Raw genomic sequence first — 223,484 nt, forward strand, 5'->3', positions numbered from 1 at the left:
CGATGAGCTCGTAGATCGACCCGCCCAGCGACTGCTCGAGCAGGCCGGGGAAGCGGTCGGCGGGCAGGCGGGCGTGGTCGAGCGAGAACGGCGTCCCGTCGGCCAGCCGCAGCCGGCGTACGTCGACGACGAGGTCGCCCTCGCCGAGCTGGAGGGCGCGGCGGGTGGCCGCGTCGGCGACGCCCATCTTGGTGGCGACGACGCGGGTGCCGGCGGAGTAGCCCTGCCGGGCGAGATAGGCGGGGACGCCGACGACCTTGGTCAGGTCGTGCTCGACCTTCGCGTGGTTGATGAAGGTGCCGCCGCCGCGGCCCGCGACGCGACGGACCAGCCCCGCCTCCTCGAGCGCCGCGAGCACCTGCCGCAGCGTGGCCCGGCTGACGCCGTAGTGCTCGGAGAGCTCGCGCTCGCTGCCCAGCCGGGCGCCCGGGGGGAGGGTGCCCGCACCGATGTCGGTCAGCATGCGGCGCCGCAGGGTCTCCGCGACGGCGTGCTCGTTGGCCATGCCTCGCTCCTCCTCCGGCGGGTCCCGGCGTGACCGCCCGATTGGTCTGACCAGGTGGGTGAAACGGTACCCGACCGGGCTCAGGACGCGTTCTCAGATCTCCTCGAGCGCCTGGAGCGACTCGGGGAGGACCTGGCCGCCGTCGACGACGAGGCTCTGCCCGGTGACGTAGCCGGCCTCCTCGGTGGCGAAGAACAGCGCCGCGTTGCCGATGTCCGCGACGCTGCCGAGCCGCTTCTGCGGCACGCTGGCGGCCATCGCGGCCAGGTAGTCCTCGCCGAGCCCGTCGAGGCCCTCGGTCGCGACATTGCCCGGGAGCACCGCGTTGATGGTGATCCCGCGCGGAGCGAGCTCCAGCGCCGCCGTGCGCACGAAGCCCAGCTGGGCCGCCTTGCTGGCGCCGTAGTGGGACCAGCCCGGGTAGCCGGTGTGCGGTCCGGTGATCGAGGAGGTCACCACGATCCGGCCGCGGCCGCTCGCGGTGAGCGCCTCCAGGCAGGCCTGGACGGCGAACACGGTGCCGTCGAGGTTGGTCGCCATCACCGTGTGCAGGTCGGCCGCCGTCATCGCGTCGAGCCGGGCCGCGGGGAAGATGCCCGCGTTGGCGCACAGGACGTCGATCCCGCCGTGCCGCTCGATCGCGGTCGCGGCCATCCGGTCGCAGTCCTCGCGCGAGCTCACGTCCGTCACGGCGTACGACGTCGCGCCGCCGATCTCCGCGCATGCGGCCTGCAGCGCCGCCTCGTCCCGTCCGGTGACGAGTACCCGGGCGCCGGCTCGCGCGAAGACCGTCGCGATGCCGCGGCCGATGCCCTTGCTGCCGCCGGTGACGACGACGGAGCGTCCAGCGAGTGAGGTGAACATGGGTCCTCCGATTCGACGATGGGTCAGGCGAGCGTGGCGCCGCCGGACGCCACGTAGCGATGGGCGAGCTCGACGGAGCCGGCCGTGTAGCCGGGACCGAGCTCCTGGCACTCGCGGGAGTGGGCGTGCGAGCCCATCCAGGCCACGAGCAGCAGGCGGCGCATCATGACGAAGGTCGGCAGCATCGCCTCGTGCTCGGGGGCGAGGTCGGAGACCGTGCGATAGCCGCGCAGCCAGGCGTCCTGCCACTGCGGCAGCCGCGGGTCGTGCTCGATGAAGGAGACGGCGGTGCCGAAGTCGTACATGAACCACGACATGCCGCAGTCGTCGAAGTCGATGACGGTCACCTGGTCGCCCTCGACGAGCAGGTTGGCGAGGCGCAGGTCGGCATGGACCAGGCCGAACCGGTCGGCCCCCGTGCCGTACGACGCGAGCCGCTCCCGCACGATCGCGGCGGCGGCGCCGAGCGCCTCCTCCTCGGCGGGCCCGACGCCGAAGCCGTCCTGCCAGCGGCCCCATCGGGGCCGGTCGCCGAGCGAGTGCTCCCAGTCCCACCGGAACCGGTGGAAGCCGGGCGGCGGGGTCCAGGACCGGGCGTGCTCGTGCATCCGTGCCGTGATCGCGCCGAGGGTCTCGAAGTCCGAGGTGCCGAGCGCGACGTCGTCGGGCTCGATGCCGGGCACGAGCTCGAAGAGGACGCAGTGCCGCTCCTCGCCGTCGGCGACGACGGTGGTGACCCGCTCGCCGCGCACGTTGGGGATCTCCGCGGAGGTCGCCACGCCGGACTCGGCGCGCAGGGCGGCCAGCCAGGCGAGCTCGCTCTCGATGTCGCCGCGGGAGTGGTAGCCGACCCGGTGCACGCGCAGGATGGCGGTGCGCCCGGTGTCCGGCTCCTCGACCAGGAAGGTGGCGTTCTCGGACAGGTTGATCATCCGCAGGGTGCGCGCCGGGCTGAAGCCGTACGACGGCAGGGCCAACTCGGCGACCCGGGTGTCGACGGCCGCGGCGACGGTGTCCATCAGTGCTCCCGTCCCTCGATCGACTCCAGGACCTTGGTGATCCGGTCACGAGCCACCTCGACGTCCTCGGTCGTGCCGCTCAGGTAGAGCCGCCCGGCCGCCCCGATGAACTGGACGTCGACCATCGTGATGCCGGGTGCCGCGCGCTCGGCCTCGTTGGCGGCCACGGCCGCGAACAGGGCGGGCGTCATCTCGTAGACGAGCAGTGACTGTCCCGGCATCACCATCGACCCCGATCGGTTGCGGTTGAGGATCACCGCGTGCTGGTCGGTGATGTGCTCGATGATGTCGTGATAGAGCACCCGCGGGCGGAGCTGGTCGCTGGCCGAGCTGCCGGTGCCGTCGAGCACCGCCTGGCCGGCGGCGGTGACGTCGGCCAGCGACGAGGCGTGCAGCTCCAGCACGCCGAACTGGCGCTCCACGAAGAGGATCCCGGGCTCGACCGACGGCACCGCGCGCAGCGCCAGGTCGATCACGCGCTCGATGGCGAGCGCGGGGGCGACCTCGATGATCAGCGCGTGGTCCCCGGCGTACGGCGGGTAGCCGCGGGCCCGGGTGGGCGTGCCCAGGTAGGCGGCGAACTGCGGCTGCAGGTCCTCGACCATCAGGTTGACCCGCAGCTCCGTGCGGGCGTGGGTGGCGGTCATCGGACCTCCTCTTCTCGGGGTTCGGGCTCTGCTGGGGTTCCGGGCCGGGGCGGGCTACTTCGCGCTGACGTCGAAGTGGTTGCCGATCTCGGCGTGCGGGCGGGGGATGACGTGCACGCTGACGAGCTCCCCGACCTGAGAGGCGGTCTCCGCGCCGGCCTCGGTGGCGGCCTTGACCGCGCCGACCTCGCCGCTGATGACGACGGCGACGAGCCCGTCGCCGACCTCCTGGCGGTCGGTGATGGTGACGTTCGCGGCCTTGACCATGGCGTCCGCGGCGGCGAGCGCGGCGACGAAGCCCTTGGTCTCGATCATGCCGATGGCGGTGCTGGACATGTGCTGCTCCTTGGTTGTGCGGTGGGTGTGCTGGTGATGCGTGGGGGCTGGTGGGTGGTTGACGGGTGGTTGACGGGGCCGGTGGCGCCCGACATCTGGGTGGGGGCTAGGACGGTTCCTGGCCCGGCGGGGTGTCGACCGAGCCGATGATCAGCGCGTCGACGGGCGGGGGAGTGCCGGGGAACCAGGCGGCCGCGACGGAGCCCTGGGCGACCAGGACCTGCTCGCCGATCCCGCTGCCCAGGACGTCGAAGGCGACGAGCCTGCTCCCGCCGCCCCGGCCGTCGGGGACCTCGACCTCCAGGAAGGCGCCGTTGGGCAGGCCGTCGATCCTCTTGGTGGACCAGACGTTCCCGGTCACGACTGCTCTCAGCATCAGCGCTCCTTCTCGATGGGGACCCCCAGCGCGCGAGCCCTCTCGCGCGCCAGGGGAGTCAGCACGGCCCGGCGGCCGAGGACGAGGCGGCGCCCCGCCTCGGCGGCCGCCTTGACCTGGCGCTCGGTGACGGCGCCGGTGTCGATCCGCTGCGTCGGCCGGGCCTCCGGTACGACGCCCGCGGCGGCGCCCTCCAGGCGGAACCGCAGCCGGCCGGCGCGCAGGTCCTGCCGGTTCTTGGGGTTCTCGAACAGCGCCAGCAGCTGCCGGGCGAACCGGTCGAGGTCGGCGTCGTCGCCGATCCGCACCGCCTCGACCCGCTCGCGCGGCTGCGGGGGCGTCACGTGCTCGGCGCCCGCCACGCCAGCGGCCGGAGGGACCGGCGCCGCGGCGACCGGGGGCGCGGGCGCCGCGGCCGCCGGCGCCGGTCCGGCGAGGTCGGCGACGACCTCGCGGACGACGTCGGCGATCAGCGCCCGCAGGTCGGGGGAGGTGGTCACGTGAGCCCTCGCAGGGCGTCCTCGGCCGCCTCCGCCGCCTGGCGCACGTCGGCCTCCTTGCCGGACAGGTAGACCCGGCCGGTGGCACCGATCATCCGGTAGTCGACGACCTTGATGTCGGCGGCCTTCTCGGCCTCGTTGGTCGCCACGATCGCGTACGACGCGGGCTGCACCTCGAGCACGTACATCGACTCGCCCGGCAGGACCATCGAGCCGATCTTGTTGCGGTTGATGAGGAAGGCGTGCTGGTGGTCGACCGAGCTGATGATCTTGCTGGCCAGGATCTGCGGCCGCACCGCGCTGGAGGCGTCGGCGCCGAGGGCGTCGAGGACGCCCTCGGCGGCGGCCTTGACGGAGCCGGTCTCGCCGTGGAACTCCAGGTAGCCGAACTGCCGCTCGACCACGAGGACGCCGGCGGCGACCTCCGCGTGCTTGAGCGCGACGTCGGTGATCGGCTCGATGTCGATGCCGGGTGCGACCTCGATGATCTGGGCCGCCATGTGGGCACGGGGGAGCGTGCCCTTGATCCAGGTGCCGAGGTAGCACATGGTCTGCGGCTGGAGCCGGTCGATGAAGATGAAGGAGCGCAGTTCAGCCATGGTCAGCCCTTGATGAGGTGGGAGAGCTCTTCGACGACGAGGCGTCGTACCTGCTCACGGAAGGCGGCGTCGTCGGCGCCTGCCGCGCCGGAGCCGGCGCGGGCGCCGATCCGGTCGACGAGCGCGTCGACGTGCGCGGGCACGTGCGGCCGGGGCGCGTGCTCGTCGTTCGACGGCCGGGGGTACGCCGGGACGGGGGTGCGGTGGTCGGTCGACGGGTCCAGCCCGGCGTAGGCCGGCATCGCCTCGGCGGGGTCGCTGTTGTAGGCGATCCGGGTCCAGTCCACGAGGTGCTTCGGCTGGAGGTTCTCGCCGAGCGCGCTGCGGCCGACGAAGCCGGTGCCGATCGTCATGGTCGGGGCCAGGTGGGTGTCGAGTCCCGAGCTGCCGGTGCTGTTGCCGACGTTGACCGACACGCGCAGCACCGGCACCTCGGCGGCGTACCTCATGACGGTGCCGGGATCGGCGGAGTGGATCGCCGCGCTGTGCCCGGCCCCGGCGATCCGGACGACCGCCCGGGCGGTGGCGATGCCCGCCGTCGCGTCGGGGACCCGGATCATGCCGAGCACCGGCGAGAGCTTCTCGTGGGTGAGCGGCTCCTCCGGCACGGCCACCTCGAACGGCGCGACGAGCACCTTCGTGCGCGGCCCGACCCGGATCCCGGCCTGCTGGGCGATCCATGCCGCGTCCTTGCCGACGACGTCGACGTTGAGCCGGCCGTAGGGGAACATGTAATCGCGCAGCCGCTGGCTGTCGTCGGCGCCCAGCAGCGCCGCGCCGGCCCGCTCCAGCTCGCGCGCGAGCCGGTCGGCGACCGCCTCCTCGACGATGAGCACGGACTCGTTGGTGCACAGCACCGAGTTGTCGAAGGCCTTGCTCTCCACCAGGCGCTGGGCGGCGGCCCGGACGTCGGCGGTCGCGTCGACGAGCACCGGGACGTTGCCGGGGCCGACGCCGATGGCGGGGTTGCCCGAGCCGTAGGCGGCCCGGACCACGCCGGTCCCGCCGGTGGCGAGGATGACGTTGGTGCGGGCGTCGCCCATGAGGGCCTCGACCAGCGGGATGGTCGGCTCGGCGATGCTCTGCACGATGCCGTCGGGCGCACCCGCCTCGACCGCCGCCCGGGCGAGCAGCTGCGCCGCGTCGTGGCAGCAGTCCTTGGCCATCGGGTGGGGACTGACGACCACCGCGTTGCGGGTCATCAGGGACAGGAGGACCTTGAAGAAGACGGTGGCGACCGGGTTGGTCGACGGGGTCAGGGCGAGGACCACGCCGGCCGGGCGCGGCACCTCGACGATCTTGTCGTCGAGCCGGATCCGCGGCGTCACGAAGTCGTCGCCGGCGTAGGCGTCGAGGATGCCGCGGGAGCAGGCCCGGTTCTTGCGGACCTTGTGCTCGACGACGCCGAAGCCCGTCTCGCGCACGGCCCACTCGGCGTACTTCTCGGCGTGGGCGTGGGCGGCGTCGGCGACGGCGCGGACGATCCGGTCCACGTCGCTCGCGGAGTACGACGCGAAGGCGCGTGCCGCCCAGCGGGCGCGCTCGAGCATGTGGCCGGCCGCGCCGGGGGCGGTGACGGTCTGCTGGGGCTGGTCGGACATCAGCTGGCCCTCCGGCGCGACAGAGCGGGATCGGCGGCCGCGCGGCCGATGGCGAGCGCGGTGCGGTCGAGGAGCTCCTCGACCAGGTCGGGCGTCATCAAGATCCCGGGCTTGTACTGCAGGACCCGGGGGTCGAGGGTGGAGAAGATCGCCCAGACGCCGAGCTCGTAGAGCTGGCGCATGACGTACTTCGCGCCTTCGGGATGGGCGAACTCCAGGCCGAGCACGACACCGTTCTGGCGGATCCCGACGAACCAGTCGGGGTACTGCGCCTGGACCTGCCGCAGGCCGGCACCGACGCGGTCGGCGATGTAGTGGACCATCGAGCGGACCTCGGGGCGCCGCGTGACCTCGAGCGTCTTCAGCGCCGCCACGCAGCCGAGCTCGGCGCCGCCGAAGGTCGAGATGTGACCGAAGCCGTCCTCGCGCAGCCAGGCGCCGGCCCGTTCGCTGAGCAGCACCGCGGCGATCGGGTAGATGCCGCCGGACAGGCCCTTGCCGCTGACCAGGATGTCGGGCTCGATGCCGTGCTTGGTGATGCCCCACAGCTCGCCCGTGCGCATCAGGCCGGTCTGCACCTCGTCGGCGATGTAGAGCGCGTCGTACTTCTCGCACAGCGCCTTGACCGCCTCGAGGTAGCCGGGCTGGGGGAGGGGGAAGCCGTAGGTCGCCGGGATCGTCTCCATGATCACCGCCGCCACGTCGCGACCGCGGAGCGCCTGCTCCATCGCGTCGAGGTCGTTGAACGGCACCTGGGGGAACTCCTCGGGCCGGTCGGCGAGGAAGAGCTTGGCGAAGCGGTCGTCGCCGGTGGCCACGGCCAGGCCGGTGTGCCCGTGGTAGGCCTTCACGATCGAGACGATCTTGCGCTTCTGCATGGCGTGCCGTGCGCTCTTGAGGGCGATGTCGATCGCCTCGCCGCCGCCGGAGGCGTACGCGACCTTCGTCAGGCCGGCGGGCGCCGACTCCACGAGCGCCTCGGCGAGGGCGGTGCGGCCGAGCGAGGGGAAGTGGTGGTTGCCCACGTCGAAGCGGTCCATCGCCTGCTTCACCGCGGCGACGACCTCGGGATTGCGGTGGCCGAGGTTGTAGGTGCCTCCGTTGAGGTGGACGTCGATGAGGCGGCGGCCGTCCATGTCCCAGAGCAGGTAGCCCTCGCGCCGGTCGATCACCAGGTCGACCCCGCTGTCCGACCAGAACTTCGTCTTGTCGGGGTTCCAGTAGTGCGCCGACTTCTCGAGCATCTCTGCCTTCGAGTCGAAGCTGAACGCGTCGTCGTCGTGCATCGCCATCCCTACGTGTCGGTGGCCGCCCCGTGCGGGCACCGGAAGCCTTGTGGTCAGGATCCTGTTTGGTCAGACCGAAAAAGTCAATGGTCGAAATCGAAGAAAATTGTCTGACCCAAAACCTTGATTTGGTCTGTTCGGCAGTGCCAGCATGCCGGGGCCTGGTGTGAGCCAGGACACAACCCGGACGTGCCCCGCGCGGGCACGGGAGAGAGAGTCCGCATGTCTGCAGAGGAGACGCGCGCCGTACCCGAGACCGACGCGAAGGTCCAACGCCTCAAGCCGAACGCCGTCGGCCTGGTGGGCGTCATGTTCATGGCGGTCGCGACCGCCGCGCCGATCACCGCGATGGTCGGCAACGTGCCGATCGCGATCGGCTTCGGCAGCGGGGCGAACGCCCCCGCCGGCTATCTCGTCGCCACGATCGTGCTCGGCCTGTTCGCGCTGGGCTACTCCGCGATGGCCAAGCACATCACGTCGACCGGAGCCTTCTACGGCTTCATCTCCCACGGCCTGGGCCGCGTGGTCGGGATGGGCGCCGGGGCCCTGACCACCCTCGCGTACGTCGTGTTCGAGGCCGCCCTGGTCGGCATCTTCTCGTTCTTCGCGGCGAGCTTCTTCGCCACGCACACCGGCCTGGACATCTCCTGGATCTGGTACGCCCTGCTGATGCTGGGCGTGAACACGGCGCTGACCTACTTCGACATCAACCTGACCGCGGTGGTCCTCGGCGTCTTCCTCGTCGCCGAGATCGTCATGCTCGGCGCGATGACGGTCTCCATCCTCGCCAGCGGCGGAGGACCCGACGGCTGGTCGCTGGGCTCGCTCAACCCGCTCAACGCCTTCCAGGGCCTCGACGGCAGCGTCACCCATCCCGACACCGGCGCCACGCTGGTTGTGGCCGGCTCCGCCGGGATCGGCCTCTTCTTCGCGTTCTGGTCGTGGGTCGGCTTCGAGTCGACCGCGATGTACGGCGAGGAGTCGCGCAACCCGAAGCGGATCATCCCCCTCGCGACGATGCTCTCCGTGTTGGGCATCGGCATCTTCTACGTCATCGTGTCGTGGTCGGCCATCGTCGGCACCGGCCCGGACAACGCCGTCGCGCTCGCCCAGGACAGCGGCACCGCCGGCCAGATCTTCTTCGGCCCGGTCGAGCAGCACCTCGGCCACTGGGCCGTGGTGCTCTTCGAGTTCCTGCTGATGAGCGGCTCGTACGCCTGCGGCATGGCCTTCCACAACTGCGCTTCGCGCTACATCTACGCGATCGGGCGCGAGGACCTGGTGCCCGGCTTCGGCAGGACCCTCGGCGCCTCGCACCCGGTGCACGGCTCGCCGTACGTCGCGGGCTTCGTGCAGACCGCCGTCGCCACCGCGATCGTGCTGCTGTTCTTCGTCACCGACCGCGATCCCTACGGCCAGCTCTACGCCCTCATGGCGATCATGGGGACGACCGCGATCATGATCGTCCAGGCCCTCGCCGCGTTCGCGTGCATCGCCTACTTCCACGTCCAGGGCAGGCATCCGGAGACCGCGCACTGGTTCCGGACGCTGGCGGCGCCGCTCGTCGGCGGCATCGGGATGGTCTACGTCATCTGGCTGCTGGTCGAGAACGCCGGCTTCGCGGCCGGCGCGGCGGCCAGCGACATCGTGTTCAAGCTGTCCCCGTGGGTGGTCGGCGCGGTCGGGCTGGCCGGCATCGGGTTCGCCCTGTGGGCCAAGCGCTTCGCCCCGGAGCGCTTCGACACGATCGGCCGGATCGTCCTCGAGGACACCCAGGAGCGCGCCGACTGACCCCCGTCGTACCGGACAGAACTGTCGTGGCATCACCGATTTCGCAGCGGTTCTGTCCGGTACGACGAGGGCGCCGGGCGCGTAGGCTGGGTCGATCGTCAGCAGGGAGAACCGATGAGCAGCCGTCCTTCGCCGCTCGACCTGGTGGCCGACGTGGCTGCCATCTGCGTCGAGCCCACCCCCGCCACCGTCCGGGCCACGGCCGTCCTGCACCGCATCGGCGAGGCGATACCGCTCGAGGCGGCGGCGCTCTCGACCTTCGACCCGGTGGAGGAGCGCCATCTCACGATCGCCGAGATCGGGTACTCCGACCCGGTGCTGACCTACCTCAACGACGGCTTCGTCAACGGCGACCCGGCGTTCCTCACCATGCGCTTCCGCAACCCGCGGCCGCTGCGCTGGTGCGACATCCCCAACTACCGTGACATGTTCAGCGCGCACGAGGTGTTCATCCCCGGCGGCTTCGCCGAGGGATCGACCACCTGCCTGTTCACCCGCGACGGGCGCTACACCGGGGCGCTGCACCTGAGCTCCGACTCGCCGCTGCCGATCAGTGACTCCGCCGTCGAGACGCTGATCGCGCTGCAGCGGGTGATCGCGCCGCTGATGGACGCCATGCGGCCGCCGGAGGGCCACAGCTGGACCGACCTGCTCGAGGACGCCGCCGAGGCGGCCCTGATCACCCACGACCGCCGCCTGGTGGCGCTGCCCGGGCTGCGCCGCGACCGCTGGCTGGCCGACGACTCACCGTTGACCGCCGAGCTGCTGGCGCGCCCCGAGGGTCCGCCCGCGCGGTTCGCCTGGGTCTCGCCGTCCGGACGGTGCCACGAGGTCCGCACCACGCGCCTGGCGACCGGCGTCCTGGTCACGCTGCGGGAGGCGGCGGCGCCGTACCGGCTCTCGCCGCGGGAGGTCCAGGTGCTCACCCTGGTCGCGGCCGGGTTGGGCAACCCCGCGATCGGGCTGTCGCTCTCGCTCAGCCCGCGCACGGTCGCGACCCATGTCGAGCACATCCTCGCGAAGCTCGGCTGCGCCACCCGGGTGGCCGCGGCGAGCAAGGCTGTGGCCGAGGGGATCGTGCCGCTCACGGTCTCCACCCCGTCCACCCCCCTGCTCGCGCGCACCTGAGCCTCAGGCGTCCAGCTCGACCGGCGTGCCGATCGTCCAGCCGCCGTCGACCAGCAGGTTGTCGCCGACCACGTGGTCGGCGAGCGGGCTGGCCAGGAAGAGCACCGCGTTGGCGACGTCCTGCGGGCTCGCCCACCGGCCGCGCGGCGTCTGCCCGGCGAGGGCGTCGTGGGTGGCCTGGTCGTAGAGCGCCGTCATGTGGGTCGTCACGAAGCCCGGTGCGACCGCGTTGACGTTGATCCCCTTGCCTGCGTAGTCCAGGGCCACCTGGCGGGTGAAGTTCACGATCGCACCCTTGGTGGCGCAGTACGCCGCGAAGCCCGGATTGCCGCGGAAGCCGCTGATCGAGCTGATGTTGACGATCTTGCCGGGCTTCTCGCGGGCGAGCAGGCCGCGCACCATCTCACGGGTGCAGTGGAAGGTGCCGTCGACGTTGACGAGGAACTGGGTCCGCCAGGTCTCGTCGTCGGTCTCGTGCACGCTGCCCTCGCGCAGCACCCCCGCGTTGTTGACCAGGATGTCCAGTCCGCCGAGGCGCTCGTCGAGATCGGCGAACACGGACGCCACATGGGCGCTGGCCGTGACGTCGAGCTTCACGAACTCGGCCGAGCCGCCCGCGGCCGCGATCACCGCGGCGGTGGTCTCGCCGCCCTCGCGGGCCTGCTCGGTCAGGTCGGCGACGACGACATGCGCGCCCACCCGGGCGAGCGTGGTGGAGATGGCCCGGCCGATCCCGGAGGAGCCTCCGGTGACGACGGCCCTCTTGCCGGTGAGGTCGATCATGGTCGGTCCCTTCTTCAGTGGTCGGTGGTCGGGCGGGTCACTCGGCGCCGCACCAGTCGAGTGCCAGCGCCGCATAGGTGCGGGTGGCCAGGCGGACCTCGTCGATGAGGCAGTACTCGTCGTCGGCGTGCGCGACCCGCAGGTCGCCCGGGCCGTAGCTGATCGCCGGGATGCCCGCCGCGGTGAGGAACGAGCAGTCCTCGACGGCGCAGAAGCCGGCGACGGGAGGCGGACCCTGGTACGCCGTCTGCCCCGACACCCGCTCGTGCGCGGCGGCCACGGCGCCGGTGATCGCGCTCGCCGCCTCGCCGGGGTCGTTGGCGGGCCAGTTGAGCTTCCACTCGACCACCGGCGGGTGCTCGCGCAGCCAGCCGTCGGTCTGCGCGATGGCGCGGATCTGCGCCTCGACCTCGGCCTTGACGTGCTCCGGAACGTCCTGCGGCGGGTACCAGATGCAGTACTCGATGGTCATGTACTCCGACAGGATGAACGGCACCAGTACGCCGTGCGGCCCGCCTTGGACGACGCCCGGGTGGATCGTGAAGTGGCCCGGTGCGAAGAGCGGGTGCGTCTTCGTGAAGGCCCACTCCTCCTCGAGGCGCTGCATGGCCTGGAAGACGAGCATCCCCTTGTCGATCGCGTTGACCCCGACCGCGCTGCCCCCACCGCCGGCGCGGATGGTCTGCCCGCGCATGGACGAGTGCGTCGCCTTGCCCTGCACGGTCACCGAGAACCACAGCAGCCCGGGCGTCACCGGGATGACGCCGAGGTTCGTCGGGCCGCTCGGCTCGGCGACGACGGCGGCGTCGGCCCGGTAGCCGTGCTCGATCGTCGAGGTGACGCCGCACTCGTGGTCCATCACCTCCTCGCCGACGACGGCCTCGACGATCAGGTCGCCCCGGAGCGCGACCCCCGCCCGCTGCAGCGCCTTCACCGCGAACGCCTGGGCGACCAGGCCGGCCTTCATGTCGCTGGCGCCGCGGCCCCAGACCCGGTCGCCGTCGACCCTGCCGGAGAACGGGTCGCCGGAGGTCCACCGGTCCGGGTTGCCCGGTGGGACGACGTCCACGTGGCCGTTGAGGATGAGCGACCGGCCGCCGCCCGTGCCCCTGAGGGTGCCGACCGCGTTGTCCCGGCCCTTCTCGACCGCCCAGTACTCCACGTCGGCGCCGGCGTCCTCGTAGATCTCGCCGACGAGGCGGGACACCCGGCCCTCCAGGCCGACCACGTCGTCGTACACCTGGCCGGGGTACTTCGGGTTGACGCTGGGGATCGAGATGACCTCGGAGAGGGTGGCGACGAGGTCGTCCTCGAGGGCGTCCACCGCCGCCAGCACGCGGTCGTGGGTCTCCTGCGATGTCATGGGAACAGCTCCTTGGGGATCGGTCGGGGGGGTCGGTCGGACGTCGGTCGGGTCAGTGGGTCGGATCAGTGGGTCGGATCAGTGGGTCGGATCAGTGGGTCGGATCAGTGGGTCGGATCAGTGGGTCGGGGCGAGCGACGGCTCGGGGCGCGACCGGCCGGCCTCGAAGAGCTCGTCGACGCGGCGGCGCTCCTGCTCCGGCTGGGGCAGCGCGTAGGCCAGGACGACGTACACGACGAGGTTGATCGCGAGCGCGACGACGCCGCCGGTGAGGCTGCCGAGGCCGGGCATGTCGTCGGGGTACTGCCAGGTGAGGACCGCGGCGACGAGGAAGCCGGTGCACATCGAGACCAGGGCCGCCGTCTTGGTCCCGCGGCGCCAGAACATCCCGAGGAACATGGGGACGGCGAGCTGGACGATGCCCTGGTAGGACATCTGCGCCAGCAGCTGGAGCCGTGGGTAGTCGAAGGCGATATAGGCGACCACGGCCGAGGCCAGCATGTAGACGACCATCGAGCCCTTGGCGACGACCTTCAGCTGGAAGTCGGTGCGCGGTGAGATGACGTGCACGATGTCGTTGGCGATCTGCGCGCCGCAGACCTGCACGCAGCCGTCGATCCAGCCCATGCTCGCGGCGAGCACGATCACCAGCGCCATGCCGAGCAGCCACTGGCCGCCGCGGTCGTAGAGCAGGGTGAACCAGCCGTCCTGCGGAGCGCCGGCGATGTCGGTCATCGAGGCGGCGGCGAGCGCGACCAGGGTGAGCATCAGGTAGAAGCCGCCCGCGACGAGCATCGTCTGCAGCGTCCCCTTCTTGACGCTGCGGACGCCCTTGGCCGTGTAGATCCGCTGGTAGCTCGTCGGCCAGCACAGCGAGCCGATCACGCCGGTGACGATGAGGGAGAAGAGGTACCAGGGACCGTAGGAGCCGCCGTCGCCCGGCACGACGAGCAGCGCGTCCGGCACGTCCTTCAGCGCCGTGAAGCCGCCGGAGTCGGCGGGTCCGAAGAGGATGCCGAGGCAGACCAGGGCGGCCAGCACGTAGGCCACGATGCCCTGCACCAGGTCGGTGATGACCAGGCCGCGCATGCCCATCTGCACCGTCCAGATCTGGCGCACCGCGATCACCACGACGCCGACGACCAGGCAGGTGGTCACCGACCACTGCCCGAAGCTGGCGAAGCGGAAGATCAGGCCCATGGCCTGCATGCCCAGCACGATCCACGGGAACAGGCACACGACGCCGATCGCGCTGGCGATCACCCGCACGGCCTGGGAGTCGAAGCGCAGGCCGAGCATGTCCGGCTGGGTCTTGAGGTCGTACCGCTTGCCCCACAGCCAGGCCCGCTCGGCCATCAGGTACATCGCGGTCACGCCGAGCAGCGAGTAGGCCAGGGCGTAGAACCCGAGCACGCCGGCGCTGACGCTGAGCCCGAAGAAGGCGGTGTACGTCGCGCCGGGCCACCACGAGTTGGTGTAGGACATCGCGATGTACCAGCTGGTGAACGAGCGGCCCCCGACGGCGTAGTCGGAGAACGACTTGGCGTTGCGGTTCGTCGCGTAGAGCACGAACACGATGAGCGCGAAGAACGCCGTCAGCATCCCGAGGGTGACGGCCATGGAGCCGGTCATGGAGGTCATCAGGCCGCCACCTCCTCGGGCTCCTCGCCCACCTCGCCGCGGATGTTCTCGAAGATCCACAGCAGCCAGACGGCGCCGGTGGCGAGCAGGGCGTCGAAGATCCAGTAGGCGACGCTGAACGGCACGCCGAGGATCGGGCTGTCGATGCCGCTTCCCGCCAGGTAGAGCGGCGGGAAGACGGCGAGCAGGATGCTGGCGCCGAACAGCAGCCAGAAGATCGTCATCTTGGTCCGTGACGACATCGCTCGGATGGCGCTTCTCATGGGTCCTCCAGGGTTCGGTCTGACCGAGATGGCCCGAAACTATGTGCGCCCGGTCACGTCCGGTATCGGGTCATCTGCCCGAGCTGGCGGCCGGTCGGCCGGTCGGCATCGGTCACCTGACGGATGCCCACGCCGGGGAAACCCGGCCGCGCCCCCGGACGCCCTGGTCGGACCGATGCGGCCTCAGCAGGGCGGCCCGGCGGGACCCGTGGCGGGACGCTTCGGTGGAATAGGGCGGGACCCCACCTCGTTGGAGGAAGCGTGACCGGACTCGTGCTGCTCCTGCTCGCCGTCGCCCTGGCGGCGGGCTTCGGCCTGTACCGGCGCCGGACCGACGGCAGCTTCGCCGCGGCGGCTCCCGCCGCCCCGAGCCCGTGGACCGCCGTCGCCGGTGCGCTGCCGGACGCGGCGCTGGGGGAGCGGGCCACGCTGGTTCAGTTCTCGAGCGCCTTCTGCGCCCCCTGCCGCACGACGCGCGTCGTCCTCGCCGACGTCGCGGGACGTACCGACGGCGTCGCCCACGTCGAGATCGACGCCGAGCAGCATCTCGACCTGGTCCGCGCGCTCGACGTCCGGCGTACGCCGACGACCCTGATCCTCGACCACGCCGGTCACGAGGTCACCCGCGCGGCCGGCGCCCCCCGCCGCGAGCAGGTGCTCGCCGCCCTCCCCGCGCTCCAGGAGTCCTGATGGCCGGCACCTCCGGCACGCCGGCCGGGATCGACCCGCGCGGTCCCCGCTTCACCGCCGCGATCACCCTCGTCGTGTTCGCGGTCGCGCTGCTGCTCTCCGACGCGGCCCCGGGCGCCGCCGCCGTGATCACCGCGGTGCAGGCGCTGCTCTTCGCGATCGGCGCCGGTCTCGGCGTCCAGCGGACGCCGACGGGGGTGCTCTTCCGCCGCCTGGTCCGCCCCCGCCTCGCGCCGCCCGCCGAGCTCGAGGACCCTGCCCCGCCCCGCTTCGCCCAGGCGGTCGGACTGGTCTTCGCCGTCGTCGCCACCCTCGGCTTCGCCACCGACGCGGTCCTGCTGGGCCAGGTCGCCGCGGCCCTCGCCTTCGTGGCCGCCTTCCTCAACGCCGTCTTCGCGTTCTGCCTCGGCTGCGAGCTGTACCTGCTCGGGCTGCGCCTCTCCCGTCGCGCCGCGGCCTGACCTGATCGTCGTACCGGGCATTCCGGTTGAGATTCAGGCGATCTCGCGACCGTCCTGTCCGGTACGGCGCTCAGGGGGAGTCGAGGAGGACGGTGAACGGCCCGTCGTTGACCGAGCTGACCGCCATGTCCGCGCCGAACACCCCGCGCTCGACCGGCGTCCCGGCGGCGACCAGCGCGGCGCACACCGCGTCGTACAGCGGCTCGCTCACCGCGCCGGGGGCGGCCGCGACCCAGGTGGGTCGACGTCCCTTGCGCGCGTCGCCGTACAGCGTGAACTGGGAGACCACCAGCACGGGCGCGCCGGTCTCGCCGACCGACCGCTCGTCGGCCAGGATCCGCAGGTCGCGGATCTTGCGGGCCATCCAGGCGACCTCGGCGTCGCCGTCGTCATGGGTGACGCCGAGGTAGACCAGCAGTCCGGGCCCGTCGATCGCGCCGACGACCTCGCCGTCGACGACGACCGATGCCGAGGACACCCGCTGCAGGACCGCCCGCACGTCAGTAGACCAGTGCCTGGACGCCCTCGCCGAGTGCCTCCTCGACGAACACCGGCGCACCCGCGATCCGTACGCCGGGCAGCAGGTCGCCCTCGGTCAGCGAGCGTCGCGCCGCGCACTGCGCGCACACCGTGACCCGACCGGTGGCGAGGACGGTGTCGAGCAGGTCGGGCAGCGGCGTGGCCAGCGGGAGCTCGAGCTCGGCGGCCCGGCCCGGGACGGCCAGCCACGAGGCCTCGCCGGTGAGCCACAGCGAGACCGCCACCCCGGAGACGGCCGCGGCCCCGGCCACGGTGAAGCCCTGGTTGCACCGCTCGGGCTCGTCCGCGCCGCAGGTGACCTTGAGGACCAGAGAGCGGGACATGCGCCGAGCCTACGCAGCGGCCGGTCCGCGACTAGACTCGGCCCTCGTGGCCTTCGAACTCCCCGACAACCTGCACCCCAACTGCGGCCCCATCGCGTGGCTGCTCGGCACCTGGCGGGGCAACGGCCACGGCGACTACCCGACGATCGAGCGGTTCCAGTTCGGTCAGGAGCTGATCTTCACCCACGACGGCCGGCCGTTCTTCCACTACATGGCGCGTGCCTGGATCGTCGACGAGCAGGGCGAGAAGGTCCGCGACGCCGCGATCGAGACCGGCTTCATCCGCGGGGTCGGCGAGGGCACGTTCGAGATCCTGCTGACCCACAACACGGGGATCGCGGAGATCTGGCACGGCGAGGCCGACAACGGCAAGTTCGAGTGGACGACGGACGCCGTCGCGCGCACCGAGACCGCCAAGGAGTACTCCGCCGGCAAGCGCCTCTACGGCAATGTCGAGGGCGACCTCCTCTACGCCTTCGACATGGCCGCGATGGGGCAGGCGCTGCAACCGCATCTGTGGGCGAGGTTGAAGCGTGCCTGACGACCACGACGACCACGCCGACCACGGCCACGACTGGCGCGCGGCCCTGCGCGAGAAGGGCTACCGGCTGACGCCCCAGCGCGAGCTGATCCTGGCGGCGGTCGACGCGCTGGGCCACGCCACTCCCGACGAGGTGCTGGCCCACGTCCAACAGACGGTGAGCACGGTGAACCCCTCCACCGTCTACCGCACGCTGGAGGTGCTCGAGGAGCTGGGTCTGATCCGCCATGCCCACCTCAGCGACCGCGCGCCGACGTACCACTCGACGCGGGGGCATGTTCACTTCCACCTGGTGTGCCGGGGGTGCGGCGACATCGTCTCGGTCGACGCCGAGGAGGCGGCGCCGTTCGTCGCGATCCTCGCCGACCGGGGGTTCACCCCCGACCTCGGTCACCTCACCGTGTTCGGTCGCTGCGCGCGGTGCGAGGGGGCGAGCCGATGACGACCGTGTTGACCTACGGCACCTTCGACCTGTTCCACATCGGCCATCTGCGGCTCATCGAGCGCCTCACCGCGCTGGGCGACCGGGTGATCGTGGGCGTCTCGACCGACGAGTTCAACGCGGGCAAGGGCAAGCGGTCGGTCGTCTCCTACGACGACCGCGCGGCGATCGTGTCCGCGATCAAGGGCGTCGACCTGGTCCTGCCCGAGCGCTCCTGGGAGCAGAAGCGCGCCGACATCGTCGAGCACGGCGTCGACCTGTTCGTGATGGGCGACGACTGGGCCGGGAAGTTCGACGACCTCTCCGACGTTTGCGAGGTGAGGTACCTGCCCCGCACCTCGGGTGTGTCGAGCACCGAGATCAAGGAGATGCTCCGCACGCTCGACCCGGCACACATCGAGGAGATGCAGACAGCCCTCGGCACCCTGACCCGCCTCCTCGAGCACTACCGGGACCTGACATGACCACCGACCTGCGCACCAGCCCCCTCCTCGACCTCCCCGGCGCCGTCGCCGGCGAGGGCATCGACGCCGGCGTCGCCGCCCACTACGGCAGCCTGTACGGCGAGCAGCGCGCGCTGGTCGCCGGCGAGGGCTTCGTCGACCTCTCGCACCGCGACGTCATCCGGGTCAGCGGCCCGGACCGGCTCAGCTGGCTGCACTCGATGACCACCCAGTACCTCGAGGGACTGGAGCCGGGGCGCTGGACCTCCGCGCTCCTGCTCGACGCGCAGGGCCGGGTCGAGCACGCCTTCTCCGGCGTCGACGACGGCGAGTCGTTCACGGCGCACACCGAGCCGGGGGCCGCCACGGCGCTCCTCGACTTCCTCGACCGGATGCGGTTCATGCTCCGCGTCGAGGTCGCCGACGTGACCGCCGACCTCGCGGTGGCCTGGCGCCCGGCGGCGGGGGGCGGCAAGTACGACCTGGTCCCGCGCGAGCAGCTGACGTCGTACGCCGCGGCGGCGGGGCCGGCGGCCGGGCTGTGGGCCTACGAGGCGCTGCGGATCGCCCGGGGCGAGCCACGGCTCGGTCTCGACACCGACGAGCGGACGATCCCCAACGAGGTCGGCTGGCTCGACCTCGGCCCCGACGCCGGCGCCGACGCGGCGTGGCCGCCCGCCGTCCACCTCGACAAGGGCTGCTACCGCGGCCAGGAGACGGTGGCGCGGGTGCACAACCTGGGCCGCCCGCCGCGGCGCCTGACCCTGCTCCACCTCGACGGCTCCGAGAACCGGCTGCCCGCCCGTGGGGCCGAGGTGCTGCCCGAGGGCGGCGGCCGGGCCGTCGGCGTCGTCGGCTCGTCGGCGCGTCACCACGAGCTGGGTCCGATCGCCCTGGCGCTGCTCAAGCGCAACACCGACGTGACCGCGCCGCTGGTGGTCGACGGCCTGCCGGCCGCGCAGGAGGTCCTCGTCGACCCAGAGATCGGCCTGCACTTCCGCCCCCAGCGCTGACCCGGCCCGCCCAACGCATCGACCCGTCGCGTTCAAACGCGACGGGTCGATGCGATCTCGGTGTTCAGATGCGCCGGGTCGCGCCTCAGCCGTTGATCATGCCGGCGCCGACGGTCACGCCGGTCGCCTCGTCGATGAGCACGAACGAGCCGGTGGTGCGGTTCTTGGAGTACGGGTCGCACAGCAGCGGCACCGTGGTGCGCAGGGTGACCCGGCCGATCTCGTTGACGCCGAGCTCGTTGGTCGACTGGTCACGGTGCAGGGTGTTGACGTCGAGGCGGTACTGGATGTCCTTGACCAGCGCGCGGCCCGTGCGGGTGGTGTGCTTGATCGCCAGCTTCTGCCGCGGCTGCAGCGGGGTGGTGGTCATCCAGCAGACCATCGCGTCGATGTCCTGGCTGGGCGTCGGGGCGTTCTTGACCCGGGCGATCATGTCGCCGCGGGAGACGTCGACGTCGTCCTCGAGGTGGACCGTCACGCTCATCGGCGGGAACGCCTCGGTGATCTCCTGGTCGAAGAGGTCGATCTTGGCGATCTTCGACGTCATCCCCGAGGGGAGGACGACGACCTCGTCGCCCGGCTTGAGGACGCCACCGGCCACCTGCCCGGCGTACCCGCGGTAGTCGTGGAACTCGTCCGACTTCGGGCGGATGACGTACTGGACCGGGAAGCGGGCGTCGATCAGGTCGCGGTCGGAGGCGACATGCACGTGCTCGAGGTGGTGCATGAGCGTGGGACCGGAGTACCACGGCATGTTCTCGGAGCGGGTCACGACGTTGTCGCCCTGCAGCGCCGAGATCGGGATGACCTCGAGGTCGGGGACGTTGAGCTTGGTCGCGAACTGCGTGAACTCGGCGTAGATCTTCTCGTAGACGGCCTGGTCGAAGCCGACCAGGTCCATCTTGTTCACGGCCAGCACGAGGTGCGGGACGCGGAGCAGGGAGAGGATCACCGCGTGCCGGCGGGACTGCTCGGTGAGCCCCTGGCGGGCGTCGACGAGCACCAGGCCGAGGTCGGCGGTGGAGGCGCCGGTGACCATGTTGCGGGTGTACTGCACGTGCCCGGGGGTGTCGGCGATGATGAACTTGCGGTTCGGCGTCGCGAAGTAGCGGTAGGCCACGTCGATGGTGATGCCCTGCTCGCGCTCGGAGCGCAGGCCGTCGGTCAGCAGCGCGAGGTCGGTGTAGTCGTAGCCCTTCGCCTCGCTGGTGGCCTCGACCGCCTCGAGCTGGTCCTCGAAGATCGACTTCGAGTCGAGCAGCAGGCGCCCGATGAGCGTGGACTTGCCGTCGTCGACCGAGCCGGCGGTGGCGAACCGCAGGAGGTCCATGTTGGTCGCGGACATCAGAAGTAGCCCTCCTTCTTGCGGTCCTCCATGGCGGCCTCGGAGAACCGGTCGTCACCGCGGGTCGCGCCACGCTCGGTGACCCGGGCGACGGCGACCTCCTCGATGATCTCGGGGATCGTGCTGGCGGTGGACTCCACGCAGCCAGTCAGGGTCAGGTCGCCGACGGTACGGAAGCGGACGGTGCGCTCCTCGGCGACCTCGCCGTCGCGCAGCGGGTTGTGCTCGCTCTCGGTGAGCAGCATGCCGTCGCGCTGGAACACGCGGCGCTGGTGCGAGAAGTAGATGCTGGGGATCTCGATGCCCTCGCGGCCGATGTAGTCCCAGATGTCGAGCTCGGTCCAGTTCGAGATCGGGAAGATCCGCATGTGCTCGCCCTCGTGCAGGCGGCCGTTGTAGAGGCTCCACAGCTCGGGGCGCTGGTTCTTGGGGTCCCACTGGCCGAACTCGTCGCGGTGGGAGTAGACGCGCTCCTTGGCGCGGGCCTTCTCCTCGTCGCGCCGGCCCCCGCCGAAGGCGGCGGTGAAGCCGTTCTCCTCGATGGCGTTGAGCAGGGTGCCGATCTGGAGGCGGTTGCGGGAGGTCTTGCCGTCGTCGACGACGATGCCGTCCTTGATGGCCTGCTCGACGCTGGCGACGATCAGCTTCACGCCGAGGCGGTCGACCCAGTTGTCGCGGGTGGCGAGGACCTCGGGGAAGTCGTAGCCGGTGTCGACCTGCAGCACGGGGAACGGGATCTTCGCCGGGTAGAACGCCTTCTCGGCGAGGCGCATCATCACGATGGAGTCCTTGCCACCGGAGAACATCAGGACCGGCTTCTCGAACTCGGCCGCGACCTCGCGGAAGATGTGGATCGACTCCGCCTCCAGCTGGTCCAGCTGGCTGAGGCGGTAGTCGCTGTGCGTCTGGGTCATGCCTGGGCGACCTGTCCTTTCGGGGGCTCTGCTGCCTTGCGGGCCCGCTCATCGTGCCATGCGACGCCGGGCGCGGCGGCATCCGAGACGGTCGCTCAGACAAATCGACGAGTTTCGTCCCGGCGACCCGCGCCGCGTCCGGCGAAAGCACCTCCGAGCGGGGTCGGCGCTCACTACGATCCGCGCGTGGGGATCCGCGCGTGAGGCTGGTCATCGACGTGCTCGGCGCGCCCGCGGACTCCGGTGGGATGCGCCTGTACGCCGAGCAGCTGCTGCGGGCCTGGCCCGACGTCGCGCCCGAGGACCGGCTCGTCGTCATCGGCGCCCCCTGGGTCGCGGAGGTCCTCCCGGCCCGGCCGTCGGTGACCGTGCACGTCGTGCCCGAGGGCTTCGCGGCCCGGGCGTTCGGCCAGTGGGTCCGCGCCGGCGTGGTCGCGCGCCGGTGGCGCGCGGACGCGCTGCTGTCGGTGAGTCCCCTCGTCAGCCCGCTGGCCGGTCGCCGGCCGCAGGTGTGCATCGCGCACGACTGGCGCCACGTCCGGCACCCCGCGGAGTTCCCCCGGCACCAGCGGCTCTACCGCCGGCTCTGGGCGTGGTCGGCCACGCACGCGACCCGCTCGATCCAGATCTCCTCCAAGACCGACGCCGAGACCGCCCGGATCGCCCCGCGGGCCCGCCGGGTGACGGTGGAGAACGGCCAGGACCACCCGCGTACCTGGCCCGTGGTGCCCCCCGACGCCGCGGCGGAGCCGTTCGTGGTGACCTACGGTCACCACGCCAACAAGCGCCCCGACCTCGTCATCCGCGCGCTGCGGGTCGCCCACGACCGACTCGGCTCGCGACCGCGGCTGGTCGTCCTGGGCGCCGGCGGCGTCCTGCGCGAGGAGCTGCGCCGGATCGCCCGGGCGCAGGGGGTCGCCGACGCGATCGACTTCCCCGGGTACGTCGCGACGCCGGTCTACCAGGAGCTCGTCCAGCGCGCCCGGCTGGTCGTGCTCGCATCCTCGGACGAGGGCTTCGGGCTCCCGGTCGCCGAGGCGCGCTACTTCGGGATCCCGGTCCTGTGCACCGACGACAGCGGCCTGGACGCGATCCACGGCGACCGCGTGCTGACCGCGGCCGCGACGCCCGGCGGCCTCGGCGCGGCCATGGCGGCGCTGCTCGCCGGGCCCGAGCGCCGACGCCCTCCGGCGACCGTCTCCGCGTGGGCCGACACCGTGCGCGGGATCCGGGTGGTGCTCGCGGAGGCGGCCGCGCAGCACGCGGCGGCCGGCCGGGTCCGCTGAGCGGCCTACGCTGCACCTCGTGTCCGCCGACTTCGTCGCCCGCCTCGGCTCCCGGGCCCCGGCACCCGACGAGGTGCGGTCGGCCTGGGAGCTCGGCGACTACCTGGCCCGGCTCGACCGGCCCGGCGCCGCCGACGAGCTGAGCGCGATCGTCCGCCGGGCCCGCCGCCGGCGCCGCCTCGACCCGGACCGGCTGCACGCGGTCCTCGCCGCCCTCGCGGACCCACCGGCCGCCGAGCTCAACAAGGCCCGCATCGCGGCGGCGGCGGGCCTGCCGGTCACCACGCTGTCGCCGTACGTCGACGTGCTGGTCCACCTCGACGTCGTGCGCCTCCTGCCCGGCTGCCGGGCGGCGGTCGCCAAGCGCGCGATCGGCCGGCCCGCGGCCGTCTTCGCCGATCCCGGGCTCGCCCGGCATCTGACCGGCGCCTCCAGCGCGGCCCTGGAGGACCTCGGCGGACGCCGCCTGCTCACCGACCTGCTCCGCGGCGCCGTCGCGGCGGAGCTCCTGCGGCAGCGGGAGACCGCTCGGGTGGAGCACCGGGTGAGCCACCTGCGCGAGCGCAACGGCCTGGAGGTCGACCTGGTCATCGAGCTGCCCGACGACACCCTGTTCGGCATCGAGGTGCGGACCGCCGCGAGCCTGCGGCCCCACCAGTTCGCCTCGCTGCACGCCCTCGCCCGGCGTGCCGGTGGCCGGTTCCGCGGCGGGGTCGTGCTCAACACCGCCACCCGCGGCCACCGGTACGGCGCCCGACTGTGGAGCCTGCCCATCGCCACGGTCTGGGACTGACCGCCCGGTGCCGCCCGGGCCGCCGGTCCGGGACTGGCCGTCTGTCCGTCACCACCTCGTCACCCGGGCTCCCGGCGCCGTTCAGGACGCGGCCGCAGCCTCGATCACATGAAGATCACCGTGGTGGGCGCCGGCTACGTCGGCCTGTCCAACGGCGTGCTGCTCGCGCAGCACAACGACGTGTGGATCCTCGACGTGGACCAGGGCCGGGTCGACGCCGTCAACGCCCGGCGCTCGCCGATCGTCGACCCCGAGCTCGAGGAGCACCTGCGCCGTCCCGAGCTCACGGTGCGGGCGACCCGCGACGCCAAGGCGGCCTACGCGGACGCGGCGTACGTCGTGGTCGCGACCCCCACGAACTACGACCCGGAGACCGACCGCTTCGACACCTCCACCGTCGAGCGGGTCACCCGGGCGGCGCTCGCCGCGAACCCCGCGGTGACCGTCGTCATCAAGTCGACCGTGCCGGTCGGCTACACCAACACCCTGCGCGCGGCCCATCCCGGCGCGGCGATCCTCTTCAGTCCGGAGTTCCTGCGCGAGGGCCGGGCGCTGCACGACAATCTGTACCCCTCGCGCATCGTGGTCGGCTCCGACACCGAGGCCGGGCGGCTGTTCGCGAAGCTGCTGCTCCAGGGCGCGGCCCGCGACGACGTGCCGGTGCTGTTCACCGGCTCGACCGAGGCGGAGGCGATCAAGCTGTTCGCCAACACCTACCTGGCCCTGCGGGTGGCCTACTTCAACGAGCTCGACACCTACGCCGCCACCCACGGCCTCGAGACCCGCCAGATCATCGAGGGCGTCGGCCTCGACCCGCGCATCGGCGGCCACTACAACAACCCGTCCTTCGGGTACGGCGGCTACTGCCTGCCCAAGGACACCCGCCAGCTGCAGGCGAACTACCGCGACGTGCCGCAGAACCTGATCAGCGCGATCGTGGACGCCAACACCACGCGCAAGGACTTCATCGCCGACGACGTGCTGCGCCGCGACCCGAAGGTCGTCGGGATCTACCGCCTGACCATGAAGGCCGGCTCCGACAACTTCCGGGAGTCGGCGGTCCAGGGCGTGATGAAGCGGATCAAGGCCAAGGGCGTGAAGGTGGTGGTGTTCGAGCCCGAGCTCGAGCAGAAGCGGTTCTACAACTCCAAGGTGATCACCGACCTCGACGCGTTCAAGGCCAAGGCGGACGTGATCATCGCCAACCGGCGCTCCGACGCCCTCGACGACGTGGCGGACAAGGTGTACACGCGCGACGTGTACGGGAGGGACTGACGTCGTCCTGCCGTGTCCCTGCGGGCCGACCGGACGGCGGAGTGGCCTGAACGGACTATCCCGGTCCTACCCCGTTCAGGGGACGGATCGGGTGGGTGCGGGCGGGTACCGTGGTCGGGAGGAGGAGGGGGAAGTGCCATGGACATGTTGATCGGAGTCGCGGGCGCGATGTGGGTCGCGGCCGCTGCCGCGTTCACCTTCGGCGTCGGTCGCGCCGCCGCCGAGGACTCGCCGTTCCGGGTCGAGGAGCCCCAGGAGTTCCGTCCCGTCGGCTGACCCCGCCGCTCAGGTACGCGCGCGCCGGCGCTCGCGGCTGCCGAAGGACTCGATCTCGGCGACGGTGGGCGCACCGAACATCGGCAGCCCGTGCTGCCGGCGCAACAGGCCCCAGACGAAGGGCACCAGCACCAGCATCGCGATGCCGATCCCGGCGACGAGCATCGCCTCCAGCGTCTCGTGGCCCTCGCCGAAGGGGTGCAGCCCGGCCTTGAAGAGCAGGGCCACGCCCGACATGGTCAGCACGATGACGATGCCCCGGCGGATCACCGACTGCGGCACGCGCGGGGCGAGCCGGGAGCCGATCAGGGTCCCGGGCACCGAGCCGACGATCAGCGGGATCACCAGGTCCCACTCGAGCCCGTGGATGGCGATATTGGCCAGCGCGGCGCTGAGCACCAGGGGGACCGCCTGCACGAGGTCGGTGCCGACGAGCCGGACCGCGGACAGGCCGGGATAGAGCATGAGCAGGGCGATCATGATGACCGAGCCCGAGCCGACGCTGGTCACGCCGACGAGCAGTCCGCCGAGCATGCCGACCAGGAGGGTCGGGACCGGTCGGATGCGGGGGTTGTCGTCGGGCAGCGCACCACCGCGACGGACCCGCTTGAGGTTGATGTAGAGCCGCAGGGCGTACGTGGAGGCCGCGAAGAGCAGCGCGATGCCGATGCAGAGCTTGAGGGTGTCCTCGAGGTGCGCGGGGTCGTCGGTCAGCGCCTTGACGAGATAGGGCCCCAGGAACGCCATCGGGACCGACCCCACGATCAGCCAGCCCGCGAGCCGCAGGTTGGGTGAGCCCTCCTTGGCGTGGGTGAGCGCGCCGCCGGTCTTGTAGACGGCGGCCGCGGTCAGGTCGGCGGTCACGATCGAGGCGGTGTGCCCGACGCCCAGGAAGATCAGTGCCGGCGTCATCAGCGCGCCGCCACCCATCCCGGTCAGGCCGACGACGATGCCGACGACGAAGCCGGCGGCCGCGATGGAGAGCGCGGTCAGGGTGAGGAGTTCGCCCACTTACTCGTCGCCTGTCTGTGCGGTCGCGGACGGTGCCAGCCGGGCCAGCACGGCCTGGAGCAGCGTGTCGATCTGGTCGGCCGACACCTCGGCGGCCGCCTTGCCCCGCCGGTAGGGGTCGCGGATGTCGTGGTGCTCGGCGGTGCCGGCCCGGCGGTGGCCGACGGCGGTCACGAGATCAACGCCGCGCAGGTGCGGGTCGACCCGGTCGACGGACTCGGCGAACTGCGCGAGGGTGAACGCCTTGCGGAACGCGCTCGGCACCTCCTCGAGCACGAACTGCCGATGGGCGGCCTCGGCGGTCAGCACCAGGTCGGCCGCGGTGACCAGGTCGTCGGTGAGGGGCCGGCTGGCGAAGCCGCCCAGCAGGTCGTTGCCGACGCCGCGCTCGGCGAGCACCTCCGCCATGGTGCGGTCGACGGGGTGGGCGTTGAACCCGTGGGTGCCCGCGCTGGCGAACTCGATCCCGCCGCCGGGCCCGGTCAGCGCCCGGGAGCGGAGCTCCATGTACGCCGAGCGGCAGATGTTCGCGGTGCAGACGAAGAGCACCCGCAGCGGGCGGGACCCGGAGGTCGCGGTGCGCGCCCCGGCGGGGCCGGGCTGCGGCTCCTCGTCGGACACGCGCGTGGGACCGGCGCCGACCTCGTCGAGATCGACGGGCGGGGGCGCGTCGGGCGGTGCCGCCGGGAGCTCCGCCGGCGCGTCCGGCCCGGTGAGGTCGGCGTACCCGGCGTCGCGCAGGGCGGTCACGACGTCCTCGAGGGCGTCCTCGATGGAGCGGCCGGTCGTGTCGACCCGGACGTCGGCGTCGAGCGGCTCCTCGTAGGGCGAGGAGATGCCGGTGAACTCGGGGATCTCGCCGCGCCGGGCCTTGGCGTAGAGGCCCTTGCGGTCGCGCCGCTCGCACTCCTCCAGCGGGGTCGCGACGTGGACGAGGAAGAACGCCCCGCCGGCCTGCTCGACCATCGTCCGCACCTGCTGGCGGGTCGCGTCGAAGGGGGCGATGGGACTGCAGACCGCGAGCCCGCCGTGGCGCGCGATCTCGGCGGCCACCCAGCCGATCCGCCGGATGTTGGTCTCGCGGTCCTCCTTGGAGAAGGTGAGCCCGGCCGACAGGTTGCGGCGTACGACGTCGCCGTCGAGGCTGGTGAGGCTGCGCCCGCCGTGCTCGAGCAGCCGGTCCATCAGCGCCCGCGCGAGCGTGGACTTGCCGCTGCCGGACAGGCCGGTGAAGAAGAGGACCAGGCCCTGCTCGTCGCGGCGGGGACGCTCGGTCGCGGCGATGTCGGCCAGGGCCGGCAGCAGGTGGCCGCCGTAGGCCAGCTCGACGACCGGGTCGGTGTCCGCATAGGACGTGAGCACGGAGATGCGCAGCGCGGGGTCGGCCAGGGACCCGTGGTCGGCGAGCGGGACCGCCACCACCGCGGCGTCGAGGGAGGCGGCGACCCGCTGGGTCGCGCGGAGGAGGCCGACGGGGCTCACCGCGGGCGTGCCGGTGCCGACGAGGGCGACCAGGACGACGGGGCCGAGCCCGCGCAGCTGCTCGAGCTGGACGTCGGTGATCAGGTCCGTGACGGGGACGAAGGTGCGCCCGGCGTACTGCTCGCGCACGGCGGCGGGGGACAGGTAGAGGCGGCGGAACGGACCGAACTGGGCATGCGTCAGGGGGATCACGGCCAGGCCGCGGAGCACGCTCGCCACCCGGGCGAGGGGGAGGCCCTCGGGGTCGACCAGCTCGATCTCGTTGCCCTCGTCGAGGTGGAGCGCGAGCTCGTCGGGGAGGGAGAGCGTGAGGGGGCTGCCCGGCTCGTTGAAGCCCCGGATCGGGGCGGCCGCTCCGGACGTCAGCAGCTCGAGGTCGTCGAGCTCGCGCTGCGTCGGGCAGTGCTGGGGCGGGGGCGGGGCTGGCACACGGGTGATCGTACAGAGTCGAGTGAGTTGATTCGCTTTGAACAGTGACCGTGGACCGCCGATCACCGCGTGCGCTTGTGAACGAGTTCACGCCGCGGGTGCTTGCTCTTTGCTAACTGTTGCTAGCACGATGGGCGCATGGCCAAGGGCAAGGTGGGAAAGACCGTCGGGTCGCTGGGCGACTACCTCAAGGAGCAGCGGGTGTCCGCCCGCCTGTCCCTGCGGCAGCTCGCCGACCAGGCGGGCGTCTCCAACCCCTACCTCAGCCAGATCGAGCGCGGGCTCCGCAAGCCCTCGGCCGAGGTGCTGCAGCAGATCGCCAAGGCACTGCGGATCTCCGCGGAGCAGCTCTACATCAGGGCCGGGATCCTCAGCCCCGATGACGGCGTGGGGGGATCGGTCGAGCTCGCCATCGTGAGCGACACCGGCCTCACCGAGCGGCAGAAGCAGTCGCTCCTCGACGTCTACGCATCGTTCCTGGCGCTCAACGCGGCTGACGGCTCCCTGGCCGACGCGGCGGCGGGGGCGCGGGAGGACGCGCCGATCACGACCGAGACGGACTCCGACGCCGTCGACAACGAAGGGTGAAACCAGCAATGCCGAAGCTCGAGCTCCCCAAGATCGAGATCCCGACCCTCGACCTGCCGAAGGTGGACCTGCCCAAGGTCGATCTGCCCAAGGTCGACCTCCCCGAGATCCCCGCGGCCGCGGCGAAGCCGATCTACGCCGGCGTCGGCGCGACCGACCTCGCCGTCGAGAAGGTCCGCACCTACGTCGCCGACGTGCAGGCGAAGGTCAACTCCTATGTCGCCGACGTCCAGAAGGACGTCGTCGCCCGCGTGGCCGACGTGCAGTCCGCGGTGACCGGCACCGTCAAGGGCTTCGAGCTGCCGGAGCGCAAGCGCCTGCAGACCAAGGCCGTCGCCACCTTCGCCGAGCGCCGTACCCAGGCCGAGGCCCGCATCGCCGGCCTCCAGGCCGACGCCAAGGCGTTCCCCGCCAAGGTGCAGAGCTCGGTCAAGGGTGCCTACGACGAGAACGTCGCCACCGCGACCGCGCTGTACGCCGATCTCGCCAAGCGCGGCGAGGGTGTCGTCGTCAAGCTCCGCACCGGCGAGGCTCCGAAGGCTCCGGTCGCCGCCGCGCCGGCCACGCCCGCCGCCCCGGCCACCCCCGCCCCGGCCGCGAAGAAGGCGCCGGTCAAGAAGGCCGCGGCGAAGAAGACGCCGGCCAAGAAGGCCACCGCGAAGAAGGCCCCGGCCAAGAAGGCCGCCGCCAAGGCCCCGGCCACCACGGCCCCGGCCGCGAAGGCCCCGGTCGAGGGCTGAGCCCGGCGCTCCCACCCGTTCGGCCCCGAGGCATCGTCTCGGGGCCGAACTGCATCCCGGTCCCGACCGCGGGCCAACTACGATCGCTCCATGAGCGGTGGGTTCGTGTGGGCGTTGGGCGACGTCGAGGGCTGGATCAACGTCGGCATCGCCTTCGTGCTGCTCGTGGTCAAGATCTTCGCCTTCGTCAGTGCCCTCCTCTACTCCGGCGAGTCCTATGTCGCCGCCGACAAGCTGACCAAGCCGACCTGGACCGCGATCCTCGGCGTCGGCGTGCTGCTGCAGGTGGTGCCGATCAACCTGTCGATCATCAACCTGGCCCTCCTCGTCGCCGCGCTGGTCTACCTCGCCGACGTGCGCCCGGCGCTCGCCGGCCTGCGCCGCCGTTGATCGACCCGGCGCGTTCGAACGCGCCGGGTCGGCGGTCGTGGGGCGTTCAGATGCGCCGGGTCGGTGGGACGTAGGGTCGACGCATGAAGGTTCTCGTGACGGGCGGCGCCGGCTATCTCGGGTCGATCACGGCCAAGGCGCTGGAGGAGGCCGGGCACACCCCGCTCATCCTCGACTCGCTGCTGAGCGGACCCCGGGCCTACGTCGGCGACCGGATCTTCTACGAGGGCGACATCGCCGACCGGGCGCTGCTGGCCCGGATCGTCGCCGAGCACCCCGACCTCGACGTCACCGTGCACATGGCCGCGCGGATCGTCGTACCGGAGTCGGTCGAACAGCCCTACGGCTACTACCGCGACAACGTCGCCAAGTCGCTGGAGATGTTCGACGCCCTCACCGAGCTGGGCAAGCCGCGGATCCTCTTCTCCTCGACGGCGTCGCTCTACGCGCTGACCCCGGGGTTCGAGGTCACCGAGGACGACCCGGTCGACCCGACCTCGCCGTACGCCCGGACCAAGCGGATGATGGAGCAGGTCCTCGAGGACCTGGCCCGGGCGACCGACCTGCGGGCGATCATCCTGCGCTACTTCAACCCGATCGGCGCCGACCCGGACCTCACCACCGGCTACCACCTGCGCGACGCGACCCACGTCGTCCCGCTCATGGCGCAGACCGCGCTCGGCCTGCGCGAGAGCTTCACCCTCACCGGCACCGACCACCCGACCCGCGACGGCACCGGGATCCGCGACTACATCCACGTCTGGGACCTGGCCCGGGCGCACGTGCGCGCCGTCGAGGAGTTCGACCGGGTCCTGGAGAAGGTCGGCGCGCCGTCCACCTACATCAACCTGGGCGCCGGCGACGGGGTCACCGTGCGCGAGCTGCTCGCCGCGGTCGAGCGGGTCGTCGGCCGGCCGATCCCCGTCGTCGAGGCCCCGGCCCGCCCGGGCGACGCCGCCGGCGCCTTCGCCAACGCCGACAAGGCGGCCGAGCTGCTGGGTTGGCGCACCGAGCTGTCGCTCGACGAGGCGATCGCCTCGGCCCTCGCGTGGGGCGAGAAGCGGAAGGACGTGCTGGGGTACGCGTGACCAGGGTCCCCACCCGCCGCCGCGTCCCGCGGCCCGCGCGTGCGTCGGCCGGTCTCCTGGCCGTCGCGGTCCTGGTCGCGGGCTGCTCGGGCACCGACGCCCCCGGCACGGGTACGCCGAGCGCCGGCTCGCCCCCGACGTCCGCTCCCGCGCCGGGCGCGGTCTCCCCGGACGCCGCCGGCTCGACGCCGCCGCCCCCGCCGACGCCACCCCAGTCACCCGAGCCGCCTGAGCCGCCCCGGCCGCTCGCGGGCCGGGTCGTCGTGCTCGACCCCGGCCATCAGCTCGGCAACGCGCGCTTCCCCGCCGAGATCAACCGCGGGGTCGACGCCGGCGGGTTCACCAAGGCGTGCAACACCACGGGAACGGCGAGCGACGACGGCTACCCCGAGGCGACCTTCGCCTGGGAGGTGGCGGTCGAGCTGCGTCGTCAGCTGCGGCGTCTCGGCGCGCGGGTCCTGCTGACCCGCGACGACAACGCGGCCGACGCGTGGGGTCCGTGCATCGACGAGCGGGGACGGCTCGGGAACCCGGGCGGTCCCGGTCCCACCGCCGACGTCCGGGTGAGCATCCATGCGGACGGCAACCGGGCCTCGTCGGCCCACGGTTTCCACGTGATCCGGCCCGGGCGGCGCGACGGCTGGACCGACGACGTGCTCGCGCCCTCGGAGCGGCTCGCGGTCGCCCTGCGCGACGCCCTGGTCGCCGCGGGGTTCACGCCGTCGACGTACCTCGGGGTGGACGGGATCGACGTCCGCACCGACCTCGGGACGCTCAACCACTCGGACGTGCCGGTCGTCATGGCCGAGCTCGGCAACATGCGCGACCCGCGGGACGCGGACGTGATGGAGCGCGCCGCGGGGCGTCAGCGCTACGCCCGGGCGCTGGGTGCCGCGATCCGCGCGTTCCTGACCGGCTGAACCTCAGTCCCGCGAGTGCTTCCCGAGCGGCGGCGTCGACAGCGGCGCGGCCGGCATCCGGGCCGGTCCCGGTCGCTGCTCGGTGGCGGGCCGCTTCGGGCGGCGCGTGTGGCGTTCGATGTGCGGACAGCCGCGTGGCCCGTGTTTGAGCACGCAGCGCACCTTGCGTCGGAAACGGCGGAACGACATGACCAACTCCAGGGGGGAGGGAGCACCCACAGTTCCCGAGACCCCTCGACGGTAACACCGTGTCCCCGGGTTGGGGAGACGAACGGCGAGGTGATCGCGGCAGGTAGGTTGGCCGGCATGGGGATCCGGGCGGGCCACTGGGACGACTGGGCCCTCGAGGGGCTGCTGAGGCGCAAGGCGGCCACCGGCCAGCGGGTCAGCCTGGTCGTGCCCGCCCGCAACGAGGCGGCCACCGTCGGTGCCGTCGTGGCGCGGGTGCGCGAGGCGCTGGTGGACACCGTGGCGCTCGTCGACGAGATCGTCGTGATCGACAGCGACTCGGTCGACGACACCTACGCCGTCGCGGAGTCCGCCGGGGCGCGGGTCCACCGCGCCGCCGAGATCCGGCCCGACCTCGGCACCCATCCGGGCAAGGGCGAGGCGATGTGGAAGTCGTTGTTCGTCACCTCCGGCGACCTGGTGGTGTTCATGGACGCCGACCTGCACGACTGGGACACCCACTTCGTGCCCGGGCTGCTCGGGCCGCTGCTGCATCACCCCGAGGTCCAGCTGGTCAAGGGCTTCTACGACCGGCCGGGCGCCGACGGCCCGCTCGAGGGCGGCCGGGTCACCGAGCTGGTCGCGCGGCCGCTGATCGCGCTGCTGTTCCCCGAGCTGGGCGGGCTCGTCCAGCCGCTCGCGGGGGAGTGGGCGGTGCGCCGTACCTGGTTCGCGGGGCTCTCGGTCCCCACCGGGTACGCCGTCGAGCTGGCCGCCCTCGTCGACACGGTGCGCCTCGCGGGCGCCGGCGCGATCGCGCAGGTCGACCTCGGCGTGCGCGCCCACCGGCACCAGGCGCTGCGCGACCTCGGCGGCATGGCGACCCAGATCCTCGCGGCGGCGCTGGCGCGGGCCGGTGTCGCGGTTCCACTACCGAATTCGTCGTCGGGAGCGGCCGAAGGCGACAATTCCGGTCGTTGCGTGGCGACCGAGGCGGTGCTGCGCCAGTACCTGCGCGGGCTCGAGCCGGTGGAGCGCGTCGTACCGACCCTCGAGCGACCGGCGGCGGAGGCATACCTGTGAGGCTCGGACGGCAGGCGTTCGGCGACGACGCGACGCTGATGATGGCGATCGTCAACCGGACCCCGGACTCGTTCTTCGACAAGGGCGCGACCTGGGCCGAGGACGCCGCGTTCGCGCGGGTCGCCGAGGTGGTCGCGCAGGGCGCGGAGATCGTCGACATCGGCGGCATCAAGGCCGCACCCGGCGTCGAGATCTCGGCCGCCGAGGAGAAGGACCGGGTCGTCGACTTCGTCGCCCGCGTCCGTGAGACCTACCCGGAGCTCGTCATCTCGGTCGACACCTGGCGGGCCGAGGTCGGCGCCGCCGTGTGCGCGGCCGGCGCCGACGTCCTCAACGACGCGTGGGGCGGCGCGGACCCCGAGCTGGTCGACGTCGCGGCCCAGTACGACGCCGCGATCATCTGCACCCACACCGGCGGCGTGACGCCGCGGACCCGCCCCTACCGGATCGAGTACGACGACGTGGTCGCCTCCGCGATCGCCGACACCGTCGCCTACGCCGAGCGTGCCCTCGCCGCGGGTGTCGCGCGCGAGTCGATCGTGATCGACCCGGCCCACGACTTCGGCAAGAACACCTTCCACTCGCTCGAGGTCACCCGGCGGCTGGAAGAGATGGTCGCGACCGGATGGCCGGTGCTGGTGTCGCTGTCCAACAAGGACTTCGTCGGGGAGACCCTCGGTCTCGAGGTGGGCGAGCGGCTGCTCGGCACGCTGGCCGCCACCTCGGTGTGCGCCCTCGCCGGCGCCCGGATCTACCGGGTCCACCAGGTCGTCGAGACCCGCCAGACCGTCGACATGGTGTGGTCGATCGCCGGCCGCCGCCCGCCGCTGCGCGCGATCCGGGGCATCCAGTGAGCGCGCTCCCTCTCGCCCTGGTGCCGGGCGTCCCGGCCCTCCTGCCGGCGTACGCGTCGCTGGAGGATCCGGTCGCCGAGCTGCGGGCGGCGTGCCTCGCCGCCGTGGGCGGGCTGGGCCCGCGGGTGCGGGTCCTGGCGTCCGGACCGAGCGGTGCCCGCGTCGGAGCGGCGTTGGCCGCGGCCGTGGGCGCCGCGGTCGTCGCCGACGGCGAGACCGGTTTGCTCGTCGTCGGCAACGGCTCCGCCCGGCGCACCGAGAAGGCCCCCGGCCACTTCGACCCGCGCGCGGAGGACTTCGACGCCGGACTGCGGCGTACCTTCGCCGGCATCGACGCCGACCTCGCCGCCGAGCTGTGGGCCGACACCGACTGCCTGGGGGTGCTGCCCCCGCTCGACGAGGCCGAGGTGACCTACGACGACGCGCCGTTCGGCGTGCAGTACTGGGTCGCGCGCTGGCGCTGACCCGCCACACTGTCGCCATGGACGTACGGAACCGCCCCGGCTGGCAGGTCGCCGCGATCGGCGCCGCCTGCTTCGTCGCGCTGCTGTGGGCCATCGAGCTCGTCGACGTCGCCGCCTCCCACCGGCTCGACGGCTGGGGGATCCGGCCGCGCTCGGGCGAGGGCCTGCTGGGCGTCCTGGCCGCGCCGCTGCTGCACGGCGGCTGGGGGCACCTGGTCGCCAACACCGTGCCGGCGCTGGTGCTCGGCTTCCTCACGCTCGCGACCGGCCTGGCCCGCGGTCTCGCGGCGACCGCGATCATCTGGCTCGCGGGCGGACTCGCGGTCTGGCTGGTCGCGGGCGGCAACACGGTGCACCTCGGGGCGTCCGGGCTGATCTTCGGGTGGCTGACCTATCTCGCGGTGCAGGGCTTCGTGGACCGCAAGCCGGGCGAGATCGCCATCGGCCTCGGCGTCCTGGTGATCTACGGCGGCGTGCTCTGGGGGGTCCTGCCCGGCCAGGCCGGCGTGTCCTGGCAGGGACACCTCTTCGGGGCGGTCGCGGGCGTGGTGGCGGCGGTCGCCGTGAGCGAGCGCCGCCGAGCGGCGACGGTGTGAAGCCGCTGCGCTGGCCCCGGCTGTGGGCCGCGGCCTGGGCCGGGCTGCTCCTGCTGGTCGTCGTGCTGTCCCTGGCGCCGCCGCCTCCGTCGCCCGACGTGCCCCAGGGCGACAAGTGGCAGCACCTGCTGGTCTACGCGGGCCTCGCCGCGGTCGCGGTCCAGCTGTTCCGCCCGGGCCGGCCGCTGATGGTCGCCGCGGCGGTGGTCGTCGCGCTCGGCGCCGGCCTCGAGCTCGCGCAGGGGATGCTCACCGACGACCGGATGATGGACGCGCGCGACGCGCTCGCCAACACCGTCGGCGTCGCGCTGGGCCTCCTCACCAGTCGGACGCGGGCGCGGGACCTGCTGCTGCGCGCCTTGAGAGATCCCGCGACCAGGTGACGCCTGCTGCGCGCCGCGATACACGGGCACTGGCGGCGTTGGCGTCGCTCGAAGGGCGGTCCAGCACATCTTCGCTCCGCCGCCTTGCCATCACCCGTGTCTCACGACGCTCGCGACGGCATCACCCGATCGCGGAATCTCCTACCCTCTCGGACGTGAGTGCTGACCACCTGCTGATCGAACGCGACCGCCTCGGCCCCGGCGTCCTCGAGGTGACCTTCAACCGGCCCGAGCGTCGCAACGCCTTCACCAAGGACATGTACGCCGGCCTGCGGGCGCTGTGGGAGCAGACGGCGGAGGACCGTTCGGTGCGGGTCGTGGTGCTGCGCGGTGCCGGGGGCAAGGCGTTCGCCGCAGGCAACGAGATCAGCGACTTCGTCGAGGCCGATGCCGTCGACTACGAGAACTGGATCCGGGAGATGTTCGAGCGCCTCTGGGCGCTCCCGCAGGTCACCATCGCCGCCGTCGACGGCGTCTGCGTCGGCGGCGGCCTCGCCGTCGCGACCCACTGCGACCTCCGGGTGGCGACCGCGTCCTCGCGCTTCGGCTATCCGATCGCCCGCACCCTCGGCAACGCGCTCTCCGGCACGGTCCTCTACCGCTGCCAGGCCATCTTCGGGGAGTCCCTGACCCGGGAGATGCTGCTGGCCTCGCGGCTGGTGACCGCGGACCGCGGGTACGCCGTCGGGGCGCTGGCGAGCGTCGTACCGGACGCGGCGGCGTTGGAGGCCGAGGTCGCCGAGCTCGCCGCGGGCATCGGCCAGGCCTCCCGGGCCACCATCGAGACGACCAAGCACCAGCTCCTCACCCGGGCCCGCGCGGCCGAGGCCTCGATCGAGGGCGAGGAGGCGCTGCTGCGCGAGGTCTACACCGGACCGGACTTCTCCGAGGGCGTGCGGGCGTTCCTCGCGAAGGAGAGGCCCGCCTTCTCCCGGTGACGCCGGTGGGCGGCCGGGCGGCGCGTCACAGCTCCCGCAGACCGGCTGCCAGCGTCGCGACCTGCTCCAGCGGCGGGTCGTAGCCGGGGAAGTAGCAGCACACCCGCTCGGCGCCCGGCAGGTCGCCGAAGCGGCGCCCGATCTCGGCCGCGCACTCCTCGGGCGTGCCCGCCACGGCGATGGTGTCCAGCAGCGCGTCGTCGACCAGGCGGGTCATCGCGCCGACGTCGCCGGTCTTGGAGAGCCGGTTGAGCTCGGGCTGCAGGTCGGCGCGGCCCTCGACCTCCAGCACCGGAAGGTACGCCGGCGTGGAGCCGTAGAACGCGAGCAGCCCGCGGACGCCGGCGCGGGCGCTGCGCACCTCGGCGTCGGTGCGGCCCATCGCGACGATCGCCTGCGGATGGATCGCGAAGTCGGCCGCCCCGCGACCGGCGCGGGAGAGGCCCTCGGCGACCGCCGGCAGGGTGCGCTCGAGGAGGTGGCGGCGGCTGTGGAAGGGCATGACCAGGAGCCCGTCGGCCACCTCGGCGGCGGTGCGGGTCATCACCGGCCCCAGGGCGCCGAGGAGCACCGGCGGCGGCCCGAACGGGTTCGGCCCGGGGACGAAGGTCGGCGGCATCAGGGTGTGGGTGGTGTGCTCGCCGCGGAACTCCAGCCGCTCGCCGGACTGCCAGGAGTGCAGGATCGCCTGCACCGCGCCGACGATCTCGCGCATCCGGGCCGCTGGCGGCGACCACCGGGCGCCGTACCTCTTCTCGATGTGGGGGCGGATCTGCGAGCCGAGGCCGAGCCGGAACCGACCGCCCGACATCAGCTGCAGGTCCCAGGCCGTGTGGGCCAGGTGCATCGGCGAGCGGGGCATCGCGATCGCGACGTTCGTCATCAGGTCGGCGTCGACCCGGCCGGCCACCGCGGCGAGGGGGAGGAAGACGTCGTGCGGTCCCTCGAAGGTGAACAGTCCCGCCGCCCCGGCCGCGACCAGCTCCCGGGCGCGGAGGACGGACCGGTCGGGGCTGGCGTCCAGCTGCAGGTCGAGGAGCACCCGCCCATCCAAGCGCGCGCGGGCTCACCCGTCGACAGCGGGCGGTGGCGTGCTCAGGCGGTGTTGACGATGTAGACGTCGCACTGCGCGTGGTGGGCCACGGCGGCGGGGACGCTGCCGAGGACCCGGGCGATGCCCTGCATCCGCTTGTTGCCGACGACGACGAGGGTCGCGTCGAGCCGCTCGGCCTCGGCGAGGAGCGCGTCGGCGGGGCGGGCCTGGACCGCGGTGGACGTGACGGTGACGCCGGCGCCGACGAGGTCGGCGAGCCTCGCGGCGGTGCGAGCGGCGATGTCGGCGCTCTCCTCGGAGACGGAGACGGTGAGGCGCTCGCCGCCGGCCTCCACCTCGGCCGACTGCTCGCGGCTGTAGGCACACACCACGTGCAGGGCCGCGCCGGTCGCGGCAGCCAGGCGCGCGGCCGTCTCGGCGGCGCGCTCGGCGCGCTCGTTGCCGTCGACTCCGACGACGATCGTCCCGGCCATCTGCCACCTCCACCCAGGGGTCCCGGCTCCGGCGCCGGGACGGTCATTCCATTGTATTGATGATTAGGAATGTGGCAAGGGTCGGCGGCGCCCGAACAGCGCCCCGACGCCGGCCGCCAGGCAGACGGCCGCGAGGGTCAGCGCGGTCGCGCGCAGTGCGGCGTCGCCGCCGCCGAACACCTCCAGGAGCGTCACGCCCGCCGCCGAGCCGACCGAGAACCCGAGATAGCGCAGCAGCTGGTTGAAGGCCATCGCGCTGCCCGTCTCCGCGGGCGGGACGTGCGGCACGATCAGCATCGGCAGCGAGGAGAAGGTGAAGCCGCTGCCGAGGCCGCCGACCGCCATGACCAGCAGCGCCTGGCCCAGGTCGTCGTGGAGCACCGCGAGCAGGGCCATCGCCGAGGCGAACACCGTCGAGCCGAACGGCAGCAGCCACTGCGGGCCGAACCGTCGCGCCACGCGCAGCGCGACGCGGCTGCCGGTCACGCTGAGCAGGGCGTACGGCACGAGGACCAGGCCCGCCGCCCCGGGGCCCGCGTCGAGACCCCACCCGCGGCTGCCGTCGCCGCTCACGAGCAGCACCACGATGGTCAGGAGGCCGTACATGCCGGTCGCCAGGGCGAAGGCCACCGCGTTCGGGCCGCGCAGGCCCGGGCGCAGCACCAGCCGCAGGTCCACCAGCGGCTGTCCCCCGCGGCGCGCCACCCGCAGCGAGCGGACCACCCACGCCGTCAGCAGGCCCGCGCCGGCCGCGGCCAGGCCGAGGACCGCGCCGGACGACCAGCCCCACTGCTCGCCCTGGCTGATGGCGAGGAGCAGGCCGACGGCCCCCACCGCGACCAGCCCGGCGCTCGGCAGGTCGACGCCCTGCGGAGCCCCGTCCGCGTGACGGGGCAGGTGGCGGGCGGCGAGCACGAGGGTGCCCGCGATCAGGGCCGCGCCGAACGCGTACGCGCCGCTGACGCCCCCGTGCTCGGCGATGAAGCCGGTGACCGGGTAGCCCAGGCCCGCGCCGGCGACGGTCGCGACCGACAGCAACGAGAGCCGCGAGGCGAGGCGCGTGCCCGACCAGGCGTCGCGCGCCACGGCCAGTGCGAGCGGCGCCACGGCCAGGCCCAGGCCCTGCAGGGAGCGCCCGGCGATCAGGGCACCGATGCTGACCGGCAGTGCGGACAGGACGGTGCCGGCGAGGACCAGGAGCAGCGTCCCGAGGATCACCGGACGGCGCAGTCGACCGCTGCCCCACCGGCCGATGACCGGTGTCGCGGCCGCGGCGGTGACCAGGGTGGCGGTGAGGATCCACTGCGCCGTGCTGATCGGTACGGCGTACCGCTCGGCGATGCTCGGCACCAGCGGGGCGCCGAGGCTGCTGATGATCGCGGTGACGGTGGTGACGGCCGCGAGGGTCGCGAACAGCCAGCCGTCGCGCTCCTCCGCAGCCTCCGTCACGACCCCCAGTGTCCCGTGCCCGGCGCCGGTCCCCGCTCTCAGGCCACCGTCCAGGTGTCGCCGCCGTCGAGGAGCCGCTGCAGGTCGCCCCGCCCGCGGGTCGCGACGGCCTCGGCGACCTGGGCGCGGGCCTGGTCGTCGTAGGTGGGGCGGTCGACCTGGCGGAAGATGCCGATGGGGCTGCGGTTGAGGTAGCCGGCGTCGGTGAGCCGCGAGATGGCGAAGGCGGTCGACGGGTCGGGGTGGTGGGCGTCGTGGACGAGGATCGCCTCGCGTGCGACGGAGGCGGTGTCGGCGACCTCGACGCCGCCGGTGGCGGCGCGGACGAGGGCCTTGTCGCCCAGGCCGGTGGCTTCGTCGCGGGTGCCGAAGGTGATCGGCTCGCCGTGGACGAGCGGGATGATGGCGTGGGCCTTGGTGTCGTTGTCCTTGATCGCGTCGAAGGCGCCGTCGTTGAAGATGGGGCAGTTCTGGTAGATCTCGACGAGTGAGGTGCCGCGGTGGGCGGCGGCTGCGGCGAGCACGGTGGTGAGGTGCTTGCGGTCGGAGTCGATGGTGCGGGCGACGAAGGTGGCTTCGGCGCCGAGGGCGAGCGAGACGGGGTTGAACGGGTGGTCGATGGAGCCGACGGGGGTGGACTTGGTGACCTTGCCGGTCTCGGAGGTGGGGGAGTACTGGCCCTTGGTGAGGCCGTAGATGCGGTTGTTGAACAGCAGGATCGTCATGTTGACGTTGCGGCGCAGCGCGTGGATGAGGTGGTTGCCGCCGATGGACAGCGCGTCGCCGTCGCCGGTGACGACCCAGACGGAGAGGTCCTCGCGGGCGGTGGCCAGGCCGGTGGCGATCGACGGCGCGCGGCCGTGGATCGAGTGCATGCCGTAGGTGTCGAGGTAGTACGGGAAGCGGCTGGAGCAGCCGATGCCGGAGACGAAGACGATGTTCTCGCGGCGCAGGCCCAGGTCGGGCAGGAAGGACTGGACGGCCTTGAGGACGGCGTAGTCGCCGCAGCCGGGGCACCAGCGGACCTCCTGGTCGCTGGAGAAGTCCTTGCCGGTCTGGGTCTCGCCCTCGGTGAGGGTGGGGACCAGTTCGGTGCCGGAGCGCAGGGACGGGTTTCCGAGGTCGACGGCGGTCATGCGGAGGGCTCCAGGGTCGCGGTGACGTGGGTGAGCAGGTCCTGCGACAGCGCCTCGGCGCCGAAGGGCAGGCCGCGCACGGTAGTGATCGAGCGGACGTCGACGAGGTACTCGGCGCGCAGGAGACGGGAGAGCTGCCCGAGGTTCATCTCCGGGCACACGACGCGGTCGTAGCGGCGCAGGAGCTCGCCGAGGTCGTGGGGGAACGGGTTGATGTGGCGCAGGTGGACCTGGGCGATCGGGAGGCCCGCGGCCCGCACGCGACGGCACGCGGCGCCGATCGGGCCGTACGTCGAGCCCCAGCCGATCACGAGGACCCGGGCCTCGCCCGAGGGATCGTCGACCTCGAGCGGCGGGAGGGAGTCGGCGATCCGCCTCACCTTCTCGTCACGGATGCGCACCATCGCGTCGTGGTTCGCGGGGTCGTAGGAGATGTTCCCGTGACCCTCCTCGAGGGTGCCGGCCTTCTCCAGTCCGCCGATGCGGTGCTCGAGGCCGGCTGTCCCGGGCACGGCCCAGGGGCGGGCCAGGGTGTCCTCGTCGCGCAGGTAGGGCCAGAACTCGTCGAGCTCGTCGTCCGCGCCGGCCCTGCCGGACGCGTGGTTGGGCGCGGTCGCGAACGCCGGATCGATGGCCGGCAGGTCCGCGACGTCGGGGATGGCCCACGGCTCCGAGCCGTTGGCCAGGTAGCCGTCGGACAGCAGCATCACCGGGGTGCGGTAGGTGACCGCGATCCGCGCCGCCTCCACGGCCGCGGCGAAGCAGTCGGTCGGCGACTGGGGCGCCACGACCGGCATCGGCGCCTCGCCGTTGCGGCCGTACATCGCCTGCAACAGGTCCGACTGCTCGGTCTTGGTCGGCAGGCCCGTCGACGGTCCGCCGCGCTGGACGTCGATGATCACCAGCGGCAGCTCGGTCATCACCGCGAGGCCCATCGCCTCGGACTTGAGGGCGATGCCCGGGCCCGAGGTCGCCGTCACGCCGAGCGCGCCGCCGAAGGAGGCGCCCACGGCGGCGCCGATCGCGGCGATCTCGTCCTCCAGCTGCAGGGTCGAGACGTCGAAGGACTTGTGCCTGCTGAGCTCGTGCAGGATGTCGCTCGCCGGGGTGATCGGGTAGGCGCCCATCAGCACCGGCAGTCCGCTGAGCTGCCCGGCCGCCACCAGCCCGTAGGCGAGCGCGGTGTTGCCGGTGATGTTGCGGTAGCGCCCCGCGGGCACCGGAGCCGGCTTCACGACGTAGGACACCGCGAAGGTCTCGGTCGTCTCGCCGAAGTTCCAGCCCGCGCGCAGTGCCGCGACGTTGGCGTCGCGGATCGTCGGCTTCCCGGCGAACTTCGCCTCGAGGTACTGCTCGGTGCCCACGACGTCGCGGCCGTAGAGCCAGGAGACCAGGCCCAGCGCGAACATGTTCTTCGAGCGGGCGGCGTCCTTGCGGGACAGCCCGAAGTCCTTGACCGCCTCGACCGTCATGCCGGTGAGGTCGAGGGCATGGACCGCGAAGTCGGCCAGCGAGCCGTCCTCGAGCGGGTCGGCGGCGTACCCGACCTTGTCGAGGGCGCGCTTGGTGAAGTCGTGGGTGTCGACGATGATCGTCGCGCCCTTGGGCAGGTCGCCGAGGTTGGCCTTCAGCGCCGCGGGGTTCATCGCCACGAGCACGTCGGGCCGGTCGCCCGGCGTGAGGATGTCGTAGTTCGCGAAGTGCAGCTGGAAGCTGCTGACGCCCGGGATGGTGCCCTGGGGCGCTCGGATCTCGGCGGGGAAGTTGGGGAGCGTCGAGAGGTCGTTGCCGAAGACCGCGGCCTCCTGGGTGAAGCGGTCTCCGGTCAGCTGCATCCCGTCGCCGGAGTCGCCGGCGAAGCGGATGACCACGCGATCGAGCTCGGTCACGGTCGAGGACACGGTGCTCCTATCTCTGATAATGATTCCAATGTAATGTGGCGCTCTCCGGAGTGTCAATCGAGGAGGAGAGCCCATGGACAGCAGCCCGGCGGTCGCCCTGGTCACCGGTGGCGCGCGCGGCATCGGCGCCGCCATCGTGGAGGGCGTGGTCGCCGCCGGGGGCCGCGTCGTCGTCGCCGACGTCGACGAGCGCGCCGGGCACGCCCTGGTCGAGCGGCTGCGCGGCGGCGCGCGCTTCGTTCCCTGCGACGTGACCGAGGAGGACCAGGTCGCCGCCGCTGTCGACGCCGCGGCGGAGCTGGGCCCGCTCGACGCCGTCTTCGCCAACGCGGGCGTCGTCGGCGTCACCGGCCGGATCGAGGACACCGAGCTCGCCGACTTCCGGCGCACGACGGACCTGCTGCTCACCAGCGTCTTCCTCACGGTCAAGCACGCGGTGCGCGTGATGCGGCCCCAGGGGCGCGGTGTGATCGTGTGCACCGGCAGCGTGGCCAGCGTGCGCGGTGGGCTCGGCCCGCACGTCTACACCGCCGCCAAGCACGCGGTGAAGGGACTGGTGGAGTCGGTCGCCGTCGAGCTCGCACCGTCGGGCCTGCGGATCAACGCGGTCGCCCCCGGCGGGACCGTCAGCTCGCTGTCGGCCGGATTGATGGGCGATGTCGACGACCTCGACACCCCCTATCGTCGGCTCGCCGCGAACTCCTCCAGCGGCGTGCCCACCACGGCCGCCGACATCGCCGACGCCGCCCTCTTCCTCGCGCGCGCCCCGCGGGTCAACGGCGCCTGCCTGGTCGTCGACGGTGGGGACGACGTGCTGGCCCAGAAGGGGCGCTCGTACTACGACTGACCCGGTCGGGCGCTCACAGGGTGAGCGCGAGCTCCCGGGCCTGCTTCGTCGCGAACACCGGGCGTCGCGGGGCGTAGGCGTCGCCGATGACGTCGTGCGCGACGCCCTGGGCGCGCAGGGCGTCGGCGAGGCCGGTCTCCGGGACCGCTCCGCAGGCCAGCACCACGCTGTCGACGCCGGCGATGTCGCGCCGCTCGCCCGAGTAGACGTGGCGCACGACGACCCGCCCGGCCTCGATGAGCACCGGCTGCTCCGAGGCGCGCAGCACCACGCCGCGGGCGTCGAGGCGGCCGAGGATCGAGCCCAGCGAGTAACGGCTCACCAGCGGCGCCGGGCCGGCGGTGCCGTGGACGACGGTGACCCGGTGACCGCGCCCGGCGAGGTGGTCGGCGACCGACAGCGGCGGCAGGTGATCGTCCTGGGCGATCACGACGACGTGCTCGCCGAGCGCCGCGTCGCCGTCCAGGACGTCGACGGAGGTGTGCACGTGGGGCAGCTCCACCCCGGGGACGGCAGTACGCCGCGGCGACGCGCCCGTCGCGAGCACCACCCGGTCCGCGCCGTACGCCGCCACGTCGGCCGCGTTCGCCGTACGCCCCGTCTCCACCTGCACCCCGGCGGCGGCCAGGCGTCGCTCCTGCCAGGCCAGGTAGGCGCGGTAGTCCTCGTGGTGTGGCGCCCGGGCAGCTGTCCGCAGCTGTCCGCCGAGCATCTCGCCGCGCTCCCACAGCGTGACGTCGTGGCCGCGCTCGGCCGCGATGCCCGCGACCTCCAGGCCGGCGGGTCCGCCGCCGACGACGAGCACGCGGCGTCGTGCGTCGGCGGCGTGGACGGCACGGTCGGCCTCCTTGCCGGCCTCGGGGTTGACGGCGCACGAGAAGGGAGTGCCCTCGACGATGCGGCGGCTGATGCACTCGTTGCCGCCGACGCACGGCCGGATGTCCTCGGTGCGTCCCTCGCGCGCCTTCACCAGCAGCTGCCCGTCGGCGATGATCGCCCGGGCCATGCCGACCAGGTCGGCGTGACCGGCGGCGAGGACCTCCTCGGCGACGGCGGGGCTGGTGACGCGGCCCGTGTAGACGACAGGGACGCCGACCGCCTCCTTGACCTTGCCGGCCAGGCCGGACCAGGCCGCGGGGCGGTGGTGGTGAGACTGGATGTAGGACGGGTTGCCCCAGGGGCTGCCGATCGCGCAGGACAGGTAGTCGACGTACCCGCTCGCCTCGAGGGCGCGGGCGATCGCGACGGCGCCGTCGGGCCCGTCGACGCCGTAGCCGCCGGGCTCCTCCTCGCGCAGGTTGAGCCGGACGCCGACGACCCGGTCGGGGCCCATCGCGGCGCGCAGGCCGGCCAGGATGCGCAGCGGGAAGCGCAGTCGGCCGGCGAGATCGCCGCCGTACTCGTCCTCGCGGTGGTTGGTCAGCGGGGAGAGGAAGTACTCCAGCATGTCGTCGTGGTTGAGGTGCAGCTCGACGCCGTCCGCGCCGGCGGCGGCGACCTGCTGCGCGCCGTGGGCGTACTCCTCGACGAACCAGTCGATCTCCTCATCGGTCAGCGCGTGCGGGACCTGGTTGACGATCGGCCCGCTGGGCACGGGGGACGCCGCGTGCGGCATCCCGCCCTGGAGGATCATCTGCACGGTGAGGATCGTGTCGTCGGCGTGGAGGAGCTGTGCCAGCCGGCCGACACGGTCGAGGAAGTAGGGCTGGCGGAAGTGGCCGTCGTACTGCGCGCCGACGCCGGTCGGCTCGAACCCGGGGGCGAGATGGTTGCGCACATGGGCGGAGACGCCGTCGACCCAGCCGGCCGAGGTGCGCGCCGCCCAGTAGCCGAGATGCCGCTCCGCCTCGGCGTCGGTGCCCCACAGGCTCGACACGACGTGGGCGTGCGGGGGCAGCACGACGCGGTTCTTGACCGTCAGCGGACCGACCTCGATCGGGGAGAACAGGTGCGGGAAGGACACGGCGAGCCTCCTGGGCGGACGTGGCACTGTGCCATTGATCATGAATATGGTATTCATAGATAGGACCCAGGACGCAAGGACGGAGCAGCGGATGACCGAGGTGGACGACTTCCGGGACGCGGTCGCCGGCGCACTGGACGGCGCCTGGCCGGCGGCCGTCGACGCCGCATCGGCCGACAGCGCCAAGGTCGCCGAGATCGCCGCCCAGCAGGGCTGGTACCAGCTCGGCCCCGAGGGCGCGGCCGACTACCTCGTCGCGGCCGTGCGGACCCTCGGTCGTCGCGCCTGCCCGCTGCCCCTCGCCGATGCGTACGTCGCCGCCCGGCTGCTCCCCGACCTCGCGGACGCCATCGGCACCGGGGAGGTGCGACCGGTGGTCGTCGCCGCGGGCCCGGCGCGGCACCTGATCGTCGACGACGCAGGCACGGCCTCCCACGTGCTCGTCGTCGACACCTCCCTGGGCACGCTCTCCCTCCGCACGATCGCCGCCGCGGAGCCGGTCGACGGCCTGGCCCGGCCCGCGTGGCGGCAGGTCGTCGCCGGTGAGCCGGTGGCCGAGCGCACCCTCGACGCCGACGCGCTCGCGGACGCCGTCGCCGTCCTGCGCCTGGCCGTCGCCGCCCGCGCGGTCGCCGCCGCGGCGCGAGCGCACGAGCTCGCCGTCGAGCACGCGCGGACGCGCCGTCAGTTCGGGCGCGCGATCGGCGCGTTCGGCGCCGTCCAGCAGCGGGTCGCGGCGTGCCAGATCGACCTCGCCGCCAGCGACGCGCTGATCGACGAGGCGGTGGGCGCCCTCGTCGCGGGCCGTGACGACGCCGCGCTCGCCGCCGCGCTGGCGGGTCGCCACGCCCGCACCGCCGCCCAGCGGGTGCTCGCCGGTGCCCAGCACACCCTCGGCGCGGTGGGCTTCTTCGAGGAGCACGAGGCCGCCTGGCTCTTCCGGCGGGTGCACGCCGACCTCTCGCACCTCGGCGCGGGCCTGCTCGACGACCGACGGGCCGACGGCGTCGCCGCCCGGCTGCTCGCCGGTGCGCGGCTTCCCCACTTCCACCTCGGCGAGCGTGCCGAGGCGTTCCGCGGCGAGGTCCGCGACCTGCTCGCCCGGCACCGCCGGGGCGACGACTACGATGTCGAGGCCCTTCGTGCCGAGATGGACGAGCAGGCCCTGTTCGCCCTCAACTGGCCCGAGGAGCACGGCGGGCGCACCGTCTCGGTCGAGGAGCAGGTCGTGCTCCACGAGGAGATGAAGTACGCCGGAGGGCCGGTCGACCGCGCGATGAGCGCCACGATGCTGATCGGCCACTCGCTCCTGCGGCACGGCAGCCCCGAGCAGAAGGAACAGTTCCTCCCGCTCCTGCATGCCGGCCGGATGGCGTTCTGCCTGGGCTACTCCGAGCCCGAGGCCGGCTCCGACCTGGCCTCGCTGCGCACCCGCGCCGTGCGCGACGGCGACGGCTGGGTCATCGACGGCCAGAAGCTGTGGACCACCCGCGGCCACACCGCCTCCCACGTCTGGCTCGCCGTCCGCACCGACCCGGACGCCACCCCTCGCCACGCCGGGATCACCATCTTCCTGGTGCCGATGGACACGCCGGGCATCACGGTGCAGCAGCATGTCGCGCTCTCCGGCGAGGTCTCCTGCACGGTCTTCTACGACGGCGTGCGGGTGCCCGACGCCGCCCGGGTCGGCGAGGTGGACGGTGGCTGGAAGGTCATCACCGACGCCCTCACCGCCGAGCGCGTGGTGATGGGCGGGGTCGCCGCAACCCTGCGACGCCACTACGACGAGCTGCTCGACGAGCTGCGCGCCCGCATCGCCTCCGGCGGCGAGGTCGACGCGCTGGACCGCGACCGGGTCGCCTGGGCCGGGGCCCGGCTCCAGGCCGCCCGCGCCCTGGTCCTGCGGGCGACGCGCTCGATGGACGGCGGCGGCGACGCCCGGCTCGCCGGCCCGATGGCCGCGGTCCTCAGCGGCGACCTGGCCGAGGAGCTCGGCCGGACCTGTCTCGACGTCCTGGGTCCCCAGGCCGCCCTGGCCGGCCGGTACGACGCCGCGATCCGTGTCGCGCCGATGTACGTCATCGGCGGCGGCACCAACGACATCCAGCGCGGCATCATCGCCCGCGGCCTCGGCCTCCCGCGCGAGTGACCATGCGAACGGAGCCCACCGGCCCGGCCTCCCTGCGCGTGGTGCAGCATGCGTACGGCGGCCCGGAGGTTCTCGAGCACGCGGTCGTGGACGCCCCTCGTCCCGGCGCCGGCGAGGTGCTGGTGCGCATGGCGGCCACCTCGGTCAACCCCATCGACGTCAAGACGCGCGAGGGGAGAGGCGCAGCCGCATCATTGGGCCCGTTCCCGATCTCCGTGGGCTGGGACGTCGCCGGCATCGTCGAGGGCGTCGGCGAGGGGGTCGCCTCGCTCGTCGCGGGGCAACGGGTCTTCGGCATGCCCCGCTTCCCGGAGCAGGCGGCCTCCTACGCGGGCCACGTCGTGGCTCCGGCGGAGCACCTGGCAGCGCTGCCGGAAGCGGTCGACGCCGCGACCGCGGGCGCCCTCCCGCTCGCGGGCCTGACTGCCCTCTCCGCCGTGCGCGATCTGGCCGAGGCGCGCCCCGGACGACGACTGCTCGTTCGTGGCGCGGCGGGCGGCGTGGGCCACCTCGCGGTGCAGATCGCGAAGATCCTCGGTGCGGAGGTCGTTGCCGTCGACCGTGCCGAGAAGGGGGAGTTCGTCCGGGGGCTCGGGGCGGACGAATTCCGAGATGACACCGACGGAGCGTCCGTGGTGCCGGTCGACGCGGTCGTCGACCTGATCGGCGGCGCGGCCCTGGCGGCGTCCGTGGCGGTGACCGTCCCGGGCGGCGTGGTCGTCTGCGTACCGGGAGGAGCCGATGCCGGCCTGGACGAGCTCGCGGCCCGGGCGGGAGTGCGCGCGCGACGCGCCGCCGTCCGGCCCGACCACGACGGCCTGGAGACCCTGGCCCGCTGGTGCGCGGACGGTGCGCTCCGCGTCCACCTCGCGTCGCGGTTCGCCCTCGATGACGTCGTCGAGGCGCATCGCGCACTCGCCCGCGGTGGGACCCGCGGCAAGATCGGCATCACCGTCGATGCCGCAATCCCATGACCCGAGCACCTTCCGTCATTCGACGATCTCACTGGAGGACACCATGTCGCTGAAGTTCGGCCTCGCCATCATGAACGACTTCCCGCCGGACGTCGTACCGGCGTCGAGGGTCGCGATGCTGCGCGAGCAGGTCCGGGCGGCCGCGCAGGCCGGGATCTCCTCGGTCTGGGTGCTCCAGCACTATCTGGGCAGCATGCCGACGCTGCAGCCGGTCCCGCTGCTCGCCGCGCTCGCCCAGGACGCCGGCGAGATGACGCTCGGCACCAACATGTTCATCCTTCCGTTGCGTCACCCGGTCGAGGTCGCCGAGGAGTTCGCCACCCTCGACCACCTCACCGGAGGCCGCGCCGTCGCGGGCTTCGGGATGGGCTACCGGGAGAACGAGTTCGCGTCGTTCGGGATCCCCATGGACGACCGGGTCGGCCGGTACGACGAGGGGGTGCGCCTGATCCGCCAGCTCTGGACCGGTGAGCAGACGACCTTCGACGGCCAGCACTTCCGCCTGGCGGACCAGCGCATCAGCCTCACGCCGGTGCAGCCCGGCGGCCCGCAGATCTGGATCGGCGCAGGCCCCCACAAGAAGGGGGCGGAGCGGGCGGCGCGGCTGGGTGACGCCTGGATCGTCCCGCCCCACGTGACGCCCGAGCGGCTCGCCGTGGTGCTCGGTCACTATCGCGCGGAGCGCGAGCGGCTCGGCAAGTCCACCTCCGAGCTCGTCGTCCGTCGTGAGCTGGTGCTCGACGACGACCGTGACCGTGCCCGCGCGATCGGCGTCGCGGCTCGCGGCGCGCTCACCCAGAAGTACGCCGCGTACAACGCCCCGCAGCAGGGCGACGCCTACAAGCACCTGCAGACCGACCAGGCGGCCGAGGAGGTCGCCGACGCGTCGTACCTGTTCACCGACCCGGCCTCGGCGGTGGCCGCGCTCAAGGACCTGGAGGCCCAGGGCCTGACCCACATCGTGCTGCGCATGCAGTGGTACGACCTGGGTCAGGACCAGGTGCTGGCGACGCTGGAGAAGTTCAAGAACGAGGTGCTCCCGGCCTTCCGCTGAGGCGGGCCGGGCAAGCTGTAACTATCTGTCCTTGCTGCCATCTGACCTGTAGACCGGTCAGCCAGAGACAAGGACAGGTAGTTGCAGCGCGATGCCGCCCTGCAGGTTCGCGCATTCGTCACTCTGTCCACAGGACGAGCCTTCATCTGTCCACAGCGCGGGCGGTGACGGCCCTTACTCACAACCCAGCCAGGGGTACTGGGGGCGGTGACAGGTGACGTCCGATGCTCAGGTGCGTGGATCCTCGTGTGGAAGCTGTCATCGCCGCTCAGTACGGTCTCATCAGCCGTGCCGAGGCTCTCGACCTCGGAGTCAGCCCGAGCACGATCCGCGCCCTCCTACGCGACGGGGTCTGGATCGCCGTGCGTCGGGGTGTCTACACCACGCGATCGATCTGGGACGGTCTCGACGAGTACGTCGGCCGCCCGCTCCTCATGGCTCGCGCCGCGACAAAGACCATCCAACGTGGGTGGGTGCTGAGTCATGACTCGGCGTGCCACCTCCTCGGCCTACCGGTGCTCGCATTGACCGCACCGCTCGTCCACCTGACGCGCCCCGGATGGACCAACGCCTGGACCAGAGACGGGGTCGGACGGCACCTGGCTCGCTTCGATCCCGGCCAGGTCATCGAGAAGGATGGTCTGCGTGCGCTGAACCACGCTCGTACCGGCGTTGACATGGCGCGGACGCACGGCGTACGCAGCGGCTTGGTCGCCTGCGACGCCGTGCTGCGCGCCGGGGCGACGCGAGTCGATCTCGAGGCGGCCGCTGCGGTCATGGAGAACTGGCCCGGGCGCACCCACGTCGAGACATGCATCGACCTGGCTGATCCTGGTGCTGAGACTGCGCTCGAGAGCATCACCCGTGCGCTCGTCATCGAAGCGGTCGGCCGACGACCCGAGACTCAATTCCCGATTCGGACCGATCGCGGCATCGTCTGGTGCGACATGGTGGTCGGCAACCACGTGACCGAAGCCGATGGGCGAGTCAAGCTGCGCCATCGCGACCACGGCGGGGTGGCCAGCGACGTCGAGAACGCGGCGTGGGAGGCCAAACTCCGCGAGCGCGCGATCCGGGACCGAGGTCTGGTGGTCTCCCAGGTGGTCTGGTCGGATCACTGGAATGAACGACGCGACGGGACCGTCGCGCGAGTCCGACGTGCGCAGGTCGAGGCCGATCGCGTCTATGGGCGTGATACGAGCCCGGAGTTGCTGCGGGATGCCGACGAGATCCGCCGAGTGCACGGTGACCGCAAGACCGCTTGAGATCGGGCAGGGCGCTCGGCGGCGCAGCGGGCACTCTTGACTGTAACTACCTGTCCTTGCTGCCACCTGACCCGTAGACCGGTACGCCGGTGGCATGAACAGGTAGTTACAGCTCCGCCTCCGTCACGGCGCCGCCGGCCACCCCGTCGCGAGGTCGGTCGCGAGGTGAGGGGTGATCGTCTTGTGCCGGAACCGCGCGACGCCGTCGGTCACGTCGACGATGTCGAGGTAGGTTCCCCAGCCCAGCCCGCTGGCTGCGGCCTCGCGGGCGGTGAAGACGAAGTACGACGCCACCTCGACGACGCCCGGCTCCAGCGGGCGGGTGTGGACGTTCATGATGAAGTGCCGCTTCTCCGAGGCGCCGGTCAGGCGGTCGCGGTAGAACCCGGCGACCGCCTCCCGCCCGGCGAAGTCGCCGGCCGGGACGCTCAGCACGCCGTCCTCGACGAACAGGGCGGCGACCGCCTCCGGCGTCGGGTCGTCGAGCACCTCGGCGTACGCGTGCAGCAGGTTGCGGGCGAGCTCGGCCTCCTCGAGCCGGGCGACCCGTTCGAGGAGGGCCTGGAGGTCGGTGGTCATGCCGACACCTTCCTACGCTCCCAGGGAGCGAGGGTCCGCAGCTCGTCCAGTGGTACGGCGCCGGCGACCGCGGCCCGACAGCGCATGAGCGGGCCGGGCATGCCGGCGCCCGCGACCGCGCGGACCCGGCCGTCGGCGACATAGGCGACGAGGAAGGCCGCCTCGGCGAAGGAGCCGGCGAGCAGCACGGCCTCGTCCTCGGCCCGCGGGAGGCCCAGGACCTGCACCTTGGTGTCGTACTGGTCGGTCCACAGGTAGGGGACCTCGGCGTGTGCCCGGCGGGGTGCGCCGCGCAGGTCGGCCAGCACGTTGCGGGCCACCGTGGCGGCGAGGTCGCCGGCGGCGGTCCAGTGCTCGAGCCGGAGCCGGCCGCCGCGGGGGCCGGGCACGGAGGCGACGTCGCCGACCGCCCAGACGCCGGCGACCGACGCGGCCCCCTCGGCGTCGACGACCACGCCGTCGGCGACCGCGAGACCGGAGTCGCGCAGCCAGGCGACGTCGGGGGTGCCGCCGACCGCCGTGACGACGAGGTCGGTCTCCCACCGGGAGCCGTCGTCGAGGGTCGCGGCGCGCACGCGCCCCGCGTGGTCCTGCTCCAGGCCGGCCACGGTCGCGCCCAGGTGGGTCCGCACGCCGTGGTCGCGGTGCAGGGCGCCGACGAACGCGCCGACCTCCTCGCCGACGACACGGTGCAGCGGCTGCGGCAGCGGCTCGACCAGGTCGACCGCGAGGCCGCGGGTGCGCAGCGCTGCGGCGATCTCGCTGCCGAGCACGCCGGCGCCGACCACGGTGGCGTGGGCCGCGCCCTCGGCCGCCTCGCGCAGGGCGAGGCAGTCGTCGTAGGTGCGCAGGGTGTGGACCCCGGGGACGCCGGCCCACCCGGGCACGTCGCGCGCGACCAGGCCCGTCGCGACGACGATGTGCTCGCCCTCCACGACCGCGCCGTCGGCGAGGGTGATCGTCCGACGGGCGGCGTCGAGGGCGGTCGCCCGCACGCCGGTGCGCAGGTCGAGGTCGAGCTCGGCGTACCGGTCCGCGGCGCGCAGCAGGGGCGGCGCGACGGGCCCGGGGTCGACCAGCAGTGCCTTGGACAGCGGTGGTCGATCGTAGGGCAGGTGCTCCTCGGCGCCGACGAGGGTCAGGGCACCGTCGTACCCCTCGCGGCGCAGCCGCTCGGCCGTCCGGAGGCCGGCGAGGCCGGCGCCGACGATCACGACACGTGCTGGTTCCATGGACGGGACTCCTCGTTCTGTGGCTGGCGTCACGCCGCACGATACGGTATGTTTCATTATCAGCAATAGACACCCGTGAGGCGATCCGTCGCCAGAGGGAGGCCCGACTCCATGTCGTTGAGCGACCGGCCCGAGCTGTTCATCGGTGGCACCTGGCAGCCGCCCCGTGGTGGGGAGGTGGTCGAGGTCCGCAACCCGGCCACGCGAGAACTCGTCGGAACGGCCGCGCTCGCCGGCCCGGCGGACGTGGACGCCGCCGTCGCGGCCGCCCGCGCGTCGTTCGACTCCGGCGTCTGGTCCCGCACCTCGCCCGAGGAGCGTGCTGAGGTGCTGCTCCGCGCGGCCGACCACCTGGAGAAGCGAGCGGCCGAGCTGGCCGTCAGCATCACCTCCGAGCTCGGCTGCCCCCTGTGGTTCAGCGAGATGGCGCACGTGCCGAACCCGATCCGGCACACGCGCTACTACGCCGAGCACACCCGCTCCTTCGCCTACGACGAGGTCCGCACGGACGGCCGCAACACCAGCCTGGTCACGCAGGAGCCGGTCGGCGTCGTCGCCGCGATCACACCGTGGAACGGACCGCTCAGCACGCCGTCCCTCAAGATCACGCCGGCGCTCGCCGCCGGCTGCTCGGTCGTGCTCAAGCCGCCGCCGGAGACCCCGCTGACGGCGTACGCCTTCGCCGACGCGCTGCTCGAGGCTGGACTCCCCGAGGGCGTCCTGAGCATCATCCCGGGCGACCGGGAGGCGGGGGAGCACCTCGTCGAGCACCCGGACGTCGACAAGATCGCCTTCACCGGCAGCAGCCTCGCCGGCAAGAAGATCATGGCCGCCGCCGCCCAGCGGGTCGCCCGGGTCACCCTCGAGCTCGGCGGCAAGTCCGCCGCGATCGTGCTCGATGACGCGGACCCGTCCGTCGTGGTGCCCGCGCTGCTGCCCATGGCCATGATGGTCAACGGCCAAGCCTGCATCGCCCAGACCCGGGTGCTCGTGCCCCGCTCCCGCGAGGCCGAGTTCGTCGACGCGCTCGCCGCGGCCATGGCCGCCCAGCGGGTCGGCGACCCGATGGCCGCCGACACCAAGATCGGTCCCATGGTCAGCGAGCGCCAGCGCGACCGCGTCGCCGGCTACATCAGCCTCGGCCGCGAGGAGGGCGCCCGCGTGGTCACCGGCGGAGAGACCCTCACCCTCCCGCCGGAGCTGGCGGGCGGCTGGTTCGTCCCGCCGACCCTGCTCGCCGGCGTCGACAACGGGATGCGGGTGGCCCAGGAGGAGATCTTCGGTCCCGTCGTCGCCGTCATCGCCTACGACGACGAGGACGACGCCGTGCGCATCGCCAACGACTCGGTCTACGGTCTCTCGGGCTCGGTCTGGAGTGCCGACGACGACCGCGCGGTCGCCGTCGCGCGGCGGGTCCGCACCGGCATGGTGAGCATCAACGGCCGCCCGCAGGCCTACGGCTCGCCGTTCGGCGGCTTCAAGCAGTCCGGCATCGGCCGGGAGATGGGCCCCGAGGGCTTCGCCGCGTTCCTGGAGACCAAGTCGATCGCGATCGGCTCGTGACCGGACCGCGCGGGCGCCTCGCCGGCAAGGTCGCGGTCGTGACCGGCGGCGCCAGTGGCATCGGCGCCGGCACCGTGCGTGCCTTCCACGCGGAGGGGGCCAGCGTCGTCGTGGCCGACCTGCAGGTCGCCGCGGGCGAGGCCCTCGCCGCCGAGCTCGGTGAGCGCGTCGTGTTCCGGCGTACCGACGTCACCGACGAGGCCTCGGTCAGCGCCGCGGTCGACGCCGCGGTCGAGAGCTTCGGACGGCTCGACGTCATGTTCAACAACGCCGGCATCATCGGTGCCGTCGGCCCGATCGACCGCACCCGCACCGAGGACGCCGACCTCACGATCGCCGTGAACCTGCGGGGGGTGCTGCTCGGGATGAAGCACGCGGCGCGGGTGATGAAGCCGCAGGGATCGGGCGTCATCATCTCCACCTCCAGCCCCGCCGGCGTGATGGGTGGCGTCGGTGCCCACGTCTACAGCGCCGTCAAGGCCGGCATCATCGGCCTCTCGCACTCCGTCGCCGCCGAGCTGCGCACCTTCGGCGTCCGCGCCAATGTCATCATCCCGGGTGCCGTGGTCTCGCAGATGACCGCCGACCTGGTCGCGGGCGACGCCTCCGACCTGGCCGGGGCCGAGGCGGCGCTCGACCGCTCCCGCTACATGGCCCGCCCCCTGCAGCCCGCCGACGTGGCGGCCGGCGTCGTCTACCTCGCCAGCGACGAGGCCGCGTTCGTGACCGGCATCGTGCTGCCGATCGACGCCGGGATGACCGGCGCCGGCGGACCGTCGCCGATGGCCGACGAGAAGTACGCCGACCAGGCCGGACGCCGCGAGGCCGGCCGCCGGGTCGGCCGGACCAGCCCCGAGGAGGAGTGATCCGTGGTCACCCGTGAGTCCGTGGACGCCCTGCTGAACCCCCGCACCTTCGCGCTGGTCGGCGCGAGCGACAAGTCGACCTTCTCCACCCTGGTGCACGGCAACCTCGTCGCCGCGGGCCACCAGGACCGCACCTTCCTGGTGAACCCCCGACGTGCCGAGGTCCACGGGCGACCGACCCACCCGACCTGCGTCGCGGCCGCCGAGGCGGCCGGCCGGCCGATCGACCTGGTGCATGTCATGGTCCCCGCCGGCGCCGCCGCCGACGCGCTGCGCGACGCCGCCGCGGCGGGCGCCCGCGCCGCGGTCGTGCTGAGCTCCGGCTGGTCCGAGACCGGGCCGGAGGGCCGGGTCCGGCAGGACGAGCTCGTGGCCCTCGCCGACGAGCTGGGCATCGCGATGCTCGGGCCCAACGTGCTCGGTCTCGTCAACGTGGCCGCGGGCATCCCCGCGATGGCCCTGTCCGACCCGCCGACCGAGGCCGGTCCGGTCGCGCTCGTCTCCCAGAGTGGCGCGAGCTGCGGGGCGATGAAGGAGTTCGCGGCGATGGCGGGGGTCGGCCTGTCCCACGTCCTCACCGTCGGCAACGAGGCCATGGTGACCGTCGGCCACCTCGTCGACGCCCTCGTCGACGACGACGGCGTACGCGCGGTCGCCGTGTTCATGGAGAGCATCAAGCAGCCCGAGATCTTCGCCACGGCCGCGCGCCGCGCCGCCGCCGCGGGCAAGGCGGTGGTCGTGCTCAAGGCCGGGCGCAGCGAGCTCGCCGCGCGGGCCGCGGCCTCGCACACCGGCGCGCTCGTCGGCGACGACCGGGTGGTGGACGCGATGCTCGCCGACCTCGCCGTGATCCGGGTCGACACCATCGAGGAGATGCTGGTGACCGCCGGGATCGCAGCCCACACCGGTCCGCTGACGCGCCCGGGCATCGGCGTCGTGTCGATCTCGGGCGGCGCCTGCGACATCGTCGCCGACCTCGCCGATGCGGTCGGGGCGGAGCTGCCCGAGCTGTCGCCGGCCACGACGGCGGCCTTGCGTGCGCGGATGCCGGACTTCGGCCACGCACACAACCCCCTCGACATCACGGGCGCGGCGATCATCGACCCCACCCTGTGGACCGACTCCGTCACGGCGGTCGGCACCGACCCGTCGGTCGGCGCGGTGCTCGCGATCAACAGCCTGCCGTGGCGCGAGGACGGCAAGCCGTTCTACGGCCAGCGGTTCGTCGACGCGATCGGCGCGGGCGCGGCCGCCTCCGACGTCCCGGTCCTCTACGTCACCCAGACCAGCCAGCCGGTCGGCCCCCAGGCGCGTGAGGTGCTCCGCTCCGGCGGCATCGGCCACGTCGTGCCGGGACTCCGGCTGGCGGTCGACGGGGTCGCCCGGGTCGCGCTGTGGTCGGCCCGCAGGGAGCGCCCGCGCCCGCGCGCCGGCGCGCTGCACCTCCCCGAGATCGACCGCCTGAGCGCGGAACGGCCCCTGTCCGAGGCCGAGGCCCGGACCCTGCTGGAGGCGGCGGGCGTGCCGACGGTCCCGTCGTGGCACGTGCGTTCGGCCGACGAGGCCGCGAAGGCCGCGGCCGAGTCCGGTGCGCCGCTCGCGATGAAGATCGTCTCCGCCGACATCGGGCACAAGAGCGACATCGGCGGCGTCCGCCTGGGCGTCGATCCCGCCGCCGCGGCGGCGACGTGCGACGACCTCGTCGCGACCTGTGCCGCGGCCCGCCCGGACGCGCGGCTCGACGGGGTGCTGATGTCGCCCATGCGGCCGCCTGCCACCGAGCTCCTCGTCGGGGTGACCCGGGACGAGGACTGGGGCCTGCTCCTCGCCGTCGGGCTCGGCGGCGTGCTGGTCGAGGTGCTCGACGACGTCGCGCTCGCGCCGCTGCCCGTCGACGAGTCGACCGTCCTGCGCATGCTCGCCGGCCTGCGCGGATCGGCCCTCCTCGACGGCGTCCGGGGGCGGCCCGCGGCCGACCGCGCCGCGATCGCCGGCGCCGTCGCCGGGATCGGCCGGCTCGCCGAGGCGATGGCCTCGGCGCATGGTGCCGCCTTCGACGGGCTGGAGGTCAACCCGCTGCGGGTCGACGGCGGGCTCGTCGAGGCGCTCGACGCCCTGGTCACCTGGTCCGGCACGCCCGGCCACCCCTGAGCGCCGAGCCACCCGACCGATACCCGACCACCGAGACCCCGACCACCGAGACCCCGACCACCGAGACCCAGACCACCGAGACCACGGACCGAGGAGGACGCACGGAATGCTGCGCGACAAGAGGGTGCTGATCACCGGCGCCGCCCAGGGGATGGGCCGGGAGATCGCCATCGAGGCGGTGCGGCAGGGCGCCGCCTTCGTGACCGTCGCGGACCGCAACCTGGGGGGCGCCGAGGAGACGGTCGCCGAGGTGCGCCGGGCGGGCGGCGAAGGTCTCGCGCTGGAGGTCGACCTGACCGTGTCGGCGGAGGTCGTCGGCATGGTCGAGCAGGCGGTCGCGGCCGGCGGGGGGCTGGACACCCTCATCAACAACGCCGGGATCATCGACAGCGTGCTCACCCCGGACGCGGCGGTCGACACCCTCCCCGAGGACGTCTGGGACCAGGTCATGGCGGTGAACGTCAAGGCCGTCTACCTCGCCACGAAGGCCGCCGCGCCGCATCTGCGGGCGTCGGGTCGCGGCCCGTCGGTGATCAACGCCGCGTCGGTCGCGGGGATGACCGGCTACGTCTCGCCGGCGTACACCGCCAGCAAGGGAGCCGTCATCCAGCTGACCCGCTCCTCCGCGATCTCGCTGGCGCCGGAGATCCGGGTCAACGCCTTCGCGCCGGGCTCGATCGAGACGCCGATGTCCCAGTCGGTGATCGCCGCCGCCGAGGACCCCGAGGCACAGCTGCTGCGGATGACCGGCGCCCACCTGATCCCTCGGTTCGGGCGGGTGGGGGAGGTCGCCAAGGTGGTGTGCTTCCTGGCGTCCGACGACGCGTCGTTCCTCACCGGGGTGATCCTCCCGGTCGACGGCGGGACGACCGCATGGCGCGGCCTGCGCTCGTGAGGCCGGAGGCGCCCGGGACGGTCGTGGACTACCGGTTCACGCTCGCCAACGAGCGCACCTTCCTCGCCTGGATCCGCACGGCCCTCGGGCTCTCGGCCGCCGCGGTGGCGGTCGTGCACCTCGTGCCGGCCGACGCCGTACCGCTCGGGTTGCGCGCCGCCATCGGGCTCGTGCTCGCCTGCGTGGCCGTGTACGTCGCCGTGGCCGGCGTCGTGCGCTGGCGCCGGGTGGACCGCGCGATCGAGGCCGGAGCCGCCCTGCCCACGACCGGCGCCGCCGTCGTCCTCGCCTGCTGTGTCGCCGGATGCGGCGTCCTCACCGTCGCCGTCGTGGCGATGGCCCTCTGACCGCTCGCCCACCTGGAGGTCCTGTGCCCGGCCAGCGTCCCTTCGAGCCCTACCGCGACTTCGACGGCGAGGTGCACACCACGATGGCGGCCTCGACGCCGTCGTGGCCCGATCCGGCACCCCGCCGCCCCGGGCGGCCCAATGTCGTGGTCGTGCTCGCCGACGACCTGGGCTTCTCCGACATCGGGTGCTTCGGATCGGAGATCCCGACTCCCCATCTCGACGCCACCGCGGCCGCCGGAGTGCGCTACGCCAACTTCCGGGTGACGCCGCTGTGCTCGCCGACGCGGGCGGCGCTGATGACCGGGCTGAACGCGCACGCCGCCGGCATCGCCTTCCCGACCCACATCGACCCGGGCTTCCCCGGCTACCGCTCCGAGCTGCCGCTCGACCAGCCGGTGCTGCCTGAGATCTTCCGGGCCAACGGCTACGCCACCTTGATGGTGGGCAAGTGGCACCTGTGCAAGGACGAGGACTTCTCGGAGGCGGGGAGCCGGCACAACTGGCCGCTCCAGCGCGGCTTCGACCAGTACTACGGCTTCCTCGAGGCACTGACCGACTTCCACCACCCGCACCGGCTGATCGAGGGCAACTCGGTCGTGCACGTCGACGAGTACCCCGACGACTACTACCTGACCGACGACCTGACCGACCGCGCCGTCCGGATGGTCCGCGAGGTGCGCGCGGCCGATCCCGACAAGCCGTTCTTCCTCTACTTCTCCCACGGCGCGGTGCATGCGCCCATGCACGCGAAGGCCGAGGACGTCGCGCGCCACCGCGGCCGGTACGACGTCGGGTGGGACGTGGTCCGGCAGCGGCGCCTGGCGCGGCAGATCGAGCTGGGCATCATGCCGGAGGGCACCGTGCTCCCGGAGCGCAACGGGGAGGACGGTCTCGACGTCGGTCCCTGGGACGACCTGTCCGCGACCGAGCGACGGGTCCACGCCCGGCAGATGGAGGTCTACGCCGCGATGGTCGAGGCGATCGACCGCAGCGTGGGCCGTCTGCGCGAGGTCCTCGCCGAGCTCGGGGAGCTGGACAACACCGTCATCGTCTTCAGCAGCGACAACGGGGCCGCCCGCCTGACCGACCAGAACCGCCCCGGCCCGAGCTGGGCCACGCGCGCCGACACCGGCACGGCGTCGTACTTCGGCTACATGCAGAACCCCGACGTGTGCGATATCGACGAGCGGCTGCCCGAGATCCTCGACCAGCTCGGCGGGCCGACCACCTGGCCGCACTACCCGCGCGGCTGGGCGATGGCATCGAACACACCCTTCCGGCTGTACAAGTTCAGCACGCTCCGGGGCGGGCAGCAGTCGCCGTTCGTCTTCTCGTGGCCGGCGCGCTTCCCCGACGGGGGCGATGTGGTGCGCCGGCAGTACACCCACATCACCGACGTCCTGCCGACGCTGGTCGACCTCCTCGAGCTGGACGTGCCGCTGGCTCCGGCGGCGGTCCCGGGCGCCGACCCGGCCGGCACGAGCTTCGCGGCGACGCTCGAGCAGGCCACCGCGGAGTCCGCCCACGGCGAGCAGTACACCGAGTGCGTGGGCAACCGTGCCTTCTATCGCGACGGCTGGGAGGCGGCCACCGTGCGTCGCCCGCTGACGCCCTTCGAGGACGAGACGTGGCAGCTCTTCCACGACTCCGACCCGACACAGGCACACGACCTCGCGGACCGCCACCCGGAGAAGGTGGCCGAGCTGGTCGCCGGCTTCGACCGGGCGGCGCGGGCCCATCAGGTCTACCCGCTGGACGAGGGGTCGGGCGTGAAGTTCCTGCAGCGCCCGCCGGTGCCGCAGCCGCGGCCGGTGCGGATCCTCGCGGGCACGCCGACGCTCGAGCGCCATCGGGCCGGCGCGCTGGTGCAGGGTGCGACGTGGCGCGTCGAGGTGGACTGGACCTATCGCCCGGGCGACGAGGGCATCCTGTTGGCCCACGGCAGTCAGGCCGCCGGCTATCTCGTCTTCGTCGAGGACGGCGCTCTGCACTACGAGCACAACGACTTCGGCACGCCACGACGGTTCGGCCCGCTGCCGCTCGCCGACGGGGCGGCGGGCCTGGAGCTCGCCGTCACCACCCGCGCCGGCCGGTGGGACGCCGTGGTGCGCCTCGGCGACGGCACCACGCTCGACCTCCCCGGGCTGCGCCGGTTCGGCGGGTTCCTGCCGTTCGAGGGCATCGACGTCGGGATCTGCCGCAGGTCGCCGGTCTCCTGGGAGCTCTACCGCAGGCGGCGCTCCTTCCCCTACACCGGCGAGATCCGCTCGGCCACGTATCACCCCGACCCCGACGTGGCCGCCGACCTGGCCGCCCGACTCGCCGAGGCCCGCCGCCTCGCCCTCGACACCCAGTGAGCGAGCGCGGTGACACCGTGGACCTGCCCGGTGGGCGGTTCGCGATGGGCTCCGACGCGTTCTACGCCGAGGAGGGCCCGGTCCGCGAGGTCGAGGTCGGGCCGTTCGCCATCGGCACCGCTCCGGTGACCAACGCCGCGTTCGCCAGGTTCGTCGCGGAGACCGGTCACGTCACCCGTGCCGAACGACTCGGCGCGGCCGTGTTCGTCGTCCCCGACGGACCCGTCGACCTCGCCGAGCCGACCTGGTGGCACCTGGTGCGCGGCGCGTCCTGGCGCGCCCCGGAGGGGCCCGGCAGCGACGTGACCGACCGCGCCGACCATCCGGTCGTGCAGGTCGACCTCCGCGACGCAACCGCCTACGCCGCGTGGGCCGGTGGCCGGCTGCCGACGGAGGAGGAGTGGGAGTACGCCGCCCGTGGCGGCTCGTCCGACGAGTACCCGTGGGGCCCCGTGGCCCGGCCCGGGGGCGCGGTGCCCGCCGTGGTGTGGGACGGCGACTTCCCCGTGGTCGGCGCCGCCGGGTGGGGAACCCGCCCGGTGGGCGGTCATCCGGCCAACGGCTTCGGCCTCCACGACGTCGTCGGCCAGGTGTGGGAGTGGACGACCACGCCGTACCGGGACCGGGAGCGCGGGTGCTGTGGTCCGCGGGGGAGCGACCCGCTGGCGCCCGCCGACCCGCCGCTGGTGCTCAAGGGCGGGTCCTTCCTGTGCGCCGACAACTACTGCCGGCGCTACCGCCCGGCGGCGCGGATCGGCCTCCCCGGCGACTCCGCGAGCGCGAATGTGGGCTTCCGCTGCGCATTTCCCCGAAATTGATGCGCATGGTCTCTTGACCTCACGGCAATCTAGGCTAATGATATTCATGGCGCGTGACCGACGTCACGACCATGACCGAGGCCACGGAGGTGGCCGTCAGATCCGCAGGATGGAGAACCAGGTCAGATGGCTGGATTGCGAAAGTCGCAGCGGGTCAGTGTGCTGGCCGCACTGGCTGTGGTGGGGGCGACCGCCCTCACGGGATGTGCCGAATCGGGCGGCTCCACCTCGTCGGGAGGCGACGGCGTCGACGCCGGTGCCACCCTCGAGGAGTACCAGAAGGCGTTCGAGGACGTCGATCCGATCGAGCTGCGCACGCAGTCTCCCGCCCCGAAGGGCTCCGTGACCGGCGCCAACGTCGAGGCCTACCTGAACGCGATCACGGAGTGGTCCGACGGCAAGGTGACCTTCGACGTCGCCTACTCCAACGGCGTCGCGGAGCCCGGTGAGACCGACAAGGCGCTCGTCGACGGTCGTCTCGACATCGCCCAGGTGCTGCCGATCTACAACCCGTCGGAGTACCCGGCCAACAACATGCTGATCGAGGCCGGCTTCATCTCCAACCACAGCCCCGTCGCCGGCGTCCTGCAGTCGAACGCCTGGCCCAACGAGGTCGCGTTCAACACCCCGGAGATCATGGCGGAGTACGACGACCACGGCATGGTCCCGCTCGTCCCGATCTACAACTCGGGATCGAACGCGCTCTTCTGCAGCGACAAGCGCACCGGCCTGAAGGACATCAAGGGCATCACGGCCGCCTCGGGTGGCACCGCGCAGAGCCACCAGATCGAGGCCCTCGGCGGCGAGGCGACGTCCGTGCCGTACCCGGAGCTCTTCGAGAGCCTCCAGCGCGGCGTCGTCGACTGCACCATCTCCAGCCCGACGGTCGGCGTCCTCGGTGGGTTCATCGAGGAGGCGCCGCAGGTCGTGCTCGACGAGGAGGCCGGCTTCGCGCTCGCCCCGGGCGGCATGGCCTTCAGCAAGACCACCTGGGACACCCTTCCCCTCGTCGTCCAGCAGCTGTTCTGGGACCGCCTCGACATCTTCATCGAGACCAACCTGACCGGGAAGATCTGGCCCAACACCGTCGACGCGGTGACCAAGGCGAAGGCGAGCGGCGGCGGGTTCTTCTCGTTCGACGACGACGCGCGCTCCGCCCTGCAGGGCGCCAACGAGGAGCTCCTGGCCGGACTGGGCGAGAAGGACGCGATCGAGGACGCCCCGGCGTTCGTCGAGGACATGCAGACGGCCGCCGACAGCTGGCTCGCCGCTGTCGGAGAGGTCGGCATCGACGACGAGGTCGGGTTCAACGACTTCGACACCTGGTACGACGAGGGCAAGATCGATGTCTCGGCGTTCATCGACAAGCTGATGGCCGACGTCTTCGAGCCTCACCGCCCGAGCTGATCCTCCGCGACCGGGCCGCGCACGCGGCCCGGTCGCACCCTCTACTCCTGGAGCTCGCAATGACCGAACCGCAGCCGAAGTCACGGGCCACCCGTGCCGTGGAGCTGGCGATCGAAGTACCGGCGGTGCTGGTGACCTTCGTGATGATGGTCCACATCACGGCCAACGCGATCAGCCGCACCTTCTTCGACAACCCGATGCCGAACACGCTGGAGATCACGCAGTACTGGTATCTGCCGATCGTCGCGTTCCTCGGCTTCATCGCCGCCCAGCTGCGGGGACAGCACGTCGCGGCCGATCTCCTCTACGAGCGGTTCCCGGCCGTCACCCGCAAGTACGTGCTCGCGGTGGTGTTCCTCCTGGCCGCCGCCGTCTCGCTCGGCTTCGCCCGCTACGGCTGGGACGAGGCCGTCCACGCGATGGACATCCGCAAGACCGCCGGCGTCAGCGACCTGCCCGCCTGGCAGCCCTACTTCCTCGCCCCCATCGCCTTCGCCTCGCTGACCGTGCAGTTCGCCTACGCCGCGATCCACGCGCTGGTGAAGGGGGCCGACGAGGGCCCGGCCGGCGACCCCGACGAGCTGCTCGTGCTCGAGCAGTTCGCCGCCGACGAAAGGGGTGCTCGATGAGCATCGACACGCACACCGCCGACGCGGTGCCGGCCGACGAGCCGCAGGCCGCGGGATCCGGGACGGCGTCCACCGCCGCCACCTCCGCGCCCCGCGACGGCGCCGGCTCCTGGGTCGTCTTCGCGGTGACGATGGTCTTCGTCGTCGGCTCGACGGTGGCGATGTTCCTGCCACTGGTTCCCGAGGCCATCGGCATCGCCGCCATCGTCTTGATGCTGTGCCTGATCTTCCTGCGGATGCCCGTCGCGGTCGCGATGATCGTCCCCGCCCTGCTCGGCATGTACGCCCTGCGGGGCGAGCTGCTGGTCGAGAGCACGCTCACCACGCTGCCCTACAGCCAGGTCGCCGAGTGGACCCTGAGCGTCGTCCCGATGTTCATCCTGATGGGCCTGCTGCTCTGGAAGGCGGGCCTGACGGAGAGCGTCTACGCCGCCGGTCGGCAGTGGCTGGGCTGGATGCCGGGCGGCCTCGCCGTCGGCACCAACATCGCCGGCGCCGGACTCGCCTCGGTCAGCGGGTCGTCGGTCGGGACGACCTACGCCCTGGCGCGCATCGGCATCCCCGAGATGCTCAAGGCGGGCTACGACAAGCGGCTCGCGATCGGCTCGGTCATCGTCGCCGGCCTGCCCGGCCAGCTCATCCCGCCGAGCATCATGATGGTGATCTACGCCGGCATCGCCGAGGTGCCGATCGGCCCGCAGTTGCTCGCCGGCATCGGGCCGGGCGTCCTGGTCGCGGTCCTGTTCACCCTGATGATCGTCATCTTCGCCCGCCGCTGGGCACCGGACGCCGGGGCCGCCACCGCGGGGGAGCCGGTCACCTGGAGCACGCGGTTCGGGAGTCTCGCCAAGATCTGGCCGGTCCCGATCCTCATCGCGGTCATCGTCTGGGGCATGTTCTCCGGCACCTTCACCGCCACCGAGGCCGGTGCCGTCGCCGCCGTCGTGTCGCTCGTCATCGCGCTCATCTGGCAGTGGGGCAAGAAGCCCCTGCGCACCATCGCCGACGGGGCCGTGGCCGCCGTCAGCAGCGTCGGCGCCATCTTCTTCATGCTGGTCGGCGTGGAGGCCCTCTCGCGGATGTTCACGCTCACCGGCATCAGCACCGGCTTCGCCGACGTGGTCGAGTCGATGGACCTGAACCGGGTGTCGTTCCTCCTGCTGATGATGGTCGTCTACATCGTCCTCGGCACCTTCATGGAGCCCCTGCCGATGATGGTGCTGACCATCCCGATCCTGATGCCCACCCTGATCTCGCTCGACATCTCCCTGCTCTGGTACGGCGCGTTCGCGGTGCTGATGGGCGAGCTCGCGGTCGTCACGCCGCCGGTCGGGATCCTCGCCTTCATCATCCACCAGATCACGAAGGAGCCCGAGGTCAACCAGGGCCAGAACATCCGCCTCAACGACGTCTTCAACGCCTGCTGGTGGTTCATGCCGATGGCGATCCTGGTGACCATCGTGCTCATCTTCTTCCCGGAGATCAGTACCTGGTTGCCCGACCTGGCCTCCGACAGCGCCAAGTAGCCCGGACGAATCCCCGCAACCCTTCGAAAGGAAGGCACCTCCTGCCATGACCGAGACCCGCCGCGGCTGCCCGGTGAGCCACACCGACTACACCGGTCACGCCCCGATCCTCAGTCACTACGGCCTGCTCGACGCGGACCGCGAGGAGGCCCGCTTCCTCTACAACGACACCACCGAGCGCGGCTTCTTCATGCTGCAGCGCTACGACGACGTGCAGGAGGGGTTCCAGCAGCACGAGACCTGGACGACGGCGGTCCGCTCCGCGATCCGGCCCGACTCGAGCAACGAGGCCCTCCTGCCGCAGGACCTGAACGGCCAGCCCCACGTCAAGCTGCGCCGGATCCTCAACCAGTTCTTCGCGCCCGCCGCCGTGCGGCGCATGGAGCCGATGGCCAAGCAGCGGTGCATCGAGCTGATCGAGGAGATGAAGGCGTCGGGCAGCTGCGACTTCGTCAAGGAGTTCGCGATCCGCTATCCGACCGACATGTTCCTCGCGCTGCTCGGCCTGCCGGTCAGCGACGGCGAGCAGTTCCTCGAGTGGTCCGACGACTACTTCGGCGCGCTGCTGGCCGGCGACCCGAGCCGGGCCGAGGCCGCGAAGGCCAGCATCATGAAGTACTTCGACGAGGCGGTGAACGAGCGGCGCGCGAACCCGCGCGACCCCAAGGAGGACATGGTCTCCCGGCTCGTGCAGGCGCGCATCGACGAGGAGGAGCTCACGCAGGACGAGATCCTCACGATCTGCCTCACGCTGATGCTCGCCGGGCTGGACACCACCCGCAGCGCCCTCGGCTACATCTACGCCCACCTCGCCCAGCACGACGCCGACCGGCAGGCGATCATCGACGACCCGACGCTGATCCCCAAGGCGGTCGAGGAGTTCCTCCGCCTCTACCCCCTCGTCTTCCAGGCCGGCCGCGAGGTGCAGGAGCCGCAGGACTTCAACGGCCTCGAGCTCGAGAAGGGCGACGTGGTCTGGCTCGGCATCGCGCAGGCCAACCGCGACCCCCGGAAGTTCGAGAACCCCGACCGGTTCGACGTCGCGCGCCACAACGCCAACCAGCACCTCGCCTTCGGCGGCGGCCCGCACCGCTGCCTCGGCATGCACCTGGCCCGCCTGGAGCTGAAGGTCGTGCTGGAGGAGTGGCACCAGCGCATCCCGGAGTACCGCATCAAGGAGGGCACCGAGCTCATGGAGCGCGGCGTCCAGCTGAGCATGTCCTCCCTCCCGCTCGAGTGGGACGTCTGAGCCATGTTCATCGCCATCGACGAGAGCAAGTGCATGGGGCACGGGCGCTGCTACGCCGTCGCGCCCGACCTGCTGACCGACGACGACGAGGGGTTCGTTGCCGAGCGCGGCCGCTGCTGGGAGCTGCCGGCCGACCTCGTCGGCCAGGCCCAGGACGCCGCCGACGCCTGCCCGGAGGGCGCGATCAGGGTCACGGAGGCAGCGCCCGCCGATGCTTGAGCACCTCCGCGTCCTGGACCTCACCGACGAGCGGGGCCTGCTGTGCGGGCGGCTGCTCGCCGACCTCGGCGCCGACGTGGTCCAGGTCGAGCCGGCGGCCGGCTCCACCGCCCGCCAGGCTCCGCCGGTGGCCGCCGGCGCCGCCGCGAGCTCGATGTACTGGGAGACCTTCGCCGCCGGGAAGCGCGGCGCGGCCTTCGACCTCGACGACCCCGAGGCGGTCGCGCGGCTGCGCCGGCTCGCCGGCGTCGCCGACATCGTCGTGACCTCGTGGCCGCGGGAGCGGCTGGAGGCTCTCGGCCTTGACCCGGAGCGCCTGCGCCGGGACCGGCCCGAGCTCGTCTACACGGTCGTGAGCGCCTTCGGGTGGGACGGCCCCAAGGCGGGGTACGCCGACACCGACCTCGTCGTGTGGGCCGCCGGCGGGCCGCTCGCTCCCCACCGCGACGGCGACCTCCCGCCCCTGCGGATCAGCGTGCCGCAGGCCTATCTGCACGCCTCGGCCGACGCCGCGGCCGGCACCCTGATCGCGGTCCTGGCGCGCGGAGCGACCGGGCGCGGCCAGGTCGTCGACGTCACCGCCCAGGAGGCGGTGGGCGTGGCGACCCTCGCCCGCGTCCTCGCGACCGCGGTCGGCGACGACCACCCGGAGTGGCAGACCACGCCCGGCCGGCGTACCGGTGGCCGCACCGACCAGAGCGGCAGCGGCGCCGCCACGCCCAACAGCCTGAAGAAGTGGCACTGCCGCGACGGCATGGTCGAGCTGCACCTGTCCATGGGTCCGGCCGCCGGCGCCTTCACCAACAACCTCTTCGGCTGGATGAGGGACGAGGGCGCCGTGGCGGAGCCGGTCGCCTCGTGGGACTGGCGCGTCGTGCCCGACCGGCTCGTCTCGGGGGAGCTGTCCCACGACGACCTCGACGTGGCTCGCGCCGCCGTGCGCACCTTCCTGCTGACCAAGACGAAGGCGGAGGTCCTCGAGGCCGCCATCGGCCGGCGGCTGCTGTGCATGGCGATCTTCGACATGGCCGACATCGCGGGCAGCCCGCACCTGGCGGAGCGCTCGTTCTGGGGGCAGGTCGACATCGGGTCCGTCGACGTCCGGATCCCCGGCCGGATGGCCCAGGTGCTCGGTCCGGAGGGGCCGCGGGTGCGCGGCCGCGCGCCGCTGCTGGGTGAGCACACCGACGTCGTACTGAAGGAATGGCTGCGATGACGACCGACGCACTGGCCGGCCTGAAGGTCCTCGACCTGTCCTGGGTGGTCGCGGGCCCGCTCATCGGCCGTACCCTCGCCGACTTCGGCGCCACGGTGGTCCGGGTCGAGTCCAGCGTGCGGGTCGAGACCGCCCGCCTCATGCAGCCCTTCCACGGCGGCGTGCAGGACAAGGAGGGCTCCGCCCTCTTCGGCAACTGCAACGCCGGCAAGCTCGGCCTCACCCTCGACCTCAAGGCGGCGCAGGGCCAGGAGGTCGTGCGCGACCTGGTGGCCTGGGCCGACGTCGTCGTCGAGTCCTTCTCGCCGGGTCAGCTGCGGAAGTGGGGTCTCGACTACGAGACGCTGAGCGCCGACAAGCCCGACCTGGTCATGCTCAGCACCTCGATCGCCGGGCAGCGCGGCCCGTGGTCCACGCTCGCCGGCTTCGGCAACGTCGGCTCCTCCCTCAGCGGCTTCCAGCACCTCGTCGGCTACGAGGACCGGCTGCCGATGGGGACCTTCGGGCCCTACACCGACTACGTGGGGCCGCGGCTCGCGCTGGTGACGCTCCTCGCCGCCCTGGAGAACCGGCGCCGGACCGGCGAGGGCGCCTACATCGACGTGTCCCAGGTCGAGGCGGGCGTCTTCTTCCTCTCGCCCCAGGTCGCGCAGTTCGGGTACGACGGCACGATCGCCGAGCGGCACGGCAACCGGGACCCCCGGTTCGCCCCGCACGGAGTCTTCCCCTGCCTGCCGGTCGACGGCAAGGACCGCTTCGTGGCGGTCGCCGTGCGCAGCGACCAGGAGTGGCGCGCCCTGGCGCGGGCGATGGATCGCCCCGACCTCGCCGACCGCTCCGACCTGGCGACCGACGAGGGCCGGCGGGCCGCGCAGGACGAGCTCGAGGGGGCCGTCGCCGACTGGACGGCCGGCCGGCACGCCACGGAGGTCGAGCGGACGCTGCAGTCCCTCGGCGTCCCCGCGCACCTGGCCGTCACCAGCGACGACTACCCGGACGACGACCAGCTCGCGCACCGGCAGCACCTCGTGGAGCTGCCGCACCAGCGGCACGGCACCACCTGGGTCGAGGGACCGCGCTACGCGCTCTCCGAGACCCCCGGACGTCCGCGCAGCGCCGCGCCGACGCTGGGCCAGCACAACGAAGAGATCCTCACGGAGATCCTCGGCTACGACGCCGAGCGGGTCGCCGTACTCACCGAAGGAGGGATCCTGCGATGACCGCGCCGGCGGACACCGAACAGGACTGGCAGGCCGACTGGCGGCCGGTGATCGACGCGATCGGCAGGGACTTCGCCGAGGGCGCGGTCACCTGGGGCGGCGACGCCGTCGAGCGCGGCGCCATCCGCCGCTACCTCGAGCCGCTCGAGCTCGACTGCGCCCTGCACACCGACCCGGAGGTCGCCCGCGCGGCCGGACACGCCGACGTGACCATGCCGGCGACCGGCGTCATCGCGTGGACGATCCCCGCCGCGTGGCAGCCCGGCCAGGTGCTTTTCGACAGCGCCGACCGGGACGCCCAGCCCGTGCACAGCGCGATCAACAACGCGGACATGACCCTCGGGCCGCGCACCACCGGCTTCTTCGGCACCGACATCGAGGTCGACTTCCTGCGCGACGTGGTCGCCGGGGAGCGGATCGGGCGGCGCGGAAAGACCCTCCTGAGCTGCAAGCCCAAGGAGACCGCCGTCGGTCGGGGCGCCTTCATGACCTGGGAGAGCGAGGTCGTCACCGAGGAGCTCGAGGTCGTCGGCCGGATCCGGATCGGCACCTACGCCTACATCCCGCACCCGAAGGCCGCCGGGAAGGAGGACGCCTCGTGAGCGCCGAGACCCCACTGCTGGAGGGCCGCCGGTTCGAGGACGTCGCCGTCGGCGAGCGGCTGCCCGTCGTCGAGCTGCCGCTGACCGTCTACCGCCTCGTGATGGCTGCCGGGAGCAACCGCGACTTCAACTCCATCCACCACAACACCGAGTACGCCCGGGCGACCGGCGCGGAGGAGATGTACGCCAACACCTCCTTCCTGATGAGCGCCTGGGAGCGCAGCGTGCGCGACTGGATGGGGCTCGCGGGCCGGATCCGCGGCATCCGCGGCTTCCGGATGCGCAGCTTCAACTACGCCGGCGACACGCTCCGCGTCGTCGCCGAGGTCGCGGCCACCCGACTCGAGGGCGAGGTCGGCGTCGTGGAGATCGCCATCCACTGCGAGAACCGCTCCGGCGTCAGCGTCGGGCCCGGCGTCGTCGAGGTGGTGCTGCCGCGCCGTACGGACGCGCACGCCGGCACCGGCGCGACCACCACCAGCGTCAGCAGCAGCACCACCGGACAGGAGACACCGTGACCGCCGCCATCGCCGGACTCGGCATGACCGAGATGGGCAAGATCTACGGCCGCACCCCGACCCAGCTCGCGGTCGAGGCGATCAGCCGCGCCGCCGAGGACGCCGGGCTCGGCCTCGCCGACATCGACGGCCTCTACGTCAACCCCGGCGTCAAGAACGACACCGACCTGCGGCTGCAGTCGAGCCTGCAGATGCGGCACACCCGTCTCCTGGCGACCATCCAGGGCTTCGGCTCGTCCGCCGGCCAGATGGTGCAGTACGCCGCGATGGCGATCGACGCCGGCATGGCCGAGGTCGTCGCCTGCGTGTACGCCGACGCGCCGCTGAAGGAGGGCAAGCGCGCCGGCGCGGCGTACCCCGGCCAGGCGCGGGCGATGGAGGGCGTCGGCTCGCTGCCGTTCGCGGCCGGGCTCAAGGCCGCGCCGGAGCGGTACGCCGTCGCCGCGCGACGGCACATGGAGACCTACGGCACCACGAGCGAGCAGCTCGGTGCCGTCGCCGTGGCGGCGCGCCAGTGGGCGGCCATGAACCCGGCGGCGCAGATGCGGGAGCCGATGACGCTCGAGGACCACCAGTCGTCCCGGATGATCGCCGACCCGCTGCGGCTGCTCGACTGCTGCCTGGTCAGCAACGGCGCGGTGGCGATCATCGTCACCAGCGCCGAGCGCGCGGCCACGCTGCGGCAGCCGCCCGTGCACGTGTGGGGCTGGGGCCAGGGCCACCCGGGCTACGTCAACCGCCGCGACAGCGAGTTCGGCCTCGTCACCGGCGCCGCGCAGTCGGGTGCCGACGCGCTCACGATGGCGGGCGTCGGCGTCGAGGAGATCGGCGTTCGCGAGCTCTACGACTGCTTCACCTACACCACGCTCATCACGCTGGAGGACTACGGCTTCTGCGCCAAGGGCGAGGGCGGCGAGTTCGTCGCCAGCGGCGCGATCGCGCCCGGCGGCTCGCACCCGACCAACACCGGCGGCGGCGAGCTGTCGTCGTTCTACATGTGGGGGATGACCCCCCTCTCCGAGGCGGTCATCCAGGCCCGCGGCCAGGGCGGCGAGCGTCAGGTCGCCGACCACGACCTGGTCATGGTCAGCGGCAACGGCGGCGTCCTCGACTTCCACTCCACCCTGATCCTCAGCCCCCACCCGAAGACGAGGTGACCCCGATGTCCCAGGCGCCCTCCGCGGCCCCCTCCTTGGCCCCCGTCGTCCGCGACGACTTCTCCGCCCCCTTCTTCGAGGCCTCCGCCGAGGGGCGCCTGCTGCTGCGCTACTCCCCGTCGAGCGGGGCGTGGTCGGAGCCGGCCGCGATGGTCTGCTCGCTCACGCAGGCGGCCGACCTCGAGTGGCGCGAGGCCTCCGGCCGCGGCTCCCTCGTGTCGTGGACGGTCAAGCCCGGCCGCCCGCGCGACGACCAGCCCGCGGTCGACACGGTGATCGGCATCGTCGAGACCGAGGAGGGGCCCTGGCTCACCCTCCTGCTGCCCGAGGTCACCGACCGGTCGGGCCTGCGCGTCGGCGCGCCCGTCGTGGTCTACTTCGTCCAGCCCGAAGGGAGCGAGCACCTGCCGGTCGGCCGGCTCGTGGGCTGAGCGCCACTGGGCGGCCGTGCGCGGCTGTAACTATCTGTTCATGTCACTACCGCATCCGTAGACGGGTCTGGAAGTGACACGAACAGATAGTTACAGCTGCCCGTCCGCCCGGTCAGAAGGTGACGATGGTCCGCGCGGTGGCGGCGTTGTCGATGTCGTCGAGCGCCGCGCCGAGCCCGTCGAGGGAGACCGTGGCGCCCTGGAGCGCGTCGAGGTCGAGGCGGCCGGAGAGGTACATCTCGGCATAGAGAGGTACGTCGACCCGCAGCTGCGTGCCGCCGAGCCGGGAGCCCTGGAGCCGCTTCTCCGCGAGCAGGTCCGTGGCCGGCAGGCTGATCGTGTCGCCGGGCCGGGCGAGCCCGACGACGGTGGCGGTGCCGCGCGTGCCCAGCATGGCGAACGCCTGGGCGATCGTCGTGGGCAGGCCGACCATCTCCAGCGCGTGGTCGACGCCGCCGGTGAGGTCGAGGACGGCGGCGACCGGGTCGGTCGTGGCGGCGTCGACGACGTCGGTGGCACCCATCCGGCGGGCGAGGTCGAGCTTCTCGGGCATCCGGTCGATCGCCACGATGCGCGACGCGCCCGCGAGTGCGGCGCCCTGCACCGCGCTGAGCCCGACGCCCCCGCACCCGACGACGGCGACGGTCTGGCCGACGCGGACGGCGGCGCTGTGGCGCACCGCGCCGAGGCCGGTGATCACGGCGCAGCCGAGCAGCGCCGCCTTGTCGAGGGGCATCGCGGCGGGCACCTTGGCGACGCTGGACGCCTGCAGCAGCATCTCCTCGGCGAAGCTGCCGATGCCGACGAACTGGGTCACCGCGCGGCCGTCGAGCGTGAGCCGGGGCGAGCCGTCGGTGCGGGTGCGACGCAGGTCGGTGCAGTGCTGGGGGTGGCCCTGGCTGCACCAGGCGCAGGTCCCGCAGGAGCCCGCCGGCGCGACCACGACGTGGTCGCCGGGAGCGAGGCCCGCGACGTCGCGGCCGACCTCGACGACGACGCCCGCGGCCTCGTGGCCGAGCACCGTGGGCAGGCCGAGCGCCGGGTTCCCGCCGGTCTGGCCGTGCCGGTCGGAGTGGCAGATGCCGGTGGCCGCCGTACGGATCCGCACCTCGCCCGCGAGGGGAGCCTCCACCCGTACGTCCTCGAGCACGACCCGCTGGTCGAACCCGTGCAGTACCGCAGCCTTCACGTCGATCGTCCTCTCTCTTGCCTCTGTGACGGACGCTACCGTAGATTGTTGATCATCAAAACCATGGATTGACGTCCGAGGAGGAGGAAGAGTGGCCGCGATCGACGTCGAGACCCGAGGTCCCCACGACAATGTCCGGTGGATCACGATCAACCGTCCCGAGCGGCTCAACGCCTACGACCTCGACATGGCGCGCACGCTGATCGCCGCCTTCGAGGACGCGGCGTCCGCCGACGCGGTCGTGCTCACCGGGGCCGGTGGTGCGTTCTGCGCCGGCGGCGCGCTCGACCAGCTCGGGGAGCCGGACCCGGAGCAGCTGCGTGCGCTCTTCACGGGCTCGCTGCGCCTGGTCGATGCCATCCGCTCGTGCCCGCGGCCGGTCATCGCCGCCGTCGACGGCCCGGCCGCCGGCGGGGGCAACGAGCTCGTCGTCGCGTGCGACTTCGCGATCGCCACCGAGCGCTCGACGTTCGGCCAGACCGGGCCCCGCGTGGGCTCCGCGCCGGTGCTCGGCGCCACCAACCTGATGGCGGTGCAGATCGGCGAGAAGCGCGCCAAGGAGATGGCGATGATGTGCCGGCGCTACTCCGCCGAGCAGGCGCTCGCCATGGGACTGGTCAACGAGGTCGTCCCCGACGGCGGCCTGGAGGCGGCGGTCGAGCGGTGGCTCGACGAGATCGAGCGGCTCAGCCCGCGCTACCTCGAGATCGCCAAGATCAGCTCCAACCAGTGGTGGAACGCCTCGAAGGACAACATGTCCGCCGGGCTCGGGATGCTCATCCAGGCCATCGGCAGCGAGGACATGCGCGAGGGTGCCAACGCCTTCCTCGAGAAGCGCAAGCCCGACTTCCGCGCCGCCCGGCGCGCCCAGCACCAGCCGACCGAGAAGGACGACCAGTGAGCCTGCGTCACTACCGCGACCTCCAGCCCACCTTCGGCGACCGCGCCCAGTGGGCGCTGCCGACCGTGTTGCGCCACCACGCCGCCGAGCGGCCCGAGGCGGTCTGGCTCGACTGCCCCGAGGAGGGCCGCACCTGGACCTACGCCGAGACGCTCGCGGCCGCGGAGCGCGTGGGCCGCAGCCTCCTCGCGGCCGGGGCCGAGCCCGGCGACCGCGTGGTCCTCGTCGCGCAGAACTCCTCGCAGTTCGTCCGGACCTGGGTCGGCACCGCGGTCGCCGGCCTCGTCGAGGTGCCGATCAACACCGCCTACGAGCACGACTTCCTCGCCCACCAGGTGAGCACCGTGGAGGCGACCCTCGCCGTCGTCGACGACGTGTACGCCGCGCGCTTCGTCGCGATCCCGGACGCCGCCAAGTCGATCCGCAAGTTCTGGGTGATCGACACCGGGTCCCGGGACGAGGCGCTCGCCACGCTGCGCTCGGCCGGCTGGGAGGCCGCGCCCTTCGAGGAGCTCGACGAGGACGCCGCGGCGCCGGGCGTCGTCGACGGCACCATCGCGTTGCCCGACGTCCGCCCGCAGGACCTCGCCTCGGTGCTGTTCACCTCCGGCACCACCGGGCCCAGCAAGGGCGTGGCGATGCCGCACGCCCAGATGTACTTCTTCGCCGACGAGTGCGTCTCGCTGGTCCGGCTCACGGCCGACGACGCGTGGATGTCGGTCACGCCGCTCTTCCACGGCAACGCCCAGTTCATGGCGGCCTACCCGACGCTCGTGGCCGGTGCCCGCTTCGTCACCCGCAGCAGGTTCTCCGCGAGCCGCTGGGTCGACCAGCTGCGCGAGGGCCGGGTCACGGTCACCAACTTCATCGGCGTGATGATGGACTTCATCTGGAAGCAGGAGCGCCGCGACGACGACGCCGACAACCCGCTGCGCGTGGTGTTCGCGGCCCCGACCGCCGCCACCCTCGTCGACCCGATGAAGGAGCGGTACGGCATCGAGGCCTTCGTCGAGGTCTTCGGCCTCACCGAGACCTCGGCACCGATCATCTCGCCGTACGGCGAGGCCCGTCCGGCCGGCGCGGCCGGGCTGGCCGCCGACGAGTGGTTCGACGTGCGACTCGTCGACCCGGAGACCGACGAGGAGGTCGGCATCGGCGAGATCGGCGAGCTGGTCGTGCGGCCGAAGGTGCCCTTCATCTGCTCGATGGGCTACTTCAACATGCCGGACAAGACGGTCGAGGCGTGGCGCAACCTCTGGTTCCACACCGGTGACGCCCTGCGCCGCGACGAGGACGGCTGGTTCTACTTCGTCGACCGGTTCAAGGACGCGCTGCGCCGGCGCGGCGAGAACATCAGCTCCTACGAGATCGAGACGTCGATCCTCGCCCACCCGGCCGTCGTCGAGTGCGCGGTCATCGCGGTGCCCGCCTCGAGCGAGGCGGGCGAGGACGAGGTGATGGCCTACGTGATCACGGGCGGCGACGTCCCGCCGCCGACGCCCGAGGAGCTGTGGACCCACTGCGACGGCCGGATCCCGTCGTTCGCGGTGCCGCGCTTCCTCCGGTTCGTGGACGAGCTGCCGAAGACCCCGTCCCAGCGGGTGCAGAAGGCCAAGCTGCGGGCGCTCGGCGTCACCGACGACACCTACGACCGCGAGGGCTGAGCCGTGCATCCCTACCGCACCGTCCTCTTCGTCCCGGCGCACAAGCCGGAGTGGGCCTTCAAGGCGCTGGCGTCGGGAGCCGACTGCGTGGTCCTCGACCTCGAGGACTCCGTCCCGCAGGACCTCAAGCCGGGAGCGCGGGCGACGGTCCGCGAGACCCTGCCGAAGCTGCGTGCCGAGCGCCCCGAGGTCGGCCTCTTCGTCCGGCCCAACGGGCTCGCGACCCGGCTCGCCGGCGCGGACCTCGAGGCGGTCGTGTGCCCCGAGCTCGACGGGGTCTTCGCGCCGAAGATCAAGGACGCCACCGACGTCCTGCGCTGGGAGACCCTCATCGACTGGTTCGAGGCGCGCAACGGCGCCGAGGGCCTGGAGATGATCGTCCCGGTCGAGATGGTCGACGCGATCACCAACTGCTTCGAGATCGCGGCCGCCTCGCCCCGTGTCGGAGCCATGATCGGCCCGACCTCCGAGCACGCCGACATCGCCCGGGCCGTGGGCTTCCGACAGTCGCGGGAAGGATCGGAGACGCTCTACCTGCGCAGCCGCATCCTGCTGGCCTGCCGGCAGTACGGCCTGCACCCGCTGACCGCCCTGTGGGAGGACCTCGCCGACCTCGAGGGCCTGCGCGAGTTCGCCGACTACGGCTTCCAGCTCGGCTTCCGCGGGATGGTCGCCATCCATCCCAGCCACGTGCCGGTCGTCAACGACGTCTTCACGCCCTCCGACGAGGAGGTCGCGTACTACGCCGAGCTCGTCGCCACCGTGGACGCCGCGGTCGCCCGCGGGGAGGGTGCGGTGCGCTTCCGGGGCCAGCACGTCGACCTGGCCCACGCCGACAAGGCCCGGGACTGGCTCGCGCACGCGCGGCTCGTGCGGGGAGAGTCGCCGGGACGATGAGGGCCTTCGTCCTCGACCGTGACGGGTGGGGGCTGGCCGACCTCCCCGATCCCCGGCCGGGGGCCGGCCAGGTCGTCGTCCGTACGACGGCGGCGGGCCTGTGCCACTCCGACCTCACCCTGGCGAGCCGGTCGGCCGACGAGCATCCGTTCCCGCTGCCCGTCGTCCTGGGCCACGAGCTGGCCGGCACGGTGGAGGCTCTCGGCCCCGGTGTCACGGAGCGGGCCGGGATCGAGGTCGGCGCGGCGGTGGTGGGCTACGGGCCCCGCGGCTGCGGTCGGTGCCACCGATGCGCGAGCGGAGCCGAGAACTACTGCCGTGCGCCCGGTCCGCGGCTGCCGCCGGGGCTCGGCGCGCCCGGCGCGCTCGCCGAGCTGGTCGCCGTCGAGGCCGACCATCTGGTGCCCGCTCCCGGCGTGCCGGCGGCCCAGGCGGCCGCGCTCACCGATGCCGGGCTGACGGCCCTGCACGCCCTCGACCGGGCCGTGGCGTCCGTCGGCCTGCCCCCGGAGGAGACCACCGTCGTCGTCATCGGCGTCGGCGGTCTCGGGCACGTCGCCGTCCAGCTCGCCCGACGTGCGGGCAGCCGGGTGCTGGCCGTCGACCGGCTGCCCGCCAAGCGGGAGCTCGCGGCGCGCTGCGGAGCCCACCAGGTCCTCGCGCCCGGGCCGTCGCTGGCCGGCACGGTGCGCGAGCTGACCCAGGGTCGCGGGGCCGATGTCGTGCTGGACCTGGTCGGGTCCTCGTCCAGCCTGGACCTGGCCTCCGGGGTGGTCGCGGTCGGCGGGACCGTCTCCATCGTCGGCGTCGGCAGCGGTCGCCTGGCCGTCGGCATGCACGCCCTGCCGCTCGGGGTGCGTACGGACCTGCCGTACTGGGGTACCCGGCCCGAGCTGGTCGGCCTGCTCGGCCTGGCCGCGGCCGGAGAGGTGCGGGTCGAGGTCGAGGAGGTCGGGCTGGAGGCCGTCGAGGCCGCCTACGCGCACCTGGCCGCGGGCGAGGTGCTGGGTCGCGCCGTCGCGCGACCGGGTGCCTGACCCCCCTTGCGCGTGATTCGAATCACTGATAAGGATTATATCCATCATCAGCGCTAGGAAAGGTGCCTCCCATGCTCACAGGTCTGCGGAAGGGGTGGCGCTCCCGCGGCGCCGCGCTCGCCGGTCTCGCCGCCGCGACGCTCGCGCTCACGGCGTGCTCCGGCTCGTCGGCGACCGAGGAGACCAACGCCGGCGGCAGCAGCATCGAGTACGGCGCGGACAGGTCGGCGTACGTGGAGGCGCTGGCCGACATGGAGCCGGTGACGCTCGCCATCCAGTCGACCGGGCCGAAGGGGTCGGCGACCGGGCGACGCTTCGAGGACTACGCCGCGGCCGTCGAGGAGTGGTCGGGCGGCAAGATCACCTTCGAGTTCACCTACTCCAACGGCATGGCGCCTCCCAACGAGGTGCACCTCGCGCTGGCCGACGGCCGGCTCGACATCGGCTCGGTCATGCCCGCCCTGGTGCCCGACGACCTGCCGGCGGCCAACGCCCTCGGGGACCTCAGCCACCTCGGCCGCCAGACCCCGGTCGACTGGATGCTGCAGTGGCACGGGATCATGCTCGACCTGGCGGCCGCCACCGACGACGTCGACCGCGAGTACGAGAAGCACGGCATGAAGCTGCTCCTGCCCGCCTTCGGCTCCGGGGCCTACATGCCCTACTGCACCGACCCGGGCGCCTCGACCGACGAGCTCAGCGGCCGGGGGGTCGCGAGCCAGAGCAAGGTCCAGAACCGTGAGGCCGAGGCGCTCGGCCTGACGCCGACGTCGATCAGCTACGCCGAGATGTTCGAGGGCCTGCAGCGCGGCGTCATCGACTGCGCCTTCAGCACCGTCACCGGTGCTGCCCTGGGCGGCTTCATCCCCGCGGCACCGCACGTGGCCTACGCCGAGGAGGAGGGCTTCAACGCCCCGGCCGGCACCATCGCGATCAGTCTGGCGCGCTGGAACGAGCTGCCGCTCGCGGCGCAGCAGCTGATGTACGACCGGCTCGACGTGCTCCTGCAGGCCAACTTCGAGGGCGCATGGGAGAACACCGCGGCGGCCGTCGGGGCCGTGCTGGACGCCGACGGCGCGCTCACGCCCTTCGACGCGGACGTGGTGGAGCGGCTCGCCGACGTCCACGCCGCTGTCGAGGAGGAGGTGGCCGGCACCGATGCGGTGACCGACGGTGAGGCGCTCGTCGATGCCGCGCGGGAGGCCGAGACGGAGTGGGCCGGCCGCATCGACGCCCTCGGGATCGACGGGGTCGGCACGTCGTACGAGGACTTCCCGGCCTGGTACGCGCAGGGGGTCCCCGACCTGCAGCCCTACTTCGACGCCCTCTGGGACGGCGCGATGGGCGATCGGCGGCCGTCGTGAACTTCGACCCCGATCCCGACCACGACGACATCAGGCAGGGGATGCGCGACCTCTGTGCGCGCTTCCCGGACGAGTACTGGGCGGAGCGGGACGAGCGGCACGAGTTCCCCTGGGACTTCTACCGCGCCGTCACCGACGCCGGCTGGCTGGGCCTGACCATCCCCGAGGAGTACGGCGGCGGCGGGCTGGGCGTCACCGAGGCCGCGATCGTCGAGCGCGAGATCGCCGCGTCCGGGGCGGGCATGGGCGGCTGCAGCGCGGTGCACATCGGGATCTTCGGGTTCGAGCCGATCCTGCGTCACGGCAGTGAGGAGCTGAAGCAGCGCTTCCTGCCCCGGGTCCCGAAGGGCGACCTGCAGATCTCGTTCGCCGTCACCGAGCCCGACGCCGGCACCGACACCACGAACCTGTCGACCTATGCCCGCAAGGTCGACGGCGGCTGGCTGGTCTCGGGGAAGAAGGTCTGGATCTCCAACGCCCAGCAGGCCGAGCGGATGCTGCTGCTGGCGCGCACGACCCCGAAGGACCAGTGCGCGCGCCGTACGGACGGACTGACCGTCTTCTTCGCGCCGGTCGACCGCGACCGGGTGACGATCCGCGCCATTCCCAAGATGGGCCGCAACTCCGTCGACAGCAACGAGCTCTTCATCGACGACCTGTTCGTCGCCGACGAGGACGTCGTCGGCGAGGTCGGGCGGGGGTTCGAGGTCATCCTCACCGGCCTCAACGCCGAGCGGGTCGTGGCCGCCAACGCCATGCTCGGCATCGGCGAGGCCGCGCTGCGCCGCGGGGTGCGCTACGCCCGGGAGCGGGTCGTCTTCGGCCGTCCGATCGGGCAGAACCAGGGCCTCGCCTTCCAGCTCGCGGAGGCCAAGGTCAGGATCGAGGCCGCCGACGCCGTGCTCCAGAAGGCGACCTGGCTGGTGGACCGGCAGCGGCCCTGCGGCGCCGAGGCGAACTACGCCAAGTGGCTGTGCGCCGAGGCCGGCTTCTACGCCGCCGACGTCGCGCTGCAGGTGCACGGCGGCATGGGCTACAGCAAGGAGTTCCACGTCGAGCGGTACTTCCGCGAGGCGCGGCTGATGCGGATCGCCCCGATCAGCCAGGAGATGGTGCTCAACTACGTCGCCGAGCACGTGCTCGGCCTTCCGAGGAGCTATTGATGCGCGGGTTGTACTTCGAGGAGTTCGAGATCGGGCGGGTCTACCGCCACGCGTTCCGCCGCACCGTCACCGAGATGGACAACGTGCTGTTCACCTCGCTGACCATGAACGTCGCGCCGATCCACCTCGACGCGGAGTACGCGAAGACCACGATCCACGGGCGCCCGCTGGTCAACAGCCTGTTCACGGTCGCGCTCATCGGGGCGTTCCACGTCCCCGAGCTGACCATGGGCACCACGCTGGGCAACCTGGGCTACGAGGAGGTGCGGTTCCCCGCGCCGGTGTTCCACGGCGACACCCTGCGCGGGGAGACGACGATCCTCGACAAGCGGGTCTCGCAGAGCCGCGACGACTCCGGCATCGTGTGGTTCGAGCACCGGGGCTACAACCAGGACGACGTCGTGGTGATGACCTGCAAGCGTGCCGGACTGATGCTCCGCACGCCGGCGGAGGTGTCCGCGGAGCTGCCGGCGGAGGCCGCCCGGTGACGACCACCGCCGCTCCCGCCTTCCCGCACGTCTTCTCGCCGATCACGATCGGCACGATGCGCCTGCGCAACCGGGTGATGGTGCCGCCGCACGGCTCCGGCATCGGCAACCTGTGGGGCACCGAGGCCGAGGCCGAGATCCACATGGCCTACTGGGAGTCGCGCGCGCTCGACGGCGCCTCCTGGATCGACGGGGTCCGCGGCCGGGTGCGCAACCCGGTCATCCCCGGCTTCGAGACCGGCGGCTACGGCGCCGAGACGATCGGCAACTACCGCCAGCCCAACTACGTCGAGCGGGTCCAGGAGCTCGCCCACCGGCTCCACCGCGCCGGCGCGGTCGTCACCAGCCAGCTGACCGTCATCGGCGGCGTTCCGCAGTCGCCCGGCCGGGTGCTCAGCTCGCCGCTCACCAACAACCGTCCGCACGTGATGTCGCTCGCCGACATCGCCGAGTACGTCGAGGAGTACCGGTTCAGCGCGACACGTGCGCGTGAGGCCGGGCTCGACGGCATCGAGCTGCACCTCAACCACGACGACATGCTCGAGTGGTTCCTCTCGCCGTTGACCAACGATCGCACCGACGCCTACGGGGGCCCGCTCGAGAACCGGGCACGGTTCGCGGTCGAGGCGCTGCGCGCCGTACGGGACGCGGTCGGCAGCGAGCTGACGGTGGGCGTCCGGTTCAACCTGCGCGAGGAGATGCCGGAGGGCTACGACGAGAGCGGCGGCGTCGAGGTGGCCCAGTTGCTCGAGTCCACCGGCCTCGTCGACTACCTCCACGCGGTCGTGGGCTCGCCCTGGGGGGATCCCAGCTACATCCAGCCCCAGTACTACGGCGCGGCGCAGTGGGCCGAGCTCGCCGGTCGCGTGCGCGCGGCGGTCGCGCTGCCGGTCGTCTACGCCGGGCGGGTGACCACGGTCGAGGTCGCCGAGCAGGTGCTCGCCGCGGGCCACGCCGACGTGGTCGGGATGGCCCGCGCCTACCTCGCCGAGCGCGACCTCCTCACCAAGGCGCGCGAGGGACGCGCCGTCGAGATCCGCCCGTGCATCGGCGGCAACGACTGCATCAGCCGCCAGTACGCCGAGGGCCTGCCGTTCGGCTGCGCCGTCAACCCGCACGTCAAGACCGAGGTGGACGGACGCTGGGGCGAGGGAGCGCTCGGCGTCGCGGCACGGCCCCGCGACCTCCTGGTCGTCGGCGCGGGCCCGGCCGGCCTCGAGCTGGCCGCCCTCGCCGCGGAGAGCGGCCACCGGGTGCGCCTGTGGGAGGCGGCCGACCGCATCGGCGGGCAGCTGGCGACGGCGGCCAAGGCGCCGACCTTCGAGCGGTACGCCGACTACCTCGCCTGGCAGGGCGCGCGGCTCGCGCGGCTCGGGGTCGACATCGAGCTGGGACGCCGGGCGAGCGCCGACGAGGTCGTCGCCGCGGGCGCCGAGGTCGTGGCCGTGGCGACGGGCGCCCGGTCGCACCGCCCGGCGATCCCCGGCGTCGACCTGCCGCACGTGCTCGACGCGGCCGACGTCCTCGACGGGGTCGTGACCGTCGGGCACCGGGTCCTGGTCGTCGCGCGCGACGACCACCTGCCGCCGCTCACCGTGGCCGACCTGCTCGCCGGCCGGGGGCACGACGTCACCCTCGTCTACGGCGCCGCCCAGCCCGGGCAACTGCTCGGCAGGTACATCCTCGGCGGCATCCTGGCCCGTCTCCACGGCCGGGGGGTCGCGTTCCGGCAGCTGGAGGAGGTGCGCGCGATCCGCGCGGACGGGGTGGACGTGCGCCACGTCTACACGTTCGCCGACGCGGCGCTCGACGGCTTCGACTCGGTCGTGCTGGCCTGCGGCGCCGACAGCGACGCCTCCCTGCACGCCGAGCTCGTCGGCCGCGTCCCCGAGCTCCACCTGCTCGGCGACGCCTACGCGCCGCGCCGCCTCTCCTTCGCCACCCGTCAGGCCTACGCCCTCGCCGACCTGCTCGCCACGGCGCCGTGACGCACCGGAGGGGCGCCCTCGTGGTCGGCGGCGCCGGCGCGATCGGCGCTGCCTGCGTGGCCTCGCTGGTGCGCGACGGGGCGGCGGTCGTGGTCGCCGACCTCGACGCGGACGCCGCCGCGGAGGTGGCCGCGGCGACCGGCGCGGCCGGCGCCGTCGGACTCGACGTCACCTCGCCCACGCAGGTCCGGGCCGGTGTCGCGCGGGCCGCGGAGCTGGTCGGCGGGCTCGACGTGGCCGTCAACCTGGCGGCCGTCGGCGGACCGGCCGCCCGGCTCCACGAGTACGACGACGCCGCCTGGGAGCGGGTCGTCGACGTCAACCTGCACGGGACCTTCCGGTGCCTGCGCGAGCAGGTGCGCGCGATGCTCGGGACCGGCGGCAGCATCGTCGTGGTCTCGTCCGTCGGCAGCGGGGTCGGCTTCGCCGGCGCCGCCGCCTATGCGACGTCGAAGCACGCCCTGACCGGACTGGTCCGCTCGGCCGCCCTGGAGTACGCCGCCGACGGGATCCGGGTCAACGCCGTGGCGCCGGGCTTCGTCGACACCGGGCTGCTGCGCTCACGGCGCTCCCCGGACGAGATCCACCGCCTGGAGGAGGCGCATCCGCTGGGCCGGCTCGCCGACGTCGACGAGGTCGCCGCGGTCGTGCGCTTCCTCGCCTCGCCGGACGCAGCCTTCGTCACCGGCTCGTGCTACGGCGTCGACGGCGGCTTCCTGGCCGGTGACCCGGCGCTGGTGCGGCCTCAGGGGTAGCGGGCGACGAGCCGGCCGGTCACCTCGCCGGCGTGCAGCCGGGCGAGCGCGCCGGGGATGTCGTCGAAGCCGATCACCTCGAGCGCGGGGGAGAGGTCGCCGGAGGCGAACATCTCGTAGACGGCGGCGATGTCCTCCACCGTCCCGCCGCGCGAGCCGAGCAGGGTCACCTGCTTGAGGATGAGGGCGTTGGTCGAGATGGTCGACTCGAGCCTGCCCATCCCGACCTGGACGACGCGGCCGTGCTCGCGCACGACCTCGACCGCCCCGGCGGTCGTGGTGCCGAAGCCGGCGAAGTCGACCACCACGTCGAGGCCGACGTCGGCGAAGTCGCGGATGTCGGGCGCGACCTCGCGCACGCCGAGCTCGCGCGCCATCGGCCACAGCGAGCGCTTGGGCTCCGCGGCGTACACCTCCGCGCCCCGGAGGACGGCGATCCGCGCGCCGACCTGCCCCAGGCCGCCCAGGCCGATGATGCCGACCTTGTCGCCGGGGCCGACCTCGCCGCGCACGACGACCGCGCGGTACGGCGCCCGGCCGGCGTCGGTGCCCGCGGCGGCCAGCTCGTCGGACAGCCCGTCGGGGACCCGCACGAGGTCGGCGGGGTCGGCGACGGTCAGCGGGCCGTAGCCGCCGTCGCGGCCGAGCCCCGGTCGGGTGGTGCCGGCCGGGTTCACGGCGACGCGCTCACCGACCGACCAGCCGGTGACCCCCTCCCCGAGGGCCGCCACGACGCCGGCGATCTCGTGCCCGAGCGTCAGTGGGAACGGGCCGACCCGCTCGGTCCAGGCGGCGTCGTGGAGGATGCCGACGTCGGTGTGGCACAGGCCGGCGGCACGCACGGCCACCAGCACCTCGCCCGGGCCCGCGACCGGCTCGGGCAGCTCGGTCAGGCGCAGGGGCTCACCGGTGCCCGTCATCTGCCAGGCGCGCATGGCCACCGTTCAGCGGCCCGTCCAGCGGGGCGCGCGCTTCTCGACGAACGCGAGTGCGCCCTCCTTGGCGTCCGCGGACTCGCGGACGGGGTTCACGAACGCCTCCTGGCGCTCGAACATCTCCGCCAGCGGCCAGTCGACGGAGCGCACGAGGACCTGCTTGGAGGCCGCGAGGGCGAGGGGCGCGTTCGCGGCCACCTCGTCGGCCAGCTCGAGGGCGGCGGCCAGGGCCTGGCCCGGCTCGGTGATCCGGTTGACGAGGTGGACGGCGGCGGCATCGGGCGCCGGCCACATGCGACCGGTCAGGACCAGCTCCATCGCGAGGTGGTAGGGGATCCGCCGCTGCAGCCGCAGGAGGCCGCCGGCCGCGGCGGTCAGGCCCCGCTTGACCTCGGGGAGGCCGAACCGGGCGGCCGACGAGGCCACGACCAGGTCGCAGGCCAGGACGATCTCGAAGCCGCCGGCGAGGGCATAGCCCTCGACCGCGGCGATCACCGGCTTGGTCGGCGGCTGCTTGACGATGCCCGCGAAGCCGCGGCCCTCGACGACGGGGCGCTCGCCACGGGCGAACCCCTTGAGGTCCATGCCGGCGCAGAAGGTGCCGCCCGCGCCGGTGATCACGGCGACGCTGAGGTCGTCGCGCTCGTCGAGCAGCGCGAGCGCGTCGGCGATCTGGTGCGCCATCGCCATCGACATCGCGTTCTTGGCGTCGGGCCGGTTCATCGTCAGCACGAGCACGCGGCCGCGCTCCTCGACGAGCAGGTCGGTCTCGGTCACGACGGTCTCCTCCGTGGTCATCGCGGGCTCATCCGGATCGCGCCGTCGAGGCGGATGGTCTCGCCGTTGAGGTAGGGGTTCTCGATGATCTGCTGGGCCAGCATCGCGAACTCGTCCGGCTGTCCGAGCCGCGCGGGGTGGGGTACCTGCGCCCCGAGCCCGTCGCGGATCTCCTGGGAGAAGCGCGCCAGGATCGGGGTGTCGAAGACGCCGGGCGCGATGGTGTTGACGCGGATGCCCTTGGTGGCCAGGTCCCGCGCCGCGACCAGGGTCATGCCGACGACGCCGGCCTTGGCCGACGCGTAGGGGATCTGCCCGACCTGTCCCTCCCACGCCGCGACGGAGGCCGTCAGCACGCAGGCGCCCCGCTCGCCGTCGAGCGGCTCGTTCGCGGCCATCCGCGCCGCGGCGAGGCGCAGCACGTTGAAGGTCCCGACGAGGTTGATCTCGACGAGCTGCCGGTAGAGGTCCAGGTCGCCCGCCCTCCCGTCGCGGTCGACCAGGCGCACGGTGCCGCCCTTGCCGGCGCAGTGCACGAGCGCGCGGAGGGGGCCGTGCTCGACCGCGACGTCGAGTGCGGCGTCGACGGCCGCGGGGTCGGTGACGTCGGCGGCCGCGTAGGAGCCGCCGAGCTCCTCGGCGAGCTCCTTGCCGAGCTGCTCGTTGAGGTCGAGGACGACGACGTGCGCGCCCGCACGCGCCAGGCGCCGGGCGGTCGCGGCGCCGAGGCCGGACGCGCCGCCGGTGACGAGCGCCGAGGCTGCGGTGAGATCCACGGGGTTCTCCTTCGGTCGGGTGGGCGCGGCTCAGAGCCGCTCGATGATGGTGGCGTTGGCCATGCCGCCGGCCTCGCACATGAGCTGGAGGCCGAGGCGCTGGTCGTTGTCCTCCAGGGCGTGCAGGAGGGTGGTCATCAGGCGCGCGCCGGACGCGCCGAGCGCGTGGCCGAGCGCGATGGCGCCGCCGCGCGGATTGACCCGGGCGGGGTCGACGTCGAACTCCGCCAGCCAGGCGAGGGGGACCGAGGCGAAGGCCTCGTTGAGCTCGACGTGGTCGAGGTCGCGGACGGACAGACCGGAGCGGGCCAGGACCTTGTGCGTGGCGGGGATCGGACCGGTCAGCATCAGCAGCGGGTCGTCACCGACCACGGCCATGCTGTGGATCCGGGCCCGCGGGGTGAGCCCGAGCCGTTCGGCCCGCTCGCGCGACATGAGCAGCAGCGCGCTGGCACCGTCGGTGATCTGCGAGGAGTTGCCGGCCGTGACGGACCAGTCGATCTCCGGGAACCGGGCGGCCAGCTCGGGCGTCTCGAAGACCGCCCGCAGCCCGGCCAGGCGCTCGGCCGTGGTGCCGCGCCGGATCGTCTCGTCCCGCTCGGCGCGGCCCTCGGGCGTCGCGATCGCGATCACCTCGCGGTCGAACGCTCCGGAGTCCTGGGCGGCGGCCGCCAGCTCGTGGGAGCGGGCGGCGTACTCGTCGAGCTCGGCACGGGAGAGCTTCCAGCGGGCGGCGACCAGCTCGGCCGCGACTCCCTGGGAGACCAGGCCCGGCGCGAACCGCTCCGCCACGCGCGCGCCGTACGGGTCGGCGCCCATCCGCGCCGAGCCCATGACGACGCGGCTCATCGACTCCACGCCGCCCGCGACGACGACGTCGGCCTGTCCGGAGGCGATCGCCTGCGCGGCGAAGTGCACCGCCTGCTGGCTGGATCCGCACTTGCGGTCGATCGTCGTGGCCGGCACGTGCGGCGGCAGCCCGGCGCCCAGCCAGGCCATCCGCCCCGGCGTCGCCGACTGCTCGCCGACCTGCGAGACGCACCCCACCATGACGTCGTCGACGGTGCCCGGGTCCAGGGCGGGGCTGCGGCCCAGCAGGGTCTCGATCGTCTGCGAGAGCAGGTCCACGGGGTGCACGCCGGCGAGGGAGCCCTCGGGCTTCCCGCGGCCGCTCGGCGTGCGCACGGCGTCGACGACCACGACATCGGAGAGGGTGCGTCCAGTCACCCCTAATGCTTATCATGATATTCATCAAGTGTCACGAGCCCTTGACATCCGACCGGGTGGCAAATCTAGGATAATGATTACAACCGTGAAGGAGGATGTCGTGCCGAACGACGAGTACGCGGAGATCCGGCAGCTCGCCGCTCAGGTCGCCCGCGACGTGTACGGGCCGGTGGCCGAGGAGATGGACGTCAACCGCACGCCCGTGTCCCGCGAGCAGCGCATGCAGCTGGGTGAGCTCGGCTTCCTCGGCATCGCCCACCCCGAGGAGTACGGCGGCTCCGGAGCGCCCCTCGCCCAGGCGCTGGTCGTGGTCGAGGAGTTCGGCAAGGTGTGCCGCCCCGCCGCCTTCCAGATCTTCGAGGCGAACACCGGCCCCGCCCAGGTGATCACCCACCTCGGCACCGCCGAGCAGAAGCAGCGCTGGCTGCCCTCGATCATCAGCGGGGAGAAGACGATGGCGGTGGGCATCTCCGAGCCGGACGCCGGCTCGGCCGCCACCGACATGCGCACGACCGCCAAGGTCACCAACGGCACCGTCGTGATCAACGGCAACAAGCGCTGGATCTCCAACGGCGGCGAGGCCGACCAGTACGTCGTCTACTGCCGCCTCTCCGACGCCCCCGGCGCCAAGGGCATCGGTGCCGTCGTCGTCGACAAGGGCACGCCCGGCTTCTCCTTCGGAGCCGGCGAGCGCCTGATGGGCTTCCGCGGCATCCCGTCGGCGGACCTCTACTTCGACAACGTCGAGGTGCCCGAGGAGAACATCGTCGTCCCCGCCGGCGGCTTCGGGAGACTCTTCGGGGTCTTCTCGATCGAGCGCATGGGCAACACCACGATGAGCCTCGCCATCGGGCAGGCGGCGCTCGACAAGACGCTCAAGTACGTCGAGGAGCGCGAGCAGTTCGGCAAGCCGCTCATCGAGTTCCAGAGCATCCAGGTGATGCTCGCCGACATGGTGCTGCAGGTCGAGGCGGCGCGCCTGCTGCGCGACCAGGCCGCGGCGTCGGTCGACGCGAAGGGCATGCCCGACCCGCTCAAGGTCTCGCTCGCGAAGTGCACCGCCAACGAGATGGCCAAGCGGGTGACCGACCTCGCCATGCAGATCCACGGCGGCAACGGCTACACCGAGGAGTACGGCCTCGAGCGGCTCCACCGCGACGCCCACGGCTGGGCGATCGCCGGCGGCACCCCGACGATGCAGCGCATCCGCATCGTCTCCGAGGTGCTCGGCCGCAAGTTCGACCAGCGTCGCTGACCCGTGACCGCCGCGGCTGCGGCAAGGAGGATGGACCCATGTTCGACCTGAGCCCGGAGCACCGGGAGATCCAGGCGGTCGCCCGCGAGGTCGCGGCCGCCGTCGAGCCCTTCGCCGACGAGGCCGACGAGTTCGTCGAGGTGCACCCCAAGGTGCGCAGCCTGCTCGCCGAGAGCGGGCTGGCCCGGCAGGTGGTCACGGCGGCGTACGGCGGCGCGTCCGACGTCCTGGACCCGCTGACCATCGCCGTCGTGCGCGAGGCCCTCATGTACTCCTCCGCGCACCTCGACTCCCTCTTCGGCATGCAGGGGGTCGGCAGCTACTCGCTGTCCGCCGGCGGGTCCGAGGAGCTCAAGGCCCGGTGGCTGCCCCGCGTGGCCACGCTCGACGCCATCGCGGGTCTCGCGCTCACCGAGCCCGATGTCGGCTCCGACCTGCGCGCGGTCACGACGACCCTGGTCGCCGACGGCGACGAGCTCGTCGTCAACGGCCGCAAGTCCTTCATCACCAACGGCGGCGCTGCCGACTTCTACTGCACGCTCGTCCGCGAGGGCGACGGTTGGTCGATGGTCCTGGTGCCGGCCGACAGCCCCGGCCTGACCGTCGAGCGCGGCGCCGACCTGATCGCGCCGCACATCCTCGGCGAGCTGACGTTCACCGACGTGCGGGTGCCGGCCGGCAACCGGCTGGGCGTTCCCGGCAAGGCGTTCTCCCTCATGCTCCAGACCCTCGCCGTCTTCCGCGTCACCGTGGCCGCGTCCGGCGTGGGTCTGGCCCAGGCCGCTCTCGACGAGGCCCGCTCCCACGCGCTGGCCCGTGAGCAGTTCGGCAAGCCGCTGATCGAGCTGGGCGCGGTCGCGCAGGGTCTGGCCCAGTCCTGGACCGACGTCGAGGCGGCCCGCGCCTTCGTCTACCGGGCCGCGGCTCTGGCCAAGGCCGACCCGCTCGGCCATCTCGACTACTCGTCGATGGCCAAGGTGCACGCGACCGAGGCCGCCGCGCGGGTGGTCGACCGCTCGCTGCAGACCATGGGCCGCTTCGGCCTGGTGCGCGGATCGAAGATCGAGCGGCTCTACCGCAACGCCCGGCCGCTGCGCGTCTACGAGGGCGCCACCGAGGTGCTGCTCGACTCGCTGGCGCGCCGGCTCGCGAAGGGCGCGCGCTGATGGACCTGCGACTGACCGACACCGTCGTCCTCGTCACCGGCGCGAGCCGTGGCCTGGGGGCGGCGATGGCGATCGAGCTGGCCCGCGAGGGTGCGTACGTCGTGGCCGCGGCGCGCTCCAAGGACAGCCTCGCCGAGGTCGCCGCCCGGGGCGACGGGCGGATCTCCACCGTCGAGGCGGACATGCGCGACGAGGCCTCCGTGCAGGCGCTGGTCCCCGAGGTGCTGGCCCGTCACGGTCGCATCGACGGCCTGATCAACAACGCCGGCATCGCCCCGGCCGGCAAGTTCGCCACCCAGGACCCGGCCATCTGGAAGGACGCGCTCGCCGTCAACGTCGTCGCGCCGATGCTGCTGGCGCAGGCCGCCGGCGTCCGGATGATCGAGCAGGGCGGCGGGCGGATCGTGAACGTCGCCTCCACCACCGGCCTGCGCGGCAAGCCGTTCCTGGTGCCCTACTCCACGTCGAAGGGCGCCGTCGTGCGCTTCACCGAGGCGCTCGCCGCCGAGTGGGCGGCGAAGAACGTCCAGGTCAACTGCATCGCGCCCGGCGCCTTCGTGACTGAGGCGCAGAAGGCGGTCACCGAGTCGCCCGAGCTGCACGCCAAGCGGATCGCGAAGATCCCGGCCGGACGGATGGCCGACCCGGCCGAGCTCGTGCCGCTGGCCTGCCTGCTCGTCTCGCCGGTGTCGGCCTTCACCACCGGGGCGACGTTCGTCGTCGACGGCGGCGAGTCCGGCAAGCTCTGAGAACCACGGAAGGACCCTTCGCGTGATCATCGACGCCCACGCCCACGTCTGGCCCGACAGGATCGCCGAGATCGCCCTCTCGGCCAACCGGCTGCCCGACCTCGACGCGCGGGGCGACGGCACGGTCGGCGGGCTGGAGGCCGACATGGCCGCCAGCGGCGTCTCCGTCAGCTGCTGCCTCGGCATCGCCAACGAGGCGCGCCACGTCGACTCGGTCAACCGCTTCGTCGCCGGCCTCACCTCCGAGACCCGGTTCGGGTTCGGCACGGTCCACGTGGAGCTCTCGGCCGAGGAGAACATCGCCAGCCTCCGGCGCCACGGCGTGCGCGCCGTCAAGATCCACCCGCTGTTCCAGGGCTTCGCCCTCGACGACCCGCGGCTGTGGGAGATCTTCGAGGCGATGGGGGAGGAGTTCGCCGTCATCACCCATGTCGGCGAGGGCGGCTCGCCCGAGGCGAACCGGCTGTCCAGCCCCGCGATGATCCGCGACATCGCCGCCCGGTTCCCCGGGCTGCGCCTGATGGCCTGTCACTTCGGCGGCTACAAGATCCTCGACGACGCCGAGGAGATGCTCGCGGGCGCCGACGTCGTGCTGGAGACCAGCTGGCCCCCGAGCCTGGCGACGCTGCGGCCCGAGCGGGTGCGCGACCTGATCCGCAAGCACGGTGCCGAGCGCATCGTCTTCGGCTCCGACTGGCCGATGACCAGCCCCGCGGAGGAGATCCGCGCGATCGACGCCCTCGGCCTGAGCGACGACGAGACGAAGAAGGTACTCGGCGGCACGCTCGCTCGCGTGCTCGGCATCGACTCGCCCTGGGCCTGAGCGCTCGGGGCGAGCAGCCGCGGAGGCCGTCAGGCGCCGTTGCCCCACACGATGGGCGCGGCGAGGATGTCGGGGAACTTCTTCTCCGCGTAGCGCAGGTACTGGTGGACGTGGTCGGCCATGGCGTCGGCCGAGCGGACGGGATCGCGCTCGGCGATCGCCTCGTAGATGCTCAGGTGGGCCTTGTGCACCGCGACCCGGCGCACCTCCGGGTAGTCGATGCCGATCGCGGAGCCGTCGAGGATGCCGAGCAGCGCGTCGACGAGATAGCCGAACATGGCGTTGCCCGAGCCGTGCGCGATGACGTCGTGGAAGCGCTTGTTCTCCTCGAGGAAGACCGACTGGTCGTCGAGGTGGGCGTGCATCGTGTCGACGCTCGCCTTCAGGTCGGCGAGCTGGTCGTCCGACATCCGCTCCGCCGCCAGCTGGGCCATCATCGGCTCGAGACCGCCGCGCGCCTCGGCGATGGTGCGGAAGGGCGCGTTGGCGAACTGCAGCAGCAGGGTCAGCGAGGTGGCCAGGCTGGTGGAGTCCGGCTGCTGCACCACGGGGCCGCCGCCGGGCCCGGGCTTGAGCGAGATGACGCCCTGGAGCTCGAGGAAGCGCAGCGACTCGCGCAGGGTGCCGCGCCCGACCTCGTACTCCTCGAGCATGATCCGCTCGGGCGGCAGGCGGTCGCCGACGGTGTTGCCGCGGCGGTTGATGTCGCCGACGATGCGCTGCGCGAGCAGCATGGCCGTCTTCTGGGGCCGCATCGGGGTCGTGGTCATGGGTTCACCTCTGTGGTCGCCGGTGGCTGTGTGCCGGTGCCCGGCGGGTAGGGCTGAATCATAGGCAGGGATTGGGTGGTTCGTGGGGGAAGCCCCTTCCCGGCGGCGAGCCGCCGCACGGCGGCGACGACCTCCGCACGCGCCTCGCGCGCGCCCGCCGACGCCGCGGTGAACCGCAGGAAGCCGTGGCACAGGTCGGGGTGCCGGCGCACGGTCACCCGGACGCCGGCACCCGCCAGGGCGGCCGCGAACGCGGCGCCCTCGTCGTGGAGCGGGTCGTGTCCGGCGAGGACGACATGGGTGGCGGGGAGGCCCGTGAGGCGGTCGGCATGCAGCGGCACCAGGTCGGCCGTCGCCTCCGGGCGCGGGTTCCCGGCGAGGTAGTGGCCGAAGAACCAGCGCATGTCGGCCGCGCCGATGGGGAACGCGGCCGCCCGCGTGCGGTACGACGCCGTGCTGTCCGGCAGTCCCAGGACCGGGTAGAGCAGGAGGAGGAAGGCCGGGACGACGGGCCGGGCGCGCAGGGCGAGCGCGGCGGCGAGGTTGCCGCCCGCGCTGTCCCCGCCGAGTCCGAGCGGGCCGGCGTAGGTCGCGGCCGCCCACGTCCATGCGGCGGCCAGGTCGTCCAGGCCCGCGGGGAAGGGATGCTCGGGGGCGAGCCGGTAGTCCACGCTCACCACCCGCACCCCGGCGTCGTGCGCGACGAACCGGCACAGCTCGTCGGCGTAGTCGAGGTCGCCGGTGACCCAGCCACCGCCGTGGGCGTACACGAGGGTCGCGGCCGGCGGGGAGACGGGCTCGTAGACCCGGACCGGCACGGGCACGCCGGCGGCCGGGCCGAGCTCGGTCACCGGCACGCCCGGACCGTCGGCGCACAGCCGGTTCCCCGCCACGACGCGCTCGCGGGCCTCGGCGGGGGAGAGCTCGACCATCGCGACGTTGCCCGCGGCGGCGTCCCGCAGCGCGGCGAGCCCGACCTCGAGGTCCGCCTCGAGGTCCGCCTCGGGGTCCGACTCCGGGCCGGCGGGGTGGTCAGTCACTGACCACCCCGGCCGCGGCCAGCTCGGCCAGCTCGGCGGCCGACAGGCCGATCCCGCTCAGCACCTCGGCGGTGTGCTCGCCGACGGCCGGGACGCCGTCGTACGACGGTCCGGCGTAGGAGCCCAGGTGCAGGATCGGGCCGGGGACCAGGGCCTCCGCCCCGAGCGCGCTGCCCGTCAGGGCGGTCAGCGTGCGCTCGGCGAAGTGCGGGTCGGCGACGATGTCGCTGGAGTCGTTGACCGCGGCCGCGACCACCTCGAACTTGTCGAGGATCGCGAGCACCTCGTCGCGCGGTCGCTGCTTGACCCAGTCGACGACGATCTCCTGCAGCGACTCGTTGTTGGCCATCCGGGCGACATTGGTCGCGTAGCGCTCGTCGGTCTGCAGGTCGACGCGGTCCATCGCCTCGAACAGCCGCATGGCGATCGCCTGGTTGGAGCCGGCGATGGAGAGCCAGCCACCGTCGGCGGCCTGGTAGATGCCGCGCGGGGACGCGGCGCCCGAGGCGTTGCCGTGGCGCTGCATGATCTCGCCGGAGGCGGTGTAGTTGAGCACGGCGTCGCCGAGGATGAACATCAGCGGCTCGTAGAGCGCGACGTCGACCTCGCTGCCCTTGCCCGTGCGGCCGCGGTCGAAGAGCGCCATCGCGGTGCCGTAGGCCGCGGAGATGCCGGCGATGGAGTCCGCGAACCCGAACGGCGGCGCCGTCGGCGGTGTGTGGGGCCAGCCGTTGAGGAAGGCGTAGCCGCTGGCGGTCTCGGCGACCGTGCCGAACCCGGGACGCTCCCGGTACGGCCCGGTCTGGCCGAAGCCACTGACGCGCGTCATGACCAGGCCGGGGTTCACCGCGCTGAGCTCGGCGTACGACAGCCCCCACGCCTCCATCCGGCCGGGCCGGAAGTTCTCGATCAGCACGTCGGCGTCCGCGACCAGGCGCTGGAGGACCGCGCGCCCCTCGGGTCGCCGCATGTCGATCCCGACCGACCGCTTGCCGCTGTTGAGGCGGGCGAAGCCGATGGCGGTGCCCTCGTGGGCGGGCTGCCACTGGCGCGCGAAGTCCCCGTGGGTGGGGTCCTCGACCTTGATCACGTCGGCGCCGAAGTCGCGCAGCATCCGGCCCGCGGTCGGGGCGGCGTACATGGAGCCGGCCTCGATCACGCGCACGCCCGCGAGGGGCCCCTGGGCAGCAGCAGTCATGGGATGTCCTTCGCTCAGTCGAGGGTGAAGCCGGCGTAGTGGTCGGCGGCGACCTGGTCGCAGATGTCGCGGTAGTGCCCGACCCCGCCGAGGTACAGCGCGAACACCCGGGGCTTGCCCGGCACGTTGGCGCCGAGGTACCACGAGTTGCCCTTCATGAACAGCGTCGGTGCGGCGACGTCGTAGACCTCCTGGGTCCAGCGGTCCTGCGCCTCGACGCTCACCTCGGCGGTGGTGATGCCGTTCTTGTACTGGTACTGGATGAAGTCGGTGATCCACTCGACGTGCTGCTCGATGGAGATCAGCACGTTGCTGATCACCGAGGGGCTGCCCGCGCCGGCGACCACGTAGAGGTTGGGGAACCCGTGGGTGCCGATGCCGAGGTAGGTGCGGGGTCCGGCGGCCCACGCCTCGGGCAGCGTGGCGCCGTCGACGCCGCGGATGTCGATCGCGAACAGCGGGCCGGTGAGGGCGTCGAAGCCGGTGGCGAGCACGAGGACGTCGAGCTCGTGGCGGGCTCCGCTCTCGAGCACGATCTCGTTGCCCTCGACCCGGGCGATCGGATCGGCGGCGACGTCGACGAGTGCGACGTTGTCGCGGTTGAAGGTCGTGTAGTAGTCGATCTCCAGCACCAGCCGCTTGGAGCCGAAGGGGTAGCCCCGCGGACACAGCCGTTCGGCGGTCTCGGGGTCCTCGACGATCTCGCGGATGCGCTGGCGGACGAACTCTCCCGCCTTCTCCGCGGCCGTCTCGTCGGTGCGGAAGTCGCGGTACGCCGCGAGGATGTCGGGTCCGCCCTTCTCCCAGTGGCGGTGGAAGGTCTCCTCCAGGGCGGCGGGGTCGACGTCGAGGGCCGACTCCGTGCCGATGTGACGGTGGGTGCCGCCGGGGTGGTGCCGCGCGATCTCGCGGTACTCCTGGAAGCGGGCCTTCAGGTCGGCGACGTACGCCGGGTCGAGGTCGTGGTTGCGCGCCGGGATGGCGTAGTGCGCGGTGCGCTGGAAGACCGAGAGGTGGGCGGCCTGCTTCGCGACCTGGGGCACGGTCTGCACGCCCGAGGAGCCGGTGCCGATCACGCCGACCCGCTTGCCGGACAGCTCGACCCCCTCGCGCGGCCAGTCGCCGGTGTGGGCGAGGACGCCGGTGAAGTCGGCGATCCCCTCGATGGCCGGCAGCTGCGGCTTCGACAGCTGGCCGCTGGCCATGATCACGTGCCGCGCGACGAGGCGGTCCCCGCGGTCCGTGGCGACGCGCCACAGCGCGGCGGAGGCGTCCCAGTGCAGCTCGCTCACCCGGGTGTCGAGGGTGATGCCCGAGCGGAGGTCGAGCCGGTCGGCGACGAAGTTGATGTAGCGCAGGATCTCCGGCTGGGCCGGGTAGCGCTCGGTCCAGGTCCACTCCTGCACGATGCTGTCGTCGAAGGAGTAGCAGTAGTCGACGCTCTCGATGTCGCACCGGGCGCCGGGGTAGCGGTTGCGGTACCAGACGCCGCCGAGGTCGTCGTCGGCCTCGATGACGTGCACCGAGCGGCCCAGGGTGCGGAGGCGGTGGAGGCTGTAGAGGCCGGAGAAGCCGGCGCCGACGACCAGGACGTCGAGCTCGGCGGGGGGTGTGGCACGCAAGGCTGGGTCCTCTCCCTAATCAATGCTCATGAATATTAGCATTGTGGTGAGTGGGGTCACAAGACCGGGTCGCCGGGACGGTCGATGTGACGCAGGTTACCTTCGAACCCGAATTATGGTAGTAACCATCGTCATGATTAGCACATCATGGCGCGGTCGTCGCGTGGCCGCCTTCCTCCTCGCCGCCACCGCGCTGGTGTCGGTGCCCCTCGACGCCGGCGCGGAGCCCGGCTCCGCGCAGCGCGAGCCGGGCTCCTGCACGCCGGACGCGCTGACCGGCCTCGAGGTGGTCGGGGCCGAGGTGAGCGCGGTCGACGCCGTCGCCCACGACGGCGGCACGACCCGGCTCACCGTGCCGCTCGGCTCGGCGATGCCCGCGCTGCCGCTGTGCGAGGTGCAGCTGACCCTCACCCACGGCGTCGAGGGTGGGCTGGGGCCCGACGAGGCGCGGGTCTGGCTCTGGCTCCCCGACGAGTGGAACGGCCGGCTCCAGGCCGTCGGTGGCGGCGGCACCCGGGCGACCAACGGTCCGGCCGCGATGGCACCGGCGCTCGCCGACGGCTACGCGGTGGTCGCGAGCGACTCGGGCGTGCCCGAGGCGCGCCAGCCCAACATCTTCCTGACCGCCGAGCAGGACTTCGACTGGCAGCTCTTCGAGAACTGGACCTACCGGGGCGTTCGCGACATGACCGTCCTCGCCCAGGCGGCGGTCGAGGCGCACTACGGCGCGCCGGCGGCGTACTCCTACTGGAACGGCTGCTCCAACGGCGGGCGTCAGGGCATGGCGATGGCCCAGCGCTTCCCCGAGCTGTACGACGGCGTCCTCGCCGCCGCTCCGGCGCTGTACGGCGCCGACCGGCTCAACATGACGATGTCCTGGCCGGCCGTGGTGCAGAACGAGAGGCTGGGCGGCTTCCTGCCCACCTGCAAGCTCGCCGCGATGCGCGACGCGGTCCTCGCGGCGTGCGACGCCGACGACGGCGTTGCGGACGGCCTGGTCGGCCGTCCCGAGCTCTGCGACTACCGAGGGGCGCTCGCCTCGGTGGTCGGGACGAAGCTCCCGTGCGGCAAGGTGAAGAAGCGCGACGCCGCGATCGCCGTGGAGATCTTCCGCGGCCCGCACGAGGCCGACGGGCGGGCGGTCTGGTACGGCCACACGCCGGGCATCGACCTGACCGGCGGCGTCGTGCGGGTGCCGCCCAGCTTCGCGCTGCAGAACTTCGCGTACGCCGACCTCACGCACGACTGGCGCGAGGTCACCACGCGCGACCTGGTCACCACCGTGCGCGCCCGCCTGCAGGGGCGCCTCGAGCTGCTCGCGACCGCCGACCCGGCGCTCGACACCTTCGCCGCGTCCGGAGGCAAGCTGCTGATGTGGCACGGCCTCGCCGACGGCCTCTTCCCGGCCGACCAGTCGATCCACTACTACGACGAGGTGCGGACCCTGTCCGGGGACGCGACCGACGACTTCCTGCGGCTGTTCCTCGCCCCGGGTGTCGACCACTGTCGCGGCGGTGCGGGACCGCAGCCCGTCGACCCGTTCGACGCCCTGGTGCGCTGGGTCGAGGAGGGCGTCGCCCCGACCGTGCTCCCGGCGAGCGGTCCGGCACCCGACGGCGGGACGCGGGACCGCGGGCTGTGCCCCTATCCGCAGGTGCAGGTCTACCGGGGCGGAGACCCGGACCTCGCCGCGTCGTTCGCCTGCGCGGACGCCTGAGCCGGCCGCCGTCCGGGACCGGCTGCCGGTCCCGAACGGCTCGGCCGCACATCACCGCATCCATCCGCTGCCGGCTGGCGAGCCCGTCGACGGGCCCGCCCGGGCGGCGGATTCGACGCGCCTGCCCGCCGTTGATGTCTCCGACATCTGTCGTTGCGCCGGACCACTGCCCGCGACGGCTGTCAGTTGTATCGGCCGGTGCCGCCTTGGAGAGTTTGTTGCGTGGGTCACCCCGCACGAACTAGTGAAAGGAACCCTGGATGTCGCTTCCAGATCCGACCGCCCAGGACATTCGCGGCACCGAGGACTTCGCCCGAGTCGAGCGCTTCTTCGCGTCGGTGCATGCTCCGGCATTCGGTGAGATCAGCAATGCCGACTCTCCGTCGGCATCCCCGAACGGGGAGGCGATCGCGTTCGCCGGGGAGGTGCTCACGGCGCTCGAGGGGCGGACGCGGACCCGGCTGTGCGTCGCGGACGCCGACGGAGCGCGGTTGCTCACCGACGACGACGCCGACGAGAGAAGCCCCCGGTTCTCCCCGGACGGGCGAGTGATCGCCTTCACGTCGGACCGCGCCGTTGCGGGCGTGCAGCAGGTGGAGCTCCTCGACGTGGCGAGCGGGCAGGTGTGGCAGACGCCGCCTGTCGACGGCACGGTGGAGTACCTGCACTGGTCTCCGGGGGGTGATCGGATCCTGCTCGGCGTGGCCGGCCTGGGCGCCGACAGGTCCGGAGGCGAGGGCTCGGGTGGCATCGCCCAGGGCGCGGCGGCTCCGGAGACGGATGCGGACTGGCTGCCGCACGTCGATGCGGGGGCAGCCGACGACCAGTGGCGCAGCGCCTGGGTCTACGACGTCGAGCAGGCCAGCGTCGAGCGGGTGTCGCCGGAGCGCATCAACGTGTGGGAGGCGGTCTGGTGCGGTCCGGACGCCCTTCTCGTCGTCGTCAGCCCCACCCCCGACGAGGGTGCCTGGTACACGGCTGATCTCCAGCGCCTCGACCTGTCCACCGGGCATCTGGAGAAGCTCTACAGCACCGACCGTCAGCTGGGATGGCCCGCCGCGAGCCCATCGGGCGACCGGGTCGGCGTGGTCCGCGCTGTCTGCTCCGACCGGTGGGTGGTCGCCGGCGACGTCGTGCTCCTCGGCGAGGACGGACCCTCCTCGGTGGACACGCTCGGAGTGGATGTCACCCACCTCCAGTGGCTCGACGACCTCCGCCTCGCCTTCGCGGGCGTACGGGGATTGGACTCGGTCGTCGGAGTGCATGACACCGCAAGCGGACAAACGGCCGAACTGTGGTCGAGCAACACGACCATCGGCTCGAGATACCCGTCGGCGTCCTTCCGCGAAGACGGGTCGGCGGCTGTCGTCCACCACAGCTACGACATCTATCCCGAGCTGGCCTGGCTGCGTGACGGGAAGACGCAGGTCGTCGCGAGTCTGCGCCATCGGGGAGCCGATCACCGCGTCGAGGTCGCCGGGTCCGCCGAGCCCGTCACGTGGCTGGCCGGCGACGGGTGGGAGATCCAGGGCATCCTCTGCACGCCCGACGGTCCGGGTCCCCACCCGCTCCTGGTGAACATCCATGGCGGCCCCGTGTGGGCCTACCGCAACAGCTGGGCCATCGGCGGCGCACTCACGCCGCTCCTCGTGAGCCGTGGGTACGCGGTGCTTCATCCGAACCCGCGGGGAAGTGGTGGCCGTGGCCAGGAGTTCGCCGAAGCGGTCTTCGGGGACATGGGCGGGGCGGATACCCACGACTTCCTCAGCGGGATCGACCACCTGGTCGATCGTGGGCTGGTCGATCCCGAGCGCGTCGGTGTCTTCGGCGGCAGCTACGGCGGCTTCATGTCGTCGTGGCTCGTCACGCAGGACCCGGCGCGGTTCGCGGCAGCGGTGCCCGTCGCGCCGGTCACCAACTGGTACTCCCAGCACCACACGTCCAACATCCCGTACTTCGACCAGATCTTCCTCAACGCCGACCCGCACGCGGCCGGTGGCCTCTACCACGACCGGAGTCCGGTGATGTTCGCCGACGGAGTCCGGGCTCCGGTACTTCAGATCACCGGGCTCGAAGACCGATGCACGCCACCGACGCAGGCGACGGAGTTCCACAACGCCCTGCTGAGCGCCGGTGTGACCTCGGTCTGCGTCTCGTACCCAGGAGAAGGCCACGGGATCAGGGCATTTCCTGCCGTCATCGACTTCAGCACGCGCGTCGTCGACTGGTTCGAGCGTCATATGCCCGCCCAGAGCTCTCCCGAGGAGGGATGAGATGTACCGCCGCATCCTGATGGTGCTCGTTCTCGGCGTCGGACTCGGCCTCGCCGCATGTGGCTCGGAGGGCGGCGCGTCCTCCCGAGACTCCACGCTCCGGTGGGCGATAACGAGCGCACCCCGCAGCCTCGACACCGCCCACGCGTTCGACGGCACCTCGGTGACCGTGATCAACGAGCTGCTGGAGCCGCTGGTCGTCGTCGACCCCCAAGGGCAACTCGAACCCAAGCTCGCGTCGTCCTGGCGCCAGACCGACGCGGTGACCTACGTCTACACGCTCCGTGACGACGTGACCTTCTGGGACGGATCGCCCCTCACCGCCGAGGACGTCGTCTTCTCGATCGAGCGCCATCGCGACCCTGCCGTGGCGTCCGAGTATGGGACCTATGTGAAGGACATCGCATCGGTCACCGCGACGGGCGAGCTGGAGGTGACGTTCACGCTGAAGACGGCGGTGCCCGAGTTCAAGTACCTGGTCGCTCTCTTCTCGCACACCGTCAAGAAGAGCTTCGCCGAGGAGCACGCCGAGGATCTCGGCGACAGCAAGACGCTCACCATGGGGACCGGGCCCTACCAGGCGACCACGTTCTCTGCCGACGGCGTTGAAGTCACCCGCAATGAGAAGTACTGGGGCGAGCCCCCGACCTGGGAGGCGATCAGATTCGACGTCATCCCGGACGCGGACACGCTCCACCTGGCCGTCGACGGCGGCGAGGTCGATGGCACGTTCAACGTTCCGCTGACCTCCTCCCGCAACTGGGACACGCTCAGCGACACCTCGGTTCAGTACGTGGACGCCCCCATCTCGACGGTCCTGTCGATGGACACCACCGCCCCACCGTGGAACGACGTGCACCTCCGACGAGCGGTGGCTCATGCGATCGACCGTGAGTCGATCGTCGCGACGGTGTTCGGCGGGCACGGCAGGGTCTCGCAGTCGATCATCGATCCGTCCCTGTGGAGCTTCCTCGGACCTGACGTGGAGGACTTCGACACGACGTTCGACGACGTGAGGACCTACGAGTACGACCTGGACAAGGCACGGGCGGAGCTGGCGCAGTCGGCGCACCCGGACGGAATCTCCTTCACCGTGACCTATCCCTCGGGGCGGGCGAGCGTCGGCAAGCCGCTGCAGGTCATGGCCGCGAGTCTCAAGGAGGTGGGCATCACGCTCACTCCGAAGGAGGTCCCCGCCAGCGAGTGGATCGGCTACATCTACGCCCACCAGGACCTCGGCGCGCAGATCCTCGCCGTCGCGGCCGACTATCCCGATCCTGGAGTCGCACGCCTGCTGCTCGGCAAGGAGAACGCGGTCCCCAATGCGTTCAACGTCGCGAACTTCACCTCCCCCGAGCTCGAGGACCTGCTGGCGCAGGAGAGAAGCGCGGACACGGGCACCCGGGTCGACGCGATGCATCAGATCGCGAAGATCGCAGCGGAAGAGGTGCCCTACGTGCCGCTCTTCTTCCTCGACTCGACGCTCGCGCTGGGCAAGGACCTGCAGTATGCGGGGGACTTCAGCTACTGGACGCCGCTGCTCGACGAATGGGCCGATCGTGTCCAGGTGAGGCAGTGAGGCTCGCTCTCTGGCTGGGCGGCCGGCTCGCCGGGATCGCGTTGACCCTGCTGATCGTCTCCATCCTGGTGTTCGGCATCCTCTATGTGACACCGGGCAGCCCGGAGCAGGTGCTGTTGGGGACGCGGCCGAGCTCGCCGGAGACCCTGGCGGCGATCAGGGAGCGCTATCACCTCGACGAGTCGGTGGGATCGCAGTACGTCCACTGGCTGTCGAGCGCGGTCCGGCTGGACCTGGGCGAGTCGGTCCGGTCCGGCCAGGACATCTCGACCATGTTGTCCGAGCGGATGCCGGTCACGTTGTTCCTTGCGGCCTACGCCGCTCTGATCGCTGTGGTCATCGGCATCCCCGCCGGCTTGGTGGCGGGAATCCGGTCGGGAACCCTGACCGATCGCGCGATCACCGTGGCGACGACCGTCTGCGTCAGTGCTCCGTCGTTCGTCGTGGGCTTCCTGTTGCTGTACGCCTTCGGAGTGGCACTCGACTGGTTCCCCAACTACGGCACAGGGGGCGGTCTCGTGGATCGTGCCTGGCATCTCACGCTTCCCGCGGTCGCCTTGGCGCTGGCACCGATGGCGATCCTGGCGCGGCAGACCAGGGCTTCCGCGTTGAAGGTCTACCACCAGGACTTCACGACCTTCGCTCGCGCTCGGGGTCTGCCACGTCGCGTGGTGCTGGGACGGTACGCCTTGCGCAACAGTTCGCTGCCCGTCGTCACCACGGCCGGGTTGATCGTGGGCTACTTCCTCACGGGAACCGTGTTGGTCGAGCAGGTCTTCGCCGTCCCGGGGATAGGCACGCTGATGATCGAGTCCGTGTCGACCAAGGATGTGCTCGTCGTGCAGATGCTGGCATTGGTGATCGCGCTGTTCATGCTGTCGGCCAACCTCGTGGCGGACCTCGGCCATCTTGCGCTGGACCCACGTGTTCGCAAGGGCGTGCTCGGATGATGCCGCCCGAGGCTCCGGAGCACGACGCCTCCGCCTTCGGGACGCGGCGCGCCCGATGGGGTGTCCTGGTGCCCGTGTGCGTGGCGGTGACCGGCGTCGTCGTGGTCCTTGCGGTGCTCGGTGGTTGGCTGGCGCCGCAAGACCCCGGCCACCAGAACCTGCTGTCACCCGCCGCGGGGCCCTCGTCCGAACACTGGCTGGGCACCGATGATCTCGGTCGAGACATCTTCTCGCGGATCCTGACGGGCACGCGCAGTGCCGTGGTCGGCCCGATCGTCGCAGCGATCGGCGTCACGGTCATCGGATTGCTGCTGGGCCTGTTGGCCGGCTTCCACGGCGGACGGCTCGAGGCCGTGATCATGCGCATCGTGGACCTCGTCTACGCCATGCCGGCTCTCCTGGTCATCATCGTCCTGATCGGACTGTTCAGCGGCGGCTACTGGGCTGCGGTCGGTGTGCTCGTCCTCCTGGCGACGCCCGGAACGACACGGATCCTGCGGGCGGCCGTGCTCGCCCAACGCGGTCTGCCGTACGTCGAAGCGGCGCGGACCGTGGGAGTCAGCAATCGTCGGCTGATCTTCGTCCATGTGGCACCCAATGTCCTCCCCACGGTGGTCACGAGCTTCCTGCTGGAGTTCGTCGGCGCGCTGGTCGCGTTGTCCGCGCTGTCGTTCCTCGGCCTCGGTGTGCCGCCGGGTTCGGCCGACTGGGGTCGCATGCTCGCGGAGAATCGCGGTCTCCTGGAGCTGAACCCGTGGGCGGTGCTGGCACCGGCGCTGATGCTGATGATCACGGCGACCGCGGTGACGGTGCTCGGGGACTGGCTCTACGAGCGATTCGAGAAGGCGCGAACCTCCAATGATTGAGAGTGCACAGAGCATGCCCGACGTCGACCCGAGGCAGCGAGCGGACCGACTCCTTGATGTCGAAGGACTGACCGTCACCCAGGTCGGTTCCGGCCGGCGCCTCGTCGACGGCATCGGATTCCATGTCGAGCGGGGCGAGAGCGTCGCGCTCGTCGGTGAGTCCGGCAGTGGAAAGTCCTTGACCGCCCGCGCGCTCATGGCACTGCTGCCGCGTGGGCTCGCTGCGCGTGGGCGAGTTCGCTTCGATGGCAACGAGGTGTCGGCACACGGCGAGCGACAGATGATGAGTCTGCGGGGCCGGCATCTGGGGCTGCTGATGCAGGACCCCTTCACCATGCTGAACCCGCTCACGACGGCGGGGACGCACCTTGCGGAGACCCTGCGCTCGACGACGGAGGGGGCGAGCCTGGATCGGTCGGCCCTGGACGCCGACATCGCCCGTCGTCTCGAGGAGGTGGGCGTCGTCGACCCGGCGGTGCCCGACAAGTACCCGTTCGAGCTCTCCGGCGGAATGCGTCAGCGCATCGCCCTCGCGACCGCGCTCGCCAAGGACCCCGAGCTCCTGATCGCCGACGAGCCGACGACGGCCCTGGACACCACGACCCAACGCGAGGTGCTGCGGCTGCTGCGCCGCGTCCAGCGCGACCGGGAGATGGGGTTGCTGCTGATCACCCACGATCTCGCCGTCGCCTTCTCGCTCTGTGAGCGGATCATGGTGATGAAGGCGGGAAGGATCGTCGAGGTGGCCGATCCGGCCACCCTGCGGTCCTCGGCCCGGGATCCGTACACCGCGAGGCTCCTGGCAGCGGACCTCTCGTTCAGCGACGCACGTCGCGAGCCGGCCGCTCGGTCCGTCGACGCGCCACCGCTGCTCGAAGTCAGGAACCTCAGCAAGGACTTCCCTCGGCCGCGCCGCCTGCGCAGGGCCGCTGCCCAGGGTGCCTCGGCGCTGGCGGACGTGAGCATCACGGTCACCGAAGGGCGCAGTCTGGGGCTGGTCGGAGAGTCCGGCTCCGGGAAGTCGACACTGGCTCGCTGCATCCTCGGGCTGGAGACCCCCACATCGGGCTCCATCCGCCTCGACGGCCTGGAGCTCGGCCACTACGGCTCGCTGGCCAAGGCCGAGCTGCGACAGGCTCGGGGAGCCGTGCAATGCGTGTTCCAGGACCCCTACTCGACGCTGAACCCGGCCCACTCGATCTCCTTCATCCTGACGGAGGCGATCAGGCACCGTGAGACAGGTGTGCTGAGTCGCGAGGAGGAGGAACAGGAGGTCCGCGAGCTCCTCGATCAGGTCGGCCTGCCGGCCGCGTTCGCAGGGCGTCGGCCGGTCGCGCTGTCCGGAGGCCAGCGGCAGCGGGTGGCGATCGCACGTTCCCTGGCGATGAAGCCGCGTCTGTTGATCTGCGACGAGGCGCTGTCCGCGCTCGATGTATCCGTGCGGGCTCAAGTGCTGGACGTGCTCGAAGCCGTGCAGGCACGAGGCGTGACGCTGCTGTTCATCACCCACGACCTCGCCGTCGCCCGCAAGGTGACCGACGACCTGGTGGTTCTCTATCGCGGCAAGGTGGTCGAGGCGGGGACCACGGCCGAGGTGCTGGACAACGCGCAGCACGACCACACGCGGAGCCTGCTGGCCGCTGTGCCGACAGGAGAGCCGGCATGGCTGGGCGGCCGGTGACGCGGTCTGACCCGTCCCCGCTCCATCTCGCTCTTGGGAATATGGCTGGAAGGAACCTCTTCGCTATGCGCACATCGACGTCACCCCACGTCCTTCGGAGCTGTTCGTGACCGGCTCGGCGGCGGAGTTCCCCGTGGGCAGGCGACCTGCGTCGCGCAGGGACTCAGACCCTGTCGGCGAGCCCGTCGTCGAGCAGAACTACCGGGTGCCCATGCGCGATGGAGTCGAGCTTGCCCTCGATCTGGTCCGCCCGGACATCACGGACCCGCTGCCGGTGATCCTCACCCGCACTCCCTACGACAAGACGATGATGCGAACAGCGAGCATGGCGCAATGTCGGCGACTGGCCCAGGCGGGCTACATCGTCGCCTTCAGCGATTGCCGTGGTCGGTTCAACTCGGACGGTGAGTTCTTCCCCTACGTCAACGAGCACGACGACGGGTTCGACACCATCGAGTGGATCGCACAGCAGGACTGGTGCGACGGCAATGTCGGGATGTTGGGTGGGTCCTACAACGGGCAGGTCCAGTGGCAGGCCGCATCGCGAGTCCCGCCTCATCTGAAGGCCATCGTCCCCCTGGTATCCCCGCCGAGCTCGCTGTGGCGCAACGAGCCGATCTTCAATGGCACCCTGAGGATGTGCATGGGGGAGTGGATGGTCGGCATGGGCCATCGGTCGTGGCACGACACCAGCTTCGCGAAGGAGCTGTTCAGTGCGCAGCGAGACTACTTCGAAGCGCTTCCCGTCTCCTCTCTGGGGTCGCGGGCCGGGGTGAACAACTCGTGGTGGCGGGAGATGTTGGAGCATCCCACGCTCGACGACTTCTGGAAGCGCGGAGAGTACGACCACTACCGGTCGATGAAGGTAGCCGCCTTGAACGTCACCGGATGGTGGGACATGAACTTCCCGGGTGCGCCGCTCAACTTCGAGGCCATGCGACGTGACGCCGCCACGGAGGAGATCCGGGCGGGGCAGAAGCTCGTCATCGGTCCGTGGCCGCACCACATCAACCAGACGCGCGTGCTGTCGGGGGTCGACTTCGGCGAGGACGCCGTGGTGGACCTGGACGGCTACATCATCAGGTTCTTCGATCGCTACCTGAAAGGCGTCGAGAACTCGATCGACGACGAGTTGCCCGTGCACGTGTTCGTCGTCGGCGCGAACGAATGGTGGGCAGAAGAGGACTGGCCGCTGCCGGACACGGAGGAGATTGCGTACTACCTCCACTCGGGCGGCCGGGCCAACACGCTCAACGGAGACGGATGGCTGTCGACGGAGCCGCCGTCGTCGGCCGAGCCGGCCGATGAGTACGCCTACGATCCCTCCGACCCCGTCCGCGTGGCGTGGCAGCTCGAGGAGGGCCCGGTCGACGACCGTGCCTCCACGACGCGTGAGGGAGTGCTGTGTTACACGACCGAGCCTCTCGCCGAGCCGCTCGACGTGGTCGGTTGGGTGCGGTGTCACCTGGTGGCGAGCTCGTCGGCGCCTGATACCGACTGGCATGTACGCCTCGTGGACGTCCATCCCGACGGCAGCGCCCGTTTCCTGTGTCACGGGGCGCTGCGTGCCCGCTTCCGTGATTCGTTCGAGGAGCCGACCTTGCTCACGCCGGGCGAGCCGACGACGTTCGAGTTCACGATGGATGCGGTCGGCGTGCGCTTCCTCCCCGGGCACAGGATCCGGGTCGAGGTGGCCAGCTCATGGTTCACCCAGTACGACCGCAACATGAACGGCGGGGCGGAGAACCCGTTCCAGGAGAGCGAGCCGCACACGGCCGTCCAGCGGATCTATCACCAGCCACAGCTCGCCTCGCACGTCGTGCTGCCGGTGATCCACCGCCGGCAGTGACGGCAGTGACGCGACGTCGGTCTGCGTGCTGAACGCCCTTGTGCACGCCAGAGGCCAGGGCGGCCCCACCGGGGCCGCCCTGGCCTCTTTCTCGACGAGCGGAGTTGGTTGCCGGTCAGTCCCCCAGGCCCAGCGCTCGCAACGCGGCAGGGCCGAGACGACGACCGAGAGTGCCGCTGAACCACGCGTCGGCCTGGGACTCGGCCACGGCAGCGATGTGCCGGTCATTCGTCCACGGCGTCACCGGGAGCTTCCTCCTTCTGTCCGAGGCCACCGGCAGGGGCGGAGTGACGGGCCTGCCGTGCCTGGCATTGGGCTTGAGTGGGGCCCAGTGCTCGTAGGTGACGTCCTCGTGGGGGAGCGGACGTCCTTGCACGATGGTGATGCTCCGGGGACGCCTGCTCGTCGTGAAGAACGACAGGACGGCATCGTCGAGCTTCGGCACGCCGTAGGGAAAGAGCGCATGGCTTCCCTCGTTGTCCACGGCGATCAACGACGTGTTGGGAAGCCGCGTGCCAGCTCGGTACCCGCCCTCCCAGGGTGTGGCGGAGTCGAGTTCACTCTGCACCACGACGGTCTCGGGATAGTCCCGCGGCGCGGCTGGCTTCCGCACGTCGGTCTCCCACCACCCACAGGCTGGCGCGCCCAGCGCGCCGATGGCGGCGAGGAACGGGGCCTTCGCTGTCATCTTTCGCTCGTGGTTCTGCCAGTACCGGAGACCTTGGGTCCACTGACCGTCGTTGCACAGGATGTAGTCGTAGACGAGGGTGTTGGTCTCGGTGACGAGACCCGTGGGTGTCCCTCCGTCGACCTTCTTCGGCAGAAGGCGTGCTGTGGACACGCTGCGGCGGCGTTGCTCGGGCACGGTCGTGGTGCTGGCAAGGTGCATCAAGGAGGCCCGAGCCCGCTCGACCCCGTGCAGTCCCGCCAGGTGGTCCGATTCGGCCATCTCGATCACCGACCGCACGCTCGCGGCCGCATGGGGGTAGTAGGCGTTGACATAGAACGCCAGGAAGCCAGAGGCGTTGGACAACGTCCACTGCACTCCGGACGCGATCAACCCGATCTCGGCGACCGCGTCTTCGTAGCGCTGCAGGATCGCGTCGGCGTCCGTGCCGAGACCGTAGGTGTCGTCGTGACGAGCGATCCAAGGGATGATGCGCGCCTCGAACTGACGCTGGAACGCGATCGGCTGAAGCACGGTCCAGTTGTCCTCGAGGGTCGACCTGGTGGCGTCGATCGCGGAGTCGAGCAGGAACTTGCCGCCATGGGCGGGTCCGAACACCCGTGCGTACCAATCCCCGAGCCAGGTGCCGTACGAGTAGCCGATGTAGTCGAGCTTGGGTACCCCGAGCAGATGCCGGATGAAGTCCATGTCGTAGGCGGTCTGCTCGGTGGTGATGGTCCGTACGTCGGGGTCCTGGGAGCAGGTCTCGCCCCTCGCCTGGGCCGCGGCGTGGGGGCCGTCGGCCGGATCGTAGGTGTAGGTGCAGGGCACGGCGCTGCTCTGGCCCACTCCGCGAGGGTCGAAGCCGACGAAGTTGTGGCTTCCCCGCAACTGGGGACTTCGCGCGGCAAGGACCGTGCTCATGTCGAGTCCAGGGACGGTCGGCCCGCCGGGGTTGCCGAAGATCGTTCCCCGATATGCGGGGTCATCGATGTCGACGGTGCTGAGCTGAGAGACCGCGATGCTCCAGGTGAGGCCGTTGTCCGGGTCATGCCAGTCACGCGGCACCACCACCGTCGTGCAGTCCGCGCTGGCGTCGAAAGCGCACGCGGACCACTCGAGCTGTTGGTCGGCGAGTGCCCCGGCGAGCGCGGCAGTGTCGGGCACGACGGTCTTCGGCTTCGCGGGGCGTGGCTCCCCGGCCTGGCTTCCCGCGACGGGCAGGCCGGCGACGATGACTGCGGCTGCACTCACCGATGCCGCCCCGCGAACAACCTGGCGGCATCGCCGCCTACGACGAGTTCTCGGTTCCACCTTGTTCCTCCTCGAGGTGCGCTCCTCGCGCTCGGCGGGAGCAGATCGGGCTGGGCGATGATGCGTCCCGCATGCCCGGCCCAGGCCGCTCGAGAGGACCTGCCGCCGGCAACGGGATCTGATGCCGCGGCCGGACCAGGAGTGAGCCTCCTCTCGTTCGCGTGGCCCGCGGCGAAGTCAGCAGACCACGCCCCGTGGGGCTCTCGCGCCGTGCATTTGTCGCAATCCGGAGTCGTGGATTACGACAGTGCGTTCTCGGCGGACGTGGCTTCTCGCCGCTGGCTCGGTGTTCGACCACGCGCGGGCTGCAGGCCGATATAACGGGACAGCCACTTGAGGAGGTGCGCCAGGAAGTCCGTGGAGTCCGGGAACCCGGAGACGCCGTGTCCCTGTCGTGGATACAGGACGAGCTCGGTGGGCACGCCCTTCCGGCGGAGTGCTTGGTGGAACATCACGGCCTGATCCGGTGGCGTGGTCTTGTCGAGCAGCCCGGCCGTCAACAGCGTCGGTGTCGTCGCGCCGTCGATGTGGGTCAGTGGGCTACGACTCCAGTACTCGCCGCCGGGGTGGGCGACAGCGTCCTGAAGGAAGAGCTCGTCGAACTCGGGGATGTTCGATGTGTAGTGCTGGCTGACGCAGTCGACCACCGGCGAGGTCGGGATCGCCGCGGCGAACCTCGTGGACCTGGCAGCCAGCCAGGCAGACATCAGACCGCCGTAGCTGTTGCCGGTGACCGCCATGCGCGTGCCGTCGACCAGGGCTTCCTCGATGAGGCGATCGACGCCGCTCATGAGGTCCTCGACGTCGAGCCCCACCATGTCGCCACGCACACGGTCGATGAAGTCCTGACCGCGGCCGAGGCTGCCGCGAGGGTTCACGTGAAGGCTCGCGACGCCGAGCTCGGCCAGCAAGCCGGCGTACGGGTGGCGCGTTCCGTGCGCCATCCCCCAGCGGTTGCGCCAGGCCGAGACCGGCCCACCATGGACGTTGAGCAGGAGAGGGAACGGGCCCTGCCCTGCAGGGAGGACGAGGAGCCCTTCGATCGTCAGTCCGTCCGGAGCCGGCCAGGAGAGGCTCCGCAGCCGTTGTCCGGCGGCGAGGTGGGCCTCCGCTCCGGGATGGCTCAGGTCGTGGACGGTGTGCACCCGGTCGGCGTGGATCCGCACCAGCCGGGGGTATCGGTGGAAGGACTCCGCGATCCCGTAGATCCGACCGTCGACGTCGACGCTGCCTTCCGGTGTCCACCCCGTGAGCGTCTCCGAGCCGGACCAGAGGGGCCTGCACCTGCCGGTGGCGGCGTCGATCGTGCCCGCGACCGTGGTCAGTCCGCGCAAACCAACATAGCCCACCGCATCGCCTGCGCTGCTCAGGCATGAGACGTCGACGTTCTCGGTGTCGAGTCGAACACTCTCCCCCCACGGGTCCACGCGGATCACGTCGCCGGCAACCACTCCCCGGTCACTGCTGATGCTCTCGATGACCAGGAGGTGGCCGTCGACGCTGACGGGGCAGGAGAGCTGCCGTCGGTCGACAGGCCGGTACCTCGTCTGGATGGTGCCGTTGTCGGTGTCGATCACGGCGAGGTACGCGTCGTACCACGCCCCCTCCCCGGGACGGTCGGAGATCACCGCGACCACGCTGTCGTCGTCGATCCAGCTGGCCTCCCAGATGTTCCGGCCCTGGCCGTCCAGCGTCCGATGCTGCCCGGTGACCGTGTCGATGACGACCAGTTCACGTGGTCTCTGAGCGTTGCCGAGGAAGGCCAGCGGGGCGGTGTCGGCGCAGCCGGTGGCGGGGGAGAGGTCGTAGTGATCGTCCTGCGCGGGTGCGACGACGGCGAGGACGTGCCGGCCCGACCGCGCGCCCGCGACGTTCTCGACCCGCCCGGGCAGTTGCACTCGATGGGCTTGCCGGCCCTTCTCGTCGCAGATCACGACCGAGGTGCCGGAACCCACGGCCACGACGTGACCCGCCCATGCGACGGATTGCGGCTCGAGGTCCACCAACGTCAGGTCGCCGCGGGACACGTCGACGAGGCACAGCGCCGAGCGGGCGGGCTCGGCGATGCCCGTCAGGATCGTTCCGATGCCCGCGACGGTCGCTCCGTCCGGGCTGACCCGAACGGAGCCGAGCCTGCTGACATGGCCGTAGGCGGGCGACTCAGTGCGATGAAGCCACTCTTCGACCAGTTCGCGGCAGGCATCGTAGTTCAGGGCATGTGGCATGGTCCCGACCGTAGGGAGAGGCGGGCACGGCCGCCAGGCACACCTGACGCAGCCTCCCGGCCCCTGCCTCTACAACTGTCGAACCGGCTCAGGCGGTTCGGTCGGCTCGGGCGGTGTTGTCGGCAGGAGTGGAAAGCGGCCCGGTCCGAGGCATCGGTGAGAGTACGGTGCTCGGGTGGACTCCGAGCTCCAGCAGATTGTCGACAGCCTGGGCCGTCGGCTTCGCCGTTCGGTGGCGATCGATGATCGGAACATCAGGCTCCTGGCCTACACGTCGCACCGGGCCGATGTCGATGACGCACGCACAGAATCGGTGATGCGGCGCGCCGTTCCTCAAGCCCTGGTGCGCCATGTCCACAGTGCTGGAGCGCTCGAGGCCGAGGAGTTCTTCACCGTTCCGCCGCTGCCCGACCATGGCTTGTCGGTCGAGCGCATCGGGCTGCCGATCCGGCATGACGACGCGTTGCTCGGATTCCTCTGGCTCCTCGCGTCGGACGGGCCCGTGAGCACGCAGGAGGCCGAGGCGGTCGAACAGGCTGCCCGCGCGGCCGCGCAGGTTCTCCATCGTGAGCAGTTCCTCGGCGAGTTGAGCCGGGGTCGTGAGCGGGAGCTGGTGCGTGACCTGCTCTCGCAGGAGCCCCGACTGCGTGGTGAGGCCTCGGACCGTCTCATCGACGAGGAACTCGTGGTGATCGGTCCCGTGGTGGTGCTCGTCGTCTCCGTGCGGCACCAGGACGGCGAGCCGCTCAGTGAACGAGACCGACTGGCGGTGACGGTCGGCTTGCTGCGTGGTCGCCAGCGACTGCCTCCACGCACGGCCATCCAGCTGACGCGGCCCGACCATGGCATCTTGGTGATGATCCGGACTGGTGCCAGGCGAGAGGTGGACGCGGTTGCGGAGACCATCCATCGGGAGGTCTGTGTCGAGAGCGGCCGGGCGGCCGGAGAGTGGCAGGTGGGGATCGGCGGCGAGCGCAGCGGGCTCCTGGATGCCCACGCATCGTTCTTGGAGGCGAAGCGAGCCGCCGAGGTCGCCGGAGTGGTGAGGATCCTCGGGTCGATCGTGCGGTACTCGGGCCTCGGCGTCTACGGCCTCCTCGCCGAGCTGCCGCAGGACAGGCTGAGCCGCAGCATCCACCCCGGTGTGCTGAGTCTGATCGAGCACGACGCCGCCTCGGCCGACGACTCGCTGGTCAGCACCCTGGAGGCCTTCCTCGACAATGCGGGGAACGTGAAGCAGACCGCAGCGCAGTTGTGTATCCATCGCGCCAGCGTCTATTACCGCCTCGAGCGGATCGCGAAGCTGGCCGACGTCGACCTGTCCAAAGGAGACGACCGGTTGGCTCTCCACATCGGGCTCAAGGTCTCCCAGCTGATCGGGCTGCGCTAGGAAGATCGTTGCTCGCCGCCGACTCGGCTGCTGTCGTGACAGAGGGCGAAGAGTCTGAACAGTCGTCGGTCCCGTCACGCCGGTGCGCCTGTCTAGCGTGACGGGTGTGACCGTAAAGAAGCTGCAACCATGAGCACGGGGCGGGACGTCATCGTCATCGGTGCGGGCGTGATCGGCTGTTCGATCGCCTACTCCTTCGCCAGGGCCGGCCGCGAGGTTCTCGTCATCGATCGAGCCAAAGGCCCTGGAATGGGATCCACGAGCGCGTCGTCGGCGGTGGTCCGCTTCAACTACTCGACGCACACCGGGGTGGCGGCCGCCTGGGAGTCCAGACAGGCTTGGTCGATGTGGGAGGACCACCTCGGTGGTACTGATGACGGCGCCCTTGCTCGGTTCCACCTGACCGGCGGACTGGTTCTGGACACCCCCGAGATCGACGCGGCAACGACGTGTCGTCTGTTCGAGCAGGTCGGCATCCCCTTCGAGCGGTGGACGGCAGGTGACATCCGAGACCGCATCCCGGGACTCGACCCCGCCCGGTACTTCCCTCCGAAGCCGGTCGCGAGTGACGAGTTCTGGTCACCCGCTGACGGCGAGCTCGGCGGAATCTGGACGCCCGACTCCGGATTCGTCGATGACCCGTCGTTCGCTGCCCACAACCTCATGGTGGCCGCGCGGCGGCACGGTGCCCAGTTCGAGTTCGGCAGCCCGGTGGTGGCGATCGAGAAGCGTGGTCAGCGTGCCGTGGGTGTGCGGACTGCCGCGGAACGGTACTCGTGTGACGTGCTGATCAATGTCGCCGGGCCGCATTCGACGGTGATCAACGACATGGCCGGTGTCACCGAGGAGTTCCGGATCCGCACCCGTCCCCTTCGTCAGGAGGTCCACGAACTCCCCGGCGATGGCCATGACTATCCACTCGTCGCCGACCTGGACCTCGGTACCTATTTCCGGCGCACCCCTGCCGGCAACGTGTTGGTGGGCGGGGCGGAGCCGGCGTGCGATCCCCTGCAGTGGCTCGAGGACCCGGACGAGTTCAAGACCACTCCGAGCCACGAGGTCTACGAGGCTCAGGCCTATCGCGCCGCCCGCCGCCTGCCCGAGCTCGTGGTCCCCTCCGCGCCGCGGGGGGTCGTCGGCGTCTACGACGTCAGCAGCGACTGGGTGCCGATCTATGACAAGACCAGCCTCGGCGGCTACTTCGTCGCGATCGGCACGAGCGGCAACCAGTTCAAGAACGCTCCTGTGGTCGGCGAGTTCCTCCACGCGATCGTCACGGCCACCGAGGCCGGGATCGACCACGACCAGAGCCCCGTCGAACACAAGCTCCCGAGAACCGGCGTGTCAGTCGACCTGGGCGACTACTCCCGCCTGAGAGATCCTGCCCGGACGGCGGGCAACGTCATGGGATGACCTCCCACCGGCGAGCTCAGGAAGACGTGGACGTCGTCTCGGTCGAGCCGTGCCCACGGTGAGTGCAGGCTCAGCCGCGGTTCTGCCAGACGACGACCTCGTCGAGCAGGGCGGGATGCTGCTTGGCGACGTACTTGACGTACGCGGTCATGTGCGTCGTCATCAGGCTCTCGGCGCGCGCGCCGTCGCCGGCCAGGATCGCCTCGGCGATGTCGACGTGGGCCGCGTGGACGTCGTGCTGCCGGGTCTTCGGGAACAGCACCGAGCGCACCCGGTCGCGGAAGATCTCCGCGAGCGACTGGCACACCAGGCTGACGAGGGTGTTCTCGCCCATGGCGATGACCGAGGCGTGGAAGTCGGCGGTGATGTGGAGGTAGGTCTCGGTGTCGGGGGCGTCCGGCCCGGCCGCCGCGAGGTCGACGAGCTCGCGGGCCGCGTCGGTGCCCTTCTGTCGCTCCGCGGCGAGTCGGGCCGCCATCGGCTCGAGGATCAGGCGCGCCTCGTTCACCTCGCGATAGGTCACCTCGGCGAACTGGAAGAAGAGGGAGGCGACCCGGCCGAAGTCCTCGGGGTGCACGCTCTGCACGACCGGCCCGCCCCCCGGGCCGGGCTTGAGGGCGATCAGGCCGCAGGTCTCGAGCACCCGCAGCGCCTCGCGCAAGGTGCCCCGGCCGACGCTGTACTCCGCCAGCATGTCGGCCTCCTTGGGCAGCTGGTCGCCCGCCCCCAGGCCGCGTCGCTTGATGTCGCGGAGGACCGACTGCGCCACGTTGTTGGCGAGCTTGTCCTTGCGGGTGCTGCGTCGGGTCGGTGCCCCGGCCGTCGTGCTCATCACAGGTCCTCCATGCGCATCATGATGAGGACATGATGGCCGCTCCCGCCCCCGATCGGGCGGAGGCGTGGCCGGTGGAGCGGCTCCCTCAGCCCTCCTCGGCGGCCGCCAGGTCCGCGTGCGCCTCACGCAGCTGCCGCTTGAGGATCTTCCCGCTCGGGTTCTTCGGCAGCGCCTCGGCGACCACGACGTACTTCGGCGCCTTGTAGCCCGCCAGCTTGGTCCGTGCGTGGGCGAGCACGTCCTCGGGGGTAAGCGCCGCGCCCGCTCGGGGGACGACGACCGCCGCCACCGCCTCCACCCAGCGCGGGTGGCTGACGCCGAAGACGGCGACCTCGGCCACGTCCGGATGCGTGTAGACGGCCTCCTCGACCTCGCGGCTCGCGACGTTCTCGCCGCCGGTCTTGATCATGTCCTTCTTGCGGTCCACCACGTAGAGATGGCCCGTGTCGTCGAGGTAGCCCAGATCGCCGGAGTGGAACCAGCCGCCCCGGAACGCCTCCGCGGTCTTGGCGGCGTCGCGGTAGTAGCCGAGCGTCGCGTGCGGGCTGCGGTGGACGATCTCGCCGACGGTGCCCGCGGGCACCGGCTGGCCGTGGTCGTCGACGATGCGCGTCTCGACGTTGATCGACGGCCGGCCCGCGGACCCGGCGTACGGGAGCTGCTCGTCGGGACCCAGGATCGTGGCCAGGGGAGCCATCTCGGTCTGGCCGTAGAAGTTCCACAGCGCGACGCCGGGCAGGCGCTCCCGGAGCTCGCGCAGGACCTCGACCGGCATGGGCGAGGCGCCGTAGTAGCCCTTGCGCAGGCTGGACAGGTCGGTGGTGTCGAAGTCGGGGTGGCGCAGCAGCCCGATCCACACGGTCGGTGGCGCGAAGAACTTCGTGACGCGGTGCTCGGCGATGGTGCGCAGGACCGTGGCCGGGTCGGGACCAGGCAGGATGATGCTCGTCGCTCCGAGATAGACGTCGGTGCCGAGGAAGCAGTCCAGCTGCGCGCAGTGGTAGAGCGGCAGCGTGTGGAGCTCGACGTCGTCGGCGCTCATCGACCCGTCGAGGGCACACGAGACGTACTGCCACAGCAGGGACCTGCTGCTCAGCAGGGCACCCTTGGGCCGCGACTCCGTGCCGGAGGTGAACATCATCCGGACCGGGTCGTCGTCGTCCAGGGGGACGACGACCGGTGGGCCGTCGTACTCCAGCCATCCGGTGAGGTCCTCCCACCCGTCCGCCACCGCCGGGGAGTCGGAGAGCCGGATGACCCGGCGCGCCCGGACCTGCGGGTCGGCCGCCGCGGCCAGTGCCGCGTCGGCGGTCGGCACCAGCGCGTCCTCGGCGACGAACCCGGCCGCGCCGCTGTGGTCGAGGATGAAGGCGATCTCGTCGGCGCCGAGCATGAAGTTGACCGGCACCAGCACCACGCCCGCGCGGGCGGCGGCGAAGTCCAGGACCGCGAACTGCCAGCAGTTGTGCGACAGCAGCGCGAGCCGGTCGCCCTTGCCCAGGCCGGCCGCGGCGATCGCGGCGGCGGTGCGCTCGACGTAGGCCTCCAGCTCGGCGAAGGTCAGCCGCTGGTCGCCGTCGACGATCGCGAGCTTGTCGGGGACGCGCTGGGCGGTCCGGCGCGGGAGGTCGCCGAGGGTGTGCTGACGGGCCGAGGAGACGTCGCTGTCGCTCATGGCGCGACCCTAGGCCCGGGCTGGTTGGGTCCGCGTTGGCGTCCTCAGCCGAGCGGCTGGGTCGCGGCGGTGATCCGCCGGGTGCCTGCCTTCGTCTGGCGCGAGGCGACATGGCGGATCGGGCTGTGCGGATCGGTGCCCTTGTCGACGAGGTACCAGTCGGCCTGCACGCGGGCGCCGGCGAAGTCGACGATCAGGCAGCCGGTCCGGAAGCCCTCCGACCAGCGGATCCACGGGTTGGCGAGCGCGGCGTTGGTGTTCAAGACGACGTCGAGGAGGTTGCCGACGCCGGGTGCCACCTGGTTGACCATGGTCTGCAGCGACGGCGAGGCGACACCCGGGGTGACGTACTCGACCGCGACCGACCTGCGGTCGAGCAGGTAGCGGTTGGGGCGGGCGGGGATCTCGCTGGCGAAGCTCTGGTGGACGTCGCCGGTGAGGATCACGATGTCGTCGATGCCGGCCATGCCGTCGACGATCCGCTGGCGCTGGGCGAGGAAGCCGTTCCAGTCCTCGACGTAGAGCTGGAGCAGCGGCTTCTCGAGCTGCTGGGACAGCCGCGGGCCGAGCAGGTCGGTGATCTGGCCGGGGAGCTGGGGGAGCAGCACCTGCGGGAAGAAAGGCACCTGGTTGCCGAGGACCTTCCATCGCGCGGTGCTCGCCGCCAGGCCCTGCACCAGCCAGTGCTCCTGGTCGTCGCCGATCATCGAGCCGTCGGGGTCGCCCGAGGCGGCGCCGAGCGCGACGTACCCCAGCAGCATGCTCCTCGGCGGCCGGGTCCGGAACCGCCGCTCGTCGAGCATCCACAGGTCGACCTGGCTGCCGAAGGCCAGCCGCCGGTTGATCCGCTGCCAGTCGTCGGGGTCGGTGTGCCTGATCGGCAGCCACTCCAGGAACGCCCGCCGGCCCGCGGTGGCCCGGGTCGCCCAGTCGCCCTCGGCGGCCGGGTCGTGGTTCTCGGCACCGTCGCGCCAGGTGTCGTTGGCGATCTCGTGGTCGTCCCAGACCGCGACCATCGGGTGCGCGGCGTGCAGGTCCTGGAGGTTCTGCTCCAGCTTGTAGCAGCCGTGGCGCACCCGGTAGTCCGCCAGGGTCGTGCACTCGTGGAGCGGGTCGGCGTTGCGTGGGTTCGCCGGATAGCCGGCGATCACGCCGCCGGGCGCGTACTCGTAGACGTAGTCGCCGAGATGCAGGATCGCGTGCAGGTCGGTGCGGGTCGCGAGGAAGGCGTAGGGCTGGAAGTAGCCCCAGTCGTAGTTGGCGCACGACACCACGCCGAAGCGCACCGGCGCCGTCGAACCGGGGGCGGGAGCGGTGCGGGTGCGCCCGGTGCGGGAGGTGGCGCCGAGCGCCGTGAACCGGTACCAGTACGCCGTCGCGGGGGTCAGGCCGCCGACGTCGACGTGCAGGGTGTGGTCCCGCGCGGCCGAGGCGGTCGCGGTGCCCTGCCGCACGACGTGGGCGAAGCCCGGATCGCTGGCCACCTCCCACGCCACGGCGACATCGGGCCCGACGCCCGAGCCGGGAGCGGCCTCGACGGACGGCGTGACCCGGGTCCACAGGACGACGCCGTCCGGCAGCGGGTCGCCGGACGCGACGCCGTGCACGAAGGGAGCGGACGCGGCCACCGCCTCGGGCCACGAGGCGAGGGCCAGGACGGCGCCACCGCCGAGCGCGCCCGCCATGAGCGAGCGGCGGGAGAGGCCACGCGGGCCGCGGACGGGAAGGGACGGGTCGGTCACGGGGCCTCCTGGGCGCGGTACTGCTCGGCGCAACGACCCGGATGTGACCCGCGTTACGTCGGCTCGCCGACCCCCGAGCGATCGCGGTCCGGCAGGTCGGGGCGGTCGGCGCGGTCGGCGCGGTCGGCGCGGTCCGGGCGGTCGGTCAGGTCGGCGAGCGGCGTGCCGAGCACGAGGTCGAAGTCGCGCGCCTCCTCCCACACGGTGAGCGTGCGCGCGCCGAGGGCTTCCTGCGGTCCGGCGACGGTGAGGACGTAGCGCCCGTTGGCCGGTCGGGGGACCTCGTAGCGTCCCTCGTGGTCGGTGCGCACCGTCGCGACCAGCTCGCCGGTGCCGCGGGTGATGACCACCAGGGCGTCGACCACCGGCCGGGAGTCGGCGCTGCGGATCGTGCCGCGGAGGGTGAGTCGCTCGTGCAGCACGATCGGCGGGATCGGGGCGGCGCTGTCGAGGGCCATCATCCGCGAGCGGGGGCGCCAGCCGTCGGCGGCGGTCACGACGAGGTAGTCCGCGGGCTGCGGGACAGCGGCGGTGAATCGGCCCTCGGCGTCGGCCTGGCCCCAGTCGACCGCCTTGCCGTCCGGCGTCAGCACGGTGACCACCGCGTGCCGGATCGGGTGGCCCTTGAGGCTGAGGACCTGACCGCGGACGATCTGGGCGCGGCTGGTGTTCTCGGCGCCGGAGCGGTCCGCCTCCTCGGCGTACTCCGCCATGCCGAGCATCGGCACGCCGACGGCCGCGGTCGCCAGGCCCGCGCCGGCCGCCAGCCAGAAGACGAGCTCGAGGGCGTCGAGCGTCGGCAGCTCCCGCCCGCCGACACTCGCCACCGAGGCGGTGGTGATCGCGGCCGTGGCGGCACTGATCGTGGACGTGCCGAGCGAGCGGAGCAGCACGTTGAGACCGTTGGCGGAGGCGGTCTCGGTGACCGGCACCGCGCGCATGATCAGGGTGGGCAGGGCGCCGTACACCATCGCGGTGCCGATGCCGACGACCACGGATCCGGTGACGATCTGGGCGAGATCGGCGTTGTAGAAGACCCGCCACAGGTAGGTCGTTCCCATCATCAACGCGCCCGCGACCAGCGTCACCTGCGGCCCGAAGCGCCGGATCAGCCACGCCGAGGCCGGGGCCATCAGGCCGAACGCCGCGGCGTTCGGGACCATCCAGAGGCCGGTGTGGAGGACATCGAGGCCCTGGCCGTACCCGGTCTCCTCCGGCATCTGGAGCAGCTGGGTGGTCACCAGCATGTTGGCGAACATCGAGAAGCCCGCGAACACCGACGCCACGTTGACCAGCACCACCGCGCGCCGGGCCGCGACCCGGACGTCGACGAGGGGGCGCGGCGTGCGCAGCTCGAGCGGGATCCACACCGCGAGGAGCGCGATGCCGCCGGCGACGCAGCCCACGGTCCGCGGCGCGGCCCAGCCCCACTGACCACCCTTGGACAGCGCGAGCAGGATCGCGCTCAGCGCGACCGAGAGGACCAGCGCGCCGCGGAGGTCGAAGGCGCCGCTCGTGCGCACCGGCGACTCCGGCAGGAGGCCGAGGGTGCCGGCGATCAGGACGATGCCCACGATGCCGGTCAGCCAGAAGGACGCGTGCCAGTCCATGTGCTCGACGATCAGGCCGGACAGCGGCAGGCCCACGCCGGCGCCGATCGCGAGCGTCGCGCTCATCAGGGCCACGCCGAGCGGCACCCGGTCGCGCGGCAGCTCGTCGCGCATGATCGCGATCGCCACGGGGATCAGCGCGACGCCGACACCCTGGAGCGCGCGGGCGGCGATGAGGAGCGGGAGCGCCTGGCTCACCGCGCCGAGCAGGGAGCCGACGACCGCGACGCCGAGCGCGACGACCATCATCCGGCGCTTGCCGTACATGTCGGCGAGCCGCGAGATCGTCGGCGTCGCCACCGCGCCGCTGAGCAGCGTCGCCGTCACCAGCCACGAGGCGCTGTCGGCCGAGGTGTCGAGCAGGCGGGGGAGATCGGCCAGGAGGGGCAGGAGCAGGGTCTGCTGGAGCGAGACGACGATGCCGCAGCACGACAGCATCGCGACGATGAGGGCGGGACTGGTGCGTGGCCGGACGGGTTCGACGACCACGCTGGAGGCACCTCTTCTTCATCTGGACTCGCCGTGCGCCCGGTCTAGGGTGAGGACCGTGCACCGCATCTTCTCGACCAGTCTCGCATCGGTCTACCCCCACTACGTCACCAAGGTCGAGCGGAAGGGGCGCACCAAGGAGGAGCTCGACGCGGTGATCGCCTGGCTGACCGGCGTCGACGCCGCTGCCCTGCAGGCTCACCTCGACGCCGGTACGACGTTCGAGGAGTTCTTCGACCAGGCGCGGCTCAACCCGGCGGCCGGCCGGATCACCGGCGTCGTGTGCGGCGTCCGGGTGGAGGAGATCGAGGATCCGCTGATGCGCAAGATCCGCTACCTCGACAAGCTCGTGGACGAGCTCGCCCGCGGCAAGGCGATGGACAAGGTGCTGCGGGACTGACCTCCGGGCCCGGAGGACGACGTCCGGGTCCCGAGGCGGAGAGCCCGGACCGGGTGCTTGCCAACAGCTAGCACGTCCCATACCCTCGGTATCTGCAACTCACGGTTGCACCTATCTACCGCACCAGCGTCGGTGCGTGGAAGCGAGGTCGCGATGCTTGCCCACGAACGGATCGGCTCGGGGGAGCCGCTCGTCCTGGTCCACGGGATCGGGCACCGCCGACAGGCGTGGTACCCGGTCCTCGACCGACTGGCGCAGGAGCGCGAGGTCGTGCTGATCGACCTGCCGGGCCACGGCGAGTCGCCCGCGCTGGTGCCCGACGGGCGGCCGGTGCGCGACATCCTGCGCGACATCCTCGAGGACTTCTTCGCCGAGCAGGGGCTCGACCGTCCGCACATCGCGGGCAACTCCCTCGGCGGCCGGATCGCGCTGGAGGCCGCGGCCGACGACCTCGTCAGCAGCGCGACCACGCTGGCGCCCGCCGGCTTCTGGCGCAACCGCATCGACTTCGCCTACATCCGCGCGGTCTTCATGGTGCTGACCGGCGCGGCCACCCTCGCGCAGCCGGTGGCGCCGGCGATCCTCGGCACCGCCGCGGGGCGCGCCGCCGCCTTCGGCCTGCTGATGACCAAGGGACACAAGCTGAGCCCCGACGCCGCCCTCGGCGACCTGCGCGGCCTCGTCCACGCGCGGCCCGCGCTGGAGACGATCATCGACGGCGGCTTCCCGTTCGACCGGCCGATCGACCCGGCCATCCCCGTCACCGTCGCGTGGGGCACTCGCGACCTGGTGCTGTTGCCCTACCAGGCCACGCGCGCCCGTCGCGCCCTCCCCGGCGCCGAGCACATCACCCTCCCACGGTGCGGGCACGTCCCGATGATCGACGACGTCGACCTGGTGGCCGACGTGCTCCTGAAGGGCTCCGCCCACCCGCGGCTCGGCCGGGCGACGTACGACGTCGCCTGACCGAGCGCGTCGTCTCGGTGCGCCGGGTTACCCCGCCGCGGCCGGGAGGATCGCCGGGACCTGCCAGCCGGTCCCGTCGAGGATGCCGGGGATGGCGGCGGGCAGGGTGCCGTACATCCGCCACAGCAGTCGGAAGCCGCCCGTCGGCGTGGGCAGCCAGTTGCGTGCCTGGTTCGGATCGGTGGGCCGGGTCGCCTGGAGGTACAGCTCGATCGAGCCGTCCGGGTTGCGGTGCAGGTCGGTGCGGTCGTTGATGGCGTAGCGGTCGATCTCGTTCGGGACGACGAAGCCGTCGCCGTCGTACAGCGTCAGGGACCAGAATCCGGTGGCGGTCAGCGGCGGCAGCGCTCCGGCGGGGATGCGCACGACGTACCGCCGCGCGCCGGTGAGCGGCTGACCGGCGCGGTCGAGCAGCGCCAGCGGGTACATCGCCTGCTCGGGCTGGAGCGCTCCCAGCCCGACCTGGGTGACGACCGCGCGCAACCGGTGGTCGGTGCCGTAGGTGCCGGTCGGCGTGATCAGGTAGCCGTTGTGCCGGGCGAAGCCCTGGCGGTAGCGCTCCATCGCGTCCTGCGGCACCGTCGCCTGGCCCGATCAGGTCTTGACCTCGCGCGCCTGGTTCTTGACCTGCTGCGACACGGACCGGGCGGCCCGCCGGACCTCCTTCGGTGGGGCGCCGAACCAGCGGCGGCTCGCCCGGGAGAGCGTGCTCTGCTCGCTCAGGCCGAGCACCCCGGCGAGCTGGCCCAGCGGCATGTCGGTCTCCCGGAGGTACCGCTCCGCCTCGTCGCGGCGGACCTGGTCGACGAGCGCGGCGAAGGAGGTGCCCTGCTCGGCGAGCTGGCGCTGGAGGGTGCGCCGGTGCAGCGCGAGCTGGCGGGCGACGAGGTCGAGGTCGAGGCCGCCGGTCGGCAGCATGTGCCGGATCAGCTCGGCGACCGCGTCGGCGGTCGCCGACGCCGAGGGGACGGCGATCCGGCTGAGGTACTGCTGGGCCAGCGCGTGCACGTCGCCGTCGTCGGCGAGCGGCCGCTGGAGCACCTCGGCCGGGAACCGGAACCCGTAGGAGTCGGCCGCGAACTCCACCGGCCCCCCGAAGTAGTCGCGGTACGCCGCCGGGTCGCCGAGCGGCCGGTGGCGCAGCCGGACCGAGCGGGGCGCGAAGTCGGCCCCCGCGAGCAGCCGCAGGACGCGCAGCGTCACGCCGAGAGCGAGCTCCGCGGCCTGCCGGTGCGGTGGCGGGCGTCGTACGACGATGCGCCAGTCGAGCTCGACGAGCCGGGTGCGCGGCAGCGCGGTGACGGTGATCGCGATGGCCGGGCTGTAGACCGCGAGGTATTGCTCGATGGCGTGCAGGGCCGCGCCCGCCGTGCCGGCCGTCCTCGCCGCGACCCCGAGCGGGCCGAGGATCTCCAGTCCCTGGCGCATGGCCAGTCGCCGGCCGAAGTCGTCGGCGCCGGTCGCGCTCGCCGCTGCCTCCAGAGCCGTCACGACGCTGCGGTAGCTGACGAAGGTGTCGTGGTCGCCGATCGCGGCCGCGGGGAGGCGGGCCAGGTCGAGCAGCGGGTCGAGCTCGCCGCCCAGTTCGCCGACCAGCTCCGCGTATCCCTGGAGCGCCGTGCCGCGGATGAGGGACATGTCGCTCAGGGTCAAGAAACAGTCGCGCGCTGTCAAGACCTGGGTCCGGGCCCCCTGCGAGCGTGAGGACATGAGCCGCTTCGACATCACCCAGACCAACGCCGCCGTCCGCCGGCTGATCGAGACGACGACGAACCCGCGGCACCGCTGGCTGCTCCAGGCCTACGACCGCCACCGCAACCTCGAGATGGCCGGTCGCTGGAAGGAGATCTTCGCGCCGGAGATGACCGTCGACCACCCCGTCTACCACTTCAACGTCTTCGGCATCCAGACCGTGCTGGACGGCGCCGAGGCGGTCCAGGCGGTGTACGAGGAGTGGTCGCGGACCGCTCAGTGCGTGTTCTACACCGACGACGAGCAGCTGGCGGTCGGCGACAACATGATCGTCTCCACCGCCACGATCTACCAGCAGACGCCGGGTGCCCTGCTCGTCGAGGCCGGCGCGCCGGTCGACCCCGACACGCACTACCTCGTCGCCAACGTCGAGCACATGATCTGGCCCTACGACGACGAGGGCCGGCTGATCGGCGAGGACGTGTGGGAGATCGACGAGTCGAAGCGCCGGATCATCCCGCTCGACCCGGCCGAGGTGCTCACCGTCGAGCAGTCCGGCGCCCTCCTCGCGCCGTACCTCCGGGACCTGCCGGCCCGGCCCTGGTGACGGTCGTCGCGAAGCGTCCGCCGTCGGCGTGACGAACGGCGCCGTCGACCGTTCAGGTTCTCGGGTCGCTTGGTGACCCATCGATGAGAGGGAGTCGCGAAATGTCGGTCCTGCGCGCGCATCGGGTCGCGTCCGGTCTCAGGAGCCTGGTCGGCGCCGTCACGGTCGTGGGCGTCGCGGCCACGGGCCTGTTGGTGGTTCCCTCGCCCGCGCCCGTCGTGGCGGCGCCGGGGGACGGGACCGTCGCGGTCCGCGTCGTGCAGGACTTCAACGCCAACGGCAACTGGGACGACCCGCTGGTCGAGCCGGGGCTCGCCGGCGTCCTCGTCGACTTCGCCGACGCGGCCGGCACCGTGCGGACCGTGCCCACGGACGGCGCGGGCGTCGCCACGCTGACGGCGCCGCCCGGCGCCTACCGCGTCGTGGTGCACAACCCCGACCCGGCCAGGTATCGACCGGCGTTCGCCTCCGAGGCGACGGGGACCGCGGACACGCCCGACGACACGCGGCTGTCGAGCACCGACGAGTTCGTGACCCTCGCCGCGGACCAGACCCTGCAGGTCACGACCGCCTTCTGGGACCCCGCCGACTACTGCCAGGCGAACCCGTTGGTCGCCGACGCCTGTCAGCAGCCGCTCTATGCCAGCAACGGGTCCCTCATCGCCAACGCGGACACCCAGACCCTGTTCACCGCCCCCTACCGCGGAACCGGTGCCAACGTCGACGTCAAACAGGTCAGCAGGCACGCTGAGACAGGCACGGTCTACGGCATCGGCTGGCGCAAGCAGGACCGCCGGCTCTTCGCGGGCGCCTTCGCCAAGCGCGGCGCCGCCTACGGCCCGGCCGGGCCCGGGGCCATCTACGTGACCTCGATCGGACCGGACGGGACCCCCAGCGGGCCGACAGCGCTCTGGGGTGTCGTCCCCGACGCCGGGAGCACCGAGCACAACCTGGACGTCGCCGGCCGACGGATGGACTGGGACTTCGCCGCCGTGGTCGGCAAGGAGGCGCTCGGCGACCTGGATGTCAGCGAGGACGGCGAGCGCCTGCACGTGCTCAACCTGCACACCCGCCAGCTGTTCGTGTACGACGCCACAGCAGCCAGCATGGGCGCGCCGATGCGGGTCGTGGACCTGCCCGACCCGGGTTGCGCGGCAACCGCGGACTGGCGACCGGGTGCCCTGGCCGAGCGTCACGGCACGCTCTACGTCGGCGGGGTGTGCTCCGCGGAGACGTCGAGGAGCCGCGCGGACCTCCGCACGATCGTCGTCACCCTCGACGCCGACAGCTACACCCCCACCGGCACTGTCCTCGACCAGCCGATGATGATCCGGCGGCAGCGCAACTGGACCTGTGGTGGCCCGCTCAACGGGTTCACGCAGTGGAACCCCTGGAGCATGGAGGTCGGATGCACGCCGACCACCGGTCAACTGGTCCACGCCACGCCGTGGCTGGGCGACATCGTGGTCGAGAACAACGGTGATCTGGTCCTCGGCTTCCGCGACCGCAGCGCCGACCAGCACGGCTACAGCCTGCCGTACTTCGCGCCCACCAACTCCGGCAGCACCCCGGACGGGATGATCTACGTGACGGCAGCCGGTGACATCACCCGAGCCTGCCGCGGGACCGGCGGCGATCTCGTCCTCGACCACAACGGCGCGTGCGGGGTGACGGCCGTTCCGGAGACGACCATCGCCGGCGAGTTCTTCACCGGGGACGTCGGCGCCGTCCACCCGGAGGCGGCGTACGGCGGTCTCGCGCTCAGCCGCGCCGAGCGCGGCATCGCCAGCAGCTGGATGGACCCCGCGGGCGCGATCAACACCGGCGGATACGGCCGGGTCGACCGTTTCAACGGTCTCGGCGTCGGCTACACCGCCGGCGGTCGGACGGCGGACTCGACGCCGGTGTGGGGGAACAACCGTGGCAACCAGGTGACCGCCGGCGGCGCGTTCGGCAAGGGCCAGGGCATGGCCGACCTCGAGGTCCTGTGCGATCTCGCGCCGCTGCAGATCGGCAACCGGGTCTGGATGGACCCCGACCGCGACGGCATCCAGGACCCGGACGAGCAGCCGATCCCGGGGGTGACCGTCAACCTGTACGACGCCACCGGGGGGCTGGTCGCGACCACGGTGACCAACGCGCGCGGCGAGTACTACTTCGACTCGCTCCACGACGGACTGCTCCCGGAGACGTCGTACGTCATCCGGCTCGACGACGCCGCGAACTACGGCCCGGGTGCGCCGCTCGACGCGGACGTCGTCCGGCTGACCCTGCCCGATCGGGGCACGGGCGCGGACCAGAACCGCCTCGACTCCGACGGACGCACCGTCGACGGCTACCCGCAGCACGCGATCGTCACCGGCCCGTCCGGCAGTGTGGACCACACCTACGACTTCGGCTTCGGCCCACCGCCGCCGTCGGTCTCGGTGGGCGACCTCGTCTGGCTGGACATCGACGAGGACGGACTGCAGGACGACGGAGAGCCGGGGATCGAGGGCGTCGTCCTGGTCCTGACCGGCCCGGACGGCCAGCCGGTCACGGACGTCGACGGCGACCCGGTGGGCCCGGTCGCGACCGACGCCGACGGCCACTACTCCTTCGACGATCTGCCGCCGCTGCCCCCGGGCCAGCACTACACGGTCTCGATCGACCGTGCCGCCGACGGCACGCGGGCCGCCCTCGACGGCCTGGGGCCGACCGCGCCCGGGGCCGGCGGCCGAGACGAGGACTCCTCGACGTGGTCGGCGGAGTCGGCCGACCTGACCCAGGACGGTGCGCGGGACGCGACGCTCGACTTCGGGTTCCACCCGGTGCGGGTGCCGCCGCCGGCGCCTGCCGCGCCGCGGGTCGAGACGACCACCTCCCACGCCCGTGCCGGGGTCGGGACGGAGCTCTACGACGTCGTCCGCATCGAGGGACTGCGTCCCGGCGGGTCGTCCGTCGGGACGGCGACCCTCCACGGCCCGTTCACGTCACCGGCGGCGCTCGCGTGCACCCCGGCGACGGCGGTGGGCAGTGTCACCTTCGCTCCCGTCAACGGCATCCAGCACACGCCGACGGTGCGGGTGGACGCGCCCGGCTACTACACCTGGCAGGTCACCCTCGCGGCGGACGAGCACAACCGGGCGGCCACCCACCCGTGCGGCCTCGCCAGCGAGACGAGCCTGATCACGCGGGCGGCCAATCCGGTACGGGTGATCGACACCGGCTTCGCCGGTCGGTCCGGTGCGTCCGTGGACGGACGGGGCGTCCTTCCCACGCGGCTGCGACTCCCGGCCGTGGGCATCGACGCGGCGGTCGTCCCGGCAGGGCTGAAGGGGCGGCGGGCGCGCGTTCCGGCCCGTCCCTCGATCACCGGCTGGCTCGACACGTCGGCCCGCATCGACGACGTGATCGGCACGGCCGTGATCGTCGGACACGTCTCGGACCGCCACGACCGGCCGGGCGCGCTCGTGGACCTCGGCCGGGCCCGGAAGGGGCAGCGGGTCACCCTGCGGGACAGCGCCGGGACGCTGCGGGCCTACCGGGTGCGGCGCCTGCGGACCTTCGACCGCGCCCGCCCGCTCCCCACAGGGCTGTTCCGGATGACCGGGAGCCCGCGCGTGCAGCTCGTGACATGCACGGACCGGGTCGTCGACCGCCATGGGCGCTTCCACTACCGCCGCAACCTGGTGGTCACGCTGGTCCCCGTCGGGGGGCAGTAGCGTGGCGCCGTGACCACGCCCGCCGACCTCACGGCCCACGTCCGCACGATGATCCCGGTCCTCGACGCCATGGGCGTCGAGGTCGTCGAGGCCGAGCGCAACACGGTCGCCGCCCGGCTGCCCGCCGCGCCGAACGTCAACCACTTCGGCACGGCGTACGCCGGCTCGCTCTTCACCGTGGCCGAGGTCCTCGGCGGTCTCTACGCGAGCACGTCGCTGGTGCTCGAGGGCGCCGTTCCGCTGGTCAAGTCGCTCACCATCGACTTCCTCCGGCCCGCCACCACCGACGTCGTCTCCCGGGCGACGCTGGCCGACGACGTCATCGAGCGGGTGCTCGCCGAGACGGCCGAGCGCGGCAAGTCGGACTTCGAGCTGGTCGCCGAGGTGACCGACGCCGAGGGCACCGTCGTGGCCCGCACCCGCGGGCTCTACCAGCTGCGCCGGTTCTGATCGGTCAGCTTCGATCCGTGGGGCGAGGCCGGGGTCCCGACTTCTCAGGACCCCGGTCCCGGTGCCGATGGGCACCCGACACGCCTCGGTGCGGAGTAAAGTAAAGGGATAGCCTGAGGCGTCAACGATCGCTGCGGGAGGGATCGACGCCGGATGGACCTGGAGCTGCCGACCGAGGCCCGGGCACTGCTGGACGCGGTGGTCGCCATCGGGTCCGACCTCGACCTGCGCGGCGTCCTCAGCCGGATCGTCGAGGCGTCGTGCCAGCTCACCGACGCCGAGTACGGCGTCCTCGGGATCGTCGACGACGAGGGCGCCTTCGTCGACCTGGTGCCCAACGCCGAGGCGAGCGCGAGCTTCGGCGAGATCGGCATGATGCCGAAGGGGCACGGGCTGCTCGGGCTGGTGCCGCGGGAGCGCCGCTCGATCCGGGTCGACCACGTGGCCGACCACCCGGTCTCGACCGGCTCGTTCCCCGGCAGCCACCCGGTCATCGACCGGTTCCTGGGGGCGCCGGTGCTCGTGGGCGAGCGGGCGTTCGGCCACCTCTACCTCGGCAACAAGCGCGGCGGCGCGGAGTTCACGACCACCGACCAGGCGCTGGTCGAGGCCCTCGCCCGCGCGGCCGGCGTGATGATCGAGAACGCCCGCACCTACGAGCAGGCCGAATGGCGTCGGCGCTGGCTCGCCGGGACGGGCGAGGTCGGTCGGGACCTGACCGGCACGGGTAGTGCCGAGGAGGCGCTCGACGAGCTGGTCGTGTCGCTGCGCGACCTGTGCGGTGCCCGCCTGGTCGCCTACGTCCGCGTCGACGGCGGCCTGCTCGAGGTCCGGCAGACGGCGGGTGACGAGGAGTCCGCGGCCACCGTGGTCGAGAGGTACGCCGAGCAGATCCGCACCGTGACGACCTCGCGACTCCCGGAGCGGCTGCCCGAGGCCCGCGGCCGCACCACGCTCGTCGTGCCCGTCGACACCCGACTGGACGGTCCCGGGTCCCTGCTGGTCGAGCACGCCGAGGAGACCCCGTCGCTGCGCGACATCATGCTCGACCTGGTGGCGGTGACCGCGTCCCAGCTCGGTCTCATCCTGGACCGGCGCCAGGCGCTGCGCGAGCGCACCCAGCTGCTCGTCGCCCGCGACCGCGACCGCATCGCCCGCGACCTGCACGACCTCGTCATCCAGCGGCTGTTCGCCACCGGTATGCAGCTGCAGGGCGCACGCGACCTCGACACCGCCGAGCTGCGGGCCCGGATCGACGGCACCGTCGCGGAGCTCGACGGGGCGATCAACGAGCTCCGGTCGGTCATCTTCGAGCTCGGCACCGGCTCGGGGCCCTCGCTCCTGGAGGACGTCCGGTCCCTGCTGGCGGAGTACGCCGGGGTGCTGGGCTTCCAGCCGCTGCTGCGGCTGCAGGGGCCGGTGGACCGGGCGCTCGCCCCTGACGCGGGCGGCCACGTGCTGGGCACGCTGCGCGAGGCGCTCTCCAACGTCGCCCGGCATGCGGGCGCCGGCTCGGTGAGCGTCGAGCTGACCGCCTCGTCGGCCTGGTTCCGGCTCCGCGTCGTCGACGACGGCGCCGGGTTCGACCCGGCCGGTGTCGCGGCCGGGCACGGCACCGCGAACCTGCGCAGCCGCGCCGAGGAGCTCGGCGGGCACCTGCGCGTCGACTCCGCGCCGGGCCGGGGCACCACGCTGGAATGGGTCATCCCGGCGGTCGGCTGAGCTCCTCGGCCCCGGGCGGCGCCGTCGCGGACGGTCCGGTCGCGAACGCATCGGCCCTGGACGCATCGGCCCTGGACGCATCGGCCCTGGACGCATCGGCCCTGGACGCATCGGCCCTGGACGCATCGGCCCCGGACGCATCGGCCCCGGACGCATCGGCCCCGGACGCATCGGCCCCGGACGCATCGGCCCCGGACGCATCGGGAGCGGGTCCGGCCAGCAGCGGCCAGACCGTGCGCACGACGTACGCGGCCGCCGTGGCGCCGACCATCACCACGAGCAGCCGGGTCAGCGCCTCGTCGAGGGTCAGCTCGCCCTGCGCGGTGAGGACCGCGACGGGCGAGGCGAGCAGGGCGGCGAGCACGAACACCCGCAGGTCGAGCATCATCGTCAGACTCCTGCTCCCAGAGCGGGCCGGGCCCCGGTCGCCGACACCACGGCCACCGACCGGATCTCCTGGGCCGCGCCGAGCTCGGCGTACGAGAGGACGGGGAGGCGCTCGAGCGTGGGCGCCACGAGTCGGCGTACGGCGGCCCGGAGCGCGGGCGCGCAGACCAGGACGGGCCGCACGTCGGTGTTCTCCGCGGCCTGTGCCGCCTGCCCGAGCCCGAGCAGCACCTGCTGCGCCGCGTCGGGGTCGAGGACGACGACCATGCCCTGCTCGGTGGGCCGCAGTCCCTCGAGCATCTGCTGCTCCAGCACCGGGTCGAGGCTGATCGCGTGCAGCACCCCGGCGACGACGTACGGCGCCGCGAGGGCCGGCTCGAGCGCGGCGCGGGCCGCCTCGACGAGCCCGTCGAGGTCCTTGCTGACCGCGGCGCGCACCGAGAGCGCCTCGAAGATCCGGACCAGGTCGCGGATCGGGATCCGCTCGTCCAGCAGGGCGCGCAGCACCCGCTGCACCTCGCCGAGCGGCAGCTGGGTGGGCGTGAGCTCCTCGATGACGACCGGGTGGGTGCGCTTGACCACGTCGGTGAGCAGCCGGACGTCCTCGCGGCCGAGCAGCCGGCTCGCGTGCCGGTGCACGATCTCGGCGAGGTGGGTGGTCACCACCGACGCCCGGTCCACGACGGTCGCGCCGCCGATCTCGGCCTGGTGCCGCAGCTCGGCCGGGATCCACCGGGCGTCCAGGCCGAAGACCGGCTCCCGGGTCGGGGTGCCCGGCAGCGAGTCCAGGAACTCGCCGATGGCCAGCACCGTGCCCCGCGGCGCCTCGCCCCGGGCGACCTCCGCGCCGTACAGCGTGATGGCGTAGGTGTTCGCCGGAAGCTCGAGGTTGTCGCGGGTGCGCACCGGCGGGATCACGATGCCGAGCTCGCCGGCGACCTTGCGGCGCAGCGCCTTCACCCGGTCGAGCAGGTCGCCGCCGGAGCGGCTGTCGACGAGGTCGATCAGGTCCGCCGACAGCTCCAGGCCGAGCGGGTCGACCCGGATCTCCGCCACGATCGCCTCGGGGGAGTCGGGAGACGGGGCGAGCTCACCGGGGACGGCGTCGCCGTCGGCCCCCGTCGCGCGGTCGCGAGGCGACTCGTCGATCCGGCTCGCGCCGAGCAGCATCAGGCCGCCGGCGACGAGGAACGGCAGCTTCGGGAGCCCTGGGATCACGCACAGGGCCAGCGCACCGAAGCCGGCCACCCGCAGCGGCATCCTGCGCTGGAAGACCTGGCCGACGATGTCGGATCCCATGTCGGAGTCCGCGACCGAGCGGGTCACGATCAGTCCGGTCGCGACCGACAGCAGCAGGGCGGGGATCTGCGAGACCAGCCCGTCGCCGACCGAGAGCAGCGAATAGGTCTCGATGGCCTCACCGAACGGCATGCCGTACTGCGCGACGCCGATCGCGAACCCGCCGAGCAGGTTGACCAGGGTGATCACGATCGCGGCGATCGCATCGCCCTTGACGAACTTCGAGGCGCCGTCCATCGCGCCGTGGAAGTCGGCCTCGGCGTGCACCTCGGCCCGCCGCCGCCGCGCCTCCTCCTCGTCGATGAGCCCGGAGTTCAGGTCGGCGTCGATCGCCATCTGCTTGCCCGGCATCGCGTCGAGCGTGAACCGCGCGCCCACCTCGGCCACCCGCCCCGCACCGTTGGTGATGACCACGAACTGGATGACGAGCAGGATCGCGAACACGATCAGCCCGACGATCAGTGAGCCCCCGACGACGAAGTGGCCGAAGGTGTCGATCACCTTGCCGGCATACCCGTCCAGCAGCACCAGCCGGGTCGCGCTCACGTTGAGGGCGAGTCGGAAGAGCGTCATGACCAGGATGACCGACGGGAAGGCCGCGAACTCCAGGGGCTTGTGGATGAACATCGCCACCATCAGCACCAGCAGGGCCCCGGTGATGTTGAGCGCGATCATCAGGTCCAGCACCATCGCCGGCAGTGGCACGACCAGCATGACGACGATCAGCACGATGCCCAGCGGGACACCGAGCCGCGTCAGCGACTTCACGGACATGCGGTGGGTACAGCCTCTCGACGAGGTCGCGCCGTCCGTGGCACTGCGGGGTGGCGCCGTCCTGGCGTCGGTGGCCTCATCGGCCGCGCGCTCCTGTGGATGAGGGGTTGACCGGCTGCATGAACAACCGGTCGACCGGCGAAACTGGCACTGGGCGGGTGTTGCAACACCCGACAAGCGAGGGAATCGCCGGTCGACCGGCGATTCCTGCACCACCTCATCCCGCAGCCGCCCGCCGCCGGCGGGACGCGGCCAGCACCTCCGGCAGGTCGTCGGTACGCCGCGGGGTGCGGTGCTCGCCGCCGTACTGGCCGGCGCTGCGGCGGCTGAGCACGAAGGCCAGCACCTGCGCGACCGCCGCCCACAGCTCGCGGGGGATCTCCTGGCCGACCTGACAGTGCCGGTACAGCGCGCGCGCCAGCGGCACGTCCTGGACGAGCGGCACCCGCTCCTCGGCGGCCACCGACCGGATCCGGGCGGCGATGGCACCGGCGCCGCGGGCGACGACGCGGGGGGCGCCCTGCTCCGGGTCGTAGCGCAGCGCGACGGCGACGTGGGTGGGGTTGACCAGCAGCACGTCGGCGGTCGCGACGTCGGCGATCATGCGGTTGCGGGCGGCTGCCAGCTGCCGGGCCCGGATGGCCCCCTTGACCAGCGGGTCGCCCTCGGCCTGCTTGTGCTCCTGCTTGATCTCGCTGTGGCTCATCCGCAGCTGCTTGCCGATCCGACGCCGCATCATCGCGTAGTCGGCCGCCGCCATCACCAGGCCGGCGCCGGCGACGGTGAGCAGGAGGCGGGAGACCTCGGCGCTGACCTGGTGGAGGACGACCTCGATCGGGAGCAGCCCGCCGACGAGCGGCATCATCGCCTTGACCGCGCCCCAGGCGAGGACGGCGACCACCGTGCTCTTGACGAGCACCTTCGCGCCCTCCCAGAAGGCGTGCGGGCCGAGGACCCGCTTCGCGCCCTGGAGCGGGTTGAGCTTCTTCGCGTCCGGCTTCGCCAGCTTCGGCGAGAGGTAGAAGCCGCCCTGGGCCAGGGCGGACACGACGCCGATCACCAGCACCATGGAGCCGAGCACCACGAGGCTGACCAGCACGTGGCGGCCCGCGTCGCGGAGCAGGGTCAGCGCGAGGGCGATCGACGGGTCCTCCGCGGAGCGGAGCGAGGTGGCCATCATGGTGCGCAGCGCGTCGAGCTCGTGGTCGAGCAGCGGGCCTAGCGCGAGGCCGACGACCAGCAGTCCCAGCCACCCGCCGAGCTCGGGCGTGCGCGGGACCTGGCCCTCCTTGCGGCCCTCCTTCCTGCGCTTGGGGGTGGGCTTCTCGGTCTTCTCCTCGCTGCTCGCGGCCATGCCGTCAGCCCGCCCCGGCCATCGAGGACATGGCCTGGTTGGCGTAGTCGACGAGCCGGTCGAGCGCACCGGGCAGCATCGGGAAGGACAGGCCGAGCAGCAGGAGGGTCAGGCCCACCTTCGCGGGGAACATCACGCTGAGTGCGTTGAGCTGCGGCGCCACCTTGGTGAGCAGCGCCAGCGCGAGGTCGGCGACGAAGAGCACGGCGATCATCGGCAGCGCCATCTGCACCGCGACGGTGAAGAACATCGAGAACGCCGTGAGCAGGACGCCGTCCCATCCGGAGATGTCGGGCATGCCGGCCAGCGGCAGGTAGCGGAAGGTGCTGAGCAGGCCCCCGATGACGATGAGGTGCCCGCCGGACACGACGAGCAGGGCCGTCGCGAGCAGCTGGTGGAAGCGCCCGAAGACGGTGTTGGAGTTCATCGCGAGCGGGTCCCAGGCCGCGGCGAGCGCGAAGCCGCCGAAGACGTCGACCAGCGCGCCGGCCGCGCCGATCGCGGAGAACAGCAGCATCGTCACGTAGCCCATGCCGACCCCGATCAGCACCTGGGCGGCGGTCGCGAGCACCAGCCCCGGCGTCGTACCGGGCAGCTCCTGGGTGGCCAGGGTCGGCGCCATCGCCAGGGAGAGGCCGATCGCGAGGATCACCTTCGCCATCGTGGGGATCCCGCGCGTCGCGAACGGGGGTACGACGACCAGCCACGCCACGACCCGCACCGAGGCGAGCAGCAGCGCGCTGAGGGCGGCGCCGTCCACGGAGATGGTCATGGCGGCGGCTACACCAGGAGGCCGGGGAGCAGGTCGAAGAGCTCGCGGGTGAAGGCCATCAGGGTGTGCAGCATCCAGTTGCCGCAGACCAGCAGCGCCACGCCGACGCCCACCAGCTTGGGCACGAACGACAGCGTGAACTCCTGGATCTGGGTCATCGACTGGAACAGCGAGATGGCGAAGCCGATGACCAGCGAGGTCGCGAGGATCGGCGCCGACAGCTTGAGCGCGACCAGCATGGTCTTGAGGGCGATCTCGATGATCGCGGTGTCGGTCATGGCACCCCGTCACCCGCTCCCGTACGACGCGACGAGCGATCTGACGATGAGCGCCCATCCGTCGACCATCACGAACAGCAGGAGCTTGAAGGGCAGCGAGACCATCACCGGCGGCATCATCATCATGCCGAGGCTCATCAGCGCGCCGCTCACGACGATGTCGATGACCAGGAACGGGATGAAGATGATGAACCCGATGATGAACGCGTCCTTGAGCTCGGAGAGCACGAACGCCGGGATCAGGGTCGCGGTCGAGACGTCGTCGCGGTTCTCGGGCAGCTCCCGGTCGGCGACGCTGGTGAGCAGCTGCAGCTCGCCGTCGTCGGTGTTGTCGAGCATGAAGTCCCGCAGCGGCTCCAGCCCGTCCTCGAACGCGACGGCGGTGGTCTTGTCGCCGTCGAGATAGGGCTGCACGCCCGCGTCGTTGATCTGCGACAGGACCGGCGCCATGATGAACAGGCTCAGGAAGAGGGCGAGCCCCGCCAGGACCTGGTTGTTCGGCGTCTGCTGCAGGCCGAGCGCGTTGCGGGTCAGGCCGAGCACGACGAGCACCTTCGTGAAGCTGGTGCAGGTGAGCACGATCGCGGGCAGCAGGCTGAGCAGGGTCAGCGCGAGGAACACCAGCAGGCTGTGGCTGGGCTTGTCGGTCATCCCCGACAGGTCGATCTGCACGGTGCCGCCCTTGCCAGGACCGTTCGGCCCGTCGGGCCCCACCGGCTCGGCGGCGAGGTCGGACACGGCGAGCGCGATCCGCGACGCCGCCAGGGACAGCGTCGTCACGACGCCCGCTTCCCCGTGACGGCGGCCATGGCGTCCTTCCAGGTCTGCGGGGAGAGCACCGACCCGGACAGCGCTCCCGCCGCCTTCTCCGCGGCGGGTACGCCGGCGGGCTCGGTGCCCGGCTCGGGCTGCGTCAGGTCGAGCCCGATCTCGTCCGGCTCCACCTCCGCGAGCAGGGTGACCTGCTGCTCGGTCGTGCCGAGCACGAGGATCCGGGTGCCGACCGACACCACCGCCACGCCCTGCCCCCGGCCGAGCGCCTGGCGCTGCACGACCTGGATCGTCGCGCCGGCGGGTGCCTTGAACCGGCGGTTGACCGTCCGGGCGATGAGCAGCAGCAGCCCGACGACCAGCGCCAGGGAGCCGACCAGGCGGACGGCCAGCTCGCCCAGGCTGGTCCCGCCGGAGCTGTCCAGCATCGGCGTCAGACCGCGGCGTTCGCGTCGAGGATCTCGGTGACCCGCAGGCCGAAGTCCTCGTCGATGACGACGACCTCGCCGCGGGCGACGAGCCGGCCGTTGACCAGCAGGTCGGCGGGGCTGCCGGCGGCGCGGTCCAGCTCGAGCACGGCACCGGGGGTGAGGGCGAGCAGGTCGCGCACGGTCATCCGGGTCCGGCCGAGCTCGACGGTCACCTCCATGTCGACGCCCTGGAGCAGCTCGAGGCCGCGCGGCGCGGCGGCGGGGGCGCCGAAGGCGGGCACGAACGGTGGGGTCTCCTCGGCGACCTCGGCCGGCGCGGTCGCCGTGCCGGGGTCGGCGTCCTCGGCGAGCGGCGCGCGGGCGCCGGCCAGGGTCGCCTCGGGGACGAGGACGGCGGCCGCGATGCCGGCGCCGATGAGCGGAACGGTGCGGAAGGCGCCGCCCAGCTCGGCGGTGACGTCGTAGCCCTCCACGTCGAGGGCGAGCGGGCGGGCGCCCCGGGCGTGCGCGCCGAGCCGCCGGGCCGCCGCGTCGAGCGCCGGCTGGACGGCGGCGGCCACGTCGAGGGCGCCGATCGGGCTGGTCGCGAGGGCGTCGACCAGCTCGGTGCCGACGAGGACGACGACCGCGCCCGGCACCCCGCCGTCGAGCTCGGCGATCGCGCCGCCGGCGAAGGCCGCGGTGACGTGCGGCGAGCCCGGCTGGGCCGGCCCCGGCGTCAGCGGCGTGACCGCCGGCAGGACCGCGGCCGCCTCGACGGCGACGGCCTCGGCGAGCAGGGTGGGGTCGAGCACGTCGGTCATGGCGATCAGGACTCCTCGGGCGTGGTGACGATGAGGGCGGCCAGGCGCTGGCCGCGGGCTCCGGGGGTGGCGTGGGCGAAGGTGTTGCCGGCGACGGTCACGTCCAGCGGCGCGGACGACGGATGGGTCAGGCGCAGCACGGAGCCGGGTCGCAGCCCGGCCAGCGTCCCCGGGTCGACCGGGAGCGGACGGAACCGGACCGAGACCGCGACCGGCACCCGCTGGAACTGCTCCTGCAGCAGGCAGGCGGAGTGCGCGCGCTGGGCCCGCTCGCGGTCGGAGACGGCCCCGTTGCCGGCGGCGTTCGCGAGGTGGGGCAGCAGGCCGCTGAACGGCAGGCACACCGACATCCGATGCGCCCGCTCGCCGATCTTGAGCTCGAGGGTGACGACCACCATCACGTCCGCGGCGCTGGCGACCTGCGCGAACTGCGGGCTGTACTCGATGCCGGTGACATTCGGCTCCAGCGAGACGATCCCGTCGAGGGAGTAGCGCATCTCGCCGAGCAGCCGCTCGATGAGTCCGCGGATCACCCCGTCCTCGATCTCGGTCAGCGGCCGGTCGGGCTGCTCGTCGGAGCCGGGGCCGCCGAGCATGTGGTCCAGGCAGGACATGGTGGCGAAGAGCGGGATCTCGAGCACACCGGTGCCGGGGATCGGGTCGGCGCTGAACAGCGTCATGTACGTCGACGGGCCGAGGCTGTCGACGTACTCCGCGTAGGTGCGCTGCTCGATGCCCGCCAGCGCCACCGTGCACACGGTGCGCAGCGAGCTGGTGAACACCGTCGTCGCCTGGCGCGCGAAGCTGTCGAAGCCCAGCTGGAGGGTGCGCTGGTGCTCCCGCGAGAGCTGGATGGGACGCCGGAAGTCGTACGGCGTCGGTTCGGCCGTGCGGGGACGCCGGCGCGGCCGCTGGAGGGTCACGACGGGCCCATCGTCGCGGCGCCGGCGGACCTGAGCGGTCGCCGTGCCGCCGGGCGGTCAGGGTCCCGTGGTCACTTCGGGCCACCCAGGGTCCCGGGTGGGGTCCCGGATCGCCCCGACGAACCGGCCTACTGGGTGACGTACTCGGTGAAGTACACCTCCATCACCTCGCCGTGGTAGCGCTCCCGCAGCCGCTCGAGGAGCTGGTGGCGCAGGGTCTCGCGCACGTCGGGCTTGTTGACCTCCTCCACCGGCAGGCCGGAGAAGACGGTGATCGCGGAGTCGAGGGCCCGGCTGCCGTCGACCTCCTCGGCCGCCTCGGTGAGCTGGAGGGCCATGCCGAGGCGCAGGTAGTGGCCGCCGGCGAGGTTGACCTGGATCGCCTCGAGCGGCGCGACCTCGCCCGGCTCGGGCTCGCCGTCGGCGGCCGGCCTCAGCACGAGGAACCACGCGGCGCCGGCGAGGAGGCCGAGGACGAGCAGGGCGATCCCGATGGTCCGGCCCCGACCCGCCCCGGTCCGCTCGGCGGGCGCGGTGGCGGGTGCGGCGATGCTCGTGGTCATGGTCGGTCCTCTCCTCGGGAGCGGGTGGGGGCGGCGGCCGCGTCGGTGCCCGCGCCGGACCCGTCGCCGGCGGGGTCGCCGGGCTCTCCCGGCTCGGCGGGGGCGCCGGGGAGCGTCGGCAGGTCGTCCAGCCCGGCCTCGCGGCGCAGCTCGGCGTAGGCCTCGCCGAGCAGCGCCCGGGTCTCGGCCGGCTGCTGGCTCAGGACGAGGATGTCGACGCGCTTGTTGACCCGCTGCGAGCCACGGACGGCGGGATCGACGAGCGGCTTGGTGTGGCCGAAGCCGGTGGCGCGCAGCCGCCGGGCGGGGATGTCGTGCGCGCCCTCGAGCCGGTGCAGCACGTGCAGGGCGCGGGCCACGGAGAGCTCCCAGTCGGAGGGGTAGTACCGCGGCTGCACGGGCTCCTGGTTGGTGTGGCCGTCGAGCTCGATCGGCTCCGTCAGCACGGCGAGCACCGGTGCGATGGTGTCGACGACGCTGCGGCCCCGCGCGGTCAGCTCGGCGACGTCGGGCTCGAAGACCACGTGCTGGGAGACCAGGCTCACCACCAGGCCGCGGTCGTCGATCGAGGCCCGGACGTCGTCGCGCAGGCCCTGGTCGCGCAGCGCCCGGTCGATCTGCCGCCAGACCTCCAGCAGCCGGTCGGCCTCGGCCCGGGCGTCGCCGTAGGCCCGTTGCCGGCGCAGCCGCTCGGACTCCTCGACGATCCTCGCCACCGTCTCCCGCTGGGCCTCCGGGACCTGGGCGAGGAGCATGGCGTACGACGCCTCGCCGGGGTCGCTGGTGCCCTTGGCGTTGCTCACCGGGCTGGCGCCGTTGAGGATCGACCGCTCGCGCCCGAAGCCGTCCGCGAGGCCGTCCTTGAGCTGCTGGTACTTCTGCTCGTCGACCTGGCTCATCGCGAACATGACGATGAACAGCGCCATCAGCACCGTGATCATGTCGGCGTAGGAGACCAGCCACCGCTCGTGGTTCTCGTGCTCCTCCTCGCTCTCGCGACGCCGGCGCCGGGGATGCGCCATCTCAGGCCGCCTCCGTGACCTGGTCGTGCGCCGGCAGGAGGGACTGGAGCTTCTGGGCGACGATCCGCGGGTTGGAGCCGGCCTGGATGGCCGCGACGCCCTCGATCACGATCTCCATGCGCATCGACTCCAGCTCGCTGAGCCGCTTGAGCCGGGCCGCGATCGGCAGCCAGAGCACGTTGGCGCTGAGCACGCCCCAGAGCGTGGCGAGGAACGCGGCTGCGATGCTGTGGCCCAGCGCGCCCGGGTCGGCGAGGTTCTCCAGGACGTGCACCAGGCTCATCACGGTGCCGACGATGCCGATCGTCGGCGCGTAGCCGCCGGCGTCGGTGAAGAACTTCGCGGCGTGCTTGTCGACGGCCTTCTTGGCGTGCAGCTCGGCCTCGAGGATCTCCCGCAGCTCCTCGGGGTCGGTGCCGTCGACGGCGAGGGTCACGCCCTTGACCAGGAAGGGGTCGTCGATGTCGCCCACCCGACTCTCGAGGGCGAGCATGCCCTCCCGGCGCGCGGCGTCGGAGAGGCTGACGATCACCGGCACCACGTCGGCCGACGAGGCGACCTTGCCGAAGAGCGCGGTGCGGGCCGAGGCCACCGCGTTCCTGGCGTCGTTCAGGGTTCCGCCGGCGACCGCCACGCAGAGCGTTCCACCGAAGACCAGGAGCATCGGGGGGATCAGGAACAGACTCCCGGGGCTGCCGCCCTCCAGGAGGTTGGCGAGCATGATGACGCCGAGCGCGGCGCCGATCCCGACCGGGGCGGCGATGTCCTTCACGGGGTGACTCCTCGCGGGGGCACGGCACTGAGCCGGCTCGCCCGGGAGGGCCGCACCGGCGGCACGGTCGACGCGTCCGGCAGGCCGGCACGCGCCACGATCGCGGCGCGGTAGTCGATGACCTCCGCACGCACCTGGTCCAGCGACTCGGCGACGATGTACTTCGTCCCGTCGACCAGGGTCACCACGGTGTCCGGGGTGCGGTCGACGCGCTCGATCAGGTCCGCGTTCAGCAGGAACGTCGTTCCCGAGAGTCGGGTCAGCGAGATCACCGCGGCACCTCCGTGTGCGTGGCTGGCGTGTCTGGGTCCGGGGGGCGGATCGCCGTCCGTGGCGCTCCGCAGGTCCCATCGGCCGGTGGCGGCGGTCCCTGACCAAAAGCACCGACGTTCTGCGCCCGGCCCGGTCGCCGCAACCGCAATCAGCCGCGTTCTTGCTTTCAGTTGATCCAGTAAACGATAATAGACTGTCGTCGTTGGTGGGTGAGGAGTGCGTCGTGGTGAAGCGAGCCGAGCGCGGCACGCCGGCCGATGAGTCCATCGTGCCCCGTGGCTGGCCGGCAGTCCGGGTCGAGCCCCGGCCCTGGCGCACGAACCCCCAGCAGGTCGGCCCGGACGGTGCTCGACCGAATCTCGAGGAGCGGATGCTGTCCTCGATCGAGGTCGCGATCCCACCGCGGATCGCCGACCTCGACGTCCGGCTCGAGCCCGCCACCGTCGCGCTCGTCGAAGGAGCGGCCGTGGCCGTCGCCCGGCTCGAATCGCGCGCCGAGCACCTTGTCGGGCTCAACGATCTCCTGGTCCGCACCGAGGCCGTCGCGACTTCGAAGATCGAGCATGTCTACGCCGACCTCGACGAGATCGCCCGAGCCAGTGTCGGAGCCAAGGCCGCCGACAGCGCGGCAAGAACCGTCGCTGCCGCCCAGGCTCTCCGTGCCCTGACCGAGTCCGCCGATCACGGCGCGCCATTGACCGAGGACGCCATCCTCGCGGCGCACCGACACCTGCTCGCCGATGACAAGGTCGAGCAGCGCTGGGCCGGCCGGCTCCGGGAGCAGCAGAACTGGATCGGCGGCAGTGACCTGACCCCCCTGGGCGCCGTGCACGTCCCGCCGCCCCATGACGAGGTCCGCCCCTTGGTGGACGACCTCATCGCGTTCGCGAATCGCCGCGACATGTCTGCCCTGGCGCAAGCGGCGATCGTGCATGCCCAGTTCGAAGCCATCCATCCGTTCACCGACGGCAACGGACGCGTCGGTCGTGGACTCATCGGAGCCGTCCTCCGCCGACGAGGTCTGACCCGGACCATCACGGTGCCGGCCGCGGCCGCCATGCTCGCCGACGTGGACACCTACTTCGACCATCTGTCGGCCTACCGCGCGGGCGACGTCAACGCGATGGTCGCCTACCTGAGCGAGGCCGCTGTCGCCGCCGCTGGCGCAGCCGAGACCTCGGCCGACACCCTCGCGGCGCTGCCTCCTCGGTGGATGGAACTCGTCAAGCCACGCAAGGGGTCCTCGGCCCACACGATGATCGGCGCGTTGCTGCGGGTTCCCATCTTCGACTCGGCCGGTGCCGCCGAGATGACCGGCGCCAGTCCCGCCCGCACCTATGAGGCCATCGAGCGCCTCGCCGACGCCGGCATCCTCCACGAGATCAGCCGCGGGGCCCGGAACCGGATCTGGGTCGTCAGCGATGTCATGACCGAGATGAAGGAGCTGGAGAAGCGGATCGGCGTGCGGTCCCGACCGTCGAGACGCTGGCGCTGACCGAGGGCAGGCAGTGGCGGCGCGGGCCGGTCAGCGCTTGATGTTGACCAGTTCCTCGAGCACCTGGTCGCTGGTGGTGATCACGCGGGAGCTGGCCTGGAAGCCGCGCTGGGCGAGGATCAGGTTGGTGAACTCGGCCGACAGGTCGACGTTCGACATCTCGAGCCGCCCGGCCACCAGCTGGCCGCGCTGGCCCTGCCCGGCGACGCCGAGCTGGACGGGACCGGAGTTGGCGGACTCGCGGAAGGCGGTGTCGCCGACCTTCTCCAGGCCCATCGGGTTGGTGAAGTCGGCCACCGCCAGCTGGCAGATGTCGCGCTGCACGCCGTCGGAGAAGACGCCGCGGAGCTTGCCGTCGGGGCCGATCGAGTACGACGTGAGGTCGACTCCCGCCGGCAGCGTGCCGTCGATCAGGTTCAGGTCGACGTCGATCGGGCCACCGGTCGGCAGGCCCGCGCCGTCGAGCGCGTAGCCCTGCACCCGCATGCCGTTCGGTGCGACGAGCACGCCGCTCCGGTCGAAGGTGAAGGCACCGGCGCGGGTGTAGACGTCCTCCTGGCCGTCGCGCAGCACGAAGAAGCCGTCACCCTGCAGCATCAGGTCGGTCGGCCGGTTGGTGAGCTGGGCCGAGCCCTGCCCGAAGTTGGCCATGGTGGCGGCGAGCTGCACGCCGAGGCCGATCTCGATCGGGTTGGTGCCGCCGCGCTCGGCGTTGCCGCCCGAGGCCGCGGTCAGCTGCTGGCTGAGGGTGTCGGCGAAGACCGTCGTGCTGGCCTTGAAGCCGGTCGTGTTCGCGTTGGCGATGTTGTTGCCGGTCACGTCGAGCATGGTCTGGTTCACGCGGAGGCCGGAGATGCCGGCGAAGAGCGAGCGAAGCATGGTGTTCTCCTTCTCGGGCGGTGCTGGGGGGTCAGGCGGTGGTGGGCAGGGTGCCGCTGGGCGGCGGTGCGGAGGAGCCGTCACCGCTGGGCGTCGGCTCCTGGACGGTGGGTGCCTCGCCGACGCTGATCACGTCGGTGACCGGGACGGACACGCCGTCGACGCTGAGGACCGGTCCGCTGGCGAGATAGGTCGTGCCCTGGACGACCCCGGAGCGCTCGACCCCGGCGGCGTCGTACCAGCGCACGGTCTGGCCGATCAGCGAGCTCGCGCCGAAGGCCAGCTGGGTGCTCAGCAGCATCGCCGTCTGGTCGGCGACGTCCTGCATCTTCTCCAGGGCCGTGAACTGCGCCGTCTGGGCGAGGAATTGCGAGGAGTCGGTCGGGTTGAGCGGGTCCTGGTACCTCATCTGGGCGACCATCAGCTGCAGGAACATGTCCTTGTCGCTGCTCCGCGACGTGCCGGAGGCGCCGGGCGCGGTGGGTGAGCCGGTGGTGCCCGAGGCGGCGGCTCCGGTCACGCCGTAGCCGACGCCTTCGGGGCTGGAGACGGACATTGTTCCTCCTCACAGGGTCCGGTCGAGCAGACCGGCGGGGGTGGTCGGGCCGGCGGGGATCGAGCCGGCGGGGATCGAGCCGGCGGGGATCGAGCCGGTGGGGATCGGGGCCGCCGGTCGCGCCGCGTGGGCGGGCGGCTCGGGTACGTCGCGGCCGCGGCGCCGGTCGGTGTCGTCGGAGGTCCCGTTCCCGGTCGCCGCCCCCTCGCCGCCGGTGTCCGCGGAGTACCCGCCCGATCCCGGCTGGCTCGTCGTCGCGCCGGCCGGCGCGGTCGGCGCGAGGGGCGGGGCAGCCGTCGTACCGGCCGGGTCGCGGACCAGGATCCGCGCGTCGGTGGCGCCGGAGCGCTCAAGCAGCCGCTGCAGCTCCGGGACCCCGGCGCTGAGCGCCCGGTGGACCGCGGCGTTGCCGGCGGCGTCGGCCGCGTTGCCGGCGAGGCGGACCTGCACCGCGCCGTCCTTGACCACCAGCGTCACCCGCACCTCGCCGAGGTGCTCGGGCTGCAGGGTCAGGGTGATCCGGTGCGTCCCCGGCCGGTCGGCCGGCGTGCTGGTGACCAGGCGGGTCACCTCCGGGAAGAGCTGCTGCACGATCGCCCGTTCCACCGAGGGCCGGGCGCCGGCCGTGCCCGCGACGCTCGGGGTGCCCGTGGCGCCGGTCGTCGGCGCGGCCGCTGTGTCGGCAGCGGTGTCGGTGGCGGTGTCGGTGGCGGTGTCGGTTGCGGTGGTGGGCGCCGCCCCGGTCGTCTCGCCCGCGCGGTCGCCTCCACCGACGGTCCGGTCGCGGGAGAGCGCCGGATCGGCGAGGGCGCTGGCCTCGTTCGCGCCTCGGTGGGCGGGCGCGTCGATCGACCGGGCCGGGGGCACGGGTGGTGCGCAGGGGGCGGGATCGGGCGGCACCGGGGCGGCCGGGTCGTCGCCGGCGACGGGGATCGGGGCCGCGGTGACGCCCGGGAGGGGAGCCGGTCCGCTCGGGTCCGGCCCGCCCGGCGCGGCGGTTGGCGGGGCGGGCAGCGAGGTGGACGACGAGGTCGACGAGGCGGCGGGGGTCGCCGGCCCCGGGAGGGTCGCCAGCAGCGCGGCGGCGAGAGCCTCGCCGAAGACCGCTCCCGGGTCGCCGGGGTCACCACCGGCGGCTCCACCGGTGTCGGTGGGGAGCGGGCCCGCGACCGCCGGCAGGAACGGAGTGATGCTCAAGGGTTGGTTCATTCAGCTCACCATCGCCATCACGTTGCGGACGTAGCTCTGCGTCTCCTGGTACGGCGGGATGCCGCCGTAGCGGGAGACCGCGCCCGGGCCGGCGTTGTAGGCCGCCAGCGCGAGGTCGGTGCGTCCGAACCGGTCGAGCAGCGAGCGCAGCAGGCGCGCGCCGCCGTCGATGGCCTGGGCCGGGTCGAACGGGTCGGTGACGCCGAGGCCCCGGGCGGTGCCGGGCATCAGCTGCATCAGGCCCTGCGCCCCGGCGGGGCTCACCGCCCGCGGGTCGAAGCCGGACTCCTGACGGGCGACGGCGGCGATGAGACCGGCCGGGACGCCGGTGCGGTCGGCGGCCGCGTCGATCAGCTCGGCGTACGGCGTCCCGGCGGACGCGCGCGCGGCCACCGGCACCCCACCCGCGGCACCCGGGGCGGGCTGGTCGATGATCCGCCGGATCACGTCGGGTGGGGAGGGGACGTCGACGACCCGGATGTCGAGTCCGGTGCGTGGCGCCTCGATCATCTTGCCGCCGCCGATGTAGATCGCGATGTGGTCGACGCCGTTGTTGCGGCTGGAGTTGTCCCACGCCAGCAGGTCGCCGGGCCGGGCCTCGGCCATGCCGGCGACCGGCCGGCCGGCGGCCGCCTGCTGGTAGGACACGCGGGGCAGCTCGTAGCCGAGGCTCCGGTAGACCACCTGCACCAGGCCGGAGCAGTCCATGCCCTTGGTCGGGTCGGTCCCGCCCCAGACGTAGGGCAGCCCGAGGTACTTGCGGGCCTCGGCGACCACGTCGTCTCCGGTGACGGTCCCGTCCGACGGCGCGCCCGTGGTGGCGATCCGCGCGCCCGTCAGCTCGGTGGCGAAGCCGGCGCCGGTCGTGGCGCTCGGCGCGGGCGCGAACTGCGCCAGGCGGGCCTGGAGCTCGCTGATCCGGGCGGTGACGTTCTCGATGCTCATCGGCTCTCCCGTGCCCATCGTGCGGCGGTGAGGTCGTCGGCGTCGCGGGCGGCCCGCCGCCCGGCCTCGGTACGACGCCGGGCCGCCCGGCGCTCGAGGAGGTGCTCGACGGCGGCCAGCCGGGCGCGGTCGGTGCCCCAGCGGGCGCGGGCGTCGGCCGCGACGACCCGCGCGGTCGCCAGCTCCGTGCGGGCCTCGCCGACCAGGATGCCGACGTGGGCGAGGCGGGTCCGCGCCGCGACCAGGTCGGCCTCCGTCGTCGCGGCCGGGACGACGGCGGTGGCGATGGCCGACTCGAGCGTGGTGAGCCGTGCCCGGACGGCGGCCTCGTCGGCGAGCACCCGCTGCAGGCCGATCCGGCTGTCGGTCTCGCGGACGGCGCGGACCCGCGCGACGGCGGCCAGGCCCCGGTCCGCGCCGGGGACGCGACGCTGCGGGCGGCTCATGGGGCGACCACGTCCGCGAGCCGGTCCCACGCGTCGGCGCGCGGGGTGAGGTCGTCCATGTGCTGGCGCAGGAAGGCCTCGATGCGGGGGAGCCGGGCGAGGGCCGCGTCGGCGTCGGCGTCGGCCCCCGCGACGTATGCGCCGATCTCGACCAGCTCGCGGACCGAGCGGTGGGCGGCGAGCATCCTCCGCAGCCGTCCGGCGTCCTGCTGCTGGTCGGGGGTCGTGACCGCCCGGTGGACGCGGGAGATCGACTCGAGGACGTCGATCGCGGGGAAGTGCCCGGCGGTGGCGAGGTCGCGCGAGAGCACGACGTGACCGTCGAGGATGGAGCGGGCGGTGTCGCCGACCGGGTCCTGCAGGTCGTCACCCTCCACGAGCACGGTGTAGATGCCGGTGATCGAGCCGGTGGTCGCGGTGCCCGCGCGCTCGAGCAGCCGCGGCAGCAGGCCGAAGACGCTGGGCGGGTAGCCGCGGGTCGCCGGCGGCTCGCCCGCGGACAGCCCGATCTCGCGCTGGGCCATGGCGACCCGGGTCAGCGAGTCCATCATCAGCACCACGTCGCGGCCGTCGTCGCGGAACCACTCGGCGATCCGCGTGGCCGTGAACGCGGCGCGCAGGCGCTCGACGGCCGGTGCGTCGGAGGTGGCCACGACGACGACGGAGCGGGCCAGGCCCGCGGGCCCCAGGTCGCCGTCGATGAACTCCCGGACCTCGCGGCCGCGCTCGCCGACGAGGGCGATGACGTTGACCGCGGCGTCGGTGCCGCGGGCGATCATCGAGAGCAGCGACGACTTGCCGACGCCGGAGCCGGCCAGGATCCCGATCCGCTGGCCGCGACCGACGGGCACGAGCGTGTCCAGGGCGCGGACGCCGCAGCCCAGCGGCTCGGCGATGCGGGGCCGGCTGAGGGCGGCGGGCGTCGGGTGCTCGGTCGAGACCGACTCCGTGCCACCGAGCGCGGGCCCGCCGTCGACGGGTCGGCCGAGCCCGTCGAGGACCCGCCCGAGGAGTGCGTCGCCGACCGGGACGCGCAGCGGGCCGCCGGTCGCGCGGACCCGGTCGCCCGTGCGGAGGCCGGTGGTGGTGCCCAGCGGGAGGCAGACCGCGGAGCCGGGGCGCAGCGCGGCGACCTCGGCGAGCAGCGGGCCGCTCGCCGTACGGATCTCGAGCAGGTCGCCGACGGCCGTGCCGGGCAGGCCGCGGACCTCGAGGTGGAGGCCGAGGAGCTCGGCCACGGTGCCGAGGTGCTGGGGGGCGGCGGCGTCGAGCGCGCGGGCGAGCAGCGCGGCGTCGACCGCGGCGAGGTCAACGCTCACCGAGCACCTCCCGCACCCGGGCCATGGCCTCCCGGATCCGCAGGTCGACCACGGAGCCGTCGAGGCCCTCGACCAGCGCGTCGGCGCTGCCGAGGGCCGGGTCGGGGACGACCTCGAGGCCGCGGGCCACGAGCTCCTGCGCGGCCGGCGAGCCCGCGACGGCGGGGTGCAGGCGGACCCGGCCCACCGGACCGGGCGGCAGGACCTGCAGCATGCGGGCGACGACGTCGCGCGGCCCCAACCGGGCGACCTCCGCGCCGACCAGCGTCGTGGTCAGGGACCAGGCCAGGTCGAGCGCCTGCGCCTCGACGGCGTCGGCGAGATCGCCGAGCAGGTCCCGCACCCGCTCGGCCGCGAGTCCCAGCGCCTCCAGCGCCGCCCGGTGCTCGGCCTCGCGACGCTCCTCTGCCGCGGTGTGGGCCGCCGCACGACGGGCCTCCTCGCCGGCCGCCTGCTCGGCGGCGCTCCGTCGGCCCTCGGCCCACCCCACCGCGTAGCCCTGGGCGCGGGCGGCGTCGCGCGCCTCCGCGGCGATCCCGTCGAGCAGCGACTCCGTGACAGCGTCGCCGAGCACGCTGCCGCCGCCGAGGCGGGTCCAGGTGCCGACCCGCAGCTCGGGCAGCTCCAGCTCAGAGTACGAACTCATCGTCGTTCCCTCGCCGGACCATGATCTGGCCCTGCTCCTCGAGCTGGCGGATGGTGCGGATGACGCCCTGCTGGGCCTCCTCCACCTGCGCCAGGCGGACGGCACCCAGCAGCTCGACCTCCTCCAGGAGGTTCTCGGCGGCCCGCTCGGAGAGGTTCGTCGTGATCTTGGTGCGGACGGCGTCGCTGACGCCCTTGAGCGCCAGGGCCAGCTCGGCCGTGTCGACCTGGCGCAGCACCTGCTGCACCGAGCGGTCGTCGAGTCCGACGATGTCCTCGAACATGAACATCCGGCTCTTGACCTCGTCGGCCAGCGCGGGGTCCAGCCCCTCCAGCCCCTCGACGATCTGCCGCTCGGTGGGGCGGTCCGACCGGTTGATGATGTTGACCAGCGGGTCCACGCCACCGACCTGGGAGACCTCGGCGGGCTGCAGCATCGAGGACAGCTTGCGCTCCAGGACGGCCTCGACGGTCCGCACGATCTCGGGCGAGGTCCGGTCCATCACGGCGATGCGGTGCGCCACCACGGCCTGCTGGTGCGCGGGCAGGCCGCTGAGCAGCAGCGACGCCTTGTCGGCGGCCATGTGGGCGAGCACCAGCGCGATGACCTGCGGATGCTCGTCGGCGATGAAGCCGCGCAGCTGCGCGGGATCGGCGCGGTGCAGGAACTGGAAGGGCATCTGGACCGCGGCGGCGTGCAGCCGCTCCATGATCTCCTTCGCGCGCTCGGGGCCCAGCGACTGCTCCAGCAGCTGCTGGGCGAAGCCGAAGCCGCCCTGGGTGACGTGGGCGTGCGCGGTCGCGAGGTCGTGGAACTCGGTGAGCACCTGCGCGGTCTCGCTCGCCGACACGGCGTCGAGACGGGCGATCTCCGCCGAGATCGCCTCGACCTCGGCGTCGCTGAGGTGGGCCAGGACCTGCGCCGCGCGCTCCTTGCCCAGCTGGATGAGGAGCACGGCGGCCTTGCGGACGCCCAGCGAGACGAGGGTGGGACCGGACGCGGCCATGAGCGTCATGGGCGCGGCTCCACGAGCCAGCCGCGCAGCAGGGCGGCGACGTCGTCGGGCTGTCGGTCGACGAGCGCGATGAGCTCGTCGCGCATCGACTCCTCCTCGTCCTTCTCCTGCGACTCGAGCGCGGCCAGGGCCGGGGACTCGAGCTGGGCGGTGCGGCTCGCGGCGTCGTTGCGCAGCTGCTCGACCAGGTACGCCCGGGCCTCCTCCCGCGCGGCCGCCCGTCGCCGGGCCTGCAGCCAGGCGAGCAGCACCATCAGCGCGATGCCGCCGGCGATGCCGATGTTGCGGATCAGGCTGTTGCGGCGGGCGGCCGCGTCGGCGTCCTGCGCGGCCTTCAGCTCGGCGGCGGCCGCCTCCTCGGCACTGCGGTCGAAGGCCATGGTGGAGACGTCGATCGTGTCGCCGCGGTCGGCCTTGATGCCGACGGCGCTGCTGATCAGGTCCTTGACGACCTGGGGCTGCACCGCCGCGGCGGCGGTCGCGTCCAGGACCACCCCGACATGCAGGCTGTTGATCGAGCCGGGCGCCTTCTCCCGGTGCTCCACGGTCTCGCCGACGGCGTTGTCCTGCGTCTTCGTCGTGTTCTTGTACGACGAGTCGCCGCCGGTCGCGGTGGCGGGATCCATCTGACCGTCGGGGCCGACCACGCCCTGGGCCGCGCCGGTGCCGGCACCGGCCGGGCCGGCGTACGTCTCGTTCGTCGAGGACTCCGACAGCGGCGGCGTGTTCTCCTGTGCCTGGTAGGTCCGGCTGTCGGTGACCGACTTGTCGAAGTCGAGGTCGGCCGTCACGGTCGTGGTCGAGTTGCCGGGCCCGAGGACCCGGTCCAGCACCGACTGGATCTCGGACTGCATCGAGCTCTGGAACGCCTGCACCTGCTTGGAGCGCGCGGACGCGGCGCCGGCGCCGCCGTCGGTGCTCTCGTCGGTCGTCAGCAGCGTGCCGCTCGCGTCGGTGACGGTGACCCGCTTCGGGTCGAGGCCGTCGATGCTCGAGGCGATCAGGTGGACCACGGCCTGCACCTGCTCGTCGTCCAGTGACCGGCCGGGCTCGGTGTCGATGAGGACCGAGGCCGTGGGCGGGTCCTGTTCGTCGGTGAAGACCCGCTTCTCCGGGATGGCGAGGTGCACGACGGCGGTGTCGACACCGTGGATCGCCTCGACCGTCTTGCTGAGCTCGCCCTCCATGGCGCGCTTGAAGTTGGTCTGCTCCTGCGACTCCGAGGTCGACAGGCTCTGCTTGTCGAGCAGGCCGTAGCCGACGTCGCTGCCGGAGGGCAGGCCCTTGCCGGAGAGGGTGATCCGGGTGCCGTACACGTCCGAGCGGGGCACCATGATCGTGCCGCCGCCCCCCGCCAGCTCGTAGGGGATGCCCTGCGCGTCGAGCTCCTCGATCACCGCGCTGGCGTCGGCGCCGGAGAGGTTGGAGTACAGCGGTGCGTAGCTGGGGGTCGACACCCAGCGGAACACCATGAACACGGCGATGAGCAGCGCCGCCGTGCCGATGACGGCGACGGCCTTCTGCCCCGCGGTGAAGCCGCCGAAGGTATCGCGGGCGCGCGTGAGATACCGGGTGAGCCGCTGTTGCATCGCCGGCTACACCTGCATCCGCATGATCTCGTTGAACGCCTCCACCGCGCGGTTGCGCAGGGAGACGGTGAGCTGGCTGGCCACCTGGGCCTCGCTCGCCGCGATCGTGTAGTCGTGGATGTTCTCCAGCCTGCCGGTCGCGGCCTCGACCGCAAGGTCGTCGGCGCGGTCGGTCAGGCCCTCGAGCCGGTCGAGGCCGTCGAGGACCAGCGAGCCGAACTCGGTGTCCGGCCCGGTGACGGGAGCGGTCCGCCCGGTCGCGGCCGGCGGCGCGATCGAGCCGAGCGTGCTCGGGGCGCCGACCGCTCCGATGCCCGGCACCGCCGGGAACTGCAGGGGCGTGATGTCCATCAGCGGGCCCCGATCTGGAGCGCCGCGGAGTAGGTGTCCTGAGCGGACTTGGTGACCTGCACCGAGGCCTGGTAGCCGCGCTGGGCCATGACGAGCTGGCTCATCTGCGCCGACATGTCGAGGTCGGGGAGGCGGACGTAGCCGTCCTCGTCGGCGAGCGGATGGCCGGGGGAGTGGACCGTCCGGCCCTCGGGGTCACCGGCCGCGAAGCCCTCGACGTCCACCCCGCCGTCGGCGCGGGCGTCGAAGACGACGTACGTCGCCTGGAAGGCGTCCTCGCTCGTGCGCGTGGCCGTGTTGGCGTTCGCGATGTTGCCGGCCAGGGCGTCGAGCCACACCTGGTGCGCGCCGAGGGAGGTGTTCGCGATGCGCAGCGTCTCGAAGGCGCCCATCAGGCGCCGCCGCCCATCACCCGCAGGCGGGAGTCGCGGTCGGTGATCGCCCGGCCCATGATCTGGTACTGGAACTGCGTCTGGACGGCGGCGATGGACTCCTTGCGGAGGTCCACGTTGTTGTCGTTGGCACCGACCGGGGTGCCCGTCGCGGAGACGGTCGCCGTGAGGTCGTCGCCGCTCGCCCGGCCGCGCTCGACGGCGGCGGCGAGCGCGGTCTCGAAGTCGACGCTGCGGGCCCGGAAGCCGGGTGTGTCGACGTTGGCGATGTTGTCGGCGATCACCTGTTGGCGTCGGGACAGCCCGTTGATCGCGGAGTGCAACACCTGGCCGACGGCGTCGGTCGATGCGAAGGACACGGTCGATCTCCTGGAGACGCAGCCGCACCGGCCCCGCGGGACGATGCGACAGTCGGTGCCGGTCCGTCGGCAGAGAGGTGAGCGATCCGTCGCTCAGGTGCCTGATCGGTGCGACGGCCCCGGACCTGAGCCGCCGCGGGCGGGACTAGATCCTGACTATCTCGGCCGATCGGCCCGGTCGGCCCGGTCGGCCCGGGCGGCAGGACGCGCGACAGCGCCCGCCCCTCGGCGAGGGGCGGGCGCCGTCCGATCGGTGCGGCCCGGACCGGGCCGCGGGGCTCACTTCAGGCGGACCTTCTTGACCGGCGACGTCGAGGGCGCCACCGCCGACGAGCCGGCGTACTCGGCCACGAGACGGTGCTTGCCCTTGCCGAGCTTCGCGACGCTCAGCTTGAGCACGCCGCGCTGGCCGGCGCTCAGCGTCCCCCGGGCCACGACGCGGCCCTTCCGGGCGAGATCGCGGATCACGACCTGGCCGGTGGGAGCGGAGCTCGCCTGGACGGTCACCGTGGCCTTGCCCTTGGCACGGGCCGACACCTTGAACTTCGCGCTGGTGCTCGAGGAGACCTTGCCCACGGAGCCCCCGCCCCCGCCACCGCCGCCGACCGGACCGGTCGCGAAGAGCGGGACGTACGGCGTCACGAAGGACTTGTTGCCGCCGTGCCCGGCCACCTTGAAGGCGACCTGCAGGTGGTCACCGGAGGTGGCCACCGGGCACGGCCTGGTCCCGGCGGTCCGCTCGGCGCAGTTGGGCGCCGGCGTCGCCGTGCCGTTCAGGCCCCGCTTGGCGACCACGGGGACCTGGAACTCGAAGATCTCGCCCCGCTCCAGGGTGATCGCCTGGCCGCCGGCCGTCGCGATCGCGATCCCGTCGTTCAGCCCGCGGGTCAGCTCGACCGGGTCGGTGGTGAAGGTGGGCGTCGGGTCGTCGATGGCGTTGATGCCCCACTTGACCGGCTCGTCGGGGTAGCCGAACGCGGTCTCGTCGAAGAGGAGCTCGGGAACGACGGCCACGCCGCTGCTGCAGGGCCGGCCGACCAGACCGATGTAGCCGTGCAGCAGGAACGGCTCCCCGACCTTCGGGACCTGACCCGTCGGGGACCACCAGCCGACGTTCGCCGTGACACCGGTGGCGGGCAGGCCGGTCCCGCAGTCGAGGATCGTGTCCGACTGGCTGCTGCCGTCCTGCCATTCCATGGCCGCGTGGGCCGGGGAGGAGAACGCCAGGGAGAGGGCGGTGAGGAGGCTCGCGCCGAGGGCGAGCAGGGAGATGCGTCTCGGGTGCTGTGAAGTCATGCCGGGGACGCTAGGAGGCGGCTCGTCCCGTCGAGGAGGGCCGGCGTCCCCGGTTTGTCCCTGCCGGTGTCCCGAGGTTGTCCCCGGCCCGGACGGACGTCCGTTCGATGCTCATGCACGACACGACACGGCCCCGTCGCGTCCTCCCGCTCAGAGCAGGACGACGGACAGCAGGCCACCGCCGTAGCCGGCGATGTCGACGTGTAGGTCCTCGCGGCGGCCCAGGGTGAGGGTGCTGATCCGCAGCTGGGGGTCGAGCGGCGGCCCGGCCGGGTGCAGGGCGTGCAGGCGCAGGTGGTCGGCGCCGGCGACGTTGAACGTCGACGCCGCCACGTTGAGCACCTCGGAGAGGTTCTCCGCGATCGGGGTGGGAAGCGTGCCGTCGGCGATCGCGGCATCGGCGTCGCCGACCGGCGCCAGGCCGATCGCCGCTCCGGCGCGGGCGGAGAGGGCAAGATCGCAGGCGATGAGCGCGCTGATGCGCAGGCTGTCGTCGACGTACACCGCGACCGAGGCGGGGGTGGCGGGGCCGGGCGCGTACGGCGTCGCCGGGCTCAGGGTCACCTCGCGGCCGAGCAGGTCGGCGAGCAGGTCGCGCAGCTGCTTGGGCTGCGGCAGGTGGACGGCCATGGGGGAGTGGGCGTCTCAGAGGACGCCGCGGAGCGCGTCGTCGAAGGCCTCGGGGGTGAACGGCTTGGCGATCAGGAAGGCCGCTCCAGCCGAGGCCGCCCGCTTCCGCATCTCCTCCGAGCCCTCCGAGGTGACGAACCCGAACGCGACCGTGGATCCCGACGCCCGCAGCGCGGAGAGGCAGTCGATGCCGTTCATCTCGGGCATGTTCCAGTCGGAGAGGACCAGATCGGGTGCCTCGGTCAGGGTCAGCTCCAGCGCCTGGCGGCCGTTCTCCGCCTCGACGATCTCGTGGCCGCCGTGGCCGGCCTGCCGCAGCGTGCGGATCACGATCTGGCGCATCACTCGACTGTCGTCGGCGATCAGGATCTTCATCGGGGTCCTTCCTCGGGGACGTGCACGAAGACGCGGAGCGGGGCGGCCTGCCAGGCGAGGTCGGCGCGACGGACCAGGACGCCGCCGTGGGCGTGGCGCGCCGGGCCGCTGGCGACCGCGGGCAGCGAGAGCGCGCTCGGACCGGGCATCAGGCTCTTCACGCCGCCGCCCACCAGGTTGACCAGCTCGCCGACCGCATCGGCGACATCGCTGTCGCGGGCGGTCTCGTCGACGGGCAGTGCCAGCATCCGACCGGCCAGTCGGCGCGCCAGGACCTCGGCCAGCTCGACCGTGACGACGCCGTGCCACGCGCCGCCGACGGTCGTGGTTGCCGACCACGCCGCGGTGCCGGGCACGTCGTCGGCGGGTGCGGCGTGCGGCACCAGGGTGCCGTCCTCGCCGAGCAGCGCCGCCCAGGCGTCCTCGGTGATCGCGACGAGGTCCTCGGCGGCCGGCGACGCGGGCGCGGCGGTCATGCCGGGACCAGCCCGAGCAGCGCGAGCTTGTCGACGATCGCGTCCGGCGTGAACGGCTTGATGACGTACTCGTGCGCGCCGGCGGCCAGTGCCCGCACGATCTGGCGCTGCTCGCTCTCCGTGGTCACCATCATCAGCGTGACGTCCTGCCATGCGGGGTTCGCGCGGACCTCGGTGACGAACGTGTAGCCGTCCATCACCGGCATGTTCCAGTCCACCAGGCACACATCGGGTACGACGCCTGCCCGCATCTGGTCCAGCGCGTCCTGGCCGTGCTCGGCCTCGCTCGCCTCGAAGTCCAGGCTCGTGACGATGCGCCGCAGGATGCTGCGCATCGTGCGGGAGTCGTCGATGATCATCGCTCGCACGGTCAGGCTCCGGTGCTGGTGAGGGACAGGGCGCCGGCCCGCCGGTAGGCGGGCACCCGGCCGATCTGCTCGCGCCGCCACGCGGCGGCGAGGTCGGCCGGCAGGTCCAGGGTGGTCTCGGCCGAGCCGAGGAGCAGGTAGCCGTCGTCGGCCAGCATCGGCAGCATCCGGCGCAGGATGTCGCTCTTGGTGGTGGCGTCGAAGTAGATGAGGACGTTGCGCAGCCAGATCACGTCGAACGTCCCGAGCCCGGCGAACGGCGCCGCGAGGTTGAGGTGCCGGACGGTCACCCGCTGTCGCAGTCGCTCGGCGATCTCCCACTCCCGCCCGGCGCGGGTGAAGTAGCGGACCAGGCTGGTGGCGGGAAGCCCGCGGTTGACCTCGACCTGGCTGTACCGGCCCGCCCGGACCCGCTCGAGCATGGCCGTGGAGATGTCGGTCGCGACGATCTCGTGGCTCCAGCCCGCGGGCAGGTGCTGGTCGAGGAGCATGGCGACGGAGTAGGCCTCCTGGCCGCTGGAGCAGGCCGCGCTCCAGACCCGCAGCCGGCGGGTGATCTGTCGTCTCTCGACGAGCGCGGGCACCATGACGTCGGCGAACGCCTGATAGGGCGTGTGGTCGCGGAACCAGCTGGTCTCGTTGATGGTCAGCGCGTCGACCACCTTGCGGCGCTCGGTGGGGTCGGACGCGAGCCGGGCGACGTACTCCTCCAGGCCGAGGCCGCGCGCGGCGGCGAGCGGCGTGAGGCGGGCCTCGACGAGGTACTCCTTGCCCTCGTCGTACACCATCGACGTCTCCCGCCGGACGAGTGCCGAGACCGAGGAGAAGGCGGTCGGCGTCGTCATGCCCGCCTCATCGGCGCCGCGCCGGAGGACCTGAGGGCTCAGGCCCGGCGGCCGGACGCCGATGGGGCGGTCGTGACGCAGATCAGGGTGCTCGTGGTCGACGACTCGGCACTGGTGCGACGGCTGGTGACCACCGCGCTGCGGCAGGCGTCCGACATCGAGGTCGCCGGCGTGGCCGCCGACGGCCTGGAGGCGGTGCGGATGGTCGACGAGCTGCGTCCCGACGTCGTCACCCTCGACATCGAGATGCCGCACCTCGACGGGCTCGGTGCGCTCAGCCGGATCCGCGAGCGGCACGCCCGGCTGCCGGTCATCATGTTCTCGACCCTGACCGAGCGCGGTGCGGCCGCGACCCTCGACGCGCTGTCGCGCGGTGCGAGCGACTACGTCACGAAGCCGTCCAACACCGGTCAGATCGCCGACGGCATCGCGGCGATCCGCGACCAGCTGGTGCCCCGTGTCCGCGCGCTCGCGGGCCTGCGCAAGCTGACGCCGGGCCCGAGCGTCCCCGTCGTGCGCCGTGAGCGCACCGGACCGGCACCCGCCGCGGTCTCCGCCGTCGTCATCGGCTGCTCCACCGGAGGACCCGACGCCCTCGCGCGCCTGCTGCCGGCCCTGCCCCCCGACCTCGGCGTGCCGGTCCTCGTCGTGCAGCACATGCCGCCCGTCTTCACCTCGCTGCTGGCCCAGCGGCTCGACCGGCTCGCCGCGCTGTCGGTCCGTGAGGCCGCCGACGGCGACCCGGTCCGGGCGGGCGAGGTCCTCATCGCCCCCGGCGACCACCACCTGCGGTTGCGGCGGTCCGCGCTCGGTGTGCGGGCGGGCTTGGACCAGGGGCCCCAGGAGAACTTCTGCCGGCCGGCCGTCGACGTGCTGTTCCGCTCCGCGGCCGAGGCGTACGGCGCCGGCGCGCTCGCCGTGGTGCTCACCGGGATGGGACAGGACGGGCTCGCCGGCGCCCGGGAGCTCGCGGGCACCGGCGCGCGGATCGTCGTCCAGGACGAGGACAGCTCGGTGGTGTGGGGGATGCCCGGGGCGGTCGCCGGCGCGGGGTTGGCCGACGACGTGCTGTCGCTGGAGCACCTGGCGGGGCGGATCACCGCCACCGTGCGCCGCTCCCGGTCTCAGGCGGTGACGTCGAGGTAGACCGGCGCCGGCGGCAGCGTGGTCGCCCGTCCCACCCGGTCGGTGACCTGCTGCTGGCGGCGGGTGCCGGCGAGGACCGTGGGGATCGCCGCCATCAACCGCTGCTGGCGGGCCAGCAGCTGGCGGGCGCGGGGGACCAGGTCGTTCGGCAGTGGGCCGAGCTCCGCCGGGGGCAGCCAGGGCGCGGGAGCGCCGCCGGTCGCGGCCGTCGAGCCCTGCAGCATCCGTTCGGCATGGTCGGCATGTGCCTCCAGCCGGTCCAGCGCCTCGACCCAGGAGGCCGGGCGGTCGGGGGCGCTCACGAGACGGCCGCCGTCGCCGCGGCCCGCCAGGTCTCGCACAGCTGCCGGGCGAGGGTCAGCGCCTCGTCGGTGATGCCGACCTGCCGGCGTACGTTGGCCTCGACCAGCCGCCCGCGCAGGTAGGCGTAGAGGGCGGCGAGCTGGCCGCCGGCCGGCATCTGCTCGACGACCAGGCTCGACTCGAGCTCGAGCACGATGTCCTGGGCATGGAGCAGGTCCCGGTGGGCGTCGGCCCAGGCGCCGCGCTCCTGCGCGTCGCGGGCCCGCTCGACGTCGAGGACGAGTCGCTCGACGAGCATCACCAGCAGTCGCGCCGGCGAGGCGGTCGCGACCGCGTTGGAGCGGTAGGCCGCGTGGGCGTTCGTGGCGTTCATCGCGTTCCTCACTCGGTCGAGGCGGTCAGGGCGGAGAGCTGGCTGCTCAGCCAGTCGGACTGGGACTGGAGCTGCGAGAGCGCGGTCTCGAGGGCGGTGTACTGCCGCTCCAGCGTCGTACGGCGCAGGGCCAGCCGGTCGTCCCACGCGGCGATGCTGTCGCTGAGGCGGTCGATGGCGGCGTTCTTGCCGTTGACGGCGTTGGTGACGGTGCCGTCGTACTTGTCGCTCGCGTGCTCGGCCGCCTTCTCGATGCGGGAGGCGAAGCCGGTGGCGCCGGTGATCGCGGCCGTGGTGGCATCGGGGTCGGCGGCGTAGGCCTCGGCGAAGGCCGCCTCGTCGAAGGTGAAGCGGCCGTAGCGGTCCACCTCGATGCCGTACGCCGCCAGGCTGGTGCCGTCGGCGGGGTAGACCGCCTCGGTCAGGCCGGCTGCCACGCGCCGCAGGGTGCTGTCGCCCGACAGGACGCCCGCCTTGGTGGCGTCGGCGTTGTGGGCGGTCGCCGTCGCGAGCGCGTCGAGGATCCCGTTGACGTCGTTGACGAGCGCCTTGACCGCGGCCGTGCGGGTGGTGGCGTCCCGGCTCACGGTCACGTCGGAGCTGCCGGCGGCGGTGCTCCCGAGCGTGATGGTCACCCCGGGCGTGACGTCGGTGAAGGTGTTGGTGCTGGAGGTCGCCTCGATGCCGCCGATGGTGATCGCGGCGTCCCGGCCGGCGCGCACGGTCGCGCCGCCGAGCAGCGGGGAGCCGTCGGCGGCGGTGAGCTCGAACGCCCCGTCGGCGCCGGTCGCGGTCGACTCCACCAGCAGCCGGAAGGTGTCGCCGGCACCGGAGGACGACACCTTCACCAGCGTCGCGCGTACGCCCTCGTCCGCGGCGTTGATCGCCGCCGCCACCTGCTCGAGGGTGCCGCCGGCCGTCGGGATCGTGACGTCCGGCTGACCGGCTCGCTTGAGGACGACGTCCGTGCCGGTGCCGGTCACCACGTCGCCCTTGGCGTGGGCCTCGTCGAAGGCGAGCTGATGGGCGAGAGCCGTCCGGCCGACGGTCACGGTGAACGCACCGGGCGTCGCGCCGTTCGTCGCGGTGACCGTGACCGCGGAGTTCGACGAGGTGGCCTTGAGGGCGGACCAGGGGCCGGTCGTCGTCGAGGTGCCGGCCAGGGAGCCCGAGGTGGCCGCGAGCGTGGCCAGCCGGGCGTTGAGCTGCTGGAGCGCGGAGAGCCGGGTCTGCTCGGCGGAGAGCTGGCTCTTCAGCTTGAGCTGGGGAGCCGACTCCAGGGTGATGAGCTGGTTGATGATGTCGGCGGTGTTGAGGCCGCTGGCCAGGCCGCCGATGCTCGCGGTCGCCATGGAGTCCTCCGGAGGGGGTCGGGAACGGCAGGTGCCGGCGGGGCCGAGGCCCCACCGGCACCTGGCGGACACAGGGGGGATTGCCGAAGCGTCAGCCGCGGAGCAGCTGGAGCACGCCGTTGGGCGCGGAGTTCGCCTGCGCGAGCATCGCCGTACCGGCCTGGGACAGGATCTGAGCGCGGGTGAAGCTCATCATCTCCGAGGCCATGTCGGTGTCGCGGATGCGCGACTCCGACGCCGACAGGTTCTCGATCGCGACGTTGACGTTCGCGATCGTGTGCTCGAACCGGTTCTGGTACGCACCCAGGTTGGCGCGGGCGGTGGAGACCGCGTTGATCTGGGTGTCGATGGTGTTGATCGCGGCCTGGGCCGACGCGTGGGTGGCGAAGCTCAGACCGCCGGCGGTCGCCGCGCCGTTGTCGACGCCGGTGCCGGGGTCGGTGGCGACGTCCACGGTCAGCCCGTTCTTGGACGACACGACGAGCTTGTTGTCCTTGTCGACCGAGGCGCTGAAGCTCGCCGAGAACGCGCTGTCCTCGTTGAGGGCGTCCGCGACCTGCTGGACCGTCGTGTAGGTGCCGGCCGCGCCGAGCGTGACGGTCGCCGTGTCGGTGGTGGTGCCGTCGGTGGCCGAGAAGGCCATCGCGCCGGTGACCGCCGTCGGGGTCAGCACCTCGAAGGTGGCGCCCGCGCTGCCGAGGTTGCTGGCGATCGAGACGACGTTGACGCTCGACAGGTTGACGGCGATGTTGCTGTTGGCGTCGCCGTCCGCCCCCACCTGGAAGTTCAGCGTGCCCGCGCTGCCGTCGAGCAGCTTGGTGCCGTTGAAGTTGGTGGAGTTGCCGATCCGGGTCAGCTCGCTGGTGAGCTGGTCCGCCTCGGCCTTGATGTTGGCCCGCGCGTCGGCGTTGTTGCTGTCGCTCGACGCCTGCACCGCGAGGTCGCGCATGCGCTGCAGGATGGAGTGCACCTCGGTGAGCGCGCCTTCCGTCGTCTGCACGACCGAGATGCCGTCCTGCGCGTTGCGGACGGCGACCTTGAGACCGCCGACCTGCGAGCGCAGGCCCTCCGAGATGGCCAGGCCGGCCGCGTCGTCGGCGGCGCGGTTGATCCGGAAGCCCGACGACAGCTTCTCCATCGACTTCGAGAGCTGGCCCTGCGTCACCGACAGGTTGCGGTAGGCGTTGGTGGCCTCGATGTTCTGGTTGATGCGAAGACCCATGGTTTTCCCTCCTGGAATCAGGTCACGTGCGTTGCCGGGGACCGTCCGTGGTCGCCCGTCGGGGTGGTGATCGGTACGCCGAGCACCGGGTTGAGCGGTTTTGCCGCGCCGGTTGCGTGGGGTCAGCCGACGGCGTCGAGGGGGCTGACGCCGCGGCGCATCCCGGCCGCGTGCCGGGCCGCGACCGCGGCGAAGTAGGACTCGCGACGCCGCTGTGCGACACCGCCCGCCTTGCCGGCCTGCCGGACGAGGGACGGCTCCAGCTCGTGGTTGAGCGCGTCCCGGAGGAGGGACAGCGCCTCGGCCCGCATCTGGGAGATCCGGGAGTCGGTGACACCGAGGTCGGCGGCGATGTCGGCCATCGGCCGCTCCGCGAAGAAGTAGTCCTCCACGACGACCCGGAGCCGGTCGGGCAGCTCGGCGATCGCCTCGCGCAGGTAGGTGAGCCGCTCGCCGTGCTCGATCAGGTCCTCCGGCGACGGCGCCCGGGTCGGCACCAGCTCTTCGATCGGGGTGGTGCTCGAGCCCTGCAGCGACAGCACCTGCGCCCGGGACACGTCCTCGTCGTTGGCGGCCACCTCGTCCTCGGTCAGACCGGTGGCGCGGGCGACCTCCGCGAGGGTCGGGGTGCGGCCGAGGACCGCGGAGAGACTGTTGCGGGTCTCGGCGAGGTCGCGGGCCCGGCGCCGCACCGAGCGCGACGCCCAGTCCACCGACCGGAGCTCGTCGAGCAGCGCGCCACGGATCCGGGTGGCGGCGTACCGGTCGAAGGGGACGCCGCGGCTCTCGTCGAACGCCCGGGCCGCGAGCACCAGCGCGGTGAGGCCTGCCGAGGTGAGGTCGTCGCGGTTGACATGGGACGGCACCCGGCCCATCGTCTCCCGCACGATGTGGCCGACCAGGGGCATGTGGCTGGTGATCAGCTCGTCCGTGCCCGAGATGGCGGTGACCTGGTTCGCGTTCACGAGCACGACATTCCGCTGTCGCGCGGGCGGCGCGCAGAGCATTGCGCCGGATGGGGCCGCTCGGTCCGGCAAATGGGGACGGAGGTCCCGGGTCCGTCTGGTCATCATGGCAGCCGATCCCCGACCGATCGACGGCTTGCTCCTCGGGAAATGACTCAGGTCGGTCGCGGCCCGGGCGATGAGAGGGCACGGACGTCCCCACGGACCGGGGCCGCCCAGAGAGGTCGGAGAGGTCGGAATCGTCGTGGTCGACACAGACACACCAGGCATGGACAACCTGTCGCAGGTCCTGTGGCGGGAGCGGGAGATGCTCGAGGCCCTCGCCTACCGGCTCGAGGTCGAGCGGCTGGTGCTGGCCAGCGGTCGCACCCGGTGGCTGGTCAACGCCACGCGCGACATCGAGGACCTGATCGACGACCTGCGCGCCACCGAGGTGCTGCGCGCGGCCGCGGCCGACGAGGCCGCCGCCACCCTCGGGCTGACGCCCAACCCGTCGCTGGCCGCGCTGGCCGAGGCCGCGCCGGACCCGTGGCGCTCGATCCTGGCCGACCACCGCGACGCGCTGATCGCCCTCGCCCGCGACATCGCCGAGACCTCGGAGGATGCCAAGGGACTGCTCACCGCGGGCTACCGCTCCGCCCGGGAGACGCTCCTCGCGATCGGCGGCGCGACCACCGCGAGCTACACGAACGCGGGCACCGTCGTCGCCGACGCGCCCCGCCACCACCTCGTCGACCGGAGCCTGTGATGGCCGGCTCGTTCGGGTCGATCAGCACCGCCCTGTCGGCGCTGCGCTACCAGCAGGTCGCGCTGGACGTCGCGGGCAACAACATCGCCAACGCCGACACCGAGGGCTACGTGCGCCGCCGTGCGCTCGCGTCGTCGGTGAGCAGCGCGCAGTCCGCGCTGTGGTCCCGGTACGACGGTCACGGCGACGGCGTCGGCGTCGGCGAGGTCCGCCGCATGACCGACCCCCTGCTCGACGCGCGGGTCCGGCGGGAGCACGGCCTGCTGGCCTACCTGTCGACCGGCCGGACGATCCTCGCCCGGGTCGAGCAGGGGGTCGGCGAGCCCGGCCCGAACGGCGTCCATGCCGCGATGCTGGACTTTCGCAACGTGTGGCAGGACCTCTCCCTCGATCCCGGCGGCCTCGCCGCGCGCCAACAGGTGCTCGGCAGTGCGGAGACCCTCGCTCAGGCGCTGCGGACGCAGGCCGGCAACGTCGCGCGCGAGGAGGCGGACCAGCGGGTCCACGCCCTCAACCTGGTCAGCGACATCAACGCGGCCGCCCAGGGGCTCGCGGCGCTCAACCACGACATCCTCGTGACCGAGCAGAACGGCACCGACGCCGGCACCCTGCGGGACCGCCGGGACCAGCTCGCCCTCGAGCTCGCCGAGCTGACCGGCGCCGTCACCACCGTCGAGGCCGACGGCCAGTTCACCGTCACGGTCGGCGGCGCCGCGCTCGTCCAGGGCAAGGAGGCGGGCACCGTGGTCCTCGCGTCCGGGATCACCCCGGGCGGCGACGCCGACGGATCGCCGCTCACCTACCGCATCGACGACTCCGCGGGCAGCACGGTCCTTCCCGCCGGCGCGGCCGGCCCGGGCGGCGAGCTGGGCGCGGTCACCGAGGTGCTGACGACCCGGCTGCCGGCGTACCGCGCCGGGCTGGATGCCGTGGCCGCGGACCTCGCCGCGGCGCTCAACGCGCAGCAGGCGGCGGGGTACGACGCCACCGGGGCCGCCGGCGCCCCGCTGTTCGCCTACGACCCGCTGGTCGGCGCCGCCAGCCTCCAGGTCGCGATCTCCGACCCCGACCGGGTCGCCGCGTCCAGCCTCCCCGGCGGCGTCCTCGACGGCGGGAACGCGGACCTGGCCAGCCGGGTGGGCGACTATCCCGAGGCCTATCAGCGTCTCGTCAACGGCCTGGGCACCCAGGTCTCCGCGCTCGAGCGCCAGCGCGCCAACCAGGCCTCCCTGACCGGCTCGCTGGACGACGCCCGGGAGCAGCTGGCCGGGATCAGCCTGGACGAGGAGACGGTCAACATGGTCGCCGCGCAACGGGCCTACGAGGCCGCCGCGCGGTTGATGACCACGCTGGACCAGGTGCTCGACACCCTCATCAACCGCACCGGCCTCGTCGGCCGCTGACCGGAGGCGACCACGACAGATGGCGATCGGACGCGTCACCCAGCGGATGATGACCGAGGGGTCCCTGGCGAACCTGCAGCAGAGCCTCGGCCGACTGGCGACGCTGCAGGAGCAGCTGTCCACGGGACGGGTGATCAACCGGCCCTCCGACAACCCGACCGGCACCACCGCGGCGATGCGGATCCGCTCCTCGGTGGCCGACCAGGCGCAGTTCGCGCGCAACGCCCGCGACGGACTCGGCTGGCTCGGCCAGGTCGACAGCACGCTCGACTCCGTGACCGGCGCCGTACGCCGCGCGCGGGACCTCGCGCTGCAGGGCGCCAACACCGGAGCGATGGGCCAGCAGGCCCGCGACGCGCTGGCGATCGAGGTCGAGGGGGTCCGCGACCAGCTGCTCGGCCAGGCCAACGCGCGCTACCTCGAGCGACCGGTCTTCGGCGGGGTGACGTCCGGGGGCCAGGCCTACGACGCGACCGGCACCTGGGTCGGCGTCCCCGGTGCGGTCAACCGGCGGGTCGCCGACGACGTGGTCGTCCAGGTCGACGTCGACGGCCGCACGGTGTTCGGCGACGGCGCGAGCTCGGTCTTCGCCGAGCTCGACGCCCTCGCGACCGCCCTGCGAGCCGGCGACAGCGCGGCCATCACCGCCTCCGTCGACGTGCTGCGCGCACGGGAGAACACCGTCGTCGGCGCCCGTGCCGCGGCCGGCACCCGCTACCAGCGCATCGAGCTGTCGGCCCAGGCCGCCGACGACACCAAGACGACGCTGGCCAACCACCTCAGCACCATCGAGAACGCCGACCTCGCCGAGACCACCGTGCATCTCAAGCTGCAGGAGGTCGCCTACCAGGCCGCCCTCGGGGCGACCGCCCGGGTGCTGCAGCCGAGCCTGCTGGACTTCCTGCGATGACCCTCCGGCCTGCGATGATGGGGCACATGGACCTCCCCGTCATCGAGCTGGCGCACCCGATGCCCGGGTTCCCCGACGACGCGCGGTTCGCGCTGGTGCGACTCGACGACGACGGCGTGCTGCACGGCTTCCGCTCGCTCGACAGCCAGGACCTGCAGTTCGTCGTGGTGCCGCCGGCACCGTTCTATCCCGACTACGCGCTCGACCTCGACGACGAGATCGCGACCGAGCTCGGCATCGACGAGACCGGTGTCGACGACGTCCTCGTGCTGCTGGTGGTCCGCGCCGGCGCCACCCTGGCCGACACCACCGTCAACCTGCGCGCCCCGCTGGTGGTCAACCCGGCGACCCGCCGCGCCAGCCAGGTCATCCTCGACGACGCGGAGCTGCCCCTCGCCGCCCCGCTCGTCGCCTAGCCCGACGCGATAGCCTCCCCACGTGCTGGTTCTCTCGCGTCGTATCGGCGAAAGCGTCGTCATCGGCGGCGGTTCGCCCGAGGCCGTCACCGTGACCGTCCTCGAGGTCCGCGGCGACGTCGTCCGGATCGGCATCGACGCCCCCCGCTCGGTCGCGGTCCACCGCGCCGAGCTGCTCGCCGAGCTCGCCGACGCCAACGCCGACGCCGCCTCGCCCCCGGACTCCACCGTCGCCTCCCTCAGCGAGGCCCTCCGCTCCCGCGGCTGACGCCCGCGTCGCGGGTGCGCACACCGTCGCGTGGGGCGGTGCGGGTGGTGGACGTCGGGTGACAGCGCCCGGCATGCGGGACTAGATCCCCACTCCCTCGACTCGGCTCATCCCCGTCCGCACCGGGCCGATCGGCAGGGTGATCGCCCTGCGCCTCGGTGGAGGCGCCCGCCTGGGAGGGAGGACGGATGGACGACGATGCCGAGATCATCGCGGAGTTCCTCGTGGAGTCCCACGAGAACCTGGACCGGCTCGATCGCGACCTGGTCGAGCTCGAGCGCGATCCGGGGTCGCGGGAGCGCCTGTCGAGCGTCTTCCGGACGATCCACACCATCAAGGGGACCAGCGGCTTCCTGGCCCTCAACCGGCTCGAGCAGCTGACCCACGTGGGGGAGACCCTGCTCTCGCGCCTGCGGGACGGGGAGGTGGCGATGACGCCTCCGATCGCCGAGGGACTGCTCGCCATGGTCGACACCGTGCGGGCGCTCCTCGACGCGATCGAGCGCACCGGCCGCGACACCGACCCGGCCGTCGCCGTCGCCCCGGTCGTGGCCGTCATCGAGGGCCTGCTGGCCGAGGAGCCCACGGAGGAGGAGCCCACGGAGGAGGAGCCCACGGAGGAGGAGCCCACCGAGGAGGAGCCCACGGAGGAGGAGCCCCCCGAGGCCGCGACGCCGCCCGCCGCGACCCCGGCCGCCGACGAGCCCTGGGACGGCGTCGAGCGTCGTGCCGTCGTGGACTCCTCGGTGCGCGTCGACGTCGATCTCCTCGACGACCTCGTCGACCTGGTGGGCGAGCTGGTGCTGACCCGCAACCAGCTGGTGCAGCGCAGCCTCGGCTCCACCGACGGCGAGCTGGTCCGGGCCAGCCAGCGGCTGGACCTGGTGGCCAGCGAGCTGCAGGAGTCGATCATGAAGACCCGCATGCAGCCGATCGGACAGGTCTGGTCGAAGCTGCCGCGGGTCGTGCGCGACCTGTCCCACCAGCTCGGCCGCGAGGTCGAGCTGGTCATGGAGGGGCACGAGACCGAGCTCGACCGCAGCCTGCTGGAGGCGGTCAAGGACCCGCTGACCCACCTGGTGCGCAACTCCCTCGACCACGGCATCGAGCCGCCCGACGTACGACGGGCCGCCGGCAAGCCCGCCACGGGCACGCTCAGCCTCCGGGCCTACCACGAGTCCGGCCAGGTGGTCGTCGAGATCGCGGACGACGGCAGGGGGATCGACCCCGCCGCGATCGGTGCGGTCGCCGTCGAGCGCGGCGTCGTCACCCGCGACCAGCTCGCCCGGATGGACGGCCGGGACGTGCTCGGCCTGATCTTCCGGCCCGGGTTCTCCACCGCGGCGGCGGTCTCCCACATCTCCGGCCGGGGCGTCGGCATGGACGTCGTGCGCACCAACATCGAACGGATCGGCGGCAGCGTCGACGTCTCCTCCGCTCCCGGTCACGGGACGACGACGCGGGTCCGGATCCCGCTCACGCTCGCGATCATCCCGGCGCTGGTGGTCGGGGAGGGCGGCGAGCGGTATGCCATCGCGCAGGCGAACCTGGTCGAGCTGGTGCGGATCGAGGGCGACGACCTGCGTCGCCAGGTCGAGGACCTCGCGGGCGCGCCCGTGCTCCGGCTGAGAGGGAGCCTGCTTCCGCTGGTCTCCCTCGCGGAGACGCTCGGCGGCGCGACGCCCGAGAGCCAGGCCCTCACGGTCGTCGTGTTGCAGTCCGACGACCTGCGCTTCGGCCTCTGCGTCTCGGAGGTGCACGACACCCAGGAGATCGTGGTGAAGCCGATCGGGCGCCAGCTGAAGGCGCTCACCACGTACGCCGGCGCGACGATCATGGGCGACGGGCGGGTGGCGCTCATCCTCGACGTCGCCGGCATCGCCGCCACCGCCGGCGTCGGCGCCACGCAGCAGGAGACCGCCGCCCCGGTCGTGGCCGATGCCGAGGATCGGACCGCGCTCCTGGTGCTGGAGGTGGCCGACGGCCGGCGGGCCGCGCTGCCGCTGGCGGCGGTCGCCCGGCTCGAGGAGTTCGGCCGCGACCGGGTGGAGCTCAGCGGCCGCTCGGAGGTCGTGCAGTACCGCGACGGCATCCTGCCGCTCGTGCGGCTCGCGTCCGCGATCGGCCTGCCCGAGACCAGCGACCGCAGCGACCGGATCAGCGTGGTCGTGCACGAGACCGGCGATGCGGCGGGTGCCGTGGGCATCGTCATCGACCGGGTGCACGACGTCGTCGAGGTCCCGGTCGTCGTCACCGACGTCGGGCGGCGCGCGGGCGTCACGGGCAGCGCGGTGGTCCAGGACCGGGTGACCGAGCTCGTCGACGTCGAGACGATCGTCCGCCGGGCGGCGGTGCCGGCATGAGCGGTACGACGACCGCGAGCCGGACCGCGGAGCAGTACTGCACGTTCTGGGCGGGCGGCCTCTACTTCGGCGTCGCCGTCGACGAGGTGCAGGAGGTGCTGCGCCACCAGCCGATGACACCGGTGCCCCGGGCCGAGCGGGCCGTGACCGGCCTGATCAACCTGCGCGGCCAGATCGTGACCGCCGTCGACCTGCGGGTGCGCCTCGCGCTGCCCGACCGGTCGGGCGACGCGGTCCCCATGAACGTGATCGTCCGCAGTCGCGGCGAGGTGGTCAGCCTCCTCGTGGACGACATCGGGGACGTCATCGACACGGCCGGTGTCGCCCCCCAGGCGGCGCCGACCACCCTGCCCCGCGACGTGCAGGACGTCGTCCGGGGCGTCCGGGCGCTGCCCGACTCCATCCTGCTCGTCCTCGACGCCGATCGCGCCGCGGACGTGGCGCCCACCCACGACACCCCCGGAGGTACCCCATGACCGAGATCCTCGAGGTGCCGGCCAACGGCACCGCTCCCGCCAAGACGGCGAAGCCGACGCCCGCGAAGCGGGCGCCCGTCGGCGGGAAGGCGCCGGACACCTCGGCCTTCGCCCTGTCGATGATGGAGAACTCCCCGACGAACATGATGTTCGCGGACCGCGACCTCGTCATCCGCTACATGAACCCCGCCTCGCTGCGCACGCTGCGCGGGCTCGAGGACGTGCTGCCGGTGCGGGCCGACGAGGTGGTCGGGTCCAGCCTCGACATCTTCCACAAGAACCCCGCCTACCAGCGTGGGCTGCTGGCGACCGCCGAGCACCTGCCGCGCCGCGCGAACATCCAGGTCGGTCACCAGACGCTCGACCTGCTGGTGAGTGCGATCACCGACGCCGACGGCGAGTACGTCGGCGCGATGGCGACCTGGGAGGTCGTGACCGACCGGCTGCGGATCGAGCGCGAGCGCGCCGAGGCGGCTGCCGACACCTCGGCGGTCAACAAGGTGCTCTCCGGCCTCGGTGCCGCGGAGGACGCGGATGCCGCGATCCAGGTCGCCCTCGACACCGTGCGCGGCGAGTTCGGCTGGGCCTACGGCTCCTACTGGAGCGTCGATGTCGCGGACGGGGTGCTGCGGTTCGCCCGTGAGTCGGGTGACGCCGGACCTGAGTTCCGCCAGGTGACCTTGCAGGCCACCTTCGCCCCGGGCATCGGCCTGTCCGGCCGGGCCTGGGCACAGCGCGACCTGTACTTCACCCGCGACATCGGCGAGATGACCGACTGCGTGCGCGCGCCCGTGGCGCAGCGGGTCGGCGTGAAGTCCGGGGTGTGCTTCCCGATCATCCTCGACGGCGAGGTCGTGGGCACCATGGACTTCTTCGCCACGGAGACCCTCGAGCCGAGCGAGCAGCGGTTGGACGCGCTGCGCAACGTCGGCCGGATGGTGTCGCACACCCTGGCGCGGATCCATCGGGAGGCCGCGGAGCGGGAGGCGGCCGCCGTCCTGGCCGGCAAGGTCGAGCAGATCCTCGACGTCGTCTCCGCGGCCGCCGCGGGCGACCTGACCCGCGACCTGGACATCGAGGGCGACGACGCCGTCGGTCGGGTCGCCGAGGCCCTGCGCACGCTGATGGGGACCCTGCGCTCCAGCATGGGCAACATCAGCGGCGCCGCCGAGACGCTCGGCACCGCGGCGGACCAGCTCACGTCGCTGGCCGAGGGCATGGGGGAGGGCGCCTCGACGACCTCGGACCGCGCGGCGTCCGCGTCGAGCGCCTCGGTCGAGGTGTCCGCGTCGATCCAGACCGTCGCCACCGCGGCCGAGGAGATGACCGCCTCCATCCGCGAGATCGCGAAGAACGCCACCGAGGCCGCGACGGTCGCCACCGACGCCGTGACCGTCGCCTCGGAGGCGCAGGGCACCGTCGCCTCGCTCGGGGAGTCGAGCGCCGAGATCGGCCAGGTGATCAAGGTGATCACCTCGATCGCCCAGCAGACCAACCTCCTCGCCCTCAACGCCACCATCGAGGCCGCGCGCGCCGGCGACGCGGGCAAGGGCTTCGCGGTGGTCGCGAACGAGGTCAAGGAGCTGGCCAAGGAGACCGCCAAGGCGACCGAGGAGATCGGTCAGAAGATCGAGGCGATCCAGAGCGACACGCAGGGCGCGGTGTCCGCGATCAGCCGCATCGCCGACGTCATCGCGCGGATCAACGACATCCAGTCGACCATCGCCTCCGCGGTCGAGGAGCAGACGGCCACGACCAACGAGATCGCCCGCTCGGTCACCGAGGCCGCCGCCGGCGCCAACGGCATCGCCGAGGACGTCACCCAGGTCGCCACCGCCGCTGCCGACACCCGCGAGGGCGCCGAGAACACGCTGGCCTCGGCCACCGCGCTCACCGGCGTCGCCGCCGAGCTGCGCGACATGGTCGGTCGCTTTCGGCTCTGAGCGTCCGGCAGGGTGCAGGAATCGCCGGTCGACCGGCGATTCCTGCGCTTGTCGTGCATTGCAACGCCCGTCAAGTGCAGGAAATGCCCGTCAGGTGCGCCCGCGGACGGGCCGCCGTCCCTCAGCCTGCGGCGGAGAACCGAGGCTTCGGGGACTCGGCCGCGGCGGTCGCGTCCGCACCGCGCAGGCGCACGGCGAGCAGCGCCGCCTGGGTGCGGTGCTGGAGGCCGAGCCGGGCGAGCAGGCCGGTGACGTGGTTCTTCACCGTCTTCTCGGCGAGGTAGAGCTTCTCGGCGATCTGGCGGTTGGTCATGCCCTCCGCGATGAGGAAGAAGATCTTGCGCTGCTGGGGGGGTGAGCTCGCAGATGACGTCGAGCGACCTGCGCTGCATCTCCATCTGCTCGACGACGCGGTTGGCGACGGCGGGGTCGATGAGCGAGTGACCGCCGGCGACGAGCTTGATGCCGTTGAGGAGCGAGTTGCCCTCGATCTTCTTGAGCACGTAGCCCGACGCGCCGGCGAGGATGGCCGCGGAGATCGCGTCCGGGTCGTCGTACGTCGTCAGGATGAGGGCCTTGATGTCGGGGTCGACCGAGCGCATCTCCCGGCAGATGTCGACGCCGGTGCCGTCGGCCAGGTTGGCGTCGAGGACGGCGACGTCGGGACGCAGCTGGAGGATCTCGCGCAGCGCCACCGTCGCGCTGCCGGACTGTCCGACCACCTCGAGCTCGGGATCGGTCGCGAGCAGGCTCGCCACACCCCGGCGGACCACCTCGTGGTCGTCGACGATGTAGACGCGGATGGGATTCTCGGCGGGCACGACGACGATTCTCCCGCGCCACGCCGCCGAGAGCGACCCATCGCGCAAGGTCGAGCCGGAGGGGCCGTGTCACTGGTCCGGAAGGACTAGCCCACCGGGTCTGATCGAGGGGTCAGCGCGCCCGCAGGTCGGCCAGCGCCGCCGCGACGTCGCGCTCGCCGCGCCGCAGGACGGCCAGCAGGGCCACGATGTCCGGGGTGGTGAGCCATGGGTCGTCGCCCCGCGGCTCGACGCACTCGGCCGCCTCGGCGGCGGTGATCCGGGTGCCGATCTCGATGCGGTACGACGTGTCGGCGAGCTCGAACGCGATGTCGGAGACGACCGCGGTGAAGTGCTCGTCGGTCACCGGGTCGTGGAGGACGAGGTGCTCGCCGGGCTCCAGGCCGCGGTCGAGACCGAGCCCGCGGTGGCTGATGGCGAGCGAGCGGCTGCGGAGAGTGAACGGGCTCAGCGCCACCACGATCTGCTGCACCGCGAACTCCCCGCTCCGTGGGCACCCGGCGTGCCCTGTCGCGGGTTCAACCCGCGACCGGCCGCGGCGTTACGGCACCGGGAGTCCTCTCGCTCCTAGTCATTTCTGACCATGCGCGTAGTTCCCGGGGGTGGTCAGCGGTATGGGTTCGCGCTAGGTTGGGTAGCGACGCAGCAGACATACGTGGCCAAGCCCACCGCCACACCGCTCTCGAGCCTCGGGAGTAACCGTGTCCACCGCATCGATCCCCACCATCCCCCACCGTTCCACCGCTTCATCCGCCGGCCGGGTGAGCTCCGCCGAGCGCAAGGCGCGCACCGCGGAGCTCCTGGCGAAGGCGCGGGAGTGTCCACCGGGGGAGCGCGACGACCTGCTCGACGAGGTCATCGTGCTCAACATCCCGGTCGCCCGCACCCTCGCCGCGCGCTACCGCAACCGCGGTCAGTCGGCCGACGAGCTCGAGCAGGTCGCCTGCCTCGCGTTGACGCGCGCCGTGCACTCCTTCGACCCCGAGCGCGGCGACGACCTGCTGGTCTTCGCCGTGCCGAGCATCCTCGGCGAGCTCAAGCGGCACTTCCGCTCGGCCGCCTGGGCGGTCCGCCCGCCGCGCCGGATCCAGGAGATCCGCCCGCGCGTCGTCGCGGCCGAGGAGGAGCTGGGCCAGCTCCTGGGCCGACCGCCGACGCCGCAGGAGCTGGCCGACGAGCTCGACTGCCCGGTGGCCGAGGTCGAGGAGGCCCTGGCCTGCGGCGACCTCGCGCATGCCGCCTCGCTCGACGAGCCCGTCGCGGCGACCGGGAGCCCGCTGGGCGACCTGCTGCCCGTGGTCGACGCCGGCTTCGAGCACAGTGAGGCCGTCGCCGTGCTGGGGCCGGCCTGCCGCCGCTTGAAGCCCCGCGACCGCCGCATCCTGAAGATGCGGTTCTACGAGCAGCGCACCCAGCAGGAGATCGCCGACGAGCTCGGCGTGACCCAGGTGCAGGTCTCGCGGCTCCTGCAGCGGATCTTCACCGACCTCCGCCGCGCCATCGGCGCGGAGCAGGGAGGCAAGCCCCGGGCCGCCTGAGCCCGGGGCCGCCGATCACGACGGCGGTCCGCCGATACCGGTCCCTCGATACGCTCAGGGACACCGTCGGCGGACCGCTGTCGCTGACGCGATCGCGGCGGGTCGGTGGCCGGCGATCAGGGCCGGAACAGCACCTTGACCATGCCGTCGTTCTTCTCGCGGAAGTCGTGGTAGGCCGCGGGCGCCTCCTCCAGCGGGAGGTGGTGCGTCGCGAAGGTCTCCACGCCGAGGTGGTCGGTCGGCTCCAGCAGCAGGGCGAGGATGTCGTCGCTCCAGCGCCGGACGTTGGCCTGGCCCATCCGGAGCTGGACCTGCTTGTCGAACATCTCCATCAGCGGCATCGGGTCCATCGGCCCGCCGTAGACGCCGATGACCGAGACGGTGCCGCCGCGGCGCACGGCGTCGATCGCCAGGTGCAGCGCGGCCAGCCGGTCCACGCCGGCGCTGCGCATCAGCGGCTGGGCGAGCCGGTCGGGCAGCAGGCCGACCACCTTCGCCATCGACTCCGCCACGGGCGAGCCGTGCGCCTCCATGCCGACCGCGTCGATCACCGCATCGGCGCCGCGCCCGCGCGTGAGCTCCAGCACGGTCGTGACGGTGTCCGCGTCGCCCTCGGTGACGAGCACCTCGGCGCCGTACGCCGAGACCCGCTGCAGTCGCTCGGGCACCGGGTCCACGACGAGCACCCGGATCCCGCGCATCAGCGCGATCCGGGCGCACATGGCGCCGATCGGTCCCGCGCCGAGGATCAGCAGGGTGTCCTCGGGGCGCAGGTCGGCGTACTCCAGGGCCTGCCAGGCGGTCGGCAGCACGTCGGAGAGGAACACGAAGCGGTCGTCGGGCGGTCCATCGGGGACCTTGATCGGCAGCCGGTCGGCGAAGGGCACGCGCAGGTACTCCGCCTGCGCGCCCGGCACCTGGCCGTAGAGCTTGCTGTAGCCGAACAGGCTCGCGCCGGTGCCCTGCTCGGTGTTCTGCGTCGTCTCGCACTGGCTCTGCAGCCCGCGGGCGCACATCCAGCAGCGACCGCAGCTGAGGTTGAAGGGGACGACGACCCGGTCGCCGGGGCGCAAGGAGGTCACGTCGCGACCGGTCTCCATCACGACGCCGATCGGCTCGTGACCGACGATGTCGCCCACCTCCATGAACGGCGCCAGTGGCTCGTAGAGATGCAGGTCGGAGCCGCACAGTCCGCTCGACGTGACCCGGATCAGGACGTCGTCGGGCTCCTGGATCCGCGGATCGGGCACGTCCTCGACGCTCATCCTGCCCTTGCCCTGCCAGGTCACTGCTCTCACGGCTGACCCTTCCTCCGTCGTCGATCACGGTGACTGTCGTCGCACCAGGGCATCCGGTCGGAGCGGCCGCACCGGCAGACCGCCACCACGGCGCGCTCGACGGGAGCCGCGGTGCCGTCGACGCCGACGACCTCGTCCGCGCCGCGGACCAGCAGCGGACCGCCGGGACAGTCGGTGACGACCACGCGTCGTTCGCTCATGCCGACCTCATCCCGCCGCCGGCGCATCGCGCCGGCTCTGCCAGCCGTCGAGCAGCACCTCGCCGGCGAGCCCGTCGACCGCCAGGCAGGCCGTGGCGCCGAGAACGACGTCGGCGGCGAGCTCGGGCTCGTCGGTCACCAGGGCCGCGCAGATGCCGCGGATCGCGAGCTGCTCGTGCACCGCGTCGGCCTCCACGTGCTCGTCGTAGTAGTCCTGGACGGGCTCGGGCAGCCGGAGTCGCCGCGCGCCGCGCAGGATTCGCTCGCACGGCAGCGAGCTGGTCGCCTCGAACGCGGCGAGGTGGCCCATGGCGGCGCCGCGCAGGCGCCGGTTGAGGGCGAACAGCGACATCAGGTTGACCGACGCGAGCGTGGCGCCCGTGGCCCGCTCGACGTACGGCGCCAGGTCGGTCGGCATGTCGAGGGAGGCCAGGGCGCGGGCGAACAGCGTCTGGTGCAGGCGGTCGGGACGCCCGCCGCCGTACTCGTCGTACTGCAGCTCGGCCAGGGCCACCTTCGCGGCGCCGCCGATCCGGGGCAGCACGAACGACTGCGGGTCCGACTCGCGCAGGTGGTAGACGGCGCGCTCGGCCAGGTAGGAGCAGAACTCCTCCCGCGTGGCGCGGCGGTGCAGGAACTGGGCGACGTCCGAGGGGCCCGAGCGCGCGGTCATCCGGACCAGCGCGGCGGTGACCTGCTCGGCAGGGGTGTTGCCGAGGTCCTCGAGCGCGGGTGCGTCGGCCGGCGCCTCGCTCACGAGCTGCCGGACGGCGTGCTCGAAGGTCCGCTCCAGGGCGGCCCGGCTCACCATCAGCAGCGGATCCCACTCGGCGTGCGGGTCCTCGACGTCGTCGAAACCGCGGTAGTGCAGCTCGTAGAGGACCCACAGCGCGAGCTGGAAGTCCCGGTCGGCCAGCGGGTACGCGATGTCGCCCATCGCCCGCGGCTCCGGCACGGAGTGCGGTCCGTTCGGGCGGGCGCGCAGCGTCTCCACGACGCCCTCGCTCAGCGGTCCGCAGGGTTGGGGCAGCCTCATCCGGTCCTCGTCCTTCCCTCCCACAGCTCGCCCAGGATCAGGCGCAGCATGGCGCGGCGCACAGCCAGGTACACCTGGAGGTGACCCCCTGTTGTGCGGCGCGACTCGGGTTCGCCATAGTTCTCGTCGCAGACGGTCCGATCGCCCATGTGACCTCCTCCGGTGGACTGCGGGTACCCGTGCCGGCTGCCTCCATACGCAAGCGTCGAGCCGAGCAGCAGGGAGCACGAGATGGTGGGAGAAGCGTGGGACGAGGCCGTCCCGCTGCCGCCGTTGGACCCCGACGGCCCGCGTCAGACGGGGCGGTTCGTCTACGACGTCGTCGACGAGCGCTGGGAGTGGGACGAGGACGTCTTCGCGATCCACGGCTACGAGCCGGGCGAGGTCGAGCCGACCACCGAGCTGATCATGCGGCACAAGCACCAGCAGGACCGCCCGCTGGTGGAGCAGACGCTCCGCGACGCGATCGCAGACGGGGCGCCGTTCAACGTCTACTACCGGATCCTCGTCGGTGGCGAGATCCGCAACGTCGTCCTGGTCGGGGAGGGCCGCCACGACGGCCGCTCCGGCGGCAAGGTCGACCAGCTCGTGGGCTACTACCTCGACCTGACCCCCGAGCTCGACGCGGAGACCGCCGCCGCGGCCGATGCCGCCGTCGCCGCGTCCGCCGCCTCGCGCGACACGATCGAGCAGGCCAAGGGCATCTTGATGCTCGGCTACGGCCTCGACGCGGATGCCGCGTTCGCGATGCTCAAGTGGTGGTCGCGCAACCGCAACGTGAAGGTGCGGGAGGTCGCCGAGCGCCTGATCCAGGTGGCTCGGGAGGGGCATGTCAGCCACCCGGGGCTGCGCCGTCTGCTGGACGCTCTGCTCGACGACCTCACCGCCAGTCGGGCGGCCCGCGAGGACCGCTCCGGCTGAGCCGTGGGGCGCACGACGCCCCCAGGTGTACCCGACTCGGCACACCCCACCCGGGGTAACGCCCGGGACATGACCGACACCGCCTTTCCCGCCCAGCAGCAGACGCCCCCGGGACTCACCGAGGAGATGCGTCCCCGCCCCGACCACGGTGAGCAGTCGTACGTCGGCCACGGCCGTCTGGACGGCCAGGTCGCCCTCATCACCGGCGGCGACTCCGGCATCGGCCGGGCCGTCGCGATCGCCTACGCCCGCGAGGGCGCCGACGTCGCCTTCACCTATCTCCCCGAGGAGCAGGAGGACGCCGACGCCACGTCGGCCCTCGTCACCGAGGCCGGACGCCGCGTGCTGGCGATGGCGCTCGACCTGCGGACGAGCGAGGCCTGCGACGAAGCGGTCCGCCGTACTGTCGACGAGCTCGGGTCCCTCGACGTCCTCGTCAACAACGCCGGCTACCAGATGGCGCGCGACCACGCCGTCGACGACCTCAGCGACGACCGCATCGACCGCACCTTCAAGACCAACCTCTACGCGCTGATGTGGTTAGTGCGCGCCGCCGCGCCGCACCTGCGCGAGCGTCCCGGCTGCATCGTCAACAACGCCTCGATCCAGGCGTTCGAGCCGTCCGAGACGCTGCTCGACTACGCCGCCACCAAGGCCGCGATCAACAACCTCACCGTCAACCTCGCGGCCTCGCTCGGCAAGGACGGGGTCCGGGTCAACGCGGTCGCGCCCGGTCCGATCTGGACGCCCCTGCAACCGGCCACCCAGGAGCCGGAGAAGGTCGAGCAGTTCGGCACCGACACCCCGCTCGGCCGCGCGGGTCAGCCGGCCGAGGTCGCGCCGGCGTTCGTGTTCCTCGCCTCGCCGGGCGACGCGTCGTACGTGTCCGGCACGGTGCTCGGCGTGACCGGGGGGAAGCCCGTCTTCTGACCCCGTCGCGGGGTACCTGACCGGCATGGAGAAGCGACCGCGTCAGACATCCGACGGCGAGCTGTCCGAGGTGGGCAGTCTCGACGACGCCGGCACGGCGGAGTCCCCGGGGGACGCCGTGGCGGGCCACCCGACCGACGACGACGTCCAGGAGGGAGCGACCGGGCCCGACGCCCGGACCGGAGACCAGGACCAGGAGGACCGATGACCATCCCCGACCCCGTGAACCCCGAGCGGCCACAGGAGCCGGACGAACCGGTGGACCCCGAGCAGCGCCCGGTCCCCGAGAGCGACCGGTCGGGCGTGGAGGACTACCACGTGCCCGACCGTGACCCGGAGGTTCCGCTGACCGAGGACGGCGAGGCCGTCGACCCCGACGAGGCGTATCCGCACGCTCAGGACGTGGAGGAGGACCGGGCGTGACCGGGGCACCGGCCGGGGCGCACGCGGGCAGGCCACCGCAGCAGATCACCCGCAACCTCAGCGAGCTGCTCCAGGAGCTGCGGGTGATGCAGACCGGCGTGCAGATCCTCACCGGCTTCCTGCTCACCGTGCCGTTCACCGAGCGGTTCACGGAGCTGACCGAGGGACAGCAGCGGATCTACCTCGGCATCCTGGTCGGCGCCGTGCTCACCACGCTGGTGATCGTGGCCCCGGTCTGCTACCACCGCGTCCTGTTCCGGCAGGGACGACGAGAGTGGATCGTCGCCGCGGCCCAGCGGTGCGCACTCGCCGGTCTGGTCGGCCTGGCCGCGGTGTCCACGGCCGTGGTGCTCCTCGTCTTCGACATCGTCCTCGGCCCGATGGCCGCCCTGGTCGCCGCGGCGGCGGTCGCGCTCGCCTTCACCCTGATGTGGGCCGTGGTCCCCTGGCGGGGCCGCGCGCGGTGAAGCGTTCGCAGCGACCGGCCGTCGTCGCGGTCCTCGTCGCCGGTCCGCTTCTCCTTCTCCTCCTGCTGACCGCGTGCGGCATGGTCGGGCAGCCGGACACCGCCGCCTGGGACGACCAGGCCGAGCAGGCGCTCACCGACGCCGGGAGCCAGGTGGGCACCGCCCGCCTCGCGCTGGAGTCGGCGGCCGAGGAGCGCACCTGGCCGGCGTACACGACCGTGCTGGTGGCCCGGGCCGAGGAGGCGGCGGCGAAGGCCGAGGAGGATCTGGCACGCGTCCAGGTGCCCGCGGGGCGGGCGGACGCCGCCGCCGCCGTCCTCGACCTGCTCGGTCGGGCGGCCGACCTGGTCCGCGAGGCGCGGGCGCACGCCGTCGACGGCGAGTACGACGACCGGGCGCTCCTCGACGAGCTCGACGGTCTCGCCGACGAGCTGAGGCGGGCTGCGCCGTGAAGCGCTACTTCGCGGTCCTCCTCGGCATCCTGACCGCCATCGGCGGCTTCGTCGACATCGGCGACCTCGTGACCAACGCCCAGGTCGGGGCCCGCTTCGGGACCTCGCTGGTCTGGGTCGTCCTGGTCGGCGTGGTCGGCATCTGCGTGTTCGCCGAGATGTCGGGGCGGATCGCCGCCGTCAGCCATCGCGCGACCTTCGACCTCGTCCGCGAGCGCCTCGGGCCGCGGATGGGCTTCTTGAACCTGATCGGCTCGATGCTGGTCACGCTGCTGACCTTCATCGCCGAGATCGGCGGCGTGGCGCTCGCGCTGCAGCTTGTCTCGTCGGTCCACCACCTGCTGATCGTGCCGTTCGTGGCCGTCGCCGTGTGGATCGTGCTGTGGCGCGCCCGGTTCTCGGCGATCGAGAACGTGCTCGGGCTCCTGGGCCTGGCCCTGATCGGCTTCGCGGTGGCCCTGTGGCAGCTCGGCCCCGACTGGGGCGAGCTCGCGGCGGGGCTGTCACCGGCGGAGAAGCCGGGCGCCGAGAGCTGGGCGACGTACGCCTTCTTCGGCGTCGCGCTTTTCGGTGCCGCGATGACCCCCTACGAGGTCTTCTTCTTCTCCAGCGGCGGCGTCGAGGAGCGCTGGACCACGAAGGACATCGGCGTGATGCGCGCCAACGTGTTCATCGGGTTCCCTCTCGGCGGCGTGCTCTCCGTGGCCATCGCGGCGTGCGCCGCCACGGTGTTCCTGCCGGCGGGCATCGCCGTCGAGACGTTGGGACAGGTGGGCCTGCCCGTGGCCGTCGGCCTCGGCAAGATCGGGCTCGCGGTCGTCGTGCTCGGCTTCTTCGCGGCCACCTTCGGCGCCGCCTGCGAGACGGGGCTGTCGACGGGCTACAGCCTCGCGCAGTACTTCGGGTTCCAGTGGGGCAAGTACGTCCGGCCACGCGAGGCGGCCGGCTTCCACATCATCCTGCTGGTCGCGACCGTCATCGCCGCCGGCGTGCTGCTCACCGGCGTCGACCCGATCATGGTCACCGAGATCTCGGTGGTCTTCTCCGCGATCGCGTTGCCGTTGACCTACTTCCCGATCCTCGTCGTGGCCAACGACCCCGACTATCTGGGCGAGCACGTCAACGGCCCGCTCGCCAACACTCTCGGCGTGGTCTACCTCGTCGTGATCACGATCGCGGCGCTCGCCGCGATCCCCCTCATGGTCGTCACGTCGATGGGACAGGGCTGATGGCGTCACTGGCGGAGCGCGAGGGCTACGACGTCGGGCTGCACCTGCTCGACCGGCAGGTCATCGGGGCCGACGACCGCCTCGTCGGCAAGGTCGACGACGTCGAGCTCCTCGTCGACGACGACGGATCCCTCGTGCCGACCGCGCTGTTGCTGGGACTCCCGGCGCTGCTGCCCCGCTTCGGCCGGCGGGTCGGCGGCGGGCTCGCCCGCGCGCACCGGCTGGTGCGGGAGGCGGCCGCCGACCAGGAGCTGCCCCTGGTCGTCGACTTCGACCTCGTCGAGGACGTCGGCAGCGACGTCAGGCTCGCGGAGCCGGCGCACGGCCTGCTGCACCGGATGGAGCACGACCGCGCGGCGGACCCCCGCCGGTGCCGGGTCGGCGGCCTCCTCGGGCTTCCCGTCCGGTGCGACGCGCTGCCCCGGCGCTCGAAGGTCCTCGACCTGCGGATGACCGGCACCCCCGGCGGCTCCGGCGAGCACCGCGTCGCCGCGCTCGTGGTCGGCCCGGGGCGGCCGGGCGCGCTGTTCGGCTACGACCGCAGCGGCGAGCCCGGACCGGCGGCCGTGGCCGCCGTCGTCCGCTGGCTGCACCGCCACGCCCGCGTGGTCGACCTCGGCCCCGGCGTCGAGATCGACCACGAGGCCGACGAGGTCCGGATCGGCGCCGGCACGTCTCTCTCCCCGCTGCGCGGGTAACGCCGGGACGAACCACCTCGCCCGACCGCGGGCTCGAGCGGCCCGGAGATCGGGCGACGGAGAGAACGAGGACGATCGGAGGAGCAGACATGCCCGGCAAGAAGCACGGACCCGGCATCAAGAACCCGGACGCCTACGAGGAGATCCGCAAGGACGGCGCCAGCAAGGAGAAGGCCGCCCGGATCTCCAACGCCATGGCCTCCGAGGGCGCCAGCAAGGTCGGCCGCCGCGGCGGCAAGGTCGGCGACTACGAGGACTGGACCGTGGACAAGCTGCGCAAGCGAGCCCGGGAGCTGGATATCGACGGACGCTCGTCGATGAAGAAGGACGAGCTGATCGACGCCCTCCGCCACCACTGAGTCGAATGGCGCGAGCGTGTCGCATGTCGTGCTCGCCGCCCGGGCGCTCGCTGCGCTCGGCCCGCGGGCGTCGCACGACGCGCTTCGCGCGTGCGCCACGCTGCCGCGCGCGCGGTCGAGTCCGGTAGGTGGTCGCGTTCGCGTGGCGGCAAGACCGGCGACGCACGGAGGGGGCTCGTCTACCTCCGCTCCGGTTGTTTCCTGCGCTCCGTCGCCGTCGCTTCCCGCGATGGCCGAGGTGACGGGCGCGAGCGTGTCGCATGTCGTGCTCGCCGCCCGGGCGCTCGCTGCGCTCGGCCCGCGGGCGTCGCACGACGCGCTTCGCGCGTGCGCCACGCTGCCGCGCCGCGGTCGAGTCCGGTAGGTGGTCGCGTTCGCGTGGCGGCAAGACCGGCGACGCACGGAGGGGCTCGTCTACCTCCGCTCCGGTTGTTTCCTGCGCTCCGTCGCCGTCGCCGTCGCTTCCCGCGATGGCCGAGGTGACAGGGCACGAGCGTGTCGCTCGTTCCTCGCGCCGCGCTGTCGCGCGCTGTTGGCTGTCGTAGGTCCTGCCATCGCGCGGCGGCAGCACGCGCTCGGCTCGCGGCGGCCGACGTGAGGGAGGATGGCGCGGGCGTCGCTCAGGCGAGGTGACGCGACGCCGTCCGGGACGGCGCGGTCGCGCGCCGGTGCTCCGCCGGTGGATCTCGACATGCCGGAGTCCCCGCGGGCAACGGTTCCTGCGGGGGCGGGGGCGGGGTGGCTACTCGTCGGGTGGGTCGGGGTCGCTCGACCGGTGGGTGTCGGTCCGGATGGGGTGGGTGCCGCGGTGGTCGACGCGGAACCGGTGACCGTGCGGGCTGGTCCACACATAGGTCGCGGGCGTCGGGATGTCGTAGCGCCAGGTCGAGTGCGTCTTGGCCCGATGGTGACGCCGGCACAACGGCACGAGGTTGCACGGACAGGTCGGACCGCCCTCGCTGTGGGGTCGGGCGTGGTCGAGGTCGCAGGCTCGTGCGGGTCGGGTGCAGTGGGGGAACCGGCAGGTGTGGTCGCGCAGGATCACGCGGGTCTTGTGGCGTCCGGGGATCTCATAGGCCCCGACGGGGACATGGTCGGCCAGGTCGATCACCGGGCGGACGATGACGGTGGTGTGCCGGGCACGGAGCCATTCGCGGATCTGGGCCGACGTGACCGGGCACCGGCCCTCTTCCCACCGACCCACCGGGTTCCAGCCCGCCTGGTCGTCGGCCGGGCTGTCGCTGGTGAGGGTGGTGTTGGTGATGTGGAGGTTGAGCACGACCTTGCGGCCCGGGACCGTGTCGACGACTTCTCCGGTGTCGGGGTCGGGGATCAACAGGTCCAACGCGAGGTCGTGGCGGGCGAGCTCGGCGGCGGCCTTGGACCGCCGCACATCCAACGACGAGTCGTCACCCAGCTTGGCGAGGGTCTCGGCACGCCGGGCGACCGCTTGGTTGAGGTCGTGCCCGTCAGCGGCGTCCAGCACGCCGTCGAGGTGGACCAGGCCGTGCTCGTCGACCTCACCAATGTCGAAGTGCCGGTGGTCGGCGGCCTTGCGTCGTTCGGCCTCGGCGTGTTCGGGGTCGAACCGGAGCACCGCTTCGGTGACGAGTCGTTCGAGCTGGGCCCACCCGACCCCGGAGGCGTCCCACAGCTGCCGGTCCACGAACGCCGCCGCGTCGGCGGAGAGGCGTCGGGTGAGGTCGGCGATCCGCTCGGCCCGCCACGGCGCCAACCGCCCCGCCACCACCGCGGCATACACGTTCGGGAGGCGCCAGGCGCACTCGATGACCCGCCCGACATACGCCTTTCCGCCGTCGGGGGTGCGGCCGAGGACGGCGATGAGCTCCATCAACGCGAACTCCGACACCAGCGGGGCACCCGCGCCGGCGATCGGGACCCCGGTGTCGAGGTAACCCTCGGTGAGGGTCGCGACCCCCTCGGGACCCGCGATGACGTGGTCGCTCGCCCACTCCACGATCCCGGCCCACTCCTCGATGAAGAGCTGGTTGCGGGCCTCGATCCCCGCGCTCAGCCGCGACAGCAGCGAGGCTGTCGACGAGGCACGGGTTCCGAGATCCATGAACGGATCCTCCCACCCACCCACGACACAACCCGAGCGTCGCAAACCCGCCTGTGCACAAGGGAAACCCACTCGCCGAGCACCGACAACAGACCTCTCGACCAGTGGGAAATGAGCCGGTGACACCTACGGCAGGCCAGCGACCCACACCGACCTGCCGCACGTGTCACCGACGCACGCTAGCCCTTTCGACCGCCGCCAAAACCGCAGCCGGCAACCCAACCCAGCCCCCGCCCGACCCTCCCCGTCGCTGCCTCTCCCAACCCGCCCGGCCACCCCACCGCAGCTAGCGAACAGCCCCCGCAGCACGACCGGCAACAAGGAACGACACCAGTCCGATCCCGCCCACCGGACCGCAACCTGACTGCACGACCCTGCCCGAAGCCCTCGGGCAGCCCCACAGCACGACCGGCAACAAGGAACGACACCAGTCCGATCCCGCCCACCGGACCACATCGCGGTGGTCGTCGTGGCCGCGCTGGTCCTCGTCGAGCCCGCGCGACCGACGCCACGGGACCGGCCTCGGCCCGACCTGCCCGGCGCGGTGCTGCTGACCGCCTGTCCGCTGCTGTTCGTCTACGCCGCGATCGAGGCCGGCGGGTCCGGCACGGTCCTCTGGCTGAGCCTGGTGAGCCTGCTCGGCGCGGCGGCTGCCGCCGCGGCCTTCGTCCGGGTCGAGGCGCGCTCGCCCGCCCCGCTGGTCCCGCCGGCCTTCTTCGCCCATCGCGACCGGGTCCGGGCGAATCTCACGACGATGCTGCTCAGCGGGGCGTTGTCGACATCGTTCCTGCTGTTCACGTTCTACCTGCAGGATCGTCGCGGGATCGGACCGCTGGCGGCCGGGCTCACGATGCTCCCGCTGGCCGCGGCGCTGATCCTGGCCTCGGTCGCGGTGCCCCGGCTGCTGGGCCGATGGGGCGCGCGCCGCTGCGTGCTGGCCGGACTGGGAGCCGCGGCCGCCGCGATGGCGGCGGTCGCGCTCGTGGCGGTGCTCGACGGCGGCGCGGGCTGGCTGGTGCCGGCGATGCTGCTCATCGCCGCCGGGATGGGCCTGGGCCTCGTCGGGCTGCAGTACGTCGCGGTCAGCGGCACCACCGACCGGGACGCCGGGATCGCCGCCGGCGTCCAGCGGGCGGCCGACCAGCTCGGCGGAGCGGGCGGTGTCGCCGTCTACGTCGGCCTCGGCTTCGCGCCAACGCCCTGGGGCGGGAACCCGTTCCTGATCACCGCGCTGCTCGCCGTCGCCGGCCTGGCGGTCGGTGCCGTGATCATCGGCCGGAGTCCCGTCGCCACGGCGGAGAGGTCAGCGATCCGCTAGCTGTGATGCGCAGCCGTCACGTCGCCACCCGGTCCTGGGCACCCTCGACGCCGGAGTGCTGCGCGCAGTTCGCGCAGCAGTAGATCGTGCCGGACGCCTCGATGCCGTGCCCGAGGATCCGGCAGTCGCAGTGCGCGCACGCGGGCGCGATCAGGTGCGCGGCGCACTCGATGCTGTCGAAGGTGAGGTGCGTGCCGTCCGCGGTCTCCACCGCGAACGTCTTGTCGTAGTCGTTGCCACAGGTGCTGCAGGCTCCCATCGTTCCTCCTCGTCGGGGTGCGGGATGCGCCCACGCGTCGTCAGCGCGGGAAGTACTCGTTGCGCAGGGTCGGGATCGCGTTCTGCAGGACGGCCTCGGGCGGCATCGTGACGGCGTGCCGGATCAGGTCGGCGACGATGGCGGGATCCATCATCCGCTCGGGCGGGAGATGCCACTGGTCCATCATCGGCGTGGCCATCGCGGCGGGATGGATCGAGCTGACCCTGATCGGCCAGGCGTGCTCGCGCGCCTCGGTCTGCACGATCTCGGCGAACTTGCCGAGCGCGGCCTTGGAGGCGTTGTACGCCGCCGCGCCGGCGCCGACGGTGAGGGCGCTGATCGACACCACGAAGACCAGGTCCGCCACCTCCCGGGGCGCGCCCGCGGTGGACGGAGCCCCGGACATCGCGGTGCGGTAGCGCACGAACGCGCGGCTGAGGTACATCGGGCCGTGCACGTTGACGGCGAACACGCCGTGCCAGGCGTCGTCGTCGATGTCGACGAGGTCGGCGCCGCGGTCGGTGCCGGCGTTGTTGACGAGGCAGTCGAGCGCGGGGCCGTGCTTCTCGAAGGCCGCTCCGACGCAGGTGGCGACCTGCTCGGGGTCGGTGACGTCGAGACGCACGGCCTCCGCGCTGCCGCCGGCCGCCTGGACGTGCGCCACCGTGGCCTCGGCCCCGGCGAGCGCGATGTCCGCGGCCAGGACGTGGGCGCCGGCCTCCGCGAGGGCGACGCAGGTGGCCCGGCCCAGTCCGCTGCCGCCTCCGGTCACCAGCGCCACGCGTCCGGACATGTCCCGGTCGATCATCGGATCAGCTCCTCGAGGTCGTGTCGTGCAGCAGGTGGTCCCACGCGCGCAGGAAGCGCGTCAGCCCGAAGTGCTCGAGCGCGTGGGCGCGGGCGGCCTTGCCGGCGAACCGGGCGGCCTCGGGGTCCCGCAGGAAGTGCCGGACGCCGTCGGCGAGGCCGTCGAGCCGGCAGGTGAGCACGCCCGCCTCCGGGGGGACGGCGAGCGGGGCGGCCGTGCTGGCGACGGCGACCACCGGCATCCCGAGCGTCATCGCCTCGACGAGGGCCAGCCCGAGCGAGGTCCACCGCGTGGTGTGGAGGTAGACGCGGCGGCGCGCCAGCTCCTCGTGCAGACGCGCCTGCGGCAGGTCGTCGTACCCGCGGATGCCGGGCTCGTCCTCGCCGTGCCGGGGCGTGGCCAGGCCCTCGACCGCCATCCCGAACACGTCGAGCGGCTGCGTGTGTGCGAGCCGCTGGACGAGGTCGGTGCCGACGGAGCGCCCGCGCCGCAGCGGCTCGTTGACGACCACCGCGGCGCGGGGGATCTCGCCGGTGTAGCGCTCGCCGGGGTCGACGACACCGTGCTCGACGACGGCCGTCCGGGCCGAGCCGCAGTCCCAGATCAGCTCGTTGAAGCCGGTGACGTGCACGATCGGGATCGCGCGCTGGTCGGCGAGGGGGTGGCGCGCACAGGGCACGTCGCCCGTCGGGGTGTTGTGCTCCAGGAAGACCGCGGGCACGTCCACGCCGGGCCGCCGCCCGAGCCACCGGGCGGCGAGGGCGAGCTCGTGCGGTCGCTGCAGCACGACGATGTCGACCTCCTCCTCGTCGAGCTGTGCCGGGGTCACCTCCCGGACCGAGGCCGGCCAGTCCCAGGTGCGGGCCCGGCCGCGCCCGTCCTCGCCACGGTCGGGCGTGACCGGCACGAGGTACTCGTGGGTGCCCTGGACGAACGCCGTCGTCCACGACCCGTGGACATGCCAGAGGAGGACCCGCATGGGTTCCGCCGTGCCCGGTTCGGCGCCGTTCATCCGGGGGAGCGGGGCCCCGGTTCTCCTCGCCGAGAACCGGTTTGTCGAACCGCTTCCCGGGCACCGCCCGGGGATCGTACTCAGGAGGGAGAGCGGTGCGGATCCTCGGCATCAACGCGGTCTTCCACGACCCGGCGGCAGCGCTCGTCGTCGACGGCCGGTGCGTCGCCGCCGCCGAGGAGGAGCGGTTCACCCGCCGCAAGCACGGCCACGCGAACCTCCCGTTCGCGGCCTGGGAGCTGCCGGGTCAGGCGGCCCGGTGGTGCCTGGCGTCGGCGGGTCTCACCGCCGCCGACCTCGACGCGGTCGCCTACTCCTTCGACCCGGGGCTGACCACGGAGCCGGAGGAGCTGGGCATCCACGATCCCTGGGACCACCTGCGCCGGACCTACGCGTGGCACGCCCCGGCGATGCTCGCCGAGGAGCTGCCCGGCCTGGACCCGGCGGCGGTCGTCTTCGTGCCCCATCACCACGCGCACGCCGGCTCCGCCGCGCTCGCCGCGCCGTTCGGCGATGCGGACGTGCTCGTGCTCGACGGGCGCGGCGAGTGCGGGAGCCATCTCGCCGGCCGGTACGACGCCGGCCGGCTCACCGTCCACGCGAGTCAGGGGCTGCCGCACTCCCTCGGCCTGCTCTACGAGGACGTCACCGCCCACCTCGGCTTCGTGCGCAGCAGTGACGAGTACAAGGTGATGGCGCTCGCGTCGTACGGCGAGCCGCGGTTCCTGCCCGAGCTGCGCGCTGCCGTGCGGGCCGACGACGCGGGCGGCTTCCGGGTCGACCGCGTCGACTGGGACGCGCTGGTCAAGCGGCGCGCGGCCGGCGAGCCGTGGACCGCGGACCACGCCGACCTCGCCGCCTCGCTGCAGACCCGGCTGGAGGAGGTCCTCGTCGAGCTCGCGCGCTGGCTGCGGTCCCGCACGGGCGGCAGCCGGCTCACCCTGGCCGGCGGGGTCGCGCTCAACTGTGTGGCGAACACCCGCCTCGTCGAGAGCAGCGGCTACTCCGACGTGTGGGTGCAGCCCGCGGCCGGCGACGCCGGCACCGCTCTCGGGGCCGCGCTCCATCTCGCCGCCGCGCACGACGACCCGGTGACGCCGATGACCGGTGCCGACCTGGGCCGGGGCTGGACGGACGACGAGATCGAGCACGCGCTGACGACGGCCGGGCTGCGCTTCGAGCGTCCCGAGGACCTCGCCGGCACGGTCGCCGAGGTGCTCGCCAACGACGGGGTCGTCGGCTGGTTCCAGGGCCGCAGCGAGTACGGACCCCGCGCGCTCGGCCGCCGGTCGCTGCTCGCGCACCCCGGGCACGCGCACAACGTCGAGCGCCTCAACGACGTCAAGGGGCGCGAGGAGTTCCGGCCGGTCGCGCCCATGGTGCGCCTGGAGCGGGCGGACGCCATCCTCGCGCGCGGACCGCTGCCGTCGCCGTACATGCTCTTCGTCCACGACGTCCTGCCCGCCTGGCGCGATCGGATCCCCGCCGTGGTCCATGTCGACGGCACCGCCCGCGCGCAGACGGTGGATCCCGACTCCGAGCCGCTGCTCGACCGGCTGCTCGCGGCGTTCGAGCACCGCACCGGACTGCCCGTGCTGGTCAACACGAGCTTCAACACGGCGGGCCGGCCGATGGTCGACACGCCTCGCGACGCCCTGGAGGTCTTCGGCAGCGCGCCGATCTCCCTGCTCGCGATCGGCCCGTTCGTCGTCCGCCGCGAGGCGATCTCGTCATGTCCGTGACCACCGTCGTGATCCCGACCGTCGGGCGGCCGAGCCTGCAGCTGCTGCTCGCCGCGCTGGCGCGCCAGGAGCGGCCGGTCACGTTCCCGGTGGTCGTCGTGGACGACCGGCCCGGGGGAGCGGACCTCGACGCGTCGACGCTCGACCCCACCGGCCGTCTGGACCTGTGGGTCCTGCGCTCGGGCGGCGGCGGACCGGCCCGGGCCCGCAACCGGGGCTGGCGCCATGCCCGCACGCCGTGGGTGAGCTTCCTCGACGACGACGTCGTCCCGGGACCGGGGTGGTCCGAGGCGCTGCTCGACGACCTGGCTCACGCCGAGGCCTGCGGATACGCCGCCAGCCAGGCCCGGCTCGTCGTCCCTCCGCCGGAGGGGCGGCGCCCGACCGACGACGAGCGCGCCACCCTCGGCCTGGTCGACGCCTGGTGGATCACCGCCGACATGTCGGTACGCCGCGCGGCCCTCGACCGTGTCGGCGGCTTCGACGAGCGCTTCCCGCGGGCGTTCCGGGAGGACACCGATCTCGCGCTGCGCCTCGGGGCGGCGCGGGGGAGGGTGGTCCACGGCCACCGGCGCACCCTGCACCCGGTGCGACAGGACGACTTCTGGGCCAGTCTGCGGCGCCAGCGCGGCAACCAGGACGACCAGCTGATGCGGCGGCTGCACGGGCGCGACTGGCGCCGGTCCGGACGGGCACCGCGCGGCGCGCTGCGCCACCACGCGGCCGTCACCGCCTCCGGCGCGCTCGCCCTCGGTGCGCTCGCCGTCGGATCGCGGCGGCTCGCGGCCGCCGCCGGCCTCGGGTGGCTGGCGGGCACCGCCGACTTCGCGGTCCGGCGCATCCTGCCGGGACCGCGGACGACGCCGGAGGTGCTGCGGATGACGGTGACGAGCGTGGCGATCCCGCCCGCGGCCTGCGCCCACACCGCGATCGGCCGGATCCGGCACCGCAACGCCGAGCCGTGGAAGGGTCTGCCGAGCGCGGTGCTCTTCGACCGGGACGGCACGCTCGTGCACGACGTGCCCTACAACGGCGACCCCGACCTGGTGCGGCCCGTCGCGGGCGCCCGCGAGGTGCTCGACCGGCTGCGCGAGGCCGGCGTGCGCATCGCGCTGGTCACCAACCAGTCGGGGATCGGCAGGGGCATCCTGGCGGCCGAGGACGTCGGCGCCGTCAACGCCCGGGTGGCGGCGCTGCTCGGCCCGCTCGACGGCTGCTACGTCTGCCCCCACGCGCCGGGCAACGGCTGCGAGTGCCGCAAGCCCGCTCCGGGCCTGGTGCGCCGCGCCTGCGCCGAGCTCGGCGTCGAACCCCGGCGGGTCGTGGTCGTCGGCGACATCGGTGCCGACGTCCGCGCCGCCGCGGCGGCCGGAGCCCGCGCCGTGCTGGTGCCGACACCGCAGACCCGCATCGACGAGATCTGCGCCGCCCCGCTGGTCGCCGCCGACCTGCGGGAGGCGGCCGAGCTCATCCTGCGAGGTGCCTGGTGACCCATCGCCTCGCCGTGCGCCTCGACAGTCTCGGAGACGTCCTCGTCACCGGACCCGCGATCCGCGCGCTCCGCGCGACCGCCGACCGGGTCACCCTGCTGTGCGGCCCGCGGGGCGCGGCCGCCGCCCGGCTGCTGCCCGGCGTGGACGAGGTGGTCTGCTGGCGCGCGCCGTGGATCGACCCCGAGCCCGACCCGGTCGACCCGGACCGGGTGCGCGGCCTGCGCGACCTGGTCGGCGGCCTCGGTGTCGACGAGGCGGTCGTCTTCACCTCCTTCCACCAGTCGTCCCTGCCGACCGCCCTGGTGCTGCGGATGGCAGGGGTGCCGTGGGTCGGGGCGGTGAGCCGGGACTATCCCGGCTCACTGCTCGACCTCCGGCTCCCGTTCGCCGGCGTCGTGCCGGAGCCGGAGGCCCAGCTGCGGCTCGCGATCGCCGCCGGGGGCCGCCTGCCCGCCGGCGACGGCGGCCGCCTGGCGGTCCGGCCCGACCTGCCGGCGCCGCCCCCCGGCCTGCCCGACCGCCCCTACGCCGTCCTGCACCCCGGCACCTCGGTGCCGGCCCGCGCCTGGCCCGTCGCCGGCTACGCCGAGGTGGCCCGGCAGCTCGCGGTCGCGGGGATCGGCGTGGTCGTCACCGGCACGGCGGAGGAGCGGCCGCTGACGTCGTACGTCGTCGCGGGGGTGCCGCAGGCCGTCGACCTCGCCGGCGCGACCGACCTGGCGGGCCTCGCGGCCGTGCTGCGCGACGCCGCCGTGGTCGTCGTCGGCAACACCGGCCCGGCCCACCTGGCCGCCGCCGTCGGCACCCCCGTCGTCTCGCTGTTCGCGCCCACCGTCCCTGCGACGTCGTGGGCGCCGTACGGCGTGCGGCGGGAGGTCCTCGGCGACGAGGACGCGCCGTGCGCGGGCTCGCGCGCGACCCGCTGCCCGGTGCCGGGCCACCCGTGCCTGGCCTCCGTCACGGCCCGCGAGGTGCTCGACGCGATCCGTCGCCTCGCCGGGCCCGCCATCGACCTGAGTCCGGATCCAGCACCCGGGAAGGGGATGCCTCATGAGGATCTCGCTCGTATCCGAGCACGCGAACCCGCTCGCCGCGCTGGGAGGTGAGGACGCCGGCGGCCAGAACGTCCATGTCGCGCGGCTCGCGGCCGGCCTGTCCCGCCGCGGCCACCAGGTCACGGTCCACACCCGCCGTGACGACGCGTCCGTGCCCCGGCTCGTGGAGGCGCCGGACGGCTACCTCGTCGACCACGTCGCCGCGGGGCCGCCCGAGCCGATCCCCAAGGACCGCATCGCCGAGCATCTCGCCGAGCTCGCCGGGGGCCTCGCCGACAGGTGGCGCGCCGACCCGGTCGACCTGGTGCACGCCCACTTCTGGATGAGCGGTGTGGCCGCGGTCCGCGCGGCGCGGAACGTGCCGCGACCCCCGCCGGTCGTGCAGACCTTCCACGCGCTCGGCGTCGTGAAGCGGCGTCACCAGGGGGCCGCGGACACCAGCCCGCCGGGGCGGGTCGACGCCGAGCGTCGACTGCTCGGCGAGGTCGACCACGTCGTCGCGACGTCCACCGACGAGGTCCGTGAGCTCGCGGCGCTCGGGATGCCGGCCGGCCATGCCAGCGTGATCCCGTGCGGCGTCGACACCGCGGGCTTCACGCCGGCCGGGACGCAGCCGCCGGGCCGGCGCCTGGTCACCGTCGGCCGGATGGTGCCGCGCAAGGGCTACGACACGGTCATCCGGTCCCTGGCGCGGGTCCCCGACGCCGAGCTGGTCGTCGTGGGCGGACCGTCCGCCTCCGCTCTCGACGGCGATCCGGAGATCGCCCGACTGCGCGCGATCGCCCGGGCCTGCGGTGTCGCGGACCGGGTGACCTTCACCGGCGCCGTCGCGCCCGAGGAGGTGGCCCGGATCCTGCCGACGTGCGACATCGCGGTCACCGGCGCCTGGTACGAGCCGTTCGGCATCGTCCCGGTGGAGGCGATGGCCTGCGGGCTCCCGGTCGTCGCCACCGACGTCGGCGGTCACCGCGACACCGTCGTCCCCGGCGGCACCGGCGAGCTGGTGCCGCCGAAGGACCCCGACGCGATGGCCGCGGCGCTTCGCGGACTGCTCGACGACCCCCTCCGCCGACGACGGTACGGCGCCGCCGCGCGGCGGCGCGCGGTCGAGCTCTTCGACTGGCCGATCGTCGTCGAGCGCACCGAGGCGGTCTACCGCGCCCTCGCGGAGCGGGCCCACGACCTCGCCGAGGCGGCCGGATCATGACCCTCGCCGCCACGACGTCGGGCACCCGCTGCGCGCATGCCCACCTCGCCAGCCTCGCGGACGCGCTGCCCGCGTTCGGCCACTGCGTCGACGTGGTCGACGAGTGGGGCACCCGACTCGCGACCCACCTGCGTGGCGGCGGTCGCCTCCTCGCCGCCGGCAACGGCGGCAGCGCCGCCCAGGCCCAGCACCTCACGGCCGAGCTCGTCGGCCGGTTCCGCGACGAGCACGCGCCCATGTCGGCGATCTGCCTGAGCGCGGAGACCTCCAGCCTGACCGCGATCGTCAACGACTACCCGCCCGAGGAGCTCTTCGCTCGTCAGGTCGAGGCGCACGCGCGTCCCGGCGATGTCGTCATCCTGCTCTCCACCAGCGGGCGCAGCCCGAACGTCGTGGCCGCAGCGGAGCGGGCGCGGTCGGTCGGCGCCCGCGCCTGGGCGCTGACCGGGCCGCTGCCCAACCGGCTCGCCGGCGCCGCCGACGAGGTGTGCGCCGTGGAGTGCGACTACCCGGCCACCGTGCAGGAGCTCCACCTGGTCGCGGTCCACGTCCTGTGCGCCGCCGTCGACCGCACCCTCGGCGTCCGCGGCGGTCCGTCGTGAGCGGCGGGCCGATCGTCGTCGTCGGCGACCTCCTCCTCGACATCGACGTCCACGGCCACGCCGACCGGCTCGCGCCCGACGCCCCGGTCCCCGTGCTCGACATCGACGACGAGGTGAGGCGTCCCGGTGGCGCGGGCCTCGCCGCCACCCTCGCGGCCCGGTACGGCGAGCGACCGGTCGTCCTCGTGACGCCGGTCGCCGACGACGACCGGGGCCGTGACCTCGTGGCGCTGCTGGCGGAGCGCGGGGTCGAGGTCGCCGCGCTGCGCCTGGACGGCCCGACGACCGTGAAGCGACGGGTGCTCGGCCAGGACGGCCGCCCGATGCTCCGGCTCGACGAGGGCGGCGGCACCGCCACCGGACCGGTACCGCTGGCCGCGACGCGCGCGCTGCGCGGAGCCGGAGCCGTCCTGGTCGCCGACTACGGACAGGGCGCCACCGCGGTGCCCGAGCTCCGCGAGGCGCTGGCGGCCACTGCCGCACCGGTGGTGTGGGACCCGCATCCCCGCGGCGCTGCGCCCCTCCCCGGCCTGGACCTGGTCACCCCCAACCGCGACGAGGCCCGGCGGCTCGCGGCCGACCAGGTCGCCGGCGACGATCTGCGCGCCGTGAGCGCGCGGGCGCGCCTGCTGCGTGAGCGCTGGGACGCCGGGGGAGTGGCCGTCACCCTCGGCCGCCAGGGCGCGCTCCTGCTCGCGGACGGCCCGCCGCTCGTCGTACCCGCTCCGGCCGGGGACGCCGGTCCGGTCGACCCCTGCGGCGCGGGCGACTGCTTCGCGGCCACGGTCGCTCTCGCGCTCGCCGACGGTGCCACGACCGCCGAGGCGGTGGGCGCGGGCGTCGCCGCCGCATCGGGCTTCGTGCGGTCCGGCGGCGTCGGCGCGCGGCCGTCCCCGACCCGGCCGAGCGGCGCGCTGGGGCTGGACGCGGCGGTGCGGTGCGTCGAGCGCGTCCGGGCGCGTGGCGGCACCGTCGTCGCCACCGGCGGCTGCTTCGACCTCCTCCATGCCGGCCACGTCGCCACGCTGCGCGCCGCGCGGGACCTCGGCGACTGCCTGGTCGTCCTCGTGAACTCCGACGCCTCGGTCCGGCGGCTCAAGGGCGACACCCGGCCGGTGGTGCCGGAGGCCGACCGCGCGCAGGTGCTGGCCGCCCTCGACTGTGTGGACGCCGTCGTGGTGTTCGACGACGACACCCCGGTGCCCCTGTTGCGGCGGCTGGAGCCCGCGGTGTGGGCCAAGGGCGGGGACTACTCCGGGACCGACCTCCCCGAGACGCCGGTCCTGGCGGAGTGGGGCGGCGCCGTGGTGCTGCTGCCCTACCTCGAGGGGCGCTCGACCACGGGCCTCGTGCACCGGGTCGTCGCGGCCGCCGGATGACGGGACGACCGGCGTGACGGGGGTGCGCCGGTGCCTGGTCCTGCGGGCGCTCGGGCTCGGCGACCTCCTCACCGGCGTGCCCGCGCTCCGGGCGCTGCGTCGCGCGCTGCCGGGCTGGGAGGTCCGGCTCGCCGCGCCCGCGGTGCTCTCCCCGCTCGTCGGGCTGGCCGGCGCCGCGGACGCCGTCGTCGCCACCCCCGACCTCGGCCCGGTGCCGTGGACGGGCCCGCCGCCCGAGCTGGCCGTCGACCTGCACGGCAACGGGCCGGCCAGCAAGATCCCGTTGCAGGCCCTGGAGCCGCGGCGGCTCCTCGCCTTCGCCGGCCCCGGACGGGCCGGCGAGCGGGTGTCCGGACCGGCCTGGCGCCGCGACGAGCACGAGCGGGAGCGCTGGTGCCGCCTGGTGCGCGAGGGGCTCGACGTCCCGGCCGACCCGGCCGACCTCCTCCTGCGCCGCCCGGCCGGCGCCGTGCCCGCGGGAACGGGACCGTTCGTCGTGCACCCGGGCGCCGCGGCCGGCAGCCGTCGGTGGCCCCCCGACCGGTTCGCCCGGGTCGCCGCCCGCCTGGCCCGCTCCGGCCCCGTCGTGGTGACCGGCTCCGCGGCCGAGCGCGACCTCGCCGACGGCGTACGACGCGCGGCCGGTCTGCCGGCCTCGGCGCTCCTCGCCGGGCGGACCGACCTGGCCGAGCTCGCGGCGCTGGTCGCCGGCGCCCGCCTGGTCGTCTGCGGCGACACCGGGACGGCCCATCTGGCCTCGGCGTTCCGCACCCCGTCGGTCGTCCTCTTCGGACCGATCCCCCCGGCGTTCTGGGGGCCGCCGACCGATGGGCCGCATCGCGTGCTGTGGCACGGCACGGGCACCGAGACCGGTGATCCGCACGCCGCGGAGCCGGATCCGCGCCTGCTGCGGATCTCGGTGGAGGAAGTGCTGGCCTTCTGCGCCGAGGCCGCGTAGCGTCGAGGACATCCAGGGGCTCTTCGCGTCTCGCCACTCACGGTGTCTCCACCTTTGGTTGTTCGACTATCAGGAAACCAGGCGATGCACGTGGCCGACCGGCTCTCCGAATGCTCCGTCACGTCCGCGCCCGGTCCCGGCACCGCGACGCTGCTCGTCGAGGGCGACCTGGTCGTCACGACGACGGTCGTGCTCGAGGGGGCGGTGAACGCCTGCCTGCGAAGCCGGCCCCGCACGGTCGCGGTCGACCTCGCGCGGGTCCGCTTCATGGACGGCGCGGGCATCACGGCCCTGCTCACCTGCCGGGGCCGGGCGGCCACCCAGCGCACCCGCCTGGTGGTGACCGGTCCGAGTCCGAGCCTCGCCCGGCTGATGCGGCCCGAGATCCGCGCTCTGCTCGCGATCGGCCCCGAGCCCGCTGCCGAGCGAGCCCCTCGGCACGGAGCCCGGCCGGGCCGGTTGCTCACCTGCATGGCCTGCGGCGCCACGACGGAGCACGTGCCCGGTCCGCAGACGCGTGGCCCGGACGGGGCCGTCCTCGTCCAGTGGTGGAGCTGCACCGCGTGCGACGAGGGCAACACGCTCCTCGACTGAGCGCCCGGTCAGGCGAACACGGTCAGGCGCACCCGGTCAGGCGCACACGGTCCAGCCTGCGGACTCCCAGCGGGATCGGTCCAGGCAGCGGCGGGGGTCGACCACGCGCCGGTGCCGCACCAGCGTCCCGAGCGCGACCGGGTCGAGCTCGGCGAACTCCTGCCAGTCGGTGAGGACGAGGACCAGGTCGGCGTCGCGGCACGCCTCGGCGGCGCTGGCGGCGCTCGCCAGTCCCGCCGCGGGCGCGACCGGGTCGTAGCCCACGACGGTCGCGCCGTGCTCGCCCAGCTGGGCGGCGATGTCGAGGGCGGGCGAGTCGCGCACGTCGTCCGACCCGGCCTTGAACGCGGTCCCCAGCACGGTGACCCGGTGGCCGCCGGCGCCGCCCAGCAGGTCCTCGGCGAGGCGGACCGTCCGCTCGCGCTGCCACCGGTTGACCCGGTCGGCGCCGCCGAGGAAGTCGGCCGCCACGTCGAGGCCCAGGTCGCGGGCATCGGCCAGCAGGCCGCGCAGGTCCTTGGGCAGGCAGCTGCCGCCGTACCCCGGCCCGGGAGCGAGATAGTCACGGCCGATCCGCGGGTCCTGGCCGACGATCTCGGTCAGCGAGGCGACGTCGGCGTGCGCCGCCTCGCAGATCTCGCCGAGCACGTTCACCGTGGAGACCCGGACGGCCAGCATCGCGTTCGCGGCGAGCTTGGCCAGCTCCGCGGTCTCCAGATCGGTCGTCAGGAACGGGACGTCGCGCCGGATCCAGTCGGCGTACACCTCGCGGAGCGTCGCCAGGCCCTCTCCGTCGACCGTCCCCACGACGAGGCGGTGGGGAGCGCGGGAGTCGGCCATCGCGTGTCCCTCACGGAGGAACTCGGGGTTCCAGGCGAGCGCGACCGCGTCGCCGGCCGGTGCCTTCGAGCGCAGCAGGTCGCGGATCCGTCGCGCCGTGCCGACCGGCACCGTCGACCGGCCCACGACCAGGGCGGGACGGTCGAGGAGGCGGGCCAGCGACGTCACCAGGTCCTCCAGGACCGACACGTCGATGCCGCCCGACCGGGTGTCGGCGGGATGGCCGGAGGTGCCCACGCAGACGAAGTGGACCTCGGCGCCGGCCGCGTCGGCGAGCTCGGTGGAGAAGCGCAGCAGGCCGGACCCGCGTCCCGCGCGCAGGGACTCCTCCAGGCCCTCCTCGAGGAAGGGCGCGCGGCCCCCGGCCAGGCTGGCGATCCGCTCCGCGTCGCGGTCGATCCCCACGACCTCGTGCCCCGCTTCCGCCAGGCAGGCCGCGTGGGTGGCGCCGAGATAGCCGGTGCCGAGGACCGCGACACGCATCAGGCACCCATCGGCGTGGCCGCGGCGCCCGCGAGCCGGTCGGCGTACCAGGCCGCGGTGCGCGCCAGGCCGGTGCGCAGGGGCGTCGTCGGCGTCCAGCTCAGCCGCGTCCGGGCGCGGGCGAGGTCGGGTCGGCGGACCAGCGGATCCTGCTCGGCGCGGGGGACGTGCCGCACCGGCGAGCTCGACCCAGTCACCCGGAGGATCACGTCGGCCACCTCGCGCACCGAGCGCTCGTCGTCGCTGCCCAGGTTGACCGGCCCGGACTCGTCGGACGCGGCGAGTCGGACCAGGCCGTCGACGAGGTCGCCCACCCAGCACAGCGACCGGGTCTGGGAGCCGTCGCCCGCGATCGTCAACGGCTCCCCCGTCAGCGCCTGCACCATCAGGGTGGGGACCAGCCGCCCGTCGTCGACGGCCATGCGCGGCCCGTAGGTGTTGAAGATCCGGGCGATCCCCGTCCGGGTGCCGTGCACGTCGCGGTGGGCGACGGTGAGCGCCTCGGCGAAGCGCTTGGACTCGTCGTACATGCTGCGGGGGCCGGTGGGGTCGACGCGGCCGCGGTAGGTCTCCCGCTGCGGATGCTGCTCCGGGTCGCCGTAGACCTCCGACGACGAGGCGAGCACGAACCGGGCGCCGTGCCGCGCCGCCAGGTCGAGCGCGTGACCGGTGCCGTGCGAGCCGGCCCGCAGGGTCTCCAGCGGCAGCCGCTGGTAGTGCAGCGGGGAGGCGGGGGACGCCAGATGGAAGACCGCGTCCACCGGCCCGTCCACCGGGATGCCCGCGGAGACGTCGGCCTCGACGAATCGGAAGCCCGGCAGGCCGCGCAGGTGGGCCACGTTGTCGAGGCTGCCGGTCACCAGCGAGTCGACACAGGCGACGCTCGCGCCGCCGGCGAGCAGGCGCTCGCACAGCCACGAGCCCAGGAAGCCGGCACCGCCGGTGACGACGGCGTGAGCGGGAACGTTCATCCGCGGGCGGTACCCCCGCGCACGCGACACTAGACCCAGCGGGAGAACCAGACCCGGTCGAGCCACTCGCTGTGCGTGAGCATCTGGTTGGTCCAGATCGGCCAGAACCACGCGAAGTTCACCAGGGTCAGCACCACGAACGCGCCACTGACGACGACGCCGGCGGTACGCCGGGCCGAGGGTGCCCGTGAGGGGCCGATCATGGCCCCGATCGCGAGCGTGATCGCCAGGATCGTGAACGGCAGGATGGCGATCGCGTAGAAGAGGAAGATCGGCCGGTCGTCGTACATCATCCACGGCAGCCAGGCCGACAGCGCGCCGACGACGGCCAGCCCGTAGCGCCAGTCGCGGGCGCCGATCCACATCACCACGGCGAAGAGCAGGGCGACCACACCGCCCCACCACAGCACGGGCGTCGGCAGCAGCAGCACCTGCTTGATGCAGTCGCTGTCGGCGGGCGCGTCGCAGCCGGGGGCGTCCGGCGAGATGTCGTTGGTGACCGCGACGCCGACGGGCCGGTTGATGAGAAGCCAGCTCGACGGCTTGGACTCGTAGAAGTGCGTGGAGCAGTTCAGGAAGTGGGTGTGGAACGTGTAGACGTCCTGGTGGTAGTACCACAGCGAGCGCAGCGACTGCCATGCCTCGCCCACGCCGCTGGCGTCCTTCTCGGTCGCGGTCGGCCACTTCCGCGTCGGGTCGAGGTCGGTCGCGACATAGGAGTCGTCGTCCTTCGCGCAGTGCCCCTGCCCGGTGTACTGGCGGTACTGCGTCGAGCTCAGGTGCTCCTCGTACTCGTCGGCGTGGGCCAGCCAGCCGCCCCAGGTCGCGATGTAGACCAGCAGCGCGACCACGACCAGCGACAGGAACGCCGGGATGCCGTCGGCGATCGCGCCCTTCACCAGCGCCCAGCGGATGCCGAGCGAGCGCCGCGCGCCCGCGCTCCAGATCCAGCACAGCACGCCGAGCGCGGCCAGCGGGTAGAGCGCCGTCCACTTGGTGCCGACCGCGAGGCCGAAGCAGACGCCGCCGGCCAGCAGCCACGGCCGGAGGAGGATCCGCGGTCCCCAGCCGGTGAGCGCGACCCCGTCCTCGGTGCGCCGGGCGCGTCGCGCGAGCCGCGCCCGGTGCCAGTCGCGGTCGGCCACCAGGCAGGAGACGCCGCAGAGCAGGAAGAGCGCCAGGAAGATGTCGAGCAGGGCGAGCCGGGAGAGCACGAAGTGCAGGCCGTCGAGCATGAGCAGGCCGCCGGCGATGCAGCCGAGCATCGTCGAGCCGGTCATCCGGCGCACCAGCCGGCACATGACGAGCACCATCAGCGCGCCCGCGACGGCCGACGCGATCCGCCAGCCGAACGGGTCCATGCCGAACGCCTTCTCGCCGAGCGCGATCAGCCACTTGCCGACGTCCGGGTGCACGGCCAGGGAGGGCTCGCCGGTCCAGACGCCCTGGGTGTGCCCGGCGAGGATGTCGGCGTTGATGTCGGTCTTGGTCGTGCCGTCGGCGTCGGTCAGGTAGGTCTGGACGTAGCCGTTGTTGAGCAGCGACCAGGCGTCCTTAGCGTAGTACGTCTCGTCGAACGCGAAGCGGTGCGGGTTGCCGAGCCCCACCACGCGCAGCCCGAACGCCAGCAGCGTCAGCCCGATCGGCCCCAGCCAGCCGAGCAGCCGGTCGCGCCCCGAGAGCCGCCGGATCGGGCTGATCGCCCGCTCCACCGCCAGCGGCACCCGCCGGCCGAGCGCGGTGCGGGAGAGGCCGACGACGGTCACGGAGCCGAAGCCTACGCAGTGCTCGATGGTCGGGCGCGGCGCCTGCGATGCGCGCCGCCCGGGCCGGTCCGGCCGCGGCCTGCGATGATCGGTCCCGTGAGTGGAGTCCTGGTGCTGGCGGGTACGCCGATCGGCCAGGTCGGTGACGCTCCGCCCCGGCTGGCCGACGAGCTGACCGGTGCCGACGTGGTCGCCGCGGAGGACACCCGGCGCCTGCGCCGGCTGGTGAGCGACCTCGGCATCGAGCTGGGCGGGCGGGTGGTGTCCTACTTCGAGGGCAACGAGGCCGCACGGACGCCGGTGCTCGTCGAGGCGCTCGTCTCCGGTGAGCGGGTGGTGCTGGTGACCGACGCGGGCATGCCCAGCGTCTCCGACCCCGGCTACCGGCTGGTCGCGGCCGCGGTCGAGGCGGGCATCCGGGTGACGGCCGTCCCCGGCCCGTCCGCGGTGCTCACCGCGCTGGCGGTCTCCGGTCTGCCGGTCGACCGGTTCTGCTTCGAGGGCTTCCTGCCCCGCAAGGCGGGCGAGCGCGCGCGCCGGCTCGCCGACCTGGCCGGTGAGCAGCGCACCATGGTGTTCTTCGAGGCGCCGCACCGCACCGAGGCCGCGCTCGCCGCGATGCGCGACGTCCTCGGCCCCGAGCGGGCCGCCGTCGTGTGCCGCGAGCTGACCAAGACCCACGAGGAGGTACGCCGCGGCGGGCTCGCCGCACTCGTGGACTGGGCCGCCCAGGGGGTCCGCGGCGAGGTGACCATCGTGGTCGCGGGCGCCGTCCCCGGTGCGGCGGTGGCGACCGATCCCGACAGCCTGCGCGCCGCGGTCGCGGAGCTCGAGGAGTCCGGCATGCGACGCAAGGAGGCGATCGCGGTGGTGGCCGGGCAGGCTGGACTCCCCAAACGCGACGTCTACCAGGTGGTGCACATCGATGGCTGAACCGACGGCACGGATCACGACGGTCGAGCGGGACGGACTGGTCTTCGACGTCCTCGACGCGGGCCCGATCGACGGAGAGCCGATCCTGCTCCTGCACGGGTTCCCCGAGCGGGCGACGTCCTGGCGCCTGGTGGCTCCGCAGCTCCACGCGGCGGGCTATCGGACCATCGCGATGGACCAGCGTGGCTACGCGCCCCGGGCCCGGCCGCCACGGCGCCGCGACTACCGGGTCTCGCTGCTGGCGCAGGACGCGGTCGCCGTCATCGACGCCGTCGCCGGGCCGGGCGGTGCCGTCCACGTCGTCGGCCACGACTGGGGCGCGATCGTCGCCTGGGCCCTCGCCCAGCACCACGCCGACCGGGTCCGCACCCTCACCGCGGTCTCGGTGCCCCACCCGGGCGCCTTCGTGTCCTCGCTCGTGCGCTCGGGCCAGCTGCTGAAGTCCTGGTACATGCTGGCCTTCCAGCTCCCGGTCCTGCCCGAGACGCTGCTCGGGCGGGTCCGCTCCGCGTCCGACCGCCAGCTCAGGCACGCCGGCATGACCCGGGCCGACGTGGACCGCGTGCGCGCCGAGATCGTCGAGTCCGGGGCGCTGCCGCACGCGCTGGGGTGGTACCGCGCCCTGCCGTTCAACGACCCGCGCGACCTGCGCGCCCGGGTCAGCGTGCCGACGACCCTGGTCTGGAGCGACCAGGACGTGGCACTGGCCCGCTGGGGCGCGGAGCACACCGTCCGCTGGGTCGACGCGCCCTACCGCTTCGTCGAGCTCAACGGCGTCTCCCACTGGATCCCGACCCAGGCCCCCGACGCACTGGTGGAGGCCGTCCTCGACCGCGTGGGCGCCCCCGCGTCGTGAGCACCGACGAGCGACCGTCGGTCCCGGAGCCCCTGCCGCACCCCGTCGTCGACAACCACTGCCACCTCGATATCGGCCGTGGGGGCGAGCCATGGGACACCCGGGAGGCGATCGACGCGGCCGCCGCGGTCGGCGTACCCCGGATCGTCCAGATCGGCTGTGACCTCCCGGGCGCTCGCTGGGCGGTGGCCGCCGCCGCGGAGCATCCCGAGCTCGTCGCCGGCGTGGCCCTGCATCCCAACGAGGCGCCGCGGATCCTCGAGCGCGACGGCCGGGCCGCGCTCGAGGCGGCCTGGGACGAGATCGAGCGGCTCGCCGACGCCCACGACCGCGTGCGCGCGGTGGGGGAGACCGGCCTCGACGCCTTCCGGACCGGGCCGGAGGGCCGCGCCGTGCAGGCGGAGTCGTTCCGGCGGCACATCGACATCGCGAAGCGGCTCGACAAGACCCTGGTCATCCACGACCGGGAGACCCACGACGAGGTGCTCGAGGTGATCGACGGCGAGGGCGCCCCCGACCGCTGGGTGATGCACTGCTTCTCGGGCGACGCCGCGTTCGCCCGGGCCTGCCTCGACCGCGGTGCCTACCTGTCCTTCGCCGGGACGGTCACCTTCAAGAACGCCGCGCCGCTGCGCGAGGCGCTGCGGATCGTGCCCCGCGACCGGGTGCTCGTCGAGACGGACGCGCCCTATCTCACCCCGTCGCCTCACCGGGGGCGGGCCAACGCGTCGTACCTCGTCCCGCTGACGGTGCGGGCGATGGCCGCCGAGCGGGGCGACGACCTGGAGGACCTGTGCGCCGCCATCGACGCCACCACCGAGGCCGCGTTCGGGGGCACCTGGGGCGTGTGACCCACGGGACGGATGGGGCGTGGCGGAGTGAGACAGGTCACGCGCGCCGGCGCTGAGGGGCCTCGCCAAGTTGCGATCGGCGGCCGTGCCCTGTTCTCGTGGATGGCTGACGGCCGGGATCGGAGGCAGTTCTCCGGCCAGCCCTGCAGGATCCGACACCGGTCGCGGCACGTGGCCGGGGTCGGTCGGGCTGGCCGACCGAGGCCCGGGCAGTACGACGTTCGGAGAATCGTGCGACTTGCGCACCCCCAGCTCGCCCGGCTGACCAGCGGCCGGACCCTCAAGGCCTCCCTTCTCAGGCTCTCCCACAGCCGTCGGGCCCTCGCCGTCACCGTCGCCGCGGTCCTCGTGACCGTCGCCGCGGTCACCTGGGGCTACTCCTCGATGACCACCGAGGTGCGGCTGTCGGTCGACGGGCGGGAGCGGACCGTCACGACGATGGGCGACACCGTCGGCGACGTGCTGCGCGACGAGGGGATCGAGGTGTCCGAGCGCGACGTCGTCGAGCCGGGTCCGGACGAGCGGATCGAGGCGGGCGACCGGATCGCGGTGCTCTTCCGGCGTCCGGTCGAGCTGACCGTCGACGGCCGGACGAGCACCCACTGGGTGACCGCGACCGACGTCGAGGGGGCGCTCGCCGAGATCGGCACGCCCTACGCCGACGGCCGGCTCTCCACGAGCCGCTCCGCCGACATCGACCGCGGCGGCGCGGAGATCGAGGTCGTCACGCCCAAGGAGCTCACCTTCGTGCTCGCCGGCGCGAAGCCGGTCACGCAGCAGTTGCCGGCGCTCACCGTCGAGGACGCCCTGGCCCAGGTCGGCGTCCAGCTCGACGAGCACGACAAGGTCCGCCCGGAGCGGGGGACCGCGCTCGCGGCCGGCGACCGGATCGTCTTCACCGACATCGAGAAGCGCGAGCGGAGCGTGACCGGCGAGCGGGTCGCCGCGCCCGTCGAGAAGGTCTCCGACGACGCGCTCTACGAGGGCCAGACCGAGGTCGAGACCCCCGGGGTCGACGGTGCCCGCGACGTCACCTACAAGGTGATCGTCCGCAACGGCAAGGTCGTGCGCCGCGTCGTGCTGACCGCGACGGTGACCCGCGAGCCGACCCCCGAGGTCGTGAGGGTGGGCACCAAGCCGGTCATCGAGTCCGGCAACACCGTGTGGGACCGCCTCGCCCAGTGCGAGTCGGGCGGCAACTGGCGGATCAACACCGGCAACGGCTACTACGGCGGCCTCCAGTTCAGCCTCTCGACCTGGCGCGCCAACGGTGGCACCGGCTATCCCCACCAGGCCTCCCGCGAGACCCAGATCGCCATCGCCACCCGCCTGCGCGACCGCTCCGGCGGATACGGCGCCTGGCCCGGCTGCGCCGCCAAGCTCGGTCTCCCCCGCTGACGACAGGGGGAGCCGATAGCCTGGGCCCCATGCCTGAAACCTCCGCGCCGCGGCTCTTGGGCCCGGCGGAGGTTCGGGAGCTGGCCGCGCGCCTCGGGCTGCGCCCGACCAAGCAGCGCGGCCAGAACTTCGTCATCGACGCCAACACGGTGCGACGCATCGTGCGGGAGTCCGGCGTCGCCGAGGGCGAGGTCGTCGTCGAGGTCGGACCCGGCCTCGGGTCGCTGACTCTCGCGCTGCTCGAGGTGGGTGCCGAGGTGACCGCGATCGAGGTCGACCCGGTGCTGGCCGCCGAGCTCCCGGCGACGATCGGTGCCTTCGCGCCCGGTCACGCCGAGCGGTTCCGGGTCGTGCTCGCGGACGCGCTGACGGTGACCGACGTCCCGGGGCCGCCGCCGCAGGCGCTGGTCGCCAACCTGCCCTACAACGTCTCCGTCCCGGTGCTGCTGCACCTGATGGCCCTGCTGCCGTCGCTGGAGCACGGACTGGTCATGGTGCAGGCCGAGGTCGCCGACCGGCTCGCCGCGCCTCCGGGATCGAAGACCTACGGCGTCCCGTCGGCGAAGGCGGCCTGGTTCGCCGACGTACGCCGCGCGGGCGCGATCGGGCGCAACGTCTTCTGGCCCGCGCCCAACGTCGACTCGGGCCTGGTCGCGTGGACCCACCGCGAGCCACCGACCGACCGGGCATCCCGGGAGCAGGTCTTCGCCGTCATCGACGCGGCCTTCGCGCAACGGCGCAAGGCGCTGCGCGGCGCGCTGCGCACGCTCGCCGGCGGCACGGAACAGGCGGAAGCAGCGCTGCGGGCGGCCGGGATCGACCCGCTCACCCGTGGCGAGGCACTCGGGATCGACGAGTTCGTGGCGATCACGGTCGCCCTCGACGGCGTGGACGCCGGTCCGAGAGGAAGCGCATGACGCAGGTGACGGTGCGGGCCCCCGCGAAGATCAACCTCCATCTCGGAGTCGGTGGCCTGCGACCCGACGGCAAGCACGCCCTCGCGACGGTCTACCAGGCCGTCGGGCTGTACGACGACGTCACCGTCGTCGAGGCCGACGGCTGGTCGGTGGGACTCACCGAGCCGATCGACGGCGTACCGCTCGACGACGCCAACATCGCCGTCCGCGCCGGCCGCGCGCTCACCGCCCACCACCGCATCGACCGGGCCGCCCGGATCACCATCGCCAAGGGCATCCCCGTCATGGGCGGGATGGCCGGCGGGTCCGCCGACGCGGCCGCGACCCTGCTCGCCCTCGACCGGCTCTGGGACCTGCAGACCCCCGACGAGGACCTGCTGCGGATCGCGGGCACCCTCGGCAGCGACGTCCCGTTCGCGCTGATCGGCGGGACCGCGCTCGGCACCGGCCACGGTGAGGTGGTGACCCCCGTCGCGGACACCAGCTCCGTGTGGTGGGTCGTCGTCCTCTCCGACGAGGGGCTGTCCACGCCGGCGGTCTACGGTCACTTCGACGAGCTGTCGCCCGACGCCCCGGCGGAGCCGCCGGTCCCGGAGGCGCTGATCGAGGCGCTCGGCGCCGGCTACACCGAGGAGATCGGCGACCTGCTCGCCAACGACCTGTGGCCGGCCGCCCGCGACCTGCGCCCCGACCTGGTCGACGTCGAGGTGGAGCTGCGCAGCATGGCGCCCGACGGCGTCCTGCTCTCCGGCTCCGGACCGACGCTGCTCGTGCTGCACGAGGACGTCGAGGAGGCGCGGACCACCGTCGCCCAGCTGAGCGCCCAGGGGCACCGCTGCACCCTCGCGCCCGGACCCGTCGCCGGAGCCCACGTGGTGACCTATGCCTGAGCCGCGTTCGCTGCTGAGTCTCGAGCGGGTCTCCAAGGCCTATGGCATCCGGCCGCTGCTCACCGACGTCTCCCTGGGCATCGGCGAGGGGGAGCGGATCGGCATCGTCGGGCGCAACGGCGACGGCAAGACCACCCTGCTGCGCATCATGACCGGCAGCGAGGAGCCGGACGAGGGGCGGGTCTCCCGCCAGCGCGGGCTCCTGGTCGGCGTCTTGTCCCAGCAGGACGACTTCGACGACAGCCACACCGTCCGTGAGGTCGTGCTCCAGGGCAAGTCCGACCACGAGTGGGCCGCCGACGCCCGGCTGCGCGAGATCGTCGACGTGCTGCTCGCGGGCATCGACCTCGACCGTGCCGTCCACGGACTCTCCGGCGGCGAGCGGCGGCGCTGCGCACTCGCCGGCCTGCTGCTCGGCGACCACGACCTGGTCGTGCTCGACGAGCCCACCAACCACCTCGACGTCGAGGCCGTCGCCTGGCTGGCCGCGCACCTCGCCGCCCGCCCGTCGGCGTTGGTCGTCGTCACCCACGACCGCTGGTTCCTCGACGCGGTCTGCCAGCAGACGTGGGAGGTCCACGACGGCGTCGTCGACACCTACGAGGGCGGGTACGCCGCGTTCGTGCTCGCCAAGGCCGAGCGCCAGCGGCAGGCCGCGGCCTCGGAGCAGCGGCGGCAGAACCTGGTCCGCAAGGAGCTGGCCTGGCTGCGCCGCGGCGCACCGGCGCGCACGTCGAAGCCGAAGTTCCGCATCGACGCCGCCAACGCGCTCATCGAGGACGTGCCCCCGCCGCGCGACCGGCTCGAGCTCCAGCGGTTCGCGGCCCAGCGGCTCGGCAAGGACGTCATCGACGTCGAGGACGTCGACTTCTCCCGCGGCACCCGGCAGCTGCTCTCCCACGCCACCTGGCGCCTCGGCCCCGGCGACCGGGTCGGCCTGGTCGGCGTCAACGGCGCCGGCAAGACGTCCGTGCTCTCGCTGCTGTCCGGCGAGGCGGCGCCCAGCGTGGGCAAGGTCCGGCACGGGCGCACCGTCGCCCTGCAGCACCTCACGCAGGACGTCGAGGTCGACGACCCCGAGGCTCGCGTCCTCGCGACCGTCGAGGGGATCCGCCGGGTCACCCGGACCGCCGACGGCGAGATCAGCGCCACCTCGATGCTGGAGCGCTTCGGGTTCACCGGCGACCGGCTGACCGCCCGGATCGGCGATCTCTCCGGTGGCGAGCGCCGCCGCTTCCAGCTCCTCCGCCTGCTCCTCACCGAGCCCAACGTGCTGCTCCTCGACGAGCCGACCAACGACCTCGACATCGAGACCCTCACCGTCCTCGAGGACTTCCTCGACGGCTGGCCGGGCACCCTGGTCGTGGTCTCGCACGACCGGTACTTCCTGGAGCGGGTCACCGACTCGGTCTGGGCGCTGCTGGGGGACGGTCGGATCTCGATGCTGCCCCGCGGCGTCGACGAGTACCTGGAGCGGCGGGCCGCGGCGATGCACCTCGAGGCCGCCGCCCCGTCAGCGGCAGCGCCGCCTGCGCCGCCTCCCGCCGGCGGGTCCGCCGGTCCCGCCAAGGCCAAGGCGGGCTCGGCCGAGGAGCGCGCCGCGAGGAAGACCGTCGCCCGCCTCGACAAGGTCCTCGAGCGGCTCTCCGCCCGCGAGGCGGAGCTGACGGCCGATCTCGCCGCCCACGCGACCGACCCCGAGCGGCTGACCGCGATCGGCACGGAGCTCACGGCGCTGCAGGAGGAGAAGGAGGCGGCCGAGCTGGAGTGGCTCGAGGCGGCCGAGGTGCTCGAGTAGGTCGCGCCTCGACGACAGAGCACACCCGGCGGCCCGTCCCTGTCAGCGGTTCGGCCGACCGCTTCTGGGAAGGTGGCGAGCATGACTCGATCCAGCATGCCTGACGGCACTCGCTCGCGCGTGGGCCGCCGAACCGCGCTCGTCGTGGCTACCGGCCTCGTCGTCGCTCTCGTCCTTCCGCTCGGTCCGCTGTCGCTCGGCCGGGCCGGCGCCGCGTCCGCGGGGGGCGGCTGGAAGAGCGTCAGCGTCGCCCGCAGCACGCTCTTCTCGACCAACTACTGGAGCTACGACGTCAACGCCAAGGGCGCCGGCGCGGCGGCCTGGGTCGACGGCGACGGGGACCGGCGCCGGGTACGGGTGGCGCGGCGGGCACCCAACGGCACCTGGGGCCGGCCGCGCACGCTCGGCGGCACCTTCTCCTGGAAGGGGGTGCGCACCTACGCCGGGACCAATGACATCGCGATCGACGACCGAGGCAGGGTCACCGTGGTGTGGACCCAGTCGAAGGGCAAGAGCGTCGTGGTCAAGACGGCCTCCAGCAAGGGGAAGCGCGGCTGGTCCAAGCCGAGGACCTTGTCCGCCAAGGGCGAGCGCACCGGCTTCCCCCGGATCGCGGTCTCCGGCAACGGATACGCGGTTGCGCACTGGGCCGGCAGCTTCGACGCGAACGTCACCGACTTCACCCTGTACGCCGCGTACCGCGCCCCCGGCGGCGCGTGGGAGGGCGCACAGCGCCTCGACGTCGACCCGGCCTGGCGGCCCGACGCGCGCGCGAGCGAGCCGGCCATCGACGACCGCGGCGTGGCCACCATCGCCTGGGACGACATCAGGGCGGGTGCCGGACCGGCGAGCAGCCGGGTCCGACTTGCCTCCCGCGGCCCGGCGACGGGCTGGAGCCAGCAGACCATGGCCGAGGGATCGCTCGACCAGCCGTCGGTCGCGACGACGCGGGACGGCCGCCTGGTGGCGGTCTGGCGCGACTCCACGACCATCTTCGCCCGGCACCGCGCCGCGGACGGGCGGTGGGGCGCGACCGAGCAGGCCGTCGTGGGGCACCTCCAGGCGCCCCAGAACGCCACCGACGTCGGCATCGCCGAGACCGGCCGGGCGGTCATCTACGGCGAGGAGGTCGACAGCCGGAACGGGACCGTGCTGCCGTACGTGGCGGTCCAGGAGGCGCCCGGCGGAGCGTGGAATCGGGAGAACGCCACCGCGCCGTTCCCGACGTACGGCTACAGCCTCTTCCTGCCCCAGCTCGAGGTGGGCGCGGGCGGCGACGTCACCCTCACCTGGGAGCAGCAGTACCGATCCGAGAAGCGCTGGCCGCTGGCCCTGGTCCGGCACCGCGCGGCATCCGGTGCCTGGGGCGAGGCGCGTCGACTCACCGGTCGGGCGTCGAACCCCATGGTCGGCTCCGACGCCCGCGGCCGCACCTCGATCGTGTACGGCGCGGGCGACCGCGTCGCGTGCTGCATCTCGATCCGCTCCGCGAAGATCCGTCGCTGACCGACGCGTCAGCCGGCGAAGGGCACGAGCAGGCGGCGCAGCAGCCCCGCGAGGTCGCCCTGGTCCGACGCCGACAGCCCGGTGAGCAGCTCGCGCTCGGCGTCCAGCAGGGCGGCGAAGGCGCCGTCGACGGCGTCCTTGCCGTCGGGGGTGAGCCGGACGAGGACTCCGCGGCGGTCCGACGGATCGGGATGGCGCTCGACGAGGCCGCGCGTGGCCAGCCGGTCGACGCGGTTGGTCATGGTCCCGCTCGTCACCAGGGTCTCGCGCAGGAGCCGGCCGGGGGAGAGCTCGTAGGGCTCACCGGCCCGCCGCAGGGCCGCCAGCACGTCGAACTCCCACGACTCGATCCCGTGGGCGGTGAAGGCGTCGCGCCGGGCCCGGTCCACGTGGTGCGCCAGCCGGGAGATCCGGCTGAAGACGGAGACCGGCCCGAGGTCGAGGTCGCTGCGCTCGCGCGCCCACGCCTCGATCAGCTCGTCCACCTCGTCCCGCACGGACCCATCTTATCCGACCGGTCGAGAATCTTGATGTCGAGATAGGTCGGGCGTAGGGTCGGCCGCGTGAACGAGCACGCCACCGACCTCGGCCCCCTCGGCCCCGTCGACCTGGCCGGCCTGACCTGGGGTGACCTCGAGGACGGCGACCGGCCGCTCGCCGTCCTCGTCCACGGGTTCCCGGACACCGCCCACACCTGGCGCCACCTCGGCCCGGCGCTCGCCGAGGCGGGCTACCGGGTGATCGCACCGTTCACGCGCGGCTACGCGCCGAGCAGCATCCCCGCGGACGGGAGCTACCACGTCCCGGCCCTCATGCACGACGTGCTCGCCCTCCACCGTGCCCACGGCGGCGACGACCGGGCCGTGCTCGTCGGCCACGACTGGGGTGCGATCACCGCGAACGGGATCGCCGCCTCGTCCGCCAACCCCTTCGGGGCGATCGTGTCGCTGGCCGTGCCTCCGTTCTCCGTGATGAACCCGCGGCGCGACGACCTCGCCGGTTGGCTGCGCCTGCTGCCCCGCCAGGCGGCGCTGAGCTGGTACACGCTCTTCAACCAGCTGCCGAGGCTGCCGGAGCGGCGCTTCGACGCGCTCGTCGCCCACCTGTGGCGGCGGTGGTCACCGGGATACGACGCCACCGAGGATCTCGCGCACCTCGCCCGGGCCGTTCCCGACGCCGCCCACCGGTCGGCCGCGATCGGCTACTACCGCGCGCAGGTCCGGCCGCACCGACTCCCCGCGGCCTACCGGTCGCTGGCCCGGGACTGGACCGGCGAGCCCCGGGTCTCGCTGCTCTACCTGCACGGCGCCGACGACGGCTGCCTCGACGCGCGCTGGGCCGCGCGGATCGGCGACCGCCTGCCGGCGGGCAGCGGCGTCGCGGTCGTCGCCGGCGCGGGTCACTTCCTCCAGCTCGAGCGGCCCGACGCCGTCAACGCCCGCATCCTCGGCCACCTCGCGGGAGCGCCGCGCCGATGAGCTTCGCCTGGGACCCCGACCGCTACCTGGCCTTCGCAGACGAGCGCGCGCGCCCGTTCCTCGACCTGGTCGGCCGGGTCGCCGCCGTGGACCCCCGGGTCGTGGTCGACCTCGGGTGCGGCCCCGGCACCCTCACCTCCCTGCTCGCCGACCGCTGGCCGGGCGCGGCGATCACCGGCGTCGACTCCAGCGCGGCGATGATCCGCGCGGCCGCCGACGGTGCCGCCGCCGACGGTGCCGCCGAGCGGGTGGTCTTCCGCCGGGCCGATCTCCGGGACTGGCTGGCCGCCGCGCCGGCCGGCGGCGTCGACGTGCTGGTCTCCAACGCGACCCTGCAGTGGCTGCCCGAGCACCTCGACCTGCTGCCCGCGCTGGTCCGCGCCGTCGCCCCCGGCGGCTGGCTCGCCTTCCAGGTCCCGGGCAACCACGACGAGCCGAGTCACACGATCCGGGCGGCACTCGCCGCCGAGGCGCCGTACGCCGCCCACACGGCCGGTGTCGCGCGGCCCGGTGCCCACGACGCCGCGACCTATCTGCGCGCCCTCCAGGGGCTCGGCTGTGCGGTCGACGCGTGGGAGACGACCTACCTGCACGTGCTGCACGGCCCGGACCCGGTCTTCGCCTGGGTGTCCGGCACCGGCGCCCGCCCGACGCTGCAGGCGCTGCCCGCGGACCTGCGTCCCCGGTTCGAGCAGGAGTTCAAGGCGCGCCTGCGCGCGGCCTACCCCGACGAGGGTCAGGGCGTCGTGCTGCCGTTCCGCCGGATCTTCGTGGTGGCCCGCACGCGCGTGTGACGTGGCCGCCGGGGTTCCCCTCCCTCCAGGGAACCCCGGCGGCGCTCGCCCACCCGCTCTCGCGGTGGTGCGCCGAGGCGACGCCGGCTCCTGAAGCACTCAGGACGTCGGTCCGCAGCACCCCCCAGATGCTTCGAACCTCGGCCGATCCGCCCCGCCCCCCAGCCGGATCGGATCGGCGCCGTCGCCGCCTCGGCAGCTCATGGGGCGGCCCTGCCGCCCAGATGTCGCGACCGTCGGGTCGCGGGACGGGACCTGTGGGGGACCGCCAGTCGCCCGGTCGCCAGCTCCTGCTCGCGGCACAGGTCGACGATCGCGGTGATCACCCGCGCCACATGGGCCCGGCCGGCCTGGTGCGCGAGGTCGACGATCCGCTCGACGTACGACGACCACGGGTCCGCGATGACCATCGCGACGTGGTGGCGCCACTCGTTGATGGTGCCGTGGGCGGCGATGTCGGCCAGCTCCTCGACGGAGTCGAGGCGCGGCACGGTCCACCGGCGGTTGACTCCCTGCAGCAGCAGGGCGTGCGCGGCACGCAGCCGCGCGTCGTCGACGCCCGCCGCGCCGCGGTACGCCGTGCGCGGGTGCGCCGCGAGCCGGCGCCCGATCCCCGGGGTGAGGATCCGGCGCACCGCGGCGCTGGTCAACGGCAGCCGGGAGTCGGTCTCCAGCGCGGTGCCGTAGCGGTGCTGGAGCCGCGCCAGCCGCGGGTGCCCGAGCTCGTCGACGAGGCCGGACAGGGCGGCGTGGTCCTCCACGTCCCCGAACAGCGCGAGCCCGACGAGGTTCGCCGACGCGGCGTATGCCGGCAGGGTGTGCGACAGCTCCGGGTGCTCCTCGACGAGCGCGACGAGCCGCGCCCACACGTCGAGGTGCTCCGGGCGCACCCGGTGGGCGCGCGTGAGCGCCCCGTCGAGCACGTCGAGGAAGACCTGCTCGTGGGGAACGCCGGCCGCGCGGCGCGCCCGCACGTGCTCCCGCAGCGTCGCCGACCGGCGGGCCAGCGACCGCGGGCGCAGCGCGGTGACGGCCGGACTCGTCGTGCTCATCGGTCTCCGATCGGGGGCTCGGGCCGCCCCGGCGGGGCAGTCACCGAACCGGACGGAGCGGGCGACGGAACATCACGCGGTTTTCCCGATGAGTTCGAAAGTTTTCCGAATCGGTGCATCATCGACGGTGCTCGGTCGTTGGACCGAGGTACACGTGACCACGACGACCCGGAGGACCGGATGGACGACGACGCGTCCCGCACGCCGGAGGAGGAGCTCCTCAGCCGGGTGCGCGCCGGCGACAGCGGCGCGTTCGAGGAGCTGTACCGCGACCACGTCGACGGCGCGCGCCACCTGGCCCGCATCCTCGTCGGCCCCGACGCGGCCGAGGAGCTCGTGGCCGAGTCGTTCTCCCGTGTGCTCGGACAGCTCAGCTCCGGCGGCGGCCCCACCGCGAGCTTCCGCTCCTACCTCCACGTCACGATCCGCAACGGCTATCGCGACGGGCTGCGCTCCCAGCGCGAGGCGGTCGCCTCGGACCAGCCGTGGCTCTTCGAGCAGGCCGAGACGGCCGAGGTGACGCCCGAGGAGGCGGTCGAGGCCCTGGACGAGACGGTGGCCGTCGACGCCCTCGCCACGCTCCCGGAGAGCTGGCGCACGGTGCTGTGGCACGTCGAGGTCGAGGGTCGCAAGCCCGCCGAGGTCGCCTCCCTCATGGACCTCAAGCCGCGCGCGGTCTCCTCGCTCGCCCACCGGGCCCGCGAGGGCCTCAAGCGCGCCTACCTCGACCTGCACGCCGGGCCCGAGCCGGCGCGGGAGCAGTGCCGGTGGGTCCACACCCGGATGAGCCAGTACGCCCGGGGCGACCTGGGCTCGCGTGCCGAGCAGCGGTTCGGCGACCACCTCGACGGCTGTGCGGACTGCCAGCGTGCCTTCCTCGTCGTCGACCGGGTCAACCAGAAGCTCGCGGTCCAGCTCCTGCCGATCGTGCTGCTGGCGCTTCCCGTCGGCGGCAAGGGCGTCGCCTGGCTCGCCGGGGGCGTGACGGCGGGGGCCGCCGGCGCGGCCGGGTCCGCCGGAGCCGCCGGCACCTCCGGGGGTACGACGGCCGGTGCCGGTGCTGCCGGGGGCGCCTCGGGTGCCGCCGCGGGCGGCATGACCGGTCCGGTCGTCGCGATCGCGGCCGCCGCCGTCGTGGCCGCGGTGGCCGCCGCCGGGTTCGCCGCGCTGCGCGACGACGGCCGTGACCGGGCGCCGGCGGCGTCGCGCCCCGTGGCGGAGAGCCCGTCCGCGCCGGCCCCGGACGCTGCCGCGCCCGGTGGCGCCGCGGTGCCCGCTCCCCGAGCGGCCTCCCCGGCGGACGACCCGGCGCCGGCCGCGCCGGCCCCGGCGAGCCCCCCGGCGACGCCGCCCGCTCCGCCCGCCGACAGCGCTCCGGGCGACCCGTCCCCGGAGGCCCCGACCCCGCCCGGCGACCAGGATCCCGCGCCCCCGGCTCCCGACCCGGTGCCGCTGCACGCCGACGTGCCGGCCTCGCCGTCGACCCCGACCGTCCCGACGAGCCCGCCGCCCGTGGAGGTGCCGCCGGAGAAGAAGCCCCATCCCCACGACTGCGGCGACCGCCGCATCTGCGCCGGTCCGGTGGTCATCACGCTCCCGGGCAACGGCCAGCACGGCGCCTCGGTCGAGATCGACCTGCCCGGACTGCCGATCACGATCGCGATCGGACCGCAGTCCGCTGACGACGAGGGCGCCGCGGGCGGTCGGCCGTAGCCGGGTCTCGCGGTACAGGTTACTGGCTAGTAATCTAGGGTCCATGACCCAGGTCCACAGCCTCTGGAAGACCACCACGAACCTGCCCGTGGTCGGTGGCACCCTCGGCAAGCGCGTCTTCTCGATCGCGTTCAGCCAGAAGGCGCCGTACTTCGCGTCGATCCACCCACGGGTGACCGAGCTGCGCCCCAACTACGCCTCGGTCGTGATCCCGAAGCGCCGCAGCGTCCAGAACCACATCGGCACGGTCCACGCGATCGCGCTGTGCAACGGCCTCGAGATGGCGATGGGCGGCCTCGCCGAGGTCACCATCCCGCGCGGCAAGCGCTGGATCCCCAAGGGGATGACGGTGTCCTACACCGCCAAGGCCACCGGTGACGTCACCTGCATCGCCGAGACCGACCAGGAGCAGTGGGACGGTGCCGAGGGCGACCTTCCGGTCCGGGTGCGCGGCGAGCTGGCCGACGGCACCGTCGTCATCGACGGCACCATCGACCTGTGGGTGACCAGCAAGAAGAAGTAGCCGGAGTCGCTCAGACGCTGCCGGGGCCGATGCCGGCGCCACCCCCGGTGTTCTCGCCGTGGGTGGACAGGCCGGTCAGCGCGGTCATCCCGACGTCGAGTCGCCGGTGCTCGCCGACGAACCTCCGCTGCACCCAGGTGGCGATCGCCGTCAGCACCAGGTTGACCGAGATGTAGAGGAACGACAGCACGATCGCGGTCTGCAGGTGGGTGCCCGGGAACTCGGTCCACATCGCCTTGCCGATGTAGGTCAGGCCCGGCGCGATGATGTAGTAGCCCAGGCTGGTGTCCTTCAGCGCCACCACGCACTGGCTGATGATCGCCGGCAGCATGATCTTCACGGCCTGCGGCAGCAGGACGAGGTTCATCACCTGGGTCTTGCGCATCCCGATCGCGTAGGCCGCCTCGGCCTGGCCCTTCGGCACGGCGAGGACGCCGGCGCGGAACACCTCCGCCAGGACCGAGCCGTTGTAGAGCGTGAGGGCGAAGACCACCGACCAGTAGGGACCGAAGCCGTCGCCCACGCCCCAGCTGAAGAAGATGAAGATCATCAGCAGCAGGACCGGCACTGCGCGGAAGAACTCCACCACCAGCGTGCACGCCCAGCGCACCGGGCGGTGGTCGGAGAGCTTGCCGACGCCGAAGACCACGCCGAAGACCACCGCGAGGACGATCGAGGTGAACGCCATCTGCAGGGTCTTGAGCAGCCCGTCGACGAGGAGCGCCTCGACGTACTTCGGCGTGACGAACTGCTCCCACTTCTCGTAGGCCAGCTCGCCCTCGGCGTTCATGAACGCGACCAGGCTGACGATCCCGGCCAGGATGGCGAGCACGGTCACCACGCCGTAGACCCGGTGCCGGGCGATCGTGCGCGGTCCCGGCGCGTCGAAGAGAACCGATCCGGTCATCAGCGGGCCGCCTTCCAGCGCCGTTCGAGGCCGACCGCGGCCACCGAGATGAGCTCGACGAGGATGATGTAGCCGAGGGCGAAGACGACGAAGATCAAGATCGTGTCGTCGGCGTTGCGGTTGACGAAGTACCTCATCCGCGCGGTGGCCTCCATGATGCCGAAGACCGCGACGACCGAGGTGTTCTTGGTCATCGCGATGAGGGTGCTCGCCAACGGCGGCACCGAGGCGCGGAACGCCTGGGGAAGCACGACGTGGCGCATGTTCTGCGCGAAGGTCATCCCGATCGCCCGCGCCGCCTCCGCCTGGCCGAGGGGCACCGCGTTGACCCCGGAGCGGATCGCCTCGGCGACGAACGGCGTCGTGTAGAGACTGACCGCGATCGTGCCCTTGAGCAGGAACGGCGCTCCCACGAGGAGCCCGAGGTTGGGGGCGGCGAAGAAGACGAAGACGCAGACCACCAGCAGCGGTGTGTTGCGGACCAGGGTCACATAGGTCGCCGCGAGCCCGCGCAGGACCGAGATCGGACCCACGCGCAGCGCGGCGAGGAGGGTGCCGAGCACCATGGCCACCGCTCCGGAGAGCACGGCCAGCTGCACGGTCGTCCAGAAGGCCTTCAGCACCAGGTCGAAGTTCGAGAACACGTCCTCCACGTACGGGTGCTCCTCTCGGGCTCGGGACGGACCGCTGCGGTGGGCCGCGGTCCCGGCGCCGTGTTCCGGGCGCCGGGACCGCCGGTCAGTCGCGCATCAGGGGCAGGGGTCCATCGTCGGCGGCTCGGGCGTCTCGACACCGGACTTGCCGAGCGTGACCTCGAACGCCTCGGCCCAGTCGCCGTCCTCCTGGGCGTCCTCGATCGTCTCGACGATCCACTCGCACATCTCCGGGCTGTCGAGCGAGTAGCCGACGCCGTAGCGCTCCTCGGAGAACGGGTCGACGACGACCTTGAGCTCGTCGGGATGCTCGGCGGCGTAGCCGAGCAGGATCGCGCCGTCGGTCGTCATCGCGTCGACCGTGCCGTTGAGGACCTGGTCGACGCACTCGGAGTAGGTGTCGAAGCCGCGGGGCGTGGCGCCCTCGGCCTCGATGTTGGCCAGCGAGGTCGATCCGGTCACCGAGCACACCTCGGTGCCCTTCACGTCCTCGAGCGAGGCGATGTCGCTGTCGGACTTCACCAGCAGCTGCTGGCCGGTGACGTAGTAGGGACCCGCCTGGCCGACGACCTGCTTGCGCTCGTCGGTGATCGAGTAGGACGCGATGACCAGGTCGACCTCGCCCTCCTGGAGGAAGGCCTCGCGGTTGGCCGAGATGGTCTCGACCCAGTCGATGTCCTCCGGTGCGATGCCCAGGTCGGCGGCGAGGATCTTGCCGATCTCCGGGTCGAAGCCGACGGGGGTGTCGTCGGTGGCGCCCTTGAAGCCGATGCCCGGCTGGTCGTACTTGACGCCGATCTTGATGGAGCCGGCGTCGGCGAGCTCGCGCATCCGGGTGCCGGTGTCGAACTCCTCGGCGGCGTTGTCCTGGACGTCGACGTCGATGCCCTTGTCGTCGTCGTCGCCGGCGTCACCACATGCGGCGAGCGTCGACGCCACGAGTACGGCGGCCGCGGCCACCTTCAGTCTGGTCAGTCGCATGCGCTTCTCCTTCTAGTGTTTGAGGATCTTGCCGAGGAAGTCCTTGGCCCGGTCGCTCTCCGGGTTCGTGAAGAAGGTCTCGGGATCGGTCGTCTCGAGGATGCGGCCGTCGGCCATGAAGACGACTCGATTGGCGGCGGTCCGCGCGAATCCCATCTCGTGGGTCACCACGATCATGGTCATCCCGCGCTCGGCGAGATCGACCATGACGTCCAGCACCTCCTTGATCATCTCGGGGTCGAGCGCGGAGGTGGGCTCGTCGAAGAGCATCACCTTCGGCTCCATGGCGAGCGCGCGGGCGATGGCGACGCGCTGCTGCTGTCCACCGGAGAGCTGGGCGGGGTACTTGTCGGCCTGCTGGGCGACGCCGACCCGGTCGAGCAGCTCGCGCGCACGCGTCTCCGCCTCGGCCCTCGCGAGGCCGCGCACCTTGATCGGGCCCAGCGTGACGTTCTGGAGGATCGTCTTGTGGGCGAAGAGGTTGAAGCTCTGGAAGACCATCCCGACGTCGGCGCGGTGGCGGGCGAGCGCCCGGCCCTCCTGGGGCAGGGGAGCGCCGTCGACGAGGATCCGGCCGTCGTCGATCGGCTCGAGCCGGTTGATCGTCCGGCACAGCGTGGACTTGCCGGACCCGGACGGTCCGATCACGACGACGACCTCGCCGCGGTCGACGGTCAGGTCGATGTCCTGGAGGACGTGGAGTCCGCCGTAGTGCTTCTGTACGCCGACGAGCTCGACGAGGGGCTCGCCCGCGCGGCGGGTGCTGCTGCCAACCGGAGCGTCATCGGTCACGGTCATACGCTGGGACGCTAGTCCCGAGTCACCGCTCTCGGCTAGAGCCACCTGCCGCCGAGACCAAGTTGTGACACCCGGCGGGCGGCCCTCAGAACATGTCGGGCAGCACGCTGAGGGCGAGACCGACGAGCAGCGCGAGGACGGCGAGCAGGGCGGCCTGGCGCCGCGCCTTCGCCGACGCCGCGTGGTCGGCGTCGGTGAGCGGGTCCAGTCCACGCTCGGCGCGCCAGGCGGTCTCCTCGCGGTCCCACTGCTCGGCCGGGGTCGAGGAGCGCAGCATGGCCCCGAGCGCGAGCAGCAGCAGCGTGAAGGCGCCACCGGCCACCGTGAGCACGGTGAGGATCGCCGAGACCCCGCGGGTGCCCGTCCCGAACATCAGCCCGGCGCCCATGCCGACCGAGGCGAGCAGCGCGAGGATGCTCAGCACGCTGCCGATCACCTCGTTGTTGCGGGCGACGAAGCCGGGGGAGACGGTCTCAGGCATGGTCCCGACTCTAATCGGAGGGGAGAAGGCGCGCCGCGGCCCCGGGATCGTGGATCCCGGGGCCGCGGTCGCCGGTGAGTCGCCGAGGATCAGCGCAGGGCGACCACCGCCACCGGCGACGTCGCCTCGTGGTGGGTCTCGCCGGCCGGGAGCACGACGCGCACCCGGACGAACGCGGCCCTCCGCGCCTTCTTCGACCGGGGCACCTTCACCTTCACGGCGGCCGGTGCCCCGGTGAGCGCGACCTGACCACGGGTCGTGAACGCGCCGTTGCCGATGGCGACCTGGACCAGTGCGGTGCCGGCGACCGGGCCGTCGGCACGGACGGTCACCGCCAGCCTCTTGCCCCGGCGCACCGCGGACTTGGTGGTCGCCTCCAGGCCGACCGTCGCCCTGGTGACCCGATAGGTCGCGGCGACCGGTCCGCCGGCAGCCAGCTCGTCGGTGCCGGAGAAGGCGGCGCTGACGGTGTGGTCGCCGACGGCGAGCGTCGCGGGCAGGGGGACCACGACCGTGCCGTCCGCGGGCACGGGGTGGCTGCTGGCGAGTCCGTCGACGGCGACGGTGACCGAGCCGCCCGCGCCGCCGGGGACCAGCACCGTGGCCGTCGACGCCGTGCCGTACGACGCCGAGCCGGTGGAGAGCGAGAGCGCGATCGCCGACTCGCCGCGGCTGAGCCCGAAGGTGACGACGTTCGACGTCGAGGCCTGCGCAGTGGCCGTCTGGCCGAACACGGCGGTCAGCCGGTGGGTCCCGGCCTTCAGCCCGGGCACCGCCAGGGTCGCCACCCCGTCGGCCGTCGGGGCCGAGCCGAGCGAGGTGGTGCCGTCGAAGAACTCCACCGTGCCCGCCCGGTCGGGACCGCTGACCGTCGCGACCAGGCCGAAGGGCCGGTTGATCGCGATCTCCTCCGGCGTCCAGGCGAGCTCGGTGCTGGTGGCGTCCAGCGCCGAGAACGTGCCCCGCGCCTCACGTCCCGTGGCCGCCGCCAGCGCCGTCACCTCGATGACGCCGCGGGTCACGTCCGCCGGCACGGTCAGCGCCGCCGTGGCGACGCCGTCGGAGTCCGCCACGGCCGTGACGGGTGCGACGCCGGCCGGGGTGAAGGTCACCGACTCCCCGGCGCGGAAGCCGTCCGCCTCCAGCGTGACCACGTCGCCCGGGACGGGGGTGCTGTCGCTGGCGGTCACGGTGCCGACCTCGCCGACCGAGGCGTACTCGGCGCACACGTCGCCCGGCACGCCGTACGGCGGCAGCGGACTGCCGTTCGTGACGCCGTCGTCCTCGCGGACGGTGGTGAACACGATCGCCTTGCGCCCCATGACGGCGCCGCGCGTGTTGATCACGCTGGCCTTCAGGCTGGTGCCGTTGGTGGCGCCGGCGAGCAGGTCGCCGTTGAGCGTGGCCGTCACGACCTTGCACGTCTCGCCGGGGGCGAAGGTGACCTTCTCCATCGCGGCGCCGGCGCGGCTCGACGTCGAGCCCAGCAGCGACGCGTAGCCGGTGACCGGGGTCGTGGCCGGCTTGTCCAGCACCACGGCGAGGTCGTAGGTGCCGGGACCGTCGCCCTCGTCGACGTACGGTGCGTAGACGTCCAGCGTGGGCTCGGCCCCGGGCGCCGGCGTGCCGACGGCCGAGCGCTCGAACGCCAGGTCGGACAGGTACGCCGAGCCGGAGGTCGAGCCGTCGCTGCCGGCGGCGCCGGTGAACCGGATCTCGCGGACGTCGGTCACGTCCACGCCGCCGGCGGCGATGTCGGCGACCGGCGCCACGACCTGCTGGAGGACCAGCTTCTTCAGATAGGTCGTGCCGGTCGAGGTGGCCGAGGACGGCAGCCGCACCAGGGCCTGCGGGTTGAGTGCGCTCACCGGCGAGCTCCACGTCGCGCCGGCGCCGTCGACGACGGTGAGGGTCAGGTCCGTGTCGACGGCGACGGACTCGCCGGCCATCAGCTTCACGCTGAGCCGGTCGTGGCCGGAGGCGTCGCGCCTGCCCGCGGGGACGGTGACCCGGAGGTCGTCGGCGGGGCCCGTCCAGCTCAGCAGCGTCGCGGGCGTCGCCGGGACGTTGCCGCCGTTGCTCGCGGGCGTCCAGTGCGGGACCGTCGAGGAGCCCATGGCGCTGCTGGCACAGGGGGCGAGATCCTGGCCGACGGTGCGGCCGGCGAGGCTGGCGCAGACGGTCGCCGTGGCCGCCCCGGTGGTGCGGATCAGCGAGCTCGCGGACTCGAACGAGGCGATGGTCGAGCGGGCCGAGGACGGGGCCGTGGCCTGCGTGCGCACGTCCTCGTCACCGAGCACCTCCGGCACGGCGCCGGTGCCGTCGAACATCGGCAGGAACTGCTCCTCGCCGCCCATCGTCAGCCGGAACCACGCGGTCATGTAGACGGTGCCGAGGTCGTACTGCTCCTGTGGCGTCAGCCGGATCGAGGTGTCCGCGACCGACGGGTCGGTGCCGCAGATCGGCTCGGTACGACGCGCGGTGCTGCCGCTCCAGTCGTCGCTGACCGCGTTCAGGTAGACGCCCGGGGTCCACACCGTGTTGAAGAAGTTGTGGTTCGCGCCCATCACCCAGGTCCCCGAGCGCAGCGAGTCGTCGCCGAACGCGTACCGCGAGTCGTCCAGCATGTGCTGGCCCTGCTGGTTGGAGACGTCGCCGTCGCAGTAGGGGAGGACGACATTCATCGCCACGTCCGGCACGGTCATCCGACCGAAGTCGACCGGCGCCAGCGGCAGGATCGACTCGATGCCGAAGGGCCTCTCACGCAGGGTGTTGAGGACCGTCGCCGAGGTGACGCCCTCACCGCCGCGGGAGTGGCCCATCATGCCGACGTGGTCGAGGTCGAACCGGCCGGCGAGGTCCGCCGGCGTCACGACGTCGAGGGCGTCAGGCGGCGTCACGAAGCCGTCCGCCCGCTCGGCGAGCGCCGCGGTGCCCTTGACCAGCGCCTCGGCGAGGGTCACGTCGGCGTCGGTCGCGGCGTCGTGGAGGCTGACCGGCCGGCCGGCGTTGGCGTCCTCCAGCAGGTCGAGGGTGTCCAGGATCAGCTGGCCCCGGGCCTGGGCGCCCTGGTCGGCGGCCAGCTGGTTGTCGTTGGAGTTGATCGCGTTGGCGGAGATGGAGACCACCGCGTAGCCGTTGCTCGCGAGCGCGCGCGCCGTGCCGTCGTACCCGAGATAGCTGGGGATCGACTTCTGCGTGGCCGAGCAGGGCCACCGCAGCGGGTTGGGGCTGGTCCCGTAGCACGACGTGTGGCGACCGTGCAGCAGCAGCACGACGGGACGCTCGCCGCCGGTCGTGGGCAGGTAGAGCTTGCCCTCCACCTCGCCGCGGACCCCACCGATCGCCGCGAGGTCGACGGCCTGGTCGCCGAACTTGTAGATCGACTCGGTCCAGTCGTAGGCGCCGGGCGCCGACGGGTCCTCCTCCAGGGCGGCGGCGAGGGCGGCCGCGGGCAGCACCTCCTCGGCGGGTGCGGCGGCCGCGGCAGCCGTCGAGCGGCTCGCCCAGCCCGGCTCGACCTCGGTGGCGCCGGCGACGGAGGGATCGGTGGTGAAGGCGGTCAGGGACAGACCGTCGGCGGACTCCATGGCGATGCCGATGGACGTGCCGTCGACCTCGATGGTCGGGGCGTCGGACACGACCGGCAGGCGCCGGTCCAGCTCGACGGTCACCTCGTAGCCGCCCGGCGCGGTGGTGACGGACCAGCCGTCGCCGTCGGCGACCTGGCCGGGAGCCGCCGCACTCGTCGGATCCGTCGGGGCGGCGCCGGCGGGAGGGAGCGGGGACATCGGGACAAGAACGGCGAGGGACAACGGCAGTGTGAGCGCTGCCGCAGCCCGCCGGGACCGGCGGAACAGTGGTGACATGGAGGACTTCCTGCTTGGCGACACGAGCGCCGCCCGAGAGGGGCTACGGATGCAGCTCGGCGTGAGAACCCTCGCGAGCCCCGGTTTCCACCACGTTTCGATCAGCCGGCCGATCGTGTTGCCGCCGCGAGGTGGAGGTAAAACCTTCGGGCCCGGCCGGGTCCGGCCGCACGGGCGCCGCCGGTCCTCCGGTTTCCGGGATGAACCTCCACGCTCGTACCCTGGAGCGGTCATGAGCGCCACCGCAGAACAGCCCCGGACCTACGAGGTCCGCACCTACGGCTGCCAGATGAACGTCCACGACTCCGAGCGTCTCTCGGGGCTCCTCGAGGACGCCGGCTACCTCCCCTTCGACAAGGACGCCGCGGACGGGCAGGCCGACTGCGCCGACATCGTCGTGTTCAACACCTGCGCCGTGCGGGAGAACGCCGACAACCGGCTCTACGGCAACCTCGGGCACCTGGCGCCGGTCAAGGCGAAGCGGCCCGGGATGCAGATCGCGGTGGGCGGCTGCATGGCCCAGAAGGACCGCGACACCGTCGTGAAGAGGGCGCCGTGGGTGGACGTCGTGTTCGGCACCCACAACATCGGCTCCCTGCCGGCGCTGCTCGACCGGGCCCGCAGCCAGCACGAGGCGCAGGTCGAGATCCTCGAGTCGCTGGAGGTGTTCCCGTCGACGTTGCCGACCAAGCGCGAGTCGGCGTACGCCGCCTGGGTGTCGGTGAGCGTGGGCTGCAACAACACCTGCACGTTCTGCATCGTGCCGAGCCTGCGGGGCAAGGAGAAGGACCGCCGCCCCGGTGAGATCCTCGCCGAGATCGAGGCGCTGGTCGCCGAGGGCGTCTCGGAGATCACCCTGCTCGGCCAGAACGTCAACGCCTACGGCGTGGAGTTCGGCGACCGGCAGGCGTTCTCCAAGCTGCTGCGCGCCTGCGGCGCCATCGACGGACTGGAGCGGGTCCGGTTCACCAGCCCGCACCCGGCGGAGTTCACCGACGACGTCATCGAGGCGATGGCCGAGACCCCGAACGTGATGCCCAGCCTGCACATGCCCCTGCAGTCCGGCTCGTCGAAGGTCCTCAAGGACATGCGCCGGTCCTACCGGCAGGAGCGGTTCCTCGGGATCATCGAGCGGGTGCGCGCCGCGCTGCCCGACGCCGCGATCACCACCGACATCATCGTGGGCTTCCCCGGCGAGACCGAGGAGGACTTCCAGGAGACCCTCAAGGTCGTGCGGGAGGCCCGCTTCGCCGGCGCCTTCACCTTCCAGTACTCCAAGCGCCCCGGCACCCCGGCCGCCGAGCTCGACGACCAGGTGCCGCAGGCCGAGGTGACCGACCGCTACAACCGGCTCGTCGAGCTGGTCAACGAGATCACCTGGGACGAGAACAAGCGGCTCGTCGGACGCGAGCTCGAGCTGATGGTCGCCGAGGGCGAGGGGCGCAAGGACGCCGCGACCCGCCGGCTGTCCGGCCGTGCCCCCGACAACCGGCTCGTCCACTTCGAGGCGGACTTCACGCGCATCGACGGCGAGCCGCGGCCGGGCGACATGGTCACCGTGGAGGTCACCTACGCCGCGCCGCACCACCTGGTCGCGGACGGGCCGGTGCGCGCGCTGCGGCGTACCCGCTCCGGAGACGCCTGGGAGCGGCGCACCGCCGAGCCGGTCGCGCCGAAGGGCGTCGGCCTCGGGATGCCGTCGGTCGGCGTCCCGGCACCGCTGCCCGACGCACCCGTCTGCGGCTGACCGGGAGCACCTGCCGGCGCAGGACGTGGCCTGGGTGCGGAGCCCCGGCGCCTACGCGGGTGACTCGCGCTCCGGAGGCACCTCCGGATTCCCCTTGGTGGCCTCGGTGTCGGTGTCCTGGGGCGTGACCGTCTCCGCGGGCAGCTCGTCGTCGGTGGCGGGGTTGTCGGCGGGACGCGGGTCCCGCGGCACGGTGCTGTAGGCCCCGTCGCCACCGACCCCCTCGATCCGGTGCGGACCTCCCGGCGGCGGCGCGGGCGGCTCGGCGACCGGGGTGGGTGCGGGTGGCAGGCCGCCCTCCTCGTCCTTGCTCATGACTCTCCTCCCTCGTGGGTCGGGAGCACCTGAGTGAGCGGTATCCGGGCCGGCCGGTTTCAACCGCGCTCAGAGGCGGCTCCGAGGCGGCTCAGAACCCGTGGTGGGTGAGACCGGGCAGGTCGCCGGAGCGCAGCCCGGCGAGGACGACCGCCTCGTGCGGTACGACGGGCTCGGGCAGTCCGGAGAGGGGGAACCAGCGCAGGTCGGCGCACTTGACGGGCTCGACGATGCGAGGCTCGCCGGACCACGAGCGGGCGGTGAAGAAGAAGTCGATCCGCTCGTCGATCGGCAGGCCGCGGGCGGTGCGCTGCATCGCCGTGGCGAAGGTGAGGTCGAGGTCGGTCACCGCGATCTCCTCGAGCGCCTCCCGGCGCGCGGCGGCCTCGGCGGTCTCGCCGCGCTCGACGTGTCCGGCCGCCGCGGCGGCCCAGTGGCCGTCCATGAAGCCGGTGTTGCGGCGCAGCTGCAGGAGCACCTCGGTGCCCGCAGGGTCCCCGTCGCCGGTCTCCCGCAGCAGGAAGACGTAGGAGGCGGGGACCACCACGAACCTGGTCCTGCCGGTCGTGGGGTCCTGGACGGTCACCGAGGTGCTCGTTCTCTAGGTCGTCGCCGGGCCCGCGGGCCGGTCAGTTGATGTCGTCGTTCTTGCCGTCGAGCGAGTCGAGGGCGTCCTTGGCCTTGTCGGCACCCAGCTCGATCTTGTCGTCGAACTTGCCGCCGGTCTTGTCGGAGGCGAAGTCGGCGGCCTTGTCCACCGCGTCGCCGATCTTGTCGCCCTGTTTGTCGACGGCGTCGGTCAGCTTGTCCTTGGCGTCATCGAGAAAGCCCACGAGAAACCCCCAAAGGTGTGAGTGCGACGGCCCGCCTTGGGCCACCGGCCACACCCTAGAGGATCAGGGCGTCGGCGGGGTGACGCCGCCGGGCGGCGTACCGGGGTCCTGGTCGGGGCCCTGGTCGGGGCCGTCGAGCTTGTCGAGCGCGTCCTTGGCCTTGCCCGTGGCGCTCTCGATCTTGTCGTGGTACTTGCCGCCGGTCTTCTGGTCGACGAAGCCGGCCGCCTTGTCGAGACCGGACTCGATCTTGTCGCCGTGCTTGTCGACCGCGTCACCGACCTTCTCGGTGACGGTGTCCTTGGCGCCCTTCAGCCTGTCCAGGAATCCCATCGTCTGCTCCTCGCGGTCCCGGCCCGAGTGGGCCGCCGGGTGGGGGTCATTGCCACACTAATCCCATGCCGAGCACGTCCACCACGCCGCCGATCGTGGCCATCGTCGGCCCCACGGCCAGCGGCAAGACGGCACTGTCGCTGGATCTCGCCGAGGTGCTCGACGGCGAGGTGGTCAACACCGACGCGATGCAGGTCTACCGCGGCATGGACATCGGGACGGCGAAGCTGCCGCCGGCCGAGCGCCGCGGGATCCCGCACCACCTGCTCGACACCCTCGACGTCCGCGACCCGGCGACGGTCGCGGAGTTCCAGGGCTGGGCCCGCGCGACGATCGCCTCGCTCCGCGCGCGGGGTGCGACCCCCGTCCTCGTCGGCGGGTCCGCGC

Annotated in this window: 222 protein-coding genes and 1 pseudogene (2 of these 223 cut by a window edge); 117 read left to right on the forward strand and 106 right to left on the reverse strand. The window is 72.8% G+C overall.

Annotation, left to right across the window (positions count from 1 at the left end; genetic code table 11):
- The 10 genes from ACPZVR_RS02520 to ACPZVR_RS02565 all read right to left on the reverse strand — a co-directional run.
- Window positions 1-505, reverse strand: partial view of a GntR family transcriptional regulator gene (locus ACPZVR_RS02520; protein ID WP_282402960.1) — the 5' portion only. 284 nt of this gene lie to the left of the window's left edge; only the first 505 of its 789 coding nucleotides appear in the window; its start codon is at window positions 503-505; its stop codon lies off the left edge, out of view.
- A gap of 93 nt (window positions 506-598) precedes the next feature.
- Window positions 599-1,369: a 3-oxoacyl-ACP reductase FabG gene (gene fabG, locus ACPZVR_RS02525; protein WP_436697986.1), complete on the reverse strand. Its 771-nt coding sequence runs from the start codon at window positions 1,367-1,369 to the stop codon at window positions 599-601.
- A 23-nt stretch (window positions 1,370-1,392) separates the two neighbouring features.
- On the reverse strand, window positions 1,393-2,388 hold the full coding sequence (locus ACPZVR_RS02530; protein WP_436697987.1) for a phosphotransferase enzyme family protein: 996 nt from the start codon (window positions 2,386-2,388) through the stop codon (window positions 1,393-1,395).
- Window positions 2,388-3,035, reverse strand: coding sequence for a hypothetical protein (locus ACPZVR_RS02535; RefSeq protein WP_436697988.1), 648 nt, complete (start codon window positions 3,033-3,035; stop codon window positions 2,388-2,390). Before ACPZVR_RS02535 ends, ACPZVR_RS02530 begins: the two co-directional genes overlap by 1 nt.
- 54 nt (window positions 3,036-3,089) lie before the next feature.
- A complete protein-coding gene (locus ACPZVR_RS02540) occupies window positions 3,090-3,371 on the reverse strand; it encodes a BMC domain-containing protein (protein ID WP_038681564.1) in 282 nt (93 codons plus the stop codon).
- A gap of 106 nt (window positions 3,372-3,477) precedes the next feature.
- Entirely contained in the window at window positions 3,478-3,747 is a 270-nt protein-coding gene (locus ACPZVR_RS02545) for a EutN/CcmL family microcompartment protein (RefSeq protein WP_436697989.1), read from the reverse strand.
- A complete protein-coding gene (locus tag ACPZVR_RS02550) occupies window positions 3,747-4,247 on the reverse strand; it encodes a hypothetical protein (RefSeq protein ID WP_436697990.1) in 501 nt (166 codons plus the stop codon). Before ACPZVR_RS02550 ends, ACPZVR_RS02545 begins: the two co-directional genes overlap by 1 nt.
- Complete coding sequence (locus ACPZVR_RS02555) at window positions 4,244-4,846, reverse strand: BMC domain-containing protein (protein WP_436697991.1); 603 nt, start codon at window positions 4,844-4,846, stop codon at window positions 4,244-4,246. Before ACPZVR_RS02555 ends, ACPZVR_RS02550 begins: the two co-directional genes overlap by 4 nt.
- Window positions 4,847-4,848: 2 nt before the next feature.
- Entirely contained in the window at window positions 4,849-6,447 is a 1,599-nt protein-coding gene (locus ACPZVR_RS02560) for an aldehyde dehydrogenase family protein (RefSeq protein ID WP_436697992.1), read from the reverse strand.
- The gene (locus ACPZVR_RS02565) at window positions 6,447-7,733 is read right to left on the reverse strand and encodes a class-III pyridoxal-phosphate-dependent aminotransferase (RefSeq protein WP_436697993.1); all 1,287 of its coding nucleotides are present in this window, start codon (window positions 7,731-7,733) and stop codon (window positions 6,447-6,449) included. The genes ACPZVR_RS02560 and ACPZVR_RS02565 overlap by 1 nt, the downstream gene beginning before the upstream one ends.
- 222 nt (window positions 7,734-7,955) lie before the next feature.
- Here ACPZVR_RS02565 and ACPZVR_RS02570 point away from each other — a divergent pair, with 222 nt between their 5' ends.
- Together ACPZVR_RS02570 and ACPZVR_RS02575 are read left to right on the forward strand one after the other, a co-directional pair.
- Window positions 7,956-9,524, forward strand: coding sequence for an APC family permease (locus ACPZVR_RS02570; RefSeq protein ID WP_436697994.1), 1,569 nt, complete (start codon window positions 7,956-7,958; stop codon window positions 9,522-9,524).
- A gap of 114 nt (window positions 9,525-9,638) precedes the next feature.
- Window positions 9,639-10,652: a response regulator transcription factor gene (locus ACPZVR_RS02575; protein WP_436697995.1), complete on the forward strand. Its 1,014-nt coding sequence runs from the start codon at window positions 9,639-9,641 to the stop codon at window positions 10,650-10,652.
- A 3-nt stretch (window positions 10,653-10,655) separates the two neighbouring features.
- Here ACPZVR_RS02575 and ACPZVR_RS02580 read toward each other — a convergent pair whose 3' ends face one another.
- The 4 genes from ACPZVR_RS02580 to ACPZVR_RS02595 all read right to left on the reverse strand — a co-directional run bounded on the left by ACPZVR_RS02580 (window position 10,656) and on the right by ACPZVR_RS02595 (window position 14,681).
- Window positions 10,656-11,435, reverse strand: a complete 780-nt coding sequence (locus ACPZVR_RS02580) for an SDR family NAD(P)-dependent oxidoreductase (protein ID WP_436697996.1) — start codon at window positions 11,433-11,435, stop codon at window positions 10,656-10,658.
- Between the two features lie 37 nt (window positions 11,436-11,472).
- Window positions 11,473-12,798 (reverse strand): ArgE/DapE family deacylase, encoded by a 1,326-nt coding sequence (locus tag ACPZVR_RS02585; RefSeq protein ID WP_436697997.1) that lies wholly within the window; start codon window positions 12,796-12,798, stop codon window positions 11,473-11,475.
- Window positions 12,799-12,915: 117 nt separating this feature from the next.
- Window positions 12,916-14,439: a sodium:solute symporter family protein gene (locus ACPZVR_RS02590; protein WP_436697998.1), complete on the reverse strand. Its 1,524-nt coding sequence runs from the start codon at window positions 14,437-14,439 to the stop codon at window positions 12,916-12,918.
- The gene (locus tag ACPZVR_RS02595; protein WP_436697999.1) at window positions 14,439-14,681 is read right to left on the reverse strand and encodes a hypothetical protein; all 243 of its coding nucleotides are present in this window, start codon (window positions 14,679-14,681) and stop codon (window positions 14,439-14,441) included. Before ACPZVR_RS02595 ends, ACPZVR_RS02590 begins: the two co-directional genes overlap by 1 nt.
- A 282-nt stretch (window positions 14,682-14,963) precedes the next feature.
- On the opposite strand from ACPZVR_RS02595, the gene ACPZVR_RS02600 reads away from it, so the two are divergent.
- Both ACPZVR_RS02600 and ACPZVR_RS02605 read left to right on the forward strand, forming a co-directional pair.
- Window positions 14,964-15,392 carry a TlpA family protein disulfide reductase gene (locus ACPZVR_RS02600; RefSeq protein WP_436698000.1) on the forward strand — a complete coding sequence of 143 codons (429 nt, stop codon included), beginning with the start codon at window positions 14,964-14,966 and terminating at the stop codon, window positions 15,390-15,392.
- Window positions 15,392-15,853: a DUF4395 domain-containing protein gene (locus ACPZVR_RS02605; protein ID WP_436698001.1), complete on the forward strand. Its 462-nt coding sequence runs from the start codon at window positions 15,392-15,394 to the stop codon at window positions 15,851-15,853. Before ACPZVR_RS02600 ends, ACPZVR_RS02605 begins: the two co-directional genes overlap by 1 nt.
- A gap of 70 nt (window positions 15,854-15,923) precedes the next feature.
- Here ACPZVR_RS02605 and dtd read toward each other — a convergent pair whose 3' ends face one another.
- Together dtd and ACPZVR_RS02615 are read right to left on the reverse strand one after the other, a co-directional pair.
- Window positions 15,924-16,352 (reverse strand): D-aminoacyl-tRNA deacylase, encoded by a 429-nt coding sequence (dtd, locus tag ACPZVR_RS02610; RefSeq protein WP_436698002.1) that lies wholly within the window; start codon window positions 16,350-16,352, stop codon window positions 15,924-15,926.
- Window position 16,353: 1 nt separating this feature from the next.
- Window positions 16,354-16,716 carry a DsrE family protein gene (locus tag ACPZVR_RS02615; protein ID WP_436698003.1) on the reverse strand — a complete coding sequence of 121 codons (363 nt, stop codon included), beginning with the start codon at window positions 16,714-16,716 and terminating at the stop codon, window positions 16,354-16,356.
- Window positions 16,717-16,762: 46 nt separating this feature from the next.
- Here ACPZVR_RS02615 and ACPZVR_RS02620 point away from each other — a divergent pair, with 46 nt between their 5' ends.
- The 4 genes from ACPZVR_RS02620 to ygfZ are packed head-to-tail and all read left to right on the forward strand — an operon-like array spanning window position 16,763 to window position 19,155.
- Window positions 16,763-17,257 carry a heme-binding beta-barrel domain-containing protein gene (locus ACPZVR_RS02620; protein ID WP_436698004.1) on the forward strand — a complete coding sequence of 165 codons (495 nt, stop codon included), beginning with the start codon at window positions 16,763-16,765 and terminating at the stop codon, window positions 17,255-17,257.
- Entirely contained in the window at window positions 17,250-17,699 is a 450-nt protein-coding gene (locus ACPZVR_RS02625) for a Fur family transcriptional regulator (RefSeq protein ID WP_436698005.1), read from the forward strand. Before ACPZVR_RS02620 ends, ACPZVR_RS02625 begins: the two co-directional genes overlap by 8 nt.
- Window positions 17,696-18,163: an adenylyltransferase/cytidyltransferase family protein gene (locus ACPZVR_RS02630; protein ID WP_436698006.1), complete on the forward strand. Its 468-nt coding sequence runs from the start codon at window positions 17,696-17,698 to the stop codon at window positions 18,161-18,163. The genes ACPZVR_RS02625 and ACPZVR_RS02630 overlap by 4 nt, the downstream gene beginning before the upstream one ends.
- On the forward strand, window positions 18,160-19,155 hold the full coding sequence (gene ygfZ, locus ACPZVR_RS02635) for a CAF17-like 4Fe-4S cluster assembly/insertion protein YgfZ (RefSeq protein ID WP_436698007.1): 996 nt from the start codon (window positions 18,160-18,162) through the stop codon (window positions 19,153-19,155). Before ACPZVR_RS02630 ends, ygfZ begins: the two co-directional genes overlap by 4 nt.
- Before the next feature lie 85 nt (window positions 19,156-19,240).
- On the opposite strand, the gene ACPZVR_RS02640 is transcribed toward ygfZ, so the two are convergent.
- Together ACPZVR_RS02640 and cysD are read right to left on the reverse strand one after the other, a co-directional pair.
- Window positions 19,241-20,500: a sulfate adenylyltransferase subunit 1 gene (locus ACPZVR_RS02640; protein ID WP_436698008.1), complete on the reverse strand. Its 1,260-nt coding sequence runs from the start codon at window positions 20,498-20,500 to the stop codon at window positions 19,241-19,243.
- Window positions 20,500-21,414, reverse strand: coding sequence for a sulfate adenylyltransferase subunit CysD (gene cysD / locus ACPZVR_RS02645; RefSeq protein WP_436698009.1), 915 nt, complete (start codon window positions 21,412-21,414; stop codon window positions 20,500-20,502). Before cysD ends, ACPZVR_RS02640 begins: the two co-directional genes overlap by 1 nt.
- A gap of 200 nt (window positions 21,415-21,614) precedes the next feature.
- On the opposite strand from cysD, the gene ACPZVR_RS02650 reads away from it, so the two are divergent.
- From ACPZVR_RS02650 to ACPZVR_RS02665, 4 genes are all read left to right on the forward strand, one after another.
- Window positions 21,615-22,700: a glycosyltransferase gene (locus tag ACPZVR_RS02650; RefSeq protein WP_436698010.1), complete on the forward strand. Its 1,086-nt coding sequence runs from the start codon at window positions 21,615-21,617 to the stop codon at window positions 22,698-22,700.
- A 19-nt stretch (window positions 22,701-22,719) separates the two neighbouring features.
- A complete protein-coding gene (locus ACPZVR_RS02655) occupies window positions 22,720-23,493 on the forward strand; it encodes a DUF4143 domain-containing protein (protein ID WP_436698011.1) in 774 nt (257 codons plus the stop codon).
- 108 nt (window positions 23,494-23,601) lie between these two features.
- Window positions 23,602-24,768 (forward strand): nucleotide sugar dehydrogenase, encoded by a 1,167-nt coding sequence (locus ACPZVR_RS02660; protein WP_436698012.1) that lies wholly within the window; start codon window positions 23,602-23,604, stop codon window positions 24,766-24,768.
- Between the two features lie 138 nt (window positions 24,769-24,906).
- Window positions 24,907-25,044, forward strand: coding sequence for a hypothetical protein (locus ACPZVR_RS02665; RefSeq protein WP_436698013.1), 138 nt, complete (start codon window positions 24,907-24,909; stop codon window positions 25,042-25,044).
- Between the two features lie 9 nt (window positions 25,045-25,053).
- Here the strand turns inward: ACPZVR_RS02665 and ACPZVR_RS02670 are convergent, their stop codons facing one another.
- Together ACPZVR_RS02670 and cysC are read right to left on the reverse strand one after the other, a co-directional pair.
- Complete coding sequence (locus tag ACPZVR_RS02670) at window positions 25,054-26,055, reverse strand: sulfite exporter TauE/SafE family protein (RefSeq protein WP_436698014.1); 1,002 nt, start codon at window positions 26,053-26,055, stop codon at window positions 25,054-25,056.
- A complete protein-coding gene (cysC, locus tag ACPZVR_RS02675; protein WP_436698015.1) occupies window positions 26,056-27,966 on the reverse strand; it encodes an adenylyl-sulfate kinase in 1,911 nt (636 codons plus the stop codon).
- Window positions 27,967-28,104: 138 nt separating this feature from the next.
- Here cysC and ACPZVR_RS02680 point away from each other — a divergent pair, with 138 nt between their 5' ends.
- The 11 genes from ACPZVR_RS02680 to ACPZVR_RS02730 all read left to right on the forward strand — a co-directional run bounded on the left by ACPZVR_RS02680 (window position 28,105) and on the right by ACPZVR_RS02730 (window position 36,178).
- Window positions 28,105-28,554: a helix-turn-helix domain-containing protein gene (locus tag ACPZVR_RS02680; protein WP_436698016.1), complete on the forward strand. Its 450-nt coding sequence runs from the start codon at window positions 28,105-28,107 to the stop codon at window positions 28,552-28,554.
- An 8-nt stretch (window positions 28,555-28,562) separates the two neighbouring features.
- Window positions 28,563-29,294 carry a hypothetical protein gene (locus ACPZVR_RS02685; protein ID WP_436698017.1) on the forward strand — a complete coding sequence of 244 codons (732 nt, stop codon included), beginning with the start codon at window positions 28,563-28,565 and terminating at the stop codon, window positions 29,292-29,294.
- A 90-nt stretch (window positions 29,295-29,384) separates the two neighbouring features.
- On the forward strand, window positions 29,385-29,684 hold the full coding sequence (locus ACPZVR_RS02690; protein ID WP_436698018.1) for a DUF2516 family protein: 300 nt from the start codon (window positions 29,385-29,387) through the stop codon (window positions 29,682-29,684).
- Between the two features lie 83 nt (window positions 29,685-29,767).
- Window positions 29,768-30,772 (forward strand): UDP-glucose 4-epimerase GalE, encoded by a 1,005-nt coding sequence (gene galE, locus ACPZVR_RS02695; RefSeq protein WP_436698019.1) that lies wholly within the window; start codon window positions 29,768-29,770, stop codon window positions 30,770-30,772.
- Window positions 30,769-31,692 carry an N-acetylmuramoyl-L-alanine amidase family protein gene (locus ACPZVR_RS02700; RefSeq protein ID WP_436698020.1) on the forward strand — a complete coding sequence of 308 codons (924 nt, stop codon included), beginning with the start codon at window positions 30,769-30,771 and terminating at the stop codon, window positions 31,690-31,692. The genes galE and ACPZVR_RS02700 overlap by 4 nt, the downstream gene beginning before the upstream one ends.
- A gap of 306 nt (window positions 31,693-31,998) precedes the next feature.
- Entirely contained in the window at window positions 31,999-32,943 is a 945-nt protein-coding gene (locus tag ACPZVR_RS02705; protein ID WP_436698021.1) for a glucosyl-3-phosphoglycerate synthase, read from the forward strand.
- A complete protein-coding gene (gene folP, locus ACPZVR_RS02710) occupies window positions 32,940-33,797 on the forward strand; it encodes a dihydropteroate synthase (protein ID WP_436698022.1) in 858 nt (285 codons plus the stop codon). Before ACPZVR_RS02705 ends, folP begins: the two co-directional genes overlap by 4 nt.
- The gene (locus ACPZVR_RS02715; protein WP_436698023.1) at window positions 33,794-34,261 is read left to right on the forward strand and encodes a class III extradiol ring-cleavage dioxygenase family protein; all 468 of its coding nucleotides are present in this window, start codon (window positions 33,794-33,796) and stop codon (window positions 34,259-34,261) included. Before folP ends, ACPZVR_RS02715 begins: the two co-directional genes overlap by 4 nt.
- A gap of 17 nt (window positions 34,262-34,278) precedes the next feature.
- A complete protein-coding gene (locus ACPZVR_RS02720) occupies window positions 34,279-34,857 on the forward strand; it encodes a rhomboid family intramembrane serine protease (RefSeq protein WP_436698024.1) in 579 nt (192 codons plus the stop codon).
- Window positions 34,854-35,240, forward strand: a complete 387-nt coding sequence (locus tag ACPZVR_RS02725) for a VanZ family protein (protein WP_436698025.1) — start codon at window positions 34,854-34,856, stop codon at window positions 35,238-35,240. The genes ACPZVR_RS02720 and ACPZVR_RS02725 overlap by 4 nt, the downstream gene beginning before the upstream one ends.
- 155 nt (window positions 35,241-35,395) lie before the next feature.
- Window positions 35,396-36,178 (forward strand): enoyl-CoA hydratase-related protein, encoded by a 783-nt coding sequence (locus ACPZVR_RS02730; RefSeq protein ID WP_436698026.1) that lies wholly within the window; start codon window positions 35,396-35,398, stop codon window positions 36,176-36,178.
- A gap of 25 nt (window positions 36,179-36,203) precedes the next feature.
- Here the strand turns inward: ACPZVR_RS02730 and ACPZVR_RS02735 are convergent, their stop codons facing one another.
- The 5 genes from ACPZVR_RS02735 to ACPZVR_RS02755 all read right to left on the reverse strand — a co-directional run bounded on the left by ACPZVR_RS02735 (window position 36,204) and on the right by ACPZVR_RS02755 (window position 42,221).
- A complete protein-coding gene (locus ACPZVR_RS02735; RefSeq protein ID WP_436698027.1) occupies window positions 36,204-37,220 on the reverse strand; it encodes a TIGR03617 family F420-dependent LLM class oxidoreductase in 1,017 nt (338 codons plus the stop codon).
- 53 nt (window positions 37,221-37,273) lie between these two features.
- Window positions 37,274-37,705, reverse strand: a complete 432-nt coding sequence (locus ACPZVR_RS02740; protein WP_436698028.1) for a universal stress protein — start codon at window positions 37,703-37,705, stop codon at window positions 37,274-37,276.
- Between the two features lie 63 nt (window positions 37,706-37,768).
- Window positions 37,769-39,154, reverse strand: a complete 1,386-nt coding sequence (locus ACPZVR_RS02745) for an MFS transporter (RefSeq protein WP_436698029.1) — start codon at window positions 39,152-39,154, stop codon at window positions 37,769-37,771.
- A 38-nt stretch (window positions 39,155-39,192) separates the two neighbouring features.
- Window positions 39,193-40,290 (reverse strand): 2-oxoacid:ferredoxin oxidoreductase subunit beta, encoded by a 1,098-nt coding sequence (locus ACPZVR_RS02750; protein ID WP_436698030.1) that lies wholly within the window; start codon window positions 40,288-40,290, stop codon window positions 39,193-39,195.
- Window positions 40,287-42,221 (reverse strand): 2-oxoacid:acceptor oxidoreductase subunit alpha, encoded by a 1,935-nt coding sequence (locus ACPZVR_RS02755; protein ID WP_436698219.1) that lies wholly within the window; start codon window positions 42,219-42,221, stop codon window positions 40,287-40,289. The genes ACPZVR_RS02750 and ACPZVR_RS02755 overlap by 4 nt, the downstream gene beginning before the upstream one ends.
- A gap of 43 nt (window positions 42,222-42,264) precedes the next feature.
- Between ACPZVR_RS02755 and ACPZVR_RS02760 the strand changes: the two genes are divergently transcribed.
- A complete protein-coding gene (locus tag ACPZVR_RS02760) occupies window positions 42,265-43,038 on the forward strand; it encodes an SDR family oxidoreductase (RefSeq protein WP_436698031.1) in 774 nt (257 codons plus the stop codon).
- 13 nt (window positions 43,039-43,051) lie between these two features.
- On the opposite strand, the gene ACPZVR_RS02765 is transcribed toward ACPZVR_RS02760, so the two are convergent.
- Window positions 43,052-45,001: an oxidoreductase gene (locus ACPZVR_RS02765; RefSeq protein ID WP_436698032.1), complete on the reverse strand. Its 1,950-nt coding sequence runs from the start codon at window positions 44,999-45,001 to the stop codon at window positions 43,052-43,054.
- 91 nt (window positions 45,002-45,092) lie between these two features.
- Here ACPZVR_RS02765 and ACPZVR_RS02770 point away from each other — a divergent pair, with 91 nt between their 5' ends.
- The 4 genes from ACPZVR_RS02770 to ACPZVR_RS02785 all read left to right on the forward strand — a co-directional run bounded on the left by ACPZVR_RS02770 (window position 45,093) and on the right by ACPZVR_RS02785 (window position 50,443).
- Complete coding sequence (locus ACPZVR_RS02770; protein ID WP_436698033.1) at window positions 45,093-47,150, forward strand: acyl-CoA dehydrogenase family protein; 2,058 nt, start codon at window positions 45,093-45,095, stop codon at window positions 47,148-47,150.
- A 2-nt stretch (window positions 47,151-47,152) separates the two neighbouring features.
- Entirely contained in the window at window positions 47,153-48,124 is a 972-nt protein-coding gene (locus ACPZVR_RS02775) for an NADP-dependent oxidoreductase (RefSeq protein WP_436698034.1), read from the forward strand.
- Between the two features lie 43 nt (window positions 48,125-48,167).
- Window positions 48,168-49,178 (forward strand): LLM class flavin-dependent oxidoreductase, encoded by a 1,011-nt coding sequence (locus ACPZVR_RS02780; RefSeq protein WP_436698035.1) that lies wholly within the window; start codon window positions 48,168-48,170, stop codon window positions 49,176-49,178.
- Window positions 49,179-49,414: 236 nt separating this feature from the next.
- Complete coding sequence (locus tag ACPZVR_RS02785) at window positions 49,415-50,443, forward strand: type IV toxin-antitoxin system AbiEi family antitoxin domain-containing protein (RefSeq protein WP_436698036.1); 1,029 nt, start codon at window positions 49,415-49,417, stop codon at window positions 50,441-50,443.
- Window positions 50,444-50,566: 123 nt separating this feature from the next.
- On the opposite strand, the gene ACPZVR_RS02790 is transcribed toward ACPZVR_RS02785, so the two are convergent.
- Together ACPZVR_RS02790 and ACPZVR_RS02795 are read right to left on the reverse strand one after the other, a co-directional pair.
- Window positions 50,567-51,022 carry a nuclear transport factor 2 family protein gene (locus tag ACPZVR_RS02790; protein ID WP_436698037.1) on the reverse strand — a complete coding sequence of 152 codons (456 nt, stop codon included), beginning with the start codon at window positions 51,020-51,022 and terminating at the stop codon, window positions 50,567-50,569.
- On the reverse strand, window positions 51,019-52,254 hold the full coding sequence (locus ACPZVR_RS02795) for an NAD(P)/FAD-dependent oxidoreductase (protein ID WP_436698038.1): 1,236 nt from the start codon (window positions 52,252-52,254) through the stop codon (window positions 51,019-51,021). The genes ACPZVR_RS02790 and ACPZVR_RS02795 overlap by 4 nt, the downstream gene beginning before the upstream one ends.
- Before the next feature lie 111 nt (window positions 52,255-52,365).
- On the opposite strand from ACPZVR_RS02795, the gene ACPZVR_RS02800 reads away from it, so the two are divergent.
- The 18 genes from ACPZVR_RS02800 (at window position 52,366) to ACPZVR_RS02885 (ending at window position 71,428) form a co-directional block, all read left to right on the forward strand.
- The gene (locus ACPZVR_RS02800) at window positions 52,366-53,817 is read left to right on the forward strand and encodes an aldehyde dehydrogenase (RefSeq protein WP_436698039.1); all 1,452 of its coding nucleotides are present in this window, start codon (window positions 52,366-52,368) and stop codon (window positions 53,815-53,817) included.
- Window positions 53,814-54,683: an SDR family NAD(P)-dependent oxidoreductase gene (locus ACPZVR_RS02805; RefSeq protein WP_436698040.1), complete on the forward strand. Its 870-nt coding sequence runs from the start codon at window positions 53,814-53,816 to the stop codon at window positions 54,681-54,683. The genes ACPZVR_RS02800 and ACPZVR_RS02805 overlap by 4 nt, the downstream gene beginning before the upstream one ends.
- 3 nt (window positions 54,684-54,686) lie before the next feature.
- Window positions 54,687-56,834 carry an acetate--CoA ligase family protein gene (locus tag ACPZVR_RS02810; protein WP_436698041.1) on the forward strand — a complete coding sequence of 716 codons (2,148 nt, stop codon included), beginning with the start codon at window positions 54,687-54,689 and terminating at the stop codon, window positions 56,832-56,834.
- Between the two features lie 106 nt (window positions 56,835-56,940).
- Window positions 56,941-57,729, forward strand: a complete 789-nt coding sequence (locus ACPZVR_RS02815; protein ID WP_436698042.1) for an SDR family NAD(P)-dependent oxidoreductase — start codon at window positions 56,941-56,943, stop codon at window positions 57,727-57,729.
- A complete protein-coding gene (locus ACPZVR_RS02820; RefSeq protein ID WP_436698043.1) occupies window positions 57,726-58,076 on the forward strand; it encodes a YidH family protein in 351 nt (116 codons plus the stop codon). Before ACPZVR_RS02815 ends, ACPZVR_RS02820 begins: the two co-directional genes overlap by 4 nt.
- Window positions 58,077-58,099: 23 nt before the next feature.
- Entirely contained in the window at window positions 58,100-60,436 is a 2,337-nt protein-coding gene (locus ACPZVR_RS02825) for an arylsulfatase (RefSeq protein WP_436698044.1), read from the forward strand.
- Window positions 60,437-60,453: 17 nt separating this feature from the next.
- Window positions 60,454-61,254: a formylglycine-generating enzyme family protein gene (locus ACPZVR_RS02830; RefSeq protein WP_436698045.1), complete on the forward strand. Its 801-nt coding sequence runs from the start codon at window positions 60,454-60,456 to the stop codon at window positions 61,252-61,254.
- A 126-nt stretch (window positions 61,255-61,380) separates the two neighbouring features.
- Window positions 61,381-62,661 (forward strand): TRAP transporter substrate-binding protein DctP, encoded by a 1,281-nt coding sequence (gene dctP / locus ACPZVR_RS02835; RefSeq protein ID WP_436698046.1) that lies wholly within the window; start codon window positions 61,381-61,383, stop codon window positions 62,659-62,661.
- A gap of 59 nt (window positions 62,662-62,720) precedes the next feature.
- A complete protein-coding gene (locus ACPZVR_RS02840; RefSeq protein WP_436698047.1) occupies window positions 62,721-63,290 on the forward strand; it encodes a TRAP transporter small permease in 570 nt (189 codons plus the stop codon).
- Window positions 63,287-64,816: a TRAP transporter large permease gene (locus ACPZVR_RS02845; protein WP_436698048.1), complete on the forward strand. Its 1,530-nt coding sequence runs from the start codon at window positions 63,287-63,289 to the stop codon at window positions 64,814-64,816. Before ACPZVR_RS02840 ends, ACPZVR_RS02845 begins: the two co-directional genes overlap by 4 nt.
- 46 nt (window positions 64,817-64,862) lie before the next feature.
- Window positions 64,863-66,065 (forward strand): cytochrome P450, encoded by a 1,203-nt coding sequence (locus ACPZVR_RS02850; RefSeq protein WP_436698049.1) that lies wholly within the window; start codon window positions 64,863-64,865, stop codon window positions 66,063-66,065.
- Between the two features lie 3 nt (window positions 66,066-66,068).
- Window positions 66,069-66,284 carry a ferredoxin gene (locus ACPZVR_RS02855; protein WP_282403026.1) on the forward strand — a complete coding sequence of 72 codons (216 nt, stop codon included), beginning with the start codon at window positions 66,069-66,071 and terminating at the stop codon, window positions 66,282-66,284.
- Window positions 66,277-67,500, forward strand: coding sequence for a CoA transferase (locus ACPZVR_RS02860; protein WP_436698050.1), 1,224 nt, complete (start codon window positions 66,277-66,279; stop codon window positions 67,498-67,500). Before ACPZVR_RS02855 ends, ACPZVR_RS02860 begins: the two co-directional genes overlap by 8 nt.
- Window positions 67,497-68,720: a CaiB/BaiF CoA transferase family protein gene (locus tag ACPZVR_RS02865; RefSeq protein WP_436698051.1), complete on the forward strand. Its 1,224-nt coding sequence runs from the start codon at window positions 67,497-67,499 to the stop codon at window positions 68,718-68,720. Before ACPZVR_RS02860 ends, ACPZVR_RS02865 begins: the two co-directional genes overlap by 4 nt.
- Window positions 68,717-69,322, forward strand: a complete 606-nt coding sequence (locus ACPZVR_RS02870; protein WP_436698052.1) for an FAS1-like dehydratase domain-containing protein — start codon at window positions 68,717-68,719, stop codon at window positions 69,320-69,322. The genes ACPZVR_RS02865 and ACPZVR_RS02870 overlap by 4 nt, the downstream gene beginning before the upstream one ends.
- Window positions 69,319-69,840 (forward strand): hotdog family protein, encoded by a 522-nt coding sequence (locus ACPZVR_RS02875; protein ID WP_436698053.1) that lies wholly within the window; start codon window positions 69,319-69,321, stop codon window positions 69,838-69,840. Before ACPZVR_RS02870 ends, ACPZVR_RS02875 begins: the two co-directional genes overlap by 4 nt.
- Complete coding sequence (locus ACPZVR_RS02880; protein ID WP_436698054.1) at window positions 69,837-70,997, forward strand: thiolase family protein; 1,161 nt, start codon at window positions 69,837-69,839, stop codon at window positions 70,995-70,997. The genes ACPZVR_RS02875 and ACPZVR_RS02880 overlap by 4 nt, the downstream gene beginning before the upstream one ends.
- Window positions 70,998-71,002: 5 nt before the next feature.
- Window positions 71,003-71,428 carry a Zn-ribbon domain-containing OB-fold protein gene (locus ACPZVR_RS02885; protein ID WP_436698055.1) on the forward strand — a complete coding sequence of 142 codons (426 nt, stop codon included), beginning with the start codon at window positions 71,003-71,005 and terminating at the stop codon, window positions 71,426-71,428.
- 112 nt (window positions 71,429-71,540) lie between these two features.
- On the opposite strand, the gene ACPZVR_RS02890 is transcribed toward ACPZVR_RS02885, so the two are convergent.
- Window positions 71,541-72,617, reverse strand: coding sequence for a zinc-binding dehydrogenase (locus ACPZVR_RS02890; RefSeq protein ID WP_436698056.1), 1,077 nt, complete (start codon window positions 72,615-72,617; stop codon window positions 71,541-71,543).
- Window positions 72,618-72,708: 91 nt separating this feature from the next.
- Here ACPZVR_RS02890 and ACPZVR_RS02895 point away from each other — a divergent pair, with 91 nt between their 5' ends.
- The 9 genes from ACPZVR_RS02895 to ACPZVR_RS02935 all read left to right on the forward strand — a co-directional run bounded on the left by ACPZVR_RS02895 (window position 72,709) and on the right by ACPZVR_RS02935 (window position 82,874).
- Window positions 72,709-73,518 (forward strand): enoyl-CoA hydratase/isomerase family protein, encoded by an 810-nt coding sequence (locus tag ACPZVR_RS02895; protein ID WP_436698057.1) that lies wholly within the window; start codon window positions 72,709-72,711, stop codon window positions 73,516-73,518.
- On the forward strand, window positions 73,515-75,182 hold the full coding sequence (locus tag ACPZVR_RS02900) for an AMP-binding protein (protein ID WP_436698058.1): 1,668 nt from the start codon (window positions 73,515-73,517) through the stop codon (window positions 75,180-75,182). The genes ACPZVR_RS02895 and ACPZVR_RS02900 overlap by 4 nt, the downstream gene beginning before the upstream one ends.
- A gap of 3 nt (window positions 75,183-75,185) precedes the next feature.
- Window positions 75,186-76,079, forward strand: coding sequence for an HpcH/HpaI aldolase/citrate lyase family protein (locus ACPZVR_RS02905; RefSeq protein ID WP_436698059.1), 894 nt, complete (start codon window positions 75,186-75,188; stop codon window positions 76,077-76,079).
- Window positions 76,076-77,116 carry an alcohol dehydrogenase catalytic domain-containing protein gene (locus ACPZVR_RS02910; RefSeq protein ID WP_436698060.1) on the forward strand — a complete coding sequence of 347 codons (1,041 nt, stop codon included), beginning with the start codon at window positions 76,076-76,078 and terminating at the stop codon, window positions 77,114-77,116. The genes ACPZVR_RS02905 and ACPZVR_RS02910 overlap by 4 nt, the downstream gene beginning before the upstream one ends.
- A 71-nt stretch (window positions 77,117-77,187) precedes the next feature.
- Complete coding sequence (locus ACPZVR_RS02915) at window positions 77,188-78,480, forward strand: type 2 periplasmic-binding domain-containing protein (protein WP_436698061.1); 1,293 nt, start codon at window positions 77,188-77,190, stop codon at window positions 78,478-78,480.
- Complete coding sequence (locus tag ACPZVR_RS02920) at window positions 78,477-79,643, forward strand: acyl-CoA dehydrogenase family protein (RefSeq protein WP_436698062.1); 1,167 nt, start codon at window positions 78,477-78,479, stop codon at window positions 79,641-79,643. Before ACPZVR_RS02915 ends, ACPZVR_RS02920 begins: the two co-directional genes overlap by 4 nt.
- Complete coding sequence (locus ACPZVR_RS02925) at window positions 79,643-80,131, forward strand: MaoC family dehydratase (RefSeq protein WP_436698063.1); 489 nt, start codon at window positions 79,643-79,645, stop codon at window positions 80,129-80,131. The genes ACPZVR_RS02920 and ACPZVR_RS02925 overlap by 1 nt, the downstream gene beginning before the upstream one ends.
- The gene (locus ACPZVR_RS02930) at window positions 80,128-82,119 is read left to right on the forward strand and encodes an oxidoreductase (protein WP_436698064.1); all 1,992 of its coding nucleotides are present in this window, start codon (window positions 80,128-80,130) and stop codon (window positions 82,117-82,119) included. The genes ACPZVR_RS02925 and ACPZVR_RS02930 overlap by 4 nt, the downstream gene beginning before the upstream one ends.
- A complete protein-coding gene (locus tag ACPZVR_RS02935; RefSeq protein ID WP_436698065.1) occupies window positions 82,116-82,874 on the forward strand; it encodes an SDR family NAD(P)-dependent oxidoreductase in 759 nt (252 codons plus the stop codon). The genes ACPZVR_RS02930 and ACPZVR_RS02935 overlap by 4 nt, the downstream gene beginning before the upstream one ends.
- Here the strand turns inward: ACPZVR_RS02935 and ACPZVR_RS02940 are convergent.
- The 4 genes from ACPZVR_RS02940 to ACPZVR_RS02955 are packed head-to-tail and all read right to left on the reverse strand — an operon-like array spanning window position 82,865 to window position 86,589.
- Window positions 82,865-83,809: a zinc-binding dehydrogenase gene (locus ACPZVR_RS02940; RefSeq protein WP_436698066.1), complete on the reverse strand. Its 945-nt coding sequence runs from the start codon at window positions 83,807-83,809 to the stop codon at window positions 82,865-82,867. The two genes, ACPZVR_RS02935 and ACPZVR_RS02940, sit on opposite strands and share 10 nt — an antisense overlap.
- A 9-nt stretch (window positions 83,810-83,818) precedes the next feature.
- Window positions 83,819-84,607, reverse strand: coding sequence for a crotonase/enoyl-CoA hydratase family protein (locus ACPZVR_RS02945; RefSeq protein ID WP_436698067.1), 789 nt, complete (start codon window positions 84,605-84,607; stop codon window positions 83,819-83,821).
- Complete coding sequence (locus ACPZVR_RS02950; RefSeq protein ID WP_436698068.1) at window positions 84,604-85,362, reverse strand: SDR family NAD(P)-dependent oxidoreductase; 759 nt, start codon at window positions 85,360-85,362, stop codon at window positions 84,604-84,606. Before ACPZVR_RS02950 ends, ACPZVR_RS02945 begins: the two co-directional genes overlap by 4 nt.
- 30 nt (window positions 85,363-85,392) lie before the next feature.
- Window positions 85,393-86,589, reverse strand: a complete 1,197-nt coding sequence (locus ACPZVR_RS02955) for a thiolase family protein (protein ID WP_436698069.1) — start codon at window positions 86,587-86,589, stop codon at window positions 85,393-85,395.
- Window positions 86,590-86,674: 85 nt separating this feature from the next.
- Between ACPZVR_RS02955 and ACPZVR_RS02960 the strand changes: the two genes are divergently transcribed.
- The 4 genes from ACPZVR_RS02960 to ACPZVR_RS02975 are packed head-to-tail and all read left to right on the forward strand — an operon-like array spanning window position 86,675 to window position 90,582.
- Window positions 86,675-87,844, forward strand: a complete 1,170-nt coding sequence (locus ACPZVR_RS02960; protein WP_436698070.1) for an acyl-CoA dehydrogenase family protein — start codon at window positions 86,675-86,677, stop codon at window positions 87,842-87,844.
- A gap of 38 nt (window positions 87,845-87,882) precedes the next feature.
- Window positions 87,883-89,010: an acyl-CoA dehydrogenase family protein gene (locus ACPZVR_RS02965; RefSeq protein WP_436698071.1), complete on the forward strand. Its 1,128-nt coding sequence runs from the start codon at window positions 87,883-87,885 to the stop codon at window positions 89,008-89,010.
- Window positions 89,010-89,759: an SDR family NAD(P)-dependent oxidoreductase gene (locus ACPZVR_RS02970; RefSeq protein WP_436698072.1), complete on the forward strand. Its 750-nt coding sequence runs from the start codon at window positions 89,010-89,012 to the stop codon at window positions 89,757-89,759. The genes ACPZVR_RS02965 and ACPZVR_RS02970 overlap by 1 nt, the downstream gene beginning before the upstream one ends.
- A 22-nt stretch (window positions 89,760-89,781) precedes the next feature.
- Window positions 89,782-90,582 carry an amidohydrolase family protein gene (locus ACPZVR_RS02975; RefSeq protein ID WP_436698073.1) on the forward strand — a complete coding sequence of 267 codons (801 nt, stop codon included), beginning with the start codon at window positions 89,782-89,784 and terminating at the stop codon, window positions 90,580-90,582.
- Window positions 90,583-90,611: 29 nt separating this feature from the next.
- Here ACPZVR_RS02975 and ACPZVR_RS02980 read toward each other — a convergent pair whose 3' ends face one another.
- From ACPZVR_RS02980 to ACPZVR_RS02995, 4 genes are read right to left on the reverse strand one after another with little or no spacing between them, the layout of a single operon-like run.
- A complete protein-coding gene (locus tag ACPZVR_RS02980; protein ID WP_282403051.1) occupies window positions 90,612-91,352 on the reverse strand; it encodes a FadR/GntR family transcriptional regulator in 741 nt (246 codons plus the stop codon).
- Window positions 91,349-92,392, reverse strand: coding sequence for an alpha/beta hydrolase fold domain-containing protein (locus tag ACPZVR_RS02985; protein ID WP_436698074.1), 1,044 nt, complete (start codon window positions 92,390-92,392; stop codon window positions 91,349-91,351). Before ACPZVR_RS02985 ends, ACPZVR_RS02980 begins: the two co-directional genes overlap by 4 nt.
- Window positions 92,385-93,590: a CaiB/BaiF CoA transferase family protein gene (locus tag ACPZVR_RS02990; RefSeq protein ID WP_436698075.1), complete on the reverse strand. Its 1,206-nt coding sequence runs from the start codon at window positions 93,588-93,590 to the stop codon at window positions 92,385-92,387. Before ACPZVR_RS02990 ends, ACPZVR_RS02985 begins: the two co-directional genes overlap by 8 nt.
- Window positions 93,591-93,604: 14 nt before the next feature.
- Complete coding sequence (locus tag ACPZVR_RS02995) at window positions 93,605-95,212, reverse strand: flavin-containing monooxygenase (RefSeq protein ID WP_436698076.1); 1,608 nt, start codon at window positions 95,210-95,212, stop codon at window positions 93,605-93,607.
- Window positions 95,213-95,375: 163 nt separating this feature from the next.
- Here ACPZVR_RS02995 and ACPZVR_RS03000 point away from each other — a divergent pair, with 163 nt between their 5' ends.
- From ACPZVR_RS03000 to ACPZVR_RS03030, 7 genes are all read left to right on the forward strand, one after another.
- On the forward strand, window positions 95,376-96,929 hold the full coding sequence (locus tag ACPZVR_RS03000) for a tannase/feruloyl esterase family alpha/beta hydrolase (RefSeq protein ID WP_436698077.1): 1,554 nt from the start codon (window positions 95,376-95,378) through the stop codon (window positions 96,927-96,929).
- A 260-nt stretch (window positions 96,930-97,189) separates the two neighbouring features.
- Window positions 97,190-99,202 carry a S9 family peptidase gene (locus ACPZVR_RS03005; RefSeq protein WP_436698078.1) on the forward strand — a complete coding sequence of 671 codons (2,013 nt, stop codon included), beginning with the start codon at window positions 97,190-97,192 and terminating at the stop codon, window positions 99,200-99,202.
- A 1-nt stretch (window position 99,203) separates the two neighbouring features.
- Window positions 99,204-100,781 (forward strand): ABC transporter substrate-binding protein, encoded by a 1,578-nt coding sequence (locus ACPZVR_RS03010; protein ID WP_436698079.1) that lies wholly within the window; start codon window positions 99,204-99,206, stop codon window positions 100,779-100,781.
- Window positions 100,778-101,731, forward strand: a complete 954-nt coding sequence (locus ACPZVR_RS03015) for an ABC transporter permease (RefSeq protein ID WP_436698080.1) — start codon at window positions 100,778-100,780, stop codon at window positions 101,729-101,731. The genes ACPZVR_RS03010 and ACPZVR_RS03015 overlap by 4 nt, the downstream gene beginning before the upstream one ends.
- The gene (locus ACPZVR_RS03020) at window positions 101,728-102,597 is read left to right on the forward strand and encodes an ABC transporter permease (RefSeq protein WP_436698081.1); all 870 of its coding nucleotides are present in this window, start codon (window positions 101,728-101,730) and stop codon (window positions 102,595-102,597) included. Before ACPZVR_RS03015 ends, ACPZVR_RS03020 begins: the two co-directional genes overlap by 4 nt.
- Window positions 102,598-102,610: 13 nt before the next feature.
- Window positions 102,611-104,278, forward strand: a complete 1,668-nt coding sequence (gene nikE / locus ACPZVR_RS03025) for a nickel ABC transporter ATP-binding protein NikE (protein ID WP_436698082.1) — start codon at window positions 102,611-102,613, stop codon at window positions 104,276-104,278.
- Window positions 104,279-104,384: 106 nt separating this feature from the next.
- Window positions 104,385-106,127: a CocE/NonD family hydrolase gene (locus ACPZVR_RS03030; RefSeq protein WP_436698083.1), complete on the forward strand. Its 1,743-nt coding sequence runs from the start codon at window positions 104,385-104,387 to the stop codon at window positions 106,125-106,127.
- 115 nt (window positions 106,128-106,242) lie between these two features.
- On the opposite strand, the gene ACPZVR_RS03035 is transcribed toward ACPZVR_RS03030, so the two are convergent.
- Window positions 106,243-108,048 (reverse strand): alpha/beta fold hydrolase, encoded by a 1,806-nt coding sequence (locus ACPZVR_RS03035; protein ID WP_436698084.1) that lies wholly within the window; start codon window positions 108,046-108,048, stop codon window positions 106,243-106,245.
- A gap of 299 nt (window positions 108,049-108,347) precedes the next feature.
- A complete protein-coding gene (locus ACPZVR_RS03040) occupies window positions 108,348-110,333 on the reverse strand; it encodes an alpha/beta hydrolase family protein (RefSeq protein WP_436698085.1) in 1,986 nt (661 codons plus the stop codon).
- A gap of 175 nt (window positions 110,334-110,508) precedes the next feature.
- Here ACPZVR_RS03040 and ACPZVR_RS03045 point away from each other — a divergent pair, with 175 nt between their 5' ends.
- Window positions 110,509-111,723 carry a PucR family transcriptional regulator gene (locus ACPZVR_RS03045; protein WP_436698086.1) on the forward strand — a complete coding sequence of 405 codons (1,215 nt, stop codon included), beginning with the start codon at window positions 110,509-110,511 and terminating at the stop codon, window positions 111,721-111,723.
- A 129-nt stretch (window positions 111,724-111,852) separates the two neighbouring features.
- A complete protein-coding gene (locus ACPZVR_RS03050; protein ID WP_436698087.1) occupies window positions 111,853-113,136 on the forward strand; it encodes an NAD(P)/FAD-dependent oxidoreductase in 1,284 nt (427 codons plus the stop codon).
- 70 nt (window positions 113,137-113,206) lie between these two features.
- On the opposite strand, the gene ACPZVR_RS03055 is transcribed toward ACPZVR_RS03050, so the two are convergent.
- From ACPZVR_RS03055 to ACPZVR_RS03070, 4 genes are all read right to left on the reverse strand, one after another.
- The gene (locus ACPZVR_RS03055; protein WP_436698088.1) at window positions 113,207-113,968 is read right to left on the reverse strand and encodes a FadR/GntR family transcriptional regulator; all 762 of its coding nucleotides are present in this window, start codon (window positions 113,966-113,968) and stop codon (window positions 113,207-113,209) included.
- Window positions 113,969-114,056: 88 nt separating this feature from the next.
- Window positions 114,057-115,646 (reverse strand): fatty acyl-CoA synthetase, encoded by a 1,590-nt coding sequence (locus ACPZVR_RS03060; protein ID WP_436698089.1) that lies wholly within the window; start codon window positions 115,644-115,646, stop codon window positions 114,057-114,059.
- Window positions 115,647-115,690: 44 nt separating this feature from the next.
- The gene (locus tag ACPZVR_RS03065) at window positions 115,691-117,388 is read right to left on the reverse strand and encodes an alkaline phosphatase D family protein (protein WP_436698090.1); all 1,698 of its coding nucleotides are present in this window, start codon (window positions 117,386-117,388) and stop codon (window positions 115,691-115,693) included.
- A 53-nt stretch (window positions 117,389-117,441) separates the two neighbouring features.
- Window positions 117,442-119,487 carry an MFS transporter gene (locus ACPZVR_RS03070; RefSeq protein WP_436698091.1) on the reverse strand — a complete coding sequence of 682 codons (2,046 nt, stop codon included), beginning with the start codon at window positions 119,485-119,487 and terminating at the stop codon, window positions 117,442-117,444.
- A gap of 58 nt (window positions 119,488-119,545) precedes the next feature.
- Here ACPZVR_RS03070 and ACPZVR_RS03075 point away from each other — a divergent pair, with 58 nt between their 5' ends.
- Together ACPZVR_RS03075 and ACPZVR_RS03080 are read left to right on the forward strand one after the other, a co-directional pair.
- Window positions 119,546-119,887 (forward strand): DUF2200 domain-containing protein, encoded by a 342-nt coding sequence (locus ACPZVR_RS03075; RefSeq protein ID WP_436698092.1) that lies wholly within the window; start codon window positions 119,546-119,548, stop codon window positions 119,885-119,887.
- Between the two features lie 153 nt (window positions 119,888-120,040).
- The gene (locus ACPZVR_RS03080; protein WP_436698093.1) at window positions 120,041-120,853 is read left to right on the forward strand and encodes an alpha/beta fold hydrolase; all 813 of its coding nucleotides are present in this window, start codon (window positions 120,041-120,043) and stop codon (window positions 120,851-120,853) included.
- Window positions 120,854-120,880: 27 nt separating this feature from the next.
- Here the strand turns inward: ACPZVR_RS03080 and ACPZVR_RS03085 are convergent, their stop codons facing one another.
- Together ACPZVR_RS03085 and ACPZVR_RS03090 are read right to left on the reverse strand one after the other, a co-directional pair.
- Window positions 120,881-121,417, reverse strand: a complete 537-nt coding sequence (locus tag ACPZVR_RS03085; RefSeq protein ID WP_436698094.1) for a DUF1214 domain-containing protein — start codon at window positions 121,415-121,417, stop codon at window positions 120,881-120,883.
- A gap of 30 nt (window positions 121,418-121,447) precedes the next feature.
- The gene (locus ACPZVR_RS03090; RefSeq protein WP_436698095.1) at window positions 121,448-122,491 is read right to left on the reverse strand and encodes an AraC family transcriptional regulator; all 1,044 of its coding nucleotides are present in this window, start codon (window positions 122,489-122,491) and stop codon (window positions 121,448-121,450) included.
- 70 nt (window positions 122,492-122,561) lie between these two features.
- On the opposite strand from ACPZVR_RS03090, the gene ACPZVR_RS03095 reads away from it, so the two are divergent.
- The 4 genes from ACPZVR_RS03095 to ACPZVR_RS03110 all read left to right on the forward strand — a co-directional run bounded on the left by ACPZVR_RS03095 (window position 122,562) and on the right by ACPZVR_RS03110 (window position 129,028).
- A complete protein-coding gene (locus ACPZVR_RS03095; RefSeq protein WP_436698096.1) occupies window positions 122,562-123,152 on the forward strand; it encodes a hypothetical protein in 591 nt (196 codons plus the stop codon).
- Window positions 123,153-123,253: 101 nt separating this feature from the next.
- Window positions 123,254-126,856 (forward strand): SdrD B-like domain-containing protein, encoded by a 3,603-nt coding sequence (locus ACPZVR_RS03100; RefSeq protein WP_436698097.1) that lies wholly within the window; start codon window positions 123,254-123,256, stop codon window positions 126,854-126,856.
- 9 nt (window positions 126,857-126,865) lie between these two features.
- Complete coding sequence (locus tag ACPZVR_RS03105; protein ID WP_436698098.1) at window positions 126,866-127,306, forward strand: YiiD C-terminal domain-containing protein; 441 nt, start codon at window positions 126,866-126,868, stop codon at window positions 127,304-127,306.
- A 153-nt stretch (window positions 127,307-127,459) separates the two neighbouring features.
- The gene (locus ACPZVR_RS03110) at window positions 127,460-129,028 is read left to right on the forward strand and encodes a GAF domain-containing sensor histidine kinase (RefSeq protein WP_436698099.1); all 1,569 of its coding nucleotides are present in this window, start codon (window positions 127,460-127,462) and stop codon (window positions 129,026-129,028) included.
- Here ACPZVR_RS03110 and ACPZVR_RS03115 read toward each other — a convergent pair.
- The 13 genes from ACPZVR_RS03115 to ACPZVR_RS03175 form a co-directional block, all read right to left on the reverse strand.
- Window positions 129,009-129,416, reverse strand: coding sequence for a pentapeptide repeat-containing protein (locus tag ACPZVR_RS03115; protein ID WP_436698100.1), 408 nt, complete (start codon window positions 129,414-129,416; stop codon window positions 129,009-129,011). The two genes, ACPZVR_RS03110 and ACPZVR_RS03115, sit on opposite strands and share 20 nt — an antisense overlap.
- A 2-nt stretch (window positions 129,417-129,418) precedes the next feature.
- Entirely contained in the window at window positions 129,419-131,488 is a 2,070-nt protein-coding gene (flhA, locus tag ACPZVR_RS03120) for a flagellar biosynthesis protein FlhA (RefSeq protein ID WP_436698101.1), read from the reverse strand.
- A gap of 217 nt (window positions 131,489-131,705) precedes the next feature.
- Window positions 131,706-132,842 carry an EscU/YscU/HrcU family type III secretion system export apparatus switch protein gene (locus tag ACPZVR_RS03125; protein ID WP_436698102.1) on the reverse strand — a complete coding sequence of 379 codons (1,137 nt, stop codon included), beginning with the start codon at window positions 132,840-132,842 and terminating at the stop codon, window positions 131,706-131,708.
- A 4-nt stretch (window positions 132,843-132,846) separates the two neighbouring features.
- On the reverse strand, window positions 132,847-133,614 hold the full coding sequence (locus ACPZVR_RS03130) for a flagellar biosynthetic protein FliR (RefSeq protein ID WP_436698103.1): 768 nt from the start codon (window positions 133,612-133,614) through the stop codon (window positions 132,847-132,849).
- Between the two features lie 8 nt (window positions 133,615-133,622).
- Window positions 133,623-133,892, reverse strand: coding sequence for a flagellar biosynthesis protein FliQ (gene fliQ / locus ACPZVR_RS03135; protein WP_257430391.1), 270 nt, complete (start codon window positions 133,890-133,892; stop codon window positions 133,623-133,625).
- A gap of 9 nt (window positions 133,893-133,901) precedes the next feature.
- Window positions 133,902-134,672, reverse strand: a complete 771-nt coding sequence (fliP, locus tag ACPZVR_RS03140; protein ID WP_436698104.1) for a flagellar type III secretion system pore protein FliP — start codon at window positions 134,670-134,672, stop codon at window positions 133,902-133,904.
- Window positions 134,669-135,091, reverse strand: a complete 423-nt coding sequence (locus ACPZVR_RS03145) for a flagellar biosynthetic protein FliO (RefSeq protein WP_436698105.1) — start codon at window positions 135,089-135,091, stop codon at window positions 134,669-134,671. Before ACPZVR_RS03145 ends, fliP begins: the two co-directional genes overlap by 4 nt.
- Before the next feature lie 5 nt (window positions 135,092-135,096).
- Window positions 135,097-135,897: a flagellar motor switch protein FliN gene (gene fliN, locus ACPZVR_RS03150; protein ID WP_436698106.1), complete on the reverse strand. Its 801-nt coding sequence runs from the start codon at window positions 135,895-135,897 to the stop codon at window positions 135,097-135,099.
- A gap of 5 nt (window positions 135,898-135,902) precedes the next feature.
- Window positions 135,903-136,820 (reverse strand): flagellar motor switch protein FliM, encoded by a 918-nt coding sequence (locus ACPZVR_RS03155; RefSeq protein ID WP_436698107.1) that lies wholly within the window; start codon window positions 136,818-136,820, stop codon window positions 135,903-135,905.
- A gap of 128 nt (window positions 136,821-136,948) precedes the next feature.
- Window positions 136,949-137,383, reverse strand: a complete 435-nt coding sequence (locus ACPZVR_RS03160) for a flagellar basal body-associated FliL family protein (RefSeq protein WP_436698108.1) — start codon at window positions 137,381-137,383, stop codon at window positions 136,949-136,951.
- Window positions 137,380-138,405, reverse strand: a complete 1,026-nt coding sequence (locus ACPZVR_RS03165; RefSeq protein ID WP_436698109.1) for a flagellar motor protein MotB — start codon at window positions 138,403-138,405, stop codon at window positions 137,380-137,382. Before ACPZVR_RS03165 ends, ACPZVR_RS03160 begins: the two co-directional genes overlap by 4 nt.
- 1 nt (window position 138,406) lies before the next feature.
- Window positions 138,407-139,177, reverse strand: a complete 771-nt coding sequence (locus tag ACPZVR_RS03170; RefSeq protein WP_436698110.1) for a motility protein A — start codon at window positions 139,175-139,177, stop codon at window positions 138,407-138,409.
- On the reverse strand, window positions 139,174-139,449 hold the full coding sequence (locus tag ACPZVR_RS03175; protein ID WP_436698111.1) for a flagellar FlbD family protein: 276 nt from the start codon (window positions 139,447-139,449) through the stop codon (window positions 139,174-139,176). The genes ACPZVR_RS03170 and ACPZVR_RS03175 overlap by 4 nt, the downstream gene beginning before the upstream one ends.
- A 14-nt stretch (window positions 139,450-139,463) precedes the next feature.
- Here ACPZVR_RS03175 and ACPZVR_RS03180 point away from each other — a divergent pair, with 14 nt between their 5' ends.
- Window positions 139,464-140,945, forward strand: a complete 1,482-nt coding sequence (locus tag ACPZVR_RS03180) for a Fic family protein (protein ID WP_436698112.1) — start codon at window positions 139,464-139,466, stop codon at window positions 140,943-140,945.
- Between the two features lie 30 nt (window positions 140,946-140,975).
- Here ACPZVR_RS03180 and ACPZVR_RS03185 read toward each other — a convergent pair whose 3' ends face one another.
- The 18 genes from ACPZVR_RS03185 to ACPZVR_RS03270 all read right to left on the reverse strand — a co-directional run bounded on the left by ACPZVR_RS03185 (window position 140,976) and on the right by ACPZVR_RS03270 (window position 154,641).
- Complete coding sequence (locus ACPZVR_RS03185) at window positions 140,976-141,824, reverse strand: flagellar hook-basal body complex protein (protein WP_436698113.1); 849 nt, start codon at window positions 141,822-141,824, stop codon at window positions 140,976-140,978.
- A gap of 31 nt (window positions 141,825-141,855) precedes the next feature.
- A complete protein-coding gene (locus ACPZVR_RS03190) occupies window positions 141,856-142,380 on the reverse strand; it encodes a flagellar hook assembly protein FlgD (RefSeq protein WP_436698114.1) in 525 nt (174 codons plus the stop codon).
- Window positions 142,381-142,389: 9 nt separating this feature from the next.
- Window positions 142,390-143,577, reverse strand: coding sequence for a flagellar hook-length control protein FliK (locus ACPZVR_RS03195; RefSeq protein ID WP_436698115.1), 1,188 nt, complete (start codon window positions 143,575-143,577; stop codon window positions 142,390-142,392).
- 12 nt (window positions 143,578-143,589) lie between these two features.
- Window positions 143,590-144,534, reverse strand: a complete 945-nt coding sequence (locus tag ACPZVR_RS03200; RefSeq protein ID WP_436698116.1) for a transglycosylase SLT domain-containing protein — start codon at window positions 144,532-144,534, stop codon at window positions 143,590-143,592.
- Entirely contained in the window at window positions 144,531-144,980 is a 450-nt protein-coding gene (locus ACPZVR_RS03205) for a hypothetical protein (RefSeq protein ID WP_436698117.1), read from the reverse strand. Before ACPZVR_RS03205 ends, ACPZVR_RS03200 begins: the two co-directional genes overlap by 4 nt.
- Window positions 144,977-146,299, reverse strand: a complete 1,323-nt coding sequence (locus tag ACPZVR_RS03210; RefSeq protein WP_436698118.1) for a FliI/YscN family ATPase — start codon at window positions 146,297-146,299, stop codon at window positions 144,977-144,979. Before ACPZVR_RS03210 ends, ACPZVR_RS03205 begins: the two co-directional genes overlap by 4 nt.
- The gene (locus tag ACPZVR_RS03215) at window positions 146,289-146,945 is read right to left on the reverse strand and encodes a FliH/SctL family protein (protein WP_436698119.1); all 657 of its coding nucleotides are present in this window, start codon (window positions 146,943-146,945) and stop codon (window positions 146,289-146,291) included. Before ACPZVR_RS03215 ends, ACPZVR_RS03210 begins: the two co-directional genes overlap by 11 nt.
- Entirely contained in the window at window positions 146,929-147,960 is a 1,032-nt protein-coding gene (gene fliG, locus ACPZVR_RS03220) for a flagellar motor switch protein FliG (RefSeq protein ID WP_436698120.1), read from the reverse strand. The genes ACPZVR_RS03215 and fliG overlap by 17 nt, the downstream gene beginning before the upstream one ends.
- Window positions 147,957-149,549, reverse strand: a complete 1,593-nt coding sequence (fliF, locus tag ACPZVR_RS03225) for a flagellar basal-body MS-ring/collar protein FliF (RefSeq protein ID WP_436698121.1) — start codon at window positions 149,547-149,549, stop codon at window positions 147,957-147,959. Before fliF ends, fliG begins: the two co-directional genes overlap by 4 nt.
- Window positions 149,550-149,555: 6 nt before the next feature.
- Entirely contained in the window at window positions 149,556-149,900 is a 345-nt protein-coding gene (fliE, locus tag ACPZVR_RS03230; RefSeq protein ID WP_436698122.1) for a flagellar hook-basal body complex protein FliE, read from the reverse strand.
- Window positions 149,900-150,292, reverse strand: a complete 393-nt coding sequence (locus tag ACPZVR_RS03235) for a flagellar basal body rod protein FlgC (RefSeq protein WP_436698123.1) — start codon at window positions 150,290-150,292, stop codon at window positions 149,900-149,902. The genes fliE and ACPZVR_RS03235 overlap by 1 nt, the downstream gene beginning before the upstream one ends.
- A complete protein-coding gene (locus tag ACPZVR_RS03240; RefSeq protein WP_436698124.1) occupies window positions 150,292-150,651 on the reverse strand; it encodes a flagellar basal body rod protein FlgB in 360 nt (119 codons plus the stop codon). Before ACPZVR_RS03240 ends, ACPZVR_RS03235 begins: the two co-directional genes overlap by 1 nt.
- 279 nt (window positions 150,652-150,930) lie before the next feature.
- Entirely contained in the window at window positions 150,931-151,947 is a 1,017-nt protein-coding gene (locus tag ACPZVR_RS03245) for an Ig-like domain-containing protein (RefSeq protein ID WP_436698125.1), read from the reverse strand.
- Between the two features lie 150 nt (window positions 151,948-152,097).
- The gene (locus ACPZVR_RS03250) at window positions 152,098-152,577 is read right to left on the reverse strand and encodes a hypothetical protein (RefSeq protein WP_436698126.1); all 480 of its coding nucleotides are present in this window, start codon (window positions 152,575-152,577) and stop codon (window positions 152,098-152,100) included.
- Window positions 152,578-152,592: 15 nt separating this feature from the next.
- Window positions 152,593-152,952, reverse strand: coding sequence for a response regulator (locus ACPZVR_RS03255; protein ID WP_436698127.1), 360 nt, complete (start codon window positions 152,950-152,952; stop codon window positions 152,593-152,595).
- Window positions 152,949-153,428, reverse strand: coding sequence for a chemotaxis protein CheX (locus tag ACPZVR_RS03260; protein WP_436698128.1), 480 nt, complete (start codon window positions 153,426-153,428; stop codon window positions 152,949-152,951). Before ACPZVR_RS03260 ends, ACPZVR_RS03255 begins: the two co-directional genes overlap by 4 nt.
- Complete coding sequence (locus ACPZVR_RS03265) at window positions 153,425-153,787, reverse strand: response regulator (RefSeq protein ID WP_436698129.1); 363 nt, start codon at window positions 153,785-153,787, stop codon at window positions 153,425-153,427. The genes ACPZVR_RS03260 and ACPZVR_RS03265 overlap by 4 nt, the downstream gene beginning before the upstream one ends.
- Window positions 153,788-153,798: 11 nt before the next feature.
- Window positions 153,799-154,641, reverse strand: a complete 843-nt coding sequence (locus ACPZVR_RS03270) for a CheR family methyltransferase (protein WP_436698130.1) — start codon at window positions 154,639-154,641, stop codon at window positions 153,799-153,801.
- Between the two features lie 72 nt (window positions 154,642-154,713).
- Between ACPZVR_RS03270 and ACPZVR_RS03275 the strand changes: the two genes are divergently transcribed.
- Window positions 154,714-155,787 (forward strand): protein-glutamate methylesterase/protein-glutamine glutaminase, encoded by a 1,074-nt coding sequence (locus ACPZVR_RS03275; protein WP_436698131.1) that lies wholly within the window; start codon window positions 154,714-154,716, stop codon window positions 155,785-155,787.
- Here the strand turns inward: ACPZVR_RS03275 and ACPZVR_RS03280 are convergent.
- The 5 genes from ACPZVR_RS03280 to ACPZVR_RS03300 form a co-directional block, all read right to left on the reverse strand.
- Window positions 155,766-156,089, reverse strand: a complete 324-nt coding sequence (locus ACPZVR_RS03280) for a hypothetical protein (protein WP_436698132.1) — start codon at window positions 156,087-156,089, stop codon at window positions 155,766-155,768. The two genes, ACPZVR_RS03275 and ACPZVR_RS03280, sit on opposite strands and share 22 nt — an antisense overlap.
- Window positions 156,086-156,463, reverse strand: coding sequence for a flagellar export chaperone FliS (gene fliS / locus ACPZVR_RS03285; RefSeq protein ID WP_436698133.1), 378 nt, complete (start codon window positions 156,461-156,463; stop codon window positions 156,086-156,088). Before fliS ends, ACPZVR_RS03280 begins: the two co-directional genes overlap by 4 nt.
- Before the next feature lie 8 nt (window positions 156,464-156,471).
- Window positions 156,472-157,815: a flagellar filament capping protein FliD gene (gene fliD / locus ACPZVR_RS03290; RefSeq protein WP_436698134.1), complete on the reverse strand. Its 1,344-nt coding sequence runs from the start codon at window positions 157,813-157,815 to the stop codon at window positions 156,472-156,474.
- Between the two features lie 91 nt (window positions 157,816-157,906).
- Window positions 157,907-159,037 (reverse strand): flagellin N-terminal helical domain-containing protein, encoded by a 1,131-nt coding sequence (locus tag ACPZVR_RS03295; RefSeq protein WP_436698135.1) that lies wholly within the window; start codon window positions 159,035-159,037, stop codon window positions 157,907-157,909.
- Between the two features lie 122 nt (window positions 159,038-159,159).
- A complete protein-coding gene (locus ACPZVR_RS03300; RefSeq protein WP_436698136.1) occupies window positions 159,160-160,002 on the reverse strand; it encodes a sigma-70 family RNA polymerase sigma factor in 843 nt (280 codons plus the stop codon).
- Between the two features lie 268 nt (window positions 160,003-160,270).
- Between ACPZVR_RS03300 and ACPZVR_RS03305 the strand changes: the two genes are divergently transcribed.
- From ACPZVR_RS03305 to ACPZVR_RS03340, 8 genes are all read left to right on the forward strand, one after another.
- Window positions 160,271-160,750, forward strand: a complete 480-nt coding sequence (locus tag ACPZVR_RS03305) for a flagellar protein FlgN (RefSeq protein WP_436698137.1) — start codon at window positions 160,271-160,273, stop codon at window positions 160,748-160,750.
- Entirely contained in the window at window positions 160,750-162,153 is a 1,404-nt protein-coding gene (gene flgK, locus ACPZVR_RS03310) for a flagellar hook-associated protein FlgK (protein WP_436698138.1), read from the forward strand. Before ACPZVR_RS03305 ends, flgK begins: the two co-directional genes overlap by 1 nt.
- Before the next feature lie 19 nt (window positions 162,154-162,172).
- Complete coding sequence (locus tag ACPZVR_RS03315; protein WP_436698139.1) at window positions 162,173-163,063, forward strand: flagellin N-terminal helical domain-containing protein; 891 nt, start codon at window positions 162,173-162,175, stop codon at window positions 163,061-163,063.
- A 26-nt stretch (window positions 163,064-163,089) separates the two neighbouring features.
- Window positions 163,090-163,479 carry a flagellar assembly protein FliW gene (gene fliW / locus ACPZVR_RS03320; RefSeq protein WP_436698140.1) on the forward strand — a complete coding sequence of 130 codons (390 nt, stop codon included), beginning with the start codon at window positions 163,090-163,092 and terminating at the stop codon, window positions 163,477-163,479.
- Between the two features lie 22 nt (window positions 163,480-163,501).
- Window positions 163,502-163,747, forward strand: a complete 246-nt coding sequence (locus ACPZVR_RS03325) for a carbon storage regulator (RefSeq protein WP_436698141.1) — start codon at window positions 163,502-163,504, stop codon at window positions 163,745-163,747.
- 188 nt (window positions 163,748-163,935) lie between these two features.
- Window positions 163,936-166,110 carry a chemotaxis protein CheA gene (locus tag ACPZVR_RS03330; protein ID WP_436698142.1) on the forward strand — a complete coding sequence of 725 codons (2,175 nt, stop codon included), beginning with the start codon at window positions 163,936-163,938 and terminating at the stop codon, window positions 166,108-166,110.
- On the forward strand, window positions 166,107-166,586 hold the full coding sequence (locus tag ACPZVR_RS03335; protein ID WP_436698143.1) for a chemotaxis protein CheW: 480 nt from the start codon (window positions 166,107-166,109) through the stop codon (window positions 166,584-166,586). The genes ACPZVR_RS03330 and ACPZVR_RS03335 overlap by 4 nt, the downstream gene beginning before the upstream one ends.
- Window positions 166,583-168,529 carry a methyl-accepting chemotaxis protein gene (locus tag ACPZVR_RS03340; protein ID WP_436698144.1) on the forward strand — a complete coding sequence of 649 codons (1,947 nt, stop codon included), beginning with the start codon at window positions 166,583-166,585 and terminating at the stop codon, window positions 168,527-168,529. The genes ACPZVR_RS03335 and ACPZVR_RS03340 overlap by 4 nt, the downstream gene beginning before the upstream one ends.
- Before the next feature lie 121 nt (window positions 168,530-168,650).
- Here ACPZVR_RS03340 and ACPZVR_RS03345 read toward each other — a convergent pair whose 3' ends face one another.
- The 3 genes and pseudogenes from ACPZVR_RS03345 to ACPZVR_RS03355 form a co-directional block, all read right to left on the reverse strand.
- Window positions 168,651-168,842: a response regulator transcription factor gene (locus ACPZVR_RS03345; RefSeq protein ID WP_436698145.1), complete on the reverse strand. Its 192-nt coding sequence runs from the start codon at window positions 168,840-168,842 to the stop codon at window positions 168,651-168,653.
- A 211-nt stretch (window positions 168,843-169,053) separates the two neighbouring features.
- Window positions 169,054-169,350: pseudogene (locus ACPZVR_RS03350) on the reverse strand (response regulator); the annotation flags it as partial.
- A gap of 112 nt (window positions 169,351-169,462) precedes the next feature.
- Window positions 169,463-169,822 (reverse strand): hypothetical protein, encoded by a 360-nt coding sequence (locus tag ACPZVR_RS03355; protein WP_436698146.1) that lies wholly within the window; start codon window positions 169,820-169,822, stop codon window positions 169,463-169,465.
- Between the two features lie 229 nt (window positions 169,823-170,051).
- Here ACPZVR_RS03355 and ACPZVR_RS03360 point away from each other — a divergent pair, with 229 nt between their 5' ends.
- Window positions 170,052-170,888: a sigma-70 family RNA polymerase sigma factor gene (locus tag ACPZVR_RS03360; protein WP_436698147.1), complete on the forward strand. Its 837-nt coding sequence runs from the start codon at window positions 170,052-170,054 to the stop codon at window positions 170,886-170,888.
- Window positions 170,889-171,004: 116 nt separating this feature from the next.
- Here the strand turns inward: ACPZVR_RS03360 and ACPZVR_RS03365 are convergent, their stop codons facing one another.
- From ACPZVR_RS03365 to ACPZVR_RS03375, 3 genes are read right to left on the reverse strand one after another with little or no spacing between them, the layout of a single operon-like run.
- Window positions 171,005-172,186 carry an alcohol dehydrogenase catalytic domain-containing protein gene (locus tag ACPZVR_RS03365; RefSeq protein ID WP_436698148.1) on the reverse strand — a complete coding sequence of 394 codons (1,182 nt, stop codon included), beginning with the start codon at window positions 172,184-172,186 and terminating at the stop codon, window positions 171,005-171,007.
- A complete protein-coding gene (locus ACPZVR_RS03370; protein WP_436698149.1) occupies window positions 172,183-172,386 on the reverse strand; it encodes a CDGSH iron-sulfur domain-containing protein in 204 nt (67 codons plus the stop codon). Before ACPZVR_RS03370 ends, ACPZVR_RS03365 begins: the two co-directional genes overlap by 4 nt.
- A gap of 7 nt (window positions 172,387-172,393) precedes the next feature.
- Entirely contained in the window at window positions 172,394-173,422 is a 1,029-nt protein-coding gene (locus ACPZVR_RS03375; RefSeq protein ID WP_436698150.1) for an iron-containing redox enzyme family protein, read from the reverse strand.
- Window positions 173,423-173,653: 231 nt separating this feature from the next.
- Here ACPZVR_RS03375 and ACPZVR_RS03380 point away from each other — a divergent pair, with 231 nt between their 5' ends.
- The 9 genes from ACPZVR_RS03380 to ACPZVR_RS03420 all read left to right on the forward strand — a co-directional run bounded on the left by ACPZVR_RS03380 (window position 173,654) and on the right by ACPZVR_RS03420 (window position 178,901).
- Window positions 173,654-174,343, forward strand: coding sequence for a PAS and ANTAR domain-containing protein (locus ACPZVR_RS03380; RefSeq protein ID WP_436698151.1), 690 nt, complete (start codon window positions 173,654-173,656; stop codon window positions 174,341-174,343).
- A gap of 69 nt (window positions 174,344-174,412) precedes the next feature.
- Entirely contained in the window at window positions 174,413-175,273 is an 861-nt protein-coding gene (locus ACPZVR_RS03385) for an SDR family oxidoreductase (protein ID WP_436698152.1), read from the forward strand.
- 25 nt (window positions 175,274-175,298) lie between these two features.
- Window positions 175,299-175,481 carry a hypothetical protein gene (locus ACPZVR_RS03390; protein WP_436698153.1) on the forward strand — a complete coding sequence of 61 codons (183 nt, stop codon included), beginning with the start codon at window positions 175,299-175,301 and terminating at the stop codon, window positions 175,479-175,481.
- The gene (locus ACPZVR_RS03395; protein WP_436698154.1) at window positions 175,478-175,696 is read left to right on the forward strand and encodes a hypothetical protein; all 219 of its coding nucleotides are present in this window, start codon (window positions 175,478-175,480) and stop codon (window positions 175,694-175,696) included. Before ACPZVR_RS03390 ends, ACPZVR_RS03395 begins: the two co-directional genes overlap by 4 nt.
- Window positions 175,693-176,163 carry a DUF6328 family protein gene (locus ACPZVR_RS03400; RefSeq protein ID WP_436698155.1) on the forward strand — a complete coding sequence of 157 codons (471 nt, stop codon included), beginning with the start codon at window positions 175,693-175,695 and terminating at the stop codon, window positions 176,161-176,163. Before ACPZVR_RS03395 ends, ACPZVR_RS03400 begins: the two co-directional genes overlap by 4 nt.
- Window positions 176,160-176,615, forward strand: coding sequence for a hypothetical protein (locus ACPZVR_RS03405; protein ID WP_436698156.1), 456 nt, complete (start codon window positions 176,160-176,162; stop codon window positions 176,613-176,615). Before ACPZVR_RS03400 ends, ACPZVR_RS03405 begins: the two co-directional genes overlap by 4 nt.
- Window positions 176,612-177,844: an NRAMP family divalent metal transporter gene (locus tag ACPZVR_RS03410; protein WP_436698158.1), complete on the forward strand. Its 1,233-nt coding sequence runs from the start codon at window positions 176,612-176,614 to the stop codon at window positions 177,842-177,844. The genes ACPZVR_RS03405 and ACPZVR_RS03410 overlap by 4 nt, the downstream gene beginning before the upstream one ends.
- Entirely contained in the window at window positions 177,844-178,542 is a 699-nt protein-coding gene (locus tag ACPZVR_RS03415) for a hypothetical protein (protein WP_436698159.1), read from the forward strand. The genes ACPZVR_RS03410 and ACPZVR_RS03415 overlap by 1 nt, the downstream gene beginning before the upstream one ends.
- A gap of 89 nt (window positions 178,543-178,631) precedes the next feature.
- A complete protein-coding gene (locus ACPZVR_RS03420; protein ID WP_436698160.1) occupies window positions 178,632-178,901 on the forward strand; it encodes a DUF7218 family protein in 270 nt (89 codons plus the stop codon).
- Window positions 178,902-179,643: 742 nt separating this feature from the next.
- Here the strand turns inward: ACPZVR_RS03420 and ACPZVR_RS03425 are convergent.
- Complete coding sequence (locus ACPZVR_RS03425; RefSeq protein ID WP_436698161.1) at window positions 179,644-180,984, reverse strand: HNH endonuclease signature motif containing protein; 1,341 nt, start codon at window positions 180,982-180,984, stop codon at window positions 179,644-179,646.
- Between the two features lie 469 nt (window positions 180,985-181,453).
- Between ACPZVR_RS03425 and ACPZVR_RS03430 the strand changes: the two genes are divergently transcribed.
- The gene (locus tag ACPZVR_RS03430; protein WP_436698162.1) at window positions 181,454-182,302 is read left to right on the forward strand and encodes an MFS transporter; all 849 of its coding nucleotides are present in this window, start codon (window positions 181,454-181,456) and stop codon (window positions 182,300-182,302) included.
- Window positions 182,303-182,318: 16 nt separating this feature from the next.
- On the opposite strand, the gene ACPZVR_RS03435 is transcribed toward ACPZVR_RS03430, so the two are convergent.
- Genes ACPZVR_RS03435 through ACPZVR_RS03445 form a run of 3 tightly spaced genes read right to left on the reverse strand, consistent with a single transcriptional unit; the run spans window position 182,319 to window position 184,348 of the window.
- Window positions 182,319-182,561, reverse strand: coding sequence for a metallothionein (locus ACPZVR_RS03435; RefSeq protein ID WP_436698163.1), 243 nt, complete (start codon window positions 182,559-182,561; stop codon window positions 182,319-182,321).
- 40 nt (window positions 182,562-182,601) lie between these two features.
- On the reverse strand, window positions 182,602-183,369 hold the full coding sequence (locus ACPZVR_RS03440; RefSeq protein WP_436698164.1) for an SDR family NAD(P)-dependent oxidoreductase: 768 nt from the start codon (window positions 183,367-183,369) through the stop codon (window positions 182,602-182,604).
- Window positions 183,370-183,373: 4 nt separating this feature from the next.
- Complete coding sequence (locus tag ACPZVR_RS03445; RefSeq protein WP_436698165.1) at window positions 183,374-184,348, reverse strand: glycosyltransferase; 975 nt, start codon at window positions 184,346-184,348, stop codon at window positions 183,374-183,376.
- Window positions 184,349-184,476: 128 nt separating this feature from the next.
- Here ACPZVR_RS03445 and ACPZVR_RS03450 point away from each other — a divergent pair, with 128 nt between their 5' ends.
- The 8 genes from ACPZVR_RS03450 (at window position 184,477) to ACPZVR_RS03485 (ending at window position 193,411) form a co-directional block, all read left to right on the forward strand.
- Window positions 184,477-186,123: a carbamoyltransferase family protein gene (locus tag ACPZVR_RS03450; RefSeq protein ID WP_436698166.1), complete on the forward strand. Its 1,647-nt coding sequence runs from the start codon at window positions 184,477-184,479 to the stop codon at window positions 186,121-186,123.
- Window positions 186,114-187,613: an HAD-IIIA family hydrolase gene (locus tag ACPZVR_RS03455; protein ID WP_436698167.1), complete on the forward strand. Its 1,500-nt coding sequence runs from the start codon at window positions 186,114-186,116 to the stop codon at window positions 187,611-187,613. Before ACPZVR_RS03450 ends, ACPZVR_RS03455 begins: the two co-directional genes overlap by 10 nt.
- The gene (locus ACPZVR_RS03460; protein WP_436698168.1) at window positions 187,610-188,722 is read left to right on the forward strand and encodes a glycosyltransferase family 9 protein; all 1,113 of its coding nucleotides are present in this window, start codon (window positions 187,610-187,612) and stop codon (window positions 188,720-188,722) included. The genes ACPZVR_RS03455 and ACPZVR_RS03460 overlap by 4 nt, the downstream gene beginning before the upstream one ends.
- The gene (locus ACPZVR_RS03465) at window positions 188,667-189,878 is read left to right on the forward strand and encodes a glycosyltransferase (protein WP_436698169.1); all 1,212 of its coding nucleotides are present in this window, start codon (window positions 188,667-188,669) and stop codon (window positions 189,876-189,878) included. The genes ACPZVR_RS03460 and ACPZVR_RS03465 overlap by 56 nt, the downstream gene beginning before the upstream one ends.
- A complete protein-coding gene (locus tag ACPZVR_RS03470; RefSeq protein WP_436698170.1) occupies window positions 189,875-190,480 on the forward strand; it encodes a D-sedoheptulose-7-phosphate isomerase in 606 nt (201 codons plus the stop codon). The genes ACPZVR_RS03465 and ACPZVR_RS03470 overlap by 4 nt, the downstream gene beginning before the upstream one ends.
- On the forward strand, window positions 190,477-191,859 hold the full coding sequence (gene rfaE2, locus ACPZVR_RS03475) for a D-glycero-beta-D-manno-heptose 1-phosphate adenylyltransferase (protein ID WP_436698171.1): 1,383 nt from the start codon (window positions 190,477-190,479) through the stop codon (window positions 191,857-191,859). The genes ACPZVR_RS03470 and rfaE2 overlap by 4 nt, the downstream gene beginning before the upstream one ends.
- A gap of 13 nt (window positions 191,860-191,872) precedes the next feature.
- Window positions 191,873-192,817, forward strand: coding sequence for a glycosyltransferase family 9 protein (locus ACPZVR_RS03480; protein WP_436698172.1), 945 nt, complete (start codon window positions 191,873-191,875; stop codon window positions 192,815-192,817).
- An 84-nt stretch (window positions 192,818-192,901) separates the two neighbouring features.
- Window positions 192,902-193,411, forward strand: coding sequence for an STAS domain-containing protein (locus tag ACPZVR_RS03485; protein ID WP_436698173.1), 510 nt, complete (start codon window positions 192,902-192,904; stop codon window positions 193,409-193,411).
- Between the two features lie 36 nt (window positions 193,412-193,447).
- Here the strand turns inward: ACPZVR_RS03485 and ACPZVR_RS03490 are convergent, their stop codons facing one another.
- From ACPZVR_RS03490 to ACPZVR_RS03500, 3 genes are read right to left on the reverse strand one after another with little or no spacing between them, the layout of a single operon-like run.
- Window positions 193,448-194,734 carry a UDP-glucose dehydrogenase family protein gene (locus tag ACPZVR_RS03490; RefSeq protein ID WP_436698174.1) on the reverse strand — a complete coding sequence of 429 codons (1,287 nt, stop codon included), beginning with the start codon at window positions 194,732-194,734 and terminating at the stop codon, window positions 193,448-193,450.
- Complete coding sequence (locus tag ACPZVR_RS03495; RefSeq protein ID WP_436698175.1) at window positions 194,734-195,705, reverse strand: NAD-dependent epimerase/dehydratase family protein; 972 nt, start codon at window positions 195,703-195,705, stop codon at window positions 194,734-194,736. Before ACPZVR_RS03495 ends, ACPZVR_RS03490 begins: the two co-directional genes overlap by 1 nt.
- Before the next feature lie 29 nt (window positions 195,706-195,734).
- The gene (locus tag ACPZVR_RS03500; protein WP_436698176.1) at window positions 195,735-197,471 is read right to left on the reverse strand and encodes a dolichyl-phosphate-mannose--protein mannosyltransferase; all 1,737 of its coding nucleotides are present in this window, start codon (window positions 197,469-197,471) and stop codon (window positions 195,735-195,737) included.
- An 84-nt stretch (window positions 197,472-197,555) separates the two neighbouring features.
- On the opposite strand from ACPZVR_RS03500, the gene rsmI reads away from it, so the two are divergent.
- The 8 genes from rsmI to ACPZVR_RS03540 all read left to right on the forward strand — a co-directional run bounded on the left by rsmI (window position 197,556) and on the right by ACPZVR_RS03540 (window position 206,620).
- Entirely contained in the window at window positions 197,556-198,404 is an 849-nt protein-coding gene (gene rsmI, locus ACPZVR_RS03505) for a 16S rRNA (cytidine(1402)-2'-O)-methyltransferase (protein ID WP_436698177.1), read from the forward strand.
- Entirely contained in the window at window positions 198,397-199,260 is an 864-nt protein-coding gene (locus tag ACPZVR_RS03510; protein ID WP_436698178.1) for an alpha/beta fold hydrolase, read from the forward strand. The genes rsmI and ACPZVR_RS03510 overlap by 8 nt, the downstream gene beginning before the upstream one ends.
- The gene (locus tag ACPZVR_RS03515) at window positions 199,257-200,111 is read left to right on the forward strand and encodes a TatD family hydrolase (RefSeq protein ID WP_436698179.1); all 855 of its coding nucleotides are present in this window, start codon (window positions 199,257-199,259) and stop codon (window positions 200,109-200,111) included. The genes ACPZVR_RS03510 and ACPZVR_RS03515 overlap by 4 nt, the downstream gene beginning before the upstream one ends.
- A gap of 231 nt (window positions 200,112-200,342) precedes the next feature.
- Window positions 200,343-201,509, forward strand: a complete 1,167-nt coding sequence (locus tag ACPZVR_RS03520) for a resuscitation-promoting factor (protein WP_436698180.1) — start codon at window positions 200,343-200,345, stop codon at window positions 201,507-201,509.
- A 29-nt stretch (window positions 201,510-201,538) separates the two neighbouring features.
- The gene (rsmA, locus tag ACPZVR_RS03525) at window positions 201,539-202,426 is read left to right on the forward strand and encodes a 16S rRNA (adenine(1518)-N(6)/adenine(1519)-N(6))-dimethyltransferase RsmA (RefSeq protein WP_436698181.1); all 888 of its coding nucleotides are present in this window, start codon (window positions 201,539-201,541) and stop codon (window positions 202,424-202,426) included.
- Window positions 202,423-203,316, forward strand: coding sequence for a 4-(cytidine 5'-diphospho)-2-C-methyl-D-erythritol kinase (locus ACPZVR_RS03530; RefSeq protein WP_436698182.1), 894 nt, complete (start codon window positions 202,423-202,425; stop codon window positions 203,314-203,316). Before rsmA ends, ACPZVR_RS03530 begins: the two co-directional genes overlap by 4 nt.
- Window positions 203,309-205,114: an ABC-F family ATP-binding cassette domain-containing protein gene (locus ACPZVR_RS03535; protein WP_436698183.1), complete on the forward strand. Its 1,806-nt coding sequence runs from the start codon at window positions 203,309-203,311 to the stop codon at window positions 205,112-205,114. The genes ACPZVR_RS03530 and ACPZVR_RS03535 overlap by 8 nt, the downstream gene beginning before the upstream one ends.
- A gap of 96 nt (window positions 205,115-205,210) precedes the next feature.
- Window positions 205,211-206,620: a hypothetical protein gene (locus ACPZVR_RS03540; RefSeq protein WP_436698184.1), complete on the forward strand. Its 1,410-nt coding sequence runs from the start codon at window positions 205,211-205,213 to the stop codon at window positions 206,618-206,620.
- Window positions 206,621-206,628: 8 nt separating this feature from the next.
- On the opposite strand, the gene ACPZVR_RS03545 is transcribed toward ACPZVR_RS03540, so the two are convergent.
- The gene (locus tag ACPZVR_RS03545; protein ID WP_436698185.1) at window positions 206,629-207,117 is read right to left on the reverse strand and encodes a MarR family winged helix-turn-helix transcriptional regulator; all 489 of its coding nucleotides are present in this window, start codon (window positions 207,115-207,117) and stop codon (window positions 206,629-206,631) included.
- A gap of 66 nt (window positions 207,118-207,183) precedes the next feature.
- Here ACPZVR_RS03545 and ACPZVR_RS03550 point away from each other — a divergent pair, with 66 nt between their 5' ends.
- Together ACPZVR_RS03550 and ACPZVR_RS03555 are read left to right on the forward strand one after the other, a co-directional pair.
- On the forward strand, window positions 207,184-208,098 hold the full coding sequence (locus ACPZVR_RS03550) for an alpha/beta fold hydrolase (protein ID WP_436698186.1): 915 nt from the start codon (window positions 207,184-207,186) through the stop codon (window positions 208,096-208,098).
- On the forward strand, window positions 208,095-208,892 hold the full coding sequence (locus ACPZVR_RS03555; RefSeq protein WP_436698187.1) for a methyltransferase domain-containing protein: 798 nt from the start codon (window positions 208,095-208,097) through the stop codon (window positions 208,890-208,892). Before ACPZVR_RS03550 ends, ACPZVR_RS03555 begins: the two co-directional genes overlap by 4 nt.
- A 200-nt stretch (window positions 208,893-209,092) precedes the next feature.
- Here ACPZVR_RS03555 and ACPZVR_RS03560 read toward each other — a convergent pair whose 3' ends face one another.
- Window positions 209,093-209,944: a hypothetical protein gene (locus tag ACPZVR_RS03560; protein WP_436698188.1), complete on the reverse strand. Its 852-nt coding sequence runs from the start codon at window positions 209,942-209,944 to the stop codon at window positions 209,093-209,095.
- A 180-nt stretch (window positions 209,945-210,124) separates the two neighbouring features.
- Here ACPZVR_RS03560 and ACPZVR_RS03565 point away from each other — a divergent pair, with 180 nt between their 5' ends.
- Both ACPZVR_RS03565 and ACPZVR_RS03570 read left to right on the forward strand, forming a co-directional pair.
- Entirely contained in the window at window positions 210,125-211,657 is a 1,533-nt protein-coding gene (locus ACPZVR_RS03565) for a sigma-70 family RNA polymerase sigma factor (RefSeq protein ID WP_436698189.1), read from the forward strand.
- Window positions 211,658-211,700: 43 nt separating this feature from the next.
- A complete protein-coding gene (locus tag ACPZVR_RS03570) occupies window positions 211,701-212,180 on the forward strand; it encodes a hotdog fold domain-containing protein (protein ID WP_436698190.1) in 480 nt (159 codons plus the stop codon).
- Between the two features lie 10 nt (window positions 212,181-212,190).
- Here the strand turns inward: ACPZVR_RS03570 and ACPZVR_RS03575 are convergent, their stop codons facing one another.
- The 6 genes from ACPZVR_RS03575 to ACPZVR_RS03600 form a co-directional block, all read right to left on the reverse strand.
- Window positions 212,191-213,087 (reverse strand): amino acid ABC transporter permease, encoded by an 897-nt coding sequence (locus ACPZVR_RS03575; RefSeq protein WP_436698191.1) that lies wholly within the window; start codon window positions 213,085-213,087, stop codon window positions 212,191-212,193.
- Entirely contained in the window at window positions 213,087-213,740 is a 654-nt protein-coding gene (locus ACPZVR_RS03580; protein ID WP_436698192.1) for an amino acid ABC transporter permease, read from the reverse strand. Before ACPZVR_RS03580 ends, ACPZVR_RS03575 begins: the two co-directional genes overlap by 1 nt.
- 96 nt (window positions 213,741-213,836) lie before the next feature.
- Entirely contained in the window at window positions 213,837-214,721 is an 885-nt protein-coding gene (locus ACPZVR_RS03585; protein ID WP_436698193.1) for a glutamate ABC transporter substrate-binding protein, read from the reverse strand.
- A gap of 12 nt (window positions 214,722-214,733) precedes the next feature.
- A complete protein-coding gene (locus ACPZVR_RS03590; RefSeq protein ID WP_436698194.1) occupies window positions 214,734-215,519 on the reverse strand; it encodes an amino acid ABC transporter ATP-binding protein in 786 nt (261 codons plus the stop codon).
- A gap of 85 nt (window positions 215,520-215,604) precedes the next feature.
- Window positions 215,605-216,000 carry a hypothetical protein gene (locus ACPZVR_RS03595; protein WP_436698195.1) on the reverse strand — a complete coding sequence of 132 codons (396 nt, stop codon included), beginning with the start codon at window positions 215,998-216,000 and terminating at the stop codon, window positions 215,605-215,607.
- Window positions 216,001-216,089: 89 nt separating this feature from the next.
- Window positions 216,090-219,791 (reverse strand): Ig-like domain repeat protein, encoded by a 3,702-nt coding sequence (locus ACPZVR_RS03600; RefSeq protein ID WP_436698196.1) that lies wholly within the window; start codon window positions 219,789-219,791, stop codon window positions 216,090-216,092.
- Between the two features lie 310 nt (window positions 219,792-220,101).
- On the opposite strand from ACPZVR_RS03600, the gene miaB reads away from it, so the two are divergent.
- The gene (gene miaB, locus ACPZVR_RS03605) at window positions 220,102-221,616 is read left to right on the forward strand and encodes a tRNA (N6-isopentenyl adenosine(37)-C2)-methylthiotransferase MiaB (protein WP_436698197.1); all 1,515 of its coding nucleotides are present in this window, start codon (window positions 220,102-220,104) and stop codon (window positions 221,614-221,616) included.
- 51 nt (window positions 221,617-221,667) lie between these two features.
- Here miaB and ACPZVR_RS03610 read toward each other — a convergent pair whose 3' ends face one another.
- From ACPZVR_RS03610 to ACPZVR_RS03625, 4 genes are all read right to left on the reverse strand, one after another.
- On the reverse strand, window positions 221,668-221,931 hold the full coding sequence (locus tag ACPZVR_RS03610; RefSeq protein ID WP_436698198.1) for a hypothetical protein: 264 nt from the start codon (window positions 221,929-221,931) through the stop codon (window positions 221,668-221,670).
- 91 nt (window positions 221,932-222,022) lie between these two features.
- On the reverse strand, window positions 222,023-222,517 hold the full coding sequence (locus tag ACPZVR_RS03615) for an NUDIX domain-containing protein (protein ID WP_436698199.1): 495 nt from the start codon (window positions 222,515-222,517) through the stop codon (window positions 222,023-222,025).
- A gap of 43 nt (window positions 222,518-222,560) precedes the next feature.
- Window positions 222,561-222,764 carry an antitoxin gene (locus ACPZVR_RS03620; RefSeq protein ID WP_282403162.1) on the reverse strand — a complete coding sequence of 68 codons (204 nt, stop codon included), beginning with the start codon at window positions 222,762-222,764 and terminating at the stop codon, window positions 222,561-222,563.
- Window positions 222,765-222,827: 63 nt separating this feature from the next.
- Window positions 222,828-223,097 (reverse strand): antitoxin, encoded by a 270-nt coding sequence (locus tag ACPZVR_RS03625; protein WP_436698200.1) that lies wholly within the window; start codon window positions 223,095-223,097, stop codon window positions 222,828-222,830.
- Window positions 223,098-223,162: 65 nt separating this feature from the next.
- Between ACPZVR_RS03625 and miaA the strand changes: the two genes are divergently transcribed.
- Window positions 223,163-223,484, forward strand: partial view of a tRNA (adenosine(37)-N6)-dimethylallyltransferase MiaA gene (gene miaA / locus ACPZVR_RS03630; RefSeq protein ID WP_436698201.1) — the 5' end (the start) only. 620 nt of this gene lie beyond the right edge of the window; the window shows 322 of its 942 coding nt (coding positions 1-322); it begins with the start codon at window positions 223,163-223,165; its stop codon lies beyond the right edge, outside the window.

The organism is Nocardioides segetis, from assembly GCF_051390595.1.
Classification (GTDB): domain Bacteria; phylum Actinomycetota; class Actinomycetes; order Propionibacteriales; family Nocardioidaceae; genus Nocardioides.

Excerpts from the sequence above, each read along its gene's own strand:
- fliQ (WP_257430391.1), bottom strand. The coding sequence starts at position 133,892 with ATGACCGACACCGCGATCATCGAGATCGCCCTCAAGACCATGCTGGTC.
- ACPZVR_RS03470 (WP_436698170.1), top strand. The coding sequence starts at position 189,875 with ATGACCCTCGCCGCCACGACGTCGGGCACCCGCTGCGCGCATGCCCAC.
- ACPZVR_RS03185 (WP_436698113.1), bottom strand. The coding sequence starts at position 141,824 with ATGCTTCGCTCGCTCTTCGCCGGCATCTCCGGCCTCCGCGTGAACCAG.
- fliE (WP_436698122.1), bottom strand. The coding sequence starts at position 149,900 with ATGGACATCACGCCCCTGCAGTTCCCGGCGGTGCCGGGCATCGGAGCG.
- ACPZVR_RS03375 (WP_436698150.1), bottom strand. The coding sequence starts at position 173,422 with ATGAGGCTGCCCCAACCCTGCGGACCGCTGAGCGAGGGCGTCGTGGAG.
- ACPZVR_RS03445 (WP_436698165.1), bottom strand. The coding sequence starts at position 184,348 with ATGCGGGTCCTCCTCTGGCATGTCCACGGGTCGTGGACGACGGCGTTC.
- ACPZVR_RS02720 (WP_436698024.1), top strand. The coding sequence starts at position 34,279 with ATGGACGTACGGAACCGCCCCGGCTGGCAGGTCGCCGCGATCGGCGCC.
- ACPZVR_RS02605 (WP_436698001.1), top strand. The coding sequence starts at position 15,392 with ATGGCCGGCACCTCCGGCACGCCGGCCGGGATCGACCCGCGCGGTCCC.
- ACPZVR_RS02680 (WP_436698016.1), top strand. The coding sequence starts at position 28,105 with ATGGCCAAGGGCAAGGTGGGAAAGACCGTCGGGTCGCTGGGCGACTAC.
- ACPZVR_RS03160 (WP_436698108.1), bottom strand. The coding sequence starts at position 137,383 with ATGACCACGAGCATCGCCGCACCCGCCACCGCGCCCGCCGAGCGGACC.
- ACPZVR_RS03245 (WP_436698125.1), bottom strand. The coding sequence starts at position 151,947 with ATGACTTCACAGCACCCGAGACGCATCTCCCTGCTCGCCCTCGGCGCG.
- fliN (WP_436698106.1), bottom strand. The coding sequence starts at position 135,897 with ATGACCGACGTGCTCGACCCCACCCTGCTCGCCGAGGCCGTCGCCGTC.
- ACPZVR_RS03145 (WP_436698105.1), bottom strand. The coding sequence starts at position 135,091 with ATGCTGGACAGCTCCGGCGGGACCAGCCTGGGCGAGCTGGCCGTCCGC.
- ACPZVR_RS03255 (WP_436698127.1), bottom strand. The coding sequence starts at position 152,952 with ATGAAGATCCTGATCGCCGACGACAGTCGAGTGATGCGCCAGATCGTG.
- flgK (WP_436698138.1), top strand. The coding sequence starts at position 160,750 with ATGGCCGGCTCGTTCGGGTCGATCAGCACCGCCCTGTCGGCGCTGCGC.
- ACPZVR_RS03435 (WP_436698163.1), bottom strand. The coding sequence starts at position 182,561 with ATGGGAGCCTGCAGCACCTGTGGCAACGACTACGACAAGACGTTCGCG.
- dctP (WP_436698046.1), top strand. The coding sequence starts at position 61,381 with ATGGCTGGATTGCGAAAGTCGCAGCGGGTCAGTGTGCTGGCCGCACTG.
- ACPZVR_RS03590 (WP_436698194.1), bottom strand. The coding sequence starts at position 215,519 with ATGACCGTGACCGATGACGCTCCGGTTGGCAGCAGCACCCGCCGCGCG.
- ACPZVR_RS03345 (WP_436698145.1), bottom strand. The coding sequence starts at position 168,842 with ATGACCAACCGCCAGATCGCCGAGAAGCTCTACCTCGCCGAGAAGACG.
- fliD (WP_436698134.1), bottom strand. The coding sequence starts at position 157,815 with ATGGCGACCGCGAGCATCGGCGGCCTGGCCAGCGGCCTCAACACCGCC.
- ACPZVR_RS03270 (WP_436698130.1), bottom strand. The coding sequence starts at position 154,641 with ATGACGACGCCGACCGCCTTCTCCTCGGTCTCGGCACTCGTCCGGCGG.
- ACPZVR_RS02760 (WP_436698031.1), top strand. The coding sequence starts at position 42,265 with ATGGACAGCAGCCCGGCGGTCGCCCTGGTCACCGGTGGCGCGCGCGGC.
- ACPZVR_RS03440 (WP_436698164.1), bottom strand. The coding sequence starts at position 183,369 with ATGATCGACCGGGACATGTCCGGACGCGTGGCGCTGGTGACCGGAGGC.
- ACPZVR_RS03215 (WP_436698119.1), bottom strand. The coding sequence starts at position 146,945 with ATGAGTTCGTACTCTGAGCTGGAGCTGCCCGAGCTGCGGGTCGGCACC.
- ACPZVR_RS02910 (WP_436698060.1), top strand. The coding sequence starts at position 76,076 with ATGAGGGCCTTCGTCCTCGACCGTGACGGGTGGGGGCTGGCCGACCTC.
- ACPZVR_RS03490 (WP_436698174.1), bottom strand. The coding sequence starts at position 194,734 with ATGCGTGTCGCGGTCCTCGGCACCGGCTATCTCGGCGCCACCCACGCG.
- cysD (WP_436698009.1), bottom strand. The coding sequence starts at position 21,414 with ATGACCCAGACGCACAGCGACTACCGCCTCAGCCAGCTGGACCAGCTG.
- ACPZVR_RS02790 (WP_436698037.1), bottom strand. The coding sequence starts at position 51,022 with ATGACCACCGACCTCCAGGCCCTCCTCGAACGGGTCGCCCGGCTCGAG.
- ACPZVR_RS03540 (WP_436698184.1), top strand. The coding sequence starts at position 205,211 with ATGCCTGACGGCACTCGCTCGCGCGTGGGCCGCCGAACCGCGCTCGTC.
- nikE (WP_436698082.1), top strand. The coding sequence starts at position 102,611 with ATGCCCGACGTCGACCCGAGGCAGCGAGCGGACCGACTCCTTGATGTC.
- ACPZVR_RS03595 (WP_436698195.1), bottom strand. The coding sequence starts at position 216,000 with ATGCCTGAGACCGTCTCCCCCGGCTTCGTCGCCCGCAACAACGAGGTG.
- ACPZVR_RS03385 (WP_436698152.1), top strand. The coding sequence starts at position 174,413 with ATGACCGACACCGCCTTTCCCGCCCAGCAGCAGACGCCCCCGGGACTC.
- ACPZVR_RS02665 (WP_436698013.1), top strand. The coding sequence starts at position 24,907 with ATGGACATGTTGATCGGAGTCGCGGGCGCGATGTGGGTCGCGGCCGCT.
- fabG (WP_436697986.1), bottom strand. The coding sequence starts at position 1,369 with ATGTTCACCTCACTCGCTGGACGCTCCGTCGTCGTCACCGGCGGCAGC.
- ACPZVR_RS03330 (WP_436698142.1), top strand. The coding sequence starts at position 163,936 with ATGGACGACGATGCCGAGATCATCGCGGAGTTCCTCGTGGAGTCCCAC.
- ygfZ (WP_436698007.1), top strand. The coding sequence starts at position 18,160 with ATGACCACCGACCTGCGCACCAGCCCCCTCCTCGACCTCCCCGGCGCC.
- ACPZVR_RS02585 (WP_436697997.1), bottom strand. The coding sequence starts at position 12,798 with ATGACATCGCAGGAGACCCACGACCGCGTGCTGGCGGCGGTGGACGCC.
- ACPZVR_RS03485 (WP_436698173.1), top strand. The coding sequence starts at position 192,902 with ATGCACGTGGCCGACCGGCTCTCCGAATGCTCCGTCACGTCCGCGCCC.
- ACPZVR_RS03370 (WP_436698149.1), bottom strand. The coding sequence starts at position 172,386 with ATGAGCGAACGACGCGTGGTCGTCACCGACTGTCCCGGCGGTCCGCTG.
- ACPZVR_RS03625 (WP_436698200.1), bottom strand. The coding sequence starts at position 223,097 with ATGGGATTCCTGGACAGGCTGAAGGGCGCCAAGGACACCGTCACCGAG.
- ACPZVR_RS03340 (WP_436698144.1), top strand. The coding sequence starts at position 166,583 with ATGACCGAGATCCTCGAGGTGCCGGCCAACGGCACCGCTCCCGCCAAG.
- ACPZVR_RS03080 (WP_436698093.1), top strand. The coding sequence starts at position 120,041 with ATGCTTGCCCACGAACGGATCGGCTCGGGGGAGCCGCTCGTCCTGGTC.
- ACPZVR_RS03420 (WP_436698160.1), top strand. The coding sequence starts at position 178,632 with ATGCCCGGCAAGAAGCACGGACCCGGCATCAAGAACCCGGACGCCTAC.
- fliS (WP_436698133.1), bottom strand. The coding sequence starts at position 156,463 with ATGAACGCCACGAACGCCCACGCGGCCTACCGCTCCAACGCGGTCGCG.
- ACPZVR_RS02740 (WP_436698028.1), bottom strand. The coding sequence starts at position 37,705 with ATGGCCGGGACGATCGTCGTCGGAGTCGACGGCAACGAGCGCGCCGAG.
- ACPZVR_RS02770 (WP_436698033.1), top strand. The coding sequence starts at position 45,093 with ATGACCGAGGTGGACGACTTCCGGGACGCGGTCGCCGGCGCACTGGAC.
- ACPZVR_RS02845 (WP_436698048.1), top strand. The coding sequence starts at position 63,287 with ATGAGCATCGACACGCACACCGCCGACGCGGTGCCGGCCGACGAGCCG.
- ACPZVR_RS02640 (WP_436698008.1), bottom strand. The coding sequence starts at position 20,500 with ATGTCCGCGACCAACATGGACCTCCTGCGGTTCGCCACCGCCGGCTCG.
- ACPZVR_RS03610 (WP_436698198.1), bottom strand. The coding sequence starts at position 221,931 with ATGAGCAAGGACGAGGAGGGCGGCCTGCCACCCGCACCCACCCCGGTC.
- ACPZVR_RS02750 (WP_436698030.1), bottom strand. The coding sequence starts at position 40,290 with ATGACCGCCGTCGACCTCGGAAACCCGTCCCTGCGCTCCGGCACCGAA.
- ACPZVR_RS03050 (WP_436698087.1), top strand. The coding sequence starts at position 111,853 with ATGAGCACGGGGCGGGACGTCATCGTCATCGGTGCGGGCGTGATCGGC.
- ACPZVR_RS02840 (WP_436698047.1), top strand. The coding sequence starts at position 62,721 with ATGACCGAACCGCAGCCGAAGTCACGGGCCACCCGTGCCGTGGAGCTG.
- ACPZVR_RS02815 (WP_436698042.1), top strand. The coding sequence starts at position 56,941 with ATGCTGCGCGACAAGAGGGTGCTGATCACCGGCGCCGCCCAGGGGATG.
- ACPZVR_RS02850 (WP_436698049.1), top strand. The coding sequence starts at position 64,863 with ATGACCGAGACCCGCCGCGGCTGCCCGGTGAGCCACACCGACTACACC.
- ACPZVR_RS03565 (WP_436698189.1), top strand. The coding sequence starts at position 210,125 with ATGGACGACGACGCGTCCCGCACGCCGGAGGAGGAGCTCCTCAGCCGG.
- ACPZVR_RS03260 (WP_436698128.1), bottom strand. The coding sequence starts at position 153,428 with ATGACCGCCGCGCCCGCGTCGCCGGCCGCCGAGGACCTCGTCGCGATC.
- ACPZVR_RS03085 (WP_436698094.1), bottom strand. The coding sequence starts at position 121,417 with ATGGAGCGCTACCGCCAGGGCTTCGCCCGGCACAACGGCTACCTGATC.
- ACPZVR_RS03130 (WP_436698103.1), bottom strand. The coding sequence starts at position 133,614 with ATGACCATCTCCGTGGACGGCGCCGCCCTCAGCGCGCTGCTGCTCGCC.
- ACPZVR_RS03095 (WP_436698096.1), top strand. The coding sequence starts at position 122,562 with ATGAGCCGCTTCGACATCACCCAGACCAACGCCGCCGTCCGCCGGCTG.
- rsmA (WP_436698181.1), top strand. The coding sequence starts at position 201,539 with ATGCCTGAAACCTCCGCGCCGCGGCTCTTGGGCCCGGCGGAGGTTCGG.
- ACPZVR_RS03020 (WP_436698081.1), top strand. The coding sequence starts at position 101,728 with ATGATGCCGCCCGAGGCTCCGGAGCACGACGCCTCCGCCTTCGGGACG.
- ACPZVR_RS03005 (WP_436698078.1), top strand. The coding sequence starts at position 97,190 with ATGTCGCTTCCAGATCCGACCGCCCAGGACATTCGCGGCACCGAGGAC.
- ACPZVR_RS02615 (WP_436698003.1), bottom strand. The coding sequence starts at position 16,716 with ATGTCCCGCTCTCTGGTCCTCAAGGTCACCTGCGGCGCGGACGAGCCC.
- ACPZVR_RS03575 (WP_436698191.1), bottom strand. The coding sequence starts at position 213,087 with ATGACCGGATCGGTTCTCTTCGACGCGCCGGGACCGCGCACGATCGCC.
- ACPZVR_RS02940 (WP_436698066.1), bottom strand. The coding sequence starts at position 83,809 with ATGCGCGCCTGGCAGATGACGGGCACCGGTGAGCCCCTGCGCCTGACC.
- ACPZVR_RS02705 (WP_436698021.1), top strand. The coding sequence starts at position 31,999 with ATGGGGATCCGGGCGGGCCACTGGGACGACTGGGCCCTCGAGGGGCTG.
- ACPZVR_RS03010 (WP_436698079.1), top strand. The coding sequence starts at position 99,204 with ATGTACCGCCGCATCCTGATGGTGCTCGTTCTCGGCGTCGGACTCGGC.
- ACPZVR_RS02780 (WP_436698035.1), top strand. The coding sequence starts at position 48,168 with ATGTCGCTGAAGTTCGGCCTCGCCATCATGAACGACTTCCCGCCGGAC.
- ACPZVR_RS02630 (WP_436698006.1), top strand. The coding sequence starts at position 17,696 with ATGACGACCGTGTTGACCTACGGCACCTTCGACCTGTTCCACATCGGC.
- ACPZVR_RS03415 (WP_436698159.1), top strand. The coding sequence starts at position 177,844 with ATGGCGTCACTGGCGGAGCGCGAGGGCTACGACGTCGGGCTGCACCTG.
- ACPZVR_RS02795 (WP_436698038.1), bottom strand. The coding sequence starts at position 52,254 with ATGGAACCAGCACGTGTCGTGATCGTCGGCGCCGGCCTCGCCGGCCTC.
- fliF (WP_436698121.1), bottom strand. The coding sequence starts at position 149,549 with ATGCAACAGCGGCTCACCCGGTATCTCACGCGCGCCCGCGATACCTTC.
- ACPZVR_RS02575 (WP_436697995.1), top strand. The coding sequence starts at position 9,639 with ATGAGCAGCCGTCCTTCGCCGCTCGACCTGGTGGCCGACGTGGCTGCC.
- flhA (WP_436698101.1), bottom strand. The coding sequence starts at position 131,488 with ATGTCCGTGAAGTCGCTGACGCGGCTCGGTGTCCCGCTGGGCATCGTG.
- ACPZVR_RS03395 (WP_436698154.1), top strand. The coding sequence starts at position 175,478 with ATGACCATCCCCGACCCCGTGAACCCCGAGCGGCCACAGGAGCCGGAC.
- ACPZVR_RS02690 (WP_436698018.1), top strand. The coding sequence starts at position 29,385 with ATGAGCGGTGGGTTCGTGTGGGCGTTGGGCGACGTCGAGGGCTGGATC.
- ACPZVR_RS03560 (WP_436698188.1), bottom strand. The coding sequence starts at position 209,944 with ATGAGCACGACGAGTCCGGCCGTCACCGCGCTGCGCCCGCGGTCGCTG.
- ACPZVR_RS02685 (WP_436698017.1), top strand. The coding sequence starts at position 28,563 with ATGCCGAAGCTCGAGCTCCCCAAGATCGAGATCCCGACCCTCGACCTG.
- ACPZVR_RS02595 (WP_436697999.1), bottom strand. The coding sequence starts at position 14,681 with ATGTCGTCACGGACCAAGATGACGATCTTCTGGCTGCTGTTCGGCGCC.
- ACPZVR_RS03570 (WP_436698190.1), top strand. The coding sequence starts at position 211,701 with ATGACCCAGGTCCACAGCCTCTGGAAGACCACCACGAACCTGCCCGTG.
- ACPZVR_RS03380 (WP_436698151.1), top strand. The coding sequence starts at position 173,654 with ATGGTGGGAGAAGCGTGGGACGAGGCCGTCCCGCTGCCGCCGTTGGAC.
- rsmI (WP_436698177.1), top strand. The coding sequence starts at position 197,556 with ATGATCGGTCCCGTGAGTGGAGTCCTGGTGCTGGCGGGTACGCCGATC.
- ACPZVR_RS02565 (WP_436697993.1), bottom strand. The coding sequence starts at position 7,733 with ATGCACGACGACGACGCGTTCAGCTTCGACTCGAAGGCAGAGATGCTC.
- ACPZVR_RS03250 (WP_436698126.1), bottom strand. The coding sequence starts at position 152,577 with ATGGCCGTCCACCTGCCGCAGCCCAAGCAGCTGCGCGACCTGCTCGCC.
- ACPZVR_RS02945 (WP_436698067.1), bottom strand. The coding sequence starts at position 84,607 with ATGACCACGGAGGAGACCGTCGTGACCGAGACCGACCTGCTCGTCGAG.
- ACPZVR_RS03125 (WP_436698102.1), bottom strand. The coding sequence starts at position 132,842 with ATGGCCGCGAGCAGCGAGGAGAAGACCGAGAAGCCCACCCCCAAGCGC.
- ACPZVR_RS03090 (WP_436698095.1), bottom strand. The coding sequence starts at position 122,491 with ATGTCCCTCATCCGCGGCACGGCGCTCCAGGGATACGCGGAGCTGGTC.
- ACPZVR_RS03425 (WP_436698161.1), bottom strand. The coding sequence starts at position 180,984 with ATGGATCTCGGAACCCGTGCCTCGTCGACAGCCTCGCTGCTGTCGCGG.
- ACPZVR_RS03555 (WP_436698187.1), top strand. The coding sequence starts at position 208,095 with ATGAGCTTCGCCTGGGACCCCGACCGCTACCTGGCCTTCGCAGACGAG.
- ACPZVR_RS02775 (WP_436698034.1), top strand. The coding sequence starts at position 47,153 with ATGCGAACGGAGCCCACCGGCCCGGCCTCCCTGCGCGTGGTGCAGCAT.
- galE (WP_436698019.1), top strand. The coding sequence starts at position 29,768 with ATGAAGGTTCTCGTGACGGGCGGCGCCGGCTATCTCGGGTCGATCACG.
- ACPZVR_RS03335 (WP_436698143.1), top strand. The coding sequence starts at position 166,107 with ATGAGCGGTACGACGACCGCGAGCCGGACCGCGGAGCAGTACTGCACG.
- ACPZVR_RS03535 (WP_436698183.1), top strand. The coding sequence starts at position 203,309 with ATGCCTGAGCCGCGTTCGCTGCTGAGTCTCGAGCGGGTCTCCAAGGCC.
- ACPZVR_RS03305 (WP_436698137.1), top strand. The coding sequence starts at position 160,271 with ATGGACAACCTGTCGCAGGTCCTGTGGCGGGAGCGGGAGATGCTCGAG.
- ACPZVR_RS03495 (WP_436698175.1), bottom strand. The coding sequence starts at position 195,705 with ATGAACGTTCCCGCTCACGCCGTCGTCACCGGCGGTGCCGGCTTCCTG.
- ACPZVR_RS03200 (WP_436698116.1), bottom strand. The coding sequence starts at position 144,534 with ATGAGCATCGAGAACGTCACCGCCCGGATCAGCGAGCTCCAGGCCCGC.
- ACPZVR_RS03190 (WP_436698114.1), bottom strand. The coding sequence starts at position 142,380 with ATGTCCGTCTCCAGCCCCGAAGGCGTCGGCTACGGCGTGACCGGAGCC.
- ACPZVR_RS02560 (WP_436697992.1), bottom strand. The coding sequence starts at position 6,447 with ATGTCCGACCAGCCCCAGCAGACCGTCACCGCCCCCGGCGCGGCCGGC.
- ACPZVR_RS03600 (WP_436698196.1), bottom strand. The coding sequence starts at position 219,791 with ATGTCCCCGCTCCCTCCCGCCGGCGCCGCCCCGACGGATCCGACGAGT.
- ACPZVR_RS03100 (WP_436698097.1), top strand. The coding sequence starts at position 123,254 with ATGTCGGTCCTGCGCGCGCATCGGGTCGCGTCCGGTCTCAGGAGCCTG.
- ACPZVR_RS03585 (WP_436698193.1), bottom strand. The coding sequence starts at position 214,721 with ATGCGACTGACCAGACTGAAGGTGGCCGCGGCCGCCGTACTCGTGGCG.
- ACPZVR_RS03455 (WP_436698167.1), top strand. The coding sequence starts at position 186,114 with ATGTCCGTGACCACCGTCGTGATCCCGACCGTCGGGCGGCCGAGCCTG.
- ACPZVR_RS02535 (WP_436697988.1), bottom strand. The coding sequence starts at position 3,035 with ATGACCGCCACCCACGCCCGCACGGAGCTGCGGGTCAACCTGATGGTC.
- ACPZVR_RS03205 (WP_436698117.1), bottom strand. The coding sequence starts at position 144,980 with ATGAGCCGCCCGCAGCGTCGCGTCCCCGGCGCGGACCGGGGCCTGGCC.
- ACPZVR_RS02965 (WP_436698071.1), top strand. The coding sequence starts at position 87,883 with ATGTTCGACCTGAGCCCGGAGCACCGGGAGATCCAGGCGGTCGCCCGC.
- ACPZVR_RS02860 (WP_436698050.1), top strand. The coding sequence starts at position 66,277 with ATGCTTGAGCACCTCCGCGTCCTGGACCTCACCGACGAGCGGGGCCTG.
- ACPZVR_RS02540 (WP_038681564.1), bottom strand. The coding sequence starts at position 3,371 with ATGTCCAGCACCGCCATCGGCATGATCGAGACCAAGGGCTTCGTCGCC.
- miaB (WP_436698197.1), top strand. The coding sequence starts at position 220,102 with ATGAGCGCCACCGCAGAACAGCCCCGGACCTACGAGGTCCGCACCTAC.
- ACPZVR_RS02855 (WP_282403026.1), top strand. The coding sequence starts at position 66,069 with ATGTTCATCGCCATCGACGAGAGCAAGTGCATGGGGCACGGGCGCTGC.
- ACPZVR_RS02870 (WP_436698052.1), top strand. The coding sequence starts at position 68,717 with ATGACCGCGCCGGCGGACACCGAACAGGACTGGCAGGCCGACTGGCGG.
- ACPZVR_RS02970 (WP_436698072.1), top strand. The coding sequence starts at position 89,010 with ATGGACCTGCGACTGACCGACACCGTCGTCCTCGTCACCGGCGCGAGC.
- ACPZVR_RS03530 (WP_436698182.1), top strand. The coding sequence starts at position 202,423 with ATGACGCAGGTGACGGTGCGGGCCCCCGCGAAGATCAACCTCCATCTC.
- ACPZVR_RS02925 (WP_436698063.1), top strand. The coding sequence starts at position 79,643 with ATGCGCGGGTTGTACTTCGAGGAGTTCGAGATCGGGCGGGTCTACCGC.
- ACPZVR_RS02885 (WP_436698055.1), top strand. The coding sequence starts at position 71,003 with ATGTCCCAGGCGCCCTCCGCGGCCCCCTCCTTGGCCCCCGTCGTCCGC.
- ACPZVR_RS03465 (WP_436698169.1), top strand. The coding sequence starts at position 188,667 with ATGAGGATCTCGCTCGTATCCGAGCACGCGAACCCGCTCGCCGCGCTG.
- ACPZVR_RS03315 (WP_436698139.1), top strand. The coding sequence starts at position 162,173 with ATGGCGATCGGACGCGTCACCCAGCGGATGATGACCGAGGGGTCCCTG.
- ACPZVR_RS03295 (WP_436698135.1), bottom strand. The coding sequence starts at position 159,037 with ATGGGTCTTCGCATCAACCAGAACATCGAGGCCACCAACGCCTACCGC.
- fliW (WP_436698140.1), top strand. The coding sequence starts at position 163,090 with ATGGACCTCCCCGTCATCGAGCTGGCGCACCCGATGCCCGGGTTCCCC.
- fliG (WP_436698120.1), bottom strand. The coding sequence starts at position 147,960 with ATGACGCTCATGGCCGCGTCCGGTCCCACCCTCGTCTCGCTGGGCGTC.
- ACPZVR_RS03235 (WP_436698123.1), bottom strand. The coding sequence starts at position 150,292 with ATGGGCGCCTTCGAGACGCTGCGCATCGCGAACACCTCCCTCGGCGCG.
- ACPZVR_RS02990 (WP_436698075.1), bottom strand. The coding sequence starts at position 93,590 with ATGACTGCTGCTGCCCAGGGGCCCCTCGCGGGCGTGCGCGTGATCGAG.
- ACPZVR_RS02555 (WP_436697991.1), bottom strand. The coding sequence starts at position 4,846 with ATGGCTGAACTGCGCTCCTTCATCTTCATCGACCGGCTCCAGCCGCAG.
- ACPZVR_RS02915 (WP_436698061.1), top strand. The coding sequence starts at position 77,188 with ATGCTCACAGGTCTGCGGAAGGGGTGGCGCTCCCGCGGCGCCGCGCTC.
- ACPZVR_RS03040 (WP_436698085.1), bottom strand. The coding sequence starts at position 110,333 with ATGCCACATGCCCTGAACTACGATGCCTGCCGCGAACTGGTCGAAGAG.
- ACPZVR_RS03390 (WP_436698153.1), top strand. The coding sequence starts at position 175,299 with ATGGAGAAGCGACCGCGTCAGACATCCGACGGCGAGCTGTCCGAGGTG.
- ACPZVR_RS03060 (WP_436698089.1), bottom strand. The coding sequence starts at position 115,646 with ATGAGCGACAGCGACGTCTCCTCGGCCCGTCAGCACACCCTCGGCGAC.
- ACPZVR_RS02865 (WP_436698051.1), top strand. The coding sequence starts at position 67,497 with ATGACGACCGACGCACTGGCCGGCCTGAAGGTCCTCGACCTGTCCTGG.
- ACPZVR_RS03055 (WP_436698088.1), bottom strand. The coding sequence starts at position 113,968 with ATGAGCACGACGGCCGGGGCACCGACCCGACGCAGCACCCGCAAGGAC.
- ACPZVR_RS02580 (WP_436697996.1), bottom strand. The coding sequence starts at position 11,435 with ATGATCGACCTCACCGGCAAGAGGGCCGTCGTCACCGGAGGCTCCTCC.
- ACPZVR_RS02800 (WP_436698039.1), top strand. The coding sequence starts at position 52,366 with ATGTCGTTGAGCGACCGGCCCGAGCTGTTCATCGGTGGCACCTGGCAG.
- ACPZVR_RS02530 (WP_436697987.1), bottom strand. The coding sequence starts at position 2,388 with ATGGACACCGTCGCCGCGGCCGTCGACACCCGGGTCGCCGAGTTGGCC.
- ACPZVR_RS03115 (WP_436698100.1), bottom strand. The coding sequence starts at position 129,416 with ATGATGCTCGACCTGCGGGTGTTCGTGCTCGCCGCCCTGCTCGCCTCG.
- ACPZVR_RS03110 (WP_436698099.1), top strand. The coding sequence starts at position 127,460 with ATGGACCTGGAGCTGCCGACCGAGGCCCGGGCACTGCTGGACGCGGTG.
- ACPZVR_RS03165 (WP_436698109.1), bottom strand. The coding sequence starts at position 138,405 with ATGGCGCATCCCCGGCGCCGGCGTCGCGAGAGCGAGGAGGAGCACGAG.
- ACPZVR_RS02590 (WP_436697998.1), bottom strand. The coding sequence starts at position 14,439 with ATGACCTCCATGACCGGCTCCATGGCCGTCACCCTCGGGATGCTGACG.
- ACPZVR_RS03510 (WP_436698178.1), top strand. The coding sequence starts at position 198,397 with ATGGCTGAACCGACGGCACGGATCACGACGGTCGAGCGGGACGGACTG.
- ACPZVR_RS02660 (WP_436698012.1), top strand. The coding sequence starts at position 23,602 with ATGAAGATCACCGTGGTGGGCGCCGGCTACGTCGGCCTGTCCAACGGC.
- ACPZVR_RS02980 (WP_282403051.1), bottom strand. The coding sequence starts at position 91,352 with ATGACCACGACCCCGATGCGGCCCCAGAAGACGGCCATGCTGCTCGCG.
- ACPZVR_RS02570 (WP_436697994.1), top strand. The coding sequence starts at position 7,956 with ATGTCTGCAGAGGAGACGCGCGCCGTACCCGAGACCGACGCGAAGGTC.
- ACPZVR_RS02545 (WP_436697989.1), bottom strand. The coding sequence starts at position 3,747 with ATGCTGAGAGCAGTCGTGACCGGGAACGTCTGGTCCACCAAGAGGATC.
- ACPZVR_RS03265 (WP_436698129.1), bottom strand. The coding sequence starts at position 153,787 with ATGATCATCGACGACTCCCGCACGATGCGCAGCATCCTGCGGCGCATC.